General features: G+C 51.7%; 213 protein-coding genes, 6 tRNA genes, 2 pseudogenes and 1 riboswitch (1 of these 222 cut by a window edge). Of the genes and pseudogenes, 111 read left to right on the top strand and 110 right to left on the bottom strand.

What is annotated here, in order from left to right:
• Positions 1-237: the 5' end (the start) of a hypothetical protein gene (locus DDY07_RS14285; RefSeq protein ID WP_171696345.1), read on the bottom strand. The gene continues 459 nt to the left of window position 1, outside the view; only the first 237 of its 696 coding nucleotides appear in the window; its start codon is at positions 235-237; the stop codon falls past the left edge of the window.
• A 756-nt stretch (positions 238-993) separates the two neighbouring features.
• On the opposite strand from DDY07_RS14285, the gene DDY07_RS14280 reads away from it, so the two are divergent.
• From DDY07_RS14280 to DDY07_RS14270, 3 genes are all read left to right on the top strand, one after another.
• Complete coding sequence (locus DDY07_RS14280; RefSeq protein WP_171696344.1) at positions 994-1,704, top strand: PEP-CTERM sorting domain-containing protein; 711 nt, start codon at positions 994-996, stop codon at positions 1,702-1,704.
• Between the two features lie 284 nt (positions 1,705-1,988).
• Positions 1,989-3,806, top strand: coding sequence for a S8 family serine peptidase (locus tag DDY07_RS14275; protein WP_253734490.1), 1,818 nt, complete (start codon positions 1,989-1,991; stop codon positions 3,804-3,806).
• 347 nt (positions 3,807-4,153) lie between these two features.
• Entirely contained in the window at positions 4,154-4,921 is a 768-nt protein-coding gene (locus DDY07_RS14270) for an HAD family hydrolase (protein WP_171696343.1), read from the top strand.
• A gap of 10 nt (positions 4,922-4,931) precedes the next feature.
• Here the strand turns inward: DDY07_RS14270 and DDY07_RS14265 are convergent, their stop codons facing one another.
• From DDY07_RS14265 to DDY07_RS14250, 4 genes are read right to left on the bottom strand one after another with little or no spacing between them, the layout of a single operon-like run.
• On the bottom strand, positions 4,932-6,113 hold the full coding sequence (locus DDY07_RS14265; RefSeq protein ID WP_171696342.1) for a molybdenum ABC transporter ATP-binding protein: 1,182 nt from the start codon (positions 6,111-6,113) through the stop codon (positions 4,932-4,934).
• A 55-nt stretch (positions 6,114-6,168) separates the two neighbouring features.
• A complete protein-coding gene (locus DDY07_RS14260) occupies positions 6,169-6,597 on the bottom strand; it encodes a molybdopterin-binding protein (protein WP_171696341.1) in 429 nt (142 codons plus the stop codon).
• Positions 6,598-6,653: 56 nt separating this feature from the next.
• On the bottom strand, positions 6,654-7,424 hold the full coding sequence (modA, locus tag DDY07_RS14255) for a molybdate ABC transporter substrate-binding protein (RefSeq protein WP_171696340.1): 771 nt from the start codon (positions 7,422-7,424) through the stop codon (positions 6,654-6,656).
• Positions 7,425-7,450: 26 nt separating this feature from the next.
• Entirely contained in the window at positions 7,451-8,947 is a 1,497-nt protein-coding gene (locus tag DDY07_RS14250) for an alginate export family protein (RefSeq protein ID WP_171696339.1), read from the bottom strand.
• A 218-nt stretch (positions 8,948-9,165) separates the two neighbouring features.
• Here DDY07_RS14250 and DDY07_RS14245 point away from each other — a divergent pair, with 218 nt between their 5' ends.
• The 4 genes from DDY07_RS14245 (at position 9,166) to DDY07_RS14230 (ending at position 11,897) form a co-directional block, all read left to right on the top strand.
• A complete protein-coding gene (locus DDY07_RS14245) occupies positions 9,166-10,005 on the top strand; it encodes a TOBE domain-containing protein (protein WP_171696338.1) in 840 nt (279 codons plus the stop codon).
• Between the two features lie 254 nt (positions 10,006-10,259).
• Positions 10,260-10,835 (top strand): hypothetical protein, encoded by a 576-nt coding sequence (locus tag DDY07_RS14240; protein WP_171696337.1) that lies wholly within the window; start codon positions 10,260-10,262, stop codon positions 10,833-10,835.
• 35 nt (positions 10,836-10,870) lie between these two features.
• Positions 10,871-11,179, top strand: a complete 309-nt coding sequence (locus tag DDY07_RS14235) for a rhodanese-like domain-containing protein (RefSeq protein ID WP_033157021.1) — start codon at positions 10,871-10,873, stop codon at positions 11,177-11,179.
• Between the two features lie 10 nt (positions 11,180-11,189).
• Positions 11,190-11,897 carry a dinitrogenase iron-molybdenum cofactor biosynthesis protein gene (locus DDY07_RS14230; RefSeq protein ID WP_033157020.1) on the top strand — a complete coding sequence of 236 codons (708 nt, stop codon included), beginning with the start codon at positions 11,190-11,192 and terminating at the stop codon, positions 11,895-11,897.
• A 92-nt stretch (positions 11,898-11,989) separates the two neighbouring features.
• Here the strand turns inward: DDY07_RS14230 and DDY07_RS14225 are convergent, their stop codons facing one another.
• Positions 11,990-12,637 (bottom strand): DUF2959 domain-containing protein, encoded by a 648-nt coding sequence (locus DDY07_RS14225; RefSeq protein WP_033157019.1) that lies wholly within the window; start codon positions 12,635-12,637, stop codon positions 11,990-11,992.
• A gap of 381 nt (positions 12,638-13,018) precedes the next feature.
• Here DDY07_RS14225 and DDY07_RS14220 point away from each other — a divergent pair, with 381 nt between their 5' ends.
• Positions 13,019-13,180 carry a hypothetical protein gene (locus tag DDY07_RS14220; protein ID WP_165385922.1) on the top strand — a complete coding sequence of 54 codons (162 nt, stop codon included), beginning with the start codon at positions 13,019-13,021 and terminating at the stop codon, positions 13,178-13,180.
• Positions 13,181-13,407: 227 nt separating this feature from the next.
• Here DDY07_RS14220 and DDY07_RS14215 read toward each other — a convergent pair whose 3' ends face one another.
• Complete coding sequence (locus DDY07_RS14215) at positions 13,408-14,718, bottom strand: replication-associated recombination protein A (RefSeq protein ID WP_171696336.1); 1,311 nt, start codon at positions 14,716-14,718, stop codon at positions 13,408-13,410.
• Between the two features lie 88 nt (positions 14,719-14,806).
• On the opposite strand from DDY07_RS14215, the gene accA reads away from it, so the two are divergent.
• The 17 genes from accA (at position 14,807) to DDY07_RS14130 (ending at position 31,773) form a co-directional block, all read left to right on the top strand.
• Positions 14,807-15,781, top strand: coding sequence for an acetyl-CoA carboxylase carboxyl transferase subunit alpha (gene accA, locus DDY07_RS14210; RefSeq protein ID WP_171696335.1), 975 nt, complete (start codon positions 14,807-14,809; stop codon positions 15,779-15,781).
• Between the two features lie 66 nt (positions 15,782-15,847).
• On the top strand, positions 15,848-17,176 hold the full coding sequence (tilS, locus tag DDY07_RS14205; RefSeq protein WP_171696334.1) for a tRNA lysidine(34) synthetase TilS: 1,329 nt from the start codon (positions 15,848-15,850) through the stop codon (positions 17,174-17,176).
• Between the two features lie 31 nt (positions 17,177-17,207).
• Positions 17,208-17,402, top strand: coding sequence for a hypothetical protein (locus tag DDY07_RS14200; protein ID WP_171696333.1), 195 nt, complete (start codon positions 17,208-17,210; stop codon positions 17,400-17,402).
• Positions 17,403-17,404: 2 nt separating this feature from the next.
• A complete protein-coding gene (locus DDY07_RS14195) occupies positions 17,405-17,602 on the top strand; it encodes a hypothetical protein (protein WP_171696332.1) in 198 nt (65 codons plus the stop codon).
• A 13-nt stretch (positions 17,603-17,615) separates the two neighbouring features.
• A complete protein-coding gene (locus DDY07_RS14190; RefSeq protein WP_171696331.1) occupies positions 17,616-19,088 on the top strand; it encodes a diguanylate cyclase in 1,473 nt (490 codons plus the stop codon).
• A 128-nt stretch (positions 19,089-19,216) separates the two neighbouring features.
• The gene (locus DDY07_RS14185; RefSeq protein ID WP_033158830.1) at positions 19,217-20,854 is read left to right on the top strand and encodes a CTP synthase; all 1,638 of its coding nucleotides are present in this window, start codon (positions 19,217-19,219) and stop codon (positions 20,852-20,854) included.
• A 12-nt stretch (positions 20,855-20,866) separates the two neighbouring features.
• Positions 20,867-21,700, top strand: coding sequence for a 3-deoxy-8-phosphooctulonate synthase (gene kdsA, locus DDY07_RS14180; protein ID WP_171696330.1), 834 nt, complete (start codon positions 20,867-20,869; stop codon positions 21,698-21,700).
• 9 nt (positions 21,701-21,709) lie between these two features.
• Positions 21,710-22,996: a phosphopyruvate hydratase gene (gene eno, locus DDY07_RS14175; RefSeq protein WP_171696329.1), complete on the top strand. Its 1,287-nt coding sequence runs from the start codon at positions 21,710-21,712 to the stop codon at positions 22,994-22,996.
• A gap of 98 nt (positions 22,997-23,094) precedes the next feature.
• A complete protein-coding gene (locus DDY07_RS14170) occupies positions 23,095-23,364 on the top strand; it encodes a septum formation initiator family protein (protein WP_101051831.1) in 270 nt (89 codons plus the stop codon).
• A 3-nt stretch (positions 23,365-23,367) separates the two neighbouring features.
• Positions 23,368-24,063, top strand: a complete 696-nt coding sequence (ispD, locus tag DDY07_RS14165; protein WP_171696328.1) for a 2-C-methyl-D-erythritol 4-phosphate cytidylyltransferase — start codon at positions 23,368-23,370, stop codon at positions 24,061-24,063.
• Entirely contained in the window at positions 24,060-24,533 is a 474-nt protein-coding gene (gene ispF / locus DDY07_RS14160; RefSeq protein WP_171696327.1) for a 2-C-methyl-D-erythritol 2,4-cyclodiphosphate synthase, read from the top strand. Before ispD ends, ispF begins: the two co-directional genes overlap by 4 nt.
• A gap of 91 nt (positions 24,534-24,624) precedes the next feature.
• The gene (locus tag DDY07_RS14155) at positions 24,625-24,912 is read left to right on the top strand and encodes a hypothetical protein (RefSeq protein WP_171696326.1); all 288 of its coding nucleotides are present in this window, start codon (positions 24,625-24,627) and stop codon (positions 24,910-24,912) included.
• Positions 24,913-25,119: 207 nt separating this feature from the next.
• Complete coding sequence (gene truD, locus DDY07_RS14150; protein WP_171696325.1) at positions 25,120-26,157, top strand: tRNA pseudouridine(13) synthase TruD; 1,038 nt, start codon at positions 25,120-25,122, stop codon at positions 26,155-26,157.
• Positions 26,158-26,268: 111 nt separating this feature from the next.
• Positions 26,269-28,419: a type I secretion system permease/ATPase gene (locus tag DDY07_RS14145; RefSeq protein WP_171696324.1), complete on the top strand. Its 2,151-nt coding sequence runs from the start codon at positions 26,269-26,271 to the stop codon at positions 28,417-28,419.
• A 1-nt stretch (position 28,420) separates the two neighbouring features.
• Positions 28,421-29,779, top strand: a complete 1,359-nt coding sequence (locus DDY07_RS14140; protein WP_171696323.1) for an HlyD family type I secretion periplasmic adaptor subunit — start codon at positions 28,421-28,423, stop codon at positions 29,777-29,779.
• A 21-nt stretch (positions 29,780-29,800) separates the two neighbouring features.
• A complete protein-coding gene (locus DDY07_RS14135; protein ID WP_240348219.1) occupies positions 29,801-30,448 on the top strand; it encodes a response regulator transcription factor in 648 nt (215 codons plus the stop codon).
• A complete protein-coding gene (locus tag DDY07_RS14130; protein WP_051670413.1) occupies positions 30,445-31,773 on the top strand; it encodes a TolC family outer membrane protein in 1,329 nt (442 codons plus the stop codon). Before DDY07_RS14135 ends, DDY07_RS14130 begins: the two co-directional genes overlap by 4 nt.
• A gap of 128 nt (positions 31,774-31,901) precedes the next feature.
• Here DDY07_RS14130 and DDY07_RS14125 read toward each other — a convergent pair whose 3' ends face one another.
• From DDY07_RS14125 to DDY07_RS14105, 5 genes are read right to left on the bottom strand one after another with little or no spacing between them, the layout of a single operon-like run.
• Entirely contained in the window at positions 31,902-32,090 is a 189-nt protein-coding gene (locus DDY07_RS14125; protein WP_367650881.1) for a formate dehydrogenase subunit delta, read from the bottom strand.
• A gap of 27 nt (positions 32,091-32,117) precedes the next feature.
• On the bottom strand, positions 32,118-32,957 hold the full coding sequence (gene fdhD, locus DDY07_RS14120; protein WP_171696321.1) for a formate dehydrogenase accessory sulfurtransferase FdhD: 840 nt from the start codon (positions 32,955-32,957) through the stop codon (positions 32,118-32,120).
• Between the two features lie 14 nt (positions 32,958-32,971).
• On the bottom strand, positions 32,972-35,824 hold the full coding sequence (fdhF, locus tag DDY07_RS14115) for a formate dehydrogenase subunit alpha (RefSeq protein ID WP_171696320.1): 2,853 nt from the start codon (positions 35,822-35,824) through the stop codon (positions 32,972-32,974).
• Positions 35,825-35,844: 20 nt separating this feature from the next.
• The gene (locus DDY07_RS14110) at positions 35,845-37,389 is read right to left on the bottom strand and encodes an NADH-quinone oxidoreductase subunit NuoF (protein ID WP_171696319.1); all 1,545 of its coding nucleotides are present in this window, start codon (positions 37,387-37,389) and stop codon (positions 35,845-35,847) included.
• On the bottom strand, positions 37,389-37,865 hold the full coding sequence (locus DDY07_RS14105; RefSeq protein WP_033158843.1) for a formate dehydrogenase subunit gamma: 477 nt from the start codon (positions 37,863-37,865) through the stop codon (positions 37,389-37,391). The genes DDY07_RS14110 and DDY07_RS14105 overlap by 1 nt, the downstream gene beginning before the upstream one ends.
• 239 nt (positions 37,866-38,104) lie before the next feature.
• On the opposite strand from DDY07_RS14105, the gene DDY07_RS14100 reads away from it, so the two are divergent.
• Complete coding sequence (locus DDY07_RS14100) at positions 38,105-38,308, top strand: bacterioferritin-associated ferredoxin (RefSeq protein ID WP_171696318.1); 204 nt, start codon at positions 38,105-38,107, stop codon at positions 38,306-38,308.
• A gap of 83 nt (positions 38,309-38,391) precedes the next feature.
• Here DDY07_RS14100 and DDY07_RS14095 read toward each other — a convergent pair whose 3' ends face one another.
• From DDY07_RS14095 to DDY07_RS14075, 5 genes are read right to left on the bottom strand one after another with little or no spacing between them, the layout of a single operon-like run.
• A complete protein-coding gene (locus DDY07_RS14095) occupies positions 38,392-39,363 on the bottom strand; it encodes a peptidylprolyl isomerase (protein ID WP_171696317.1) in 972 nt (323 codons plus the stop codon).
• A gap of 14 nt (positions 39,364-39,377) precedes the next feature.
• Positions 39,378-39,641 carry a BolA family transcriptional regulator gene (locus DDY07_RS14090; RefSeq protein ID WP_020482975.1) on the bottom strand — a complete coding sequence of 88 codons (264 nt, stop codon included), beginning with the start codon at positions 39,639-39,641 and terminating at the stop codon, positions 39,378-39,380.
• Positions 39,638-39,940, bottom strand: a complete 303-nt coding sequence (locus DDY07_RS14085) for a YciI family protein (RefSeq protein WP_171696316.1) — start codon at positions 39,938-39,940, stop codon at positions 39,638-39,640. The genes DDY07_RS14090 and DDY07_RS14085 overlap by 4 nt, the downstream gene beginning before the upstream one ends.
• Entirely contained in the window at positions 39,940-40,482 is a 543-nt protein-coding gene (locus tag DDY07_RS14080; RefSeq protein ID WP_033158845.1) for a septation protein A, read from the bottom strand. The genes DDY07_RS14085 and DDY07_RS14080 overlap by 1 nt, the downstream gene beginning before the upstream one ends.
• A 26-nt stretch (positions 40,483-40,508) precedes the next feature.
• Entirely contained in the window at positions 40,509-40,838 is a 330-nt protein-coding gene (locus DDY07_RS14075; protein WP_171696315.1) for a hypothetical protein, read from the bottom strand.
• 112 nt (positions 40,839-40,950) lie between these two features.
• On the opposite strand from DDY07_RS14075, the gene DDY07_RS14070 reads away from it, so the two are divergent.
• The 4 genes from DDY07_RS14070 to DDY07_RS14055 all read left to right on the top strand — a co-directional run bounded on the left by DDY07_RS14070 (position 40,951) and on the right by DDY07_RS14055 (position 44,674).
• The gene (locus tag DDY07_RS14070; protein ID WP_171696314.1) at positions 40,951-41,256 is read left to right on the top strand and encodes a DUF1244 domain-containing protein; all 306 of its coding nucleotides are present in this window, start codon (positions 40,951-40,953) and stop codon (positions 41,254-41,256) included.
• Complete coding sequence (locus DDY07_RS14065; RefSeq protein WP_171696313.1) at positions 41,253-41,984, top strand: class I SAM-dependent methyltransferase; 732 nt, start codon at positions 41,253-41,255, stop codon at positions 41,982-41,984. Before DDY07_RS14070 ends, DDY07_RS14065 begins: the two co-directional genes overlap by 4 nt.
• A 63-nt stretch (positions 41,985-42,047) precedes the next feature.
• Entirely contained in the window at positions 42,048-43,772 is a 1,725-nt protein-coding gene (locus DDY07_RS14060) for an SPOR domain-containing protein (protein WP_171696312.1), read from the top strand.
• Between the two features lie 2 nt (positions 43,773-43,774).
• Entirely contained in the window at positions 43,775-44,674 is a 900-nt protein-coding gene (locus DDY07_RS14055; protein WP_033158850.1) for a 5'-nucleotidase, read from the top strand.
• Here the strand turns inward: DDY07_RS14055 and DDY07_RS14050 are convergent.
• The gene (locus DDY07_RS14050) at positions 44,652-46,160 is read right to left on the bottom strand and encodes a hypothetical protein (protein ID WP_171696311.1); all 1,509 of its coding nucleotides are present in this window, start codon (positions 46,158-46,160) and stop codon (positions 44,652-44,654) included. The two genes, DDY07_RS14055 and DDY07_RS14050, sit on opposite strands and share 23 nt — an antisense overlap.
• Positions 46,161-46,262: 102 nt before the next feature.
• On the opposite strand from DDY07_RS14050, the gene lnt reads away from it, so the two are divergent.
• Positions 46,263-47,819 (top strand): apolipoprotein N-acyltransferase, encoded by a 1,557-nt coding sequence (gene lnt, locus DDY07_RS14045; RefSeq protein ID WP_367650880.1) that lies wholly within the window; start codon positions 46,263-46,265, stop codon positions 47,817-47,819.
• A gap of 45 nt (positions 47,820-47,864) precedes the next feature.
• On the top strand, positions 47,865-49,373 hold the full coding sequence (locus DDY07_RS14040) for an alkaline phosphatase (RefSeq protein ID WP_171696309.1): 1,509 nt from the start codon (positions 47,865-47,867) through the stop codon (positions 49,371-49,373).
• Between the two features lie 596 nt (positions 49,374-49,969).
• Here the strand turns inward: DDY07_RS14040 and DDY07_RS24320 are convergent.
• On the bottom strand, positions 49,970-50,098 hold the full coding sequence (locus DDY07_RS24320; RefSeq protein ID WP_020482963.1) for a hypothetical protein: 129 nt from the start codon (positions 50,096-50,098) through the stop codon (positions 49,970-49,972).
• Positions 50,099-50,654: 556 nt separating this feature from the next.
• Between DDY07_RS24320 and DDY07_RS14035 the strand changes: the two genes are divergently transcribed.
• Complete coding sequence (locus tag DDY07_RS14035; RefSeq protein WP_171696308.1) at positions 50,655-50,822, top strand: hypothetical protein; 168 nt, start codon at positions 50,655-50,657, stop codon at positions 50,820-50,822.
• Between the two features lie 103 nt (positions 50,823-50,925).
• Here DDY07_RS14035 and rimI read toward each other — a convergent pair whose 3' ends face one another.
• The 13 genes from rimI to DDY07_RS13970 form a co-directional block, all read right to left on the bottom strand.
• Positions 50,926-51,480, bottom strand: a complete 555-nt coding sequence (gene rimI / locus DDY07_RS14030) for a ribosomal protein S18-alanine N-acetyltransferase (protein ID WP_101051819.1) — start codon at positions 51,478-51,480, stop codon at positions 50,926-50,928.
• Between the two features lie 4 nt (positions 51,481-51,484).
• On the bottom strand, positions 51,485-52,288 hold the full coding sequence (locus DDY07_RS14025; RefSeq protein ID WP_171696307.1) for a uracil-DNA glycosylase: 804 nt from the start codon (positions 52,286-52,288) through the stop codon (positions 51,485-51,487).
• A 13-nt stretch (positions 52,289-52,301) separates the two neighbouring features.
• The gene (locus tag DDY07_RS14020) at positions 52,302-53,846 is read right to left on the bottom strand and encodes a 2-isopropylmalate synthase (RefSeq protein WP_033158855.1); all 1,545 of its coding nucleotides are present in this window, start codon (positions 53,844-53,846) and stop codon (positions 52,302-52,304) included.
• Between the two features lie 290 nt (positions 53,847-54,136).
• Positions 54,137-55,108, bottom strand: coding sequence for a glycosyltransferase family 2 protein (locus DDY07_RS14015; RefSeq protein WP_171696306.1), 972 nt, complete (start codon positions 55,106-55,108; stop codon positions 54,137-54,139).
• Between the two features lie 224 nt (positions 55,109-55,332).
• Positions 55,333-56,211, bottom strand: a complete 879-nt coding sequence (locus DDY07_RS14010) for a hypothetical protein (RefSeq protein WP_171696305.1) — start codon at positions 56,209-56,211, stop codon at positions 55,333-55,335.
• Positions 56,212-56,372: 161 nt separating this feature from the next.
• Complete coding sequence (locus DDY07_RS14005; protein ID WP_171696304.1) at positions 56,373-57,257, bottom strand: hypothetical protein; 885 nt, start codon at positions 57,255-57,257, stop codon at positions 56,373-56,375.
• Positions 57,258-57,541: 284 nt separating this feature from the next.
• Positions 57,542-58,393 (bottom strand): CHAD domain-containing protein, encoded by an 852-nt coding sequence (locus DDY07_RS14000; protein ID WP_171696303.1) that lies wholly within the window; start codon positions 58,391-58,393, stop codon positions 57,542-57,544.
• 3 nt (positions 58,394-58,396) lie between these two features.
• Positions 58,397-59,137 carry a CDP-diacylglycerol--serine O-phosphatidyltransferase gene (gene pssA / locus DDY07_RS13995; protein WP_033158857.1) on the bottom strand — a complete coding sequence of 247 codons (741 nt, stop codon included), beginning with the start codon at positions 59,135-59,137 and terminating at the stop codon, positions 58,397-58,399.
• A 242-nt stretch (positions 59,138-59,379) separates the two neighbouring features.
• On the bottom strand, positions 59,380-59,820 hold the full coding sequence (locus DDY07_RS13990; RefSeq protein ID WP_216614756.1) for a DUF6678 family protein: 441 nt from the start codon (positions 59,818-59,820) through the stop codon (positions 59,380-59,382).
• Positions 59,821-59,942: 122 nt separating this feature from the next.
• The gene (locus DDY07_RS13985; RefSeq protein WP_253734489.1) at positions 59,943-60,722 is read right to left on the bottom strand and encodes an outer membrane protein OmpK; all 780 of its coding nucleotides are present in this window, start codon (positions 60,720-60,722) and stop codon (positions 59,943-59,945) included.
• A 66-nt stretch (positions 60,723-60,788) separates the two neighbouring features.
• On the bottom strand, positions 60,789-61,805 hold the full coding sequence (ilvC, locus tag DDY07_RS13980; protein ID WP_033158860.1) for a ketol-acid reductoisomerase: 1,017 nt from the start codon (positions 61,803-61,805) through the stop codon (positions 60,789-60,791).
• 32 nt (positions 61,806-61,837) lie between these two features.
• Positions 61,838-62,329, bottom strand: a complete 492-nt coding sequence (gene ilvN / locus DDY07_RS13975) for an acetolactate synthase small subunit (protein WP_101051816.1) — start codon at positions 62,327-62,329, stop codon at positions 61,838-61,840.
• Complete coding sequence (locus tag DDY07_RS13970; protein ID WP_171696301.1) at positions 62,330-64,066, bottom strand: acetolactate synthase 3 large subunit; 1,737 nt, start codon at positions 64,064-64,066, stop codon at positions 62,330-62,332.
• Positions 64,067-64,390: 324 nt separating this feature from the next.
• Between DDY07_RS13970 and DDY07_RS24475 the strand changes: the two are divergent.
• The 8 genes and pseudogenes from DDY07_RS24475 to DDY07_RS13930 all read left to right on the top strand — a co-directional run bounded on the left by DDY07_RS24475 (position 64,391) and on the right by DDY07_RS13930 (position 75,371).
• Positions 64,391-65,747 (top strand): annotated as a pseudogene (locus DDY07_RS24475) (DUF3375 domain-containing protein).
• Between the two features lie 713 nt (positions 65,748-66,460).
• Positions 66,461-67,576: an N-acetylmuramidase family protein gene (locus DDY07_RS13960; protein WP_171696300.1), complete on the top strand. Its 1,116-nt coding sequence runs from the start codon at positions 66,461-66,463 to the stop codon at positions 67,574-67,576.
• 2 nt (positions 67,577-67,578) lie between these two features.
• Positions 67,579-68,175 carry an SH3 domain-containing protein gene (locus tag DDY07_RS13955; RefSeq protein WP_171696299.1) on the top strand — a complete coding sequence of 199 codons (597 nt, stop codon included), beginning with the start codon at positions 67,579-67,581 and terminating at the stop codon, positions 68,173-68,175.
• A gap of 264 nt (positions 68,176-68,439) precedes the next feature.
• Positions 68,440-69,072: a DUF4194 domain-containing protein gene (locus tag DDY07_RS13950; protein ID WP_216614755.1), complete on the top strand. Its 633-nt coding sequence runs from the start codon at positions 68,440-68,442 to the stop codon at positions 69,070-69,072.
• Positions 69,073-69,301: 229 nt separating this feature from the next.
• Entirely contained in the window at positions 69,302-72,679 is a 3,378-nt protein-coding gene (locus tag DDY07_RS13945; RefSeq protein WP_216614754.1) for an ATP-binding protein, read from the top strand.
• A complete protein-coding gene (locus tag DDY07_RS13940) occupies positions 72,676-73,881 on the top strand; it encodes a Wadjet anti-phage system protein JetD domain-containing protein (protein WP_171696298.1) in 1,206 nt (401 codons plus the stop codon). The genes DDY07_RS13945 and DDY07_RS13940 overlap by 4 nt, the downstream gene beginning before the upstream one ends.
• 2 nt (positions 73,882-73,883) lie before the next feature.
• A complete protein-coding gene (locus tag DDY07_RS13935; protein WP_367650879.1) occupies positions 73,884-74,684 on the top strand; it encodes a 4'-phosphopantetheinyl transferase superfamily protein in 801 nt (266 codons plus the stop codon).
• A 270-nt stretch (positions 74,685-74,954) separates the two neighbouring features.
• A complete protein-coding gene (locus DDY07_RS13930) occupies positions 74,955-75,371 on the top strand; it encodes a hypothetical protein (protein WP_253734487.1) in 417 nt (138 codons plus the stop codon).
• A gap of 87 nt (positions 75,372-75,458) precedes the next feature.
• Here the strand turns inward: DDY07_RS13930 and DDY07_RS13925 are convergent, their stop codons facing one another.
• Positions 75,459-76,142 carry a response regulator transcription factor gene (locus tag DDY07_RS13925; RefSeq protein ID WP_171696297.1) on the bottom strand — a complete coding sequence of 228 codons (684 nt, stop codon included), beginning with the start codon at positions 76,140-76,142 and terminating at the stop codon, positions 75,459-75,461.
• Positions 76,139-77,491 carry a sensor histidine kinase gene (locus DDY07_RS13920; RefSeq protein ID WP_171696296.1) on the bottom strand — a complete coding sequence of 451 codons (1,353 nt, stop codon included), beginning with the start codon at positions 77,489-77,491 and terminating at the stop codon, positions 76,139-76,141. Before DDY07_RS13920 ends, DDY07_RS13925 begins: the two co-directional genes overlap by 4 nt.
• 193 nt (positions 77,492-77,684) lie before the next feature.
• Between DDY07_RS13920 and DDY07_RS13915 the strand changes: the two genes are divergently transcribed.
• The gene (locus DDY07_RS13915; protein WP_171696295.1) at positions 77,685-77,837 is read left to right on the top strand and encodes a hypothetical protein; all 153 of its coding nucleotides are present in this window, start codon (positions 77,685-77,687) and stop codon (positions 77,835-77,837) included.
• On the top strand, positions 77,834-78,346 hold the full coding sequence (locus DDY07_RS13910; protein ID WP_171696294.1) for a DUF2380 domain-containing protein: 513 nt from the start codon (positions 77,834-77,836) through the stop codon (positions 78,344-78,346). Before DDY07_RS13915 ends, DDY07_RS13910 begins: the two co-directional genes overlap by 4 nt.
• A 70-nt stretch (positions 78,347-78,416) precedes the next feature.
• Here the strand turns inward: DDY07_RS13910 and rpsI are convergent, their stop codons facing one another.
• The 8 genes from rpsI to def all read right to left on the bottom strand — a co-directional run bounded on the left by rpsI (position 78,417) and on the right by def (position 86,095).
• Complete coding sequence (rpsI, locus tag DDY07_RS13905) at positions 78,417-78,806, bottom strand: 30S ribosomal protein S9 (protein WP_033158870.1); 390 nt, start codon at positions 78,804-78,806, stop codon at positions 78,417-78,419.
• 15 nt (positions 78,807-78,821) lie between these two features.
• Positions 78,822-79,250, bottom strand: coding sequence for a 50S ribosomal protein L13 (gene rplM, locus DDY07_RS13900; RefSeq protein ID WP_020482941.1), 429 nt, complete (start codon positions 79,248-79,250; stop codon positions 78,822-78,824).
• 73 nt (positions 79,251-79,323) lie between these two features.
• Entirely contained in the window at positions 79,324-80,685 is a 1,362-nt protein-coding gene (locus DDY07_RS13895) for a sigma-54 dependent transcriptional regulator (RefSeq protein WP_033158871.1), read from the bottom strand.
• Positions 80,682-82,838 carry an ATP-binding protein gene (locus tag DDY07_RS13890; RefSeq protein WP_171696293.1) on the bottom strand — a complete coding sequence of 719 codons (2,157 nt, stop codon included), beginning with the start codon at positions 82,836-82,838 and terminating at the stop codon, positions 80,682-80,684. The genes DDY07_RS13895 and DDY07_RS13890 overlap by 4 nt, the downstream gene beginning before the upstream one ends.
• Positions 82,820-83,386 (bottom strand): DUF4390 domain-containing protein, encoded by a 567-nt coding sequence (locus DDY07_RS13885; protein ID WP_253734486.1) that lies wholly within the window; start codon positions 83,384-83,386, stop codon positions 82,820-82,822. The genes DDY07_RS13890 and DDY07_RS13885 overlap by 19 nt, the downstream gene beginning before the upstream one ends.
• Positions 83,361-84,656: a 16S rRNA (cytosine(967)-C(5))-methyltransferase RsmB gene (rsmB, locus tag DDY07_RS13880; protein WP_171696292.1), complete on the bottom strand. Its 1,296-nt coding sequence runs from the start codon at positions 84,654-84,656 to the stop codon at positions 83,361-83,363. The genes DDY07_RS13885 and rsmB overlap by 26 nt, the downstream gene beginning before the upstream one ends.
• Positions 84,653-85,579: a methionyl-tRNA formyltransferase gene (gene fmt / locus DDY07_RS13875; protein WP_171696291.1), complete on the bottom strand. Its 927-nt coding sequence runs from the start codon at positions 85,577-85,579 to the stop codon at positions 84,653-84,655. The genes rsmB and fmt overlap by 4 nt, the downstream gene beginning before the upstream one ends.
• Before the next feature lie 12 nt (positions 85,580-85,591).
• On the bottom strand, positions 85,592-86,095 hold the full coding sequence (gene def, locus DDY07_RS13870) for a peptide deformylase (RefSeq protein WP_171696290.1): 504 nt from the start codon (positions 86,093-86,095) through the stop codon (positions 85,592-85,594).
• Between the two features lie 280 nt (positions 86,096-86,375).
• On the opposite strand from def, the gene DDY07_RS13865 reads away from it, so the two are divergent.
• From DDY07_RS13865 to topA, 4 genes are all read left to right on the top strand, one after another.
• On the top strand, positions 86,376-87,407 hold the full coding sequence (locus DDY07_RS13865; RefSeq protein WP_033158877.1) for a LysM peptidoglycan-binding domain-containing protein: 1,032 nt from the start codon (positions 86,376-86,378) through the stop codon (positions 87,405-87,407).
• 68 nt (positions 87,408-87,475) lie between these two features.
• A complete protein-coding gene (dprA, locus tag DDY07_RS13860; protein WP_253734485.1) occupies positions 87,476-88,573 on the top strand; it encodes a DNA-processing protein DprA in 1,098 nt (365 codons plus the stop codon).
• An 8-nt stretch (positions 88,574-88,581) separates the two neighbouring features.
• Positions 88,582-89,049: a DUF494 family protein gene (locus tag DDY07_RS13855; protein WP_020482932.1), complete on the top strand. Its 468-nt coding sequence runs from the start codon at positions 88,582-88,584 to the stop codon at positions 89,047-89,049.
• Between the two features lie 18 nt (positions 89,050-89,067).
• Entirely contained in the window at positions 89,068-91,389 is a 2,322-nt protein-coding gene (gene topA, locus DDY07_RS13850) for a type I DNA topoisomerase (protein ID WP_171696289.1), read from the top strand.
• Between the two features lie 2 nt (positions 91,390-91,391).
• Here topA and DDY07_RS13845 read toward each other — a convergent pair whose 3' ends face one another.
• Positions 91,392-91,850: a DUF192 domain-containing protein gene (locus tag DDY07_RS13845; protein WP_171696288.1), complete on the bottom strand. Its 459-nt coding sequence runs from the start codon at positions 91,848-91,850 to the stop codon at positions 91,392-91,394.
• Positions 91,851-91,919: 69 nt separating this feature from the next.
• Here DDY07_RS13845 and DDY07_RS13840 point away from each other — a divergent pair.
• The 9 genes from DDY07_RS13840 (at position 91,920) to DDY07_RS13800 (ending at position 100,649) form a co-directional block, all read left to right on the top strand.
• Positions 91,920-92,003: transfer RNA gene (locus tag DDY07_RS13840), tRNA-Leu, on the top strand.
• Between the two features lie 108 nt (positions 92,004-92,111).
• Positions 92,112-93,407, top strand: a complete 1,296-nt coding sequence (gene tig / locus DDY07_RS13835; protein ID WP_171696287.1) for a trigger factor — start codon at positions 92,112-92,114, stop codon at positions 93,405-93,407.
• 46 nt (positions 93,408-93,453) lie between these two features.
• A complete protein-coding gene (clpP, locus tag DDY07_RS13830) occupies positions 93,454-94,059 on the top strand; it encodes an ATP-dependent Clp endopeptidase proteolytic subunit ClpP (RefSeq protein WP_171697797.1) in 606 nt (201 codons plus the stop codon).
• Between the two features lie 103 nt (positions 94,060-94,162).
• Positions 94,163-95,440, top strand: coding sequence for an ATP-dependent Clp protease ATP-binding subunit ClpX (gene clpX, locus DDY07_RS13825; protein WP_020482927.1), 1,278 nt, complete (start codon positions 94,163-94,165; stop codon positions 95,438-95,440).
• Positions 95,441-95,612: 172 nt separating this feature from the next.
• The gene (lon, locus tag DDY07_RS13820; RefSeq protein WP_171696286.1) at positions 95,613-98,030 is read left to right on the top strand and encodes an endopeptidase La; all 2,418 of its coding nucleotides are present in this window, start codon (positions 95,613-95,615) and stop codon (positions 98,028-98,030) included.
• Positions 98,031-98,237: 207 nt separating this feature from the next.
• Positions 98,238-98,510, top strand: coding sequence for an HU family DNA-binding protein (locus DDY07_RS13815; protein ID WP_020482925.1), 273 nt, complete (start codon positions 98,238-98,240; stop codon positions 98,508-98,510).
• 13 nt (positions 98,511-98,523) lie between these two features.
• Positions 98,524-98,599 (top strand) — tRNA-Val (locus DDY07_RS13810).
• A gap of 6 nt (positions 98,600-98,605) precedes the next feature.
• Positions 98,606-98,682 (top strand) — tRNA-Asp (locus tag DDY07_RS13805).
• A gap of 98 nt (positions 98,683-98,780) precedes the next feature.
• On the top strand, positions 98,781-100,649 hold the full coding sequence (locus tag DDY07_RS13800) for a SurA N-terminal domain-containing protein (RefSeq protein ID WP_171696285.1): 1,869 nt from the start codon (positions 98,781-98,783) through the stop codon (positions 100,647-100,649).
• Positions 100,650-100,703: 54 nt separating this feature from the next.
• On the opposite strand, the gene DDY07_RS13795 is transcribed toward DDY07_RS13800, so the two are convergent.
• A complete protein-coding gene (locus tag DDY07_RS13795; RefSeq protein WP_171696284.1) occupies positions 100,704-100,919 on the bottom strand; it encodes a hypothetical protein in 216 nt (71 codons plus the stop codon).
• 89 nt (positions 100,920-101,008) lie between these two features.
• On the opposite strand from DDY07_RS13795, the gene fabV reads away from it, so the two are divergent.
• The 6 genes from fabV to DDY07_RS13765 all read left to right on the top strand — a co-directional run bounded on the left by fabV (position 101,009) and on the right by DDY07_RS13765 (position 109,067).
• Complete coding sequence (gene fabV / locus DDY07_RS13790; RefSeq protein ID WP_171696283.1) at positions 101,009-102,199, top strand: enoyl-ACP reductase FabV; 1,191 nt, start codon at positions 101,009-101,011, stop codon at positions 102,197-102,199.
• A 175-nt stretch (positions 102,200-102,374) separates the two neighbouring features.
• Positions 102,375-104,228 (top strand): peptide-binding protein, encoded by a 1,854-nt coding sequence (locus DDY07_RS13785; protein WP_171696282.1) that lies wholly within the window; start codon positions 102,375-102,377, stop codon positions 104,226-104,228.
• Between the two features lie 15 nt (positions 104,229-104,243).
• Positions 104,244-105,320: an ABC transporter permease gene (locus tag DDY07_RS13780; RefSeq protein WP_171696281.1), complete on the top strand. Its 1,077-nt coding sequence runs from the start codon at positions 104,244-104,246 to the stop codon at positions 105,318-105,320.
• Positions 105,313-106,494 (top strand): ABC transporter permease, encoded by a 1,182-nt coding sequence (locus DDY07_RS13775; RefSeq protein WP_171696280.1) that lies wholly within the window; start codon positions 105,313-105,315, stop codon positions 106,492-106,494. The genes DDY07_RS13780 and DDY07_RS13775 overlap by 8 nt, the downstream gene beginning before the upstream one ends.
• Positions 106,491-108,254, top strand: coding sequence for an ABC transporter ATP-binding protein (locus tag DDY07_RS13770; RefSeq protein WP_171696279.1), 1,764 nt, complete (start codon positions 106,491-106,493; stop codon positions 108,252-108,254). The genes DDY07_RS13775 and DDY07_RS13770 overlap by 4 nt, the downstream gene beginning before the upstream one ends.
• A gap of 66 nt (positions 108,255-108,320) precedes the next feature.
• Complete coding sequence (locus DDY07_RS13765) at positions 108,321-109,067, top strand: toll/interleukin-1 receptor domain-containing protein (protein WP_171696278.1); 747 nt, start codon at positions 108,321-108,323, stop codon at positions 109,065-109,067.
• A gap of 659 nt (positions 109,068-109,726) precedes the next feature.
• On the opposite strand, the gene DDY07_RS13760 is transcribed toward DDY07_RS13765, so the two are convergent.
• The 12 genes from DDY07_RS13760 to DDY07_RS13705 form a co-directional block, all read right to left on the bottom strand.
• Positions 109,727-109,879, bottom strand: coding sequence for a hypothetical protein (locus DDY07_RS13760; protein ID WP_171696277.1), 153 nt, complete (start codon positions 109,877-109,879; stop codon positions 109,727-109,729).
• Positions 109,880-110,092: 213 nt separating this feature from the next.
• Positions 110,093-110,356, bottom strand: a complete 264-nt coding sequence (locus DDY07_RS13755; protein ID WP_171696276.1) for a hypothetical protein — start codon at positions 110,354-110,356, stop codon at positions 110,093-110,095.
• A gap of 321 nt (positions 110,357-110,677) precedes the next feature.
• Positions 110,678-110,860 (bottom strand): hypothetical protein, encoded by a 183-nt coding sequence (locus DDY07_RS13750; protein ID WP_171696275.1) that lies wholly within the window; start codon positions 110,858-110,860, stop codon positions 110,678-110,680.
• A gap of 195 nt (positions 110,861-111,055) precedes the next feature.
• Entirely contained in the window at positions 111,056-112,450 is a 1,395-nt protein-coding gene (locus tag DDY07_RS13745; RefSeq protein ID WP_171697796.1) for a sigma-54 dependent transcriptional regulator, read from the bottom strand.
• A 91-nt stretch (positions 112,451-112,541) separates the two neighbouring features.
• Positions 112,542-113,966: a sensor histidine kinase gene (locus DDY07_RS13740; protein ID WP_171696274.1), complete on the bottom strand. Its 1,425-nt coding sequence runs from the start codon at positions 113,964-113,966 to the stop codon at positions 112,542-112,544.
• Between the two features lie 58 nt (positions 113,967-114,024).
• A complete protein-coding gene (locus DDY07_RS13735) occupies positions 114,025-114,969 on the bottom strand; it encodes a PIG-L deacetylase family protein (RefSeq protein ID WP_171696273.1) in 945 nt (314 codons plus the stop codon).
• Between the two features lie 97 nt (positions 114,970-115,066).
• Positions 115,067-116,530 carry a carbohydrate porin gene (locus DDY07_RS13730; protein ID WP_253734484.1) on the bottom strand — a complete coding sequence of 488 codons (1,464 nt, stop codon included), beginning with the start codon at positions 116,528-116,530 and terminating at the stop codon, positions 115,067-115,069.
• A 5-nt stretch (positions 116,531-116,535) separates the two neighbouring features.
• A complete protein-coding gene (locus DDY07_RS13725; protein ID WP_171696272.1) occupies positions 116,536-116,862 on the bottom strand; it encodes a P-II family nitrogen regulator in 327 nt (108 codons plus the stop codon).
• 9 nt (positions 116,863-116,871) lie between these two features.
• The gene (locus tag DDY07_RS13720) at positions 116,872-119,940 is read right to left on the bottom strand and encodes an efflux RND transporter permease subunit (RefSeq protein ID WP_171696271.1); all 3,069 of its coding nucleotides are present in this window, start codon (positions 119,938-119,940) and stop codon (positions 116,872-116,874) included.
• 21 nt (positions 119,941-119,961) lie between these two features.
• A complete protein-coding gene (locus DDY07_RS13715) occupies positions 119,962-121,131 on the bottom strand; it encodes an efflux RND transporter periplasmic adaptor subunit (RefSeq protein ID WP_171696270.1) in 1,170 nt (389 codons plus the stop codon).
• Positions 121,132-121,143: 12 nt separating this feature from the next.
• Positions 121,144-122,481, bottom strand: coding sequence for a TolC family protein (locus DDY07_RS13710; RefSeq protein WP_171696269.1), 1,338 nt, complete (start codon positions 122,479-122,481; stop codon positions 121,144-121,146).
• A 403-nt stretch (positions 122,482-122,884) separates the two neighbouring features.
• Positions 122,885-124,753 carry a sigma 54-interacting transcriptional regulator gene (locus tag DDY07_RS13705; protein ID WP_171696268.1) on the bottom strand — a complete coding sequence of 623 codons (1,869 nt, stop codon included), beginning with the start codon at positions 124,751-124,753 and terminating at the stop codon, positions 122,885-122,887.
• A 268-nt stretch (positions 124,754-125,021) separates the two neighbouring features.
• Between DDY07_RS13705 and DDY07_RS13700 the strand changes: the two genes are divergently transcribed.
• The 7 genes from DDY07_RS13700 to DDY07_RS13670 all read left to right on the top strand — a co-directional run bounded on the left by DDY07_RS13700 (position 125,022) and on the right by DDY07_RS13670 (position 129,932).
• Positions 125,022-125,300 (top strand): DUF2282 domain-containing protein, encoded by a 279-nt coding sequence (locus DDY07_RS13700; RefSeq protein WP_033157967.1) that lies wholly within the window; start codon positions 125,022-125,024, stop codon positions 125,298-125,300.
• Between the two features lie 134 nt (positions 125,301-125,434).
• The gene (locus DDY07_RS13695) at positions 125,435-126,316 is read left to right on the top strand and encodes a DUF692 domain-containing protein (protein WP_051670217.1); all 882 of its coding nucleotides are present in this window, start codon (positions 125,435-125,437) and stop codon (positions 126,314-126,316) included.
• The gene (locus tag DDY07_RS13690) at positions 126,300-127,076 is read left to right on the top strand and encodes a DUF2063 domain-containing protein (RefSeq protein ID WP_051670215.1); all 777 of its coding nucleotides are present in this window, start codon (positions 126,300-126,302) and stop codon (positions 127,074-127,076) included. The genes DDY07_RS13695 and DDY07_RS13690 overlap by 17 nt, the downstream gene beginning before the upstream one ends.
• A gap of 3 nt (positions 127,077-127,079) precedes the next feature.
• On the top strand, positions 127,080-127,601 hold the full coding sequence (locus tag DDY07_RS13685) for a DoxX family protein (protein ID WP_084153367.1): 522 nt from the start codon (positions 127,080-127,082) through the stop codon (positions 127,599-127,601).
• On the top strand, positions 127,598-128,320 hold the full coding sequence (locus DDY07_RS13680; protein WP_171696267.1) for an SDR family NAD(P)-dependent oxidoreductase: 723 nt from the start codon (positions 127,598-127,600) through the stop codon (positions 128,318-128,320). Before DDY07_RS13685 ends, DDY07_RS13680 begins: the two co-directional genes overlap by 4 nt.
• Before the next feature lie 46 nt (positions 128,321-128,366).
• On the top strand, positions 128,367-129,299 hold the full coding sequence (gene msrP, locus DDY07_RS13675) for a protein-methionine-sulfoxide reductase catalytic subunit MsrP (protein WP_171696266.1): 933 nt from the start codon (positions 128,367-128,369) through the stop codon (positions 129,297-129,299).
• Positions 129,300-129,302: 3 nt separating this feature from the next.
• Positions 129,303-129,932, top strand: coding sequence for a sulfite oxidase heme-binding subunit YedZ (locus DDY07_RS13670; RefSeq protein WP_171696265.1), 630 nt, complete (start codon positions 129,303-129,305; stop codon positions 129,930-129,932).
• A gap of 337 nt (positions 129,933-130,269) precedes the next feature.
• Here the strand turns inward: DDY07_RS13670 and DDY07_RS13665 are convergent, their stop codons facing one another.
• The 7 genes from DDY07_RS13665 to DDY07_RS13635 all read right to left on the bottom strand — a co-directional run bounded on the left by DDY07_RS13665 (position 130,270) and on the right by DDY07_RS13635 (position 142,218).
• Positions 130,270-133,983, bottom strand: coding sequence for a hypothetical protein (locus DDY07_RS13665; RefSeq protein ID WP_171696264.1), 3,714 nt, complete (start codon positions 133,981-133,983; stop codon positions 130,270-130,272).
• Between the two features lie 318 nt (positions 133,984-134,301).
• Positions 134,302-135,549 carry an ATP-binding protein gene (locus DDY07_RS13660; RefSeq protein ID WP_171696263.1) on the bottom strand — a complete coding sequence of 416 codons (1,248 nt, stop codon included), beginning with the start codon at positions 135,547-135,549 and terminating at the stop codon, positions 134,302-134,304.
• Positions 135,550-135,950: 401 nt separating this feature from the next.
• On the bottom strand, positions 135,951-136,652 hold the full coding sequence (locus DDY07_RS13655) for a hypothetical protein (protein WP_225893041.1): 702 nt from the start codon (positions 136,650-136,652) through the stop codon (positions 135,951-135,953).
• Between the two features lie 138 nt (positions 136,653-136,790).
• A complete protein-coding gene (locus tag DDY07_RS13650) occupies positions 136,791-137,096 on the bottom strand; it encodes a hypothetical protein (RefSeq protein WP_033157960.1) in 306 nt (101 codons plus the stop codon).
• A gap of 26 nt (positions 137,097-137,122) precedes the next feature.
• Positions 137,123-139,657 (bottom strand): magnesium-translocating P-type ATPase, encoded by a 2,535-nt coding sequence (mgtA, locus tag DDY07_RS13645; RefSeq protein WP_171696262.1) that lies wholly within the window; start codon positions 139,655-139,657, stop codon positions 137,123-137,125.
• Positions 139,658-139,707: 50 nt separating this feature from the next.
• Positions 139,708-140,421, bottom strand: a complete 714-nt coding sequence (locus tag DDY07_RS13640) for a DUF2490 domain-containing protein (protein ID WP_171696261.1) — start codon at positions 140,419-140,421, stop codon at positions 139,708-139,710.
• A 150-nt stretch (positions 140,422-140,571) separates the two neighbouring features.
• Positions 140,572-142,218 (bottom strand): SulP family inorganic anion transporter, encoded by a 1,647-nt coding sequence (locus DDY07_RS13635; RefSeq protein WP_171696260.1) that lies wholly within the window; start codon positions 142,216-142,218, stop codon positions 140,572-140,574.
• A gap of 326 nt (positions 142,219-142,544) precedes the next feature.
• Between DDY07_RS13635 and DDY07_RS13630 the strand changes: the two genes are divergently transcribed.
• Both DDY07_RS13630 and DDY07_RS13625 read left to right on the top strand, forming a co-directional pair.
• The gene (locus tag DDY07_RS13630) at positions 142,545-145,118 is read left to right on the top strand and encodes a YbcC family protein (RefSeq protein ID WP_171696259.1); all 2,574 of its coding nucleotides are present in this window, start codon (positions 142,545-142,547) and stop codon (positions 145,116-145,118) included.
• Positions 145,115-146,992 carry a proton-conducting transporter membrane subunit gene (locus tag DDY07_RS13625; protein WP_171696258.1) on the top strand — a complete coding sequence of 626 codons (1,878 nt, stop codon included), beginning with the start codon at positions 145,115-145,117 and terminating at the stop codon, positions 146,990-146,992. Before DDY07_RS13630 ends, DDY07_RS13625 begins: the two co-directional genes overlap by 4 nt.
• A 248-nt stretch (positions 146,993-147,240) precedes the next feature.
• Here DDY07_RS13625 and DDY07_RS13620 read toward each other — a convergent pair whose 3' ends face one another.
• The 5 genes from DDY07_RS13620 to DDY07_RS13600 form a co-directional block, all read right to left on the bottom strand.
• Positions 147,241-147,663, bottom strand: coding sequence for a hypothetical protein (locus tag DDY07_RS13620; protein WP_171696257.1), 423 nt, complete (start codon positions 147,661-147,663; stop codon positions 147,241-147,243).
• 502 nt (positions 147,664-148,165) lie between these two features.
• Positions 148,166-149,893, bottom strand: a complete 1,728-nt coding sequence (locus DDY07_RS13615) for a bifunctional protein-serine/threonine kinase/phosphatase (RefSeq protein ID WP_171696256.1) — start codon at positions 149,891-149,893, stop codon at positions 148,166-148,168.
• A 28-nt stretch (positions 149,894-149,921) separates the two neighbouring features.
• Complete coding sequence (locus tag DDY07_RS13610; RefSeq protein WP_171696255.1) at positions 149,922-150,221, bottom strand: hypothetical protein; 300 nt, start codon at positions 150,219-150,221, stop codon at positions 149,922-149,924.
• 78 nt (positions 150,222-150,299) lie between these two features.
• Positions 150,300-151,775 (bottom strand): NarK family nitrate/nitrite MFS transporter, encoded by a 1,476-nt coding sequence (locus DDY07_RS13605; RefSeq protein ID WP_171696254.1) that lies wholly within the window; start codon positions 151,773-151,775, stop codon positions 150,300-150,302.
• Between the two features lie 603 nt (positions 151,776-152,378).
• Positions 152,379-152,720 (bottom strand): zinc ribbon domain-containing protein YjdM, encoded by a 342-nt coding sequence (locus DDY07_RS13600; protein ID WP_171696253.1) that lies wholly within the window; start codon positions 152,718-152,720, stop codon positions 152,379-152,381.
• An 867-nt stretch (positions 152,721-153,587) separates the two neighbouring features.
• On the opposite strand from DDY07_RS13600, the gene DDY07_RS13595 reads away from it, so the two are divergent.
• The 5 genes from DDY07_RS13595 to DDY07_RS13575 all read left to right on the top strand — a co-directional run bounded on the left by DDY07_RS13595 (position 153,588) and on the right by DDY07_RS13575 (position 154,465).
• On the top strand, positions 153,588-153,779 hold the full coding sequence (locus tag DDY07_RS13595) for a hypothetical protein (RefSeq protein WP_033157950.1): 192 nt from the start codon (positions 153,588-153,590) through the stop codon (positions 153,777-153,779).
• Positions 153,780-153,940: 161 nt separating this feature from the next.
• Positions 153,941-154,132 (top strand): carbon storage regulator CsrA, encoded by a 192-nt coding sequence (csrA, locus tag DDY07_RS13590; RefSeq protein WP_020482891.1) that lies wholly within the window; start codon positions 153,941-153,943, stop codon positions 154,130-154,132.
• Positions 154,133-154,142: 10 nt separating this feature from the next.
• Positions 154,143-154,233 (top strand) — tRNA-Ser (locus tag DDY07_RS13585).
• A 56-nt stretch (positions 154,234-154,289) separates the two neighbouring features.
• Positions 154,290-154,366, top strand: a tRNA-Arg gene (locus tag DDY07_RS13580).
• Positions 154,367-154,389: 23 nt separating this feature from the next.
• A tRNA-Asn gene (locus DDY07_RS13575) sits at positions 154,390-154,465 on the top strand.
• Positions 154,466-154,628: 163 nt separating this feature from the next.
• Here the strand turns inward: DDY07_RS13575 and DDY07_RS13570 are convergent.
• Genes DDY07_RS13570 through DDY07_RS13550 form a run of 5 tightly spaced genes read right to left on the bottom strand, consistent with a single transcriptional unit; the run spans position 154,629 to position 156,858 of the window.
• On the bottom strand, positions 154,629-154,853 hold the full coding sequence (locus DDY07_RS13570; RefSeq protein WP_157197898.1) for an AlpA family transcriptional regulator: 225 nt from the start codon (positions 154,851-154,853) through the stop codon (positions 154,629-154,631).
• A gap of 12 nt (positions 154,854-154,865) precedes the next feature.
• Entirely contained in the window at positions 154,866-155,333 is a 468-nt protein-coding gene (locus tag DDY07_RS13565) for a FlhC family transcriptional regulator (RefSeq protein WP_082885554.1), read from the bottom strand.
• Between the two features lie 11 nt (positions 155,334-155,344).
• Positions 155,345-155,938: an STAS-like domain-containing protein gene (locus tag DDY07_RS13560; RefSeq protein WP_064029363.1), complete on the bottom strand. Its 594-nt coding sequence runs from the start codon at positions 155,936-155,938 to the stop codon at positions 155,345-155,347.
• 52 nt (positions 155,939-155,990) lie between these two features.
• Entirely contained in the window at positions 155,991-156,584 is a 594-nt protein-coding gene (locus DDY07_RS13555; RefSeq protein ID WP_082885555.1) for a FlhC family transcriptional regulator, read from the bottom strand.
• Positions 156,565-156,858, bottom strand: a complete 294-nt coding sequence (locus tag DDY07_RS13550) for a flagellar transcriptional regulator FlhD (protein ID WP_064029365.1) — start codon at positions 156,856-156,858, stop codon at positions 156,565-156,567. The genes DDY07_RS13555 and DDY07_RS13550 overlap by 20 nt, the downstream gene beginning before the upstream one ends.
• A gap of 447 nt (positions 156,859-157,305) precedes the next feature.
• On the opposite strand from DDY07_RS13550, the gene DDY07_RS13545 reads away from it, so the two are divergent.
• From DDY07_RS13545 to DDY07_RS13505, 9 genes are all read left to right on the top strand, one after another.
• A complete protein-coding gene (locus DDY07_RS13545; RefSeq protein ID WP_216614753.1) occupies positions 157,306-157,491 on the top strand; it encodes a hypothetical protein in 186 nt (61 codons plus the stop codon).
• 176 nt (positions 157,492-157,667) lie between these two features.
• A riboswitch (cobalamin riboswitch) is annotated at positions 157,668-157,798 on the top strand.
• Between the two features lie 88 nt (positions 157,799-157,886).
• Positions 157,887-158,063 carry a CbtB domain-containing protein gene (locus DDY07_RS13540; RefSeq protein WP_171696252.1) on the top strand — a complete coding sequence of 59 codons (177 nt, stop codon included), beginning with the start codon at positions 157,887-157,889 and terminating at the stop codon, positions 158,061-158,063.
• 1 nt (position 158,064) lies between these two features.
• Positions 158,065-158,712 carry a CbtA family protein gene (locus DDY07_RS13535; RefSeq protein ID WP_171696251.1) on the top strand — a complete coding sequence of 216 codons (648 nt, stop codon included), beginning with the start codon at positions 158,065-158,067 and terminating at the stop codon, positions 158,710-158,712.
• Entirely contained in the window at positions 158,712-160,013 is a 1,302-nt protein-coding gene (locus tag DDY07_RS13530; RefSeq protein WP_367650878.1) for a cobyrinate a,c-diamide synthase, read from the top strand. Before DDY07_RS13535 ends, DDY07_RS13530 begins: the two co-directional genes overlap by 1 nt.
• Positions 160,010-160,834 (top strand): precorrin-4 C(11)-methyltransferase, encoded by an 825-nt coding sequence (gene cobM, locus DDY07_RS13525; protein WP_171696250.1) that lies wholly within the window; start codon positions 160,010-160,012, stop codon positions 160,832-160,834. The genes DDY07_RS13530 and cobM overlap by 4 nt, the downstream gene beginning before the upstream one ends.
• Positions 160,831-161,655: a sirohydrochlorin chelatase gene (locus DDY07_RS13520; protein WP_171696249.1), complete on the top strand. Its 825-nt coding sequence runs from the start codon at positions 160,831-160,833 to the stop codon at positions 161,653-161,655. Before cobM ends, DDY07_RS13520 begins: the two co-directional genes overlap by 4 nt.
• A gap of 7 nt (positions 161,656-161,662) precedes the next feature.
• A complete protein-coding gene (locus tag DDY07_RS13515; protein ID WP_171696248.1) occupies positions 161,663-162,331 on the top strand; it encodes a precorrin-8X methylmutase in 669 nt (222 codons plus the stop codon).
• Between the two features lie 4 nt (positions 162,332-162,335).
• On the top strand, positions 162,336-163,439 hold the full coding sequence (locus tag DDY07_RS13510; protein WP_253734483.1) for a cobalt-precorrin-5B (C(1))-methyltransferase: 1,104 nt from the start codon (positions 162,336-162,338) through the stop codon (positions 163,437-163,439).
• Positions 163,440-163,441: 2 nt separating this feature from the next.
• Positions 163,442-164,749, top strand: coding sequence for a bifunctional cobalt-precorrin-7 (C(5))-methyltransferase/cobalt-precorrin-6B (C(15))-methyltransferase (locus DDY07_RS13505; RefSeq protein ID WP_064029379.1), 1,308 nt, complete (start codon positions 163,442-163,444; stop codon positions 164,747-164,749).
• 14 nt (positions 164,750-164,763) lie between these two features.
• On the opposite strand, the gene DDY07_RS13500 is transcribed toward DDY07_RS13505, so the two are convergent.
• Positions 164,764-165,513 (bottom strand): IS5 family transposase, encoded by a 750-nt coding sequence (locus DDY07_RS13500; protein WP_171695282.1) that lies wholly within the window; start codon positions 165,511-165,513, stop codon positions 164,764-164,766.
• A gap of 73 nt (positions 165,514-165,586) precedes the next feature.
• On the opposite strand from DDY07_RS13500, the gene cobI reads away from it, so the two are divergent.
• From cobI to cysG, 6 genes are read left to right on the top strand one after another with little or no spacing between them, the layout of a single operon-like run.
• Entirely contained in the window at positions 165,587-166,369 is a 783-nt protein-coding gene (gene cobI / locus DDY07_RS13495; RefSeq protein WP_171696247.1) for a precorrin-2 C(20)-methyltransferase, read from the top strand.
• The gene (locus tag DDY07_RS13490) at positions 166,362-167,099 is read left to right on the top strand and encodes a cobalamin biosynthesis central domain-containing protein (protein ID WP_064029383.1); all 738 of its coding nucleotides are present in this window, start codon (positions 166,362-166,364) and stop codon (positions 167,097-167,099) included. Before cobI ends, DDY07_RS13490 begins: the two co-directional genes overlap by 8 nt.
• A 4-nt stretch (positions 167,100-167,103) precedes the next feature.
• The gene (locus DDY07_RS13485) at positions 167,104-167,496 is read left to right on the top strand and encodes a cobalamin biosynthesis protein (protein WP_064029385.1); all 393 of its coding nucleotides are present in this window, start codon (positions 167,104-167,106) and stop codon (positions 167,494-167,496) included.
• A complete protein-coding gene (gene cobJ, locus DDY07_RS13480) occupies positions 167,493-168,854 on the top strand; it encodes a precorrin-3B C(17)-methyltransferase (RefSeq protein WP_064029386.1) in 1,362 nt (453 codons plus the stop codon). The genes DDY07_RS13485 and cobJ overlap by 4 nt, the downstream gene beginning before the upstream one ends.
• On the top strand, positions 168,847-169,206 hold the full coding sequence (locus DDY07_RS13475; RefSeq protein WP_064029388.1) for a ferredoxin: 360 nt from the start codon (positions 168,847-168,849) through the stop codon (positions 169,204-169,206). The genes cobJ and DDY07_RS13475 overlap by 8 nt, the downstream gene beginning before the upstream one ends.
• Positions 169,207-169,223: 17 nt before the next feature.
• Complete coding sequence (gene cysG / locus DDY07_RS13470; protein WP_064029579.1) at positions 169,224-170,612, top strand: siroheme synthase CysG; 1,389 nt, start codon at positions 169,224-169,226, stop codon at positions 170,610-170,612.
• A 145-nt stretch (positions 170,613-170,757) separates the two neighbouring features.
• On the opposite strand, the gene DDY07_RS13465 is transcribed toward cysG, so the two are convergent.
• From DDY07_RS13465 to DDY07_RS13435, 6 genes are all read right to left on the bottom strand, one after another.
• The gene (locus DDY07_RS13465) at positions 170,758-171,267 is read right to left on the bottom strand and encodes a hypothetical protein (RefSeq protein ID WP_064029390.1); all 510 of its coding nucleotides are present in this window, start codon (positions 171,265-171,267) and stop codon (positions 170,758-170,760) included.
• 3 nt (positions 171,268-171,270) lie between these two features.
• Positions 171,271-171,666, bottom strand: coding sequence for a hypothetical protein (locus DDY07_RS13460; protein WP_064029392.1), 396 nt, complete (start codon positions 171,664-171,666; stop codon positions 171,271-171,273).
• Between the two features lie 286 nt (positions 171,667-171,952).
• Entirely contained in the window at positions 171,953-173,605 is a 1,653-nt protein-coding gene (locus DDY07_RS13455) for an ATP-binding protein (protein ID WP_253734482.1), read from the bottom strand.
• Between the two features lie 141 nt (positions 173,606-173,746).
• The gene (locus DDY07_RS13445) at positions 173,747-175,510 is read right to left on the bottom strand and encodes a DUF4942 domain-containing protein (protein ID WP_171696246.1); all 1,764 of its coding nucleotides are present in this window, start codon (positions 175,508-175,510) and stop codon (positions 173,747-173,749) included.
• A 114-nt stretch (positions 175,511-175,624) separates the two neighbouring features.
• Positions 175,625-176,122 carry a hypothetical protein gene (locus DDY07_RS13440; protein ID WP_064029400.1) on the bottom strand — a complete coding sequence of 166 codons (498 nt, stop codon included), beginning with the start codon at positions 176,120-176,122 and terminating at the stop codon, positions 175,625-175,627.
• Positions 176,123-176,269: 147 nt separating this feature from the next.
• A complete protein-coding gene (locus DDY07_RS13435; RefSeq protein WP_064029582.1) occupies positions 176,270-176,932 on the bottom strand; it encodes a hypothetical protein in 663 nt (220 codons plus the stop codon).
• 244 nt (positions 176,933-177,176) lie between these two features.
• Between DDY07_RS13435 and DDY07_RS13430 the strand changes: the two genes are divergently transcribed.
• A complete protein-coding gene (locus DDY07_RS13430; RefSeq protein ID WP_231883679.1) occupies positions 177,177-177,473 on the top strand; it encodes a hypothetical protein in 297 nt (98 codons plus the stop codon).
• Here the strand turns inward: DDY07_RS13430 and DDY07_RS13425 are convergent.
• From DDY07_RS13425 to ssb, 10 genes are all read right to left on the bottom strand, one after another.
• A complete protein-coding gene (locus DDY07_RS13425; protein WP_171696245.1) occupies positions 177,451-177,984 on the bottom strand; it encodes a hypothetical protein in 534 nt (177 codons plus the stop codon). The genes DDY07_RS13430 and DDY07_RS13425 overlap by 23 nt on opposite strands.
• Before the next feature lie 348 nt (positions 177,985-178,332).
• On the bottom strand, positions 178,333-180,135 hold the full coding sequence (locus DDY07_RS13420; RefSeq protein WP_171696244.1) for a VWA domain-containing protein: 1,803 nt from the start codon (positions 180,133-180,135) through the stop codon (positions 178,333-178,335).
• A gap of 84 nt (positions 180,136-180,219) precedes the next feature.
• On the bottom strand, positions 180,220-181,407 hold the full coding sequence (locus DDY07_RS13415) for a DUF3150 domain-containing protein (RefSeq protein ID WP_064029408.1): 1,188 nt from the start codon (positions 181,405-181,407) through the stop codon (positions 180,220-180,222).
• Positions 181,408-181,528: 121 nt separating this feature from the next.
• Positions 181,529-182,281 (bottom strand): hypothetical protein, encoded by a 753-nt coding sequence (locus tag DDY07_RS13410; RefSeq protein WP_064029410.1) that lies wholly within the window; start codon positions 182,279-182,281, stop codon positions 181,529-181,531.
• 2 nt (positions 182,282-182,283) lie between these two features.
• Positions 182,284-183,225: an AAA family ATPase gene (locus DDY07_RS13405; protein WP_064029412.1), complete on the bottom strand. Its 942-nt coding sequence runs from the start codon at positions 183,223-183,225 to the stop codon at positions 182,284-182,286.
• Positions 183,226-183,334: 109 nt separating this feature from the next.
• Complete coding sequence (locus DDY07_RS13400) at positions 183,335-183,547, bottom strand: hypothetical protein (protein ID WP_064029414.1); 213 nt, start codon at positions 183,545-183,547, stop codon at positions 183,335-183,337.
• A gap of 341 nt (positions 183,548-183,888) precedes the next feature.
• Positions 183,889-184,890 carry a YqaJ viral recombinase family protein gene (locus tag DDY07_RS13395; RefSeq protein ID WP_064029416.1) on the bottom strand — a complete coding sequence of 334 codons (1,002 nt, stop codon included), beginning with the start codon at positions 184,888-184,890 and terminating at the stop codon, positions 183,889-183,891.
• Positions 184,887-185,222 carry a hypothetical protein gene (locus tag DDY07_RS13390; RefSeq protein ID WP_064029418.1) on the bottom strand — a complete coding sequence of 112 codons (336 nt, stop codon included), beginning with the start codon at positions 185,220-185,222 and terminating at the stop codon, positions 184,887-184,889. The genes DDY07_RS13395 and DDY07_RS13390 overlap by 4 nt, the downstream gene beginning before the upstream one ends.
• A gap of 94 nt (positions 185,223-185,316) precedes the next feature.
• Entirely contained in the window at positions 185,317-186,366 is a 1,050-nt protein-coding gene (gene bet / locus DDY07_RS13385) for a phage recombination protein Bet (RefSeq protein ID WP_171696243.1), read from the bottom strand.
• A gap of 142 nt (positions 186,367-186,508) precedes the next feature.
• Entirely contained in the window at positions 186,509-186,940 is a 432-nt protein-coding gene (gene ssb / locus DDY07_RS13380; RefSeq protein ID WP_171696242.1) for a single-stranded DNA-binding protein, read from the bottom strand.
• A 413-nt stretch (positions 186,941-187,353) separates the two neighbouring features.
• On the opposite strand from ssb, the gene DDY07_RS13375 reads away from it, so the two are divergent.
• From DDY07_RS13375 to DDY07_RS13315, 13 genes are all read left to right on the top strand, one after another.
• Complete coding sequence (locus DDY07_RS13375) at positions 187,354-188,016, top strand: hypothetical protein (protein WP_171696241.1); 663 nt, start codon at positions 187,354-187,356, stop codon at positions 188,014-188,016.
• 15 nt (positions 188,017-188,031) lie between these two features.
• Positions 188,032-188,232, top strand: coding sequence for a hypothetical protein (locus tag DDY07_RS13370; RefSeq protein ID WP_171694302.1), 201 nt, complete (start codon positions 188,032-188,034; stop codon positions 188,230-188,232).
• Between the two features lie 82 nt (positions 188,233-188,314).
• Positions 188,315-188,857: a HEPN domain-containing protein gene (locus DDY07_RS13365; RefSeq protein WP_171696240.1), complete on the top strand. Its 543-nt coding sequence runs from the start codon at positions 188,315-188,317 to the stop codon at positions 188,855-188,857.
• 156 nt (positions 188,858-189,013) lie between these two features.
• Entirely contained in the window at positions 189,014-192,181 is a 3,168-nt protein-coding gene (locus tag DDY07_RS13360; protein ID WP_171696239.1) for a hypothetical protein, read from the top strand.
• Between the two features lie 5 nt (positions 192,182-192,186).
• Entirely contained in the window at positions 192,187-196,044 is a 3,858-nt protein-coding gene (locus DDY07_RS13355; protein ID WP_171696238.1) for a helicase, read from the top strand.
• A gap of 114 nt (positions 196,045-196,158) precedes the next feature.
• Entirely contained in the window at positions 196,159-197,613 is a 1,455-nt protein-coding gene (locus DDY07_RS13350; RefSeq protein WP_171696237.1) for an ATP-binding protein, read from the top strand.
• Between the two features lie 25 nt (positions 197,614-197,638).
• Positions 197,639-200,011 (top strand): class I SAM-dependent DNA methyltransferase, encoded by a 2,373-nt coding sequence (locus DDY07_RS13345; RefSeq protein WP_171696236.1) that lies wholly within the window; start codon positions 197,639-197,641, stop codon positions 200,009-200,011.
• A gap of 67 nt (positions 200,012-200,078) precedes the next feature.
• Positions 200,079-201,491 carry a restriction endonuclease subunit S gene (locus tag DDY07_RS13340; RefSeq protein WP_171696235.1) on the top strand — a complete coding sequence of 471 codons (1,413 nt, stop codon included), beginning with the start codon at positions 200,079-200,081 and terminating at the stop codon, positions 201,489-201,491.
• Positions 201,478-202,548: a YhcG family protein gene (locus tag DDY07_RS13335; RefSeq protein ID WP_171696234.1), complete on the top strand. Its 1,071-nt coding sequence runs from the start codon at positions 201,478-201,480 to the stop codon at positions 202,546-202,548. The genes DDY07_RS13340 and DDY07_RS13335 overlap by 14 nt, the downstream gene beginning before the upstream one ends.
• The gene (locus DDY07_RS13330; RefSeq protein ID WP_171696233.1) at positions 202,545-205,601 is read left to right on the top strand and encodes a type I restriction endonuclease subunit R; all 3,057 of its coding nucleotides are present in this window, start codon (positions 202,545-202,547) and stop codon (positions 205,599-205,601) included. Before DDY07_RS13335 ends, DDY07_RS13330 begins: the two co-directional genes overlap by 4 nt.
• A 159-nt stretch (positions 205,602-205,760) precedes the next feature.
• Positions 205,761-206,792 (top strand): nucleoid-associated protein, encoded by a 1,032-nt coding sequence (locus DDY07_RS13325; protein WP_171696232.1) that lies wholly within the window; start codon positions 205,761-205,763, stop codon positions 206,790-206,792.
• On the top strand, positions 206,779-207,930 hold the full coding sequence (locus tag DDY07_RS13320) for a hypothetical protein (RefSeq protein WP_171696231.1): 1,152 nt from the start codon (positions 206,779-206,781) through the stop codon (positions 207,928-207,930). Before DDY07_RS13325 ends, DDY07_RS13320 begins: the two co-directional genes overlap by 14 nt.
• Before the next feature lie 61 nt (positions 207,931-207,991).
• Entirely contained in the window at positions 207,992-208,264 is a 273-nt protein-coding gene (locus tag DDY07_RS13315) for an HU family DNA-binding protein (RefSeq protein ID WP_020482851.1), read from the top strand.
• Between the two features lie 12 nt (positions 208,265-208,276).
• Here DDY07_RS13315 and traN read toward each other — a convergent pair whose 3' ends face one another.
• The 15 genes from traN to DDY07_RS24470 all read right to left on the bottom strand — a co-directional run bounded on the left by traN (position 208,277) and on the right by DDY07_RS24470 (position 222,344).
• The gene (gene traN, locus DDY07_RS13310; RefSeq protein ID WP_253734481.1) at positions 208,277-211,087 is read right to left on the bottom strand and encodes a conjugal transfer mating pair stabilization protein TraN; all 2,811 of its coding nucleotides are present in this window, start codon (positions 211,085-211,087) and stop codon (positions 208,277-208,279) included.
• Positions 211,060-212,091: a TraU family protein gene (locus tag DDY07_RS13305; RefSeq protein WP_171696230.1), complete on the bottom strand. Its 1,032-nt coding sequence runs from the start codon at positions 212,089-212,091 to the stop codon at positions 211,060-211,062. The genes traN and DDY07_RS13305 overlap by 28 nt, the downstream gene beginning before the upstream one ends.
• Positions 212,088-213,296, bottom strand: a complete 1,209-nt coding sequence (locus DDY07_RS13300; RefSeq protein ID WP_216614752.1) for a TrbC family F-type conjugative pilus assembly protein — start codon at positions 213,294-213,296, stop codon at positions 212,088-212,090. The genes DDY07_RS13305 and DDY07_RS13300 overlap by 4 nt, the downstream gene beginning before the upstream one ends.
• On the bottom strand, positions 213,283-213,846 hold the full coding sequence (gene lepB / locus DDY07_RS13295) for a signal peptidase I (protein WP_020482843.1): 564 nt from the start codon (positions 213,844-213,846) through the stop codon (positions 213,283-213,285). The genes DDY07_RS13300 and lepB overlap by 14 nt, the downstream gene beginning before the upstream one ends.
• A gap of 4 nt (positions 213,847-213,850) precedes the next feature.
• On the bottom strand, positions 213,851-214,168 hold the full coding sequence (locus DDY07_RS13290) for a hypothetical protein (protein WP_020482842.1): 318 nt from the start codon (positions 214,166-214,168) through the stop codon (positions 213,851-213,853).
• Entirely contained in the window at positions 214,158-216,572 is a 2,415-nt protein-coding gene (gene traC, locus DDY07_RS13285; protein ID WP_171696229.1) for a type IV secretion system protein TraC, read from the bottom strand. Before traC ends, DDY07_RS13290 begins: the two co-directional genes overlap by 11 nt.
• Entirely contained in the window at positions 216,569-216,826 is a 258-nt protein-coding gene (locus DDY07_RS13280) for an RRXRR domain-containing protein (protein ID WP_020482840.1), read from the bottom strand. The genes traC and DDY07_RS13280 overlap by 4 nt, the downstream gene beginning before the upstream one ends.
• An 11-nt stretch (positions 216,827-216,837) precedes the next feature.
• On the bottom strand, positions 216,838-217,137 hold the full coding sequence (gene traA / locus DDY07_RS13275) for a TraA family conjugative transfer protein (RefSeq protein ID WP_020482839.1): 300 nt from the start codon (positions 217,135-217,137) through the stop codon (positions 216,838-216,840).
• A gap of 131 nt (positions 217,138-217,268) precedes the next feature.
• A complete protein-coding gene (locus DDY07_RS13270) occupies positions 217,269-217,775 on the bottom strand; it encodes a TraV family lipoprotein (protein WP_171697789.1) in 507 nt (168 codons plus the stop codon).
• A gap of 5 nt (positions 217,776-217,780) precedes the next feature.
• Complete coding sequence (locus DDY07_RS13265) at positions 217,781-218,605, bottom strand: DsbC family protein (RefSeq protein ID WP_171696228.1); 825 nt, start codon at positions 218,603-218,605, stop codon at positions 217,781-217,783.
• A gap of 27 nt (positions 218,606-218,632) precedes the next feature.
• On the bottom strand, positions 218,633-220,012 hold the full coding sequence (locus DDY07_RS13260) for a TraB/VirB10 family protein (protein WP_171696227.1): 1,380 nt from the start codon (positions 220,010-220,012) through the stop codon (positions 218,633-218,635).
• The gene (locus DDY07_RS13255) at positions 220,012-220,977 is read right to left on the bottom strand and encodes a type-F conjugative transfer system secretin TraK (RefSeq protein ID WP_171696226.1); all 966 of its coding nucleotides are present in this window, start codon (positions 220,975-220,977) and stop codon (positions 220,012-220,014) included. Before DDY07_RS13255 ends, DDY07_RS13260 begins: the two co-directional genes overlap by 1 nt.
• On the bottom strand, positions 220,974-221,585 hold the full coding sequence (locus DDY07_RS13250) for a TraE/TraK family type IV conjugative transfer system protein (RefSeq protein WP_064007112.1): 612 nt from the start codon (positions 221,583-221,585) through the stop codon (positions 220,974-220,976). The genes DDY07_RS13255 and DDY07_RS13250 overlap by 4 nt, the downstream gene beginning before the upstream one ends.
• The gene (gene traL / locus DDY07_RS13245; protein ID WP_064007111.1) at positions 221,582-221,863 is read right to left on the bottom strand and encodes a type IV conjugative transfer system protein TraL; all 282 of its coding nucleotides are present in this window, start codon (positions 221,861-221,863) and stop codon (positions 221,582-221,584) included. Before traL ends, DDY07_RS13250 begins: the two co-directional genes overlap by 4 nt.
• Positions 221,864-222,161: 298 nt before the next feature.
• The gene (locus DDY07_RS24470; protein WP_171696225.1) at positions 222,162-222,344 is read right to left on the bottom strand and encodes an IS3 family transposase; all 183 of its coding nucleotides are present in this window, start codon (positions 222,342-222,344) and stop codon (positions 222,162-222,164) included.
• Between the two features lie 702 nt (positions 222,345-223,046).
• Here DDY07_RS24470 and DDY07_RS13235 point away from each other — a divergent pair.
• The 6 genes and pseudogenes from DDY07_RS13235 (at position 223,047) to tnpA (ending at position 227,134) form a co-directional block, all read left to right on the top strand.
• The gene (locus DDY07_RS13235) at positions 223,047-223,745 is read left to right on the top strand and encodes an isochorismatase family protein (protein WP_064007109.1); all 699 of its coding nucleotides are present in this window, start codon (positions 223,047-223,049) and stop codon (positions 223,743-223,745) included.
• Positions 223,746-223,862: 117 nt separating this feature from the next.
• A complete protein-coding gene (locus tag DDY07_RS13230) occupies positions 223,863-224,654 on the top strand; it encodes a type 1 glutamine amidotransferase domain-containing protein (RefSeq protein ID WP_064007108.1) in 792 nt (263 codons plus the stop codon).
• 33 nt (positions 224,655-224,687) lie between these two features.
• Complete coding sequence (locus DDY07_RS13225) at positions 224,688-225,164, top strand: DUF4437 domain-containing protein (RefSeq protein WP_064007107.1); 477 nt, start codon at positions 224,688-224,690, stop codon at positions 225,162-225,164.
• Between the two features lie 220 nt (positions 225,165-225,384).
• The gene (locus DDY07_RS13220) at positions 225,385-225,678 is read left to right on the top strand and encodes a hypothetical protein (RefSeq protein ID WP_157203924.1); all 294 of its coding nucleotides are present in this window, start codon (positions 225,385-225,387) and stop codon (positions 225,676-225,678) included.
• A gap of 102 nt (positions 225,679-225,780) precedes the next feature.
• Positions 225,781-226,413 (top strand): TetR/AcrR family transcriptional regulator, encoded by a 633-nt coding sequence (locus tag DDY07_RS13215; protein ID WP_064007105.1) that lies wholly within the window; start codon positions 225,781-225,783, stop codon positions 226,411-226,413.
• A gap of 299 nt (positions 226,414-226,712) precedes the next feature.
• Positions 226,713-227,134, top strand: a pseudogene (gene tnpA, locus DDY07_RS13210) (IS200/IS605 family transposase).
• Between the two features lie 351 nt (positions 227,135-227,485).
• On the opposite strand, the gene DDY07_RS13205 reads toward tnpA, so the two are convergent.
• From DDY07_RS13205 to DDY07_RS13185, 5 genes are all read right to left on the bottom strand, one after another.
• The gene (locus tag DDY07_RS13205) at positions 227,486-227,971 is read right to left on the bottom strand and encodes a methylated-DNA--[protein]-cysteine S-methyltransferase (RefSeq protein WP_064007104.1); all 486 of its coding nucleotides are present in this window, start codon (positions 227,969-227,971) and stop codon (positions 227,486-227,488) included.
• Positions 227,968-228,399 carry a DUF1489 family protein gene (locus tag DDY07_RS13200; protein WP_064007103.1) on the bottom strand — a complete coding sequence of 144 codons (432 nt, stop codon included), beginning with the start codon at positions 228,397-228,399 and terminating at the stop codon, positions 227,968-227,970. Before DDY07_RS13200 ends, DDY07_RS13205 begins: the two co-directional genes overlap by 4 nt.
• A gap of 213 nt (positions 228,400-228,612) precedes the next feature.
• On the bottom strand, positions 228,613-229,125 hold the full coding sequence (locus tag DDY07_RS13195; protein WP_064007151.1) for a DUF1993 family protein: 513 nt from the start codon (positions 229,123-229,125) through the stop codon (positions 228,613-228,615).
• A gap of 11 nt (positions 229,126-229,136) precedes the next feature.
• Positions 229,137-230,021: a DNA-3-methyladenine glycosylase gene (locus DDY07_RS13190; protein WP_064007102.1), complete on the bottom strand. Its 885-nt coding sequence runs from the start codon at positions 230,019-230,021 to the stop codon at positions 229,137-229,139.
• A gap of 162 nt (positions 230,022-230,183) precedes the next feature.
• Positions 230,184-230,612, bottom strand: coding sequence for a helix-turn-helix domain-containing protein (locus DDY07_RS13185; protein ID WP_064007101.1), 429 nt, complete (start codon positions 230,610-230,612; stop codon positions 230,184-230,186).
• Positions 230,613-230,686: the final 74 nt, after the last annotated feature.

Here is a 230,686-nt window from a genome sequence, read left to right as displayed (position 1 = left end):
TGGTTCAGGCGCTTGGATGGGAGACTCTACCGGGGTCTCGATTTCTTGCGCTATTGGAGTCGTTGGCGACGCGGTATCCGGTTGCGAAGGGGAATTCGCTGCACGGGAAGCAACTGGTTGAGGCGGTGTCGCCTGTTTGTTCTCCGGCGTCTTGCCAATTGGCTTGAGTTTTAATTTGCCTTTCCAGACCAGCCAACCGACTACTGCCAGCCCTAAGATTACCAGAAGTTCTATCATGATTTGTCCCCCTCAATATTGTTATTAATCCAAAACTAACTAACACCTACAGCGTTACCGATTGGCTTTCTAGGCATAGCTTCCGCAGCTTGTATTCCAAAGCATGATGGAAGCGCTACGATTAAATCGCAGCGCTTTATACCATAGATCCTTGAAATAGTTGATTTGTCGAGTCGCAAGGCCCGCGCTTGGGCAGCACTAGCTAAGGCGCATTCTCCCAGGTAGGTTTTCTGTATTTAAAAAACGAAGTTTTAATTTTTCGATTGGGTCAATTGATCATGACTGGCAAAACATTCAACAGCGCAAGTGCTTTGTCAGTTTTTTTTACAGGCAAATATGCTGAATTTCCAAATGAAAATTGTGGTTCGGGGTAGTGTTAAATTTTTATGACAATGCGTCGGGATTTTTTCCTGAAATTGCTTTGCAAAAGCGCTCTGGCATTGGATTTGCAAAAAAAACTTAATGAAAATCCCTGGGGAAAAACCGATTAAGTTGATGCCACGACGCAGTTTTTCTTAGTTGATGCTCAGGTAGGTTTGAATTGTAATGCACGGTAATGTAAGCAAATACTGACGAAAAAATTTACAGGCTGTGTTGTTTTTTGGGGGGTATTTGTTTTTAAGCATATGTTTTATAGCATAAATTTTTTATGGTCTACTATTTGCTTAGGTATTTTCAGGGTTTTGTGCCTTTTTCACGAAATCATAGTCAAAGAAATAGTTCGACGTTTTACAAATTTATTTGCGGGGGATCATCATGGAAACCAAAATTAAACACATGCTTTTGGCGGGATTATTGTCGTCAACGGCAATTTTCGGGGGCGGCGCTCAAGCGGCTTCATTTAGCGTAGCGGGTAGCCTAACAGGCGATCCCAGAACCAATAATCCGGACAATCTGTTCATCAACGTCGGCATTAATGTCGTAGATACAGTCGCTAGTTGGACAGTGGATATCGCTTCGCCTTTACATCCGAATGCAAAGCTTGACGAGTTCTATTTCAACTTGGGGTCGTTGGTCAACGTCGCGGATGTAACTTTTGGGGGATACAATCCAGTTGGCTGGGAGATTCAATCTCCTGCAACAGTTCAAGGTGGAGGGAGTTTCAATCCTTCGTTTTCATTTCAAGCACTCGATCCGGCAGGCCAACCCAATGCTGCGGACGTAACAAATACCGTGAATTTGTTATTTACAGCAACCTTAAACCGCAATTGGACTTTGGATGACTTTTATTCCGCAGCGGCACTACAGAGCTCGGAAGCTACGTTACCTGCCGGTCAATTGGGTGCGCATTTGCAATCACTAAGTACGGCAGGTTGTGCAGGTTGCTCGGATAGTGGCTTCCTGATCGGTAACTATACACGCGACGGCGGTGGCGGTGGTCAAGGCAGCGTGCCCGAGCCAAGCGTTGTAGCTTTGCTGGGCATGGGCTTGTTGGGCATGGGTTTGTCACGTAAAAGCAAAGTCTGATTGTCCGACTTGTTTACACACCTAAAAAACGCCGGTTAAACCGGCGTTTTTTTTTCCAGAAATTGTCTGGTAGCTTTAGCAATATGTGTTACCCCATTGTTGTTATGGTGATTCTGAAAGCAAAGTCACAGTAATGGCAGCCCAGTTTTTTTAGACTTCCTTCCAAGCAGAAAGCTAATTCAGAACATTCAAATTAGCTTACGTTCAGAAAGCCTCAAGGCAAAGAAGCCAAGGATGAGGTGTTTAAGATTTGGATATTCAAAACAAAAACGAGGGGAACAGTCATGAACAAAAAAAATTTATACATCACTTTAGGTGTCGCGCTACTGGCAGTGCCCGCAATCATTTATCTTGATAAATACTTGCTAGACCAGGAAATTTTGCAAATAAATCAGGATATGCAACAGTTGCCGGCGTCAGCTGGTAACGTCGCCAAAACCTGGAAACCAGGGCAAATTTTAGTTAAACCCAATGCGGGTTTGTCGGATGCGGAGTTTGAAAAAATTCTGCGGGGCAATCAAGGTAAAAGCAGCGAAAAGATCGGCAATTTGCCGGTTCATATCGTTAGCGTTCCTGAACAAGCGGAAGAAGCGGTGGTACGGGCATTATCAAAAAATCCCCATATCGAGTTCGCTGAGCTGGATATGGTTCAGCCCATGAGTACGACTACCCCGAATGATCCGAATTTTGCCGGTGCGTGGCATTTAGCAAAAATACAAACGCCTGGGGCTTGGGATGTTTCCAAAGCTGATGGCATTACTATAGCTGTATTGGATAGCGGCGTTGATGGTTCGCATCCGGATTTGGCTAATCATATGATTCCGGGCTGGAATGCCGTGGACGGCGGCTCTGATACCTCTGACATCAATGGTCATGGTACGGCTGTTGCCGGTACAGCGGCGGCTGTCACCGATAACGCTACTGGGGTTGCCGGCGTGGCCTGGAATGCTAAAGTGATGCCGGTGAGGATTACTAACGATTCTACGGGATACGCTTATTGGAGCGATATAGCTAGGGGTTTGAGTTGGGCTGCAGATAATGGTGCCGATGTCGCGAATATTAGCTACGGTGTGAGTGCTAGTTCGGCCGTGTCATCGGCAGCGCAGTATATGAATGCCAAAGGCGGATTAGTGGTTGTTGCAGGCGCCAACGACGGAGTCGATCCCGGATATACCGATAATCCCTACATGATTTCTGTTTCAGCAAGCGATTGGAATGACGCGAAAGCCAGTTGGTCCAATTTTGGCGCCTTTATTGATGTCGCCGCTCCCGGCACTTCTATTGCCACGCTTTTGAGAGGTGGCGGATATGCCAATTGGAACGGGACTTCATTTTCTAGCCCGGTCACTGCGGGCGTAGTCGCGTTGATTCAAGCCGCAAATCCCAATTTGGTGCCTGCGGATGTCGAAAAAGTGCTGAAAGATTCTGCCGATAAAGTATCCGGCGTTAATTTTGATCCAAACTATGGCTATGGGCGTATTAATGCTAACGCCGCGGTGCAATTAGCGCTCAATACCGTGGCTAGAGATACTCTCGCGCCGACCGCCGCCATTTCATCTCCAACCGCTGGCGCTGTGGTCAGTGGTTTAACCTCTGTGGCTGTTAACGCTAATGATAATGTCGCAGTAAGCCAGGTTTCATTTTACGCAGGGGGTAAATTGGTCGGAACAGATGGCACTGCGCCTTACACATTCAGTTGGGATTCCACGACTGTGGCAAACGGCAATATCAATTTAATGGCGGTGGCGACTGACTTTTCCGGAAACCAAGGTTCATCAAGCGCCGTGACTGTGAACGTACAAAATCAAACCACGGTAAGCACCACGGATCAAGCTGCGCCAACCGTGACTATTTCTAACCCGATTAACGGTGCGAAACTGAGTGGTAGCGTGGTGGGTATCTCTGCTGCTGCTAATGACGACGTTGCCGTCGCTAAAGTGCAGCTTTATATCGATAACAAGCTGGTGTCGTCTACGACTAACAAAACCTTGAGCTATAGCTGGAATGTCAAGAAAGTGGCTGCCGGCAGCCATTCGATAAAAGCGGTTGCCACCGATACCGCCAATAAAACCGGTACCGTCAGTATTCTCGTCAGTAAGTAGCCTTCGTATTCGGAAAACTGCCAACTGTTTTGTTGGCGGTACTGTAAAGGCGATTAAAAACAGGGGTGTATTCCGCCCCTGTTTTTTGCGGGATTCGTAGCGCTTACCCCGGCCCTATTGATCACGGGTATTCTTTACGGGCTGAGCGCGTGGAAGCCCAGGCTGGAGCGCCTTTCGATTAACTCAGTGCCCTCAAGGACAAAAGGCGAGGGGTATTTAAGAGTCGGGTTAATAATGATTGAGGGTGACACAATGACCGGAAAGTTTTGCGATGCAATCCAGATTATCCGCCGCTTCATCCGTTACAATAACTCCCATTTACCGTGACTCCGGATACCCCTATTTCAATGAACGATTCGATTATTTATGCACTGGATTTTGATGGCGTTGTCTGCGACAGTGCGGTAGAAACCGCGATCACCGGCTGGAAAGCCGGCACTACTATTTGGAAAGACATGCCTGACGCGGTACCTCAGGCTATCGTTGAGCAGTTTCGCGAAGTGCGACCGATTATCGAGACGGGTTACGAAGCTATTCTGATCATTCGCCTCATGTATTTGGGCAAAAGCACTGCCGCTATTTACGCCAACTACGCCGCTAAAGTGCAAAGGATGCTGGACGAAATCCATTTAAGCATCGACGATTTGAAAAAGCTGTTCGGCGAAACCCGCGACAATTGGATTGCCAGTGATCGTGCCGATTGGATAGCCAAGAATCCTTTGTATCCGGGGGTTGCGGAAAAATTGCGGCGCTTGGGCCAGAGGCATTTGTGGTGTGTGATTACGACCAAGCAAGAACGCTTCGTCAAGGAAATCCTCAGAGCCAACAACATTGAATTGGCCGACGAGAGGATTTTCGGGATGGACCGCAAGCTCAGCAAACCTGACGTTCTGAAAGGATTGAAAGCTCAGCATCCGGGCCAGCCGATTTATTTCACTGAGGATCGCCTACCGGCACTCGATGGGGTGCAAAAACATCCGGAGTTGGCGGATGTGAAATTATTCCTCGCCCTCTGGGGTTATAACCTTGCCGCAGACCATGCCGTTGCAGCGGGGCAAGCAATCGCGCTACAACAGTTAGATACTTTTCTCAGCGACAGTTTGGGTGCCGTATAAACCGCAGAATTCAGTAGCGGTATTCCAAAACACTGTGGGTGTCGACGCCGGCATTGTTCAAATAATAGTAGCCGTCGCCGTGGCTGACAATGCGTTGGTAGGGTAGGGTGTCCATCTCGGCCAGATAAACGATGGCGTGAGTTTTAATCAGGCAATACACCACGTCGCCTTCCCGCAACGCCATGCTCTGACAGGCGCCCGGCGTAATTTCCACCAATAAAGTCCCCCCGCAATCGACTTGCACGATCAGGCTTTCGCCGCTGGGAATGATCGCGCAGATTCGGCCTTTTATTTGATTCTGAATGGAGATGCCATCAATGTAGGCCCGAGACAGAGCGATGTCGTTGGCGCGGATCGATACCTGGCTCTGGCTGCCGATTGCAAACTGCGGGCGTAGCGGCAATGCCAGCGGCAGACCGAAACTGTCCGCCATACTGCAACCCGCCTGGACATCGTGACTGCGGATACTGATCGGCAAGATGTTGTCGATCTGGCGAATACCAAGGTAACGCAAGATACCTTGTTGTTTGGCCACTTCGCGCAAGGAGCCGCTGCGCAGCACCTGACCATGTTCCAGCACGATCAGCTGGTCGGTCAATTCCAGGATTTCGCCCAGCGACTGGCTGGCATACAGTACCGGCAAGCCGAATTCGTCTTGCAGGCGTTTTAAAATCGGCAGCAGTTGCGAGCGGTAACCATGGCCGATGGCGGCGAAGGTTTCGTCCAACAGTAATAGTTTTGGTGATTTCAGCAGGGAACGGGCGAGTGCCACGCGCTGACGCTCACCAACCGAGAGCCGTTCGAGGGGCTGATCCAGGTTGGCGCCCAGTTCCAGTAAGTTGATTAGATAGTCCGGTTTGAATAGCCGGGGCTGTTTTAGAGTTCGGTAATAGGCGGCGGTTAAGTTGTCGCGCACGGTTTCGCTGGCGTCGGCGCAATCGATTTGCAATACAGCGCCTATCGGCCGTTGTTCGCGCGGCATCACGATGCCTTTGCGGCTGTCGAACAAAATCTTGCCGTCCAGGGCAATATGCCCGCTTTGCGGCTGGATAGTGCCGGCGATCAAGCCCAGCAAGGTGCTTTTGCCGGCGCCGGATTGTCCGAACAGGCCAACGCTGATGTCGCCCACCGAACATTGCGTGCTGAGGTCGAAATGACCGCGACGCAGTTTGACATTCATTTCCAGCAGCATGACCACCTCCGGTGGTTAAAGCCAACCCGGCTTGGTGGCCGGGTCGCGCATTTTATTAGCCTTGCACGCCAAGAATCACCGCGCCGGCCTTGAATATTGCCGTGGCCGTTTGGCCTTTACGCAGCCCCAGGGTTTCCACGCTATCGTTGGTAACGGTAGCCGCAATTTTGTCGCCGCCGGGCAGGGCAATATCCACTTCGGTGTTGACCGCGCCGGGCTTGACGTCAGTTATCGTGCCTTCCAGCTGGTTGCGCGCCGAAATCCGGTAACCGCCGAAATCGGTGACGACGATCACTTGCGGCGCTTTAACCAACGCGATGACTTTCTTGCCGGTTTCGACGGCCAAGTTTTCAACGGATTCTTTGGTGATCGAGGCGACGATGGTTTCGCCGCCTTTTAAGCCAACATGCACCTCGGCGTTGACGGCACCGATGATGACTTGATTAACGGTGCCGGAAAATTGGTTACGTGCGCTGGTTTTCATAGTAATTCCTCGTGAAAAGTGGGGGAGTCTGTCTCATAACGGTATTGCGTGGAAAATTAATTGACCGCCGGTAAGGCATAGCCGTATTTCTCGATGATCGCTAATGCCGGCGGTGATTTTAGAAACGCCAGCAAAGCCTGCGCTGCCGGATTTTCGGCGCCGGTTTTCAGCAGCACCGCATCTTGCAGAATGGGAGTATGCAGATTTTTCGGAACGATCCAGCCGGAGCCCGAGCCAATTTTGCCGTTTTCGATCACTTGCGATAAAGCCACAAAGCCCAGCTCGGCGTTGCCGGTACTGATAAATTGATGAGTTTGGGCGATGTTTTCGCCTTGCACGAATAAGGGTTGCAGTTTTTCCAATAAACCTTGGCTTTTCAGGACTTCCACTGCCGCTGCGCCGTAAGGTGCCAGTTTCGGATCAGCCAGAGCCAGATGTTTGAAGTCACCTTTGCTGAGAATTTGGCCTTGCTCGTCCACATAATTAGGGTTGCTGGACCACAGTACCAACTTACCAATGGCATAAGTAAAGCGGGTGCTGGCTACCGCCAAACCGGATTGCTCCAGTTTCAGCGGGCTTTTGTCATCAGCCGATAGAAACACCTCAAACGGCGCGCCGTTCTCAAATTGGGCGACGAATTTGCCGGACGATCCGAAGGAAAGCTTGGCACTGTGGCCGCTGGCTTTTTCAAACGCCTCGGCGATTTCCGTCATTGGCTTGGTAAAGTTAGCCGCCACCGCGACTAAAGTCGTTTCGGCTTGCGCTATCGCGCTTAGCGCGGCCAGCGATAGGGCCAGAAGAATTCGGTTTAAAGCGATAAACGACATGCTATTTCTCCTTAATGATAAAGCGGCTAAAACCGTAATTGGCTCTGCACGTAAACGTAATCGACGTCGTCTTTAACAGTCGGTGCCGACGGTGCTTTTTTGGCAAATTCGCCCTTGAACAGATGTGCCCAGCCGGTTTCGAAATTTAGGCTGCTGTTGAAATCCCAACGTGCGGTCAATTCCAATTGCTGGCCGACAAAATCGCCGCTGCGACCGCTGGTATCCTGCAAACCGGCGGTGGTCCAGCTGTCTTTTTTGGATGCCAGCCAATAGAAACGATGGCTCAGGCCGAGCAGTACATCGTTGCGCGGAGCCGCAGTGATGCGGTAGCCGGGCGTACTAATATTGCTGCGGGCGAATGCGCCATACATACCGGTCGCGCCGAACTCGAAGCGCCGTGCGCCGTACAAGGTGTCGAAGCGTTGGTCTTGATTGTCGTTTGGGTTTTCGTCACCGCTGGCATAGTCGTATTCCAACGCAAAACGCGGTGACCAAGGGGCATCGAAGGTATAGCCGACATCGGCATGTTGGTACCAGGCCGCGTGCTCCAAATCGCGGCCATTGCTGGCGGCAGTACTGGAACGGACGGTGCCTAGCTGGCCGATGGTTTCGGTTTGAAAGTCGAAATTGGCTTTTTTGGGTTTCAGGAAAAATCGTACGCCGGGGGTGAAATAGCGGCGATTGCGGGTGGGGTTGCGGATGCTGTCGCCTTCGTCGAGATGATATAGATAAACTTCGCTGTTGACGCCCCAGGCCAAGTTGTACAGTTCCAAAAAGCCGCCGGAAAACCAGGTGTGGGTGTCTTCTTCGTCGAACTCGTGGACCTCGTTGAGAATATCAGCTGAAGCGGTCGGGTAGCGGTTGACCGGCATCGTTACAAAGCCGGTAAATTGCCATTGATCGTAATTCAGCAGCCGGAGTTTTACGCCGGTAAAACTGTTGATGTCGTTGCGCATCGCATTGCGGGCAATTAAGCGGCGACTGCCCAAGTTCAGCGTTTGCCGCCCCGCCACAATATCAGCGCCAATGCCGCTGTAAAACAGGTTTTGATCTGCCCAGGCCAGATAACCTTGAATAAAGTCCGCTGCATCCGCGTGGGTGTTATTCACGCCGGAACCACTATCGGCGCCCAAGGCGCGTGCATCGAGAAATTCCGCACCTATCCTGAATTTAGCGATGTGCGCTTGTAGCCATAGCGCAGTTTGCAAGGCGATTTGCTGATCTCCGCCCCGGCCGTTGGCCTTGAAGTTGCCGTCCATCGTTTCGTAACGGGTGCGTTGCTCTACAGACGCATCCAGCCATTTTGGCAGATTTAGCGAGTCGTGCAGATTCCAGACCGGCTTTTCGAATTTATCGTTGCCCAGCAGGGCGTCCTGCATCTGACTGGAAAATGCGGCCATGGGCGGCTTGCTGTAGGTTTTATTTTCCGCCGCTTCACTTACGTCAATATAGAGGCTGTTCGTTGTGATCACACTCATTGCCGTGAGAAAACAGACTTTGCGATAACGGTTTTTGGGGGCCATGGTTTACCTATTAAGCGGGTTAAATGCCTTGGGTTTATGATAATGTCCTGGCTTTTGTATGACTTTGCTATGGAGTTCATCACGGCCAAGGAATGGTGGCAGTCTACTTTTCGTTATGTACAAAAGTAAATAACGAAAAACAAAAATAACTTATTTCAATGTGGGAAATAGTGTTTGTTGCCAATCCGTTTTGTTCAAATCAGATAAATAATTGAATAATGTCTACACCAGAGAAAAATCCAAAGGCGCTAGAACTCCCTTGGCTTGAAGGTGAATTGCGTCTAGCCGGCATTTTGGATCGGCGCATGATCAGCTTGCTACGGGCAATAGAGCAAAGCGGATCTATCAATCAAGCCGCCAAACAGGCTGGATTAAGCTACAAAGGTGCGTGGCAGATGATAGAGCGTGCAAATAATCTGGCTCCGAAGGTTTTAGTAGCCACCGCGACGGGCGGCAGCAAGGGAGGCGGTACCAAGCTAACGGCGGCGGGTTTGTCCTTGCTCAAGCTATTTGCCCGCCTAGAGGATCAGCATCGCGCCCTTTTGCAGCAGCTCAATCAAAGTTTGATCGACGATCCGGATGTAATGCTTTTGTTGAAACGTCAGGTGATTAAAACCAGTGCCGGAAACCAGCTGTTCGGAACGATTGCCAAGATCCATTCTGGCGCAGTAAACGTCGAAGTATTTGTGTCATTGAAGGGGGGAGAGCAAGTTGTTGCCAGTGTGCCGTTGGCAACATGTGTAAATTTGCAATTGAAGGTAGGCGGCGACGCCGTGTTATTGGTCAATGCGCCGGATATTTTGGTGTTGGGTGATGATGATCTTGGGTTTCATGGATTGTCGGCGCGGAATCGTCTGGCTGGTCGTGTGATTCGCATCCATTTTGATGGTGTGGATTCTGAAGTGATTATCCAATTACCCAGTGGCGAAACCATTGCCGCTACTATCACCCAGATTAGCGCTGAGGCTCTTACACTCAAACCGGGCGCCAATGCGACAGCCGTGTTTAAGAGTAATGCTGTGATCTTGGCTGCATTGGTGCCTACCGGCGACTGTTAGCTAGGCCGATAAAGATATTCGTTATAAATCCTACAAATCTTAAATAATCATCATTCGATAATTGTCGCGTTTGCGACATTGTCGGGTCGCTTCGCCGCCAAACTGCCGGTTTCCGCGAATGATTCCCATCAGAAAACCAAGCAAAAACCGTCTCAACCATGGGTTTGGTGTGGTTTTAGTCGTCCTGGCAAGTGTTTTGCTTGCATGCTGTTAACGACTTTTCATTCATTACCTTTCATTGGGGATTTAAGCAGATGCTACTTGAAAAATACGACAGCCAAGGGCTTTTATGGATCACTACCTTAGTTGGCAAAACCAGCAAAGCCGGCATTTCGGCGTTTCGCGGCGACTTGGTGTTGGTCGAAGGCGAGTTGCGTGAAGGGTCGACGAATATTCGTGACCGGAAAACCCCGGAGCTGGTGATCAATCAATCAGCGATATTAGCCGACAGCGACAAAATTCTGTTTATCAACGGCTTGTTTTTCCAATTGGAGGATCTGCCGGTATTCGTTGAAAAATATAAGGATGCCTTGACGCCTGAAACCGTCACGCTGTTTTACGTGCAAAACATCGCCAAACCAACGCAAATCGTTTTAGACGGCGTTGTCTTCAATTTATTGCCGCATCAGGAAGGCATGGTTTGGAATTTGATGCTGGAAGAGCTTTATATCGAAAAATCCGATCTGAAAGGCCAATCCGGCGAAGACAAGGTCATCACTGCATATGAGGCAGCCAAGGGCTATAAAATCAAAGCCGAGCCGATCAGTTTGGAGACAGCTTTGTCGCAAACTATTGAGGTTAAAAAAGATTTAGCCGTTGGGCCGGTTTAAGTTGGGTTCCGCGGACCTTTTTTGGGGAATGCGCCATGAAAAATTTTAAAACTATTTCCGCTGTCGATTCCGAAAAGCTGATCGCTGAACAGCAACCGATGATATTGGATTGCCGCGATCTCAAGGATTATCGGGCCGGGCATATCGACAATGCCATGCATGTCCACGAGCAATTGCGCGATTCGCTGTTAAAAAAAGCCGACAAGGCCAAACCTTTGCTGATTTATTGCTATTACGGCCATGCCAGCGAGCATTTGGCGGAAATGTTCGGCGATTTTGGTTTTCAACAGGTCTACAGCATGGCCGGCGGCTATGCCGACTGGAAAGAACAGCACAAACTTTAAGGGTGACGCTATGGAACAATTATCACGAGATCTGGCTTTGCGTATTGCACTGGCTTCGCGGATTTTGCCGGGAGTAGATGTACCGAAGTTGATCGGTGTGTTGCACGAAAAAGTCGGCTCGCCGTTGGATGACGAAAAACTGAAATCGATTACCGTTACCAATCTGAAGACCGGCATCGGAAGTCTGGATGGCGAGGAAGACGGCGAAGATATTGGCATCGGTCTGGAAAACATCAAGCTGGCGGTCCGGTATTTGTGGGGCGAGGAAGACGAAGACGAGGGGCTGCCGGAAATCATGCCTTATAAAGAGGGTGATATTCCGGAATCGATTCGGGTGGCGATTGCCTCCAATAGCGGGCAGCTATTGAACGGTCATTTTGGTTCCTGTATTCGGTTTTTGGTCTACCAATTGTCCCGATCTGATATGCGCTTGATCGATATTCGCTCGACAGTGGAAGCCGACAGCGCCGATGACAGAAATCTATTCCGGGCCAATATGATCAAGGATTGCCACGTATTGTTTGTGCAATCCATTGGTGGGCCGGCGGCCGCCAAGGTGATTCGCGCCGATATTTATCCGATCAAGGAACCCGATGTGATCGATGCGGTGGAGAAACTCACCGAGTTTCAGAAAGTGTTTGACGCTGCGCCGCCTTGGATGGCGAAGGCTCTCGGTAAAAGTGCCGAGGAGCGGAAGCGTTTCGCTCATCAGGAATAAGAGGCTCTGAAATTGTGCGTCTTACCCTCTCCGTGGAGAGGGTAAGTTTTTGTTCCGCTTAGCTTTGGTCGTAATAATTCAATCGCGGAGCGTTATTGCTTTTCCATCGTTTTGATAAACGCATCTGCCTCGTTAATCGACTTTTCCATTTCCACAACCAAAGCCGATACATCCGATTTAACCGAGTCTAGCTGACCTTTTAGCGAAGCAATGGCCTGGGCATTCAGATTGTGTTTCAGATACAGCACCTGATCGCGAAATACGCTGAGTACCGGCTCGATTTTGGTTTCGGCTTTGCGCATTGCCGCTAGCAGTTGTTGATAGTGCGCTTTGGTGGCCGTCAACTTTTGCTGGCTGTTCCGTCTTAGTGAAGCATTGCTGTATTGGGTTAGTTCGGTTTCCCATTCGCTGAATAGTGCGTTGGAGACGTCCTCTATATCAGCGATGCGCTTGTTCACTTCCGCCGCTTTCTTGACGCTGGCCTCATATTCACCGTTCAGTTTGTTGTAGGTGGCTTCCAAATCGCCGCCTTTGAAATTGGTCATCACGGTGAATTGTTCGAGCGCCGACTTAAATTGTTGCTTGGTTTCCTCTTGAGTATCGCGGGCTTTTTCCACGCGATGCACCATCACTTCGCGTTTGGGTATGCCGATTTTCTCCAGGCCGCTGTAATAGGCGCTGGAGCAGGCGGCTAAGCCAAACATCAACAAAAACAAACTAAATCGTGAACTGAATTTCATAAAAGCTCCGTGGGTTGGTGGATGCATTATAAGCCCGTGTTTGTGTACTTCAACTTCGGGTGCTTACCGGGTTCTGACGCAGCTAGACTGAGTGTGGACGTTCGATTGTGAATATATTCACATATTTGACTTGGTGTTTTAAAACGCAATAAACATCAATAAGCAAACTCCAGATTTAATCAGGGTTACAGTAGATCTGGATATTGTTGAAAGTAAAATAATGCGATAGCTATTCAAAATTTATCGATTGCCGGTGGCGGATGATTCGATTTTAGGTTTTACTTAAGCCACGTTTTCGAACAGGGTATTGAAGATTTGGGATGATTTAAAAAACTATTAAACTATTAAATTGTTAATTATTTTTTATATTAGGTGGCGCAAATGAACGAATTAAAAAAAGATGTATTTATCGGTTCTGTATCATTTTTAGGTATAGTCGCTTTTGTTTCCGGGCAGTTTATATTGTCAACAATGATGTTTGGGGTGGCGGCATTATGGAGTACGATTTTATTAAATAATCGTGTGCAAGCAGTTAAGAATTGAAATTTTTTCAATATGGTCAGAGACTTGCAAGCGATATTTTTCATTATTCGCTTGTGTTCATACTCCCGCAACCTCACAGGTTTGCGGGAGTTTTTTTGCCTGGATGATATTAGTGTTAAGAGTTAGAAAATACTGCTATCGATAATATCAAGGTTGTCATCTTTTTAGATATATCTCGCATTGGTCAATCTGAGCTACGCCGGTAGATTGCGTGCGGGTTTGAATTTTTATAATTTCCTTAAAAAGCCCAGTTTCTCTTTTATTTTTATCTCCAAACCGCGTTCCACCGGAAAATAATATTGCCGGGTTTTTAACGCTTCCGGAAAATAGTTTTCGCCGGCGGCATAAGCATTTTTTTCGTCATGGGCATAGCGATACTCCGCACCGTGTCCCAATTCCTTCATTAATTTGGTCGGCGCGTTGCGCAAATGGATGGGGACTTCCAGCGAGCCGCTATTGCGGGCGTCCGCCATTGCCGCTTTATAGGCCACGTATACCGCATTGCTTTTCGGCGCACAGGCCAGGTAAACGATGGCTTGTGCCAGCGAAAGTTCACCTTCCGGGCTACCCAGACGCTCGTAAGCGTTTGCGGCGTTTAACGCTAATTCCAGGCCGCGCGGGTCGGCATTACCTATGTCTTCGGATGCCATGCGAATCACTCGGCGGGCGATATACAAAGGATCGCAACCACCGTCCAGCATTCTGGCAAACCAATAAAGAGCGGCGTCCGGATCGGTGCCGCGTACCGATTTGTGTAAAGCCGAAATTTGGTCATAAAAAATATCGCCGCCTTTGTCGAAGCGATTGGCGTGGCCTAATAGTACTTCGTCCAACACTTCCCGACTCACGGTTTCCCGACCGTCGAGGTTTTCCGCCAGGTCGGCGGCGATTTGCAAGATGTTCAGACAGCGGCGGGCATCGCCGTCGGCGGCTTTGGCGATCATGGTCAATATATCGTCTTCGATCCGCAAATCCCGACTACCCAGTCCGCGTACTTTGTCGGTCAATGCGTTGTGCAGCAAGGCTTGCAGATCTTCGGTTTCGATACTGCGCATCACGTAAACCCGCAAGCGCGACAACAAAGCGTTATTCAATTCGAACGAAGGATTTTCGGTGGTGGCACCGAATAAAATAATCGCGCCGCTTTCGATGGGGGCCAACAAGGAATCCTGCTGGCTTTTGGAGAAACGATGAATCTCGTCGATAAACACCACGGTATTCAGATTGCGGCTTTGTTTGACGTCTTCCGCCTCGGCCACTGCGGCCCGGATTTCTTTCACGCCGGCCATGACTGCCGACAATTCGATGAAATGGCAATGTGCGCTGGCGGCAATGATTTTGGCTAACGTGGTTTTGCCGACGCCGGGCGGTCCCCAAAATACCAGCGAGTGCGGTACGCCTTGTTCGATAGCCACGCGCAGCGATTTGCCCTTGCCCAGCAGGTGCTGCTGGCCGATGAAATCGTCCAGCGTAGTCGGTCGCATTCTGGCCGCAAGTGGCGCATAGGCGGTATTGTCAAAGGCGGTAGCATTCTTCATTTGCGGGGACTCGGTAAAACAAATAGGCAATGGCGGCATTTTTCTTTAGAATTGCCGACCATTTTATTGATTCTAATGCCGGATTGACATGGATTTAAAATTCTTAGATTTCGAACAGCCGATTGCCGAACTACAGGCCAAAATAGAAGAGCTGCGTAAGGTCGAACTCGACAACAATTTTGACATTTCCGAAACCTTGAAGCAGCTTGAGCAGAAATGCGAGAGTTTGACGGAAAGCATTTTCGCGGATTTGTCGGACTGGCAAATTTCGCAATTGTCCAGACATCCGGGCCGGCCTTATACGCTGGATTATATCGATCTGATATTCACCGAATTTCACGAACTGCACGGTGATCGCTCCTACGCTGACGATCCGGCCATCGTCTGCGGCATGGCTCGCCTGGAAGGTCAGCCGGTGGTGGTGATCGGTCATCAAAAAGGCCGCGATACCAAAGAAAAAATTTATCGCAACTTCGGTATGCCGCGTCCGGAAGGTTATCGCAAGGCGCTGCGGGTTATGAAGCTGGCCGAACGCTTCAAACTGCCCATCATCTGTTTAATAGATACCCCAGGCGCCTATCCGGGTATCGGCGCCGAGGAACGTGGTCAAAGCGAGGCGATCGCCCGCAATCTGTTCGAAATGTCCAAATTGCGCACCCCGATTATTTGTACAGTAATCGGAGAAGGTGGTTCAGGTGGCGCCTTGGCCATCGGCGTGGGTGATAGGTTATTGATGCTGGAATACAGCACCTATGCGGTTATATCTCCGGAAGGTTGTGCTTCTATTTTATGGAAAAGTGCCGATAAGGCCCAGTTGGCTGCGGAAGCGATGGGCATCACTTCAGACCGCGTACGTGAACAAGGTTTTCTGGATGAAGTGATCCGCGAACCCGTTGGTGGCGGTCATCGCAATTTCGAAAAAATTGCCGCCAATCTGCAAGAGGCTTTGTGCAGACATCTGAACGAACTTCAGCAACAGGCGGATAATATGGACATGCTGCTGGAAAGACGCTATCAACGCATTATGCGTTTTGGTTCGTACATCGAAGAGCCGGTCAAATAAAGCCGTCAGTTAATTTAGTTGTTCATTAAAAGGCCGAGTGAAATCGGCCTTTTTTGTGAGTAAACCATGCCCGATCTCAATTCTCAGGTCATCGCCGCTTTATTACCTGTTACGTGCCGGAAAGTTTTCGTTGCTTATAGCGGCGGCTTGGACTCGACGGTGCTGCTGGATTTATGCGTTGGCTTGCCGTCGCTCACCGGCAAAATTATTGCCGTTTATGTCGATCACGGCTTGCAAGCCGAGTCGGCGGGATGGGGTGAGCATTGTCGCCGGCAAGCAGAGCGCTTAGGTGTGGATTTTCAATTGTTAACGGTTGATGCGCGGGCCAACAACGGCGAAAGCCCGGAGGCGGCGGCACGAGAGGCCCGTTATCGGGCGCTACGGGAATTATTGGCTGTCGACGATATTATCCTGCTGGCCCAGCACCGCGAGGATCAGATGGAAACCATGCTATTGCAATTGTTCCGAGGCGCCGGCGTGTCAGGCTTGGCCGGCATGCCGATTACCAGTGCGTTTGGGAAGGGACAAATGCTGCGACCGCTATTGAATGTGGCCAAGGCCGAGATACAACGCTATGCGCAAACTCAAGGTTTGCAATGGGTGGAAGATCCCAGTAATCAAAGCAGCGATTTCGACCGCAATTACCTGCGTAACGACATTCTTCCCTTATTAAAACAGCGCTGGCCAGCACTGGATAAAACGGTTGCACGTTCGGCCGAGCATTGCGGCGACGCGGCACGGATGATAGAGGCTTGGGCGGCGCAGACCTTGCCGACGTTTTTCGATCCGACCGATGGCAGTTTCAATATCGCCGATTTATCAGCCGTCACAGCGATGCAAATGAATTGCCTTTTACGGCAATGGTTGGGCCGTATCGGGTTGAAACCGCCGAGCCAGGCGGTGTTGCAAACGCTGGTTGAGCAGTTGATTGGTGGGCGTGCCGATGCGTTGCCGCAAATTGATATTCAAGGCCATTCGATCCGAAAATATCGGCAAAAAGTGTATTGCATCCCCCTGCAACGTTTACAAAAAGAAACTCAGGCAAAGCCGTGGAACCAAGAGCAGGAGCGGATAACCTTAGGCAATGGCTATGTATTGACCAGAAGCACTGCATCGGCCGGGCTATCCAAAAGCTTGTGGAATAGTGCAATAGTGACGGTGGAGCCAAGGCGGGGTGGCGAAACGCTTAAAATGCCTGGCCGAGCGGGTCATCATTGTCTAAAAAAGCTTTACCAAGAGGCTGGGGTTCCGCCTTGGGAAAGAGAAATTCGGCCTTTGATTTACTTAAATGGCCGCTTGGCTGCGGTAGCAGGCTTATGGGTAGCGGAATGGGCTTGGCATAGCGCTACGGATGCTTGTTACCAATTGGATTGGCGAGTGCCTGAAAGCATGTAATGATAGACAACGAAAACCGTTAGGAGGTGTCATGTTGATGTTTCCCGAGATACTTCAGGCCATGATCGTGGGCATGATGGTTGCGATTCCGGCGATCCTGATCTATAAAAAAGCCGGGCTAAACCCAGCGTGGGCGGCGTTAGTGTTTTTGCCGATCTTTGGATTATTGATGGTGTTTTTACAATTGGCCTTCCAAGAGTGGCCAAATGCAAAGCAGGAGCGTTAGCCATGGAACTATTTTTTGTGTTGTTACCGGTGTTCATGTTGTTTTGCCTGTGGTTGGGTTATCGGATTTTGGAAAAAGCCGGATTCGACGGGCGTTGGACCCTAGTTTTGTTGGTGCCGGTGCTTAACATCATCATGATTTGGGTGTTTGCATTTAGTACTTGGCCCAAGTTACAAACTGGCGTAGATCAGGGCTTATAAGCAACTGCCTGACATGACCCCAAAGACCCTCGGCAAACTTCCGGCGATTTTTATTCCGGTGGTGTTATTCATCGTATTTGATACGGTGGCGCTAGGGCTTAATTTTTGGATTTCCGCAAAGCTGGAAAAAAGCGCGGTGGCTATTAACTTGTCCGGCCGCCAGCGCATGTTGTCGCAGCGCATGACCAAATCTTTGCTGATGTTACATGTTGCGCAAACCGACGCGGAGAAGCACAGCGCTTTTAGCGAATTTTCCGATGCCGTCGATTTGTTCGATAAAACCTTAAACGGATTTTTGCAGGGCAGCATGACCAGTAGCGGTGATGGCAAACCGGTTTATCTGGCTGCCACCGAAGCCCCCAATACGCAAATGATTACGGTCTCGGCGTCCCAGCTTTGGACTTTGATCCACAAACGTTTATTGCCGGTTGAACAAGGTGGTGCAGGGGTTGATGTCGAGGTTTTGCGGCCGGCATTAAATACATTGTTGATGCATAACTCGCAATTGCTGGGTTTGATGAATGAACTTACTACAGCATTGCAGCAGAACGCTACCAAGGAAGTGTTCTACTTGCGTACCTTGCAAGCTAGTCTGTTATTACTGGCGCTGTTGAATTTTGCTCTGGTCTGCAAACGTTTGCTGGCGCAAATCAAGCAATCGCAGGGCAATGTTCAGGCCTTGCGCAATATTATCGATTCCATCGAGACCGGTATCGTTTTGTATGGCCGAGACGAAAGTGTGCTTTCCGTCAATAAGGCCGCCAATCAGTTGTTCGGATATGGCGATCAGGTCTTGATCGGCAAGCCTTTAAAAGAATTGATTGTTGCGGACAATGCTCGAATGCTGGGGCTACGGCGCGACAATTCCACCTTTGTCGCCAAAATCAATACCCAAACCCTGTTCGAGTTTAACGATCAGATTAGTTTGTGCACTATTACCGATGTCAGCGAGCAGGAGCGCAAGGAAAAACAATTAATGCATTTGGCGTTTCATGATCAACTCACCGGTTTGCCGAATCGTGGTTTGTTGATCGAGCGCTTGCGGCAAGACTTGCTGCGCGCCAAGCGCGATTCGACATTTTTGGCAGTACTGTTTTTGGATTTGGACGGTTTCAAGGATGTCAACGATGAAATGGGGCACGATGCCGGCGATGAGTTATTGCAAGCCGTGGCTAGACGTTTTGAACAATGTTGCCGTGAAGTCGATACCGTCGCGCGTTTGGGCGGCGATGAGTTCGTATTCGTGCTAACGTCGCTGCACTCGGTGTTGGCGGCCAAGCAAGTGGCGCTAAATGTGTTGAAAGCGATCAATCAAGCATTTTTAATTCATGGAAAGACTGTCAAAATTGGTGCCAGTATCGGCATTGCCATGTATCCCACCGATCATTTCGAAGCCGAATTGTTGATTAAATGTGCTGACGATGCGATGTATCTGGCAAAGCAACGTGGCAAAAATCAGTTGGCGTTTACTGCCGAATCTCGTTGATGTTTTTCAATAATCGAGATACCTGCTCAGCTTGCTTTGGCAATTAAAAAGGCAATTGCACCATAAAACTGTTAGAATTTGCCGCTTTTCGACCCCCTTGCTATTGCTTAACAGGGCGCCAAACGTTCATGACAAAATTCATATTCATCACCGGCGGAGTGGTTTCATCCTTGGGAAAAGGGATAGCCGCTTCATCGTTGGCAGCCATCTTGGAAGATCGCGGCCTGAAAGTCACTCTCACCAAACTCGATCCTTACATCAACGTCGATCCCGGCACCATGAGTCCGTTTCAACACGGCGAGGTGTTTGTGACGGAGGATGGCGCGGAAACCGATCTGGATTTAGGCCATTACGAGCGGTTTTTAAAAACCACGATGGCCAAAAAAAACAACTTCACTACCGGCCAGGTCTACGAGCAAGTCTTGCGCAACGAGCGCAAGGGCGAGTATCTGGGCGCGACGGTACAAGTTATTCCGCACATTACCGACGAAATCAAACGCCGCGTCTATGCCAGTGCCGAAGGTACCGATGTGGCCTTGATCGAAGTCGGCGGCACGGTTGGTGACATCGAATCCTTGCCGTTTCTGGAGTCTATCCGGCAAATGGGCGTGGAATTGGGCAGAGACCGGGCGGTATTTATCCACCTGACCTTGGTGCCTTACATCAAGTCGGCCGGCGAGATTAAAACCAAACCGACGCAGCATTCCGTCAAAGAACTGCGCACCATCGGCATCCAGCCGGATATTCTGATTTGCCGTTCCGAGCAGCCGATACCGGCCAGCGAACGCAAAAAAATCGCCTTGTTCACCAATGTCAACGAAAAGGCGGTTATTTCCGCAATCGATGCCGATACCATTTACCGCATCCCTTTATTGCTGCGCGAACAAGGCTTGGACGACATCGTCGTGGCTCAGTTACGCCTCGACGTGCCGCCGGCTGATTTGTCGGCTTGGGAGAAAGTGGTCGATGGCCTGACTCACCCCACCGATGAAGTCAATATTGCCATTGTCGGTAAATATGTCGATCACACCGATGCCTACAAATCCTTGAATGAGGCTTTGATTCACGCTGGGATCCACACCCGTCACAAGGTGCAAATCACTTATATCGATTCCGAAACCATCGAAGCCGAAGGCACCGCAAAGCTGAAAGATGTCGATGCGATTCTGGTGCCGGGCGGTTTTGGCGAGCGTGGCGTGGAAGGCAAGATTTCTACGGTACGCTTCGCCCGCGAAAACAAGATTCCTTACTTGGGAATTTGTTTGGGCATGCAGTCCGCGGTTATCGAGTTTGCTCGCGATGTGGTCGGTTTGGAAGGTGCGCATAGCACCGAGTTTTTGCCGAATAGCCCGCACCCTATCATCGGTTTGATTACCGAATGGATGGATGAAGCCGGGCAGTTAAACGTACGCGACGAAGACTCCGACATCGGCGGCACCATGCGTTTGGGTGCGCAGAAATGCCGCTTAAAATCCGATTCGTTGGCATTCGAGTTGTATCAAAAGGATGTCATCACCGAGCGCCATCGCCATCGTTACGAATTTAACAATCAATATTTGAAGCAATTGGAAGCGGCGGGTATGCGTTTCTCCGGTAAATCGCTGGATGGCCGATTGGTGGAAATTATTGAGCTGCCCGATCATCCGTGGTTTTTGGCCTGCCAATTCCATCCCGAATTCACTTCGACACCGCGCAACGGTCATCCGTTGTTTTCAGGCTTCGTCGAAGCGGCCGCCAAACACAAGAAGCACCCTCTAGGGGCATAAACAAGGTTAGATATGCAATTATGTAATTTCGAAGTCGGCCTGGATAAGCCGTTTTTCCTGATCGCCGGTACTTGTGTGATCGAAAGCGAACAAATGACGATGGATACGGCCGGCAAATTGAAAGAAATAGCCGACGAGTTGGCTATCCCGTTTATTTATAAATCCTCTTTCGACAAGGCCAATCGTTCGTCATTGGGCAGTTTTCGCGGTCCGGGTCTGGAAAAAGGTTTGCAGATTCTGGAAAAGGTTAAGCAACAATTGCATGTGCCGGTTTTGACCGATGTGCATGAAGATACGCCGCTAGAAGAAGTTGCGGCGGTGGTGGATGTATTGCAAACCCCGGCATTCCTGTGCCGCCAGACCAATTTCATTCAAAGCGTCGCGGCTTTGGGCAAGCCGGTCAATATCAAAAAAGGCCAGTTTTTAGCGCCTTGGGATATGGCCAACGTCGCCGCCAAAGCCAAAGCCACCGGCAATCAGCAAATCATGGTTTGCGAGCGCGGCGTGTCGTTTGGCTATAATAATTTGGTTTCGGACATGCGTTCGCTGGCCGTAATGCGCGACACCGGCTGTCCGGTAGTATTCGACGCCACCCATTCCGTGCAGTTACCTGGCGGGCAAGGCAATGTGTCCGGCGGTCAGCGCGAGCATGTGCCCGTATTGGCGCGCGCCGCAGTCGCCGTGGGTATCGCCGGACTGTTCATGGAATCGCATCCCAAACCTGAAGAAGCGTTGAGCGACGGCCCGAACTCCTGGCCCTTGCACCGCATGAAAGAATTATTGGAAATGTTAGTAACGATAGACCGGGCTGTTAAATCCACCAGCCTGATTGAAACCACACTATAGGGCAAAATAATGGCAAGAATAGTAGACGTAAAGGCAAGAGAAGTTCTGGATTCACGCGGTAACCCGACTGTTGAAGCCGAAGTGTATTTGGCATCCGGCATCGTCGGTACTGCGATGGTGCCATCCGGCGCCTCCACCGGCGAACGCGAAGCGATTGAGTTGCGCGACGGTGATAAAGCCCGTTATTTGGGCAAAGGTGTGTTGAAAGCGGTTAACTTCGTCAACACCGAAATCCGTGAAGCTGTGGTGGGTATGGATGCCAACAACCAAGCCGCATTGGACGAAAAAATGATTGCCTTGGACGGCACCCCAAGCAAAAGCCGTATTGGCGCAAATGCTATCCTGGGTGTTTCCATGGCGGCTGCCCGTGCTGCGGCGCAAGAAGCTGGCGTACCGCTTTACAAATTCCTGAACAAATCCGGCGAATTCATTCTGCCTGTACCAATGATGAACATCATCAACGGTGGATCGCATGCCGATAACAGCGTGGATTTGCAAGAGTTCATGATTCTGCCTGTCGGCGCGCCAACTTTCCGCGAAGCGATCCGTTACGGCGCCGAAGTATTCCATAACTTGGCTAAAGTATTGAAAAGCCGTGGTTTGGCAACGACTGTCGGTGACGAAGGCGGTTTTGCACCCAACTTGTCTTCCAACGAAGAAGCCATCGAAGTGATCTTGGAAGCGATCGAAAAAGCCGGTTACAAAGCGGGTGAAGACATTTACCTGGGCATGGATGCGGCGGCTTCCGAGTACTTCGACGACGGCAAATATGTGTTGTCTGCGGAAAATCGTAGCTTCAACTCCACCGAAATGGTCGACTTCCTGGCTGCTTGGGTAGATAAATACCCCATCATCTCCATCGAAGACGGTCTGGACGAAAACGACTGGGACGGCTGGAAATATGAAACCGAAAAATTGGGTGGCAAAATTCAATTGGTCGGCGACGATTTGTTCGTGACCAACCCAGCCATCCTGAAAGAAGGTATCGAGAAAGGCATTGCTAACTCCATCCTGATCAAAGTCAACCAAATCGGTACCTTGACCGAAACTTTGGCTGCTATCGACATGGCGGCGGCAGCGGGCTACAGCGCGGTGGTTTCTCACCGTTCCGGCGAAACCGAAGATACCACTATCGCCGACTTGGTGGTCGCCACCGGCACCGGCCAAATCAAAACCGGTTCTTTGAGCCGTTCCGACCGGGTTGCCAAATACAACCGTCTGATGAAAATCGAAGACGAGTTGGGCGACAAAGCCAAATATGCCGGCCGCAGCGCGTTTAAAATGTTGTCCAAATAAATGTAGGTTGGGTTAGCGAAGCGTAACCCGACATGATTGCTCTACGATGTTAGGTTACGCTCTATCGAGCATAACCCAACCTACATTGAGATACCGCCATTAAAACCCTGATCGCCATCATCATCCTATTAATCGTTCACTTCCAGTATCGGTTGTGGCTAGGTGATGCCAGCGTCTCGCAAATTAGCGATTATCGGGAACGCCTGGAAACTTTGACCAAGGAAGCCCAGGAAAAAAAGGAACGCAACGATTCCTTGTATGCCGAGGTGCTGGATTTGCGCCGTGGCTTGGAAACCATCGAAGAACGCGCCCGCTACGAGTTGGGCATGATCAAGGAAAACGAAACCTTCTTTCAAGTGCTTGAGTAGAGCATGAATCAAATTGCTAAGTGCTGGGCCGTAGTCCCGGCAGCCGGCGTCGGCAAACGCATGCAAGCCGACCGCCCCAAACAATATCTGCCGTTGGCCGGCAAAACCGTCATCGAACATACCTTAAGCCGTTTGTTGCAATCCGGCGCGTTTCAAGCGGTGGCAGTGGCTATCTCGCTGGAAGACCCGTATTGGCCGAAATTGGACGTGTCCAAGCATCCTAATGTGATTACGGCACCGGGCGGCAAGGAACGGGCCGATTCTGTGCTATCAGCACTGACATCTTTGCAAGGCCAGGCCGCTGAAGATGACTGGGTGTTGGTGCATGACGCCGCCCGGCCTTGTCTGACTGCTTCTGACATTCATCTGCAAATCGATACCCTAAAAGACGATACAGTCGGCGGCATACTGGCGCTGTCTTCACACGACACGCTGAAGCACGTCGACGGCGACACGATTACCGCAACGATTGATCGCAAACATGTCTGGCGAGCATTGACGCCGCAAATGTTCAAATACGGCATGCTGCGCGACGCCTTGCAGCGAACCGAAGGCAATCCGGCCATTACTGACGAAGCTAGTGCGCTGGAGTTGTTGGGTTTCCAGCCGAAAATCGTCGAAGGCCGTCCCGATAACATCAAAATCACCCGGCCGGAAGATCTGGCGCTGGCGCAATTTTATATGGAGCAACAAGCATGATCCGAGTCGGCCAAGGCTACGATGTCCACCGTTTCAACGATGGCGACCACATCATTTTGGGTGGCGTGAAAATTCCTTACGAAAAAGGCCTGGAAGCCCATTCCGACGGCGACGTGGTGCTGCATGCACTAGCTGACGCCGTTCTCGGCGCGGCGGCTTTAGGCGACATCGGCAAGCATTTCCCCGATACCGATCCTGAATTTAAAGGCGCCGACAGCCGCGTGTTGCTGCGGCATGTCTATAAAATCGTTCAGGAAAAAGGCTACAAGTTAGTCAACGCCGATGTGACCATTATCGCCCAGGCCCCGAAAATGTTGCCGCACGTGCCGGCCATGCGCGCCAACATCGCCGCCGACTTAGCTGTCGATGTTGATTTCATCAATGTCAAAGCGACCACCACCGAAAAACTGGGCTTCGAAGGCCGTAAGGAAGGTATTGCGGTGCAGGCGGTGGTGTTGATTGAGAAATAAAAGCGTTGCCAGTGTCTGATCGAGTCAGAAGGTACACACCGCGCACCCACAGATATTTGGTATTGACGCTCTGTAAATTAATGAGTCGACTATGAGTAGAAGTGACGCAATAAGCGAATTTATTGCTTATGGCTTTGAGCATTATGGCGACGGCTTCGGAATTGTGCTTTTTGGGATCACTATCCTTATTAGCTCCGGGATGATTCCTTGGCTAAGCGGCAGGCAAAAAAGAGGAGTTAAAGGGTATTTAGACGCGCAAAATGACTCACGTCCGCCAACCACGGAGGAAGAGTATTATCACTCGGACTATCTTATGTTTAAGGCTGGAATCTTCTTTGTTGTGTTAGGTGTTTTTTTTATACTTTTTCAACCAAGCTAATTCTCCGGACAATTGGATTGAGCACTCGATACGCTCGAGTAGCACAAAGAAAAATTTCAATCAGGTAGGTCGGGGTGCGCGTAGCTTTCCCTGACAATTTCGCGGCAACATCCTTGGAATGCCACGAAACCGCTCGGCAATCGCTCCTGAGTTGCTCTCCCTCCCGCATCCACGCAGTGGTAATGCAACAATTTGACCAAATGTCCCATGACAGAATTTAGTTTACCCGAATGGCCCTATGCTTACGGCAGCCCGTCTGGTACCGGCGCCATCAAAACCGAGCCCGACGATTTCATCGTCGAAGAAATTTTATCGTTTGAGCCGGAAGATAGTGGCGAGCATATATTCCTGCATATCGAAAAAATCGGCGAAAACACCGAATATGTGGCGCGGCAGTTGGCTCGCCATGCCGGTGTCAGACAACACGATGTCAGCTACGCCGGTCTGAAGGATAGACATGGCCGTACTCGGCAATGGTTCAGCGTTTGGTTGCCGGGTAAGGCCGATCCGGATTGGTCAGCTATCGAAACCGACCGGTTGCAGGTTTTGCAAACGGTTCGGCATGCTCGGAAACTTAAGCGCGGCGTATTGGCCGGCAACCGCTTTACATTGCTGATCCGCAATTGGACAGGCGATCAAGAACTTGCAGAAAAGCAGTTGCTACAAATTAAAGCCCAGGGGTTTCCGAATTACTTCGGCCCGCAGCGTTTCGGACATCACGGTCAAAATATTGATCGCGCATTGGCGATGTTTGCCGGCGCCAAGGTCAAGCGCGAGCAACGATCCCTATATCTATCAGCGGCTAGGTCGTATTTGTTTAATTTGATCTTGGCCCGGCGCGTCGAGCACGCCAATTGGCAACGCCCGCTAAATGGTGATGTGTTCAAACTGGCGGGCAACAATAGTTGTTTTACCGACGACAGCAACGACAATAGTCTGTCGTTACGGGTCGAGCAGGGTGATATTCATCCCACGGGAATCATGTGGGGCCGTGGTGGTAAGACGGCTACGGCTGAGGCCGGAGCGATAGAAGGTGCCGTGATTGCCGCTAACGCATCCATCGCGGACGGCTTGATTGCCTTTGATCTGGAAGCGGATCGCCGTGCCTTGCGCTCATTGCCGCAAGATATGGAGTGGCAGTGGTTGGACAATCAACTCAAGTTGAGCTTCAATTTGCCCGCCGGTAGCTATGCCACCGCCTTGTTACGGGAAATTATCGGTGATGCACCTGGTGCCGGTGATTGAATTTGCTTTGATAAAATTGCTTTTTAAGTTGTAATGGCAGCGCTTTATAATACTTAAGTACAGTAGCGCATTTCAGCGTTATAAGAACTATAACTTCTACTCACATCCTCCATGCCTGATAGCGGCCAGATAACCGGACCAGCAGATTCCACGTTTGACGATCCTTTATTGTTGGCTTTGCTGTCGGTCTGCAAGTTGTTGCATATCCCGCAAACCGCTACGGCCTTGGTGGCCGGGCTGCCCTTAGTCGATAATAAATTAACGCCGACCTTGTTTACGCGAGCCGCTGAACGCGCCGGTTTGACCAGCCGCTTGTTGCGCAGGCCCTTGCAGAAAATTTCCAATTTGGTGCTACCGGCAGTGTTGTTGCTTAAAGATGGCAACGCCTGCGTGTTGCTCGCCAAGAACGCAGAAAACTATACCGTGGTGTTGCCGGAAACCGAGAGCGGCAAAAAGACTGTTAGCTTTGCGGAGCTGCAAGCCAGTTACAGCGGTTCGGCTTTTTTTGTGCAATTACAGCATCGCTTTGACGGCAGAACCGGCGAATCGGCGGTGCCTAAGGTCAAACATTGGTTTTGGGACGTCCTGTATAAATCTTGGCCGATTTATGCGGAAGTGTTGGCGGCCTCGGTATTAATCAATCTGTTCGCTTTGGCGGCGCCGTTATTTTTCATGAATGTGTATGATCGCGTGGTGCCGAATCACGCGCTGGAAACCTTGTGGGTCCTGACGGTAGGTGTGCTGATCGTGTTTGGCTTCGAATTGGCGATGAAGCTGCTGCGAAGTTATTTTATCGATGCGGCCGGTAAGCGCGCCGATATTATCTTGTCGGCGAATATTTTTGAAAAACTGATGAATATTCGCATGGAAGCCAGGCCGCCATCGGTGGGTGCATTTGCCAACAACCTGAGCGAATTCGAATCGTTTCGCGAGTTTTTGACCTCGGCGACGCTGGTGACATTGATCGACTTGCCGTTTTTGTTTTTGTTTTTAGTGATTATTTATAGCGTCGGCGGCAGTTTGGCTTTGATTCCGTTGGCGATTTTACCGTTGGCCATGTTGATTGGTATCGCCTTGCAGGCGCCGTTAAAGAACACGATCAACGCCATGTTCAAATTCGGCGGCGAGAAAAATGCCACGTTGGTGGAAGCGCTGTCCAATCTGGAAACTATCAAAACGGCCGGTGCGGAAGGGCAATTGCAGCGCCGTTGGGAACAGAATGTCGGCGAAATTGCCCGGCTGGGGTTAAAGTCGCGGTTTTATGCCGGCTTAACCGTCAATTTGACTGCTTTCCTACAGCAATTGGCATCGGTACTGGTGGTGGTGGCCGGTGTCTACCAGATTACGGATGGCGATTTGACGACCGGCGGCTTGGTGGCTTGCACAATGTTGACCTCGCGGGCCTTGGCGCCGGTCGGGCAGGTCGCCGCACTATTGACCCGTTACCATCAAGCTGTGACCGCCTTAGGGTCGTTTAACCGCATGATGGCCTTACCGGTGGAACGCGAGAGTGGCAAGGACTATTTGCATAGGCCGGATTTCAAGGGCGAGATAGAGTTCAAGCACGTCCGTTTCAGCTATCCGCAGCAACCGGTCAAGGCCCTGGACGGCATTACGTTTAAGATCAAGGCTGGTGAGCGTGTGGGGTTTATCGGCCGCATCGGTTCCGGGAAGAGTACGTTGGAAAAATTGATGCTGGGTTTATATCAGGCGCAAGAGGGTTCGATATTGATAGACGGCACCGATATTCGCCAAATCGACCCTTCCGATTTACGCCGGCAAATCGGCTATGTGCCGCAAGATATTGCCTTAATGTTCGGTAGCGTGAAGGACAATATTGTCTTGGGTTCACGCTACGCCGATGACGCTGCGGTGTTAAAAGCGGCGGCGATTGCCGGTGTGGATCAATTCGTCAGTAAACATCCTGCGGGTTTTGATTTGCAAGTCGGCGAACGCGGTGCATCCTTGTCCGGTGGGCAGCGGCAGAGTATTGCGCTGGCTAGAGCTTTGCTGTTGTCGCCATCCATATTTATTATGGATGAGCCGACCAATGCGATGGACAACAGTAGCGAGGAGGCGTTTAAACAGCGGTTTGCCGCGCAATTGGGCGAACAGACTCTGATACTGGTTACGCATCGCATGTCGTTGCTGAGTTTGGTGGATAGATTGATCGTAATGGACGGCGGACATATGGTCGCCGACGGTCCCAAGGATCATGTTCTGGAAGCCTTGCGCCAAGGACAGATCAAGGTGGCTATTTAATATGTTGAAAAAAATAGCCGGGTGGCGCGCTGAGCATCGCTATCGAGCCGAAGATCAGGGCTTTTTAAGCGACGTCAACGCCGCCAATCTTTACGAATTACCCTTGCAAAGCCATTTGATCCTGTGGTCCTCGGTGGCATTTGTGGTGGTGGCCTTGGTTTGGGCCGGATTTGCCAGCTTGGACGAAGTCACACGTGGTGACGGCAAGACCATACCGTCCAGTCAGGTCCAGGTGGTGCAGAATCTGGAGGGTGGTATCGTTTCGGAAATATTGGTTCAAGAAGGCCAACTGGTGGACAAGGATCAAGTGTTGCTGCAACTCGATCAAGTCCGTTTTGCTTCCTCGTTTAAGGAAGCCAAGTTAAAGTATTACGAGTTACTGGCGAATACCGCGCGCTTGAATGCCGAAGTCAATGGCACGCCTTTGGCGATTCCGGAAGAGGTTTTGAAAAATGCGCCGCAAATTGCTGAGAATGCCAGGCAATTGCTGGTTTCCAAGCAGAGCGAAATAAGGTCGAATAGTGACATTTTCGCCGAGCAGGTACGGCAGAAAGAGCAGGAAATCATCGAAATTCAATCGAAAAGCGATCAACTGGCGCGTAGCTACAAATTATTGCAAGATGAAGTGAAGATGTCTGAACCGCTGGTGGCTGACGGGGCGATGTCGCAAGTTGAATTATTGCGTTTGCAGCGTGCTGCCAACGATTTGAAGGGTGAGCTGAATTCTGCCAATCTGGCGATGCCGCGGCTACGTTCGTCATTGGACGAAGCGCGTAACAAATTAGCGGAGATCAAGATTCGTTATAAAACCGAAGCCTTGAAAGAGTTGAACGAGGTGAAGGCGGAACTGGATCGTACATCCGAATCTGCCGTTGCTTTAGAAGATAGGGTTAGCCGTACCAGAGTGCTGTCGCCGGTAAAAGGCACGGTAAAACGCATCAAGGTGGCTACGGTGGGTGGTGTTATTCAACCCGGCATGGATTTGCTGGAAATCGTGCCGCTGGAAGATCAGTTGTTGATAGAAGCGAAAATTCGGCCGGCGGACATTGCTTTTCTTCGCCCTGGGCAGAAAGCTGTGGTAAAACTAAGCGCTTATGATTTTTCGATCTACGGCGGCCTGGAGGCCTCTTTGGAACATATCAGCGCCGACAGCATACCCGGCGAAAAGAAAGATGAAGACAGTTACTACTTGATTCGTTTGCGCACCGCTAAAAATTACCTGGAAAAGGGCGGCGAACGCTTGGAAATCATTGCCGGGATGACCGCGGAAGTTGATATTTTGACCGGAAAAAAAACAGTGCTTGATTACCTCTTGAAGCCGATATTGAAAGCCAGGGATAGGGCTTTAAGAGAACGATAACTCATAACAACAATTACATTTGTGGCTAACATACTGATTTATTCCAATAATCCTCAGCTGACGGCGCAGTGGACTCATGCGCTGATCGCGGAATATAACGTTAGTATGCTGCACAGTATTCGCAGTGAATATACCGCCGATGCAGTGATTTTCGATGCAAAAAAACTGGATGACGATGCCAGCTTGTTAACGGTTTTTGCTAACAAAAAGGTCCGGTTTCTGGTGATGGGTTGCGATTGGCCGGAACATAAGCAGATCGAGGTGCTGATAAACGGTGCCGCCGGCTATTGCGAACAATCCGAAGCGTCGGAGCTTTTAACTCGTGCGGTAGCTTGTATTTTGGCGGGCGATATTTGGATTCGTCGGGCTTTGGTGCCCAAGGTCATTGGTGTGTTGACCAGTGCCAGGCGTCCACAACTTGCACCTAATACTATCGATACCGAACTAAAGCTAAAGCAACTGGCTAGTTTATCCGCGCGCGAAGTGGAAGTGGCGGACATGATACGGCAGGGCGAAAGTAATAAGCGTATTGCTTTTGCGATGAATATTTCCGAGCGTACTGTAAAAGCGCATTTATCGTCGATTTTTAGGAAATTGAATGTCGACGACCGATTGAGATTAGCCCTATTGTTAAAAGAAATCGACCAATATCAGAGAGGAATGTTATGAGAGTCAGCAGGAGTTTGAGTTTAGGAATAGCCATGCATTTGGCCTGTGTATCCAGCAGCCAGGCGTTGAGTTTGCAAGAGTCTATTCAGAAAGTATTGGATGAAAATCCCCAAGTCCAAGCTGCCAAATCAGAACGCCGCGCGGTTGAAGAGGAAATCGGCCAAGCCAAGGCCGGCTATTTTCCAACGGTGGATGTCACAGCCGGCATCGGCTGGGAAGAATCGAATAACCCTACCACTCGGGGCCGCGGTGACGGCTCGGTTTTTTATCATAGGGAGGAAGGGGCGATTCTGGCCAGGCAAATGTTGTTTGATGGTCTGGCTACTCCGAATGAAGTGGAGAGACAGGAAGCTCGCACCGACTCAAGAGCCTACACCGTATTTGGCCGGTCGGAAATAACCGCGCTTGATGGTGTTGAAGCCTACATCAAGGTGTTGCGACGTCAGGAGTTGTTGAATCTGGCTAAGGAAAATCTGCAACGTCATCAAGGTACCAACGATCAAATCAAACTGCGTAGTGAACGCGGCGTGGGCAAACGGGCTGACGTCGACCAGTCGATGGGCCGGGTAGCCTTGGCGGAAAAGAATGTGTTGTCCGAAATCGGTAATTTGAAAGATGCCGAGACCAGTTTCTTGCGAGTCATAGGTATGCTGCCGGAAGGGATTCAGCCGATTCAGTCCCCTGAAGCCGCATTGCCTCAGACGCTTGATCAAGCCATAGAGGAAGCGTTGGCCGACCATCCTATTCTGAAATCGGCCAATTCCGATATCGATTCGGCATTTGCTCAACATGCTACGGCTATGGCGCCTTATTTTCCGCGTTTTGATATTGAGACCGGCGTCAGTCATAACTACAATCTGGACGGGATTCGCGGTACCAACTCGGATATGACGGCAATGTTACGCATGCGCTATAACATTTTTAACGGCGGTAAAGATGTGGCCCGCCGCGAGCAAACCGCACAGTTGATCAATCAGGCCAAGGATATTCGTGATAATACCCACAGGCAGGTGATTGAAAGCATGCGTTTGTCGTGGGTGGCTCACCAAACCGTGAAAAGTCAGTTGGAGTTTTTTAAACAGCACGTCGATTCCAGCGAGAAGACTATCAGCGCTTATCAGCAGCAATTCAATATCGGGCAACGGACGTTATTGGACTTGCTGGATACCTTCAACGAGGCCTACATCGCCAAAAGTTCGTATATCAATGCCAAATATGACGAGTTGTTTTCGCAATTTCGGATTTTAGCGAGCAAAGGCCAATTGAATAAGTATTTGGGTACGACCTTGCCCGCTGAGGTTCAGCCCCTTAGCGCCGCCGATTAAGGTGTTCGCGCGTTAAGCAAAGGACTTCTGACTAGACTTCCCCAAATAGGTCCTATTTGGGGAAAGCTGGGATTAGCTTGACCGTTTATTTCAAGTAATTTGCACCTGAGTGCCAAGCCAACTAGAGATTATTTGGCAATATGCAATACGGCTTCCGACACAATATCCATTAATTCCGTACCGCCTTTTTGCACATATTCGATAATGGCCGTACGCATGCGCGGTTCCCAAAAGTTTCTGATATGTTGTTCAACGCCTTTAACAGCCAATTCCCGGTCGGGTTCGGATTTAAAAAAAGCGCCAATGTTATTGGCCATTTTAATGAGATTATGGTTATCCATGTTCTATGCGGCTGATTCTTGATAATGTTGTAAACGATGAGGGTGAGTGTAGATCATGTGATTCTCGTGACGGGCGAAGCCGACCAGAGTCAGCCCGCACTCTTCCGCCAATTGAATCGCTAATGCGGTAGGTGCCGATATGGCTGCCAGCAAGGTAATGCCGACGCTGGCCGCTTTTTGTACCATTTCGTAACTGGCGCGGCTGGTTACCAGCAGCCAGCCATTTTCAAAGTTGCAGTTGGCTTTGGCTAATGAGCCGATCAGTTTATCTAGCGCATTGTGGCGGCCGACATCCTCCCGTACCGCAACGATGCCGCGTTCCGGATGCAGCCACGCTGCCGCATGGACCGCACCGGTCAATAAATTCAGAGATTGTTTTTGCGCCATATCGGCGAAACCGCTGCTCAATAGATTCGCGCTAAGCGCTAAACCGTGGCCGACATGATGCGGGTGGCGGATGGCTTGTTCCAACGTAGTGGCTCCGCACAAACCGCAACCGGTTCTGCCCGTCATGTTTTTGCCCTTGCCGTGCAGTTTCTCGAATCGGGCTTCCGGAATCGCCATTCTGACTTCAACGCCTTTGGAACGTTGTACGACACGTATCGATTGCAATTCGGAGGGATGACCGATGATTTCCTCAGTCAGGCTGAAACCCAGCGCAAAATCTTCCAAATTAAGGGGCGTTGCCAGCATCACCACGTGCGGGATGGTGTTGTAGACCAACACCACCGGCACTTCTTCGGCGACATAATCTTCCTTCGCGGTATGAACAGAACCGCGCCAGCTATCGAACGTGCCGGTTCGATAGCTAGTCCAGCCCAGTTCGCTTGAGACTGCATCCATAAATCGGCTGCGGTTTACTCGTTGACCGCGATGCGGTTTTCCAGCAAAGACAACTGATTGTCAGAAAAGTCTTGGTATTCCTGTTGCCATGCCGACGGTTGCGCCACTTTGGCGACGTGCACCGCTGTAACCTTGTATTCCGGACAGTTGGTTGCCCAGTCCGAGTTATCAGTGGTTATAACATTCGCGCCCGAATGCGGGAAATGGAAAGTGGTATAAACCACGCCCGGCTGCATGCGGTCCGTGACCTTGGCGCGCAATACCGTTTCGCCGGAGCGACTTTTCACGCCGCACCAATCGCCATCGCTGATGCCTAAGACTTCGGCATCGTGCGGGTGCAATTCCAGACGGTCTTCTTCATGCCAAGCAACGTTTTCAGTGCGGCGGGTTTGCGCCCCAACGTTGTATTGCGACAAGATTCGGCCGGTTGTCAGGATCAACGGATACTTGCTGCTGGTGCGTTCTTCGGTGGCAACGTATTCGGTCAGCATGAAACGACCTTTGCCGCGGACGAAGTGATCGGCGTGCATAATCGGCGTGCCGTCCGGGGTTTCGTCGTTGCAAGGCCATTGGATACTGCCCATTTCGTCGATTTTTTCGTAACTGACGCCGGCGAATTGCGGTGTTAGAGCCGCGATTTCCTCCATGATTTCTGAAGGATGACTGTAATTCATCGGATAACCCAGTGCGTTGGATAAGTCCTGGGTTACTTCCCAGTCTTCCTTGCCGCCCAGTGGGGTCATGACTTTGCGAACTGGTGAAATCCGGCGTTCGGCATTGGTAAACGTGCCGTTCTTTTCCAGGAACGAGGAGCCCGGTAAAAATACGTGGGCGAATTTGGCCGTTTCGTTCAGGAAAATGTCTTGTACCACCAAGCATTCCAGTTCGCGTAGCGCGTGGTGAACATGCGTGATGTCTGGATCCGATTGAGCGATGTCTTCGCCTTGTACGTACAAGCCTTTGAAACTGCCGTCGATAGCGGCGGCAAACATATTCGGGATGCGTAAGCCGGGTTCGGATGACAGCGCTACGTTCCAAGCTGTCTCGAACTGAATGCGGGTTTGCGAATCGGAAACATGGCGGTAGCCGACGAACTCGTGCGGGAACGAACCCATATCGCAAGAGCCTTGCACGTTATTTTGTCCGCGCAATGGATTGACGCCGACGCCGTCGCGGCCGATATTGCCGGTAGCCATCGCTAAATTGGCGATACCTATGACGGTCGTCGAGCCTTGGCTATGTTCGGTAACGCCCAAACCGTAATAGATCGCACCATTACCGCCTGTTGCGTACAAGCGGGCTGCCGCGCGCATGCTCTCGGCAGGCACGCCGGTCAATTCGGCAACGGCTTCAGGTGAATGTTGAGGCAGCGCAACGAAGGTTTTCCATTTGTTAAACGACTCGACATCGCAACGTTCCAGCGCAAATTTTTCGTCCGCCAGGCCTTCGGTGACGATGACGTGCGCCAATGCAGTGACGACGGCAACGTTAGTGCCGGGACGCAGTTTTAGATGATAGTCGGCTTTTACATGTGGGCTATTGCTAACCAAATCGATGCTGCGTGGATCGACCACGATTAGTTTTGCGCCTTGGCGCAAGCGGCGTTTCATCATCGAGCCGAAAACCGGGTGGCCGTCAGTCGGGTTGGCACCGATAACCATAATCACATCGGACTGCATCACCGAGTCAAAGGTTTGGGTGCCGGATGATTCACCAAATGTGCTTTTCAGTCCGTAGCCGGTCGGTGAGTGGCAAACGCGGGCGCAGGTGTCGACATTGTTGTTACCGAAGCCGGCTCGGATTAATTTTTGCACCAGATAGGTTTCTTCGTTGGTGCAGCGTGACGAGGTGATACCGCCGATCGAGTCTTTGCCGTATTTGGCTTGAATACCTTTTAATTTGTTGGCGGCAAAACCGATGGCTTCTTCCCAGCTGACTTCGCGCCAAGGATCGGAAATTTTTTCCCGGACCATGGGAGTGGTGATGCGGTCTTTGTGCGTGGCATAACCGAACGCGAAACGACCTTTTACACAAGAGTGACCATGATTGGCTTGGCCGTTTTTGTCAGGCACCATGCGCACCAGTTGTTCGCCTTTCATTTCGGCTTTGAATGAGCAACCGACACCGCAATAGGCGCAGGTGGTGATGGTGCTGTGTTCCGGTACGCCATTATCGATTACCGATTTTTCCATCAGCGTCGCTGTAGGGCAAGCTTGTACGCAGGCGCCGCAGGATACGCATTCGGATTCCATGAATGGCTGGTTTTGGCCTGGAGAGACTTTGGAGTCGAAGCCTCGCCCGTCAATAGTTAGGGCGAAAGTGCCTTGCACTTCTTCGCAAGCGCGCACGCAACGCGAGCAAACGATACATTTCGATGGATCAAAGCTGAAATAAGGATTGCTGGTGTCTTTTTCGGAATTCAGATGGTTTTCGCCGTCGAAGCCGTAGCGGACTTCACGCAAGCCAACTTGACCGACGGTGTCTTGCAGTTCGCAGTCGCCGTTGGCGGCACAGGTCAGACAGTCTAGAGGATGGTCGGAGATATAAAGTTCGGCGATGCCGCGTCTGATGCTGGCCAATTTATCGTTTTGGGTACAGACCTTCATGCCGTCCGCGACCGGGGTGGTACAAGACGCTGGATAGCCGCGGGCGCCTTCGATTTGCACCAGACACATCCGGCACGAGCCGAACGGATCGAGGCTGTCGGTGGCACACAGTTTAGGGATGCTGATCCCGGCTTCTGCGGCGGCGCGCATCACGGAACTGCCGGCGGCGACAGTTACCTTGTGGCCGTCGATTTCCAGAGTGACTTGATTTGCGGACGAACTCGCGGGAGTTCCGTAATCTATTTCGTTATTGGCAGACATATTTATCTCCTGGTAATCGATCAGGCTTTGGCGGCTTCGAGGCCAAAGTCTTCAGGGAAATGATTCAGCGCGCTCAACACCGGGAATGGTGTCATGCCGCCCATCGCACACAAAGATCCGTAAGTCATGGTGTCGCATAAATCGCGCAACAACACGGTGTTTTTATCCTTTTGCACGCCGTCGACAATGCGGTCTATTACTTCGACGCCGCGTGTCGATCCGATTCGGCAAGGTGTGCATTTGCCGCAGGATTCTTCCACGCAAAATTCCATTGCATAACGGGCCATGTCGGCCATATTGACGGTGTCGTCGTGAACCACAATGCCGCCATGGCCTAATACCGCTGATATTGCCGCGAAGGCTTCGTAATCGAGCGGGGTATCGAACTGGCCTTCGTGCAGATAGGCACCCAATGGACCACCCACCTGAACCGCGCGTATCGGCCTGCCGCTGGCGGAGCCGCCGCCGTAATCGTAAAGCAGCTCGCGCAAGGTCATGCCGAAAGCCACTTCAAACAACCCTGGATGTTTGATGTTGCCCGCCAGTTGTAGGGGTAGGGTACCGCGCGAACGGCCCATACCGTAGTTTTTATAATATTCGCCGCCTTTGTCCAGGATCACCGGAATCGAGGCCAGCGAAATGACGTTGTTGACGATGGTGGGTTTGCCGAACAGGCCGACGATAGCGGGAAGCGGTGGCTTAAAACGCACCAATCCGCGTTTGCCTTCCAAGCTTTCCAATAAAGATGTTTCTTCGCCGCAGATATAAGCGCCGGCGCCGCTACGAACCTCTAAGTGGAAGGTTTTGCCGCTACCTTGAATGTTTTCGCCCAGATAGCCGTTTTTGTAGGCGGCTTCGATGGCTTGATTCAGTGCGATTTTGGCGTGCGGATATTCGACGCGCAGATAAATATAACCTTGGGTAGCACCCACCGCCAAGCCAGCGATAGTCATACCCTCGATCAATACGAAGGGGTCGCCTTCCATGATCATCCGGTCGGAGAAGGTACCTGAGTCGCCTTCGTCGGCGTTGCAGACGATGTATTTCTGGTCTGCTGGGGCGTTTAGTACTGTGTTCCATTTTATGCCTGTCGGAAACGCGGCGCCGCCACGACCACGCAGGCCTGAGTCAGTGACCTGCTTGACGATCTCGGTGGCGTGCAAAGCCAGTGCGTTTTTCAGGCCACGGTATCCATCGTGAGCCAAATAGTCGTCGATGTTGACCGGGTCTGTTAAGCCGACACGGGCGAAGGTAAGGCGATTTTGATTTTTGAAATAGGCTATTTCTTCAATGTTGCCTAAATAAAGCGGGTGTTGCTTCCCTTCTAGCAAGCCGGCATCGAGTAAAGATGCCACATCTTCTGCTTGCACTGGGCCATAGGCAACTCTGCCCTGGCTGGTTTCGACTTCTACGAGGGTTTCCAGCCAGAACAATCCGCGCGAGCCGTTGCGGACAATTTCTACTGAAAGGTTTTTGCTGGAGGCTTGCTGTGCTAAGGCCTTGGCAACTTGCTCCGCACCTAAGGAAAGCGCGGTGGAGTCGCGGGATATGAATACGCGGGTCATTATTTGGCACCTTTATAAGTGGCTAGCAATCGGTCGAATTTTTCGGTTGTGACGCGGCCAATCACCTCGTCGTCTATCGTGATTGATGGCGAGCAAGCGCAGTTACCCAAACAATAAACAGGTTCTAATGAAAAAATTCCGTCGGCTGTTGTTTCGTGAAAGTCGATGCCAAGCTGTTGTTTGGCATGGGTTTCCAATGCTTTACCGTTCATGGCTTGGCATGATTCGGCCCGACAAATCCTTATCGTGTGCTCTCCGGGCGGAGTTTCCCGGAAGTAATGATAAAAACTAATAACCCCGTGGACTTCCGCTTGGGAAAGGTTGAGTGATTTGGCAATGTCTACTACGGCAGCCGGCGGGATGTAGCCCAGTGTGTCCTGAATACCATGCAATATGGGCAACAGATTACCCGGCATCGCTTGATGAGTATCCAGTATTTCCAACACGGTGGGTTTTTGGGTTTGATAGTCTTGCATCATTGGCTCTGTAATAAATGACGAAAAGGTTATCGTCCTATTTAATCATGAACAAACCCGGGTTTGCAATTCGGGTTCATGCCTCAATCCCGCGTATTTCCTAAGCAAAGCAAGGTAATTGCATCTTCGGACTCTGATTGGTTCCGGAAGTTCGCGTGGAAAAAAATGTGATGGTGGATGCTTTACTTTTAAATGATAATTGTTATCATTAATGCGCATATGATTTAAGAGAGGGTGTCATGTACGTATGTGTGTGTAAAGCGGTCACCGATAGGCAGGTTAGGCAGGCAATTAGCCAAGGTGCGTGCAATCGCAGGCAACTAATGCAGTGCACGGGGGCGGGCGGTGTATGTGGAAAATGCACAGCCAGTATTAAAGCTTTACTGGATGAAAATATGCAGAATCGGAAGATGCACGCTCGAGTTCAAGTCCAAGCGGCATAGTTATTTAGAAAGCTGGGCTTATAGCAATATAAGACTTGTACTATGAAAAGGCAGGGCGGTTGGACCGCCCTGTTGGGTGTGCGTTATTTAGCTGTAGCCGCAGGTTCGGTGGGTTTTACGTCTGCGTTAGGTGCGGCGCTGGCCGGTTCGGCCTCCGCAGCAGGAGCTGGTGCAGCCTGATCAGCTGGCGCTGCTGGTTGAGCCTCTTCTTGCTTTGGCGGTGTCGGCGGCAGCAAGACTTCAACTTTGGCGTTTTTACGCAAATTTTCGATCATGGCTTGCGCTTTTTGGCGCTGTAACATTGGGCGAATTTGTTCTTTGACGGAATCAAATGGCGGTGGTGTCAAAGCTCTGGACTCTTCGCGCAGAATCACGTGCCAGCCAAATTGAGTTTGTACCGGTGTTTTGCTGAATTTGCCGTTCTCCAGTGCAACCACTGCTTCAGAAAATGGCGGGACCATCCGGTCTGCGGTAAACCAACCTAAATCGCCACCTTCGGAGCCCATTGGATCGATAGAATGCTTTTTAGCCAGCGCGGTAAAATCCCCGCCTTTTTCCAGTTCTGCGATCAGTTTTTTTGCTTCGTCTTCGGTTTTAACCAAAATGTGACGGGCTTTGTATTCGCTGCCCATGTTAGCCATTTTCGAGTCATATTCCGCTTTGATTTCTTCGTCGGTAACCGGATTGGCTTTTAGGTAATCTTGTAACGCTGCTTGCGACAGCAAGGAGTTTCTTACGGTTGCCATGCGTTCGATTACTTCCGGCGATTTATCCAGTTGTTTTTGCACCGCTTGTTGAATCAGCAATTCGCGTTGAATCAGTTCTTCCAGTAGCTGTTCTTTGGGGAATGTTTGGCCTTGGCTGCGTTCCGCAATTTCCTTTTCCAAAGTTTCCAAGGTTTTCTTGCTGATATAAGTGCCGTTAACCGAAGCAACCGCGTCCTCTTTGCTGACAGTCGGCGCTGCTGGTGCGGCGGCTTCCTTAGCTTTTTCTTCGAAGCAACCGGGTAACAATACGCTACTGGCTAGTATCAGGGGAATAAGTTTCAGTTTCATCTTAAGAATTTCCTTTAGCTGTTTTCAGAGGGGGTTAAAGCGTTAATGCCCAGGGCATGGATTTCATCCTTCATCATGTCGCCCAAAGCTTGATAAACCAGCTGATGTCTTTGTACCAGGGATTTACCTTCAAATTGAGTGGATATGAGGGTGACATGGAAATGACCGCCGCCTTTGTTGCCGGCGTGACCGGCGTGCGCAGCGCTATGGTCGATGATTTCGATTAATTCTGGCTTAAAAGCTTCTTCCAGCTTTTGTCTGATATGGTCGGCTGTCATTGGGGAAATACTTGTTTGAAAGGTTTAACGGTAACACGAGCATATACGCCCGCGGAGATATATGGATCGGCATCGGCCCAGTCTTGCGCATCCTGCTGACTGGCAAACTCGGCAACAATCAGGCTGCCGCTAAATCCGGCATCGCCGGGGTTATCACTATCTATCGCAGGATGCGGCCCGGCCAAAACCAAGCGGCCTTGGTTTTGTAATGCGGTTAATCGTTTCAGATGCTGTGGGCGGGCGGCCAGGCGTTTACTCAAGCTGTCCGCGACATCTTCGGCAATGACGGCATACAACATTACTCTTTAGCCTCTGGTGCGGGAATAAACTTATACAAGAACACTATTTGTACGGCAATAAAAATAAGCATCAGGCCAGGAACACCGAAAGTTTTAAAACTGACCCAGTCGTCGGTGCTGTAGTTCGCCATTACGTACAAATTTAAACAGCCGACTCCGATAAAAAACATGGACCAGCTCATGTTAAGGCGTTTCCAGATGCGATCAGGCAATTCCAGGTTTGCGCCCATCATGCGTTCTATGAAAGTCTTTTTGCCAACGAATTGGCTGACTAAAAATGCACCGCCGAATAGCCACTCAATTATGGTCAGTTTCCACTTAATGAATTGCTCGTCTTGTAAGTACAACGTTGCTCCACCCATGACCAAAATCAACCCTAGCGTAATCCACTGCATGGTTTCCACTTTACGATATAGCAGCCAATAGCTGATGACCTGCACAACCGTGGCGGCGATTACGACGGCGGTGGCAATGTAAATGTCGTACAGTTTATAAGCGACAAAAAATAGAACGATTGGGAAAAACTCTAAAAGCGGCTTCATGATTGGTGTTGAAAGATGGGAGGGAGTTAGACGTAAAGATCGATACCGGAAATGATCTCGGCAACCCGGTTTTGAGCGGGTTGATTGCGGTTTTCTGTGTAGGCGTTCAATGCTTTCAAGGTGCGCGAATTATTTGGTTGGTTGTTATTGCTTACGGTCAATCCGTTGTCCGCCAAAGCGGCCTTGATTTGAGCGGTTGACGATGTTTTAGGTAAATCAGGATTCTGCCGAGGTATCCCGGTTTCGTCATTATTAGGCTTTTGCTTTTGTTCAAGATTATTATCCGGCCGTGCGGCTCTCGGCTGGTTATAGCCGACCGGATAAAAAGCCAAGGATGAACTGTGTATTGTGTTCACAAAGCGCGATTAGAGCCCAAGTATCAATTACTTCATTGTAGAATCTTTGGCTGCAATTGTACATGAACCTAACGGCTTTGCTGCTAAAATGCCGGTTTTAAAGGAGGATTTCATGATTCAGTCCAATAACGTCGAGCTGGAAGCCGCGGCTTTCAGAAAATTGCTGGTCCATTTGCAACAGCATCCCGAAGTCCAAAATATCGAACTGATGGTGCTCGCCGATTTCTGCCGGAATTGCCTGGCTAAATGGTATGCAGCCGCGGCAGCCGAGCGTGAAATTGACATCAATTACGAGCAAGCGCGGGAGATTGTCTACGGTATGCCGTACAGTGAATGGAAAGACAAACATCAACGCGAGGCCACGCCTGAACAACTGGCAGCGTATGACGCAAAGCAAAAATTGAAAGCACAACCATGACAGACGAAAACCGCTTCGATGCGATGTTCTCCAGCGTGATGGGTCAAGAATATCAAATGTTAAATTTGATCTGCCCATTTGCGACGGAAATGAGTCGCTTGGTCGGTGAAATTGTTGGCAATTACTGTGAGGAGCAAGGCACGCCGCAGGCAGTGGTTGAGCTCGGGGGCGGCACGGGTATTACTACGCTGGCGATCCTGACCGCCGCGGACAACCTTAATATATTAAGTGTCGATAACGAACCCACCATGCAAAACCAGGCGAAGCAGAGTTTGCGCGATTGGGTTGCCGCGGGCAGATTGCGTTTTTCCGGCGAGGATGCGTTGACGGCGTTGCAGGGTTTAGCGAGCAACAGCGTCGATATTTTGGCGTCGGCATATACTTTGCATAATTTCCATAGCGATTACCGGCGGCTAGTGTTGGCAGAAATATATCGGGTATTAAAGCCGGGTGGAAAATTCGTCAACGGCGACCGGTATGCTTTGGATGATATTAGCGCGCATACCCGCAGCATACAGCGAGAGGTTGGCGGCTACTTTAAGGTTTTGACCGAAATCAACCGCTTGGATTTACTCGAACATTGGATAGTCCATCTGTTTAACGACGAGTCGGAAAATCACGTGATGCGCGAATCCGTCGCGTTGGCGCAGATGGCTGAGGCGGGTTTTCGGGACATCGAACTGCAGCAACGCATGGAGGTCAATGCCTTGGTCACTGCGCTTAAATGATATTTTGTGCTGTTCTACAAATCAGGATTTGCTGAACTGTGTGCAGCTTAAACGAGAAAAAACATGGCTGAATCGACTGCTAGTAAAAATAAAAAAACCTTGGATGCGTTTGCCGACGATCTGGATGCCATGCTTAATATTGGCGACCCCTCCGAACAACAGGTTGGCACGATAGATGATGACGAAGCCATTGATCGTTTGCTGGTGGGCGACGAGACATTCGAGCCGGATGCGCAACAGGAAATCGACGAGTTCGCGGATATCGATGAATTACTGAGTGCGAATGAACCTAAGGCTGCATCAAGTTTGGCAGACGATATTGACGAGTTTGGCGACGATTTGGAGGTTGATTTAGGCATTAATCCCGGACGCGAGCAGCAAGTAGTTGACGATGATTTTGTCGATATCGTCGATGCCGTCAATCAGCAGGACCTTTTGGAGGTGCCGGTTGATGACGTGTTTGAAGAAGTCGCGGAGTTAGAAAGGGTGGGGCAAATCGACGATTTCGCCGAGGACGCACCGGTGGCCGCAGTCGGTTTGCCGGAAACTGTGGTGGACGACCTGGAGAATATGGCTGAAATAGACGAGTTTTCCGATGACGCTGACTTGGCAGGCGGTAATGCCGATTTTCTAATTGCGGATTTCGACATTTCGGCTGATGACGAGTATGCACCAGCGACAACGCCAATCGTCGATGAATTTGCGGATTTGGAAGAACCCGATAACAACGTCCAACCAAGCGCGCCGGAACCGGAACCAGATTTGGATCAGATATTGGCGGCGGCTGTCAGTGAGCAAGAAAACGAGGAAGAATTAGTCGTTGTCCAGGCTAACGAGCCGGAAACAGCGCCGATTGCCGCAGCGGCCGAACAAGTTCAAGCAAGCCCGGTGCCGCAGGTACAAGTCATCGATCATAGCAGCGAAATTGCCGCTTTGAATCGGAATATCGTCGATCTCAAGAAACATCAGCAGCAGATGCGCCACGATTTAACCGAGGCGGCGGGTAAAAATGAGCTGCTTGGTTGTCTGGATAGTCTGGAAAGTGTGCAGACCGAACAGAAGAAAACCAAGCGGGCCGTGGAGGCCTTGGCGGCGAAAAAACCGGTAGCTGCCTATGTGGCGAACGGCATCGCGGTGGCGGCGCTGCTGATTGGCACTGGGTTAGGCATACAAGGCATGATTGCCAAGTCGCAAGTCGGCGAGTTGGTGACTATTATCGGGAAATTGCAGGAACAAGTGAATGCCGCGCCCACCAGCGATGCCGCGGACAAGGAAATGTTGCGCAAACAGCTGGATGAATTGACGGTCAGCAATGGTGTGATGGCCACTCAGATCGCTGAATTAAGTAAGGCTGGGCATGCTGACCCGGGTCCGGCAAAAGCCAACGGCGATCAAGCCAAGCCTTCTGCCGAAATCAGCAGCCAGATTATGCAAATAGGCGCCACCATAGAAGCCTTGCAAAACAAGGTGAGCGCCTTGGAAAAAGGTCGAGCGCAAGCAGCCGCGCCGGCCCCTAAACCGGAGAAGAAAAAGCCGGAACCGGTGGAAGAAAATTGGGCGGTCAATTTAATTGCGTTTAAACAGGATTGGTACGCCAAGAGTAAAGCCCAAGAATTCGCGGGCAAGGGCGTCCCTGCCAAGGTAGTCAAAACCGAATCCAAGGGCGAGAACTGGTATCGTTTGTTTGTGGACGGTTTTAAAACCCAATACGAAGCGGCGGCTTACGCAGCAAAAATCAAGAAAACCCTTAATCTCGATTCGGTGTGGGTTACCCGCAATAAAGAATAGCCATGGATAATCAGAAACTGGTAGTTGCAGTATCGTCCAGGGCCTTATTCAATCTCGATGAATCGCATGCGATTTTCGAGACCCAGGGCAAGGAAGCCTTTTGTCATTATCAGATTGAACACGAAAATGAAATTCTGCCGCCGGGTTTCGGCTTTTCCTTGGTCAAGAAATTTTTAGATATCAACAAAGCCTTTCCCGGTGCGCCGCTGGTGGAGATTATCCTGCTGTCGCAAAATAGCGCGGATACCGGCTTGCGTATTTTTAACTCAATCAACCACTACGATTTGGCGATTAGCCGGGCGGCGTTTACCAGCGGCGTATCCCCTTACGAATATATCCCGGCCTTCGGTGCGCATTTGTTTCTATCCGCCAATGGTGAGGATGTCAGAAAGGCCTTGGCTGCGGGCTATGCCGCCGCAACCATTGTCTCCGGCGCGGTAGCCAATCCTTCTCCGCAATTGCGGATCGCTTTCGATGGTGATGCGGTGCTGTTTTCCGACGAATCCGAGCGCATTTATCAGCAACACGGTTTGGCGGCTTTTGCAGCCAACGAGCGCAACGAAGCGCATAAGCCTTTATCGGACGGGCCATTGAAAGAGTTTTTAAGTGCTTTGCACCGCATTCAAACCCATTTCGATCAAGATTTGTCGCCAATTCGCACGGCATTGGTCACCGCCCGCGCCGCGCCCGCGCACGAGCGGGTCGTCAGAACCTTGCGTGCTTGGGGAATCAGGATAGATGAAGCCTTGTTTTTAGGCGGCATGCCCAAGGGGGCGTTTTTAAAAGCGTTTGGCGCCGATATTTTCTTCGATGATCAAAAAGGCCATTGCGATTCCGCGGAGTCACATCAAATTGCAGCAGCTCACGTCCCGCATGGCGTCACAAATCAACACCGGCCTTGAAGCGCACTAACCACGGCGTACTTTCTACGCAAGCTTTCAAATACAAGGTGTTGCCGTATAGCAGTTTGATTTTACTGCCTACCGCGTATTTGCTGTTGGCTAACAACACTTCAGGTTGAGCGGTTTCCATCCCGATGACTATCGCTTTCTGGCTGTTACTGTCACCGGCATTTTCGATATCGTGGATGGTAATGTTGCCGATTATGGGTTCCAGCAAAATTAGTGTCACATCTTCAAAGAGCGTTTGCTGGCGAACTATTACCAGTTTGGCGGGTTGTTGCTCCCGGCAAAGTAAGCCAATATCGCCGGTTGAACAATTGGGTGCGGGGCTTTCCGCGACCAGGAATTGCTTGCTGACGTTGCGTAACAGGCTCAGACTGGTGCCATGCTCGGGAAAACTGATTAGCGAAGAATTTAACGGTTTGTAGAAGCTTTTTTCATGTTCCAACGGCACTAGAGACATATCGCGAGCCAGGGATCTTCCGCGCGATAACTGCGAGCTCAGGTTCATGATTTTCGATAATTTTTCTTCACCTTGTAGATGGGCGCTAACCGCAACGAAGCCCTCGAGTAAGTGTGCCGGCATCGGCGGGCCGATGGCCACCGATGCGAAAATATTGCTGTATCCCGTCAAATGCAAGGCCAGTTTGGTTTGCATGTTTGAATTCAGTTCGGTCTCGATTTCGCCAAGTTGCAAGGCATGGCCGAAGTTCTGGCAACTGATGTACACCGAGCCGCGTGGCAATGTGCTGTTAGTACGCGGCATAGGGCTTGGTTCACTGCCCACATTCCAAATAAAACGGCAATCCGGATTGGGTGTTTTGCTGATTTCCAGGCGATCCTGATGCCGACTGACCAACTGAAATAATTGACTGATTTCAGTTGTTGAATATTGGTTGGGTTTGCTGAGTGCAAACAATAGGTTGCGCTTGATGACTGCTTCAATGGTGCTTTGTAACTTGAATTCCTGAGGTTTGGACGAGACCGGCTTTTTTAGCAGTTGCAGTTCGCCGGCTATGGTGTAAAGCAGGCCGCTCTTTTTCCACAAGGTCGTGGACGGCATTTCGTAAAACAGCGCCGTGCTGCGCAGACAATACCCCGCGAGCTGCAAGGCATAAAATATCGCTTGTTGGGTCAGCGATGTATCGAGTTGTTTGGTCTCGACCGTGCGGCAAAAAGCCAGGCTCAAATGTCTGAGTAGCTGGATGGCTAGCTTCGCAATTTTCAGCGCTTTGGTGTTGGTGGCTATGTCTGTTTCGGAACGCGCCGCGTTGGTCAAGCCATTGGATAAATGCAATGTCAGCGGGGTTAAGTTTACGAGTATCGGCAATACGTTTGCGACTGTGCCGTTAAAGCGACTCAGTTGTTTAAGGACCAGATTCAACTGGTTTGCCGCGTTCGCCGCGGGTAGCGCGCTTAGTGAATTAATCCATCCGCCGAGGGATTCCGTTGACAGCTCAAAAGGCAGTGATGCGTTATCGGTCATGTACTTGCGAGTTAAGATGTGTTGAAAACATAAACTCAGTTTAGTTCAGATTGACGGCTATAGGCAGTTGCCGATTTTACGAAACCTCGGCAGCTGCATAAAATGCCGATTCCATCGAATAAACACAGCAGAGTAATGAAGCGAATATTGAATTGTAAATGGGAACTTGCCGCACCCGTTTTTGGAGCATTGCTCACCATGGCCTTTGCGCCATACAGTTACGCTTACGCAGCAATTGGCGCTTTAGCTTTTATTTACTGGGTTTGGCAGCGGCAGGCGCCGAACAGGGCCGCTCTTAGTGGTTATTTGTTCGGTTTGGGCTTGTTCGGATCGGGGATTTGGTGGACGTATATCAGTATTCACGATTTCGGCGGCGGCGACCCGTATAGCTCGATAGCGTTGACGGCTCTGCTGGTAGCGGTTTGGGCCTTATTTCCGGCTTTGACAGGCTGGTTTATCGCCAAAGCCTCAATCTGTTCCGGGGTTTGGCTACGCATAATAGTTGCCGCTATTGCTTGGGTAGCCGTCGAGTATTTCCGCGGTTATTGGTTGTTGAACGGTTTTCCGTGGCTGCAAATCGCTTACAGTCAACTATCTACGCCGTTGGCCGGTTACGCTCCACTGGCCGGGGTTTATGGGGTCGGGTTTTTGTTGGTGGTATCGGCTTTTTCCTTAGTCGAATTAGTGCGTGGCAAATTGCCGGCTTTGCCGGGGCTGCTGGTTTTAGGGGTAATTTGGGTAGGCGGTGGCTATTTGCAAACGGTGGCGTGGACTCAAGCCGTCGGCGCGCCGATCAAGGTCACCTTGGTACAAGGCAATATCGGCCAGGATCAGAAGTGGCAGAAAAATCAGAAACTCAACACACTCAGGCTATATCAGGAACTTACCGAACAGCATTGGGATTCTGATGTAATCATCTGGCCGGAAACATCGATTCCGGCCTTTCTGTCGCAAGTAAAAGAGTTCTACATTGATCCGCTACAAGCTGCCTCGCAAGCGCATGGGGTTGACTTGGTGGTTGGGCTACCCAGTAGCGGGCAGGGTAAGGATTATTACAACAGCGTCATGACCTTAGGCGAAAAACAAGCCCTGTATCATAAAAATCACTTACTGCCATTTGGCGAATATTTACCGCTTCAGCCTTTATCGGGTTGGGTATTGGATAAATTGCAAATACCGCTGGGCGATTTCGCGGCCGGTGGCGACCGGCAAACATTGTTGACGGCGGGCGGTCATGCGTTTGTCACCACGATCTGTTATGAAGATGCCTTCGGCGAATTGGTTGCCAGGCAAGTGGCGGATGCAGCGTATATCGTCAATATGACTAACGACGCTTGGTTCGGCGATTCCTCACAGCCGCATCAACACATGCAAATGGCGCAAATGCGGGCGCTGGAAACCGGCCGCTATCTGGTTCGCGCGACCAATACCGGCGTGACCGGTTTTGTTGGTCCGGACGGGGCATTACGTAAGCAAGCGCCTTTGTTTACCACCACGACTTTAACCGATTATATAGTGCCGATGCGTGGTCTTACGCCTTACGTCATCTTGGGTGACAAAGGTTTTTTCGGGGTGTTGGCGGTGTTGCTGCTAGTGACGTATGTCAGGCATCGCAGATTCGATGCGCGTATTGCCAAACAAGGCGTTGAAGCCGTTTAGAAATGTGGTGCTTGATTTATAAAACATCCCTCATCAAAAGCTCTTATGATCCTCAAGCACTGTAAATCCTCAATCCTGATTAGCACACTGACCTTGGCTTCCGGAGCATCCCACGCTGAACCAGTTTTAGAAACGCCGGCATTCTGGTTGGAATCTGGGCAAAACCGTATCAAGGCGGCTGAGCAACTGGAATCTAATCGAGCATTCGCCAAAAACGTCATTCTGTTCATTGGTGACGGTATGGGCATCTCGACTATTACCGCCGCGCGTATTCTGGAGGGGCAGCGCAAACCCGGCAATCGCGGTGGCGAGGAGAATTCGCTGAGTTTCGAAGCCGCGCCGTATGTGGCGCTATCGAAAACCTATAGCGCCAATCAGCAAACTCCGGATTCTGCGCCGACCATGTCAGCGATTATTACCGGTGTGAAAACCAATGATGGCGAATTGTCTGTAGGCATGCAGGTGGCTCGCCAGGAAAAGAGTGCAGAGGTCGTCAATACCTATAAGGTGAAAACCTTGCTAGAGCAAGCAGAGGAAAAAAGCCTATCAACTGGCGTGGTCTCTACTGCCCGAGTTACGCATGCCACGCCGGCTGCTTGTTACGCCCACACCTCTGAACGCGATTGGGAGTCCGATGCGCAAATTCCTGCGGGCGCCACCGTTCGCGATATTGCCAAACAATTACTGGGTTTCGAATACGGCAATGGCCTGGAAGTGGCGTTGGGGGGCGGGCGTAGCATGTTTTTGCCCGAAACGACGCCGGATCCGGAAGATAGTGACAAGTTTGGTAGCCGCAAAGACGGTGTTGATTTGACTCAGCGTTGGCTAGCCCAATATCCGCAATCGGCTTACGTTTATAACAAAGCCGGCTTCGACGCCATAGACTCCAAGCAAACCGAGCATTTGCTGGGGCTGTTCGAGCGTTCGCATATGGAATACGAGCATGATCGGTTTGGTGACAAAGGTGGCGAGCCGTCTTTGACCGAGATGACCGAAAAAGCCATAGATATATTGTCGAAAAATAAAAATGGATATGTGCTGATGGTGGAGGCGGGCCGTATCGATCACGCCCATCACGCCGGTAATGCCTATAGAGCCTTGACGGAAACCATCGAGCTATCTAATGCGGTACGCAAGGCGTTGGAAAAAACCAATCCTCAGGATACGTTAATCATAGTTACCGCCGACCATAGCCATACCTTTACCATCGCCGGCTATCCGCAACGCGGTAATCCTATTATGGGCTTGGTAAAACAAACCGGCGAAACCGGTTTTGCCAAGGACAGTAACGGATTGCCTTACGCGACGTTGGGATACGCCAACGGTCCGGGTTATCGAGGTAAAAACGGTCGCCCGGATCTAAGCGCTGTCGATACCGCACATCCCGATTTTTTGCAGGAAGCCGTTGTACCGCTAGGCAGCGAAACGCACGGCGCCGAAGATGTGGCGATTTTCGCCTTCGGCCCCAAAGCGCATTTATTTCATGGCGTACAAGAGCAAAGTTACATCTATCAAGTGATGGCGCATGCCTTGAAGTTTAAAGCCGGGCGGTAAAGTCTCACCAATCGTGAACACAGGATTTTCAGCATAAAGATAAGGCATTAGACCGTGTACTTGTATTAAGCGTACGAGCCAAACTATACCGGCAAATTTAAAAATTCATGGCAAATTAGCTCGTGGCCGGATTTGCTCGGGCCACTAATAATGCAATCTTAATTTACACATAATCTAGATTTAAGGAAGTCTGAATAAAGTACCGACATACAAATCTAGCTTAGACGGTTATAAGGAAAAATTATGGACAATTTAAAAGCGATACCAATAACCAGCAATACAGACGGCAATTATTGCGACCACTCTAACTTGACCATGGAATTCGCCTACGGGTCGCCAACCGGGAATTTTATCTGTAAGGAATGCGGGCGACTGTTATCTAAATCGACGCACCGACAGCCGGCATTTGTGCCAAATAGCGTGCGAATAAAAACCATGCCGCCTTCAAGATTACCCGTATTTATAGTTTAGATATGTGCACGAGAAAACCACGAATACAAAAAAGCCGGGTATTGTTCCCGGCTCTGCTTGTCTAATTGACAATTTAATGCATTCTTGAAAACTAAAGATATCGGTCTGACTGCTATTAAATAAAATTATCTTCCTATCTCAACGTCACGCCATGCCTCAACGGCGAATTCCGCCAATTCTTTGATTATTCCAAGTATGAATAACGCAAGACCATAAGTAAGTCCGGCGAGTATCAGTACTGCAAGTATTTTCATAAGACCTCCCAAAAGCTATCGGCTGGACCGATTCTGCCACCTTTTTGCTAAAACTCAACAGTGTTTTGGTCACTCTTGTAGATGGCGTGTTTCCGAAAAAGTGGACAAAATCATCCAAAACAAACCCTTGGTTCGCTTTCTTAAAGTCAATTAAATTTTACAAATTTATTCATTTGAACTGCCATGGCTTGGTGGTGGCGCTATGTTTGTGCAATCAAACGATCTCGTCATCCGCCTAACAGATTAGCTTTTGGCTTTGGCGCGTCGACGTATGGGGCAAAGATAAGCGATCTTTTGCGTTACTGACCAAAAATGTCAGGTAACTGTCACTTATGGCAATACTGCGCTGAAAAAATAGTCTTATTTACGCAGATCGTTCGAGTAGGCGAAGGCCATTCCGTTGCCAGAAAATGGTGTGATATTTGCTTTGTATCTCTTGCCTAATGTTAGCCACCTACATTTTCGGTACGACTAGTTACTTTTCTGAGCAGTATTGGTAAGTTAACGAATTCAATTGCTTGTGGGGATTAGAAAAGCTTCAATTAAGGGAATTACGATGAAAACTAAATTCGGTAAATCCAACTCGCTTAAAACCCGTGATGCTGGTTTTCAAGCAAATCCAATATATCTTTACGAAATTGACCTCAGAGTCCAAACGGCAAATTGGTTGAAGCAAGAGACTCAGCAATTGAAAGATAGATTGAAAAAATATCCGGCTGTATAACTTGTTAAACGCCTAATGTACGACCCTAATCGGATTGGTTACCGTTTCCGAGGAATAGTGTTGGCGGGATAATTTAGGCCGACAGTGAGTCTACATAACCCTGCTAGAGCATAGGCACCAGGTCCAACTCAAACATAATCGCGTCCTCGCGACCGTTTTTGGCTGGATAATAATTCTTACGGGTGCCGATTTCGCGAAAACCGGTTTTTCGATACAAATTGATGGCTCCAGGATTACTGGGGCGCACCTCAAGGAATATTTTCTCAGCGCGGGGCCGGGCGTATTCGATTAAGTGTTCCAACATTTTGCGGCCGGCTCCCTGGCGTTGAAAGATGGGGTTGACGCTGATGTTCATAATGTGAGCTTCGCCAGCGGCTACATTGATGATGCAATAGCCTACTATGTTGTCATCTGGCGCCTCGCACACCCAACTGGTGTAAGTCATGGTGCGGAAACAATCTTTAAATATCCCTTCCGACCACGGAAATTCGTAATTTAACTCTTCTATCTTCAAGACGCTGGTTAAATCAGCATGATCCATTTTGCGCATCCGCATTAAGTCTTTGCTATCTACCGAGTCTGGAAACACCTTGGCGTAAAACTCGCGGTCCGCGTCGTAAATCACTGCATCTTTCAGTTTATGTAACAGTTTCCACATGGTTTTATTTTTCTAGTTTTTGATAGACCGACAGCGCAAACTGCAAGTCGCTCCAGGCCTTTGCCTTTTCCAGTAGCGAGCGCAATAGGTAAGCCGGGTGATGAATGACAATCAGCGGAATATCGTGTAATTGGTGTTGAACGCCGCGTAATTTTGCCAGAGGTTGTTGGGTGGTTAGCAAGCTTTGCGCAGCAATCCGGCCTACCGCCAAAATTATTTTCGGTTGTATCAATTCGATTTGCTGCTGCAGAAAGCGATTGCAGGCGGCGACTTCTTCGGCTTGCGGATCACGGTTATTCGGCGGCCGGCATTTCAATATATTGGCTATATAGACTTCTTCCCGCTTTAAACCTATCGCCCGCAACATTTCGGTTAATAATTGGCCGGCTTTGCCGACGAACGGTTCGCCTTGTAAATCTTCATTTTGCCCAGGCGCCTCACCAATCAACATCCAGCTTGCCTGTTTATTACCGACACCGAATACGGTTTGGGTGCGGGTTTTACACAGCGAGCAGGCTTGGCACAAAGAAACCTCGAGTTGTAGGTCTCTCCATATTTGATCATTGGCGTGTGACGACGGCGAAGCAGAACGTCGCGGAAGCTCGATATTAACGGTTTCGATGACGCTTGATACCGTTTGCTCGGAAGGCTCAACTTCGTGGGCTGCAAAGGGGGTAGCCGGTACTACGTGTTCGATTCGACTTTCACAATGAACGGCCGCTTGCGGAACTGCGATGGGTAGACGCCTAAGTGTCCAGACGTCAATGCCCATCGCCTCCATGTACTGCAAGCGGGTCGCGTTATCCATGGCGGCTCAAAAATCAGACATCGCCTTTTTGCGGATGCTGACGTTGGTCGGGCGTTTGCAGTTTGTTAACCGCGTTAATGTAAGCCTTGGCCGAGGCGATTACGATGTCGGTGTCGGCGCCGGAGCCGTTAACGATACGGCCGGCATTTTCCAGTCGGACGGTTACTTCACCCTGAGCATCCGTGCCGGTGGTGATGTTGTTAACCGAGTACAACGCCAAAGTCGCGCCGGTTTTCACCAGGCTTTCTATCGCTTTCAAGCTGGCATCCACTGCGCCACCGCCTTGCCCGCTGCCGGTGACTTCCTTGCCATCGACACGTATCGTGACGGTGGCGTTAGGGACTTCGCCGGTTTCGGAACAGACTTTTAAGGCTACTAGTTTGATATGTTCGTCTTCAGCTTCGAAGCCTTGCTCGGAAATTAAGGCCTGCAAGTCTTCGTCGAAAATATCGTGCTTTTTGTCGGCCAATTGTTTGAAGCGGAAAAAAGCATCGTTCAAATCGGCTTCGCCGGCAAAGTCCACGCCCAGCTCTGCCATTCGGGTTTTGAAGGCGTTGCGGCCGGAATGTTTGCCTAAAACCATGCGGTTGGTGGTCCAGCCCACATCCTCGGCGCGCATAATTTCGTAAGTCTCGCGGTTTTTCAATACGCCGTCTTGATGAATGCCGGATTCGTGGGCAAAAGCATTGGCGCCGACGATGGCCTTGTTAGGCTGCACCGGAAAGCCGGTGATGGATGACACCAGTTTCGAGCATGTGACAATCTCGCGTGCATCCAAGCCGGTATCGCAGCCGAAGAAATCCTGGCGGGTGCGCACCGCCATCACCACTTCCTCCAAAGAGGCATTGCCCGCGCGTTCGCCCAAACCGTTGATCGTGCATTCTACCTGCCGCGCGCCGTTCATCACCGCCGACAAGGAGTTGGCAACCGCCAAGCCCAAATCATTGTGGCAATGTACTGAGAAGATAGCCTTGTCGGAATTGGGGATGCGCTTGATCAAATTGGCGATAGTCGCACCGAACTGCTGAGGCATGCTATAGCCGACCGTATCCGGGATATTAAGTGTCGTCGCTCCGGCATCGATCACAGCTTCCAGGATTCGGCACAAGAAATCTTCTTCCGAACGGCCGGCATCTTCCGGGGAGAATTCGACGTTATCGGTGTACTGGCGGGCGCGCTTTACTGCCCGAACTGCGTATTCGATGACCTGATCCGGCTGCATATTCAACTTCTTTTGCATATGGATCGGCGAAGTCGCGATAAAGGTATGGATGCGCGAGCTGTTTGCGCCTTTCAAGGCTTCGCCAGCCCGGTCGATGTCTTTGTCCAGCGCCCGCGCCAAGCCGCAAACTGTGCTGTCTTTGATCGCATCCGCCACTGCTTGCACCGCTTCGAAATCGCCTTGGCTGGCGGCTGGAAAGCCGGCTTCGATGACGTCGACTTTCATGCGCTCCAGAGCTCGGGCAATGCGGACTTTTTCATCGCGGGTCATTGATGCGCCTGGGCTTTGCTCACCATCGCGCAAAGTTGTGTCGAATATAATTAATTTATCTTTCATGAGAACTCCGTTCATGAAATGTTCGGCGCTGAGGCCGAGGAACAGAAAAGGGTGGTATTGTTTAAATGAGGATAGAGTGCGCCCCTCAGGGCAGCAATCTTAAAGACAGGCCGAACAATTGTCTGCCAATGGCTGGCATGAAAACTAAGTGACTATGAAATTCGTTTTGCTGATTGTTCATGGTTAGAAACTATACTTGATTGCCGACTAAGGCTCAAGCTTGCGATGCTGCGGCGTTTGAGGCTGTTAAATCCATTTTACCTTTTGTTTCGATTCCGAATCTAACTAGGCTATCGTTGTATTTTAGAAAATAAACTCAATCCGCAGCTATAAAGAGCGTGCGCTAAAAACTTAATCTGCAGAAAGTGAATGCCGTATTGGAAACTGGTCAGCATGGTTTTGACTGCTAGCAAGCCTTGGTTTTGATTGATGTATTCCCAACTCAAATCTTGGGCGGATTGGATGTAGTTGAGCCTGATCAGCTTGGCTAGATCAGGCCTGACATTTCGCTTAATCAGTTGTTTTTTTATTTCCAGATTGGATAAGGAGTGATCCATCCGGCGGCGAGGCTGAGACGAGTATCCCTGGCCCGCGCTACGTTGCAGGTACAAGCCTTCTGTCACTAATCCGCATCGGCCATTCAGCGCAGCGCGCAAAGCCCAATCGCAATCCCAAAGTAGGCAGTCTTCCTGGTAAAAGCCGATTTGCCTAACCTGTTCCCTGGTTGCCACTGGTCGTTGAAACGCCATAGGGACCCTTTTTAGCAAAGCTTTGAATAGACGGTCTGCGTCAAATTCCAGTAGGGTTTCCGCCACTTGCGTTCCAGCCAGATCTGCCAATATTTTGTTCATGGCGTCAGTGTAGGATTCGTGCGTCCATTTTGAATTTGGACCAAACCAAGCGACGCTCATGAACAGCGTGTTAATTTCTGGATGGTTTTCTAAAGTTGAAACAGCTTTTTCTAAATAAGTCGGTGCGTAAAGGTCGTCGTCGTCCAGAAACGCAATGTATTTGCCAGAAGCGGCTTTGATGCCGGTGTTTTTCGCTGCGGCTCCCCCCAAAGAGCTTGGGTGCCGCAAAACTTTAATCTTCGTTCCGAACTTTTCCTGGATCTGAGCGGGGTTTACCGGAGGGGTTGAGCAATCGTCAACGACAATGACTTCCCAATCCGCCAAGGTTTGATTGACTACGCTGCTTATGGCTTCGTCCAAAAGGTCGGGGCGGTTGTGAGTGGGTATGATGACGGTAACTAGGCAGCTCATAGCATCGATTAGGCCGATTAAATTACAAAAGGTTTAACGGAAATATTGTGATGCATAAGATGAATCAAATAAATGCTGGTAGTTGGGCTATTATATCTTTAAGTCGATGATGGTGTCGCTTATTATGTTTAAGTAGTATCGGGCAGTGCCAATAAGATAAATAGGTTGTTGGAGCTGATCGGAATTAAGCGGTGCTTTGTTCGAGAAATTAAAACAGATAGGCATTAAAATAAATTGAACGATTTTTTGAGGAAGCTTATTTTTGAGTAATTTTTAACAATAGTGCAGGCTTCTCGGAAGTTTAGGTGCTGTTTTGTTGAAAGATATTCATTCATTAGCACAGATTCTTTTGCGGTCGAATATGCCGCGCCCTGAGGTCTCAGGCTGTGCTGTACAGGAGTCGCATCGATAATCCCCATGGTTTTTTCCGATGCACTCACCTTTATTGGCCAAACGAGGTCATATCCCCATCCCATTGGACTTTCAAGATCAAACGGTAGTAATTCATTTACAATTGATTTATGCATGCTAAATAGCGGGCCAATTTCAACAAAATGTGTTTCGCGTGCATTTAGCCAAGGCCTGGAAACAACAAATGTATTATCAGCTGTACTGGTTCTCGTGCGGGCGGGTTGAGCCAAGCAAAAGTTTAAATGCTGTTGCCATCCGATAAAAGCATCGAGAAAGTTATCGTCAACAAAAATGTCGTCATCGGTAAAGACAAGATAATCGTATTTGCTTATGTCAACCTCTTCTAGAATTTCATTTAATATCGTAAATTTTGGTTTAAGCTCAAATATCTGCTTAACCAGCATTAGGTTTGCGTGGTTTTTATATTCGGCTTGGTTGTCTTTTAGAGAGTTTTTAGGGTTCAATGATACCCAGATTTGATCAACCGCACATGCTGTTGATTGATTAAACGCACTTATCAGGTGATTAAATGTGTTTTCTCTGTATTCTAAATATATTCCTAAAATTAGTACCTTCGGTTTGTTTTTAGGCGCATGTTGTATTTTTAGTGGTTTGTGATGGGTAGGGTACCGCATCAATATCTGGGAAATTTTGATTTTTAAATAGCATTTAATTTCGTTTAAATAGTTCACGAATAATTCCTTGGGTCGTCATCTAGTTGCGAAATGCTATTCTTAAGGAGGTTGGCCGAACTCAGTTTCCAATTTGAGCAAGTAAACTTATATTCTCATTGAATAAGATCTGCTGTGTTGTTTTGGATGGTCAGCATTTCGCCATTGCTGAATGGCGAATTTTAAAATATTTTTCGCCTATGAATATCCCAATAAAAGCGTTTCAGACGCATGAAATAATGGGGGTAGAACAGAAATGTTTTGCAGCGGATTAACGGAGCGGAAATTAGCGTAAGCCAGTCCTCTAAGGCTGTAGGCGATAATAGTCCCAAACTTCTGACACCGCCTGGCGGCATCTCGATGCCGCGCTCGCGCTTAAATTCCTGCCAAATCTCTATGCCTTTATTGACGGGCTCAACTTGATCTATTTTTCGAGGTTTTTGTTCAAGCCATTCGTCCGGGTTTACGCAAGGTACCGAATCAATTACCGCCACTCCGGTTTCGCGCTCTTCATCGGTCAGAAGGTGTAAATACCACCAATCAGTTCCGAAGGCAATTAAGCCCGGGTCGTAAGTTGCCATAAACCGATCCAGAATAGGCTTAGAGAACAATGGCACGCAGTTTTCCACGAAATTGGTAAGCCTCGCAAATCTGAAATGATTTGCTTTTGTGACTTCATGGCTTATTTTGCCGACGCTCAAGAAACCAGGCTGTAGCAAGACGAGTTTGTAGCGTTCTAAAATGCGGAATAACTGGCTAATTTGGCTGGCGCTCAATTCTATATCGTCGTCAAGTACGAATATTGCCCGATAGGGGGTGAGTAACTCTCCCCAGCGGTTATATATATCGTGTAGATTTGGATATTTGCCGCCTTTTCGCTCGTTGTAAAAATCAGCAACGCTCCGGTGATAATCGCTTTCGCCTTCGTATTGAGTAACCCATAAGTCGAAATTTTTTTTGCCCGTGACCCATTTTTTTATATTGGATCGGTCACCGGCTGAGGTGTAAACCAGATAGGGTGACGACGGAACACCTATTTTAGGTGAGTTTCTATCATCTGATGCCATTGAAACTGCCTCTAATATTTCGTAATGCCACGTTATGAACTTTTTCTTGTTGATTTTGACGTTTGGGGATAGCGTTTAAGTTTGACGGCTTTAGTTTTTTCGGTAGCAGCTGATTGTCCTGAGGCAATGATAAAATATAAACTCAATTGACAGTAGAGTTAATGGTTCGTACGGTTTGCCGAGTCATATTGTTTTTCAATTGCTTAATAGAAAATTTTTTATTTCTGGTAAATGATCTCGTCGTTGGTGCCAATAAATAAGCCGACAATGAGTATAGCTAGTTTCTACGCGGATTCAAAAACCCAGTTTCTGTCGTTTTGGGTCACATGCCGAAACACCAAAATCTCCGAGCAACAGGTCATAAATGAGTCGATCAACTCTTGTTGTTGTCGTCGATAGTACTGCTCTACTGCGCTCGGTATCTGATGTTGAAAAAATAGCTCAAGGGTTTGCAACATGATCACAGAGTTTTGAATGTCACCCATGCGAGTTAACTGGCTTTTCAACAGGCTTGAGTCCATTTCAGCGTGAGTGGAATCAAGGCATTGCGCTGCTAAAAGCGTATAGCGCAATTTTTTAACAGCGATGCGCAGATGATGAATGCTGGCAGGTATGGTGGGATCCAGTGCTTCATAACGATTTATCACTAGGCCATAAATATTGTTAATGGCGCTTGGCAATGCCTGTTCAAGATCGATGTCGGCTGTTTGAGTTTTGAAGTATTTACCGGCTTTTTTCAACTTGCGACGCAGTTTCGGTTGATACAGGGTGGCAATAAATGAATGGTTTTCCAGCAGTAAAAGCTGTTCGCAGCGATGCATGTACGCTAAAAAAGGTTCTAGCTCGGGAAGTATAGGCAGGGTCTTGGCCGCCTCGAACAGCATGACCTGGGTATCTCGCAATTCGTCGAAACCGTCGAGTTGCTTTTTCAAAACTTTGCGAATGCTTAGTAATGTGGGTTGTGGCTCCAAGGCATGTAGCAATTCTATCAGCGCCAACAAGCGCCGGGTGCTAATGCGTAATTCGTGGACGTTATCTTCGCTGGCGGTTTGGCGGCAGGCTTTCAAGCGTTTGCGATATTGGCGCCAGTGTCTTTCCAAGGCGTCGAGCAACGGTTTGCCACCGGTATTTTTCATCCGCTAACTTTTACGGCTTTGCAGCTTACGTTTGCGCAAAACCAAGGTAACTATAGGGCCGGATATGGCATAGCCGACCGATAGCAGGAACAGCATTCGCTGTGGTTGCGCCATTATGAAGCTGATAACCAGCATCGCGATAATGGCAACGATGAATGGCACCTTGTTTTTAAAATCGATTTCTTTGAAGCTGGAGTAACGGAAGTTGCTGACCATTAGCAAACCGGTAGTGATGGTGGTGAGCAATACCAGATACTTGATGTTTTCCACGTCATAACCGTTTTCCACGCAGAACCATAATCCACCGGCCAAAATAGCCGCCGCTGCCGGGCTGGGTAGGCCTTGAAAATAGCGTTTGTCGGCCACTTCCACTTGCGTGTTGAAACGCGCCAAACGTAACGCTCCACCGGCCATATGCACAAATGCGGCGAACAAGCCTGCTTGGCCCATGGTGGATAGAGTCCACAAATACATGACAATAGCCGGAGCAACGCCAAACGAAACCATATCGGACAAGCTGTCGTACTGCACGCCGAATTCGCTTTGCGTGTTAGTCAGGCGGGCAACGCGGCCGTCCAAGCCATCCAGTACCATCGCAATGAACATCGCAATCGCCGCTGTTTCGAAACGGCCGTTAATTGCCGAGGTGATTGCATAAAACCCGGCAAACATGGCGCCCGTGGTGAATAGATTGGGCAGTAGGTAAATGCCACGATGACGAGTAAGCGGTTGCTTCTTGATCATAATGTGTCTACAAAGGTTGAAAAGTTGGCGGCATTGTACATGCTGAATATGACAGATGCTTAACTAATGTGGCCGGTTTCGTGGGTATGAGAGAAGGCTTGTGATTATTGAGATTGTAGCCCGTATGCCGCGTAGCGATATACATCGGTGATGTATTGCCACTATTGATAACGTTTGATTTTCAACCTGGATTTCCGCTTCGCTTCATCCAGGCTACGCTGACTGTCACGTTGACCGGAAGGTTAGGCCAATTTCTGGGGCGGGAAGTCTTCATATGACTTTGGAAAATAGCCCCAGATTCGTGCGACATCCCCCTTTACCTCATAATCAAAGCCGATGCTGGAAAGTTTTGAAGCAATCTCAGTGCTGTGATCAATAATCCTGGGCGGCGTTAAATGCCCCATGAATTCATGCTGATGCAGCCCAATATCAAACCACTCTACGCCAACAAATGGAAATGGTAGATGGTAATGCCACTCGGAATCCCATTCGGAGATATGACCATTTAGCCATTTACTTCTATACGAAGGCCGCCAGCCCGGCTTTTGCCGAAAGTAATTGATTAATTCATTCCACTTTGTATCATTGGCAAGTGCGCCAAAATACTTGCATTTAGCTTGGAAAATGATCTTGTCTCGGTCCGAACCAAGTGGTGTTGCCGCGGCGTCGGGAAGTTCGCGCATCGAATTGGCCTACAGTAATGTTAATCTGCGCGGCGCTGTTTGCCGCGTCCGGTGGAATAACGTGCTATATGCATGCTAACCAAATAATTAATTGCCACGGCTGCTGTTCATTTTCATTTACCTCAAAACTTCCACACCACCAACACCTGCGGCACCCTGTCAAGTAAGCCCTTAATCCCATATTTATTATGCCAATACTGATATTCGAGGCCGATATACAAATGGTTGCTATGGCCCCATAAGTCGCCGAGGTCTAATCTAAGTTGCGGTTGCGCCAGAGCTTGGCGGGCGGCGGTGTGGTTATGGCCGATGAAGTCGGCAAAGCCTTCGAAACTCCATTTTGTGCCGGCAATTTCGAACGGCAGTTTCCACGCCGGGGTAATCTGCCAGGAGGTGCTGATGTCGGCGGTTTCGGTGACGCGCTGCCGTAAAAAGTCGACGTTGAAATAGTCGAAGCCCGGCAGGTCGAAATCGACGGTAACGCCGTATAGCCAGGCGCGAAAGCCGCTACACGAGCTGTTCATGTTTTCCCCGAGGTTGACGCCGGCGGTCACGCCGAAATCCTTGAAAATGCCATAAGACAAGTCCAAGCCGATGACTTTACCGAGGCTGAAGGTGCTGTATGCCTCGCCGTAAAGATTGGTTTGCGCGGTTTGGCCGGATTCGGTAAACAGCGTATCCATGAAGAAGAAGTTGCGGCCGTAAGCCCAGCCGTGGGCATGCGTGACGGTGATGATGGACTGGCTGACGTCGTTGGCGTTGAACGGTTCCTGGTAGTTGCCGCCATGCAGATATTGGATCTCGCTATTACTCCATTGCAAGAATTCGGCGGGGCAGGGCTGGGCCAAGGTTGCGGTGATGATGCCGAGATAAAACGGGTTGAAGCAAGAATGGTCGGGCATTTGGCAAAATCCAGCGGGCAAAAAAAAGCCCATCGTGTAGATGGGCTTTAATCCTAGCCGATAAGCTTAGTTTTTGCTTTTATCGACGATTTGGTTAGCTTTGATCCAAGGCATCATGGCCCGCAGTTTAGCACCGACGGTTTCGATAGGATGCTCGGCATTCAGACGGCGTCTGGCGGTCATTTCAGGATAGCCGGTTTGGCCTTCCAGAATAAATTGCTTGGCGTATTTACCTTGCTGAATGTCTTCCAGGGCTTGTTTCATGGCCCAACGGCTTTCTTCGTTGATCACTTTCGGGCCGGTGACGTATTCGCCGTATTCCGCGTTGTTGGAGATCGAGTAGTTCATGTTGGCAATGCCGCCTTCGTACATCAAGTCCACGATCAATTTCAGTTCGTGCAGGCACTCGAAGTACGCCATTTCCGGTGGATAGCCCGCTTCGGTCAGGGTTTCGAAACCGGCTTTCACCAGTTCCACCGCGCCACCGCACAGTACAGCTTGTTCGCCGAACAAATCGGTTTCGGTTTCGTCGCGGAAAGTGGTTTCGATGATGCCGGAACGGCCGCCGCCGATGGCTGATGCGTAAGACAAGCAGATGGCTTTGGCCATGCCGGACGCATCTTGATGAATCGCAATCAAATCAGGAATGCCGCCGCCTTTAACAAACTCGGAGCGCACGGTGTGACCAGGTGCTTTTGGGGCAATCATGATCACGTCCAGGTCTTTACGCGGAACAACTTGGTTGTACAAAATAGCGAAACCGTGAGCGAAAGCCAAGGCCGCGCCTTGTTTGATATTGGGTTCGATTTCTTCTTTGTACAGTTTGGATTGAAACTCGTCAGGAGTCAGAATCATCACCACGTCGGCGCCGGCGATGGCCTCCGGTACGTCTTTGACAGTCAAGCCGCTGGCTTGAGCTTTGGCGACTGACGCTGAATTGGCACGCAAGCCGACAACGACGTCAACCCCTGAGTCTTTCAGGTTGTTGGCGTGCGCGTGGCCTTGTGAGCCGTAACCGATGATCGCTACTTTTTTGCTTCTGATAACAGAAAGGTCGGCGTCTTTATCGTAATAAACTTGCATAGGTTTTCTCGTTGCTGGGTAAATAATAAATGTTACAGGTGTAAGCCTTTCTCGCCACGGGAGATGCCGGTCGGGCCTGAGCGCACCACTTCGATGATGCTGCCTTCTTCAAAGCCGTGGATAAAGGCGTCCAGTTTGCTGGATTGGCCGGTCATTTCCACCACGTAGCTGTTGGCGGTGACATCGATAATCTTGCCGCGGAAGATGTCGACCATGCGTTTCACTTCTTCGCGGGTATCGTGGCTGGTTTTGATTTTTACCAGCATCAGCTCGCGTTCGATATGCGCGGATTCCGCCAAATCGATCAATTTCACCACGTCGATCAACTTGTTCAGTTGCTTGGTGATTTGCTCGATAATCTCGTCACTGCCGCTGGTAACCAAGGTCATCCGCGACAGGCTGGAATCCTCGGTGGGGGCCACGGTCAAGGATTCGATGTTGTAGCCACGCGCGGAAAATAAGCCCGCGACGCGCGACAAAGCACCGGATTCGTTTTCAATCAGAATTGAAATGATGTGTCTCATTTATGACAACTCCCTGTCTACCGGGGTGCCGGGTGCGACGCGCAATTTCATGTCGTGATGGCCTTTGCCTGCTTCTATCATGGGGTAAACGTTTTCCGTGCGATCTGTGATGAAATCCAGGAATACGGTTCTATCCTTCAATGCGAAGGCTTCTTCCAGAGCACTGCGCACGTCTTCAGGTTTCTCGATCAACATACCGACGTGGCCGTAGGCCTCCGCCAATTTAACGAAGTCGGGGATGGTATCCATGTAGGACTGCGAATACCGGCTTTGATAAGAGAACTCCTGCCATTGCCGCACCATGCCCATGTAGCGGTTGTTCAGGTTGATGATTTTCACCGGCGCGTTGTATTGCAGGGCAGTGGATAGCTCCTGGATACACATCTGGATGCTGGCTTCGCCAGTGATACAGGCGACATTGGCTTCCGGAAACGCCAGTTTTACGCCAATCGCCGCCGGCAAGCCAAAGCCCATCGTGCCCAAGCCGCCGGAGTTGATCCAGCGCCGGGGTTTGTCGAAGTGGTAGTACTGCGCGGCATACATTTGATGTTGGCCCACGTCGGAGGTGACGAATGCTTCCCCGCCAGTCACTTGATATAACTGCTCTACGACATATTGTGGCTTGATGACACTACTGGTGCGGTCATAATCCAGGCAATGCACATCCCGCCAACTACCTATCAATTGCCACCAGGATTCAAGCGCTGATTTGGACGGCTTGGTTTTGCTGTCTTTGATCAGTTCTATCATTTGCTCCAATACCGGTTTGACTTCGCCGACAATCGGCACGTCGACTTTAACGGTTTTGGAAATCGAGGCCGGATCGACGTCAATATGGATGATCTTGGCGTACGGGCAAAACTCGGCCAGTTTGCCGGTGACCCGGTCGTCGAAGCGCGCGCCGACCGCCAGAATGACGTCACTCTCATGCATCGCCATATTGGCTTCGTAAGTACCGTGCATACCCAGCATGCCGACGAACTGTTTGTCGGTGGCCGGATAGCCGCCCAAACCCATCAAGGTGTTGGTGATCGGGTAACCCAGCAATTGGGTCAGTTCGGTTAGTTCTTTATGGGCTTCACCAAGAATCACGCCGCCGCCGGAATAAATCATCGGCCGCTGCGCGGTTAACAATATATCTACCGCGCGTTTGATCTGGCCCTTGTGGCCGCTTACCACCGGGTTATAAGAACGCATGCTGATCTTTTTCGGGTACTTATAAGGCACCTTGATGTTTGGATCGGTGATGTCTTTCGGCACGTCGACCAATACCGGGCCGGGGCGGCCGGTGGTTGCCACGTAAAAGGCCTTCTTCATGGTTTCGGCCAAATCGTTGACATCCTTGACCAGGAAGTTGTGCTTAACGCAGGGCCGAGTAATGCCCACCGTATCGACTTCCTGGAACGCATCGCTGCCTATTACCGGCGACGGCACTTGGCCCGAGATGATCACCATCGGGATAGAATCCATATACGCGGTGGCAATGCCGGTGACGGCATTCGTCGCGCCAGGGCCCGAGGTGACCAGCACCACGCCCGGTTTGCCGGTGGCGCGCGCATAAGCGTCAGCTGCATGGGCCGCCGCTTGTTCGTGGCGGACCAGGATATGTTTCACTTCGTCTTGATGGAAAATGGCATCATAGATGTGCAAGACAGAGCCACCCGGATAGCCAAATACAAATTCGACACCTTCATCTTTAAGACATTGGACAAGAATATGTCCGCCACTGAGTTCCAATTTTACGTCCTCAAAAAACTAATCGATCGGGGGAAATGCAGATTTTACAAAAAAGGTTGGATAAGCTACTGTTTTTGACCCTTTTCGTCAAGGAAAACCAAGGATTTCACTTGGGTTTTCTTGCCTACAGATGGGTTTTTCCGTTGGAAATTTGGTCAAATTTACAATTGCCGGAGCGGGACAGCGGCATTGTTTAACAGTTTACGCCACGCCAACGAGTGGCGAGCACATAAAGGATATTCAAGCTGGATTACCGTACTCTCGATTTGCTCAAACAAAATCATCCGGCGTGGCGGCTACTTAATTCGCCGCATGCGCCACTAGTTGCCGGCTTTTTGTGTCATCCCAAACCAGCGCTTGATTGCCCAGGCCGGTCTTGCCGAGGCCTTGGAAGACGAATTATTCGGCTTGCGTGAACAATTCGGTAACGACATCTTTCCGAAATCGGCGCTGGACTACCTCAATGATTGGGCTGGCAACGACAAGGGCTGGCTGCGCAAATTCTATCGCCAAGGCTCGGACGAACCCTATTTCGACCTGACTCCGCCTACCGAAAGAGCCATCGCCTGGTTGAGTAGCTTGACCGAGCGCAGCTTCGTCGGCACCGAGTCGCGCTTGCTGACCTTGTTCGAACTGCTCAAGCAAATCAGCGCAGGCAGCGAAACCGATCCCGAGACCCGCATCGCCGAACTGCGCAAGCGCCGCGCCGACATCGACGCCGAAATCGCCAGAGCCGAGGCCGGCGAACTGGCCTTGCTGGACGACACCGCATTGAAAGACCGCTTTCTGCAATTCACCGCGCTGGCCCGCGAACTGCTCGGCGACTTTCGCGAAGTCGAGCATAACTTTCGCGGCCTGGACCGGCGGGTGCGCGAGCGTATCGCCTTGTGGGAAGGCGGCAAGGGCGAATTGCTGCAAGACATCATGGGCGCGCGATGCCATTGCTGACTCCGACCAGGGTCGTAGCTTCCGCGCCTTCTGGGATTTCCTGATGTCCAGCCGGCGCCAGGAAGAATTATCGGCCTTGCTGGAAAAAGTGCTGGCCTTGCAGCCGGTCGCCGAACTGCGCCCCGAAGCCCGCTTGCGCCGGGTGCATTACGACTGGCTGGAAGCCGGCGAACACACCCAGCGCACCGTCGCGGAACTCAGCCGGCAACTGCGCCGCTTCCTCGACGACCAAGCCTGGCTGGAAAACCGCCGCATCATGGAAATCCTGCACGGCATCGAAGCCAAGGCTTTGGCTCTGCGCGACAATCAACCGTCCGGCGAAGTGATGAACATCGCCGAAGCCGCCGCCGACATCGAACTGCCGATGGAACGGCCGCTGCACACGCCGACCGTCAAGCCGCGCATCGCCAGCCTGATCCCGGAAACCGGCGACGACGACCTAGACGCCACCGCGCTGTTTTCGCAAATCGTCATCGACAAAACTCAACTAGCCCGCCACATCCGTCACGCCCTGCAAGACAAAACGCAAATCACCCTGGCTGAACTTTGCCGCAGTCACCCCCTGCAACACGGTCTGGCGGAACTGGTCGCCTATCTGCAATTGGGCGGGGACAGCTTCAACACCACCGTCGACGAAACCGCCGAAGACGTCATCGTTTGGCAAACGACGGACGGTGAAGGGCGGGAAGTGAGCAAACAGGCGCGCTTGCCGAGGGTGATTTTTGTCAGGTGACACGAGCGGCACAGGATGTTCTTATCGAATAGGGGGCGGAAATCTTTCCAAAATTTAGGCATATGCTAGGATAGGTGGGGGCTACATGCTGGCAATTGGAGTGGTTGTAGACACAAATGTCCTGGTTGCCGGCTTGAGCGGCGGTAAAGGACCAAATCGAGAAGATCTTCGCCGCAGCCTCCAAGGCGGTTTGCAGTCATCTAGTCCGCGTCGAACTCTCCGCAGGCATGCTGAAATGAGTCGGCAAACGCTGTACGATGATCTGGCGGAAGCGGAACTCTGTCACTAGCTGGAAAACCAACACGGTTCGATGTCATCGTTTCCGCCGACACCTTCCTCTATTTTGACTAACTCGAATCCTTGCTTACCGCTGCCGCGATGAAACGGGCAGGAGTTTGGCGTTTAACTTGGAGCATGCTGTCGATGGTGCTCAGGCTTGCTTCGTGCGGCTTGACGTGCATGGGCGTTATGCTCACGGCAAGGACTATGTTGTGCACGCGCTGGCTTGGCCGACTTGAATAGTAACAGCCGCAGCGACGATCCTTCCGCAGAGATGCCGGCGCATGGACACCTGGATTGCGGGTTTTGGCGGTGAAACCCTGATTAAGGGCAGTGGTAGTGTGTAAATCTAAATTTAGCTGGAACGGGGGGCATCAGGCAGGCAATCTAAATACAAGATCGATAGTTCACCCATTAACTCGCAAGGAGAAATAATGAAGCGAAGAAGTACGAAAGAAAACCTTTTGAAGGCATCTGTGGGAGAAGGCGCAGCCAACGACCCCAAGGACGTCCTAATCGTCGAATATCTATTCAATATCTGCAACAGCGTCATTCGCCGGCCGTTTCCGGAAGCCGGGCGTTGTTCTACTGATTTGATCCTGGAAATTCGCCGCTTTCAGCGCAACGAACTTAGATATCCTCATGCCGACGGGCGCGTGGATCCGGCGGGTAGAACTCTCCACGCCTTGGTCGAAAAGGCGCGGACGCTACGACCTAAACGTACCGATCTGAACAAATCGTCGCGCCCCTATCTGGCCGGAGGTTCTTGGTGCGGTCCCAGTGGTGAGGTCGCCGGATTATTGGAATTCTTGGAATTTAAAAGGCCGCCTGCCAGCCAGCAAACGCAAGAGCCCGGTACAGCGCACCGCGCGGTTGTTGATAGCTATTTGTCCTTGCGGGAGCGCGCTGCGGCCGGCAAGCTTCACCGTCTCAAAGCGGCCGTCAATAGTGGCGGTTCATTTTCCAAGTTGACCGATGCGGATTTTCAGGCGGCGTTGGCGGCTCTGGGTAACGGCATTACCCTGGCCATGGTCAAGGCCTTTGCCGAAGTGGAGTCGGGCGGGAAAAGCGGATTCGGACCCGCCGGCCTACCGGTCATTGCCTTCGAAGGGCATTGGTTTAGGAAATTGACGAATAAGAAATACGACCAAACGCATCCCATGTTGTCTTACAAATATGTCAAGAAAGCGGGGCCGGAGTGGCAAGCCAATAATAAGGATCAGGAAACCGCCTGGAAAACCCTCAACGACGCCATCGCCTTGGATTCCGACGCTGCGTTGCAGGCTTGTTCGTGGGGTATGTTTCAAGTAATGGGCTTCAACTTCAAAGATTGCGGCTTTAGCAAAGTCGAGGACTTTGTCGCATCCATGAAAGCGGGCGAACGCGGGCAACTCGATGCTTTCGTTGGCTGGTGCAAGGCCAAACCTGCTCGCTTACAAGCCCTTAAAGACAAGAAATTCGCGACCATTGCGACCTTATACAACGGAGAGGATTATGGAAATTATGATGTTTTGCTTGAACAAGCCTACAAGCGCCACGGGGGAAGCTGATCATGTTTAATCGTTTTGGTTTCATCATGGCAATATTGATGGCGACCGAAGTCGGAGCCGTCGAAACCAACCAATTTCACTCGGGTGTTTATGAGCAACTCCGCTTGGCGGTGGCGCCGGACGGCCAAATTACCGGTTACTATCGTGAAGAGCAAGGGGAAGGCGTGAGCAAAACCTGCAGCTTTTACCTGCGTGGACAATCAAATGGAGATTCGGCCTCGCTGACGACATGGAATGTCGATCACTTTCCCGGCGAACTCCGCATCCAAGCCGCCGGAGTCAATTTGAAGGTGGAGCACGGTAACGAACATCCAGGATGCGGAATGCTGTTGCCACCGGCCATCGAACAAGGCCTGAATTACGATAAGGTGACGGAAACTCAATGGACAGAGTTGAGGGTCATATCGAGTCCCAAGACTTACTTCCATTCCGAACCTAAGGCTGATGCCAAGCTCAAGTCTTATTTGGTGAAAGGGGATGTTGTTGGCGTGGTGGGTGCCGAGGGAGACTGGCTGCAGGTTGAGTACCCAGGGACAAAGAAAATGATCCGCGGCTGGATCAGTAACAGTGATTTAGCCGTATTTAAGTCAGGTCAATAGTCGTAGGCAAGATTCCCCTCTACGAGGTGGGTTTTGCTATCCGGCCATAAACATTTAAATATGGTCAAAGCAGCCATACCCGTTTACAGCCGGTTGAAAAACCCGTCTGAAGATTCATGGGGTTTTGTTTGTTAAGCGCGTAAAATTCCGTTTTTCCAGTCCAGTTGGTCATGGATAGTGGCATCAGCAGATTATCTCTGTTGGTTTTAGTTTTGCCCTAAAATACGCGCAATTCAACGCCTGCTCAATCAATACGAGATAAACATGACGGAAACCGACCTAGAGATGGCGCCGCAATACGACCTGTCGGCCTTGGTCATTCCGTTATTGAAAGGCGTGATCTACCAGGAAACCGACGGCGGCCTTTGGAATGCCTTGCTGAATCTGCAAGCCAGGGTGCGGGATTACGTGGCGGTGTTGGGTTTGGAGTTGGTGTTGGATGAGGCCGAGAGTTATGCGTTTTTGCGTTCGCGGCAGGCGGATGCCGAAGACGACGAAGCGGTCGCCAAGTTGCCGCGTTTGATCGCGCGGCGGCCGTTGTCGTTTCCGGTCAGCTTGCTGTTGGCGCTACTGCGCAAGCGTTTGGCCGAGTTCGACCGCGGTGGCGGCGAGACTCGGTTGGTCTTATCGCGCGAGGACATCGTCGAGTTGATCCGGGTGTTTTTGCCGCCACGCAGCAACGAGGCGCGGCTGATCGATCAGATCGAAACTCATATCAACAAGGTGGTCGAACTGGGTTTCTTGCGCAAACTCAAGGCGGCTTCCGGGCAGTCGGCCAATTACGAAGTCAGGCGGATATTGAAAGCTTTCGTCGATGCTCAATGGCTGTCGGAATTCGATGCCCGGCTGGCGGAGTATCAAACGCAGTTAGTTAGCGGCGGGGAAGTCGGAGAGTGATTGTTCGTAGATTGATCCCCGCCGCTCTTTCTCGTCGGGACAATACCGTTAGGTATATCGTGGTTTATCCCCCTCTTTTTCAAAGAGGGGCTAGGGGAGATTTTCTAAATAAATCCCCCTCGATCCCCCTTTTGCAAAGGGGGAGGCAGCTAAAGCCAAGGGATATTTCCACCGTTAGACAGGGCTTCCATTCCGTTTTACAACGTCTCAAGCCAAATTCCGCTACGCCATGACCATCAATAAGGAAATGCAACTCTCCCTGGATTTCGTCGACGATGACGCCTTGTCCGGCTTTCGCTTGCAACGCCTGGAAGTTTATAACTGGGGCACCTTCGACGGCCGGGTTTGGGTCTTGCATTTGAATGGCCGCAATGCGCTATTGACCGGCGACATCGGTTCCGGCAAATCGACGCTGGTCGATGCGGTGACCACTTTATTGGTGCCGGCTCACCGTATCGCCTACAACAAAGCCGCCGGCGCGGATGCCAAGGAGCGCAGCCTGCGTTCCTATGTGTTGGGTCATTACAAATCCGAGCGCAATGAGGTCAGCGGCAGCGCCAAACCGGTGGCCTTGCGCGGCGACAACAGTTATTCGGTGATCTTGGGCGTGTTCCACAACGCCGGCTACGACCAGACCGTAACTATCGCGCAGGTGTTCTGGATCGCCGACCGCCAGGGTCAACCGGCGCGGCTGTATGCCGGGTGCGAACGCGACTTGAGCATCGCCGCCGACTTCGCCGATTTCGGCAGCGACATAGGTCAATTGCGTAAAAAGTTGCGCGGCCTGGGCGCCGATTTGCACGACAGCTTTCCGCCCTACGGCGCCTGGTTTCGCCGCCGCTTCGGCATCGACAACGAGCAGGCGCTGGAATTGTTCCATCAAACCGTATCGATGAAATCGGTCGGCAATCTGACCGACTTCGTGCGCAGCCACATGCTGGAACCCTCAGAAGTCGCGCCGCGCATCACCGCGCTAATCAATCATTTCGACGACCTTAACCGCGCCCACGACGCGGTCCTGAAGGCCAAACGCCAAGTTGGCTTGTTGACGCCCTTGGTCGGCGACTGCGACAAACACACGCAATTGACCGAACAAACCGAGGAGTTGCGCGCCTGCCGCGAGGCGCTGCGGCCTTATTTCGCCGGTCTAAAGCTCGGCTTGCTGGAAAAGCGTTTGGCCGGTTTGGTCGACGAGTTGAGCAAACAAGGCGCGCAAGTGGAACGCTTGAGCGAACGCAAACAGCAACAGCAAAGCGAGGAACGCGAACTGCGCCGCAATATCGCCGACAACGGCGGCGACCGCATCGAGCGCATCGCCGAGGACATTCTACGTTTGCAAGACGAACTGAGCCGCCGCCGCGACAAGGCCAAACGTCACGAACAACTGGTGCGGACCTTGGACTTGCCGGCCCCGGAAGACGCCGACGCCTTTCTGGCCCAGCAACAGCAATTTGCCGCTTTGCAGGACAGCGCGGCGGCGCGCGAGGCAAATTTGCAGAATCTAGCCAGCGAAACCGGCGTCGCCTTCGCGCAAGGGATGAAGGAACATCAGGCTTTGCAAGCCGAAATCGACAGCCTGAAGGCGCGGCGCAGCAATATCGACGATGTCCAGATCAAACTGCGGCGGATGCTGTGTTCGGCCTTGGGCTTGGCCGAAGACGAGATGCCGTTTGCCGGCGAGCTGATACAGATGCGCGACGAGGAAAGGGGCTGGGAAGGCGCCGCGGAACGTTTGTTGCGCAGTTTCGGCTTGTCGTTGCTGGTGCCGGATAAACATTATGCGGCGGTCGCCGAATGGGTGGACCAGACGCATCTGAAAGGCCGGCTGGTGTATTTTCGGGTAAGGCCCGGGCAGCGCGCCGAACTGCCCAATCTGCATCGCGATTCCTTGGCCCACAAGTTGGCGGTCAAGCCGGATTCGGCATTTTACGACTGGCTGGAGCGGGAAATCGCCCACCGTTTCGACGTCGCCTGTTGCGCGACGCCCGAGCAATTCCGCCGCGAACAAAAAGCCATCACCCGCGCCGGCCAGATCAAGGCGCCGGGCGAACGCCACGAAAAAGATGATCGCCACCGTCTCGACGACCGCAGCCGCTACGTGTTGGGTTGGTCGAACGCCGCCAAGATTGCCGCTTTGGAACATAAAGCCAAGGTTCTGGAAAACCAGTTGGCCGAGCTGGCCGCCCAATTGGCGCAACTGGACAAGGCAGCAACGGCCGTCAAAGAACAATTGAAAACCTTGTCCAAACTGGACGAATACCGCGACTTCCGCGAACTTGACTGGCGGCCGCTGGCCGGTGAAATCGCCAGACTGGAAGACGAAAAGATGCAGTTGGAGTCGGCGTCGGATCTGCTTAAGCAACTCACCGAGAGTTTGAATACCTTGGTCGAGACCTTGCAGGATACCGAGCGGCAGCTGGAGGAGCACAAGGATAGACGTTCGAAAACTGAACAGAAAAAAACCGACGCAGAATTACTGCTGCAACAAACCCAAATGCTGCTCGACGAAGCCGGTGATGCTCATGCCGAGCGTTACCCCAAACTGGAGGCGATGCGGCCGGAAGCCTTGGGCGAACATCATTTGTCGGTGGAATCCTGCGACAACCGCGAACAAGACATGCGAGGCTGGCTGCAGACCCGCATCGAAAACGAGACCAAAAAACTCAATTATTTGCGTGACAAAATCATCGACGCGATGCGCAGCTATTGCGCGGCCTTCCCGTTGGAAACCCAGGAAGTCGATGTCGGCATCGCCGCCGCCCACGAATATCAAACCATGCTGGAAGGCTTACAAAGCGACGACCTGCCGCGCTTCGAGGCCCGCTTCAAGGAATTGCTCAACGAAAACACCATCCGCGAGGTTGCCAACTTTCAGTCGCAACTGGCCCGCGAGCGGGAAACCATCAAGGAGCGCATCGCGCTGATCAACGAATCCTTGACTCAGATCGACTACAACACCAACCGCTTCATCGTGCTGGAAGCGCAACCGACGCCGGACGCCGACGTGCGCGACTTTCAAAGCGAGTTACGCGCCTGCACCGAGGGCGCACTGACCGGTTCCGACGACGAGCAATATTCGGAAAACAAGTTTCTGGAAGTCAAAAAAATCATCGAACGCTTCCGCGGCCGCGAGGGTCAGGCCGAGCAAGACCGGCGTTGGACAGCCAAGGTTACCGACGTGCGCAACTGGTTCAATTTCGGCGCCAGCGAGCGCTGGCGGGAAGACGGTAGCGAGCATGAGCACTATTCTGATTCCGGCGGCAAATCCGGTGGTCAGAAGGAAAAACTGGCTTACACGATTCTGGCGGCCAGCTTGGCTTATCAGTTTGGTTTGGAATGGGGCGCGTTGCGCTCGCGCTCGTTCCGCTTCGTGGTCATCGACGAGGCCTTCGGTCGCGGCTCGGACGAATCGGCGCAATACGGTTTACGGCTGTTCGAAAAGCTCAACTTGCAACTGCTGATCGTCACGCCGCTGCAGAAAATCCACATCATCGAGCCTTACGTCGCGGCGGTCGGCTTCGTCCACAACGAGGAAGGGCGGGCGTCCAAGCTGCGCAATCTGAGCATCGAAGAGTACCGCGCCGAACGCGCGGCACGCGGCGGATGAGCAAGCCGGTCTGGACTTTGCCGGCCGAGTTGCTCGCCGAACTGGACAAACGCTGGCAGCGCGGGCAAATCTTGACGGAAAGCCTGACGCTGAGCGGCTTGTTTCCGCTGCGCATTCCGTTAAAGTCACCCAGCCCGGCGCAACTGGCCGCCGATTTCGCAGCCGTACAGGCTTGGGTGGAGCCTTGGTTGGCCGTTGACGCCAAGCATTTTGCCGTCGAATGGCGCGACATTAATCATCGGCTGTCGGGGCGTAACCGTTTGCCGGCGGCGGTGGTTTTCGACAAGCCAGACAATGTGGCGGCGTATTTGAAAAAAGCGAAGGAATTGGCGGTTTTCGGGCAATTGGCGGCATCGCTGGTTGACGATTTTGCCGCTCTGCGGCCTTGGCTATTGAAATATCCGTTACGCGCTTTGGAGCACGCCGACGAATGGCAAAAATTGTTGAGCGTGGCCGGCTGGGTCGTCGAACATCCGCGGCCAGGCATTTATCTACGCCAAATCAGCTTGCCCGGCATCGACAGCAAATTCATCGAAAGCCGCAAGAAGTTGCTCGGCGAATGGCTGGATTTGCTGTTGCCGGCCGCGGCGATCGATACCGCGCAAACCGGCGTCGCCGGCTTCGAGTTGCGCTACGGCTTTTTGGTGAAGCCGGCGACGATTCGCTTCCGCTTGCTGGATAGCCGGCTGCGCATCGCCGGCTTGAGCGATCTGACGGTGACCGCCGGCGAATTCGCGACGCTGAATTTGCCGGTCAAGCGGGTATTCGTCACCGAAAACGACATCAACGGCCTGGCGTTTCCGCCGTTTGCCGATAGCGTGGTGATCTTCGGCAGAGGCTACGGGTTCGATGCCTTGGCGCAAGCCGAATGGTTGAAGGATAAGGAAATTCACTATTGGGGTGACATCGACACCCACGGCTTCGCTATCCTCAGCCAGTTTCGCCAGCATTTTCCGCAAGCCCAATCCTTGCTGATGGACGAGGCCACTTTAATCGCGCATCGCTCGCAATGGGTCGAAGAAGCTAGCCCGATTAACGCCGAATTGGCTTATTTGACAGTGGACGAGGCGGCGCTATACGACGTGTTGCGGGATCATCGCTACGGTCGCGGGGTGCGCCTGGAACAGGAGTATGTCAGCTTTGCGTTACTGTCGGAACGGCTGGCGGCGCTGGATTTGGCGGCTGGCGGCGAGGGCGCGTAGCGGTGAGTGCGTATTTCGTGGATGTTTGGCAAGGCCGGCTGAGCGTATCTGCCGACACATTAGCGCGATTGGCGTCGCGATTATCGGACGACGAAATGTTGAAGGCGCAAGCGTTCAAGCTTCCAACCTTACGTGATCGCTACGTTGCCGCGCGCGGCATGTTGAGAGAAACGCTGGCCGGCTATTTGGCGGTCGATCCGGCGACGTTAAAATTCGTGTCCGGCCCCTACGGCAAGCCGGCTTTGCTTGATGAGCCTTTACAATTCAATATCTCGCATACCGCTGATTTATTGTTAATAGCCATCGCTAATTTTGCTGACATTGGAATTGATGTGGAGACGGTTAAGCTGCGGCGCAATTTTGAAAATTTGGCGCAGCGTTGCTTTTCCGTGCGGGAGTATCAAGATTGGTGCGAACTGCCGGTGGAGTGGCAGGCGGACGCATTTTATCGGTTATGGACCAAGAAAGAGGCCTTTGTCAAAGCAGTCGGTCGCGGAATTGCTTTGGGCTTGGAGCAATGCGAGTTTGCAGTGGAGGCAGGTGGGCAGTTGCGAACTATTCCCGACGAGTATGGTTCGGCCGGTGCGTGGCTGGTTCACGAATTGAGTGTTGCTGCTGTTAATTCGGCCCTTAGCGTTTCGTGTTCCGGCGGTGGCTTGAGTTTGGCTCCTGAATTAGAGTCCGGATTTGGCGGTGATGACGGCTCTGGAGTATTGCAGAACCGAGTCGGCAACAACTGCGCGGCACTGGTCACGCCTGCCCGGTGCTATGTTTTACGGCGGTTGTTGTTGCAAGCCGATTGAGGCTTACTGAAGCCTCAATCGGCTTGCAGTGATCGAAAACCCTTTGTGGTTTGTCCCGTCTATGTGGTTGCATTTGCCGGCTATGTGGGTTTTGTAACAAATATCTCTTCCTGTTATTAACGCGCCCCTCTGAATAATTGCCTTTGTTGAGCCACACAGGGCGCCGGATTGCTCACTAAAAGCGGTTTGCCGGCTTTGTTGTTGTCAATTAGTAACTTGGAACGGGATTTGCTGAGTAGACTAAAAAACGGACTATTTAGTGAGGTTGATATGACTATACACATTGCATCCATGATGCCGGACCGCGCGCTTGACGAGAGTGTCATCGCCAAAGCTATTACGAAAATTGCCGTTGATTTGGCAAGATTTCGTGAGGAGCCGATACAAAAACGGACGCCGATCCTGGACTTGATATTTCTATTACCCAGCCGCCAGGAGAGGGCTGATTTCGAGGGCTTGCGTTTGCATTCGTTCGATAAAACCTCGCAGACTTTGCGGATAGAATGCGCCGTACCGGAAAAAATGGTGGCATCCACTCACGCGGAGCGTTTTGTTGTCGCGGTGATAATGGACACCATCGACGCCGCTGCCGAATTTTTCACCGAGCAGCGCATATTGTTTGATGCAGCCGGGCATTTGGCGTTGGCGGAGGCGCTGGTGGTGCGTGAACACTATGCGATCAATTAATCGATAACTGAGTTTATCGAAGGGCGCGCCCGTCTGGGCTTCGGCGAGCTCAGCGCGAACGGAATACCCGTGATAAATAGCGCCGGGTTAATAGTGGCCTGCTTGAGCTGGATCGGTCAAGTCCAGCAAGCTAACCACATTCAGTTTGATCGCTAACCGCGTCAACTCGATGTCGCTGTTCACTCCCAGCTTGTTTTTGATCAGGTAATGGCAGTTGCCGACGGTTTTCCGGCTAATGTTCAGCGTATTGGCAATGTCGTCTTGCGTGTTGGCTTCGACCAGTAGGCGCAGAATTTCGAATTCTCTGGCGGTTAAACTATTCAGTGCTATCGAATCATTGCCGAGTTTTTCCAACGCCAACGCTTGGGCGATGTCGGTGCTGAGAATGTGTTTGCCAAGATAGACGTGCCGTATCGCCTGCAACAGCAAATCCGGTGTGCTGCTTTTGGTGACATAACCCAAAGCGCCGGCACGGCAGGCTTGGCGGGCAAAGCTGGGGTTTTGATGCATACTGAAAACCAGTATCCTGGCTTTGTGGTCGCGTTGTTTGAGGCGGCCTATCAATTCCAGGCCGCTTGAGCCGGGCAGGGTTAAATCGGTTACGACCACGTCGGGTTGGCATTCCTTGTATAGGCAATAGGCGTCTACGCCGTTCGCGGCTTCGGCAATGACCTTTAAGTCTGTTTGTTTGCTGATCAGTGAGCGGTAGCCCTCCCGGACTATTGCGTGATCGTCTACCAGCAAAATACTGATAGTGGTTTGCTCAGTCATTGGGCGCTCTCCGACTGCGCTGTTGGCAAGCGGGCTTCGATTATCAGGCCATGCGGCTTTGCTATGCTTAAATTGAATTTGCCGTTTAAGGCAAGGATACGTTCGCGCATGCCCAGCAAGCCTATGCCGTCGCCTGGCACAAACGGCAAAGTGATGGCGTTGCCGTTGTCTTGTATGGTGATCGATGTCTCGGTGCTGTTGATTGTTAGTGTAATATCGGCTCGGCTGGCAGAGGCATGTTTGGCGATATTGCTGACGGCCTCTTGGGTGATGCGAAACAGACTGATTGCCAGAGATTCCGTCAACGTTCTGCAATCGCCGATGATGCGCAGGCTAAAGTGCGTCTTGCCCAGACGGTTCCAGCTTGCCACCAGGGTGCACAGGCTGGCGTCCAAGCCTAATTCTTCCAGCTCTGCTGGGCGTAAGCGAGTCAATAAGTTCCGCACACTTTGTTGCATGGCTTGGGTAAAGCGGGATATTTGCTCGGCCTCTGTGACTAACTCAGGACAATTTTGCTGCGCCGTTTGAGCGATGACCGTCGTGACGGCGTGGATTGCAGTCAAGCATTGGCCTAATTCGTCGTGAAGTTCGCGTGCCAGGCAGCGGCGTTCCTCTTCCTGCAAGTTCATCAACATCACAGCCAGTTTTTGCCGTTCCGCTAAGAGTTGTTGCTGATTGCCGGCGAGTTGGTTGATTGCCGTGGCGGTATGCCGCCATTCCACTAAGTCGAACACGGGTAGCCGGAACGCCAAATCGCCTGTACTGAGCCGGTTTAATCCCGCCACAATAGTCTGAGCGGGAAGTAAGGCCCGGTTGACGGCCAAGTAAACCAGCAAGCAAACCGCTGTGATCGTTACCGCCGACAACGCCAGTAAATCTCGGACGTCATCCCAAGCGCGGGTTATTGACAACTCTGCGCTAACCGAAACAGTTAATACGCCGTAAGCCTGACCGTTGTAAGTTATCGGCCGCTGCCAGTCAAAGTTGGGTCCAAAAATTCGTCGATATAGTTCGGAAAAATACTCAGGATAGTGATGGGTGGACAAGTCGATGCCTTTGCAGTAGTTACGTATGGTTCTGCCGTCATTAGCCAGATAGTTGGCGCAAATGCCCGGTTCGCTAGCGGTCTGTTTCCATAAGTCAAAATCCGGGAAGGGGTTGGCCGGGTTTTCGCCCGCGCTGGCTTTGAATAACTGTAACTCCAGTTGTTTGCCCAGCGCGGCTAAAGTGTTTTGTGCTTGCGCTGCCGATTGTTGAGCGCTGCGATGCAGCACATAGGTCAGCGTCGCGAGTAAACACAGTAAGGCTACCCCCGCAATGCGGGTTAACAAATACAGTTTTAGATTCATGATCGATTCGTGGCGCGCTGATAGTCGGTGGATGTTGCTGAAAAGGCATTTTAGGTAGTTGAGTGGGTGCTGAATAGCTTGATAGCGAGATGCGGGCAATTTGCCCGAGTTTGCCGGGTGAATGTCGGCTTACGGGCGGCAGTTGCTTACTTAAGCTGAGATCCTCTAAATCGGCTCAATTGGGAGGCCCAACATGCTTAAAACAGTGACTGTCAGAAATATTATGGCTATACCGCGCGAAGCGGTATGGTCTGCGATGGCCGGTATTGGGGGTCTGGGGCGATGGTTTCCGGTGAGTCGTTATCTGGGTTCGGAGGCGTCAAGCTTGGGTGCGGAGCTATTATGAATATTGTCAGCTTGATTAAATGCGTGTCGTTGGTTGTGGGTATGTCGGCCGCAGAGGTCAACGCCGCGCCGCGGATAGCGGTTTTGGATTTTGAATTGAACGACATAACGTCGCTGCCGAACACGTCGACGGAAATTAGCCGCACTTCCAGTATGGCGCCTTTGTTGATGGTAGCCTTAAGCCGGTCGGGTGCTTATCAAATCGTAGCTGTCGATGCGGAAAGTCAGAAAACTGCCAACAGCGGCTTTGGCTACTTGTTTCGCTTTCACGATTTGGCAGCAGACTTGGGGCAGCAGCGGGGTGCGGATTGGGTGCTGGTTGGTCAACACAGCAAACCGAGCTTTTTGTTCTCGTATCTGTGGGTATATTTGATCGAAGTTAATAAGCGAGCGGCGGTAGCGCGTTATGACATCGAGTTGAAGGGTAGTCATCAGAAAGTCACTCAGCACGCTATCGATGCCTTGGCCGGAAAGATCAGAGCTACGCTTGCCGGGCACAGAGTCAATTAGTTTTGCGGTTGCAATAGGCATAAAAAAAGCCGCTGAGTAGCGGCTTTTCTTTGTTCCCAATAAGAAACGTTTAACGTTTTGAGTATTGAGGACGTTTTCTGGCTTTGTGCAAGCCGACTTTTTTACGTTCAACTTCACGAGCATCGCGAGTAACGTAACCGGCTTTTCTCAATGGTGGTCTCAAGGCTTCGTCGAAAACCATCAATGCACGGGTCAGGCCGTGGCGAATGGCGCCAGCTTGGCCTGAAGGGCCGCCGCCGGTAACGACGATGTTGATGTCGAAATCGCCGGTTTTACCCAACAACTCCAGAGGTTGTCTGGCAATCATTTCGTCGGTTTTGCGGCCGAAATATTGTTCAACAGGAAGTTTGTTGATGGTGAATTTTCCTGAACCGACTGTGGCGTAGACGCGAGCGATTGCGCTTTTGCGACGACCTGTTCCGTAGTATTGAGCTGCCATAAACTATCTACCTGCTTAGAATTCTAAAACTTTAGGTTGCTGAGATTGATGATTATGCTCAGAACCTGCGTAAACTTTCAATTTTTTGAACATGGCGCGGCCCAATGGATTTTTGGGCAGCATGCCTTGTACGGCGGTGGTGATGATCCGGTCCGGGAAAGTTTGTCTTAACTTGCCCAAAGAAGCTGACTTCATGTTGCCGACATAACCGGTATGGCGGTAATACATTTTGTCTTTTTCTTTGTTGCCGGTCACGCCGATTTTTTCGGCGTTGATGACGATGATGTAATCGCCGGTGTCAACGTGTGGTGTGAATTCGGGTTTGTGTTTTCCGCGAAGACGTCGTGCAATTTCAGTAGCAAGGCGACCTAATGTCTTTCCTTCTGCATCAATCACGTACCAATCGCGCTTAACTTCTGCGGGCTTTGCACTAAATGTTTTCATCTTTGCTTTTTAGTCTGTTGAGGCTATAAAAACCGTGAATTGTACTTAATAGGGCCGTTAACTTCAAGTCCAATTAAAGCTTAATTTTCAGGGAGTGCAATTTTCGGTATAAGTGCGTGCGTTCCATGCCGATAGCCGATGCCAGTTTGGCGACGCTGCCGCCGGTTTTTTCGAAATGATATTCCAGGTAGGATTTTTCGAAATGGTCGCGGGCTTCCTTCAGCGGCAAATTAAAAAACTCCGGTACATTCAAGCCTAGTTTGGGTTGTTCGGCGATCGAACCCAGCGCGGTTTTGACTTCGTCAAGCTCAATGTCGTCGCCGGCACCGAGTATCATCAGGCGCTGTACCAGATTACGCAGTTCGCGCACATTACCCGGCCAGCTGTAATTACGCAAATAATTTTGCGCGGCCATCGAGAAACGCCGGAACGGCAGCTTTTCCTGGGTGACGAAATGATCGACATAAAAATTCAACAGGCTGGGTACGTCTTCACTGTGTTCGCGTAGCGGCGGAATCTCCAGTGTCACGACGTTCAGCAAATAGTAAAGATCCTGACGGAAGCGGCCGCTGTTGACTTCTTCTTCCAATGACATGCGGGTGGACGCGACGACTCGTACGTCAACACGCACCGCCTGACTGCCGCCAACCCGCAGGAACGAGCTGGATTCCAGTGCACTCAGCAAGCGAGTTTGAGTTTCCGGGTCCATGCCGCCGATTTCACCCAGAAATAGCGTGCCGCGATGAGCTTGTTCCAACAGGCCGCGATATACTCGGCCGTTGTCTTCGCGGCCGAAAAACTCCACCGCCGAGTTTTCCGGGGAGATACTGCCGACCGACACATCAACAAACGAGCCGTCGCGCCGCGAACTATTGTTGTGCAAATAGCGGGCGAACATTTCCTTACCGACCCCGGCTTCGCCGACGAATAACACTCTGGCGTCGTGCTGAGCCAGGCGCTTTAACTTATCCTTGGTACGTTCCACCACCGCGCTTTTGCCGACCGGGTCCACGCCTATCATCAGCTGTTGTTTCAAGCCGGCGTTTTCGCGCTGCAAAGAGCTGGTCTCCAGTGCGCGTTCGACGATCAGCAGCAACTTAGCCAGCGATAATGGCTTTTCCAAAAAGTCGTAGGCGCCAAGCCGAGTCGCTTCCACGGCTGATTCCACTGAGGCATGTCCGGACATCATAACCACCGGACATAGTGCGTCATCTTCGCTGACCCATTCCCGCAGCAGCGTGATGCCGTCGCTGTCCGGCATCCAGATGTCCAGCAGGATCAGATTAGGCGGGCGCTGATTTTTCAGGGCTTTAGCTTCCGTGGCGTTTTCCGCCATGGCGACATCGTAACCTTCATCCTCAAGAATTTCCGACACCAACTGACGAATGTCCTGCTCGTCATCGACCACCAAAATATACGGTGCTTGCTTATTCATTTAAAGTTCCCAAATTCAAAAACCGGCAGCTGGAGTAAAAACCCCGCGCCACCATTATAAGACGTATCCACCCAAATCACCCCGCCATGTTCTTCCACGATCTTTTTGACAATAGCCAGGCCCAGGCCGGTACCTTTGGCCTTGCTGGTTACGTAGGGGTCGAAAATGGTTTCAAGCTGTTCCGCGTTCAAGCCGTTGCCGTTGTCGTAGATGCCCAACTCGACATAGTCGGTGTTGTTGCGGCTGACTTTGGCGATTTTGATCTCGATGCGGCAGGGCGCCGTGGTGGCCTCTTGGGCGTTTTTGATCAGGTTGTGCAGTACTTGACGCAGGCTGACCGGATCCGCTTCGACCAGCACCCGGTCGCTTGCAAACTTGGTGCTGAAAACAATGCCGGAGGGCAGGTATAAAGCCACGACTTCCTGAATCAGATCAACCAGATTGATTTTTTCCACTTGTTTCTTGGACGGGCGGGCGTATTCGGAAAAATCGTCCACCATGCGTTTCATCGCTTCCACCTGTTGGACGATGGTGCGAGTGCCGCGTTGCAGAAATTCGGCGGAGCCATCCTGTAATTCCTTGGAGAGCTTGTGCTGTAAACGCTCGGCGGACAGTTGGATCGGCGTCAACGGGTTTTTGATTTCATGCGCCAGACGCCGCGCCACTTCGCCCCAGGCGGCGTTTTTCTGTGCCTGAATCAGGTCGGTGACGTCGTCGAACACCACGACCGCACCGGTGCGGGCGCCGTGCTGCGAGAACAGTGGCGTACCTCGGCACAACAGTTCCTGACGGCCGTTGGGGCCGAGAAACACGATGCGTTGCTCCCAAATATCGTCGGCTTTTTCCAGCAGGCTTTGGATCGCATTGAGTACATCCGCCAGTTCGCTGTGCAGGGTCGCCAAAGTCGGTAAAGTCTCGCCGACGAAATGACTGACCGGGATATGTAAAATCCGGTAGGCGGCCTGGTTGGCGGTACGGATGTAAAAGGCGGCGTCAAAACTGATCACCCCGGCCGTGAGATTGGCCAGGATGGTTTCCAGATACGCGCGTTGGTTTTCCACTTCCAGACCGGCAACACGGGTTTCGTCGCGGGAGCGGGCGATGCGCCGGGTCATTTGATTGAAGGATTCCACCAAAAAGCCCAAATCGTCCTGATTCATCACCGGTAGTTGTTGCTGATAATCGCCGTCGGCGACCGCTTGTGTGCCTTTTACCAGCTCTTTAACCGGCGCGACGATGTTGCGGATGCTGATAAAAGCCACCCAAATCGCAGCCAACAGGCTGAGCAGCAACACCAGCAGCAGGATTAGCGAGAAGCTGGTTTTCAGCGAGTCACGCAGGAAATTCATTTCCTGGTAACGGATGAAGGCAAATTCAATCGAGTCGGCCAAGTCGGTTACCCGCACCGGAATCGGAAACAAGGCTTGCAAAAATCGGCTTTGATCGGCTTCGATCGCCACGATGATACGCACCAGCATTTCATCGTTATCGCCGGGATCGAAAGCAAAATATTCCTTATTCTGCCGCAACTGCAGCCAGATTTGTTCGTCGGGAAGGTGCGGCAAAATATCGCTGGGGTTGACGCTGCTGGAAGCTAATACCCGGCCTTGATTGGAAAATACCGCGATTTCCAGCGCTCCGGAATCCGCCCATAGCGAGCCTACTTCCATTGCGATCAACGCTTCCGATTTGTCGCGAAGTTGATCGGCCATTTGCTTGGTTTGCTTGATATGCCAGTTCATGCGTTGATTCAGCGAGGACTGGCTCAACTCCAGCGCATCGTCCATCGCCCGGTCTATTTCCACGTTAAACCAGCTGTCTATGCCTTGATGCAGAAATTGCACGGAGAAATAAAACACGATGGCCGCCGGCGCCAAAGCCAGCAAGACGAACAAGGACACCATGCGCGTGGTCAGCCGAGAGCCGGCCTCCTTTTTCTTTAACTCCCGCACCAGCGAATAGGTGTTGAACGCCACCAAGCCCAGCAAAATCACCGATCCTAGCGTGTTGATGACCAACAGCCAGGAATACATTTCGCCGAGTTCCGATGATTCTTGGGTGGCGCTGCTCATCAATTGCAGCGACAGCAATACGAAGCCGAACAGCAGGATAATCGTGGCGCTGGCCGGTAATTTTATTTTTGAATGGGCCATGTGTGCCAGGCGCTAGAAAGAAACCACTGGTTGTCCAGATAGGCGACCGGACGCAGCGGTATTGGCAACTGCTCGCGGTTGAATTGAGTTTTTACCGCCAGCAGGTAAGGCGTGCCGCCCACAACAAGTTCTGCGGGAATTGGCATGCTGTCATGCACGGCAGCCATGAAATTCATGGCCGCGCTCAAGGTTAAAAACATTTCGCTGCGGTCGAACGGGGTTTGCACCACATATTGATTCAGCAAGGCATGGAATTGCAGGCTGTAAGTCAGTTTGTGTTTATGGATTATCGTATCCCACAGCACCCCGGGTTGGCGCAGTTCTATCGCGACGTCCCAGGTTAAGCGCACACCTTTGTGCAGCGCTTCTTTGGCAGTCGGACTGAGCTGGTAATCGATATGAGCCTGCACGTCATAACCGTCATCGACACGATCCAAATCGGCATATTCGATGCGCGCGGCATATTCTCCGGCTTCAGCCATGCCTGGCGCAATGTGCAGGCAGAGCATCAATGCCGCGTAACTAAGGGGCTTTGTAAAGCTTGGCATAATAAAAGCCGTCCATTTGCCGGTCACCGGTGATGATTTGCCGGCCGTGCGGACGGGACATGCCCCAGTGCGCCTCGATATGAATTTCGCTGGCATTGCTATGTCGGGCAAGGAAAGCGGCGATTTGCGCCTCGTTTTCCTGCTTCAATACCGAGCAGGTGGCGTACAGCAAGATGCCGCCAGGTTTTAGTAATTGCCAGGCGTTATCAAGAATCTTGGTTTGCAGCGCTTGCAGGGCGGCAATATCGTCGGCGCGGCGCAGTATTTTGATGTCGGGATGGCGGCGGATCACGCCGAAGCCGGAACAGGGCGCGTCCAGTAGTATCCGGTCGAATTGGCGGTCGCCAGCCCATGATCCGGATTGACTGGCATCGGCGGCTAAGGTTTCGGCTTGTAAGTTTAAGCGCTGTAAATTATCGGTCACGCGCTGCAGGCGTTGTTGATCGACATCGACCGCCAACAGGCCGCCCAAAGCGGGTTGGCGCTCCAGAATTGCCGCCGTCTTGCCGCCCGGCGCGGCGCATAGATCCAGCACCTGTTGGCCGGGTTGCGCATCAAGCAGTTCTGCGGCCAGTTGGGCGGCAGTGTCCTGTACTGAAACTCGGCCTTGACTAAAGGCGGGCAATTGCTCGACGGCCAAGGCTTGGTCTAGCCTTATCGTCGTCTCGCAGCAGTCTACCCTTTGGGCGGCGATGCCTTGCGCGGCAAGTTCGTCCAGATAAGCGGCTCGGTTGCCTTGCAACAGGTTGACACGCAAAGCCATCGGCGGTGCCTGGTCGTTGGCGTGGAGGATTTTCTCGTAATGTTCCGGCCAGTCGTGCTTGAGCAAATCCACTATCCAGCTCGGATGATTGTAGTGAGCCTGGCTGTCTCCTGTGCAGGCTTGCTGCAAGGCTTCGGCATCGCGTAAATATTGTCTGAGTATCGCGTTAACCAAAGACTTGGCCCAAGGTTTATGGCTGGTGGCGGCGACCGTTTCCGATACGGCGGCGTGCGATTTAACCCGCATGTGTTGCAGTTGATACAGGCCGATTAGCAGCAAGGCTTTAATGTCGCCGTCTTTTTGTTTGAGCGGCTTGCTGAGCAAGCGGCCCAGCATAAAATCTAGTGCGTAGTAATGGCGGATGACGCCGTAGCACAAGGCTTGGACGAAAGCTCGGTCTTTGACATCCTTGATTTTGGGCAGGCCGTGTTCCAGGGCGGCGGTCAGTGATTGGCCGTCGCTAAGGACGCGCGCGAGTATCTGTGCCGAGCAGCCGCGCAGATTCATAGGCCAAGCATAACGCGGTCAGAGGGGTGGGCATTCATAAAGTCTTTGCCGGATATGCGTTTGCCACCGGGGAGTTGCACTTCCAGCAGGCGCAGCACACCGTCGCCGGTGGCGACATCCAGTGCATGTTCCGCGCAACTGATGGTGCCGGGTGCTTGTTCTGCGGGTCGATCAAGCACCTGGCTGCGCCAGACCCGCAATACTTGGCCTTGATACAGGGTCTGCGCTACCGGCCAGGCATTCAGACCTCGCACTTTGCGATTCAGTTCTATAGCGGAGCTTTGCCAGTCCAAGTTGGATTCCTGCTTTTCCAGTTTGTGGGCGTAAGTAACCAGCGCTTCGTCTTGCGGTTCGGCTTGCAACGAGCCATTGGCTATCTGGTCGACCACTTTAACCAGCCCTTCGGCACCCATTTGTGCCAATTGATCGTGCAGGCTGCTGGACGTGGCGTCGGCGCTGATCGGGCATTCGGCTTTGTAGAGCATGTCGCCGGCATCGAGCTTTTTTACGACTTTCATGATGGTGATGCCGGTTTTAGCATCGCCCGCCATGACGGCCCGGTGAATCGGTGCCGCGCCGCGCCAGCGCGGCAGCAGCGAACCGTGCACATTGATACAGCCTTGTTTAGGTATGTCCAAAACCGCTTGCGGCAGAATCAAGCCGTAAGCGACGACGACGATTAAATCGGCATCCAGTGCCGCTAATTGGGCGATAGATTCGGGGCTTTTGAAGTTTTCCGGCTGATACACCGGAATGTTGGCGGCTACGGCCAGGGCTTTGACCGGGCTGGCGGTCAGCTTGCGGCCACGGCCGGCCGGCCGGTCGGGCTGAGTATAAACCGCGCAGACTTGATGCGGCGAATCCAGCAAGGCTTGTAGGGTAGGAACCGCAAAATCCGGCGTACCGGCGAACACGATTTTCATGAAATGTCCTGATTAGCCTTGCGACTTGTGAATTTTATCCAGCTTGGCTTTGATACGATTGCGCTTGAAAGCTGAGAGATAATCAACGAATAACTTGCCTTCCAGATGGTCCATTTCATGTTGAATGCAAACCGCCAACAAGTCGCGCGCTTCCAGTTCAAAGCCTTCGCCGTCGCGGTTTAACGCCTTGACTTTGATATGTTCGGCGCGGCTGACTTTTTCGAAAAAGCCCGGTACCGAAAGGCAGCCTTCCTCGGACTCTTCGACGCCGTCGCGCTCAATGATTTGCGGATTGATCAGGCAGATCGGTTCGTCCTTGTTCTCGCTGACATCCATCACGATCACGCGCTTATGTACGTTTACCTGGGTAGCCGCTAAGCCCACGCCCTTGGCGGCATACATGGTTTCGATCATGTTATCGACCAAGGTTTTGATGCTGTCATCGACTGTGTCCACCTCGGCCGCGACGTTGCGCAACCGTTTATCGGGAAACTCCAGAATTTTAAGAATACTCACCCATCACTCCACTTGCGAACTGTAATAGTGGGATTTTATCCGAAATTGCCTTGGGTTTGAATGTGAAGACTAAATAGGGCCGGGTTTAGTCTGGAACGGCTCGTGCTGGCATAATGCCCGAATTAATCTAAACTGTGCGGCAAATCGATGGTTGATTTTTTACGCATTTGTTTCAAATTGGACTGGGCGGCATGCAAAGCAGCGGCGCTTGCCGATTTTGCCTTTGGACGCTTCGTCCGGCGGATTTTGAACGGTTTTATAAGCTCTGGCAGGATAAATTATGTTTTTTCGCGCGATACTGGGAATATTGATACCACTGGTTTTTGCCGCAGTGGCTTGGGCCGACGAGCTGAAAATAAACCCCAATCATCCCGATCAGTACACGGTTGTTAAAGGTGATACCTTGTGGGACATTTCCGGGAAGTTTTTACAGCACCCCTGGGAATGGCCACAGCTATGGCACAACAATCCGCAAATCAAGGATCCGCATTGGATCTACCCGGGCGACACCTTGTATTTTTCCTACGTGAACGGTGTGCCGCGCTTGAGCTTCTCACCGGATGGTAATGACGAAAAACTGTTGCCGCGAGTGCGCGAGTCCGATATTGATCAAGCCATTAAAATGATTCCCAGCGATGCCATCGTGCAATTCTTGAATTCGCCGAAAGTCGTCACCGCGGAGGAGTTGCAGCAGGCGCCTTATGTCATCGGCTTTGTCGGTGAACATTTGATCGCCGGGGCAGGAGACGGTGTTTACGTTCGGGCCATCGAAAACCCGCCAGGCTTGGGGTATACCATTTATCGGGCAGGCAAGGCCTATGTCAGTCCGGTTACCAAGGAAATTTTGGGCTACGAAGCACAATATATCGCTGATACCACGCTACAGGAACCGGGTGATCCGGCCACATTGCTGATTAATAAATCCGATATGGAAATTCAACGCGGCGACCGCTTGATGCCTACTTCTGAGGGTGAGTTAGCCTTAAATTATTTTCCAAGACCGCCTAAACATCAGGTGGTGGGCAGCATCATTCAGGTAAAGGGTGGTGTGTCGCAGATCGGTCAGCGCGATGTGGTGGTTATCGATAAAGGTACTGCCGACGGTTTGGAAGTGGGGCATACCTTGGATGTGTATCGCAAAGGGCATGTCGTCGTGGATAGGTATCAATCCCAGGAAGCTGTGGCGGTGAAAATGCCGGATGAACTGGCTGGCGTGTTGATGGTGTTTCGCCCGTTCGAACGGGTCAGCTATGCATTAGTGATGCAGGCAACCGCTGCGATGCACACGCTGGATAGAGTGCAAACGCCCTAATGGATGACCGAGCTAACGATATTCAATCGGGTTGGTTTAAGCCGCTCCGGTTTGTTCTTTAACCTGTTTTGGAAGCCGCGCTCAATCCGCAAATCAAGTACTGGCTGGCGATGCTGCGTAGTCCCGGCGTCGGCAGTCAGGCCATTCAGCGCTTGCTGGCACATTTTGAGCCAGAACAGATATTCTCGGCGTCGCGAACCACTTTAACTGGCTTGGGTTTCAGCGAAAAGCTCATCAATGCGCTGCAAAAACCGGATTGGCAAAAGGTCGAAGACGATATTGGCTGGCTGGAGCAAGCCGGAAATTATGCGTTGACCTTGGGCGATGCCGACTATCCGGCGCAACTGAGAGAAATTGCAAATCCTCCCCCGGTTTTATTTGTCAAAGGCAATCCTGCATTGTTGCTTGAGCCGCAATTAGCAATAGTCGGTAGCCGTAACCCTTCTCCCGTCGGCGTCAGCACGGCAATTCAATTTGCAGAGACATTGGCTGCAGCCGGGTTTGTCGTAACCAGTGGCTTGGCCTTGGGCATCGATGCCGCGAGTCACCAAGGTGCTTTAAACGTAAACGGGCAAACCATAGCCGTGGCCGGCACCGGTTTGGATCGAGTTTATCCGGCTTGCCATAAGCAATTGGCTACCCAAATAGTTGAGCATGGTGCGCTGGTCTCCGAGTTTCCACCCGGTACTGGTGCCAAAGCCAATCACTTTCCCAGGCGAAACCGCATCATCAGCGGTTTGTGCGTCGGATTATTGGTGGTCGAGGCCGCCCAGCAAAGCGGTTCGTTGATCACTGCGCGCTTGGCGCTTGAGCAGAATCGTGAGGTTTTTGCGATTCCCGGTTCCATTCACAACCCTTTGGCGCGCGGTTGCAATGCATTAATTCGCCAAGGCGCCAAATTAGTCGAAACCGCGCAAGATATTTTTGAGGAATTAGGTCATTATAATCAAAGGTATATGCGATCCGAGTCGGAATTAGCGCAGACTTCGCTTGACCTGGAGCAGCAAAATCTATTGAAATTGATTCCGTACAGTCCCACAACGGTCGATGCTCTGGTCCAAGAAAGCGCTTGGTCGGCGGAAGAAGTTTCCTCGACGCTGTTGGTGCTGGAGTTACAAGGCTACATTGCCGCACTTGCCGGTGGTGGCTACCTCCGAGTCAAATAAAGGTTCTAATGAAAGAAGATATTTTCGATGTGCTCATTTATCTGTTTGAGAATTATCTGGATGGCGACAGCGATAACTATCCGGATACTGCCGTGATTGCCAGCGAGTTGCTGGATGCGGGTTTTCAGCAGCCTGATGTCAACAAGGCGTTCGATTGGCTGGAATCTTTAGCTGAAATTGAGAGCATCACACCGGCGGTTTCCTCTTCGTTCCGGATTTTTAGCGGTCAGGAAATCTCCGTGTTCGACATGGAATGCCGAAATTTCTTGATGTATCTTGAGCACAGCGGCATCTTGACACCGATAAACCGCGAAATAGCGATTGATCGGGCGATGGCCTTGAAAGACGAAAATATTACGCTGGATAAATTGAAATGGATTGTATTGATGGTGTTATTAAGTCAACCCGGCGATAGCGCCGCTTTCTCCCGAATGGAAGACATCGTTTACGATTTGATACCTACTTCTTTACATTGATTTTTTTCTACGGACAGCATGAGCAAAAGTTTAGTCATTGTAGAGTCGCCGGCAAAATGTAAAACCATAGAAAAGTATCTGGGAAAGGACTTCCAGGTGCTGGCCTCTTACGGCCATGTCCGCGATTTGATTCCCAAAGAGGGCGCGGTCGATCCGGAAAACGGTTTTGCGATGAAATACCAGGTGATTGATCGCAACCAACGCCATCTGCAAGAGATAGGCAAAGCTATAAAAAATGCCGATACACTGTATCTTGCGACTGACCCTGATCGCGAAGGCGAGGCGATTTCTTGGCATGTGTTCGAGCATCTCAAGGAAAAAAAACTGCTAAAGGACAAGGAAGTGCGGCGGGTGGTGTTTCACGAAATCACCAAAAAGGCCGTCACCGAGGCTATCGCCCACCCCACCGAGTTGTCCAATAATCTGGTCAATGCGCAACAGGCGCGGCGTGCTTTAGACTATTTGGTCGGTTTTAATTTATCGCCGTTGCTGTGGAAGAAAATCCGACGGGGTTTGTCGGCCGGCCGGGTGCAAAGCCCTGCGTTGCGGATGATCGTCGAACGCGAAATGGAAATCGAGGCGTTCAAGACTCGTGAATACTGGTCGCATACCGCCGAAGCCAGCGCGCAAGGCTTGCCGTTTAAAGCCAAATTAACGCATTTCAACGGCGAAAAACTGAATCAATTCAGTTTTACCAACGAAGCGCAAGCCACTGAAGTCAGGCAAAACTTATTGGAAGCCGCCGATGGTCAGCTGATCGTCGCCAAGCTGGAAAAAAAGCAGCGCAGTAAAAATCCGGCGCCGCCGTTTATCACTTCGACCTTGCAACAGGAAGCAGCTCGCAAGCTGGGTTTTACCACCAAGCGGACCATGATGGTGGCGCAACAGCTTTACGAAGGTATTGATTTGGGCGGTGAAACCGTCGGTTTGATTTCCTATATGCGTACCGACTCGGTCAATTTGGCCGAAGAGGCACTTGCCGATATTCGGGCGCTGATCGCGGAAAAATATGGCGCCGATGATGTGCCGAAAGAGCCGCGCCGTTTCAAAACCAAATCTAAAAACGCTCAGGAAGCTCACGAGGCGATTCGGCCGACGTCCGTGCGGCGTTTGCCCGAACAGGTGAAAGACCGGCTCAGCGCCGAGCAATTCAAGCTCTACGATCTGATCTGGAAGCGTACCGTCGCCTGCCAGATGATTCATGCCACCTTGAATCAAGTGGCGGTCGATCTGAATTGCGGCAGCGATAAAAATGTATTTCGTGCCACCGGCTCTACGGTAACCAATCCCGGCTTCATGAAGGTGTATCTGGAAGGCGTGGACGACAGCAAGGAGGCAGCCGACGATCAGGATAGCCTGTTGCCGCCGATGGAAGAAGGGCGGCCTGTTGTATTGAATGAAATTGCAGCTACCCAGCACTTTACCGAGCCACCTCCGCGTTACAGCGAGGCGAGCCTGGTAAAAGCGTTGGAAGAACATGGCATCGGCCGGCCGTCCACTTATGCGACGATAATCTCGACCTTGCAAAACCGAGAATATGTGACGATCGACAACAAGCGGTTTTATCCAACGGATGTGGGACGCATTGTTAACAAGTTCTTGACCGAGCATTTCACAAAATACGTCGATTACAGTTTTACCGCTAATCTCGAAGACGATCTGGATGCCGTGTCGCGCGGCGAGAAGGATTGGATTCCATTGATGAACGACTTCTGGCGGCCGTTTACTCAGTTGATCAACGAGAAAGAAGAAAGTGTACAGCGCAAGGATGTGACTCAGGAAAGTATCGACGAAAAATGTCCGGAGTGCAGCAGTCCGCTGTCGATTCGTTTGGGGCGGAATGGCCGTTTTATTGGATGTACCAATTATCCGACGTGTTCGTATACACGAAATTTGGGGGATGACAATGCCGGCGCTACGTCTGCGGAGCCGGAAGTGGTGGAAGGGTGGGTGTGTCCGAAATGCGAGTCGACGCTGGTTATAAAGACTGGCAAGTATGGCAAGTTTGTCGGTTGTAGTGGGTATCCTAAATGCAAACACATCGAGCCCTTGGAAAAGCCTTCAGATACCGGGGTTGAATGTCCGCAGTGCAAGAATGGGGCGATCCTAAAACGCAAGGCGCGCAGCGGGAAGATTTTTTATTCTTGCTCGGAATATCCAAAATGCGATTATGCCTTGTGGGACGCGCCGATCAAGGAAAGTTGCCCGGATTGTAATTGGCCGATTTTGACCTTGAAAACCACCAAGCGCCGTGGCACCGAAAAAGTCTGTCCGCAAAAAGAGTGCAAATACGCAACACCGTACGAGGGTGATCCGGACGACGCAAACGGACCGGCTTGAGCCTAGGGTAGTGCTACTGTTTGCCCGACCTGAATTGCGTGTTTGTCGATAAAGCCGGCTGGTAGTTCCAGTATGTATCTGGCCGGGACTTTGGAATCATAAATTCGGCACGGGTCTTTGGCACAGGGCTGTAAATCTTTTAACAGCCCTACAATTTGGCCGCCACCCGCTAAAAACACCACATCCAAAGCCAGTAGGGTATTTTTCATCCATACCGCGCGATGGGTCTGATCCGGATAGACAAACAGCATGCCCTGGTCCTCGGCAAGTGTCTGCCGAAACATCAGTCCTTGCTCGCGTTCGCTTTCGTTAGCGGCGATAGCCGCGTAGACGATACGTTGTTGATCTACAAATCTGATGGGGTGGTTGAACTCGGTAAACCCGTTTGCTGAAGCCTGCGCGCTGCTGAGTGTCATAATAAAAGCGATGCCGAAAATGGTGCTGGAAAGATAAGAGTGCATGCGCGATGTCAGTAATATAAGGTTGTCTTTAAAGATGCGGCTGATTATAATGCCGCGTTCAATTATTTAGCGAGCGTGGCGAAATTGGTAGACGCGCTGGATTTAGGTTCCAGTGGTAACCCCGTGGGAGTTCGAGTCTCCCCGCTCGCACCATATCCTGCGTTATTCGTAACGATACGACCTTAAGTTCCCCAGATCTAAACATCGCCGGCCGGTCTCCCAAAATATAAAACCGTATTTTTAATTTTTTGAGGTAATGCAATGCAAGTTTCTGTCGAGAAGACATCAGAGTTAAGCCGAAAAATGACTGTTAGCATTCCTGATGCCGTGGTTCAGGAGAAAATGGAAACTCGCTTTAAAAAACTCGCGCGCGAAGTCAAAGTGGACGGATTCCGTCCGGGTAAGGTGCCCGCGAGTATGGTAAAAAAGTTGTACGCCGATAGAGTGAGAAACGAAGTAACCGGTGACTTGATTCAATCGACTTATTTTGAAGCGTTGCAACAACAGGATTTAAACCCCGCCGGTCATCCGCATATCCATCCTACCGAGAAAGCCGAAGGTTTTGAATATATCGCCGAGTTCGAAGTTTATCCGGAGATCGTTCTGGACGGCGTTAGCGCATTGAAAGTGGATCGCCCCTCAGCAACTGTGGAAGAGGCTGATGTCGATAACATGATCGAAAAACTGCGTCAGCAAAAGAAAACCTGGAATACGGTCGAACGCGCTTCGCAGGATGCTGACCGCGTAACCATTCATTTCTCCGGCGTGGCCGACGGCGAGAATTTTACCGATGGTAAAGTCGAAAATTACCAGGTGGAAATCGGCGGCAAACAAATGATTCCAGGTTTTGAAGACGAATTGAAAGGCTTGGTCGCCGGTGCGAGCAAAACCTTTTCTGTGACCTTCCCAGAGCAATACAACAGTGAAAAATTAGCTGGCAAAGTGGCCGAATTTGAGATCGGATTGGTTAAAGTAGAAGAGCCGGTTTTGCCTGCCGTCGATGCGGAATTTATCAAGGCTTATGGTGTAGAAGATGGCGATGCGGCCAGTTTCCGCAGCGATGTTCGTGCCAACATGGAAAGAGAACTGAACCAAGGCTTGAAAAACAAGTTGAAAAATGCGGTGATGGATGCTTTATACGAAAATATCGTGATAGCGATGCCTAACGCATTGATCGATCAAGAAATTCAGGCGTTGATGAAGCCTTACGCCGAACGCGCGAAGAACATGCGGTTGAAATTGGAAGACCTGAACTTGCCTAGGGATGCATTTGAAGCTCAGGCCAAGCGTCGAGTGGCCTTGGGTTTGATTCTGGGTGAAATCATCCAAAAGAATGACATCAAGGTCGATGCCGATAAAGTGCGTGCGGTCATTGATGATATGGCGAAGAGTTATGAGCGCCCCGAAGACGTTGTGAACTGGTATTATGCCGACAAGGCCAGGCTAAATGATGTGCAGCAGATGGTCTTAGAGGACCAAGCTGTTGCATGGATTGTCAGTCAGGCTAAAATCACCGACGTAACAGTTGGTTTTGATGATGTCATGGAAAAACAGTAACGAATGAGGGCTAAACGTGTTTAACCAAAATGTGATGAGCGAAATGATGGCGCCGCAAGCGGCGGGCGGTCTAGTGCCTATAGTGGTTGAACAAACAGCCCGTGGGGAAAGATCGTTCGATATTTATTCCCGTTTGCTGAAAGAGCGGGTAATTTTTCTAGTTGGTCAAGTGGAGGATTACTCGGCTAATCTGGTGGTAGCGCAATTGCTGTTCCTGGAGTCCGAGAATCCGGATAAGGATATACATTTGTATATCAACTCTCCCGGTGGCTCAGTGACAGCAGGGATGTCGATTTACGATACCATGCAATTTATCAAGCCGGATGTCAGCACCATGTGTATCGGTCAGGCCGCCAGTATGGGGGCGCTGCTGTTAGCGGGTGGTGCGCAGGGTAAGCGCTATTGTTTGCCTCATTCCAGGGTGATGATTCATCAGCCTTTGGGGGGGTTTCAAGGCCAAGCCTCGGATTTTGATATTCATGCCCGTGAGATTTTGGCTATTCGTGAGCGTTTGAACAAAATCCTGGCCCATCATACCGGGCAACCCTTGGAAAAAATTCAGCAAGATACGGATCGAGATAACTTTCTGAGTTCTCAGCAAGCGGTTGATTACGGTTTGATCGACAAAGTATTGACTAGTCGTATTGCCTGATAAGTGTCGCGTCGCTTCGTCAAGACTGCGACGTGATTTGAATGTTGGTTTTTGATATATTTCATCGCCATGACGAGGTAATGTATCACGGTGGAGTCTGTCTATGAGTAGAGACAAGAAAGGTAAAGACGATGAAAAACTTCTTTACTGTTCTTTTTGCGGTAAAAGTCAAAATGAAGTCAGGAAACTGATTGCAGGTCCATCCGTTTATGTTTGCGACGAATGTGTGGAATTGTGCAACGACATCATCAGAGATGAGTTGCTGGAAGATGAAATGTCCGTGGCCGGTGGTGCGTTGCCTAAGCCGAAGGAAATCAAGCAAGAATTGGATGGTTATGTCATCGGTCAGGAAAATGCCAAAAAAATTCTGGCCGTGGCTGTTTACAATCATTACAAGCGCTTGCGCAGCAACAGCAAAAAGAACGAAGTCGAGTTGGCGAAAAGTAATATCTTGCTGATTGGGCCCACGGGTTCCGGTAAAACCTTGTTAGCCGAAACCTTGGCCAGATTGCTGGATGTGCCTTTCACCATAGCAGATGCCACCACGCTGACCGAGGCTGGTTATGTCGGTGAAGATGTTGAGAACATCATTTTAAAGATTCTGCAAAAGTGCGATTACGACGTGGAAAAAGCGGAGACCGGGATCGTCTATATCGACGAAATCGATAAAATCTCTCGCAAATCCGATAATCCGTCGATTACGCGCGACGTGTCTGGGGAAGGTGTGCAGCAGGCCTTGCTGAAGCTTATCGAAGGCACTGTGGCTTCTGTGCCGCCGCAAGGCGGTCGCAAGCACCCGCAGCAGGATTTTTTGCAGGTCAACACTGCCAATATCTTGTTTATCGTGGGTGGGGCTTTTGCCGGTTTGGATAAGGTCATCAAACATCGTACCGAGAAGGGCGGCATCGGTTTTTCGGCGGAAGTTAAAACCAAGGACGATAAACGCAATGTCGGCGAGATTTTTGCTGATGTGCGTTCCGAGGATTTGATTAAGTACGGATTGATTCCGGAGTTTGTTGGTCGTCTGCCGGTTATCGCTACGCTGGACGAGTTGGATGAAGCCGCGTTGATTCAAATTCTGACACAGCCTAAAAATGCTTTGATCAAGCAGTACAAGCATTTGTTTGAAATGGAAGGTGCGGAGCTGGAGTTTAGAGATGATTCGTTGGCGGCGATTGCCCGCAAATCAATGGAGCGAAAAACCGGTGCCCGAGGTTTGCGCACAATAGTTGAGAACGTGTTGTTGGATACGATGTACGAACTGCCTTCCAACGACAAAATATCGAAAGTTGTCATCGACGAAAACGTCATTTTGGGTAATTCGGAGCCAATTTTGGTTTACGAAGCAGAGCAAAAGCTGGTGGCTTCGGACGCTTCTTAGATAAGGGGCTTTGAACGTTTCTCGCGCTCTCGCGAAGAAATAACCAAAAAAGGGGGCTTTTTCAATAAAGCCCCCTTTTTTTTGCCTGAAATTAAAGATACTTGTTTTCTGGGAGTTCATCCTCATATAGGATGACATCTAATGTTTTGAGCTGCTCAAGGGAGCAAATGAAATGACCGAGTTAAAAACCAAAGATGAATTAATTCCTGTCTTGCCGTTACGGGACGTGGTGGTCTATCCGCATATGGTGATTCCATTGTTTGTCGGTAGAGGTATGTCGATTGATGCCCTTGATGCCGCCATAAAACAAGACAAACAAGTGTTGCTGATTGCCCAGAAACAGGCCGATGTCGATGAACCGGGTTTTGATGACTTATACAGGGTCGGGACCTTGGCCAACATCCTACAACTGTTGAAATTGCCGGACGGTACGGTGAAAGTATTGGTTGAAGGCAGTCAGCGTTGCTCCGTAACAAAATACCAAGAAGTTGATAATTATTGTGCGGCTAGCGTGGTCGAGTTGAGCGACGAATTAAATATTTCCGAACAGGAAGCGGAGGTTTTGCAGCGGACCGCGATTAATTCGTTTGATCAGTATGTGAAATTGAATAATAAAATTCCGCCCGAAGTGCTTAATTCCCTGGCCGGCATTGACGACCCAAGCCGCCTGGCCGATACGATGGCGGCGCATATGGCTTTAAAAGTTGAAGAAAAACAGCTGATGCTGGAAATGGTCGATGTCGCCAAACGTCTGGAAAATTTGATGACCTTGATGGAAGGTGAGGTCGATATTTTGGAGATGGAAAAGAAAATTCGCGGCCGTGTTAAAAAACAGATGGAAAAAAATCAGCGCGAATACTATTTGAATGAGCAAATGAAGGCTATTCAAAAAGAGCTGGGCGAGATGGACGAAGCCAGCAATGAGATCGAAGAACTAGAGCGAAAAATTGCCGCGGCCGGCATGTCCGCCGAAGCGAAAACCAAGGCGACGGCCGAGTTGAATAAACTGAAAATGATGTCGCCGATGTCGGCGGAAGCCACGGTGGTGCGTAATTATATAGACTGGATGGTCAACGTGCCTTGGAAAAAGAAAACCAAGGTGCGGCACGATTTAAAAGTCGCGGAAGAGGTATTGGAAGCCGAACATTACGGGCTGGATAAGGTAAAAGAGCGGATACTCGAATACCTTGCTGTGCAACAACGTGTTAAAGCGTTGAAAGGGCCTATTCTGTGTTTGGTCGGTCCTCCGGGGGTTGGTAAAACCTCTCTGGGTCAGTCGATTGCACGGGCCACCAATCGCAAGTACGTGCGAATGGCGTTAGGCGGGGTAAGAGACGAAGCGGAAATTCGCGGACATAGGCGTACCTACATAGGCTCTATGCCCGGTAAAATTCTGCAAAATCTGTCGAAAGTCAAAACCCGGAATCCCATGTTCTTGCTGGACGAGATCGACAAGATGGCGGCAGATTTTCGCGGTGATCCCGCTTCCGCGTTGTTGGAAGTGTTGGATCCGGAGCAAAACCATACTTTCTCGGATCATTATCTGGAAGTCGATTTCGATCTATCCGACGTGATGTTTGTGGCGACAGCGAATACGATGAATATCCCGCCCGCCTTGATGGACAGGATGGAAATAATCCGTTTGGCCGGCTATACGGAAGATGAAAAAATCAACATCGCCATGCGCTTTTTGATTCCGAAGCAGATCAAAAACAACGGTCTGGCAGAGTCGGAAATTTCTATCTCCGAAGCAGCGGTCAAGGATATTATCAGGTACTACACGCGGGAAGCGGGTGTGCGCGGACTGGAACGGGAAATTTCGAAAATTTGCCGGAAAGTCGTGAAAGACCTGTTGTTGAAATCCCGCAAAAGTCGAACCTCGGTTACCGAGAAAACACTGGACAAGTATCTCGGCGTCAGACGCTTTAGCTATGGCATGGCCGAAGACAGCGATCAAATTGGTCAAGTGACAGGTTTGGCATGGACTGAAGTCGGCGGTGAGTTGTTGACGATTGAAACTGCGGTAATGCCGGGTAAGGGCAAACAGTTAACGACCGGTAAGCTCGGCGATGTGATGAAGGAGTCGATTGAAGCGGCGGTCACGGTGGTCAGGAGTCGAGCTAATATCTTGGGAATCGACAGCGATGTGTTCCAAAAAAATGATATTCACATTCACGTTCCGGAGGGCGCGACCCCAAAAGACGGGCCTAGCGCCGGTATTGGCATGTGTACCGCCATTATCTCCGCTTTGACCAAAATTCCAGTGCGTGCTGATGTGGCGATGACCGGAGAGATTACCCTGCGCGGTGAAGTACTGCCGATTGGCGGACTGAAAGAGAAATTGTTGGCTGCGCATCGCGGCGGCATCGCGACAGTGGTGATTCCGGCGGAAAACGAAAAGGACCTCGCCGAGATCCCGGAAAATATCAAACGTAATTTGGCGATTAAGTGTGTCCGTTGGATAGATGAAGTGTTGGAGTTGGCTCTACAGCATATGCCCACCCCCATTGCTGCAATCCCGGTGGCAGAAATAACTGAAACTGCCGCCAGCAAGGCAGAGGTAAAAAAGCCGGGTGTTGTTGCCCATTAAAAGTTGAGTCGGGTCGGCGGAAACCATCAGCGTCGTGGCTTCCGCGGACTTCTGTGCTTGACATCGCTTGCAGGCGATTGATATAAATGTCGACCTCTCGAACCAGGAGAGGCTGTAAATCGGGTTGGTGGAAAACCGGTTAGTGGACAAATCCAAACATTTGTTTGCTGAGCATAATTAATACAACGACATCCTAAGGGGAAATAAATGAATAAATCGGAACTTATCGATGCAATCGCCAGTGCGTCCCAGTTAACTAAAGCTGATGCAGGGCGGGCTTTAGATGGTTTTATCAAAGCAGTAGAAGATGCTTTGAAACAAGGTGATTCCGTTGCCTTGGTTGGCTTCGGCACATTCGATGTTAAAGAAAGAGCAGAGCGTAAAGGCCGCAATCCGCAGACCGGTGAAGAGATCACCATTAAAGCCGCGAAAATTCCTTCATTTAAAGCTGGCAAATCTTTAAAAGATGCTGTAAACTAGCCGCTCTTTAGTCGGGTGCTTAGCTCAGCTGGGAGAGCATCGCCCTTACAAGGCGAGGGTCGGGGGTTCGAACCCCTCAGCACCCACCAGACTTTGGAGCGGTAGTTCAGTTGGTTAGAATACCGGCCTGTCACGCCGGGGGTCGCGGGTTCGAGCCCCGTCCGCTCCGCCAAAACAGAAACCTCGGGCCGTATGGTCCGAGGTTTTTTTTTGCCTGTTAATTTTATGGCCTGAAGCGATCGGGTTTAATACTGTTTAAGGACAGCGTTTATGCTTTTAGAGATTAGAGAAAAGGTGCACGGTCTGTTTGCATCAATCATATTGATTTTGATTTGTGTGCTTTTCGGATTGTGGGGCATCCAAAACTACCTTGGCGGCGGTAAAGAGGCCCCGGTAGTGTCTGTGGGAGACAAGGAGTTTTTTCAGCGGGATGTCAGTCAGGCCTATCAGCAATATGCGCAAAATCTGGCAGGCATGAAATTCGACGAAGAGACGATAAAAAAACAGGCTTTGCAAAAGCTGGTTCGCGACGAGGTGTTGTTGCAATACGTTCAGGATCAAAACCTGTTGGTTAGCGATGAGACGGCCAGGGACTTCATACAAACTCTCGAGTATTTCCAAAAAGACGGTAAGTTCGATAAGACGCAATACCAAACCATGCTCGGTTCGCAAGGCATGTCTTCAGCCGAGTTCGTCAATCGCATCAAAAAAGCTTTGGTGATGGAGCAATTCCAAAGAGCCGTGGTAGATAGCAGCTTTGTCACGCCGGCGGAAATCAACAACTTCTTTAAAATCCAGAACCAAACCCGCGATGTGGAATATTTGACCGTGCCGTTAACGGCTGTCAGTCAACAGCCCGGCGAAGAGGAAATTACCGCTTATTATCAGCAGCACCAGGATGCGTATCAGACTCCCGAGCAGGTGGCTATCGAATACGTGGAATTATCATTGGATAAATTGGCCGCAGATATTAGCCCTACTGAAGAGCAGTTAAAGGCTTACTACGAAGAACAAAAAGTCCAATTCACTACGAAAGAGCGCAGAAAAATCAGTCATATCCTGTTCGCATTCAGCAAGGATAAAGCCGCCGACGATTTAGCGCTGCAAAAAGCCCTGAAAGCCAAACAAGATTTGAAAAACAAGGATTTCGCTGCCTTAGCCGCCGAAGTGTCCGACGATAAATTAACCGCTAAAAATGGCGGCGACCTGGGTTTATTTAATGTCGGCGTGATGGAGAAAGCCTTTGAAGATGCCGCAAGCAGCTTAAAACTGGGCGAAGTCTCCGAGCCCGTTAAATCGGCTTTTGGTTATCATTTAATTAAAGTCACCGAATTGATACCGGGCGACGTAAAGCCTTACGAAGCGGTAAAAGCCGAAGTCAGCAAGGCTTATCAAAAAGCGCAGGCCGAAGCCAAATTTAATACCTTGGCCGAGAAAGTTGCCGAAGTCAGTTATGAAAATCCTGATAGTTTGGCGGCGGTTGCGCAACTATTGGGTGGAGCAACCAGCAAAACCCAAGCGTTTACTCGCACCGCGGGTGAAGGTATCGCTGCCGACGAAAAAGTTCGGGCGGCTGCGTTTTCCGAAGATGTGTTAAAAGGCAGCAACAGCGAGCCGCTGGAAATTGGCGGCGACAAAGTTGTGGTGTTGCGTATGTTATCGCATCAACCTGCCGCCAGCAGAGAGCTCAAGGAAGTTAAGGCTGAGGTCATTACTGCGATTCAGCAAGATAAAGCAAAACAGCAGGCCATCGCTACTGCCGATAAAGTTAAGCAGGAATTGACGGGCGGCAAAACGCTCGCGCAAATCGCCGAAGCGCTGCATTTGCAGACCAAAAAAATCAATGGCTTGACACGCACTGCCAGCGAATTGCCGGCGGCTGTTACTCAAGAGATTTTTAGAACAGCCAAACCAAAGGCCGGTCAGCCTAGCGTGGCAGTAATCGACGAAGCCAAGGGTGGTAAATTGGTGGTTAGCGTCAACAATGTACACGAGGGTGTCATGTCGGATAGTGACAAGAGCAAACAAGCCTTGATTGCCAAAAACATCTCGGCCGCCTTTGGTAAGGCGCAGATGGAAGCCGTATTGAATGCGTTGCAGACTAAAGCCGAGATCGTTATCAATACGCAAAAACAGTAAACCGTTAGGTGGACCTGCAAAAAGGGAGCTTAGCGCTCCCTTTTTTTTGCTTGATTAAGCGGTTAGCTGCTTAGCAAAGAGGATGTTGTTGCGGATTCTAGGCAAAGACTTCGGGGCATCCCGCTTTAACCGTTGCCCGGTGCGTGAATAGCCAGCAGCGTTCAACCCGCATTGGCTTTTAGGCTGACGTTTATTAACATAGTCGCGGATAGCCGAATAGGGCGATTTTTCGCTTCGGATACCATCGATATTATTTTCCTGTTCAGCCATATCATGGGATAAACTTTAAAATTTGTAACAAACATCGCTGCGAAAGCGACACTCGTCTTAATTTTTAATAGCTTGATTTAAGGATCAACATGATTATCAAACCTCGCGTACGCGGATTTATGTGCGTTACCACCCACCCAGTCGGCTGCGAAGCCAATGTCAAACAGCAAATCGACTACGTCAAAAGTTTCGGCGCTATTCCCAACGGCCCCAAAAATGTGCTGATTCTGGGCGCTTCCACCGGTTACGGCTTGGCCTCGCGGATTGTCTCGGCGTTTGGTTCAGGCGCGAAAACCCTGGGGGTGTTTTTTGAGCGCGAAGGGACTGCCGATAAGCCAGGCACCCCAGGTTGGTACAATTCCGCAGCGTTTCATAAATTTGCCGAAGCCGAAGGCCTGTACGCCAAAAGTATCAACGGGGATGCGTTTTCCGACGAGATCAAACAAAAAACCATAGACGCCATCAAGCAGGATTTGGGCAAAGTCGATCTGGTTATTTACAGCTTGGCAGCCCCGCGCCGGACCAATCCCAAAACCGGCATCACCCACAACTCCACGCTAAAACCAATCGGCAAAGATTTGGTACAAAACGGTATTGATACCGACAAAGAAATCATCAAATCCTTTACCTTGCCGGCCGCGACCCAAGAAGAAATCGACAACACCGTCGCCGTGATGGGTGGTGAAGACTGGCAAATGTGGATCGATGAATTAGCCGATGCCGACGTCTTAGCGGAAGGTGCTAAAACGACGGCTTATACCTATCTGGGCGAAAAAATTACTTGGGATATTTATTGGGACGGCACCATCGGCGCAGCCAAAAAAGATTTGGACAAACGTGTCATCGATATCCGCAGCAAATTAGCTACTTTGGCTGGCGACGCTAGGGTGTCGGTACTAAAAGCCGTGGTTACCCAAGCCAGTGCGGCGATTCCGGTCATGCCCTTATATCTGGCCTTACTATTCAAAACCATGAAGGCCGAGGGTACACACGAAGGCTGCATCGAGCAGGTCAATGGCTTGTTCCGCGATAGCCTGTATGGTGCCACCCCTATCCTCGATGATACCGGTCGCCTGCGCGCCGATTTAAAAGAGTTGCAGCCGCAAGTGCAAGACAAAGTCAACGCTTTGTGGGAACAAATCAACAACGACAACATCAACGAATTGAGCGATTTTGCCGGTTACAAACACGAGTTTCTCAAGTTGTTTGGTTTCGAGGTTGACGGCGTGGATTACGATGCCGACGTCAACCCCGAGGCACCAATCACCAATTTGCTATAAAGATGTATACCGGTGGCTAGCGCGGCGGCGACCCACCGGGTTAAAAAGTAAGGACACCTGACGTTTTTGCAAAAGCGGCGTTATCGATATGCCCCAGAAGCGATTCAGATGGCTCCGGCCATCAAGCAAAAGCGTCGCTCAAGTTTCTGTTTAATTTTTGCGAAACACTGGACACATGCAAACACCATCCACTACCCGAGACTGGATTCTCTATTCGCTGCTCAGTTTAACCATTGTGCTGATCGTATTGGCCATGTATCAAATCGACCGGCAATGGCTGAAATTGAGCGAAATGCAAGCTGCTCTGTCGGAGCAAGCCAAGGATATGCGTGAACTACGCGGGGCGATTAGCTCGGGCGCGCTTGCCGCAAGTGCATCAACAAATTCCACCGCGAACGGCGAAGTTGCCCAAGCGTTTCAACGTGCTTACGCCGCTAGCCGTCAACCGGATTACGCTCAAGGCGACTGGAGTGTGGATGCCTTTTTTACCAACCTAAAGACCATCACGCCGCTGGTGTCCAGCGATGCCTATGCCTCCAATGTGCAAAGCTATGTGCTGGAGAGCCTGATCACTCGAAACCCCGACACCCTGGAATGGGAGGGCCTGGTCGCCAAGGACTGGACGATTAGCGAGGACGGTTTGGTGATTACTTTCCGGATGCGCGAAGACGTCAGTTTTTCCGACGGCAAACCCTTAACCGCTGACGACGTAGTGTTCAGTTTCAATTTCATCATGACCGACGCCATCCAGGCGCCGCGCGAACGCGCCTACCTAGAAAAGATCAAAAGCGTCACAGCCAACGGCAAGTACGAAGTGGTATTTACCTTCAAAGAGCCGTACTTCGAAGCGCTGTCTTTGGCCGGTGGCATCGGTATCATGCCCAAGCATTTTTACGAGCCGTATCTAAAAGAACCACAAAAATTTAACGAGTCCAAAGGTTTGTTATTGGGTAGTGGTCCTTATCGATTAAACGATCCGAAAAACTGGACGCCGGACAAGGGCAATATCGAACTGGTCCGCAACGAGCGTTATTGGGGCGACGTGCAACCGTCTTACCATCGCATTCTCTGGAAAATCATCCAAAACGATAGCGCCCGCTTAACCACCTTTCGTAATGGCGATATCGACTCTTACTCGGCGCGTCCGGTCGAATATCAGGAATTGAAAAAAGACCCGCAAATCCAGGCCAAGAGCCAAAATTTCGAATACATGCCGCCGGTGGTGGGCTACAGCTGGATAGGCTGGAATCAAGAACGCGGCGGCAAGCCCACTCGCTTCGCTGACAAGCGTGTGCGTCAGGCTATGACTTATTTGACGGATGTAAGCAGGGTAATCAAGGACGTGTTTCTAGATTATGCCGAGCCTGCTGTCAGCCCGTTCAGTAAAACCAGCAAACAGCATGACGCGGCCTTGCAGCCCTATCAAGCCGATTTGGAGAAAGCCAAAGCCTTGCTAAAAGACGCCGGTTATCAGGATAAAAATGGCGACGGCGTATTGGAAGACAAGGCCGGCGCGCCTTTTGAATTTAAACTGACCTACTTTCAAGCCAACGAAGACACCAAACGCATGGTGCTTTTATTGAAAGATCTCTACGCCCGCGCCGGCGTCAAGCTAATTCCAACTCCGCAGGAATGGCCGGTGATGTTGGAAAATCTGGATAAAAAAGATTTCGACGCGATTACTCTGGGTTGGACCAGCGGTATCGAAACCGATTTGTACCAGATGTTCCATAGCTCACAAGCCGTCAGCAAGGGCGATAACTACGTCAGCTACAACAATCCGGCTTTGGATAAATTGATCGACGATGCCCGTCGCACCGTCGACGAAGGCAAACGCATGCCGCTCTGGCAGCAGGCCGAACATATTCTTTACGAAGACCAACCCTATACCTTCCTGATGCGCCGCAAGAGTCTGCTGTTCGTCGACAAGCGCATCCACAACCTGCAAATGACCAAGCTGGGTTTGAACTTCGGTTCCTTACCGCTGGAAAATTACGTGCCGCTGGCGCAGCAAAAATACACCCAATAGGCCAAGGATTCGCCGATGTTGACCTATCTGCTGCGGCGTTTGCTGCTGATGATCCCCACCTTGCTGGGCATCACCGTACTGGTGTTCAGTGTGATGGCCATGTCGCCGGGCGGCATCAGCGCACAGACCTTGATCGGCGGCATGGACATGAAACCGCAAGAGAAACAGGCTTTGCTGGACTATTACAATAAACGCTACGGCTTAGATCAACCGGCGCCGGTGCAATATCTGCGCTGGCTGAATAATGTCTCGCCGATCGGTTTTGTTAGCGACTCCCAAGGTCAGCGCGGCGAATTTTCCTTCAGCAAGGGTATGGATCTGGGTACCAGCTTTCAATACGGTCGGCCGGTGTCGGACATCCTGGCCGAGCGCATCCCGATTACTTTGCTACTCAATCTGGTCACCCTGCCGTTTACCTATATCATTGCCATCATGGTCGGCATGAAGGCCGCGACCCAACGTGGCAGCGCTTTCGACTTGGGCGCCGGCATGTCAATGTTGGCCTTGTGGTCGATTCCGACCATGTTGGCCGGCGTCTTACTATTGGGTTTTTTTGCCAATGTTCAGTACTTTCAATGGTTCCCGACCGCCGGCATCAGCAGCCGGGAAGCGCAAGACATGCCGTTCCTGCCGTATTGGGACGAGGGTGGCTTCGTGCGCGGTTTCTTGTTGGATAGAATCTGGCATCTGATCTTGCCGGTGATTTGCCTGTCCTACGGCGGCTTTGCCGCGCTTACCAAACTCACCCGCACCTCGATTCTGGAAAACCTGCACGCCGATTACGCCCGCACCGCCCGCGCCAAGGGCCTTGCTGAGAATGATGTGCTGTGGAAACACGTATTCCGCAATAGTTTATTGCCTTTGATAACCGTCTCTGCGGGTTTGCTGCCCAGTTTGTTGGCCGGCTCCTTGATCGTCGAAAACATATTCAGCATCAACGGCATGGGCCAATTGGCGGTGGAAGCCGTGAAAGGCCGCGACCGCGAACTGGTGTTGTCGATCACCTGGATCAGCGGCTTTCTGACGCTGATCGGCTATCTGATTGCCGACTTCTGTTACACCCTGGCCGATCCGCGGGTGAGTTATGACTAAGTCCGTGAGCAGTCGCGAATCTTTTTCTGCGCGGATCTGGCGTAAAACCCTGGCCGGCGTCGGCGTCAAATTCGGCTTGGGCTGGGTAGGGTTGTTGGTGTTTTGCGCGGTGTTTGCGCCGTTTCTGGCTAACTCCATGCCCTTGCTGATGAGCAAGGGCGGTACGATTTCTGCGCCGGTGCTGGAATATTTGTCCGTAGAAGACGCTTGGATCCTGGCTAGTTTTTTCATCGCCCTGGCGGTGTTCCGGCTTAACATCGACGGCGGAAAACAGATTCTGTTGTTTTTATTGGGTAGTGCGTTAGCGGCGCTGCTGGTCAACAGCTTCGTCAAACCGCCAGTGCTGGTGATTTACGACGATTTCCGCGGCCCCGCTTACACGCAAGTGGATTGGAAAATCATGCCGCCGATACCTTATGCGCCGGTCGATTATCTACGCGACTTGGGCAGCAAGGGCCTGGAAGCGCCGTTTGCCACGGAAGGCCATACTCACCTGATGGGAACCGAAGAAAACGGTGCCGACGTCTTAAGCCGGATGATCCACGCCTGCCGGATTTCCTTGAGCATCGGCCTGATTGCGTCGGGTATCGCCTTGGCCATCGGCATCGTCATCGGTGGCTTGATGGGCTATTTTTCCGGCGTCGTCGATATGCTGGGCATGCGCCTGGTGGAAATCTTCGAAGACATCCCAACCTTGTTCCTGCTGCTGACTTTCGTGGCCTTCTTCGGGCGCAGTCTGTACATGATGATGGTGATCATCGGCGTGACCGGTTGGTCCGGATACGCGCGTTATGTGCGCCAGGAGTTTTTGAAACTGCGCAAACAGGATTACGTACAGGCGGCGGTGGCCAGCGGTTTGCCCCTAAGCTCGATCTTGTTCCGGCACATGCTGCCCAACGGCGTCGCGCCTTTGTTGGTGGCGGTCAGCTTTGGCGTGGCCGGGGCGATTCTGTCGGAAGCGACCTTAAGCTTTTTGGGCTTGGGCGTGGTCGACGCGCCATCCTGGGGGGCGATGCTGGATCAGGCCGTCAAGTCATCGACCTTTAACTGGTGGATGGCGGTGTTTCCCGGTGGCTCGATCTTCATGACCGTGTTTGCCTACAACCTGATCGGCGAAGCGTTTCGGGATGCCATTGATCCGCGCTTGTCGGATAAGGCCGGGGTCAAATCATGAGCCAACCCTTGCTGGAAGTCCGCAACCTGCGCACTTATCTAAGGTCCGGCGGCGGCGAAGTTAAAGCGGTGGACGACATCAGTTTCAGCATCCCCAAGGGCGAAACCTTTTGCCTGGTCGGCGAATCCGGCAGCGGTAAGTCGGTTAGCGCCTTGTCGGTGATCCGCTTGTTACCGGACGGTGTGGCTTCGCATCCCAGCGGCGAGATTTTGCTGAACGGGCAGGACTTGCTAACCCTGGACGATCCGGGTATCCGTGCGGTGCGCGGCTTAAAAATCGCCATGATTTTCCAGGAGCCCATGACCTCCTTGAACCCGGTGATGAGCATCGGCGAGCAAATCACCGAAGCGCTGCAATTGCATCATCCCGATATGGACGACGCTGAAGCCACCGAGCGGACTATCAAGGCCTTGGAGCAGGTGCAAATTCCCAACGCCGCCAGCCGCTTTCGCGACTACCCGCATCAACTCTCCGGCGGCCAACGCCAACGGGTGATGATCGCCATGGCCTTGGCCTGCGAGCCGCAATTGCTGATCGCCGACGAACCCACCACTGCATTGGATGTGACGGTGCAAGCCGAGATTCTAAGGTTGATGCGTAAACTCCAGGACGACACCGGCATGAGCATGCTGTTCATCACCCACGATTTCGGCGTCGTCGCGCAAATGGCGCATTGGGTGGGGGTGATGCAGCAAGGCAAACTGGTGGAAGTCGGCACGTGTAAATCCGTACTACGCAACCCTCAGCATCCCTACACCCAACAATTGCTGGCTGCGGTGCCGGAAAATCTGGCCAAGCCGGTTGTCGAGCCTGCGCAAGATCAAGACCCAGACCCAGTCGACGACGAAAGCCTGAGTGACAGCGATAAAAAACTGCTGTCGGTGCTGACGCGCGCCGGTTTACGTGGAAAGTCTAAGCAGTCTGTTTGGCTGGCCAATACGCTCGGCGCGCCGCCAAGTGCAGATGAACAACCCTTGCTGCAAATCCGTGACCTGAAAGTCTGGTTCCCCATCAAAAAAGGTTTGTTCCGGCAAACCGTCGATTACGTCAAGGCGGTAGACGAGGTATCGCTGGATATTCCGCGCGGCGAAATCGTTGCTTTGGTCGGCGAGTCTGGCTGCGGCAAAACCACCTTGGGCCGGGCGGTGTTGCAACTGGAATTACCGACAGCCGGCAGTATCCGCATCGACGGCCAGGAACTCACCGGCTTGTCTGCGCGCGAACTGAGGCCGCTACGACGCAAGATGCAGATTGCCTTTCAAGACCCGCAATCCTCGCTCAATCCGCGTTTGCTGGTGGAAACCACGCTAACCGAGCCGATGAAGGTACATGGCATTGGCTCCAATCACGAACAGCGCATCGAACTAGCTGGGCAACTGCTGGAAGACATGCAACTCAGCCGCGAATCGCTATGGCGCTACCCGCATGAATTCTCCGGCGGCCAACGGCAGCGTATCGGTTTGGCGCGGGCTTTGGCTTTAAATCCGGAGTTTGTGGTGTGCGACGAAATCACCAGCGCGCTGGATGTGTCGGTACAGGCGGAAATTCTGCAATTGCTGCTCGATATTCGCCGCCGGCGGAATCTGACCTTATTGTTTATCACGCATAACATTGGGGTGGTGGAGTATCTCAGCGATCGGACGGTGGTGATGTATAAGGGGAAGATTGTAGAAGAAGGTTTGACTGCGAAGGTTTGTGGGGCGCCGGAGCATGCTTATACTCAGAGGTTGTTGGCGGCGGTGCCGAGGTTAGTGGTATAGGGGAAGCTGGCATGATATTTAGAAACTTTTTAATCACTTATTAGCCATCCTCACGACTTGCTACCAATGAAGCTACCTTTCGGACCTATAATTGTTACCCGCGGAAAGTTTCGAGGGCGAATCGGGCTCTACGATGACGATGCAGACACTGGCCGTAGTTCTATTGGGGTAGTAAAGTTTTCCTCGTTCGGGATATCGCCCTACTACCATTGCATTCCCCTTTCATACCTTGCTGAGCCAAATACACAGCAGCTATTCCGCCGTAGAGAACAACTATTTTGGTTACTTAGTCCGCTCAAGGGCAATTCGGTTGAAGGGGATATCCGAGTTGATGCACTTGAGGAGCTTCACCTGGTTGACAGCATTCTCGGTGATCGTTTGTTTGCCGCCCGTCTCACACAGAGTGAGCGCGGCGCGAAACTCTTTCTCTCACATTCCTCAAAGGACAAAGGATTTGTGCGTGGTCTTGCTGTCGACCTAAAGCATATTGGTCATCAGGTGTGGCTTGACGAGTGGGAAATCCTCATCGGTGAATCAATACCCAAGAGAGTAGCCGAAGGTCTAGAGGATTCAGATTTCGTAGCAGTTGTTTTGTCCAAGAGTGCGGTTGAGTCGCGATGGGTGGAGAACGAATGGCACAGTAAATATTGGGATGAAATCAATCAAGAGCGAGTAGCTGTCCTGCCCATACTGATAGACGACTGCATGGTCCCAACGCTTCTGAAGACCAAGAAGTATGCTGACTTCAGGGGTGACTACGCTGACGCATTAGAAGAGCTTTGTCACGCAATTTCTCGACACATACATACATGATCTCAACCGGCTGGCTAACCCATCATTCCACCGGACCTAGCACATAGGATGTGCTGAACAAAGTGAAGCGCATCGGTCGCGAGATCGTTCACATCGTGTTGAATTGCCACGCTTTATTTTAATGTCGGGTCTCGGCCCGACAGCCGAGATACTTTTCTTTGCTTGTCCAAAGAAAAGTATCCAAAAGAAAAGACACCCGGATGCCGCTTATATCCTGCGCTCCTCGCTTTTGAACGTGGTTGCCGAAAGGGGCTTCCTGCCCCTTCGGCAACGCGCCGCATCCCTGCGGCGCCCCTAACGGGCTGCTCACTCGGTACATCCATGTACCTCGCCCTTCGGGTGCTGCGCATGCAAATCGGCTATCCTGCCGATTTGTCCATCCAAAAGCTCCGGTGCTCGGCGCGGCATACGGGAAAGGCCGTAAGGCGTAATTCGTAGGGCGTCAATAGGCGTAGCCGTATTGCGCCGTATGTCGGCTTTAAATTATTCGGCGCATTACGCTATCGCTAATGCGCCCTACAAAACTTCGGGTCCTACGCATGCAAGTCGGCTATCTTGCTGATTTGCTCGTTCAAAAGCTCCGATGCTCGGCACGGCATACGCGAAGAAAACCACCCCGATAAAACCATAGGCAGGAATAATCGTAAGCGTTTCCGGCTTTAGTCTGCGACTCGGCATTGCTCCGGTTTCCCATCTTTGAAGGACGGCGAGATACTGATCGGTTCGGTCAAACCTTTCATCAGCAGCAGGTAAGCTTGCTGGTCGATACACACCTTATTCAAGGCCGTAAGGCGCAATTCGTAGGGCGTCAATAGGCGTAGCCGTATTGCGCCGTATGTCGACTTTAAATTATTCGGCGCATGACGCTATCGCTAATGCGCCCTACAAAACTTCGGGTCCTACGCATGCAAGTCGGCTATCTTGCTGATTTGCTCGTTCAAAAGCTCCGATGCTTGGCACGGCATACGCGAAGAAAACCACCCCGATAAAACCATAGGCAGGAATAATCGTAAGCGTTTCCGGCTTTAGTCTGCGACTACGCATTGCTCCGGTTTCCCATCTTTGAAGGACGGCGAGATACTGATCGGTTCGGTCAAACCTTTCATCAGCAGCAGGTAAGCTTGCTGGTCGATACACACCTTATTGAGTTTCCAGGTTCGGAGTTGGCCTTGAAGATCGATGTGTTCGATACTGATCTGCTCCAGCGGCAGGGAGCGGGCTTCTGGAGGCTTGGCGTAGCTAAGTTGGGTGATGGCGGCTAGTAATGTACCAAAAATTAATTTTCTCATGGGTGGACTCCGGGGTAAGTTTCAGAACAAGGCCGTAAGGGGTTAATAGACGTATCCGTCATGGGCCGTCTGTTGGTGTTAAATCATTCGGCGCATGGCGCTATCGCTGATGCGCCCTAAAAGAATTCGGTAGGCCGGACTCGATTTTTGTAGCTGCGCGGGTTGAACATTCGAGCGCCAGATATCCGGCTTTGGTCGCTTGGTGGTTTGAATTCGTCGGCGGGAAACCCTGCTTGGTTATCCTGGCATTTCTTCTAAATGCGTCGAGTCTTTTTCTCCACGGTTCTCCAAAATAACTCGAGCTATCTCGCCGCGAGCTTGTTAATTGGCGTAATTTTGTGCAATCGTTGGGTTCTGAGCGATAACGCCCCACAAATTTGTCGAATGCTGCGCTTCGTGAACGCAACCATCGGTGTGGACACGCCAATTGAGCCATCCTGGTGCAAAACAGCCGGATTTTGGTTGTATCTGGTGCAAATCTCCCGGCGTTTTATCGGCTGCCATTCGCATAAGTCCATAAAAATCAAGGCGTCGGCTATTTGGCATCAACTTTGCTCTACTTAGATTGTGTTGTTACTCCTACCTGTTCTCATGTGTGGACGTGGCGCTCTGTTTGGTCGAAGTTCTTCGGACAGGCAGGGCGCATTTTTTTGCCCGAGATAAATCTCTCCCGTATTAGCCAACCCGCACCAGCTCTGCTCAAAATTTACATTTCAAATGATACTTCTGTACCCGGTAGCGTAATGTTTCCCGGGTGGTGCCTAGCATCCGCGCCGCGCCGGTGACGTTGGCGTCATTACGGTTTAGCGCTTCCTGGATGATGAATTTTTCCATTTCGTGCAGACTGATGCTGCCGTCCAGCGGAATGAACACGCCTTCCTGATTGACTTTGGCGTTGTGTGTGGCCGTCGTCGCTTGCGGGGCTTGTAGCTGCAACCATTCCACCGGCAAATTATGATCGTTGGACAACAACACGCAGCGCTCCAGCACATTGTGCAGCTCGCGGATATTGCCGGGCCAATCGTAGCTTTTCAGCATCTGCCAGGCTTGCTCCGGAATGTGGCTGACCGACTTGGCCGATTTGCGATTGCATTCGGCGATGAATTGCGGCACCAATTGATCCAGGTCCTGCTTATGTTCGCGCAGGGCCGGCATGCGGATGTTGATGACGTTTAAGCGATGATACAAATCGCGGCGGAACAAGCCTTCGGCCACTTTTTCCACCAGGTCCAGGTTGGTGGCGGCGATGATTTGGACATCGATGTTTATCTCGGTTTCGCCGCCCACCCGGCGGATGCGTAGATCTTCCACGGCTTTTAACAGCTTGCTTTGCAAATCCAGGTCCATTTCACCGATTTCATCCAAAAACAGCGTGCCGGTATGCGCTTGCTCGAACAGGCCGCGATGGCGTTTTTTCGCGCCGGTAAAGGCGCCGGCTTCGTAACCGAATAATTCGGCTTCCAACAATTCGCGCGGCAGGGCCGCGCAGTTGATCTCCACCAAGGGTGCCGCGGCGCGGCTGCCGGAATAGTGCAGAATGCGGGAGATCATGCCCTTGCCGGTGCCGGTTTCGCCGCTGACGATCAGGCTGGAGAAGGGCACGTTGGCAATTTGTTTCAGCATGGCCCGCAGCTGGTTCATGGCCGGGCTGGAGCCGATCAAACTGTCGATGCTGTATTGATGGTTTTGCGACGCGGTTTGTTGTTCCAGGCGGCGTTGGGCGCGAGCGCTACGGGCGGCGCCTTCCACTAACAGATTCAAGCGGTCCAGCGAGCAGGGTTTTTCGATAAAGTCGTACGCGCCCAGGCGCACCGCGCGCACCGAATCGGCGACGCTGCCGTAGCCGGTCAGAAACACCCATTCACTGCTGCCGATTTCCGGTTTGAGTTTCTCCAGCAAATCCAGCGCGTTGCCGTCCGGCAGGTTCATATCCGATAACACCACCAGCGGGTCCAGCGCTTGTCCGCTGAGAAACTGTTCGGCTTGTTGCAGGGAATGGGCAATGCTGACTTCCCAGCCACCCTTGCTAAAGTAACGCGCCAATTCGGAGGCTAACAGGGCTTCATCTTCAATAATTAACAGGGTATTGGTCATCATGGTTATGGCTGGTTTGCGAGTTACGGCATTGTATGCGACTTACGGGTATTCGCTGGCGCATTGCTGGAATTTGTGCGGGTGTGTCGTTTCAAATCAAAGGTAAGCTCAGGCTGACCCGGCCGTGGCCGGCGGCATCGTTGTCCAGTTTGAGCTGGCCGCCCAGGTCTTTGGCGAAGCGCTGCACCATCACCAATCCCAAGCCGCTGCCTTTCTCCTTCAAGCTGACAAACGGACGAATGCCTTGCCGCAAAAAGGCCTCATCGAAGCCGTCGCCGCTATCAACCACCGTCAGCGACAGGCGCTGGGCGTCTTGGGCAATAAGCACCGCTACGCTACCGTTGCGGGTGCCGATGGCCTGCACAGCGTTTTGCAACAAATTTAACAGGGCTTGGCGGAATTCGATTTCCGGCAGCATCAAGGAACTGTCGGCTTTGCCCTGCACCGTAAATTGGATTTTATCGGTGGCCTGGTATTTAAATAGCGTGATCAAGTCGTTGACCACCGTATTTACATCGGTAGGCTGAGCGATTTTATTGCCGTGGCGCGCCGAGCTCAGCAGGTCATTCAGGTGGTTGGTCAAGCGTTGCACTTCGCTATGCAATAGACCGATACGCTGGCGCAGATCGGGGTCGATGGCTTCGGACAGCAAATTTTCCAGCGCAAATTGAATAATCGCCAGTGGATTACGCAATTCGTGGGCGGTGCTGGCGGCCATTTCGGTCAAGGCTGCCAAGCGCTCGGCTTTGGCTAGGCGCTGGCTTTGTTCGAGTAAAGCGTGACTGGTCTGCCGCACTTGCTGCTCCAGGCGATTGGTGTAATGCAGATGCTCCTGTTCCAGTTCGATCAAGTGCTCGACCAAATGATTGTAGCGGTCGAACAAGTCTCGCAAGATCGGGTCGGCCGTTTCGCGCGTGATCGGCTGCTTCACGCCTTCTGCCAGGCCGGAGAGCAGGTCGCGTAAGGCATCCAGCGGCTCCAACACATTGTTGCGAAAGAAATAATGGCCTATCCAAAACAGCAGCAGCGGCAAAATGACCGCAAGTTGCAGTTCCAGTTGACTGTCGTCTTCAACCCCGATCAACATTTTTTCTTCTTCGTTGGTTTGTCTGTCCAATACCTGGCGGATCATATTCACCGAATCGATCAGCGCCTGCGCGTCGCCGTTGCTGGCGGCGGCGAATTTGGCTTGCAGGGTGTTCAAATCGACCGAGACCGTGAAATCAGTGCCGTTGTTGTGGGCTTGCAGTAAATCCAGCAGTCGATCTTGTATGTCATTCAGGTGTTCGGCCGACAGGTCAGGATTGCTGCGATGCAAGGCCAATTGGGATTGCAACTCCAGCAACTCGAAGATCGTTTCTTCCAAATGGTGGCCTTTACCAATGTCGGTTTCTATGGTCTGGATGCGTTGATGATTGCGCCAGGTCAGGCGGCCAATGGCCAGCAGTTCGCCGATCACCAATATGCTCATCACGATCGTGACGAAAATGACCGGACGTAGCAAAAGTTTTAGCATATTCGAGATCTCAGGTTGTTGACGGCCAAGCGCAGCGCCAGTTTGCGGGCAGATCCTTTCAAATTTTACGCCGACTCAAGGGATGATTATCAAATGTCTTGCGTACCTGCCGCCAATGCGCCAAAACCTGTTCGATACGGTTGCCGTCGTTGGGCTTGAGTAGGGTAAAGCACTCGCTGCTGCGTACGAAGGCCGACAAAAAATCGCCCATGATGCGTTGCTGAGTTTTGTATTCGGCCAGCGCAGCCCGCTTTAAATCAATTTGCGCGGGCGATAGATTGACGCAAGCTCGGCTATGGCCGCGCAACGGCAAATCAGCGGGCAATACCAGCGGTTGATCGCTCCAGTCCTGTGGAATGCCCCAGTTTGAGCCGGTAGGCCAGCCGTGTTGCCAATGAATCAGATAGGCCAGCAATTTGGGCTGTAGGTGTGGAGTGGGGTTTTCCAATAGCCACTGATGGACGGCCAGTAAGGTAAACATACCCAAGCCGGCATGGTCGGAATCGTTTTCCATCACATCCGGGAAGGCGATAATCGTCGGTTTGGTATCGCGCAGGATGGCTACCAGCTCGTTGAGTAGATCCTGGCCGTCTTGGGCAAGTCCCCGATCTTCGGATTCTCGATAGGGGACGTGGTCAAAGCCGGTATATTCGGAGCGCATCGGCTGGTTGCGCCGCCAATGCGAGATTAACGCCGAGTAGATACTGCCATCCGAGAATCCGAGTAAATCCAGATGGATAAAACCATTGCCGAGCAGCTGAGCCGCGCGCCGCGACTCTTCCAACCGCTTTTCGCCAAAGTCCAGATAATCCGCTGCCGATGGGTTGCGCTTCCCGCTATCCAGCATCACCGCGCCGACGTAAGCATCGCCGGCTGTGACGACTGAGCTGCGCACTGTGCCGCCTCGGGCTAAAACCTGTTGGCTGAGTCCGGCAGCGCTTAAACTTTCATCGTCGGGATGCGGCGCCAGCACCAGTAGGCGTTCACCCTCGCCAATTGCCAAAGATTGTTCCGCGACGCTAATGTGCGGAGTAAGCAGTAACAGCAGACAAAGGCTTAGATGTTTTAAAGAGGGGGCATGGGAACTCCTGAAGTTTTGCCTAGAACTCAAAATGCGCTCTGACGCCATAGACATCAACCGGCCCACGATCCGCGTTGTAGGCGGGGTTAGCGATGTGCTGATAGTCCAGGGTCATCCAGGCGGAGGGCAGCAGGCGCAGTTTGTAATAAATATCCACCACTTGCTCGGGCCGGTAACGCAGATTGCCGTCACCGATAAAACCGTCCACACCGCCCAGGCGCAAATACTCGGCATGTCCGGCGGAAATCCAGCTGCAAGCGTAAGCGACTCCGAGAGCATCGTAATGCCGGCCCCAACTGTCGCCGCCGATTAAGCTGCCGAAGGAGAGCGAGCGATCCGCCGAGGTATAGGAATACACTTCGGTTTTGCCGTCGCTGACCATGCCGCGTAAAAATACGCCGACACCATCAACTAACTGTTGCTCGATGTTGATGCCTATGCCTATTTTGACGTTGGCTTTGCGGACCCAGCATAGATCGGGGGCGCTACTGTTCGTAGAGTCGTAATTAAAGCTTGTGCAAGTAGCGGCGTTTTGCGCCGGATTGGCCTGGTAGGCGGCGATGGCCTCGTCCCAGCGTCCCATCCGTTCGCGGTTCCGATAGGCTAAGAGTCTGACGGCACCCGGTTGCTTGAAAAGCTCATGGCGATGCTCAAGTTCCATTTGGTCTCCGTAATATTTGAACAGCCGAAAATCCAGCGGCAAGTCGTTCGGATTTTGCGGTGTGGCGAAGCGACCCAATCGAAATGTCCAGTCGTCAAAATAGTATTCCGCTGCCAACCCCACGCTATAACCGCGGGCGTCGGCTGCAAAGTCGTAAGCGGCGTTGGTCAGAAACGCCATATTCAGAAACTGCTGGCGTAAGTCGGCGGCATAGCTGTTTTTATCGAAAATATCCAGGATGCTGAGATTGCCGCCGGTGATCACCAACCGCCGGCTGTCGGCGCTGCCTGCCAGTTGCAGTGGGCCGGAGCTCACCGCATGGCTGTCGCCACCCAGATTAAAGGTCTGTTTTAAGTAGAAACGCGATTTATACCAAGTAGCGCTCACCGAGCCGGACTTTTGCAATTCAAAGTTTTGGATGCTGCCGCCCAGACCTTTCAGGTCGGACAAGGGCAGTTCGGAAATCATCTCCGGCGCCAAATAAATTTCGCCGCCTTGCCAGGCTTTCAAGCCAAAATAGGCGGTGACGGTGCCGGTAAAGGCGCGCTCGGCATTGGGCAGCAGCGAATGCGGGGTGCCGTTGAGGTTGGTGTATTGAGCAGGGAAGGCCGGTTTCCAGCTGGATATGTAAGTGGCCTGACCATAGGCATTCCAGCGTTCGTCGGCCGTATCGTGCAGGTCGTGGTCGGCCAGCAGCTGCATAAAGGAAAAATTACCGTCTTTAGAGTCATCGATTGGTTGCTCGGCCTTGGCGTTGGCCACCCAGAGCAGCAACGCCACTGTTACAGCGCAGCTATTTGCGACGACGGCTCGAATGTCCATAGGAATCAACCCAAATCCTTATCCCGTTCGCCGCTGCTGACGCGGCCGCCTTCCAGCACGTCCAGAATATACACCTTGCCGTCACCATGATGCCCGCTATGGGCCGTGCGCAGGATGGTTTCGAAAATAATCTCCACTAAGTTGTCCGGTGAGAAAATCTCCAGACGCTTTTTCACGAGAAACGGTTTGTAATCTTGCGAGTGTTCAGTGCGCTCGCGGCCGAAGCCTTCGCAATCCATGATCGACATCCCCGGAAAACCCGGTATTTCCAGTAATGCCATCGTGATCTGGCTGAGCTTGTGCGGCTGCACGTAGGCGCGAATTTCTTTCATAGTAGTCCCCTAAAGCTCGTCAGGCTCGGCAAAATAACGATACAAAGCGGGTAGCAAGGTTAAGGTCAAAATCGTGGCGGTGATCAAGCCGCCGATGATGACAATAGCAAACGGTTTGGCGGTTTCCGAACCGACGCTGGTGGACAGTGCAGCCGGAAATAAACCCAGCATCGCCATTAAGGCTGTCATTACTACAGGCCGTAAGCGGCTTACGGAGCCGTTGACGATGGCATCATGCAGTTTTTGGCCGTCCCGGCGCAATTTGTTCAATTGCGAGACCAAAATCACGCCGTTCTGCACCGCAATCCCAAACAAGGCAATAAAGCCGACGGCGGCGGACACGCTTAGGTTAATGCCGGTAGCCAATAGAATCAGCAAGCCGCCTATCATCGCAAACGGCACGTTCATCACGATCAGCAAGGCATTTTTAACCGACATGAACGCCCAGAACAGCAACACGAAAATGAGTCCCAAACTAATAGGCACGATGATGGCTAAACGTTTCATCGCCCGTTGTTGATTCTCGAACTGGCCGCTCCAAACGATGTGATAGCCGGGCGGCAAATCGACTTGCGCAGCGACTTTTTGTTGGGCCTCGGCCACGAAGCTGCCTTGGTCGCGGTCGATTAGGTTACATTTGATGGCAATTCGCCGCATATTGTCTTCGCGGCTGATACGGGACGCACCTTGGTTGATTTTGATGGTGGCCAGCTCGGAGAGCGGAATGCGTTGGCCGGTTGGGGTTTGCACCGTCAAACTTTCCAGATTGGCCACCGAATTGCGGGCGCTATCCTCGTAACGCAAGGTGATGTCGAACCGGCGTTCGCCCTCCAGAAACTGCGACGCCGCCTTGCCGCCCATGCCGATTTCCATCACCCGTTCCACATCGGCGACATTGATGCCGTAGCGGGAAACCTTGGTCCGGTCGATATCCACGATCACTTGCGCCAGGCCGGCCTGCTGTTCGGCGGCGACATCGGTGGCCCCCTGTATGCCGGCCAGGATATGCGTGACTTGATCGGCTCTGTCCTGCAAGGTTTGCAAATCGCTACCAAAGATTTTGATGGCGATTTCGCCCTTCACGCCGGAAATGGCTTCTTCGACGTTGTCCTGAATCACCTGGGAAAAGTTGGTGAGTATGCCCGGAAAAATCGCCAGCGCCTTGTCCATGGCCTGCACCAGATCGTCTTTGCGTTTGTAACGCCAGGTATCCTTGGGCTTTAAATCGATCAGCACTTCCAGGTTGTTGAAACCTTTGGGATCGGTGCCGTCTTCCGGGCGGCCCAGCTGGGTGATGATGGTTTTGGCTTCCGGAAAGGTTTCCAGGGTTTCGCGCACTTGCTGTTCCAGTTGTTTGGCCGTGCTCAGCGATACGGGCGTCGGCAGCGTGATGGTCAGCCAGATATTGCCCTCGTCGAGTTTGGGCATAAACTCGGTGCCGATTAGTTTTACAGACATGAAGCTCAGCACCAGCGCGGTGATCGCGCTAATAAACACCGTTCGCGCATGCCGTAATACCCACTCCAGCACTTGACGGTAACGATGTTCCATCGCATGCACCAGCGGATTGTGTTGTTCTGCCAACTTAGGGCCCAGTAGATAGGTGAGCATGGCCGGCATGAAGGTTAGGCTGAACAGCATGGATGCCACCAGTGCAAAGCTCAGGGTGTAGGCCATCGGCGAAAAAATTTTGGCTTCCACGCGCTGGAAGGTAAAAATCGGCAAGAAAGCAATGATGATAATGGCCTTGGAAAACAGGATGGGCCGGCCCATTTCAGTGGCGGTGGTGAGCAGCGATTGCCGCAGATGGCGAATATCGGCGTTGCGTTGCAAATCCAGCGTGACTTGCACCATCACGGCTTCCACCAATACCACCGCGCCGTCAACGATGATGCCGAAGTCGATGGCGCCCAAGGAAATTAGATTGGCAGAGATGCCGCCCAGATCCACCAAAATGAACGCGAACAGCAAGGAGAGCGGGATAATCAGGGTCACCAGCAGCGCCGCGACGAAGCGCCGCAAAAATACCAGCAGGATAATCAGGATCAACACCGCGCCTTCTATCATGTTGTGTTCGACGGTATGGATGGTGTGGCCTACCAGTTCGGTGCGATCATAGAATGGTGTGATCTTCACGCCCGGCGGTAAGCCGAAGTCGTTGAGTTCCTTGATTTTCTGTTTCACCCCATCCAGCACGTTGACCGCGTCGCGGCCTTTGATCAACAACACGATGCCCTCGACCACATCGTCGCGCTGGTTCATGCCCACCATGCCATTGCGCGGCTGCGGCCCAACGCTGATGTCCGCGACGTCTTTGATGCGCACCGGTACGCCGTCGTTGGTGGTGACGACGATTTCGCCGATTTCTTCCGCTGACTTTAACAAGCCGGTGCCGCGCACCACCAGGGCTTCGTCGCCGTGTTCGATGTAGCCGCCGCCGGTATTGGTGTTGTTGGCGGCAATCGCCTGAAACACCTGGTTCAGGTCGATGCGATAATTTTTTAAGCGGTCCGGCTTGGCGGCGACTTTGTATTCCTTCACGCCGCCGCCGAAACCGACCACGTCGGCAACCCCCTGCACCGAGCGCAAGCGCGGCTCGATGATCCAATCCTGCAAGGCCCGTTGCTCAATCAGTGGCAGATTTCTGGCATCGATCACGTAACGCAAAATCTCACCGACGCCGGTGGATAGCGGACCCAGTTGTGGTTTGGCTTCGTCGGGAATCTCGGCATATTGCAGACGCTCCAGTACTTGCTGGCGCGAGAAATAATCTTCAGCGGTGTCATCGAAAGTCAGTGTTACCACCGAAAGGCCGAAGATGGATACAGAACGCATATTCAACAAATGCGGCAAGCCGTTCATTTCCCGTTCGATGGGCAGCGAAATCTGTTTTTCCACTTCTTCCGGCGCTTGGCCGGGAAACTGGGTGACGACCTGCACAAAGACGTTTTGTACGTCCGGAAAGGCTTGTACCGGCAAATTTTCGAAGGCGATGATGCCGGAGACGGCAATCGCCAAGGTGGCACCGATCACCATCAGCCGTTGTTGCAAACAAAACGCGATAAGACGCTCGATCATGATAGGGTCCTGGGTAAGGCGTTAGGGCTGATGGGTACTTTCGGTTTCGACTTCTTCTTCGGCGCGCAGCATCAGCGCGCCTTCTGTCACCAACTGCTCGTTGGCGTCCAGTCCTTGCGTGATGACCGCCCGGTCTTTCAAACGCAAGCCGATCTCGACCCGGCGTTGGCGGTAGCGGTTGTTATCCAGGGCGGTGAAGACATAATCGGCATCGCCTTCGGTAAATACTGCGGTCAATGGAATCACGAAAGCTTTGTCGTCCGCAGTGCTTTCCACGTTGATGGTGGCATACATACCCGGTAGCAGGCGGCCATCCGGATTGTCTAATTTGCATCTGACTTGCACGGTGCGGGTGGTTTCGTCCAGCACTTGACCGATGTACTGCACCGTCGCCGTAAAGGTCTCGTCGGGGTAGGCGGGTACCGACACGGCGACTTGCTGCCCCAGTTTGATTTTGCCGATGTTGACTTCAAACACCTCCATCAGCACGGTCAAATGTTTGAGATCCGAAACCACAAACAAGGGCGTATCCAAATCCGGGCGTACTTCCATGCCCGGATTGACGTTGCGTTCCACGACGATGCCTGGCAGTGTCGCCCGCAGCGCGAAGCGGCCGTCGGCTTGGCGAGCGGATAAGTGCAGATTTTTCAAGCGGTCGGTAGCGCGTTGCAGGTCGCTGCGGGCGCTGCTCAAATCGCTCTGCGCTTGTTCCAGCTCCTTGCGGGAAATGGCTTTGCCGGCGTACAGTTCCTGTTGCCGATCGAAAGCATGGCTGGCGAGGGTGACCGCTGTTTGCGCCTTGGCGAAATCGGCTTCCGCATCGGCGACATCCGGGCTGTCGAGTTCCAATAAGGTCGAGCCAGTCTGCACCGGCGAGCCCAGCGCAATCGGCGTGGTGACAACCCGGCCGGCGACGGGCGAACTGATGCGCGAGGTCAGGCTTTCGTCATACACGATTTTGCCGGCCAAAGGTTCCAGCAAAGGATGTTGTGACAAGGTTAAATGCGCAGTTTTGACGTAGGCTTTTTTCGGCGAGTCGGGTGCCAGTGTGACTTCGCCAGCCGGTGCCGCGGGTTTGGGGGGCGTGGTAGCCTTGTCGGTGGGCTCGGAACAGGCCGCCAATAGTCCGCCAGCCAACAAGCAAGCACAGAGTAAGGGGAGACGGGTAAGTGGTTGCTTAGGTGTTTTCATGTCGATGCGTGGTTAGGGCAATTGAGTGGGCGTTTGGGTGGCATGTTCAATGCCGGTTTCCTCGCCCAAGGCTTTGACCAAGTCGTAATAGGCATTGGCGCGGTTGATCATGGTCTGGCTGTAATCGCGCATCACATTTTTATAGCTGCGTTGCGCTTCGATAAAGTCCAGTACGCCGGTAGCGCCCTTGCTGTAAGCCAGTTCCGCGCTGTTGCGCACCGCCAATGCGTCATTCAGCAAACCGCTTTGGAAACGCTGGACGATTTTGTCCGCGCTATTCCAGGTGGCTAGAGCATTGGCGACATCGTTACGAATGCTCAGTTCGGTTTGTTCCACCGCCAGTTGGTTTTGGTTTAAAGCCACCGCCGCCTTGTCGGATTGGCCTTGATATTGATCGAACACTGGCACCGGTACGCTGACGCCGACAAAAAACGAATTGAGTGCGTTATTGCTGGGGTCGCGCGCATAGCCGGCATTGACGGTGACATCCGGGTATTTCAGGCGCCTGGCCAATTCCAGTTCTCTTTCGGCCTGGGCGGCCCGTTGTTTGTCGGCCAGTAAATCCGGGCGTTGTTGTAGGGCTTTGTTCATCAACTCGTCTTTGGACAGGTTTTGGCCGATGTCCTTGATGTCCGGCCATTGCTCCTTGGCTTCGAAATGCAGGCTGTCGTTCGGCCAGCGCAAGATCACCGCCAAACCGGCTTGCGCCTGTTCTACGGCGGTTTGCGCAGTATCCAGATCGGATTGCGCGCGCATCGCTTCCATTTTTACCCTTAGAAAATCGGATTCGGCTATATCGCCGCTGTTCATTCTGAGCTGGTTGGCTTTGGCAATGGTTTGGTAATGATCGACTATTTCCTGCGCCAACCAGCGGTTCTTTTGCGCCAGCAGCAGGTCGTAATAGGCGTCTTCGACCATGTTGGAAAAGATGCGCACCGCATCGCGGAAGTCGCTTTCCGCCGCCTGAGTGGCGAAGCCGCTGCTTTGGATGCGCAGGCCGCGTTTGCCAGCTACTTCAATTAGTTGGCTGAAGGAAAAATATTCGGCAGGGCCGCAGGACACGTTGACATCGTGATTGCAGCCGCTGGCATTGGAGCCCATATTGGGCCGGTTGCTGATTTCGGAAATCTGCACGCCCAGGGTCGGATTGGGCATCGCCGCGGCAATCACCGCATCGGCGAGGGATTGGTCGATGTTGTATTGCGCGGCGATCAAATCCAGGTTGCGCTGATAAAACAGCGTCAGCGCCTCGTCCAGGGATATGGGGACGTTTTGGGCGTGGACCTGGAAAGTCAGCATAGCACCCAGCAAGCCGAGTGCCGCACTGTAGATGATACGTTTAGTTTGCATGGTCTATCCCGGAGTTGAGCAATTGGTCTGCTTGGTAAGCACTCAAAGCAAGTAGTCTGCCAAAGCCAATTTGAGATCGGCAGTCCAGGAAATTCGGCTTATTTCAACCTTATTTGTCGGCGGGAATTAGGATGTTAGCGGTTCTATTGACTAGAAATGGTTTATATAAACCAATTAATGTCGGCGCGTGGCCGAAAAAATTCTAAGCCTGATATGCCTGCGCGGTCCTGAGGCACGCTAGTTGAAGCTGCGGATTGCCGGCAAGCAGGGGATACCGAAATGTCGGAGATACCCTGGGGCAAGATTTTTATCAGTCTTATTCAGCATTCCTGCTGTTTGGGGGGCGACGCCGCCGCTCAGCCCGAAAGGCCTGAGGGATAGCGTATTCTCGAAACGGCCATCGCTAGCGATTGGTTTTGGCGATCCCCAATTTTTGCATGCGGTAACGCAGGGTACTCGGTTTTAAATTGAGGCGTTGCGCGGCACCATTGGGGCCTTCAATGACCCAGCGGGTTTGTCCCAGGACGCTGAGGATATGCTCTTTGGTTACGCTATCCAGGCTGGTGTCGCCGCCTGCTGCCACGAGTTTTAGGCCGGCGTCGGCCGTCGCGGGCAACTGTTCCGGGCCGATGTCCAATATCGGCGTATCGGTCAGAATCACGGCCCGTTCGATGATATTTTCCAGCTCGCGGATATTGCCCGGCCAACGATAGCGCTGCAAACGCTGCATAGATTGACCACTGACCCCGGTTATTTTTTTACCGATTTTCGGCGCGAATTTAGCGATCAAAAAGTTCACCAACAGCGGAATATCTTCCAGCCGTTCTCGCAGCGGCGGCGTGGTCAGCGGAAACACATTCAGACGGTAAAACAGGTCTTCGCGGAAATTCTTTTCAGCTACTTCCGTCAGCAGATCCCGGTTCGTCGCGGTAATCACCCGCACATCCATCTTGATGGGTACTTGCCCGCCCACCCGCTCGAATTCGCGTTCCTGAATCACCCGCAACAATTTGACCTGCACATCCAGCGGAATTTCGCCCACTTCATCGAGGAATAGCGTGCCGCCCTCGGCCAATTCAAAGCGGCCGATGCGTTTGTTGATAGCGCCGGTGAATGCGCCTTTTTCGTGACCGAATAATTCGCTTTCAATCAAACTGGACGGCAATGCCGCGCAATTGACTTTAATCAACGGCCGGTTTTTCCGGGGACTGGCGGCGTGAATGGCGCGGGCGATCAGTTCTTTACCGGTGCCCGATTCGCCTTGGATCAATACCGAGGCGTCGGTCTGCGCGACGCGCTGGACTTGGTTTAGTAAGGATTGCAGCGCCGGACTGCGGCCGATGATGTCGTCGAAATTATGCGTCGATTTAATTTCTTCCTGTAAATACAGGTTTTGCGCTTGCAGCCTGGCCTGTTCCCGTTCCATCAACACCTGTTCGGTAATGTCGATAAACATGGTGCGCATGTATTGCCGGCTGGGGTCGAGTTTGGACCACCACTGTATCCAAATCGGCTGATCGTTATCCCTGCGGCGCAATTCCAGCACGACACCATCGTTATTCGTGCCGTCTTCGATGGACTTGAGCGCCAACTGCAAGCGTTGTTGCGCTTCGGGCGTGTCGGGTACGAAGGAACTACCAATTAGACCCGGCACTTGTTCCGGCGTGATGCCCAGGATGCGCATGGCGGCCTGGTTGGCGGCCTGGAAGCGGGTATCGGTGTCCTCGTGCACATAAGCAATCGGCGCTTCGTCGAACAAATCCTTATAGCGCTGTTCGCTCTGTTGCCGCAGTTCTTCTACCCGAATCCGGTTCAGCTCCGCCGCCGCCCTGGCCGCGAAAATCTTGAAGGTGTAGAGCAAGCGGGGTTCTTCGGGCATTGCCCGTTCGTCGAATATCGCCAGGTGGCCGAGGATCTGGCCGTCGGCGTCTTGCAAGGGCACGCCGAGATAACTTTCTATGCCTTCTTCCTTGGGGAAGATTTTCGCCAAGTCCGACGGGTAATGGCACAACTTGCCGGCCAGCACATCGACGCAGGGGGTGCCGGCCAGTTCCCATTCCTGATTGTCTATAAATTGACCGTGCTCCCAGAAGGCCAAGGATCGTATCCGGGTTTTGTCGCTGGTGAATTCGGCGATAAAGCCGTTCGCTACTCCAATGGCCGTGCACAGACTACGCACCAGCGATCTTAAAAAATCCTCGCCGGTGGTTTGCACGGTGCCTTCCACCAGCGCCCGCAGTATGGCCAGTTCCGACGAGTCGACAGTTTGCATGAGTGAAATGGTCCGGTTGCTTGCATTGAATAGCATTCTAACCAGCGGCCGCCACAACACCAAGCCGCAACTATTCGCGGCAGCCACAACTATTGGTGGATTTTCGGCGATTGGGATACGGCTTGAATTTGCTTGGTAATTTATAAGTGTTTGTTTTTATTTGCATGTTTTATTTTAAAGCGTTTTGGCATGCCGCTTGCCATTAGTTAAGCGTCTGCCGGGAAATCGGTGGACTCCACTAAATCATTTAACGACTAGGAAAAGACTGATGAAAAACGTAAACACTGTTGTATCGACCGCCATGGCTTCTTTGATTTTATTAGGGGTGTCAGGCTTGCCATCGCTAGCCTTTGCCGCCGACAAAAAAGATATGGAGAAATGTTACGGCGTAGCCAAAGCCGGCAAAAACGACTGCAAAACGCTGTCTAATGCCTGTGCCGGACATTCCACCGCCGATAATCAAAAAGATGCCTTTATCGCCGTGCCTGCCGGCACTTGCGAGCGCATCGTCGGCGGCAGTATGGAAGCGCCCGCGGACATGAAATAACGGCACAGGCTCCGGTTACTAGGCCGCGCGAACCGTTAAAGAGCGCAGTCATGCCGGCAGCGATTGCCGGCATCCCACTCACAAGGTTCTGCGCTGTTTAGACGACACCCTTTCACCATTAAATCGAGTACCACATGACTCTCACGAAGCCACTCGCTAAACAGGTATCAGTGAGCTCGGCGATTCCGGCGCAAGCCGGAATCGGCCTTCGCTCCCAGCATCACCGGGATGCCCTAAACCAACCCATTCGGCCTGCGTGGTTGGAAGTCCATAGCGAAAACTACTTCGGCAACGGCGGTATTCCGTTACGCGACTTGGAAGCCATCCGAGTCGATTATCCGATCAGCTTGCATGGGGTTGGTATGTCGCTGGGTTCTGTTGACCCGTTGAATCGGCAACACTTACGGCAACTGCGCGATCTGATTCAGCGGATCGAACCGGGGCTGGTGTCCGAGCATTTAAGCTGGAGTGCCTTTGGCGGCAGGTACTTGAACGATCTGCTGCCTTTACCCTATACCGATGAGACGTTGGCCCATTTAGTTGCGCGCATCTCGCAGGCACAAGATTATTTAGGCAGACCGCTGTTGATCGAGAATCCTTCCAGTTATTTGGAATACGGCTTTTCCAGCTATACGGAAAGCGAATTTCTCAACGAACTAGCCCGGCGTTGCGGCTGCGGGATTTTGTTGGACGTGAACAACCTTTACGTGTCTTGCGTAAATCACGGTTGGCAGGCGGCAGATTATTTAAGTGCCATAGCAGCGGACAAGGTCGGGGAAATTCATTTGGCCGGGCATACCGTTAATCAATTCGGCGAGCAGAGCATTCTGATCGACACCCATAACGCGCCGGTCAGCGATGCGGTCTGGCAACTCTATCAAACAGCCATACAGCGTTTCGGTTGCCGTCCGACCTTGATCGAATGGGATGCCGATCTGCCGCCCTGGCCGGTGTTGGTGGCGGAAGCCGCAAAAGCCGACAGGTTTATGGAGCAGGCTTATGCACAGGCTGCGTGAGTTACAACGGGATTTTTCCCGCTTCGTGTTGCAAGAATCCCAACAGTTGCCGGCGGGCGTGAAGTCGATGGGCCTGAGTGCCGAGCAACGGCTGGCCATTTATCGAAACAATACCCGGCTTGGTTTAACGGCGGCCTTGCGCAACAGCTATCCGGTCGTGAACCGTCTGGTCGGTGAGGGCTTTTTTGCCGGGCTGGCTGCTGCTTACATCAAAAGCTACCCGCCGCAATCGGCTTGCCTATTGACATTCGGCGCGCATTTTTCCGAGCTGATAAGCGGGTTTGCCGCCGCGCAAAGCTTGGCTTATTTAGCCGATGTCGCCAAGCTGGAGTGGCTGTGGCACGAAGCCTATCACGCTGCCGATGCGCCGATACTGTCCGCTACAGTGTTGACACAAATCGATCCCGCCGCCTACGGCCGGTTGGTTTTCAAGCTGCATCCCAGCGCACGCTTCATCGCCTCGGACTATCCGATAGCCAGGATCTGGGCCAGTAACCAGGCCGATGACGCCGGCCGGGAATACATCGATTTGCGTAACGGGGCTTGTTGCTTGTTGCTGTACCGTCCGGGTCGGCAAGTCGAAATCGATAGTCTGGATCAAGCGGAATATCAATTTCTATGGTTGTTGGCTATTGGCACGACGCTAAGCGGAACAGTCGAGACCGTGCTTACTGATCACCCCGATGCGAACGTGCCCACCCTGTTGCAACGCTGCTTGCTTAAAGGCCTGTTAACCGATTTTTATTTTGCGGATGCCTAACACATGCATACACACATCATTGCCAAATTATTAGCGCCGTTTTATCGGCCGCAAAGCTGGGGCCGTCGCTACGGCCTGTTACTGGGCAGTTTGACTCCGTTGAGCAGTTTGCTGCTGCGCTGCTGGGTTGCTTATGCGTTCTGGGTTTCAGGTCTGCTGAAACTCCAAAGCTGGGACAGCACCTTATATCTCTTCGAAAACGAATACGCCGTGCCGCTATTGCCTGCCGGGCTGGCGGCGGTGCTGGCCACCGCAGTCGAGCTTATCGGTCCTGCCTTACTGGCACTGGGTCTTTGCGGGCGCACCGCGGCAATAGTGCTGTTTCTATTCAATATCGTCGCGGTGATTTCCTACCCGGATTTGGGCAGTGCCGGCATTGAGCAGCATAAACAATGGGGCGTCATGTTGTTGGTTTGTTGCTTGCAAGGGCCGGGCGGACTGTCGCTCGATGTCTGGATAAGCCGCTACTTGTTCCCAGTGAATGTTGGCGCAGTCAGGTCGGCATTAAAACGGGAGAATGCGTGAACGTCCCGAACGGCGGAGCGCCGCTATCGGGGCAAACCGCGTTGGTGGTTCGCGGCGATTGTGGTATCGGCGCGGTGGTGGCGGAGGCGTATGCCGCTGCCGGTGCCAAGGTGTTGATCAATTATCTGCACGAAAGCGCGGCAGCGGACCGCATTGCCCAGCGGATTCGGGTTAAGCAGGGACAAGCCATGATATTTCAAGCCGATCTTAGCCGGGAAAGCCAAGTTAACAGTATGTTCGATGTACTCGCCGTCTATTGGGGCGGCTTGAATACATTAGTGACGAATGCCGATCTGGCGCTTGCTATGCCGACTGGTGGTATAGATCCGGAGCAATGGCGGGAAATTTTGCGGCAAAATCTGGTCGAGCAATTTTTATGCGTCAGACAGGCGCTGAAAGAGTTTGCCGGACGCGGCGGGCAAAAGGCTATAGCATTGGCACCGACCAAAATCATCTGCGTATCCACTTTCCTGGGCGGCCCAGGCGATAACGCGCAACCCTACTATGCAGTCTGTAAGGCCGACATGGCCGGATTATGCAAGGCTTGGGTTAGTGCGCGTGGTCAAGAAAATGCGGACAGCCCTGTCGGTCCACTCACTGCAAAACGCTTGACTGAAATTTGGAACGGTCAGTCGGCGCCGGACTCGATAGCGCTGGTGTCACCCGATCCAGAGCAAATAGCAAAAACCGCCGTCGGCTTGGCTGTACGCGCAGCTTAAGTCCGCTGGCGAATTACCGTAATTAATAGAGCAGAGGCTCATCGACATGAAACCCTATAAACCACCCGCTATCCCTTCCTCGGAAATCACGCCGCAAGCCCTGTTCCAGGCACGGCGAAAATTTATACAAACGGCAGGCGGTGCCGCGCTGGCGGCCGTGTGGCCGCAGACACTATGGGCGATGGATAATTTAGGCGGGCTTGGAAAATCTAAATACAGCGTGACGGATGAACTCACACCTCGGCAGGCTGTTACCGAATACAACAACTTTTATGAGTTCGGCACCGGCAAAGATCAGCCGGCCATCAATGCCGGCAGCCTGCAAACCCGGCCTTGGACTATTACGGTAGAAGGCGAAGTGAAAAAATCCAAGGTGTTTGATATTGACGAGTTACTGAAAATGGCGGCGCTCGAAGAGCGGGTTTATCGCCTGCGCTGCGTGGAAGCCTGGTCGATGGTGGTGCCTTGGCTCGGCTATTCGCTGGCGGAATTGCTCAAGCGGGTGGAGCCGACCGGCAATGCCAAGTTTGTCGAATTTGTCAGCCTGCACGATCCGGCTCAAATGCCGGGACAAAAGTCCGCGGTGCTGGATTGGCCCTACCGAGAGGGCTTGCGGATGGACGAAGCCATGCACCCTTTGACGTTATTGACCTTTGGTTTGTACGGGGAAGTGTTACCCAAGCAAAACGGCGCCCCGGTCCGCATCGTCATGCCCTGGAAATATGGATTTAAAAGTGCCAAATCCATCGTCAAAATCCGGCTGGTCGAACAGCAACCTCTGACCAGTTGGATGAAAGCCGGGCCGGGTGAATACGGCTTTTACGCCAACGTTAATCCCGAGGTCGATCATCCGCGCTGGAGCCAGGCCAAGGAGCGGCGCATCGGCGAGTTTCTGAAACGCAAAACCCTGATGTTCAACGGCTATGCCGACGAAGTGGCGGCACTGTACGCCGGCATGGACTTGCAGCGGAATTTTTAAGCCATGACGATCAAAAATCTCGACAACCGTGTACTGCTCCAGGTGAAAGCGGCCGTATTTCTGACGGCTTTGCTGCCGTTCGCCAATTTGGCCGTCGCCGCTTATGCGGATGAGTTGGGCGCCAATCCCATTGAAAAAATGACCCACGTTACCGGGTTTTGGGCTTTGAGTTTTTTGCTGATCACTTTGGCGGTCACCCCGCTGCGGCGTCTGTCGGGCTGCTTATGGCTGATGCGCTTGCGGCGCATGTTGGGTTTGTTTGCGTTTTTTTATGCGTCGTTGCACTTTGCGACCTATTTGGTTTTGGACCAATATTTCGATTGGCAGGCAATCGCTAAAGACATCCTGAAACGGCCTTACATTACTATCGGCTTTAGCGCATTTGTGGTGCTGATTCCGCTGGCATTGACTTCAAATGACGCCATTATCCGCCGCCTGGGCGGCAAACGCTGGCGGGCATTACATCGCTTAACTTATCCGTGCGCGATTGCCGGCGTGGTGCATTTCGGCTGGCTGGTGAAAAAAGATCTAAGCAGACCTATGATGTTTGCGCTTGTACTGGCTTTGCTGCTGGGTATGCGCGTAGCTTACCGCTTGGCCGGTAACCGCACTGCACATCAAAAGGCTGTTTAGTTGGCCTTGTGAGTATTTCCCTCGGGAAATCGGCCACCGGTTTCGGCTTAATGACGCCCGTATTCAGTGACAGTCATTGAAGGTTAGAAGTGTTGGGATCGGTCATTTCTTGTTTGAGGTCAGCATATAGGCGGTGACTGCAATTTTGTGCTACGCGGGTGTCCGGAATTTTAATAGCTGTGACACAATTGCCCCGTTTGCTTGTTACGCCAACGCTAGCCAAAACACCTAAATACCCTGCCCGAAGTTTGTGATGTTTACGCATACTCGGACATGTCCCCACGGCCTCGGATTTAGCTAAAATCAAGCGTTGATTTAAAACCAGTTGCAGGCCGTCTTAATTTAGTTTTGATGGCGTTGTTGCAGAAACGTCAAGCACGAAGACGTCGATTAGTTTTCGTTCCGCCGGTGTCAATGTGGCCTTCAGCATTTCTTCCAGTTTGGCGGCGGATTTAGGCGGCGGCAGGCCGTCTGGATGAGTCGGCAACCTTTTAAAGTTAAACCAAAAAACCAAATACAAGCCGCGGCCTTCGGTTTCCGGCGAGATGGTGTAAAGCGGTATCAATTGTAGGTGGATGGCTTTCCATAATTCGCGGTGATAATCGCGTTTGATTTCGATGGGCAGGTAATAAGATCGTCCCTCATGAATGAAGGACAATTTCATATCGGCGCACTTCTCATTGGCTTGCAATGCTTCCGGTTCGACGGCGACTTCGTAATTCGCCAGCATCGGCTTGAGAAGATCAACCAAATAATTACGTCCAACCTCTTCGTATCTTGGATCTTCCTCGGAGTAAGGTTCTGTAGGGGCTACAGTTTCTTTGCCTTTTAAATTCCAGAAATGTTGGTAGCGGTTAGTCTCGCTGGTGTGCATTCCCTCCGCCAATTGCCGCAAACAATCCATCGCCAGCACCGAAAGATCGGCGACATTGGCCGGTTTTCGGTTGTTTAGCGTTTCGATAACTTGGGAAGCGTCGGGATGCTTATACAACGCTTCCCTGCGGCTGATTTGTTGGGTTTGTTGGGCGTCGCGGATTAGTGAGTGCCAGGCAATCAATTTTGGCTGTTCGAGTAATTCGGCCAGAACCTTTGCGGCTTCCTCTGCGGGATTCGCCGCCAAGTTATTTATCAAATATCGAACATAATCTCGCTCTTCCATCGCTCGCGTAACAAATCCACCACCCCTAGGCCAATTCGGCTGACAGCGGGGTGCTAGCAACGCTATCAGCATACCTATCGTAGTAACCCTTTCAAGGCTGAAGTAGGGTTCGTTACCATGCATCGGCAATAAGAACGAAGACAAATGATTGATACGGATAGCCTTCTCGGTCACTTCCAGTTTGATCTTCGTTTCGTAAATGCTTGGATCAATGACCAACCCCGTGGCAAGCCAATAAATACGCTGTGCTAAATCCATGCCTTTGCATGCTAATTTTTTTTCAATTAGCGAGAATAACGAATTTTTGTCACCTCCCGCTATAGCCGCTTTCAGTAAATACTTAAGATGGTCGATGTGATCTTTGTAGCCGCGAACCGGATATTTTTCGAGTAACGGCAATACAATACGACGGGCTATCTGTAATCCGCGAGCGTCAGAGGTAAAATAGGAAATGCCATGAATAAATTTAGCCTTGGCATTTAGTAAGATTGTGATATAACCGGAATAGGCTTTAGCAACAAAATCAGGCCGAGAATAGCATAATGATTTAAACCATTCGTCTTCGAATGTCCCTTGAGTAAAACAAAATGCAAGCGCACTATTAATTAAATCATCGTTTAAATCTTCTAAGAAACTATTATTCTCCAAATACAAACTTTCAATGCATATTAGGAGCGGCCGCCTGATATAGTGATATTCATTTTTTACATCAGCCGCCAATATTTCTTCCGCTCCAGGAAGATCAGTTCTATCCAATATCTTTCGCAATCCACTTTTCGCTGCCGAAATCAAAATTTCATCATGATTTAGATACTCCGCCAATCGCTGCTCATTGGATTTTCCGCTTACACTAACTCGATGATCAAAATATTGTGAAATTTGATCATAAACAGAAGGTTGAATCTTGCCAGTAGCAATGCCATCCAAATTTTTATAAAAAAAATTTAATTTTTCAGCCAATTCCTGTTCGCGTTGTTTCCGCCACTTGGCTTTTGATTCGATCCTTTTTTTCCACGTTTCCGGAATGGGGCAAAACTTTAGCTCATTAAACACCTTGCTAAACTCAGGGTGCTGAAAGACCCATTCACTAATTTCTTCAAGAGTCAAAGCGCTGTCTTGGTTATAGAGCGTCAAGAATGCCTGTTTGAAATAAGAGACTTTTTTATCTGAATCGATTTCGGTCAGTGCCATGCTTAACCACCAGGCACCCAAGTTTTTCGGCGGGGTAGCATTTCGGAAGTGCACAAATATCAAAGCAATCGCATATTCTATATTTTCCTTGCTTTCTATTCGTTTCAAGCCTTCCGAGAGCAAATTAATAAAAATTTCAGGGTTTGCTTCCAGCCATGCCGAGATTTTTGCCTTGTATTCTTGCGATAACTTGCATTCATCGTATTCGTCAATACCGATCGATAACCAGCAATAAAGCCTTTCATTAGAAATAGACGGACCATGCAAAGTTAATCCGCTCACCATTAAATCGCCAGCGACATCGAATAAGTTATCTAATGCGGCATGTATTTTATCGGTTCCAATATGAACAAATTCATCCAAGACATTCGGTAGGTCGTTACTACCTATTCCACGCAAAAATTCATTTTTCCAAAAATGAATGCAAGAGATTCTACTGCCGTCACCCTGCTTACCTATAAATCGAATAATATCCGCAGGTTTGATTTTTGATAAGTACAGTTTTCTTAATAAAACCTCTAATAAATCATTGCGCGCGTCTTCAATGACTTTATTGTGAATATCTTCCGCTAAGACCAATAAACTTTCATAATCGCCTGGATATAGTTGACAAAAAGCGCGCAAGGCATAACTTCTAATGGCCTCCCAATACGTTTTGTCTCTTATAACCGCCAGTAATTGAAGACTTATATTTAGCTTATTTTCCGTGCAGCATAGCCCTTGTAACAAGCAATACAGCAAATACTGTTCGCCATCGCTACGCCCCGGATTGCCGAGCACTTGTATTAATTCGCTCGCCATATCTTTTTGGCACAAGGCCGAAAACGCCGTGGTGTGCCCATCGCGGTTGGGAAAGCCTGTGGTTTGTGCTTCCCGAATCAATGCGCGTAATAATCTGGATTTCGTTTGCGTAGAAAACAACTGCACATCCCCATACACCACCACACCTAAAGGATCGATTTCAATCAAAGGATCACGCGCCGGTTCCGACAATACGGCCAACCAGGCCATCAAACCGCGCAGCGCGGCAACGATGCCGCCGTCTACGCCGATCGTTAGCGCCAATACTCGATTGACCAATAAGCCATCCTTGATCTTGCCGGCAATGAAGTACGCCGCGAGATATTCCGCGACGCTACGATGTACATAGCTATATTCGTCGCCCACCTTTCTGAACAAGCGGGACTTTAAGGCGGCGCGGCTCGCCACAGGAAGGTCGAGAGAAGCAAGACTGATGCGGCCCGGTTGGGCGTAACCTTCGCTGAAACCCGACAGGTTGGCGAGCAATTGAATCGCACATAGCAAGCCTACCGCGTCGAGCAACGCTGGAATATTAACCGTGGATTTTTCGGCAACCCTATGTTCGTCGTTAAATTCCGCCGCCAATTGTTCCGATGTCAGCCGGTATAGCTGTTGCTTGGTGGATGGCCATTCCCGCCCGCCCTTGACGGCATCAATCAGCATGTCCAGGGTTTGTGGGTTGTCCAGCAAACCGGACAGGCCGGAGTGTTCCGCTTTTTCGATGAAACTATCGGCATCGCCGACACGCTTGTCGTTAGCAAGTATCGCCGTCACGTCGCCACTGTTTAATGGGTCTAAATACAGCACGCTAACAGGGCTGATTTTAGATAAATCTCTGCTATCCAGCGCACCCAGCCAATCGGCTTCGCGGCAGGAAATGCGGAACCGTTTACAACCCAATTTATTGAGTCTGCCGCGAATGGCGTCCAGTGGCGTTCGCGCGTCGTCCTTGCCGGCTCGGGCCTCGTCTAGGCCATCAATGAACAGGGTTTTCTCCTGCCATTCCTCATTATCTAAATAGATAAAGTCTCTGGCGGAAATGTAATGACCGCCGGTAAGCTTGGCTTCGACTTCGAACAACGTGGATTTCCCTGCGCCCGGTTCGCCAAGCAATACATAGGCCGGCCGGTCTCTGTAGTCGGCGATAGGAAGGCTTTCGGCAGGAGTGTCTTCAGTGGTTTTTTCGGTAACGGTACGGGGAACGCGATACAGCATGAATTAATCCAGCCAATCGTCGGCAGGTTGAGACAGAAATTCCGCCAAAGGTACGCCGCCCGCGCCGACCAGAATTTTTGTAGCGTGGGGATATTTTTCGGCAAACACGTTTAACCCTGCCGATACCACCGGCTTGGGCGCGCTTTTGACTTCTATCGCCGCCAGTTTCTTGCCTTTAGCCAGCACGAAATCGACTTCCTGGTTGCCTTCGCGCCAATAGTAAAGTTTGGTGTCTTCGTCGGCGGTATTGAGCAGATGCGCGCCGATGCTGCTTTCCACCAAACGTCCCCAATAACTGCGATCGGCCTGTGCCTCGGCGAAGCTGTAATCCTGTAGCGCCGACATCAGCGCTGTGTTGAACACATGCAGTTTAGGCACGGAATTGCGCTTGCGGACTTCCTGGCCGGCGTATTTATGCAGGCCAGCTAATAGTTTGGTTTCGGTCAGTAGATGCAGGTAATCGGCCAAGGTTTCGGTGTGTTTGGCTTCGATGATGCTTGCTATAATTTTGGTTAACGACAATTCCTGGCCGGAATAATGGCAACCTAGTTCGAACAACTGTTTCAGCAGCATCGGATTTTTGATGCGCACCATTTGCAGGATGTCTTTTTCGATATTGGGCTGAATCAAGCTATCGCGTACGTAGCGGCGCCAGCGCGTTTCGTCTTTTATCAGCCAGGCGCTGCCGGGATAACCGCCGAAATAAATGTATTGTTCGAGTGAGAAATCAAAGGCCTGTTGCATTTCGGCAAAGCCCCAATGACTGACGGGCAGGGTTTCATAACGTCCGGCCAGACTCTCCGACAAGCCTTTTTGCATCAACAATGGCGCCGAGCCTAGCAGCACGACATGCATCGGCACGCCGTTGGCGCGGTCCGCGTCCCATAAGCCCTTGACGATGTCTGACCAATCCTCGATTTTTTGGATTTCGTCTATCGCAAACACAAAGATGTCGTCGCTTTGCGCGGTTTTCAGCCAGGCGGCAGTGCGGTTTCTCGCTTCTTGCCAATGGAAGGCCAGCCAACCCCTATCTTTCTTTTGCGGCGGGGAGATAGTCGCGGACGAATCAAAGCCGGCAGCAAATTCATCGTCCACTGAGACGTAGTAGCCTTGCGTCGGTTTGGCTGAAACAATGTCGCGGATGATGGTGGTTTTGCCGACCTGCCTTGGGCCGGCGAGTAAGTTGATAAAGTGAACTGGATCGCCGAGACGGTTTTTGAGTAGCGCTTCCTGGGGGCGGGTGTATTTCATGTTACGATACTGAGTAAATTTACTCAGTATCGTAAAGCCAGCAGCAGGTCCTTGTCTATTGTTTCGCGTCAACCTTGAGTTTTGCCGGCATAATTTAAGAAATCCCTTCAAGGCCAATGCCAACCATTTTTTCTTTTTATCGTACGCAGTCTGGTGGAGCAATGCTTCCGGCAAATGACTAACCAAGTTAATGATGTCATCGGCAATAGCCGTGGCGTCTGCTAAGTTGTCATTAACCCGGCCCTTAAATACCTTTTATCCTGAGTTTATCGAAGGGTGCGCCAAATCAGGCTTCGACCAGCTCAGCCCGAACGGAATATCGGTGATAAATAGGACCGGGTTAATAGTGACGCCATGCTGTTACTGCCGGGACATTTAAAGGGCATGGCGCTTATTCTGATTTACGGTAAGGTGCAAGTGCCGTTGCCGCCGTCTCTAATGTAGTAGTCGGTGGAAACCGTGCCATTGGCTGCCGAGATTACGTTCAAACCCGCCCCCAAAAACACGGGTACTGATTTTCGGGTGGTTCCGTTCAATTGGGTTAACGGCGTGCCATTGACAGATACGTTTAATAGGTAGCTGCCATTATCGAACAGGTTGACGAAGTACTGGGAATTACCGCTAGCCGGGTTTAAGGCACAGCCTGGGGTGACGGTGGTATAAGATTTTCTACTGGCAGCGTATTCGAGAACGCCGTCAGCGCTGAAAGTGTTAGCTGACGTATCGGGTAGATCGCAGAAGCCCGGTTGTACGGTGAAGGCGTAGGTATCAGCTGTTCTACTAGACAGGGTGACCACAACAGAGTTATTACCATCAACAAGCCAGACAGCGACATCGGGTTGCGACGCGGTAACTTTGGTCACAATTCCGCCATTGAGGGTAATCGTGGCCTTATCTTTTGACCTTGGGTTGAAGAGGCCGGTTTGAACGGTTGCCGCTTGCAGGCCGGTGGCTGGATTTACCGCACACTGAACCATAGACGAGGCAAAGGTTTTTCCGCTTGGGCCGATTTGAATAGTCGTTGCAGCCTGAACCCTAGGGATTGCAGATAAGACCGAGAGAATTGCCAATAGCTGTATTGACAAGCTTTTTATCGTTTTCATATTCCAAATGCCTTTAGATTAATTAGAGCGGTCTAAATTACTATTTGGCGATGAATTGAATGTTAATTCCACATTAGGGTTAAGTTAAATTTCGCTTCGAAGCGAGTCTGCCGCATTCGCAGGGAAAGCGAAAATCAATCATACAATTTCGAAAGAAAAAATGAGGGCAATGACAGTCATCGACACCAGCCCAATGATAAAAAGCACTTCCGCCCAGCGTTCCAAACCTATGGTTGAGCGCTCCAGCCGAATCGATAAGAACGATAGCAACGCACTGATGGTGAATAGCAAACTGTCTATTGCCAACGCCTTGTCGATCACGTAACCGACCATGCCTGAAGGCTGACTTTTGACGATGCTGATGACCATAATGCAAACACCTACCATCGTGGCCGAATTGGGCAAAATGTGGTGGGAAAGGTCGTTATTGAGAGCGTGTTTCATTGAATATTTTTTAAGGACTATGGCGGCTATAGGTTTACGTGGCGATAGAAAATCCGTTTCGCCAATTCTGCAGTCAGGATGTAAAGCAATACGATCAAACTCAGCCAGCCGATAATCGCCGCCGGCAGCGGTTGAAAGCCTATGAACGGCGCCAAAGGCGTATAAGGCAATGCCGATGTCAGTGCGACGATGGTGGCGGTGGTGATCATCAAATACTTGCCCGGGCGATTGCTGAATAAGCTGTTTTGGCTGCGCACCACGAACACGATCAGCGCAGCGGAAATCACCGATTCGCAAAACCAGCCGGTGCGAAATTGCTCCACCGGCACTTGCAGCCATAACAGCACGCCGAAGGTCAGGTAATCGAACACCGAGCTGATAATGCCGAAGGTAATCATGAATTTACGGATAAAGCCTATATCCCAGCGGTGCGGTTTGCCGAGCATTTCCGGATCGACGTTGTCGGAAGCGATGGTCATTTCCGGAAAATCGGTCAGCAGATTGGTTAGCAAGATTTGCTTGGGGAGTAGCGGCAGAAAGGGCAAAAACAGCGAAGCGCCGGCCATGCTGAACATATTGCCGAAGTTGGCGCTGGTGGCCATGAACACATACTTAAGGGTGTTGGCAAAGGTCGTGCGGCCTTCGCGTATCCCCGCCAGCAATACCCGCAGATTTTTTTCCAGCAACACGATTTGCGCGGTTTGCTTGGCGACGTCGGCGGCGCTGTCTACGGAAATACCCACATCCGCCGCATGTAGCGCCGAAACATCGTTAATGCCGTCGCCCATGTAACCGACCACGAAGCCGGCTTTCTTTAAAGCGACGATGATGCGCTCTTTCTGATTGGGTTCGATTTCGGCGAACAAATTGACCTGCGTAACCCGATGAATCAGGGCTGTTTCACTCATTCCGGCCAGATCGGTCCCGGTCAGAATGGCCGGGGAGTTTAAGCCCAACTGAACTGCCACTGTTTCCGCCACCAAACGGTTATCGCCGGTGATGATTTTCAAGGTCACGCCCTGTTCGCGCAACAAGGCGATGGTTTCCACGCAGTCGGCTTTCGGCGGGTCGAAGAAGGTTAAATAACCCAGGAAGCGCAAGCCGGTTTCGTCGTCCTTGGCAAATTTTGTCTTACCGGGCATGGGTTTGTAAGCGATGCCCAGGGTTCTGAAGCCCTGGCTGCTATATTCCCGGTAGCGTTGCTGAATGGCATCGTAAACGCCGTCGATTGCCTGCAGCTCGCCGTTGGGGTTTTCCACCCTGTCGCAAATTTCCAGGATATTGTTCAACGCACCTTTGCAGATCATCAAGGTTTCGCCTTGATCTTGCACCAGCATGCTGAGTCGCTTGCGATGGAAGTCGTAAGGGATTTCGTCGAGCTTGCCGTTCTCGGCGATAGCAAAGGTTTTGAATTGGCGGATGGCCTGATCGATGGGGTTGTTGAAGCCGGTTTCGAATACGGAATTAAGGTAAGCGTAACTGGCCACCTTGTCGCTGGTCTGGCCGTTAATATCCAGCGTGTCTTTAAGTTGCACCGTACCCTCGGTCAGCGTGCCGGTCTTGTCGGAACACAACACGTTCATACTGCCGAAGTTTTCGATAGCGGCCAGTTGTTTGACGATGACTTTTTGTTCGGCCATGCGTTTGGCGCCGTGCGCGAGATTGATGCTGATTACTGCCGGTAACAGCTGCGGCGTTAAGCCGACCGCCAGGGCCAGCGCGAACAGAAACGAGTCCATGATCGGTTTGTCCAGATAGACGTTGACCGCAAAGATCATGATGACCAGGATCAACGTGACTTCCATCAGTAGATAACCGAAGCGGCGCACGCCGTGTTCGAATTCGGTTTCCGGCGCTTTCAGTTTGATGCGTTCGGAGAGTTTGCCGAATTCACTGCCGGAACCGGTCGCGACGGCCAGGGCCGTGGCGCTGCCGCTTTGTACGTGCGAGCCCATCCACAGACAATTTTGGCGTTGGCTGAGGCCGGTGTTGATCGGTAATTCGGTGACATATTTTTCCGCGGGGTAGCTTTCCCCGGTGAGAATGGCTTCGTCGACGAACAGGTTGTCGGAGCTTAGCAACCGACAGTCGGCCGGAATCACGTCGCCAGCCCGCAGTTGCACGATGTCGCCGGGGACGATTTGTTCGGCGGGCAATTCTTGGAAGGTGCCGTCGCGTAATACGGAAACCTTGATTTGCACCATTGCCAGCAGTTTGCCGACTGCGTCGGCGGCGCCTTTTTCCTGCCAAAAGCCCAACAGCGCGCTCATCAGAATAATGCTCAGGATGATGAGCGCATCCAGTTTGTCGTGCAGGTAAAAGGACAGGCCGGTGGCAAACAGCAGGATCAGAATAATCGAACTTTTGAATTGCCCGAAAAACAAGCTGACGGTGCTGGGCGGCTTGTGGTTTTGTAAACGGTTATCGCCGTAGTGTTTCAGACGCGATGCGGCTTGCTGCTGGGTCAGACCGTGTTCATCGGCTTGCAACTGCTGGAATAGTTCCGAAATCTGGTGATGCCAAAACGCTTTTACTTGTTTGGGGATGACTTTGCTGGGCATCTGCGACCTCGATAATCGGTTGAGCGGACCTTGTGTTTAACGTCCGCTGCTTAAAAATTAACAAACACCGACGCCATGCCCAAATGCCGCATCGTTGCCGCACTGTGATTGGCGTTATCGAGATATTGGTTCATGTAACCCAATTCGGTTCTAACGTTTTTGTTGAAGCTCCAACCGAAACCGGCAAACGCGCGGTTTTGATCAAATCCGGACTTGCCGCCGAAGGTGGTGGAATTGACCCGGTAAAAGGCTTCGTCCCAAGCAATCAAGCTCAAGCGCGGTTCGAACTCGAGGGGATGCATGAATTTGATCATTTGCCGGGGACGTTCGCGTAATTGGCTACCGTTTAAAAAGTTGGTTTCCCACATCGTGCGGAAGGTAAAAGTGCCTATCTCCGTGGGCAATACATAACGAAACGCCGGCCAAATATCCTGTTGTGAGACATAAGATTTACCGATGTTTTGAGTCGGTAGCCAAGTGTAACCGGCCCAGAGTGTGGCGCGGTCGCTCAAGGCATAACCGGCCGCTGTACGCACCATGCCTTGATACCAATGACCCCAATCGCCATCGAAGCGCGATTGGCCTTCCAGCCAAACCCGGCCGTTTTTCAGGCTGGGATCGATAAAGCCCATGCTGCCCTCGGCCACGGCTTGTAACCAGGCGCCGGAGTCTTCAAGCAATTCAGTAGCGTTTACAGCGGTCGAAGTAGCCAGTAGCGAGCATACGCAGCAGGAATACCATAATGTTCGCGATAGTGTGTGCATGACGATTCTCCAAAATTTAAGCAAAAGCGTCTGTATCTCCCGGTGTTATCGGGAGAGGAGCGGGCTTTTGGCGGGGTTGTTAAGGTGTGGTGCTGAGGACGGCTGGGGCGTCACGCGACTGCTGTTGCCGTCGCGTGAGCCTAAGCCGGGTCAGAGTGCAATTTTGCGGCGCGCCGCGAGATGATGGTCGGAATAGCTTTCGTGATCGTCCAAGCCGACAATTTGGCAACGGCCGCCAGCTTGGTTGTAATCTTCGGCAAAATGGTGGATGAATTCCATGACCGTATGGTCGATTAAATTGGCTTCGGTCAAATCAAAAAATACCGTTTTCCGTTGCGGAAAATCGGCCAGCAAGCTTTTCAAGGTGATGAAGTTGGAAAACACCGCCGCGCCGGATACCGCAATATGATGGGTATCGGCATCGGTTTGACGCACATGAAAAGCCATCGAAAAGGCGTTGCGTAGCTTGAGGCCACGGCTGACATGTATTGCCAGTTCCACGGCGATGCCGATCGCCACGCCAACCAGCAAGTCGGTCGCCAACACACCGAGAATCGTGATGACGAAGACGGCAAAATTATCCACACCGACGGCCAGGGTTTTCGCAAATTCTTTGGGTGAGGCCAAGCGAAAACCGGTGAACACTAACAGTGCGGCCAGAGCCGACAATGGGATTTCGTGAATCAGTTTGGGAAACAGCGCCACGAAGATCAGCAGAAATAGGCCATGAAAGAAGTTGGCCCAACCGGTTTTCGCACCGTTGTTGATGTTGGCGGAGCTACGGACAATCTCGGCGATCATCGGCAAACCGCCGCACATGCCGGCAAGCACATTGCCGATACCGACTGCGGTTAAATCGCGATTCAGGTTGGAACTGCGCTTATACGGGTCCAGTTTGTCCACGGCCGAGGCGCTTAACAGGCTTTCCAGGCTGCCCACCAGCCAGATGGTCAATACCGCCAGCCAAAATTCGCCGGTGGCGATTTTGGAAAAGTCGGGCAGATAAAAGCCGGCCAGAAAATGTTCCGGTACCGCTACCAGAAATGACGGGCCGACGCTGAATTCATGGTGCGGCAGAATCGCAGCATCCGGCAAAAACAGGTATTGGTGGATATGGTCCAAATCAAAATACTGACCCAAGGCCAAGCCGAGTAATACCACCAGCAGCGGGGCGGGGATCATTTTTAAAGTGGGATGTTTGATCACTGACCAAAGTATCAACAGCAACAAGCCGAGCAAGCCGATCAACGACACTTCCGGATTCATGTCCATCAGCGAATGCGGGATTTCGGCGATGGTCCCCAACAGGCTCTTCGCTTCCGGTTTAACCCCCAACAAGGTATGAATTTGCTTAGCCATGATGATGATGCCGATGGCTGCCAGCATGCCGTGTACCACGGATGAGGGGAAAAAGGCACTGAGCTTGCCGGCCTTAAACACGCCCAGCAGCACTTGCAACACGCTGGCGATGACAATGGCGGCCAGCGTGTAGCGATAACCGGCCATCGCATCGCCTTGTCCCAAGGATTGTACGGCATCGACGATCACCACGATCAAACCTGCCGCCGGGCCGTTGATCGTGACATACGAGCCGTTGATTCGGGAAACCACCACGCCGCCGATAATCGCGGTGATGATGCCTGACATGGGCGGAAAGCCAGACGCCATGGCTATGCCCAGGCACAGTGGCAAGGCAATCAAGAACACTAAAAAACCGGATAGCAGATCGCTACGCCAGTTTTCGATTAAACCGGGGAGCCCGGATTTAGGCAAGGTGGCCGAAGAGGATGTGGTCATGGTCTTTCTCAAGTAGCCTAGGAAAACCAAAGTGCAGCGAGAAACATGCCAGTTTTGCATGAACTGCGTCAGTGCAGATATATCAAGGGTTGTGGACGTGCTTGCCCGGAAAATGGTTGTCGATTTGATTGATTGGCCTGGTTGATTCGTCAGCTTCAACCAATTGGGCGGTTTATTTGCACCGATGGGGCTTAGCTTGGGGTTTAAATAATAAGCTGGAAACGTTGATATGCCAGGGTTTAGGGATTTGGCACGCACTATGCTGTGTGAAGCATAAGAGGCTGTTCGCCTCAACTTCTGTTTGACTAGCGAGGTTTAAGTTACAGATGTCTGCTTCTGCCCATCACAATGTTCACAAAGCTGCTTTCGATCTCAATGCGGCTATCGACCACATCGCCCATTGGCTGCCCAGCCAGGGGCCTATTAAGGATTTTATTCACCACAACACCTTGCATGCTGTGCAGGACTACCCGTTTCACGAAGGGGTGGCGGTGGCGGCTCAGGTATATGGCGCCAAAAGCTATTTGCCTTTGGCGGATTATCTGAAACGCTATGACGAAGGCCGGATCAGCGATCAAGCGCTGGAATGGGCGATTGCGCAGGCCAATTGCAGCGTCTATCAAGAGCAGTCGTTGCGGTCATCTTTGTTTGAGCCCGATGATCATAGCCATTATCCACCGCAGTCGTTGGCTAACCACGGTATCCGCACTGCTTGGCTCAATCATCTGGAAATCGACTTGAACGGGATGGTGCATCCGGTGATGTTCAGATTGTTAAGTAATTTTCTTGATCAGGGCATAAGCCGTTGGGCCATGCCCAAACCGGACGAGCGCTTCTGGGATTGCGTGTTACGTTTGGTGCAAAACAGCCTATTGCCCTTATATCCGTTTCATCAGCCGGTGGTGCGGCAAATGCTGGACGCCGGGCCGGACCAGGTGATTTTGAATTGTTTAAGCAAAATCGTCGGTGACGAAACCTTATACGGCCAATATCTGTTGGAAGTATTGCTGGCGCATCCCGGTTGGTCCGGGATGGTGCGGATTATCGAAACCCAGCCGAATGTGTTGCTGGCACCACGGGCTATTTCGCTGAAAGAATTGTTAGCGGTGGAATTGGCGTGCGAGTTGGCGTTTATCGATAAAAAGCACGGACATCGGTTTTTACAGATCGCCCAGCTACCGAATTTACACGCTATTCCGTTACTGGAGCGCGATGCCACCCAACCCCAGGTACCGCTGAAAATGCGAGTATGGCACGAGGCAATGGAGTGGTCGCTGCATTCTGAATTGCTCATAGCCTTGCACCAGCAAGCGCCGATTAACCCGTCGGCGGAGCAAGCGCCCAAAGTACAGGCGCTATTTTGCATTGATGACAGAGAATGCTCGCTGCGCCGCTATCTGGAAGAAATGGATCCGGGTATCGAAACCTTCGGTGCACCGGGATTTTTTGGTATCGATTTTCTCTACCAAGGCTTGGACGATGCGTATCCGGTGGCCCAGTGTCCGGTGGTGATTAAACCCAAACATCTCATTTTGGAATCGACAGACACGCCGCAGTCCGATAAACCGGAGAAGGGCGAGTCGCTGTCGACGCTACATTTTGGCGCGCATTCCATGTTCCGTGGTTGGCTGTATACGCAAACCTTGGGCTTGGCCTACGCCTTAAGACTTGGCTGGAGTGTGCTGCGCCCAGGCGGCCAGTTGCCGGGCATCCAAAGCTTGAGCGAAGTGGAGGCGCATGGTCATTTACATCTATTGCGGGAGAGCGACGAACCGAATGAGGACGGCTACCTGCTGGGGTTTTCGTTGATGGAAATGGCGGATAGGGTGAGCGGTTTGTTGCGCAATATCGGCCTGACTAAGCAGTTCGCGCCCTTAATCGTGGTGGTGGCCCACGGCTCCAGCAGCGTCAACAATCCGCATTTCGCCGCTTACGATTGCGGTGCTTGCTCGGGTAAGCCCGGTGCGCCGAATGCGCGGGCTTTTGCTTGGATGGCTAATCATCCGCAGGTTCGCGATATTTTGCGGGAGCGGGGGATAGACATTCCTGCCGGTACGCATTTTATCCCTGCTTTACACAATACCAGTCGCGATGAGATCACTTACTTCGATCAGCAACAGCTGGATAAGGCCGCGCGTCACGAGTTTCACAGTTTCCAACACAGTATGCAGCATGCCTTGCAGCGTAACGCGCGCGAGCGCTGCCGTTGGTTTGAGTTGGGGCCAAAGTCGCATAACAACGCGGAAGCGCATAGTCATGTGGTGGCGCGGGCCTCGTCGATTTTCGAGCCGCGCCCGGAACTCAATCATTCCAATAATCTGTATTGCGTGGTAGGGCGGCGCGACTTGACCCGGCACCTTTTTATGGATCGGCGGGCGTTTTTGCAATCCTACGATCCCAACAGCGATAGCGACGGCTCGATCTTAGTGAAAGTATTGTCAGCGGTCATTCCCGTTTGTGGCGGTATCAATCTGGAGTATCTGTTTTCGCGGATCGACAATTCCGTCTACGGCGCCGGTACCAAACTGCCGCATAACGTGATCGGTTTGTTGGGTGTGGCCAATGGTGTTGAGGGGGATTTGCGTACAGGTTTGCCGTCGCAAATGGTCGAGGTGCACGAGCCGGCGCGCTTGTTAATGGTGGTGGAGCAAACGACCGCGATTGCCGATCAGGCCATTGCTATGTTGGGCGGCTGGCGGGAATGGCTGGACAACGAGTGGATACGTTTTGTGGCTTGCGATCCGGTGAGCCGCGCCCTGTATTTGTACAGCAGCGATGGCTGGAAGGTGGCTGAACTCGCGGCTGGCAGACCGTTGCCGACTGCCAGTCACTCGGAAAAAATTATTGTTGGACAAACCCGGACCATTCCGGTCCACGCATTAGAAAGGAGACAGGCGTGAGTGCTTTATTATTGGCGTGCGTGTTGTTGCCATTGATTGGGTTTTTGCTGATTTTTTTCAGCCCGGACAACGAACATCGAATTGCCGCGATTAGTCTGTGGATGACCCGAATCAAAGGGGTGGCTGTGCTAGGTTTACTGGCTGCATGGGCCGCCCATGGCTTTGCCAACTTTGAATATCAATGGCTGGTGTTGTATCAACACGACGATTACCAATTCCCTTTGCTGTTTTTTCTGGATCGAGTCGGCGCCGTGTATTTGTTTGTGGTGTGGGCGGTGTTCTCGGCCATTGTCAAATATTGCCGGGTTTATCTGCATCGGGAAGCGGGCTACAAACGCTTCTTTCAGGCTATTTTCGGGTTTGCCTTTGGCTTGAATCTGATCGTGCTGTCCGGCAGTATCGATATGCTGTTTGCGGGTTGGGAGATCGTCGGGATTTCCTCATTTTTGCTGATTGCCTTTTACCGCCATCGCCCGCAGCCGGTGCGCAATGCCTTACGCGCTTACACGATTTATCGTTTTTGCGATGTCGGTTTGTTGGTTGGAACCTGGATGAGCCATTTGCTGTTTCACGAAAGTCAGCATTTTAGCCAGTTGTTGACCATGTTCGATCCTAACAACATTCCTCCCGCGGGGTATGCCTCCTTGGCCATTTTATCCTGGCTGATTATTTTGGCTGCTTCCGGCAAATCGGCGCAGTTTCCATTCAGTTTCTGGCTGCCACGGGCCATGGAAGGGCCGACGCCGTCCAGCGCCATATTCTACGGGGCGCTATCGATTCATCTGGGCGTGTTTCTGTTATTGCGGACCATGCCGATCTGGAGTTATCACTACCTGCCGCGTTTGATTGTGCTCAGCATCGGCGTTCTGACGGTGTTTGTCGCCACCTTGGCGGAGAAAACCCAGTCCAATATCAAAGGCCAAGTGGCTTACGCCTCCATCGCGCAAGTCGGGATTATGTTTGTCGAGTTGGCATTAGGTCTGGAAGGCTTGGTGTTGCTGCACTTTATGGGTAATGCCTTTTTGCGTTGTTATCAATTGCTGGTGTCACCATCCATCGTGGCGCATTTGCTGCGGGTGGAAGGCAATGTCGATAGCGATTTTTATATTAAAAACAATGAACAACTGATGTTTTTGCCGGCGTCGATTCGCGATTCCTTGCCTGACGTATTGCAAAATACCTTGTATGTCTTTGCCTTGCAGGAAGGGCAGTTGGAATTGTTGGTGAAGAAAATCTTGTGGGAGCCCTTGAAAAACCTGGGCCGGCAATTGAACGGGGTGAGTCTGTGGATCAAAATTTTGGCGGGCCTCGCGCTGTTGGCGATCATTGCGATCGCCGCGTCCGGCGTCAGCAGCGTGGCCAGAATCTATTTGTCCATGCCGATCTCCCTGGCGATGGCGGTCGTGTCTTTAAGCGCATTTAGCAACAAACGCAGCCCGTTCCAGGTTTGGCATAGCGTGGCCTTGAGCAGTATTTTGGCCGGCGTGGCGGTGTGGTTGATGGTGCCTGCCGCTTGGTACGATGTCGCGTTGTTTTTCAGCGGCATCATTCCCTCCTGGGCTTTGGGCATTGTGGCGCTCAGCGTCTTGTTGAGACATTACCATTTCGCCGACGAACCCTTTGTGTTTCGCGCCTTCGCGGAAACCCGGCCCGGTTGGTCTTTAATGTTGTTTCTGAGCTTCTTAGGTTTGGTGGGCTTCCCGATCACGCCGGCATTTTTAGGCGAGGATTTACTGTTGTCGCATGCCAGCAGTCAGCATCCTTGGTTTGCGGTACCAATTACCGTATCGTTTGTGATCAACGGCATTGCCATCGCCAGAGTATATTTAAGGCTTTGCATGGGGCGACCGGTAGAGCTAAGAGGGGCGGTTTGAGGTTTGGTGCTCAATATTTGAGAAGTTGGACTGACGAGAGCGGCTAAAAACGGAGCATCGAGCTTCGGCTTTATTGACCGAAGTGCAATGGATAGCCGCTTGAGGTTGTTATGAGATTTTATGACCAGGGCGGGTTTTTGTAGCCTCGATGCAGCGTTAGCGGAATCGAGGGTTTCGGCCAGCCATCATCAGACTAACATCGGCAAATTTTAAGGGTGGTGGCCTTCGAACCCTCGATTCCATCGAGGCTACTTGCTAGTTATACGTAATTTGCGGCTACGAGCAATTAAATCCCTTGTGAACTTATCTTGAATTAGCCACAAAAATTCAAAAACATAAATCGGTGAACTTAAAATAAGCACAGCAATTATGCTGGATTTCGCAATTTGATTAAGCGGACCAGATACAAACCAAAACAAAAACAAACACACAACCATGACAAACAAAATGAAATATGAATTTGATTTTGCTATTTCATAATTTATTACCGATTGGCACGTTCTCAATGATTTAATTTTGCGTAACTTGATTGCCTTTTTATTTCGATATAGCTTTTTTAATCCCAAAGGCACATGTTTTACAGTCGCGGCGAGCAACAGCCCAATAACGCAAAAAAACACTCCTGTGAACCACCATGATGGATCGGCTAGATTACTTAAAATTTGTTCCATGTCATCCGTACGTATAACTATTGATTATCAGGCAAATCTGCCCATACAAATTGATAGTAACCGCCTTTTCAGGCACTTTTGCTCGCGTATTCGTAAAAGTGGGCACGTTTGCCTCGATAACTTGCTATTGGCCGGTACATCAGGCAATTTTGCCTGCCTATTGATGTGCCACTGACTTTATCAGGTAGGGGTTTTATGTCAAGCCCGTGCCGTTTGGCGATGCGCATGGAGGACGATGGCTTTGAAATGTGCGATTAAGCAAGCTAACAGTATCTAGATTTTGACTGTCAGATTTTTTGTCTTTTCCCGTCGCCGCAAAGTAAATTTTATCTGTCAGAAACGGGGAGGAATTCAACACTCAACGCACTGTAAAAATCCCATAATCCCCAGTTCCCATTCGTCTCAACCATCCTGTTGTGGCACAAAAAGGCAGCAGGGATGGATCAAGACATGCACACCAATTGCCAGCCGTTCATTCATCCCAAGTTTTTTGTCCACGCCCTTATTTCCGGCTCAGCAAGAACAGTAAAACCACGCTGATCAGAAAGAACAGCGCTGTCGCGCTTTTCCAGAACAACAAAGGATTGCGTTCTATAAGCGGAATCTTGTCTTCCGCTTTGAGGAATTGCGGGTTGGGGGTGGATAGGTCGTGCAGGAATTCGGACAATTCGTCGTAGCGGGATCGTGGTGAAACGGACGTGGCCTTTTTCAGGGCGCCGTCTATCCAGATCGGCACCATTTCGTTGCGGCGGATGCTGGGGATGTAAACCAGGCGCTCGAGATTGTGGCGACTGGGTTTTTCCGGCATGTTGGCGAATGGCAGGCTGCCGTTGAGCATTTCGTAACAGATGACGCCCAACGAGAACAAATCCGATTTCACTGTGCCGGTTTGCCCCAGGTGATACTCCGGCGCGGTGTAGTTCAGTGTGCCGAGAATATTCTCGGTCTGATGCCGGTCAAGCGGGGTGATTTCGGCGATGCCGGCGATTTTCACCGAACCGAAATCGATGATCTTCACCGTGCCGCTGTTGTCAATCATGATATTTTCCGGCTTCAAATCCTGATGCAGCATTTCCATGCGATGAAAGGCGCGTAGCCCTTTGGCGATTTGTTCGATCAGGGCGCGAACCCGCTTGATCTCCGGCTTGGGGTTCTGAGTGATCCATTCTCTTAAGGTTTGCCCCTCGATAAATTCGGTTACATAGTAAAGACAGCTTTTAGCACGGTCGGATTCGAGCACCGTCAAGACGTTGGGATGGTTAAGGCGTTTGCCGGCCCATTCTTCGTGCAAAAAATGCTCGATATAATGGGTGTCGTCGTTATACAGCACCGATGGCGTTTTCAAAATCACCCGGCGGTTATGCAGCGTATCGAAGGCTTGGTAAATTTGCGTGCGTTTGCTGGCATGCAATTCCGCTTCGATCCGGTAGCCATCCAGCAGCATGCCGGGTAACAGCGGCGGCGGGAAGGGCAAGTGCCCATGGTGGCGCAATATCTCGTCTTCGCGCAGTTGCGGCAAGTCGTCGATGCAAACCAGTTGGCAGGTCACATTGTCGTCGCTGCCGTTAGCCAAGGCGGTTGTTACCAAGGCTTCGGCAAGGGCTTGTAGGTCGGAACCCTGCAATAGCAGGTTTTTTAGGTGGTGTTCGCTAATAAAATCGTGGAGCCCGTCCGAAGTCATTATGAACAAGTCGTTTTTTTCGACGGTCAGCGATTTGTAATCCACCTCCAAATGCGGTTCGATACCCATCGCCCGATTCAGATAGCTTTTGTCGTTGGACACCCAAAGTCTGTGGTCGCGCGTGAGTTGCTCCAGCGCATGTTGTCGCCATAAATAAATCCGCGAATCGCCGACGTGCAGAATATGGGCGGTGTTGGATTTAAGTACCAGCACACTGAGCGTGCTCACCATGCCTTTAACCGAGGCATAGCGGATTTGTCCCTGGCTGTGCAGCCAGGAGTTGGTGGCAGAGAGGATTTTTTGTCCGGCCTTGGCTACCGACCAGGAATCCGGCGTGCTGTAATAATCTTCCAAAAACGCGGTAATGCAGCAATGGCTGGCTTCCTTGCCGGCTTCACTGCCGCTCATGCCGTCCGCAATGCCCGCCACGATGCCTTTTAGGGTGAGTTGCGGTTCCTCGGGGACGACAGCCCCCCAGCAATCTTCGTTTTCGGGTTTCACACCTTTGTCGCTGTGCGAACCGAGCTTGACTGATAAGGTTTTGCCCATAGTCTGCGGATAACGGATGTTGCGCGGCTTAGCAGGTGCGGTAATGGCGCAATTCCGCCAGGCGCTGCTCCAGTTTAGTCATCAGCAAAGCTTGGTGATGGCGCAGTAACACCGAGTCGCTGGGGCGAGGAGGCAGGGTGGCTTCGATTTCGTGGTGGACCAGGGAAATGACATGCCGCCTCAGAATGGCGTCTTCCGGCAAAAAAGGGTGGCTTTTGGATTGGGGGAGTTGTTGCGCTGCGTGGCGTTCGCTATCTGATGCCTGGCAAGCGCAACGCCAGCAAACGATTAAAGTCAAGGCTAGGACGGCTAATAATGCTTCGATCATGGGTATTCCTCTAAATAACTCAATATTAAAAATTACTAAAACGATACTTCGGCGGATGACGCCGGGATGCTTTGCCGGTTAAACCACTTCGATCATGGCCACGCTGCCGTCTTCCATCACTTCGGCCATGTGGCCGGCGGGTTCCTCGATAAATTGCACCGCCAGCGCAACTACGACAGCAGTACCGGCGATGGTCAGAAAAAAGGCTTCCGGTGTGACGAACGACAAGACTGTTAGAAAGGTGACGCCGCCCACATTACCGTAAGCGCCGACCATGCCGGCGATTTGCCCGGTCATGCGGCGCTTGATCAAGGGCACCATCGCGTAGACGGCGCCGCATCCGGCCTGGACGAAAAATGAACATAAGAAGGTCACGGCAAACGCCAGGGCAATCGGCCATGCCGAATTGATTTGCGACATGGCGGCATAGCCCAATGCGCAACCGATCACACACACGCTCAACGACAATTTTCGCCCGTATTTATCGCTCAGCCAGCCGCCGCCAGGCCGGGCGACCAGGTTCATGAACGCGAAGCTGGATGCCAATAAGCCCGCTTGCACCGGGGTAATGCCGGTCTGTTTGAAGGTTTCGTGGAAAAACAGCGGCAGCATCGACACGACGGCGAGTTCGGAGCCGAAGGTCACCAGGTATGCTAGATCCAGAATGGCGACCTGCTTAAACTTGTATTGGTGTATCGGTTCAATAGGTTGGGTGAGATGTTCTTGATTAACGTGCACGATTTTGTACAAGTTGTAGAGAAACAATAGCCAAATCCCGATGTAAAGGCCGATGGTAGTGTCACCGGATAACAGCTGCATGCCGGTCGGCGACAGTTTCCAGGTCAGCAAACTTAACGCTGCATACAAGGGAATGGTCATCAGGATGTAGAAGAACAGATCCCAGATGCTGGTGACTTCCATGGCGCCGGCTTTCTTGGGTTTGAAATACGTCGAACCTTTAGGCGTATCGCTGACGCTGAAAAAATAAATCACCGAATAAAGCAAAGCGATGATACCGGTGCAGGCAATCGCATAACGCCAACCGTTTTCGCCGCCGAATGCCAAGGCCAATGACGGTAGGGCGATGGCGGCAGCCGCCGAGCCGAAATTGCCCCAGCCGCCGTAGATGCCTTCGGCAACACCCAGTTGTCTGGCCGGGAACCATTCGCCTACCATCCGGATTCCGATGACAAAGCCGGCGCCGACAAAACCCATTAAAAATCTCGCCAGGGCCAATTGCTGAAAGTCGGCGGCGGCGGCAAACATGAAACAGGGAATGCTGCTGATCGCCAACAAGCTTGAGTAGGTGCGTTTGGGGCCAAATTTATCCACTAAAATGCCGATGGCAATCCGCGAAGGGATGGTCAATGCCACGTTTAATATCAGGATGGTTTTAATTTCGGCTTGGCTGAGTTTAAGGCTCTCGGCAATCGCCAACATCAGCGGTGCATGGTTGAACCACACCACAAAGCTGATGAAAAACGCCAGCCAGCTCATGTGCAAAATCTGCATTTTGCCGGTAAAGCTAAAAAGATTGAGTTTGCTCGAGGACATAACTTACCTTTGAAAAGTGGAGGATAAAATGAATTCCGCTGGCCGGATCGAGCGTCGGAAATTCGTATCAAGTAGCTTGTATGTACAAGCTATTGCTCCCCTTGAAAAGGGCTTATTTACTCATGAAGTGTGGGTGTCCTGAAACGAGCGAAGGCAAGGCACAACAGACGAATAAACAGCTTGGCTGAAGTTGATCAGCCTATTTTCAACGTCGTTGTTGAAGGGAGCAGAAGGTGCAGCGTTGCACGGGCTATATGATAGCACCCATTATGTGAAAGTATTCAATCCGGCTGTTGTCTGGAATGCGGAATGAGCCGGCGAAGCAGTTTGGAAGCCCCTAGTTGTTGAGGGGGGGGCTCCGGATATCAAAATGCCGAAGCGGGTTCAGGCCGCTTCGGCAGGTGTCTGTGAGTCGCGGGTGGCAGGGGGCAATCGGCTTGGTAATCCGGCCCTTTTTACCACGGATATTCCGTTTGGGCCGAGCTCGTCGAAGCCGAGGTTGGTGCGGCCTTTGGTAAACTCTGTATCTTCAACGGCGTTGAGGCGAACGGTATTTAGGGCCGGGTGAATGAGCTGCACACGTTTTGCGATTATTAGCTGGGATCAGACTTTTTTCACAAATTCCGATTTCAACTTCATCGCGCCGATGCCGTCGATTTTGCAGTCGATGTCGTGGTCGCCGTCCACCAGGCGGATGTTTTTAACTCGGGTGCCGACTTTGACAACGAGTGAAGAGCCTTTCACTTTCAGGTCTTTAATCACGGTGACGGTATCGCCGTCTTGCAGCAGGTTGCCGTTGGCGTCCTTGACTACTTTCGTCTCCTCTTCGCTGTCACCGGCGGCATCGTTCGACCATTCGTGGGCGCAGTCCGGGCAAATATTCATGGTGCCGTCGTTATAAGTGTATTCAGAGCCGCATTTTGGACAGTTAGGTAAATCGTTCATGGTTGTTCCGTTGTTTTGATTAGCTGCGAGACAGCAGGTTTAATGTAAAAAATCCAGATTAGCCGCATCCTCTAAATCATAAACTCCATCATGCTAGCCGGGACAAGAGCATCGACAGGCAGTGATCACTATTTTCGAGCTATTCCGATTTACATTTAGGTTTGGCTATCAACCTTTCCGGCACCCGGCTGAAAGGTTGATTTATAAAGCAAGCGGCTGTAACGAGTTCGCTGCTCGGTCTAGCGGCTGCCATTTTCTGGAATGACGAATCCTGGGGATTAAGCTAAAGCGACGAGTATCCAGACGTTCAGTCCAGTATTGGAACCCGCTGGCTTTGTGTAGTCGAATATGTACTCTGCTTAATACCGGGATTCGACGGCAAATCATAACCCGGCTTTAGGGATTATTGGTATCTCGCGTCGATTTAGTGCTGGGAAGCCGGTTTCAGGCTATGTTGCATTTTTGGCGAAACCATAACTCATCGAAACGCGAATGGTCGACCAGCCAGGAGCTGACGGCGCGGAGAATGATAACGGTAAAAACGCATCTGTTTGGCCCATTGCCGAAAGTCTGACATGTCGGTGTTTTAAGGTTGCGACAAATCGTCGCACTTTTTCTGGACAAAGCGATTTAAGTGCACTAGAATGCGCCCACCTTGACTTAGGTCAATACGAGCTGAAAAGCTTCGTATCTATTGGGGGAGGGAATGCGACCGTGTAACGGTACAACAATAATAAAAGCGCAAGCTATTAACCTGCTATCACAGATAACAGGCGTCCAAAAAACATAAAAATAACACCGGACGAAGCCCACTTAATCGTGGGCTTTTTTATGCGCCAATTACCATAAACCTGTTTGTTATTTCAGATGGCCGAAAAATCAGATTCGCTTCCACAAGATATTATGGAAGCAGAGCGTTTCATTGATGAACTAATGAACGACACCAAGCACCCGGTTCACAATCATGCTCATCCTCTACACAAGGAATCGGTTAAAGCATTAGATGAGTTGATGCAGAGTCTGGATGCAATGCGCCATGAGTGGTTGTCTAAGGGATAGTTCAGAAAAACGCACGGATTTGTTTATTCTGACGTCCTAGCTGTTCGTATGCTTTTCTTTATGGCTAGCAAATATATCTTTATTTTTTCTCAAAAACGGATATAATCGTCGGTTCGAGTATGTTGCAGTAACAAAGCGCATTAATAGTGTAGGGAGATAGTATGCTTATCTTGACTCGTAGAGTAGGAGAGACCTTGATGATTGGTGACGATGTGACTGTTACAGTTCTCGGGGTAAAAGGAAATCAAGTTAGAATTGGCGTAAACGCACCAAAAGATATATCTGTTCATAGGGAAGAAATCTACGAGAGAATTAAGAAAGAGCAGTCTGAAGCAGGGAGTACGGAAGGCTGATTAAGTTATAGGAGAGATGGCCGAGAGGCCGAAGGCGCTCCCCTGCTAAGGGAGTATGTGCCAAAAGCGCATCGAGGGTTCGAATCCCTCTCTCTCCGCCACTAAATTAAAGTTTGACAAAGAATAACAAAAATAAGACAATAAGCGGCTCAGATAAGCGCCCGTAGCTCAGCTGGATAGAGTACACGGCTACGAACCGTGCGGTCGGGAGTTCGAATCTCTCCGGGCGCGCCATTTGAGTAAATTACCGAAATTAATCCCCTGTAGCTCAGTCGGTAGAGCGGGTGACTGTTAATCACTAGGTCGGCGGTTCGAGCCCGTCCGGGGGAGCCAAATAAATCAAGGGCTTAGATAGAAATATCTAAGCCCTTTTTTATTGCGTGGTCACTTTTATGGTCACTTTGTTTTTCACTCAAAACCGAAAAAAAATTTCGTGCTTGATCGAAAAACATACGGCACCCAACGACAACCAAGGATTGAATGCATCTCTAAAGCATCAAAGTGTTCCGACATCTTCTTTCTTTACCCTCCTTTCATAAAATTCTTTAATTTGGCTTGCAAGCCACATTTGTGGATTTCGAATTACTGGAGGTGGAACATCGCCAGCCTTCCTCATTCGCCAAAATTGGGTCCGAGTCACACCTAATTTTTCAACCATGTCGTTAATTTTCAGGAATTCCTTTTCTTTTGCCGTCGAATTTTGCTCGGATTCAATATTCACTGGATACCCTGATTACAAAGAGTTGTTACATACGCCACAGCGTTCAACCAGATCTTCTCTTGCGTTCAACAGTACCCAGGCACGACAATGTGGACATGTTGAGACCTGCACTTTTTTATCCTTGATGTCCTCAGACACAACCCATGCCGCTGAAAAATCGAGGTTTCCGAATGGGTAGGAATGTTTATAGGCGTCAAATGCGGTTATCACTGTTTGAATTTGATCATCGACCAACTTACTTGCAGCCGCCCGATAGCAAACCGCAAACAGCGTAACGTCTTTATATTTGCGCCTACTTCCAGTCAACCCGCGTGTTGAAAACTTGATTGAACCTCGGCTGGGCGAACGTCCATGCAATTGTCGATAGGTTTGTCTTAATGGCTTGATGGGAATGCCGGTCACTTGATGCACGATTTTCACCTTGGCATGGCGTTTCAGCAGTTCAATGGCTAACGTTTGCTGTTGATATTTTTTCAGCATAGACCACCCTCTCAGCAGATTGAGCCGGTTAAACCAAGCATGGCTTCCACTATCGGCGGCTGTTCTTTATTGATGTTCATCAGGAACTGACTGGAAAACCGTGGAGTAAAGCAAAGCCAATTGGAGCGAGCGATAAACTGAATGTCCTCCAAAGACAAATGACCGAGTGCTGTTCGCATGGCGTCATCCGTAATTCCCAGCACCAATTCCGTCAATACTGGATTTTCCCGCGCGATTTCCCTGGCCTTGATCAGCCAGGTTTGGTTCATATCGAAAACCTCTTCGTCGCACCCTTGGTGATTGACCTCTGAAAGTTTGTCGAAATAGTCGTCCAAGTTTTTAAAAGCAGACTGCATCAGCTTTTCATTGGCGTCATTCAAATTAATGACCATGAGTTTCGATTTCAAAAAATCGGCGCCAAACTCAGTAATCAGAGGAAAAAATAATTCCCGACAGAATCCCTGGGTAATTGTGCGGACGCCCTTAAAATCAATGGTCAATATTTGATGATTGGCAAAGCACTCGCGTGCGAGACGAGCCAGGTTTTTGCCATGTAAGGGCTGAGGTATTTGGGAATCAGTGGCTGTAATGACAGTAATATGCATGCGACTTCTCCTTAGTAGCGAATGGATGGTCTCGAGGCGGCAATGGATGTGTTCAAATTGGTTTTTTTGACTTTGCAGAAACCCAGCGTCGTCTTCCTGAACGATCGGTCCAAACATTGCATATTGGGCATTGGCTGAAGGTTGCGTCAGGGTGAATCATGCTGAGGTGGCGCGCGCTGCAATATGCGCAAACAGTGAATATCAAATCGCCGGCCAAGAGCATGCTCATTAAAGACCACGCTCTGTTTATGTCTAACGTGAACTGTTGTGCTGCAGGAGATATTCCTTTTGGCTCGGTTAATATTTTCGATGCGATGTTTTTGTAAATGCTATAGGCGTCAACCAAGGCCTGAGCTGAAGAATGCTGAATTGATAATCGCCGCCGAATATCATCGAGAATGCCTAAAAATAGCGACGCGTGAATATTGCGATTGGTTGACTGAATGACCCATTGATGATCATGAGGAAGCATGCCTTGTTTGGGCGGGTATCCTTTTACTGATTTATACAAGTCGATACTCTGTTGGCGTGACAACCGACAAAGTTGACTCACGATGGGAGGACGAGCGCCAAGCTGAATCAATTGTTCGGCTAAAACCAGGTAATTGGCGAAATCTGATGCTTTTTTAAATGGCACTGTCTTCATTTGTCCATCTCGGAATACAAGGTTGAAATAATTCCACGTAGGTGCCCATGGCAAGGCCACTTGGAACGAAGACCGGCAACAATTGAATGACTGCTCGGCTACTTTCAGCTTGTTCCCGAAGATGCTCCAAAGTCATTTCTGCGAGTTTTTCTATGCGGTCTTTATCCAAGCCAAATCGCCATGCTGTTTCTGCCGGGTTGCTGCGGGCGCATTCCCGGGCTAGCATGAGATATTCGAAATTTAATCGGGCAAGATCTTCATCCAGTGTTGACATAGACGCCTCTTAGTTGATTAACGGCTGTTGTCGATATGCTAGGCAGGTAATGCTCAAATGTCCCGGTCGCAAAGTGACCCGTTTTGGGTCACAAAGCTCCGGAGCTCCCGACTGATATGGTCTGGTATTGTTCAAATCAATTGGCTTCTTCAACAGCCGATTCTTTTTTCGATATGTGGACTGCCAAGTTGATAACGCTAGGCTTTTTGCATGTCTTGCAGAATTGATGATCCCGAAATTCTTCTAACTTCTTTCTGCTTATCAGAGGCTTTGCCCACGGTAAATGGAGCCGTAATTGGAGTTGGGTCTAATTAAGTACGTTTCAAAATCATTTTTCTTCGCTCATATCGCTTTGGTTATTGGGGGCATTGTTATGAATCGGCTGTTTGCTAACCATACCGTTACTGTCGGTGGCCTAGTTTGGGGGTGGTGCGAGGGATTCAGTACTTGATTGACTGGGTGGATAACGAGCCAATCGATGAAAAATGCCACCGCATATCGCGCGCGTTAGCCAAAGAGTCGTTAAATAAGGCGGATTTCGAAGAATCGAAGCGACGGTTCACGGAGGATGAAATCGTCGCTGCTGGTGGACGCTCCATCGGAAGTTCTGATTCAAAAAAATGGATCGACTGAGCCGGGGTATTGAAAAAATATTGCGAAACCCGCGAGCCGAAAATCTTAGAATTTGCCCGTAAACGAGGACTTTTCCACAATCAAAACCGGAGCGTAAATGCGGATTCCAGTGATCGTGAACACGATAAAGAACAGAACGATACATTTCATTTGCCCTATGACTAGCTGCGGCATATAATCGCCACTGGTTTTAAGGTTCCCGCTTTTCGCGGGTGAAACTGGAAGTCGGTTAAATGCCGACGCTGCCCCCGCAACGGTAGGTGATTCGTCACGAGCCCGGAGACAGGCCTAAAACTGTAGTCAACAGTATTGCGGAGGGCGATCTGTCAAATCGGTGTTTTTTTGGTTTGTCTTCCCCTCTGTTATTCCGTCCACCGTATTCGGAACAGACAGCCATGAAAACACTCGCAGCATCTACCACCCTTTCTTCCTCAAAAATCCTGCCCGGCCTGAGTGCTGTTGTTTTGGGCTTGACCATCGTTTTAGGTCTGGGTTTCGTGCAGGATGCCAATAACTATCTACATAACGCCGCCCACGACGGACGTCACAGCGCAGCATTTCCTTGCCATTAATATGGCTGATTTTCGTAAGCTGGTCGTAGTTTCGCTGCTGACTGGACTATTGGGCGGCTTGTTGCTCAGCGTGCTGCAACATTATCAAACCTCGCCCTTGATTTTGGCTGCCGAACAATTCGAAACACCATCGGCTGAGCATGTGCATGACTGGCAACCGATGGACGGCTGGCAACGTAATGGCTTTACCTTGCTATTCAATGGCCTGACCGGCTTCGGCTTTGCCTTGTTTATCAGTGCCGCCCTGTACTGGCGGGATCAACGCGGTTACCTGTACGGACTCGGCTGGGGTTTGGCCGGTTATTTGGTATTTTTTGTCGCGCCATCATTGGGCTTGCCGCCGGAGTTGCCCGGCACCGACAGCGCCGAATTACATAGTCGCCAAGCGTGGTGGCTTTTTACGGCCGCCGCTACCGCGATTGGCTTGTTTGGTCTGTTTTTGACCAAACCGCGCTGGCTGCAAATCGGCGGAGCTGGCTTACTGGCCTTACCGCATCTGATCGGCGCACCGCATCCGGAGGTTGCCCAGGCTTTAGCGCCCGAAGCCTTACAACAGCATTTTGTGGTGTTGACATCCATCAACAACGCTATTTTCTGGCTGACCTTAGGCGCCATATCGGGCCGATTGTTGCGTAAAGTTACGTTTTAATGATGAATGCCACTGCAGCACGTCATTGCCCGGCGATGTTTATCAGCGCCCCGGCCTCCGGTCAGGGCAAAACCACTATCACCGCAGCCTTGACCTATTACCATCGCCAGCAAAACCGCAAGGTACGCGTGTTCAAAACCGGACCGGATTTTATCGATCCGCAAATATTGAGCTTTGCTTGCGGACAGCCGGTTTATCAGCTGGATTTATGGATGATGGGCGAAGCGCATTGCCGTGAGATGCTTTATAACTCGGCAGCCGAAGCGGACATCATCTTGATTGAAGGTGTCATGGGCTTGTTCGACGGCGATAGCAGCAGCGCCGATTTAGCGCAAACGTTAAATGTGCCGGTGGCCGTTGTCATCGATGCGGGCGGCATGGCACAAACTTTTGCCGCAGTGGCTTATGGCTTAGCCCATTACAGAGCCAACTTGCCGTTTGCCGGTGTCATCGCCAACAAAGTCGGCAGTCCTGGTCATGCCAAACTGCTGGAAGAGGCATTGCCGGAAAGTATGCCCTTGCTGGCTGCCATGGCGAAAGATGACGCGGTCGGTTTGCCGTCTCGGCACTTAGGCTTATTACAGGCCGACGAAATCGGCGACCTTGATGCTCGTCTGACACGCGCCGCCGAATTGCTAAGCAGTCTTGCGCCGTGCCGATTGTCGGAGCCGGTCGCATTCTTCCCGATCGTCACGACGCCGCCACGACCGTTACTGGCCGGTAAGCTTATCGCTGTGGCTCGCGATGCGGCGTTTTCGTTTATCTATCAAGCCAATCTGGATTGTTTGCAAGCCATGGGCGCTGAACTGACTTTTTTCTCGCCTCTGGCCGACCATGCCTTACCCGAAGCAGACAGCCTCTATCTGCCCGGCGGTTACCCGGAGCTGCATCTTCAAACATTGGCCGATAATGTTGCCATGAAACAATCTCTGCATGCATATCATCAAGCCGGTAAGCCGATTTACGCCGAATGTGGCGGCTTTTTATATTTGCTGGAACGCTTGACCGATAAAGACGGCCATGCGGCAGCAATGGCAGGATTACTACCCGGCAGCGCGCAGATGCAAAAACGCTTGGTGAATCTGGGCATGCACAGTTTGCAGCTAGAACAAGGCGAAATTCGCGGCCACAGTTTTCATCACTCGCAACTGGAAACGACACTGCAGCCGTTCACCGAATCGAAGCCGCAACGCAATCGTAGTCGCAGCGAAAACTTTTACCGGGTGGGTTCGCTGCAAGGGTCTTATCTGCATAACTATTTCCCATTCAATCCGCAGGTTGCGGCTGGATTTTTTCTATGAGCGCTCACTCTATTCAGCCTAATCAGCAGAAGGTCTGGTTTGTCGGCGCAGGTCCGGGTGCCCCCGATCTAATCACCGTCAAAGGCCGCGACTTAATCGCCAAGGCTGACGCCATTTTGTTCGCCGGTTCGCTGGTACAAGCCGCCGCGACGCAATGGGCGCCTGACACTTGCGTGATCAAAGATTCCAAGGATATGACCCTGGAGCAGATTACCGACTGGCTGATCGAACAAGCCGGGCCTGGAAAAATCGTGATTCGCCTGCAAACCGGCGACCCTGGCTTGTATGGCGCATTAATCGAAATGGTGCAACCGCTGGATGCGGCCAACATTGCCGTCGAAGTAGTGCCGGGCGTCTCGTCGGCATTCGCCGCGATGGCTTGCGCGGTGGAAAGTCTGACCTTGCCGGAAGTCACGCAAACCGTGATTTTAACCCGCGTTGAAGGCCGCACGCCGATGCCGGACGGTGAATCCTTGCAAGAATTGGCCAGCCATCACACCACGCTGTGCCTGTTTTTATCGATTACCTTGTTGCCCACGATCGAACGCGAATTAAAAGACGCAGGTTGGGCGGATGATGCACCGGTATTGGTGGTCCACAAAGCCAGTTGGCCGGATGAGCAGCTGATTATCCGCGGCACGCTTGCTGATATTCGCGAACGCTGCCGGGCCGCCAAAATTAACAGCCAGGCGATGATCGTGGTCAGTCCAACGCTGGGCGCCCGTCATTGGCCCGAGTTAAAAAAATCCAAACTTTATGATGCCGGTTTTACCCATCGTTTTCGCCGTGCCGAACGGCCAAATCCCGAGGAGCAAGCATGACAACCACCATCCTTCTGGTCGGCCACGGTTCACGTAATCAGGCCGGTAACGATGAAATTCGCGAATTTCAACAACAATGGCAGGCACAGCACCCCGATTGGCGCATCGACTTATGTTACATCGAACTGGCCGACGTGCTGCTGGAAGAAGGTTTGTGCCGTGCCGCGCAAGGATCCAGCCGAGTGATTGTCGTGCCGCTGATCATCAGTGCCGCCGGGCATGTGAAGATGGAGATCCCCGAGCATATCGAGGAAGCCCGCGAAAAATTTCCAACCGTCGAATTCATCTATGCGCCGCATCTAGGCAGTAACGAAACCTTGTTGGTCATCCTGCAAAAACAGCTCAAATCAGCGCTTAAATCACTGGCGATGCCGGACCCGAAAACCACTGGCGTGATCATTTTAGGCCGTGGCTCATCGGACAAGGTTGCCAACGGCGAACTGGCGAAACTGGCGCGTTGGCTGTTTGAGGTTACCGAGCACGAATTGATCGACATCGCCTTTACCGGGATTACCCATCCACGTCTGGAAACGGCAGTGCAACGTCAGGTGCGTCTGGGCATGACGCAAATTGCCATTTTGCCCTATTACCTGTTCACCGGCCTGCTGATAGAACGCATCGGCAAGCAAATCGAACGGTTGAAAAGCCAATATCCGCAGATTGCGTTCGGTTCCGGTACTTATTTTGGTTTTGATCCTGCGGTTTTTAAATTATTGGAGCAACGCGTCACGGAAGCGACCGATCCGTTGGCACCGAAAATGCTGGAATGCGACGGCTGCCAGTACCGGGAACAGGCCGAGCATCACCACCACCATCATTGAGCAGGTTATGAGCCACAACATTCAAACCGAACAACTCACCCAGGCCGGACAACAGATCGAGCACGATTCGTTTGCCATCGTCGATCACGAAGTGGGCAGCCACGGTTACAGTGATGGTCAGTGGCAGGTGGTGCGACGCATGATACACGCCACCGCCGATTTTGAATTCAATGGTCTGACCGAATTTTCCGACGATGCGGTCGCAGCCGGTATTCAGGCAATACTCGGCGGTGCGCAGATCATCGCCGATGTGGAAATGATTTGCGTCGGCCTATCGAAGCCGCGTCTGGCCCACTTCGGAATCGAAACCCATCAATTCATTGCCGACGAGGATGTCATAGCCGCGGCCAAACAAATCAACAGCACCCGTGCGGTGCAAGCCATGCGTAAAGCGCAGCGCCTGGGTTTACTCGACGGCGGCATTGTCGCCGTCGGTAATGCACCCACCGCGTTGTTGGAAGTATTGCGGATGATCAAAGAAGACGGCATTAAACCGGCGCTGATCGTCGGCATGCCGGTCGGCTTTGTCTCGGCAGCGGAATCCAAGGATTTACTCGCCGAATTACACGATGTGCCATGGATCATCACCCGTGGACGTAAAGGCGGCTCGACCTTGGTCGTCGCGGCGATTCATGCCTTACTGAGCTTGGCGGAAACCCGGCAGAAAAACGGCTGATAGCATGGCAATGCCGGAACGCAAACCCAAAGGTACCCGCCAGGGTTACACCACCGGCGCCTGTTCGGCGGCAGCTGCACGGGCGGCAGTGCAGGGTTTGCTAAATGGGCGCGTGCCGGACACTATCGACTGCGTGCTGCCCAACGGACAAGACGTGGCGTTCAAAGTCGAAGAAAGCTTTGTACAGAACGACCGAGCACATGCTGTCATCGAAAAAGACGCCGGCGACGATCCAGACTGCACCCATCACGCTCGGGTGACGGCGGATGTGATGTGGATAGAACAACCAGACACTATCGTCTTGCAAGGCGGCGAAGGCATAGGCCTGATCACTCGGCCTGGTTTGGGGCTGGCGGTCGGCGGTCCGGCCATCAATCCGGTTCCGCGAAAAAATATCGAAGATAACATCCGTCTGATCGCCGCCGAAGCGCTAAAAACTCGAGGCTTACAGGTAACAATCTCGGTGCCGGGCGGCGAAGAGATGGCGAAAAAAACCCTGAACTATCGTTTGGGCATTATCGGCGGCATTTCGATTTTAGGTACGACCGGGATTGTGCATCCGTATTCCACGGCGGCATTTCGGGCTAGCGTGGTGCAAGGCGTGGAAGTGGCGGCCAATCAGGGTCAGGCTAGCGTGGTACTGACGACCGGCGGCCGCACCGAGAAATTCGTGATGCGCGAATTGCCCGAGCTGGATGAAAGCTGTTTCGTGCAAATGGGCGACTTTCTAACACCCGCACTGGACGCCGCCGCTCGTTGCGGGATTCGGAACATCATCATCGGCGGCATGGTCGGCAAGCTGACCAAAATGGCCCAGGGTGAAACCATTACTCATGCCGGTCGCGCCCCAGTCGATGTGGAACTGGTCGCCGATATTGCCCGAAGCATCGGTGCGCCGGACGATGTGTGCGACGCCATCGCCGCCCAGGAAACCGCTCGCTACGCCTCCGAATGCATGGCCGAGTTGGGGTTGGAATACGAATTTCATGTCGAACTGGCTAACCGAGTCATCGCCACCTTGGAAAACCGTTATCCCGGCCGTTTTCACATCAGTGTTCTGGTGTGTGATTTCGATGGCAACAAACTGGCCGAAGCCGGAAGGAATTGATCATGCAAGCGATGTGCAGTTTTATCGGCGTACTCGACAACGGCGTCGCCAGCCTGAGCCAGGAGGCCTTGCAGGTATTACGCGAAGCCAAGCATGTCATCGCCGGTAGCCGTCTGCTGGCAACGCTGGCTGATGACATCATTGAAGCTAGACACTACGACTTAACCGGGCAACTCAAACAAGTGCCGGACTGGATCAATGCCGCGTTGGCACGCAATGAAGCGGTCGCGGTACTGGCCACTGGTGACCCCTTGTGTCACGGCATCGCCGGGTTTCTGGCCGGCAAACTGGAATCCAGCCGTGTGCGTATCCTGCCCAATCTGAGCACCCTGCAATTGGCCTTTGCCGAGTTGAAATTGTCTTGGCAAGCCGCCGCTATCGCTTCGATCCACAGTAAGGATGCCGGTGAATGGCTGCGCGGGGCCACGCCGGAGCATGGCTTGTACGAATTGGCTCAGCGCTGCCGCCAACACGATTTGCTGGCGATATTGACCAGCCCGGACAACACCCCGGCGCGTATCGCCCGCTTATTGCAAATCGAAGGCTTGGCCGATGTGTTCGAAATGGCGATTGCCGAAGCCCTAAAGCAACCGGAACAGCGCGTCAGCGCCTGGCTGACCATCGCTGAGGTGGCCCAAAACAGCTATCGAGATCCCAACGTAGTCATTCTGAAACGCAAAGCGGCTGTGCCCGCACCGGTACTGTTCGGGGTCAGCGACGACAGCTTTCAGCAGCGCAAGCCTGAAAAAGGTCTGATCACCAAACGCGAAGTGAGGGCGGTATCGCTTGCCCGCATGCAGCTGACAAGAAGCAGTATTGTCTGGGACATCGGCGCCGGCTCCGGCTCGGTGGGTCTGGAGGCCGCGCGCTTGTGTCCGGACGGGCATGTATTTGCCATCGAAAAAAACGCCGATGATATTGCTAATGTGGAACAGAATCAGGCTTCCTGGGGCATCAACAATTACAGCTTCGTGCAGGGCAAGGCGCCGCAATTTCTCGACACCTGGCGCGATCCGGATGCGGTATTCATCGGCGGTTCCGGCGGGGAATTGGCCGAACTGATCGCCTTGTGTTTAGGGCGTTTGCGCCCGGCGGGTTGGCTGGTGATGAATTTCGTCACGCTGGAGAACCTGTCCACCGCCGTCGAGACCCTGAAACAGCTCGGCGCAGACTGGGACGTCTGCCAGATTCAAGCTTCCCGTAGTAGCCCGATTCTGGCCATGCATCGCATGCAGGCCGAAAATCCAGTGTGGATCGTATCGGCCACTCATCCTTTACAGCCCAAAACCTGCGGTCAAGATGAACACTAGGGGCTGTTGCCGTTTCACATCGGTAACCATATAAATGCACAAGCCAGGGCGATAGCACCTTCAAAATTGCGTTTTAGTTTGTCATATCGGGTGGCAATAGCTCTAAAATGTTTCAGTCGCGCAAATACGTTTTCAACGAGGTGGCGATATTTATAGAGACACCAGTCCATTTCCTCATTCCCGATTATTGAATTTTGTTTTCTTGGGATGATGGGGACTGTGCCTTGGTCTCGAATTTGAATTCGTAACGGCTCGCTGTCATACCCTTTGTCTGCAATCATGTAGCCCGCCTGGGGGAGCTTGGCCACAAATTCCGGCGCCTCTTTGCAGTCATGTACTTCGCCCCCCGTAATCGAGAACTGGATGGGAAGTCCACCGGCATCAACCGCCATATGGATTTTGGTCGTGTTGCCTGCGACCGATTTCCCGATGGCTGTTGGATTTTCATGGGCGCCGCCGCTACTGTGTTGATGGGCTTTAATAATGCTGCCATCAATAAATAGCCATTCCAAATCAGGCTCAATCACTAGCGCCTGAAAGATACCCCTCAGCTTTTCTTGCAGTGACCAGGCATTGAAGCGCTTGTAAACGGCATTCCACTTGCCAAAAGCGACGGGCAAGTCTCGCCAAGGGCAGCCAACACGCAAGCGATAAAAAATCCCTTCGACCGTTTGCCGAAGACCGGGTTTGTCGTAAATGCTGAAACTCAACATAATCGTTTTTAGCTTTTCCCAGTGGGTATCTGTAAGCAGTTGGCGTGGCATTCGCTAGTTATCGTTTGATTGAAAACTCAATCAATATGGCTCGCCAATCGATTTTCAAAGGGATTATGACAAAATGGCAACAGCCCCTAAACTCGGCACCCTCTACGGCGTTTCCCTTGGTCCAGGCGATCCTGGGCTCATTACTCGCCGCGCCTGGGATTTACTGACCGGTCCGGGCCATTGGACTTATCCGGTGCGCAAAAAAAACAGCGACAGTTATGCCTTGGACATAGCCTTGCGCGCCGGCCTGGAACTGCGTGCCGAACATAGCGAGCTGCATTTTCCGATGACTCACGATGCCGAGATTCTGGCCCGTTACTGGCTGGATGCAGCACAAACCGTGTTGGCAATATTACAACGCGGCGAGGATGTGTTGTTTCTGGTGGAGGGCGATGCATCAACCTATTCCACCTTCGGCCATTTGCAACGCAGTGTTCGTGCCTTACAGCCGGAAGTTACAGTCGAAGTAGTGCCGGGGGTGTCGTCATTTCATGCCGCTGCGGCGCGCAGTGGCGAACCGTTGGCGGATGTCGATGACACCATCGCCATAGTACCGGCGGGATATGGTATCGCGCAGATCGAGCGCATGCTGAGCGACTTCGATACCTTGGTGTTGCTCAAGGTCAAACCGCTGCTGGACGACATCATCGATCTGTTGCGCCGCCGCGATTTGCTGGCTCATGGCTGGTTCGTGGAAAAAGCCGGGGCGCCGGAAGAACGCATGGTGCACGACATCGCCAGCCTTGAGGGGCAAAAGGTCAATTATCTGTCGTTACTGATCATCAAAAACCCAGGCCGTCAGCGCAGCGAAATGCAACGCGGTTGCCGCAAGAAAAAGGACTCAATCGATGAATGAAGTGCGTGTCGCGCTGGTGGCGATTACCAAACACGGCGCCGGGATTGCCACTCGCCTGGCGCCACAACTCCCCGAAGCGGAGGTGGTGGTGTCGGAGAAACAAGCCAAGCATTTGGGTGATTTTGCCAATCCGCGCCGGGTCTATCAGGGGGCATTGAGCGCGCAAATCGGTGAGTTGTTCGCATCCTACGACCAAATTATTTTTCTGGTGTCGCTGGGTGCGGTGGTACGGCTGATTGCGCCGCATCTTAAATCCAAGGATGAAGATCCCGGTGTGCTGGTGATAGACGATGCCGCCGAATTCGTGATTCCGGTGCTATCCGGCCATGTCGGCGGTGCCAATGCTTATGCCCAAAAAGTCGCCGCGTTGCTAAATGCCACGCCGGTGCTGACCACCGCATCGGATGTGGGCAAAACCATTCCGGTGGACATTTTGGGCCGCGAACTGGGCTGGCAAGTGGAAGCCCCTAAGATTAACATCACGCGTGTGTCAGCGGACGTGGTCAATCAACTGCCGATTGCCTTCGTGCAAGAAGCCGGTAGTTCAAATTGGTGGACGCGGCCATCGCCGTTACCGGCCAATATTCATCTGTTCCAGCGCTTTGAGGACGTCAACACTGAACAATACCGGTCGATTCTATGGGTCACACACCGGGCAATCGATCCGGCTGTTTGGCAACAACTGGCTGAGCGACTGGTGGTGTATAGGCCGCCCAGGGATCAAGCGTAAGCGTATGAAAGTCATGATTGGCATGGGTTGCGACCGCAATGCCAGCCTGGAAACCTTACGGCAAGCCTTGGCTCAGGCTTTGTGGCAATGCGGGCTGGACGTGTCAGCGGTAGCCGGTTTGGCCAGCATCGACAAAAAAAACGACGAAGCAGCCCTGTTACAACTGGCCCAACTACACCGTTGGCCGCTGTATTTTTACCCGGCTGAGGCATTGGCCAGCATCCCGGTACTGAATCCATCCGAGGTGGTCATGAAATACATGGGTACACCGGCGGTGGCGGAAGCGGCGGCACTGAAAGCGGCCAATGCCGAGCTGACGAATTTACTGGTCGAGAAACATAAATATTGCGGTGTGGACGGCAAGAACGCCACCGTTTCGATAGCGAGAATTAAATGACAAAAGCAGGCAAAATTTTACTGGTGGGTATCGGCCCCGGCGCGCATGAGCACATGACTGCTCGCGCTCGCCAAGCGATTGCGGAAGCGGATGTGGTGATTGGTTACAGCACCTACATCAAACTGGTGCAAGACTTGCTCGATGGCAAGGAAGTCATCAAAAAAGGCATGACCGAAGAACTGGATCGTAGTATCGAAGCTTATGAACATGCCAAGCAGGGCAAGATCGTCGCTATGGTGTCGTCCGGCGACATCGGCGTTTACGGCATGGCCGGACCCACTTATGAACTGCTGCTGGACAGTGGTTGGACGCCGGATGATCCGATTCAGGTGGAAGTGGTGCCCGGTAGTACCGCGTTGTCGAGTTGCGCATCCCTGGTCGGGGCGCCGCTGACCCATGATTTTTGTTCGATCTCGCTGTCCGACTTGTTGACGCCCTGGCCGGTGATCGCCCGCCGCCTGGAAAGCGCTGCGCGCGGGGATTTCGTGGTGGCTTTGTATAACCCGAAAAGCGGTCGCCGCACGCAGCATATCGTCGAAGCGCAAACTATATTGCTGCGTCATCGTAGCCCGGACACGCCGGTTGCCATCGTTAAATCCGGTTATCGTGCTCGGCAACACATCCAGCTTGTTCGCTTGGTGGAGATGGCCGATTGCGACATCGGCATGTTGACCACGGTCTTGGTCGGCAACAGCAGCACCTTCGTCCGTGCAGGGTTGATGGTGACGCCGCGCGGCTATGCCAATAAATATGACGCCATGACCGGCGAAACCCGCGCAGGCGAACAGGCAGGTCGTTCGCTGAGCATGGGCTTGGAGGGCTGGAAAGGTTGTGTGCGGCAATATTTGCGCGACACGCCCAAGGTGACATTGCAACAGGCCGCAGCATACTTCGCGCAACCGCTGGCGGACATTCTCGATGCCGTCAGCCAGTCCACGCCGGGCGACCAAGCCGGCCTGTTCTGCGCGCAACGGGCAATCCCGGACAGCCATAATCGTTTGCTGGAATCATTCCAGGCTTGGGGCAAATTACGCGCCGTGGTGCGCAGCGAAGCGGGCGCCGTAGCGGAATTGCTGATCAACGCTGCCGATTTGCAAAGCAAAAACGGCTGGATGAGTATCGTCAACGACGCTTTTCATTTTCACATCGACTGGCGCAAGGCCCAGCAGATCTGGTTTGTGAGCCGACAGAATCAAGCCTATGGCATTCAGGTACTCGATCAACACGGCGACGCCTTATTCAACTTATGGTTAGTCGCTGACGAAGCAGGCTTCGACAGCACAGCCCTACAACATTACCGCGATGACCGAGCGCAATTTAGCGCCCCAACTGTTCTGGAACCTACCCACCATGACTGATAACATCATCCCCATGCCGGAAAAACCCAAAATGGGTGACTACAAACGCCACTTGCTGGTGTGTACCGGCCCCCGCTGCACCGAAAATGGCGAAGCGCAGGCCTTGTTCGAAACCCTGGGGGAGAAATTTAAAGCGGCCGGCATTGATAAAGGCGAACTCAGGGTTAAGCGCACCCGCACCCACTGTTTCGCCACCTGCAAATCCGGCCCCATCCTATGCGTGCAACCCGATGGTATCTGGTATTACAACGTCAATGAAACCAATTTACAGCGCATCATTGATGAGCATTTGGTGGGCGGTCGACCTGTCGAAGAGCTGATTTATCATCAAAGTACTTGCTCGGTTCCATAGCAGTAAAACAAAGCGTTATGGATTATTTTCCTCTTTTCTTAAAAGTTAAAGACCAAACGTGTTTGGTGGTAGGCGCTGGCGAAATTGCGGCGCGAAAAATTGAATTACTGCTCCGGGCTGGAGCCAACATCGTCGTTGTTGCTATGGAAATTGGTAGCGCGGTAGCCGCTATGCAACAGTCAAATCAAATCGTTATCCGTCAAAAAGCATTTACGCATGAGGATATCGACGGCATGGGACTCGTGGTTTCCGCTACCAATTGCCGCTCCACGAATGTAGAGATCTCCAAGTTGGCGAATCAGCGGAAAATCCCCGTTAATGTGGTTGATGATCCGGCGTTATGTTCCTTTATATTCCCGGCCATTATTGATCGTTCGCCCCTACTTGTCGCCATATCCTCAAGTGGTGTATCGCCCGTATTAACGCGACTTTTACGGGCTAGGGTGGAAAGTGCCATTCCGGCATCGTTTGGCCTGTTGGTGCAATTGGCTGAAAAATTCAAATTATTGGTCAAACAACGCATTCCACAACCGAGTCAGCGTAGAGTTTTCTGGGAAAAGATTTTACAAGGGCCTGTGGCTGAATTAGTTTTTGTAGGCAAGCAGAGCGAAGCGGAAGAACTGCTGCGGTCGCAGCTGCAGCAGCCTGACCCTACAGTAAATGAGGGTGAAGTGTATTTAATAGGTGCCGGTCCTGGCGACCCCGATTTATTAACGTTTAAAGCCTTGCGTCTGCTGCAGCAGGCAGACGTTATTGTTTATGACAGGCTGGTTTCTATAGAAGTGCTCGATATGGCCCGACGAGACGCCGAGAAAATCTATGTCGGCAAACAGAGGGATAACCATAGCCTACCGCAGGAGTCGATTAATCAACTGTTAATTGATTTAGCCCTGGCCGGCAAACGGGTAGCCCGATTAAAGGGGGGCGATCCTTTTATCTTTGGTCGTGGGGGTGAAGAAATCGAGTCCTTTATACAACTAGGGATCAGCTTTCAGGTTGTGCCTGGCATTACTGCAGCGGCAGGCTGTGCCAGCTATGCGGGCATTCCGCTGACCCATCGCGATCATGCTCAATCCTGCACATTTGTCACCGGCCACTTAAAAGACGGCAGTATCAATCTCGACTGGCAGCAATTATCTCGTCCCAATCAAACCATTGTGATTTATATGGGACTGGCTGAATTGGCAACCATCTGCCGATCGCTGATCGAGTACGGTTGTCCGGCCAATCACCCCATTGCCGTCATTCAGGAAGGCACGACCCGAAACCAGCGGGTTTTAACCGGAACAATAGCGGATATGCCCAGTCGTGTGGAACAGGCCGAGATGACGCCGCCGACGCTGATTATTATCGGTTCGGTAGTTACACTTCATCAACAATTGGACTGGTTTCAGCGTTCGGACTAATTCACAAGTGGAGGTTAGCATTACCCGAAACTGAGGCTTTTTGGTAAACAGTCTCATTAGGATTAGTTCTGTGGCACAATAAAAAATTATTAAAACGAGCCAATCAACAGACGATAGCGGGTTTATGTTCAAGAACTGACGAAAATCAACCTCGGAGGCGGTGGAGCGGATTTGCATCCAGGTTCCCAGGGCGGTTCGCGATTGTTGCCAGAGATTGGAAATCCCCCACGAGCGTTTCAGATTGTGGAACAAGGGTTCTATCCACCAGCGACGGGCGTAAAACTCGACCATCGCTTCGATCTGACAGTTCGGTTTCAGTCACCAACAACAGGCGCGGCTTTGCCCAGGATTGTTTTTTGTCGTCGTAAAACTCGCACCAGCCGGCCCGCACCTGTGCTCCTTTCAGGAAGCGGGCCAAGGCTAGCGCCGAACGTATTCGCAGTTTTTGCCGTTTGCCATAGATGGTCAGCGACAACTCAATCGCCGGCAAGGTGGTGATCGCCTCCGCCGTCAGGCGTTGGCCATACTTCCGCGGTCGGCCACGACCAGACCTGCCGGACATGTCGGGCGGCAAAAACAAGGCGGGATCGATGCGGGCTTGGGTAATGACCTGGATGCCACGGCTGAGCAACGGCAAAACCAAACGACCGCGCATGAACTATGAGTCGCATAACAACCGTGTCGGCACCGTCAGTGTTGGTGCCAAGACCCGCAGCAAGGCTAATGCGAGGGGCAGCTTGTTACGACTGCCGGTGTCTGACACCAAACGCGAAAAAATCTGCAGCACCAACTTAGCCTTGTTGTGACCCAAGACGCTGACGCTAAGCGTCACCCAACATTGTGCCTGCACGAAATCAGGGCGACTGGTTTTGTGCGCATGATCGTGGCGCACCGCCAGTGTATCGTCGATCACCAAGTTCAGGGTTTGCACCGGCAACACTAGGCAGGCGCGCAGCAATCTGATGAAGTTCGCCCGCGAACGCGGCGGCACGACGGGAAGCAAGGCGGAAATCCATTGGGACAGAAAATGGCTACTACGCAGAGAAAAGGACATGAAGCGAACCCGGAGCAAATAAATGCTCCATGGGCCGCCACTCGACAGTCTATCAATGGGTCGTCGAGTGGCGGCCGCGCGGGTTAGGTACTATATTAACTACTTTTTTACGCTACGTGAAAAAGCCATGCACAAAAAAGCCGCCGACCCTAATGGATCTGGCGGCTGAATGTCTAAAGTTGATTTTTCACTATACATGAATGGAGCTTTAATTTGATTTCATTTGCGGTGATGAAGGAGAGCGCATTATTCGGCTGGATAATGCGCTAATATAAAAGTGACTTAGCTACCTATCAGTTGCAGGTGTTTGTGCTTGAACGGATTGAGCCGCTGGATACGCCATTACCGAAGCCAGTTTACCTTGCTGATCCAACTCCACCACGAATGCTTTACCGTACAGTGCAGGACAGCCGCAAAAATCCGGTAACAAGCGTTGCATGGCATTGGCCGGATCGCTGGCGGTATTGGCCACCACAAAGGCGATGAAGGCATCCGAATCGCTTTCAAAGGTCGATTCCTGAAATTCATCGTATTCGCTTCTGAAGCTGGCCATTTGTTGCAACACCTGATCCGAGCAATCGCCCTTGGGCACAATGATGTCATCAGCGTTTTCCTGGCCTTGGTAGCAAGCTTCATCTGTGATTTCAACAAGATCCTGTCCAAGCCGGATTCGGTAAGCCTCGCAAAAACGCACGTAGACCCAACACCAATCACCTTGGAATTGAGCCTGATGGCTTTCATTGACCGTTTCTATTACCAGTTCTTCATCATTGAGATGCCGAACCAGTGAATGAAGCCAATGGTCTTCATCCAACGTACCGTGGTAGAGCAAATAATCCCGGCTCCAGGCAAACATAAAACGCGCAGCGCCGTCTTGCTTGATGTCATCATCAATCGAGACGATACCGCGAGCCGCTATGTCTGCACGAGTCATGGCTTTGTCTGGTTGCTGCTCGAAATTATCAAAAACTTCGGTATCGCAAACCGGATAGGCAATGATTTCGCGTAAGGCTTCAGGTGGCACTACAGGCACATCGTTGAGCAACTTCAGCAGTTCCCAATGCTGCAGCATTTCATAAAAACCAACGAACGCTTCGGCAGAGAGAGTGGCTTTCATCTGGATAAAGCGCTGTTCGATGGTTTGTGCCAGAACCGCTTTAACCCGTTTGATGACATCAGTTTCATCGACCAGCTTGTCACGATCCGGCAAGCGGGCGTGAAAACGGGCAGAATCCAGATGAATGATATGGCGATGCGATGTATAGCTGTGCGAGGTATAAATGGGCAACCCCTGCAGATAGACATCGAACTCATATTGCGCCCCATTGGGTTGGTCCATGCCATGCAGATAGATTGCGCCAATCTCGGTTTTAACAAAGGTCAATCCGCAATCCAGCGCGCATGAGCGTTCAAGTAATTGATCGTTGAACAGCACGGGAACGGGGAAACCGCGCACCAAGCGTTTCAGCGTGGCGGCAATTTGCCCCATCTCCAACGCGACATCCTGTAAGGTAATGCAGGTGATACCGTTCCAATCTTCGATTGGTGTGATCGTTACCGGTTTAAATGCCAGAATGTGGTCGGTCTCGACATCGATCGAACCGCTTTTGCTGATGACGCTGATGTGACGACAGGCAAACAGTGCCGATAGAAAGCCGATTCCAAACGGATGTTCAAGGGCAACCACGTCTGCATCCCAACCGGATTCGGCGACTGTCAGTAGTGTTGCAATCGAGTCGATGCCGCAGCCATCATCCACAACCTGTAGCGTTTTGGTTTCAGGACAAAAGTTAATCACCACCATGGCCGCATTGGCCCGGCGAGCATTTTGGATGAGCTCGCCGAGCACCGTGGTTTTGTTGGTGAAACTGAAGCGTAGACTTTTGACCAAGTTGGCTTGGTTGACTTTCATCGCGACTTCGTTGATTTGTGTGTTCATGTGTTATCTCCGGATATAAAAAAGTCCCGAGGACATGAAACAGACTACCCCCTTGGGGAGAGCTGTTCATCTCCCCAAGGCGGGTGATACTGGCTAGACCAGTGGTTATTTAAAAGACTTGCTTTAGGTTTTGTGCCCTGGCTATGAAGCTAAGGCCAAATTACTGTCAGGCAGACCATCCCAGTCCAATTTTCGGACACAGCCTTGATCGTTATCCAACAAGCTGTCGGGATCGATGCCTCGGCTGGCCAACACGCTGCTCATCGCCTGGGTTAACAGACGCTGGCCTTGTTCCCGTTCCGACGCGCCGCCGTGGTTGATGGCCCAATAGGGATTGAAACGGTAATTCCGACCCTCCAGTTTGGATTGCTTTTTCACTTCGGCATGAAACGCCTTATCGAAGCTTTCCGCTTGTTCGAACTGCTGCCAGAAACCTTGGCCGGCTTGCGTATCTACAGGTGGCAACCAGCGGCGCTGGCGGCCGACCCAACGGTTCATCCGGTCGATCAAGGTTTTGCTTTTCGGAAAAAAGTGGATGGTACCGACGCCCGGATAATAGCGAACGTCAAAGTAACTGCCACCGATCCGTTGCCCGACCCGAAGCGCGTGAAAATGCTGCCGAAACACCGACACCAAACTGACCTTGGCTTCGGTCTTACCATCGAGCAAGGCAAACACCTTGTCGAAGTCGGCCAGCAGCCGTTCCGACTCCCAGTTCAAACCGTTTTGGTAAGAGCTGACACCATGGCCCGGCAGAATGAAGCGCGTGGTCTTGATCCGCATACCCAACGTGCGATGTTTGTCATTGCTTTTCCAGCCCATGTAAAACACTGCGTTATCGCTGTAATAGCGGGTGATCAGATCAAACACATCGCACACCATGCTCAGTTGAATTTCACCTTGCTGATCGATGATGCCTTGCAGAAAGCCATAGATATTCGGCACGGTAAATTCCAAGGACTTCACCGCTTCAAAATCCGACTCCAAGCGTTTCTGCGCCGTCGATGACAAGCGTGAAGTCACCTGCGTAGAGCGTAAAATGCTGGCCCAGGCCCGATTCTTCAAATCGTGATAGCGTTTAAACAGCGTCCGCTTCACCGCATCCGATGACGACTCGTCTTCACTGCTGATACCGCCACCGCTCAGTTCGCCGAGCGTTTTGCCCAGCATGGTCCGATAACGGCTGGCACGGGCTTCACTGACCACGGCCTGTCGCGCTGCTTCGACAGCGGCATTGAACATCAACACCGCGTTATCGATGAAGGCATTCGGCAAGGCCAGCTCATGATGCAAATGAAACTCGCCCGCTAAATCGTCGGCCTCTCGACGATCCTGTCGCAAATCGTCCAGAATACTGCCGAGGATGTCCTGTTCGAACGTCGAAGTTTTTTTCAACCAGACCAGGGCCACGTCGACCGGCGTTTTGCGTTCGGCATCCTCGCCGGCGAACATTTCTTGCAGAAACTCGACCTCGCCGTGCTGCTCGATCAACCGTAATAACAACTGGCGTTCTTTCGAAAACGGATTGCGCACGGTTTCGGCATTGAGAATGGCGACGATTTCACCGTCGAATAAAATCTCCCAAGCCTTCAACACGTGTTTGGCGCCTTCGGCAAACGGCGGATTCATGATGATGTGCGAATAGACACTGCCGCTTTGAAACTGCAGAAAATCCATCCCCACCACCGCGTAGCCTTCATCGCGCAGAACCGCATGTTTGCGGATATCGATTTCAATGCAATCGATCGGCAAACGTTTACCGTACTGGTATGGCCCTGGACGAAGCAAATGTCCTTCGCCTGCTGAAGGCTCTAATACCCGAGCGAATTGCTGGTTCTTGAACATCGCCCAAGCTTTACGGCTCAATGCTTCTGGCGTGGGGTAATATTGATAAGGGTCTGTCATGGTGTACTCCAAAGAATCCCCTGACGACCGATTTATCCCTGGCGGGATAGAATCATCCCGCAGGGGTAAAATAAAAAATCTCGGTTTAACCGAGTGTCGAAATCAAACGGCGCCTCAGATCAACGCAAATCGTTTGCCTTGAATGAAGTCCTGATACTGCCGGGCTTCGGTTTTTACTTTGAACCGGGCATGCACGACACCGTCGATCCAGATTTCCCAAGGCAAGCGGTTAAGCTCGCCTTTCACCAGTTCTACTGTGCCAACCCGAAAATCATCGTGTTGGTAAAGTACCTGGCGGGGACTGTCTACACGAACGATGCAGTGATCCAGTAATGCCGGACCGCCGATGTCACCGGGTTCGATCAATAGCGGCACTTTGATGGTGCCAGTTGACCTACCAATCCAGCCAATGACATCGTGCTCATCAAGCCAGGACTGACCGGTGATTGGATCGCCGTAATACAACCGGATTTTGCGTTGGCTATGGCAAAGTTGTTCCAACAGCTCGACTACTGGTTTCGGTGTATCTGCGTGATAACAGGTGCCCGACGGCAAACGCTGATATTGGATGCGATGACCCGTGCCGAAAGTGTGCTCAAAGATTTGTGTCATGATGTTGTCCTCAAAAAAAACGGAAACATCACGAATCCCCAGTGGGAATAGGACATTCCCGTTTTGGTGGATAAAATTGAGCGCCGCATCGAATGACTTGGCTAACTCAGGCTTTTACGAAATGCGCGTCTGAACAACGCGCGCTATTTAGGATTTGTTTTCCAGGGCTGTTTTTCCCAAGGCTTGCAATGCCACAGGAATCAACGGATCCAGATTTTCCCAGTCGACACTACCGCCGTTGGCTTTGCCTTGTTGATAGGCTTCAACCAATCCCCGGCAAACCCGCATGGCCGCTTGCTCTTTCTTCAATTGCCGTACCGAATGATCCGGTTCCGGCCATTGTTCAACTGCAACGCATTCCCAGAGCAGGCTTTCGTCGCCTGATTCATGGTATTCATCGGACAATAACGGCATGGCGACAGTGTCATCCCAAATAGTGGCATCGTTGAATGCCTGTTCGGCAATTTGTTGTGCCGCTTCGGGACTATCCGCTGTTATGCCTACCGAAACGCGATGGACATAATCAATTTCATACGAAACAACAAAGAGTCGATTCATGCCTTTCGCCGGTACCTTGGCTAAGGAGGGGGCTTCGACCGGCGAGCCGGTTTCCGCCGATCCACAATCGATCAATGAGCTTTCATAAGGCTCGATCTCCTTGTTGCAGTGCGGGCAGCGATCGTTACAGGCGCAATCCCATTCATCCTCCCATTCGGTTTGGCAGTAGGGACAACGGTAATGATTCAGATAGCGAACCGTGCTGGTTTCCGCCTGGATTGCGCTAACGTTTGGCTGAGTGATTAATGTCATGGTCATTTCCTCCAAAAAATCGCAGGAACGACCACCCGGCAGGATGGGGTTCCCGCAGGGTTAAAATCGCTGGTCAAAGCCAAAAATTGGCCCATGCAGCGGGGTTGAATTCACACAAAAATCGGTATATTGTGGCTAAAACTCATTAAAAAGCAGAGAAATAGCCATGTTTGACGATATTTTGCGCATTTTTGATTTCCTCAGTCCAAAGCAGACTGAGAGCACGCAACCAGTACGAAAATCGATGGCAATACCACTCGATCCCAGACTGAATGCGTTAAATCTTTGCAAAACCATTTTGACCAAGTTGGATGCCGCGGAAGCCGATGTTTTGCAAAACATCAACGATCCGAAGCGAGCCTGGGAGTTGTTGAGCAACATCCGACAATTGCGACGGGAAACCTTTGAGGATATCCAATCGCTGTTGCCGGAGGGCTTTCGTTTCGACGAACCCAAGGTTGACTTGGCTAAGCCGGTACGCACCGTGATGACGCAAAACGGCGCGACGCTTGCGGTATTCAATGGCGGACAGACTCACTGACCGGCACCGATAAACCATTTCCTTTCAGAGCAGCCCGTAGTTGGGAGACCTGATGCGGAATTTTTTGGGTTGCTGCGTCAGTGACCGCAACCGACTGCTTTTTCGAGCGCCGAGGCTTTTTCATCTCGGGCTCGGGACTGTCGATCACCGGTTTGATTTTCAACAACTCCCGTTCCAGCTTGGCGATTTGAATGTCCGCCTCGAAGATCTCGATGGCCTTCAACTTGGCTTGTAACTGCGCTTCAAGTCTTTCGGCCTCACGATTGATGCCGCGATTTCGAGTTTGAATTTCTTGACGCACAGAATCCGAGATCGTTAACCAATTCATGTCCTCCCGACTACGCGGCATGATGACCGGTAGTCGGTTTCGAGTCGATCGCTGCGCACGATAGCGCTGAAAAGCCAGTTTGCTTTGTCTCAACGCGATCAGTACTTGCAAACACGTCGCCCAAATTACTCGCAATGCGAGAATGAACATCGCCAATAGGATGATGCCGAAAATAAAGTTCATTGAAGTTCTCCTTTGTAAAATTTAAGAAAACACTTCGATTGAACAACACCCAGCCGGGCGATGGTCGCCCGAAGCGGTTTGAATTGCAGACAATTTGCCAGGGCAAACTGAGTTTTACATCGGGCTTAACGCACCCGACACGATCACGGTTTAACGTGCTCGCCGCCTGAAGACGGAACGCCGACCGAAGTCGGATTCAGCATTCTGGAAAGAACGCATGAAATGTCTGTTTGTCGAATGGGCTCCAGGAAGTGAGTACATTCGACAAACTACGGCTGAAATCAGCTACCCATAGCCACAATCCAAGGCATTAAGCCAAGGATTGGGCTACGGATAACTGACTGGTATTTATGCTGCCAACAACAACGATTTTGAGAGTTCGAACAATTGTGTTCTCAGCTCCTGAAGATCGTTAATGGTGATGGCAATCGGGAATAAATGACTGACATCTAATCCCAAACCAATGCCGACCGTTTCAATACCGCTATCCCGGCAGCGCTGCAAAATATCCAGCGTGCTCAAGGTATCGTTGGGTTGACCATCGGTCATTACCATCAGTACTTTGCGCGGTTCTCGACAACGCAATAGCGATGCGGCACCAAACCAAATCGCTTCGGTCATCGGCGTACTGCCGGTGGCTGCCAGCGAGAAGGCACCGGTGCGGACATTCACCCGTTGACCATGCTCCAGCAACTGGAACACCGAATCATCCTGATGCCCTGGAAACGCGGTGACGCCAGGATTAACCCCCGGAATACCTTCAAAGGCCATCGCCAGTGCCAAGGTGGCTTCCAGCGCAATCGGCATACGCGATCCGATGGGTTGGCCTTGGCTGTCGGTCACCTGATAACCCATGCTTTCGGATTTATCGAGTAACAGATGAATCGCCGTATTGGGTGCAGCTTTGGCCTGTTTGCGCTGAAACACCTTGGTTTCACCTAGCGGCAAGCGGTGTAAGCGCTTGCCATCCATCCGCCGTCCACGACAGGCATGTTGCGAGCGGTTGAGAGTTTGCGATTGCACCAGGCCTTGCAAAGCGGCGCGGATTTTTCCCGATTCGCTTTGCACTTTGTGCAGCAAAAACGAACCGGCCCTGTCGTCCATAGGTGGTTCGTTGCAACCGGGCATCAGCAATTCAGACACGTTTTCCGCCGCCAACGACAAGGCCGATTTCAGCGATTCAAACAGGTCTTGGTCGATGTCACTGTCACCAGCGGACAACAAGGTTTGCAAAACGCCCATTGGGTCGGTCATCTCCGTGTTATCTTCGTCATCACCTTGCGAGTTGGCTGAAGAACTACCGGATGGTGTTGTCGGTTCATCGTCAGGATTTCCTGGATTCGATGCATCATTACCATCAGATTCTGAAGACTGATCGTCGTCAGTGTCGGTCGGTAAACGTTCATCTTGTTCCGTTGAATCCGAAAGCTCCGAATCGGCTAAGGCAGCATCTTGATCTGCATCATCCGATTCAGGCGACGTGTCCTCATCTGCCGATTGCTTGGCCTGATTGCGCTGCCGTTGTTGCTCGAACTCCTGCTCAATCATGGTCAGGATGCGATCAGTCAATTTCAGGCAATCGGATTCCGATTGCAAACCCTCCGGGACTTCGGACAACAAGCCTTTCAAACGTGTCACAGCGCCGGTTGGGAACGTTGCCTTCAAAGCGGTTTCAGTTGCTTCGACCAACGGCCGTAACGACGACTGACCCAATACCCTGGCACGCAAGCTTTTCAAGACAAAGCTGTACAGAATATTGGCCGGATGGTCGTCGATACGGCTGGCGACAAAGTCGCCTTTGGCAATCATCTTTTCAATTACCGTGCGAATCGTCAGCCGAGTTCCCGGAAAATCCTTGGCCAGTTCATACTCGATGCGGACATCTTCAATCGCGTTGCAAAGCCGACGGCGTAATACTGAATTACAGTAGCGCAGAGTAAAGTCCGAATAACGAATGTGAGCCGCTTCGTGGGCCAACAGCCCCCAGGCCACATCCTGATATTCCGCATCGTCACCGTCATAAGCCGGCAACTGAATGGATTTGCCATCGGTATAGGCTTGATTCCCACCGACACTGACTTTGACGCCAAAGCGGTTGCCGATGGCGGCCGCCACGATGGGGAATGCGTTGTGTAAGGTTCTATTTTTCATGGTGTGCTCCAAATGTTAGGGGCGCACCATGACCCCAGCGGGACATGGTTTGCCCCAGTGGGTGAATGGTTAAATGGCGTCAGATCAGAACCAGTAGTCCTGGTCGGAATCGTCCGCTTCCTCATCGTCTCCTACCGTCACCGTTGCCGGTTCCGCTGCGTGGTTCGGATCAGGGTCTTCTTCGGTACTGTGACCGGTTTCCAGATCGGACGGATGCTTATCCAGCAAGACGTCCAACGCCCAGTCATCCGTAGTCGATTCCGCATCGATTGCATCATCAAAGATGCCGTCAAACAGATCGGTAAAATCCGGAACGTCTTGAGCTACCTCAGTGATGAAGGAGGACGGACAAGCAGACAACATGGATGTTTCCGGCTCCTCTGAATGGAGGTTTTCTTCAACATCATCACCGGTCTGGATCGCCGGCGCTTGCACCGCCAACAAACCTTCACCGTGCCGCCGGGTTTTATCCGGATCGGCCAGCAACATCGCCGTGGCTAGGATTTCCTGCAGCAAACCGCCTTCGATCGATCCCCGAGTCGGAATTTTGCCCAGCAAGTTGTCGATGGTCGCCACCACTGGCGCCACCCGATGATCCAGAAAACTCAAACCATCGAGTTTGTCGCGGATGCGTTTGATCGGCCTGAGCGCGTTGCGGGTGACTTGTTCCTTGCCCAGTAAAGATTGCTCGACCAGCAAGTTGGCGTCCACCGCAATTTCATGGAACATCTGCTCACTCAACGAACCGATTTTGCTTTCCAGGCGTTCGACTTCCTGTTTCGGCAACTGTTCTGGTAACGCCACGGATACCACCAGGTAATCGAACGCCAAGCGGGTGGCGACCAAGGCCACCGAGTCGATGGCTTTCTCGATGATGCTGGCAAATTCCGGATGTTTGACCATCCAGTCTTGGACCGCCGCATCGTAGCCATCCAAAAACTCGGCCCGCGCCTGAGCAAAGTCCCCGGCAATCCGGTCCAGTTCCGTCGTGACCAGCGCCGCTGCTGCGACTGGTACGATAAACCCGCCCAGAAACCGAGTGCCGACGCGTAAACAAATGCGTTCGGCTTCCTTTTTCAACCGGTTGAATACCGATAGACGGTCCGGATCGAGCAAGCGCTTCGAGCCCAAACTGGCCAAATCCTCAGGCGGCAACTTGCTGCCATCGGCCAGGACCAGATCCTCTTTGTTGAGCTTTTTACGCGCGCCGTAAATCGTGGCGTCGACTTTGATCAAGACCACTTGGTCCAGAATAAGTTGAGTTTGTGTCATGTGAACCTCCTAGGGAAGAAGGCACACCGACCCCATGGGGCAAATGGCCCCTTCCGGGTGAATGTTAAAAAATCTGCAACGAACCGTTCGCTACAGGAGTCAAGGCTTGGCTTTTGGCTAATCAAAACCAGTGATCAGTTTGATCGGCCATGGCCAACGCCAGATCGAGCCGGGGTTTCAACAGGCCCAAGTTTTCCGCCAGCGGCCTTATGGCTTCGACGTCGGTCTTGAACAGCGCCAAGACCTCGGTTTCGGCTTTCAGATCCGCAGACACGTCGCGCCCGCTTTCAGTGGCAATGCCGACCGAAACGCCGGGAAATGCCGCATGCTTCAAGGCCATCAACCATAACCAAGGCAACACCCCGTGTTCGAGGTGGATTTGCCCGCTGAGGTCGAAGGCTTCATCGCCCAGACTGGCATCGATCAACCGTTGCCAACCGGACCAGTCGCTTGCAGTCAGTCCTTGGGCCTGAGACCAGGCCTCCAGATTGCCCAGCCAGCACCGTAACGCGATACCCATGTCGAGCAAGGTAGCGTGTCCAGCGCGACAATCGATATGCCAATACAGTTTGTCGATCGGAGCCGACGGATTTTCACTAGGCATAGGTGAAGCATCAGCCATCGGTGCGGACCGGGGTAACCGGATGTTGCCTTCGCTATCGATCTCGACTTCGCCGACAAATACATAGCCCTTGGCCTGTTTTTGCCGTTCGATATCGTGCTGGCGTATTCCTGATCGTGTGTTGATACTTGGCAGACGAGAAGCCGTTTTGCCCCAACGGGTCGAGATCGAGCCGTCGGCATTCGTCGTGATGGCCCAGTCTTTGGAACTGCCATCGCTGTAGCGATAACGGAATAAACTCCATACGGCCATGACTACACCGCCCAATCGTCACCGAACACATCCTTGGCGATGCGATGAATCGCTTCGCGTTCGGCGGGTTCGGCTCTGAAGGTCAAGGCACGATCCAGCGAATACGCCAAGGCATTGGGCGCACTTTTGAAGGTGGCCACCAACGATGCCCAGCGCACTAAGCCGCGCGTCGATAAGGTCACCGACAACATGCCGCCACCATCCGCACCGCCGATGAAGACTTTACGAATCTGGTTGGCGACCTTGATCATGCTTTCCCTTACCGATTCAGGCATGGTCGGCACCACATCCGCCAGCAGTTTCATCTCGTCCTCGGGCTCGGGGTAACCGACTTCCATCAAACGAAACCTGTCTAAAAACGCCAAGTTTTGCCTTAACACCCCTTGATACAATCCCGACTGATCACCCGATCCGGCACTATTACCGGTAGCGACCAAACGAAACTTGGGATGTGGGACAATCACGTCGCCGGTCTGCGGAATCGATAGAGGCTTCCCTTCGACGATTTCATTCAAGCCAATCAGCTCGGCTGGATCGATGGCATCGATTTCGTTGATCAATAACACATGACCCAGGCGCACTGCCAGGGTCAACGGACCATCGACCCACTTCATCGCGCCGCCGTCGACTAACATGTACTGACCGAGCAGATCGTTGAGTTCCAATCGACCGTGACCGGGAACCGCATTTACACCCCAATTGAGACGTGCCGCAACTTGTTCTAACAATGAGGTTTTTCCTGAACCGGTGGGACCGGTCAGGTATAAGCCATCGCCGTTATGCGCGCCTAAAAACGCCAACACGTCACGTAAGTGATCCTTACGAAACACATAGGGCTTGATGGTCGGTACATAGGGGTTATTGGTCGGGGCAAAACCTTCCACTTTCATGGATGCCGGGGCCTGAATGCCGAAGGTGTCGGCAATGGAATATTGTTGATACATGGTGAGCTCCTTGAGGACTAGCCTCAGAAAACAAGGGGCACACCGCCCCGAGGGGTGATGAGCCCCAACGGGTGAATAAAGCCCTGGCATGCCAGGACGGATTAAAAAATCAACGTAGCTGCATGACGCAGTACATCGCCCATTCGGCGCGGGCCAACAGCTCCCGATCCATCAGGCGCAGGATGCGCTGAATGTCGCTTCTCAAACCGGGGTCCGAGATTTGACGATGCATTTCAAGCAGCAACCGTTTTTTGGCTTGGATGTCGTTGCTATGGGCAACGTTCAGCCAGCCATGCAAGGTTTTCCAAAAGTCTTGATTCATAATGACCTCCTTCAAAAGTGAAAAGGGGTCACCGGTTCCCGCAAGGGTGATGAACCCCAACGGGACAAACTAAACACACCAGGCTTGACGCACCTGGCACACGAGGCAAACGCTCATGCCGCTTAACAACGGAACGCCGGTCGAAACCGGATTCGGGATTCCACGAAGGGAATACCTGAACGATGCGGGTTTTGGGTTGGACTTTTTTAAAATCCCAGCCTAAAACCGACATGCCTAAACTAAAGGATTCCATGAGGTGTCCGGCGTCAACTCTCTTAATCGATCGTCTTCAATGAACACCCCGTAACCACTAGGGTTACAGGATGTCTTGAAACGAACCCTCAAAACCAAAAGTCCGCACCCGCCAGGTCTTTCAGGGCTTGTGCATCGAACGGCACTTCGGCATGTTTGCCGTCGTCATCCCGGCAGGTCACGCGAACTCGAGTGGCCGAGGGTTTTCGGTAAACTTCCAGTGCTGCAGCCTGAACATCCGGTTGCAAGGCTTGCAGTGCAGCCTTGTAATCGATGGCACCCTGGCTTTGAAACCGGCTGATACGTAACCCGGAATGCTCCGCGGCCACGTAATCACCCATTAGCAACACCAACGTGTTTTCAATGCGCGACTGCTCATCTTCCAACTGGTTGATTTGGCTTTTCAGGTCCTGGATAGTCAACGCTCGTTGCCGATACGTGGCCGCCAGTTGTTGCCATTGCTGTTCTGCTTCGCCGTTCGGCAAATACAAATCGCGCTCGGGATCCTTGGGAGGTTCCTTTTTCGATTTGACCGCCAACCAGAAATCCATCGCGGACTCGACCAGCTCAGTGAGAAAGCGCTCATCGCGTTGAATCTCGAACTCGATGTCCTGGCCTTGGTGGTAGAAAAACAAAAAGCCACGCCCAGCATCGGCGACCAGCAATTGCTGTTGCACCTGACACCAATACAACTGATAGGCCGCCGAGGTTTCCCGATTCAACAGCACATCCAAGAACGTGGTCTCATGCGGACATTTGATTTCCACGGGTTCATTCGCGTCGGACAAGCCGTCGAACGAAGCCCGCATCAAGGGAAACTGCTCCGACTCGCCGCACAGCGGCAACAACATCAGATCGTGTTTATCCTCGAAGCGTTGCAAAGCCTCGGGCTCTTGCTGGATGCCGGCGAGGATCAACGGGTTGTTGTCCAGACTGGCTTCCAGCACCAGGCCGATTTTCTCCGCCCACAACCTCCACGGGGTTTTGTACGGCGAACGATTCATGACGATGGCCGCTTCGCTGGCACTGATGCCTTGTAAGCGCCACTGCCGCCAGGCGTCCGAACGCTGAGAAACGTCGATGACCTTCATCGCGAAAATCCGGTCAACTGCACCTGGCAACCGAAGCGCACGGTCTCAATGCCTAGCTTGTGCAACTGGGTCTGGCAGCGTCGGGCCCAATAGCCATCGCCGAACAGCAACAGCAGTTCGTCTTGAGCCGGTAGACACACGCCGCCAAAACTCTCGGCCAGTGTCGTCAGTTCCGGTTGGCTCAATAGACGGGGATCGGGTTCACCGGGCTGGGGTCGCCACAGGCGTTCCAGAAAGCCCCGGCCGTGACGGCGTAATACCGTGGGGGAATCGTAACGTTGCCAATCGGTATGACAGGGCACGCGGTTCAATGATTGATCGTTTGTGTTCATGACCTCTCCTGATAAGTGAAGAGCGTCATGTCCGACCCCGTGGGCGAATCATGACGCCCTCGTGGGTGGTTTGGGAATGTTGGGTAGCCGCGTATTAGGCCGCGTTACCCAAGGTTTGACGGGCCTGATTCATGGCCATGTCTTTCGCGGACAAAGGTGGCATGCCGGCACTGTTGGTCTGGCTCAAGGTCGGTGTTGCCTTGGGTTCGACTTGCGATACCTTATCCAGCTCGGCCAAAGCAAACGTCAGATCTATGCCTCTGAACTTCTGGTGGGCATAGTCGTAGGCCGCTTTCCAGGCACCTGCCGCCGCAGTCCGTCTAACCAACTCAGCGACGGCTTTTTGTACCTTGGGATGGATTTGTGAAAAATCGACCACGTGCGGTTTAGGCTCGGATGCCCCGGTAAACCGATCATCAGCAGGATCAACATGGGTTTCCCAATGCGTCGCCTCGCCATCGATCACGGTACCGTCGGTGATGTCGTCGAGCGTTTTGCCATCCATTTCCTCGGCGGCATAGCCGCATTCCTCCGGAAAGGCAGCTCGCAAAGACGCCGCTTTACCGCATTTGGCCAATTGCCCCTTAGGCCTTTTGATCCACATCGCGGTCGGCACTTGCGAGTTTTTACCGCCGGCCGTGCTGTAGGCTTCCAGCCAATACACTTCCTCGGTAAAGGCGCAACGTTTACCGCCGACGATCCGGTACACGGTGACCGCCACCCATTCGGGAAAGGTCATGGTGACACTGGATTCCTGCCATTGCTCGTTGTCGTCCTTGTAGCGGCCGGTAAAGGTTTTGGTGACATCAGGCCCCCAAACGGGTCTGTCCATGCCAGCCCAAACGCCGGTTCTGGACGCGGTCGTCTGGATTTCCATGATGGACGGCCAGACGGTTTCGACATTACGGCCTAAAGCGGCACTCCACATCGGCACGATATGCACCGGCTTTTTGAAGATATCGAGCTTGCGGGCCTTGCAATAATCCAGCGCCATCAGAATGGCTTCCGGGGTTTTTGCGGTCGGAAAAGTGACTTCGGTCAGCACTTTCCAGGACTGCTCCGACAGTCCATAGCTCTGTTGCACAATAGCCGGCATCGGCAAGTCACGTGTTTTAGGTAAGGTGTTACGGTTGTTTTGGCTCATGGTGGGTCTCCTTCAATAAAAAAGGGAACGCCATTGCCCGCCGGGGAATGGAATTCCCCATGGGGTTGAAATACCGAAGCCTGAAAAAGGTCGGCGATGAAAACGTTAAAGCAACAAACGCCAATAATCGGCGCGCCGGGGTTTAATGAATCGGCATATCGCTGTAGTCGTCATCCCAATCGGCGTCCTCGGGCGCCGCTGGCGATGATGACGAACCGTTGGCGGTTGCCGCTGCGTTAGGGCGATCCAGCATCTGCAATTCAAAGGCGGCGATTTCGGTGCGATACCGCTTGTCATTTGCTTGGCCCCATTGCTGGGTACGCAAACGGCCTTCGATGTAGATCTGGCTGCCTTTGTGCAAATACTGCTCGGCGGTATCGGCGAGTTTTTTGAAAAACACCACCCGATGCCATTCGGTCCGCTCCTGTTTGCCGTTTTTAGGATCGGTCCAGATTTCGCTGGTTGCCAAACGGACAGCGACGACTTTGCCGCCGTTATTGGGCATAAAGCGAACGTCCGGATCGGCACCGAGCCGGCCCAGCAAGATGACTTTGTTCACGCCACGATTGGCCATGATGACATTCCTCCTGTCGGCCGCGCCCGACTCAACGATAACAATACCCAACGGCGCGGCGATGGGTATGCCGGCACGCCGAATCCCTGCTGGGAATCGATGCGCCCGGCAGGGTAAACACAATTAATAGTCACATCAGGCTTGACGCACCTGACACGCCGATGGAAAACCACCGTCGCCGCTTAAAAACGGAACGCCGACCGAAGTCGGATCAAGGCGGCCATGAAAGAGCAGCCGAGAAAGTCTGGGGTGAAGCGGAAGGCTGATGGCCAACCATTTCATTTGGCGGGTATTGAAGCAGAATTATTTTGAAGAGCTTTTGCAGCTGACGCCGAATTCGCCATCAGCTGCGGACAGGTTAAAAAAAATCTGGCTTACGATCACTGCCCATTCGTCCACATCAGGAAACAGTCATGTCCGAAACAGCTCCACAGCCTAAACCAGTCCCGCGCCGTGCTATCAGTCGGCCGATATTTGAGCGTACATTTAGCATCAACAGCGAGCAAGCCATTCGCGTCATCCGGAACAGCTATCATCGGTTGATGGTGTCCTTGTACGCGATCGACGTGATCCTGCGCATCATCGGCCGGGAAGAAACCGTCGATGAAATCGAAAACCTCGTCAGCCAGATGATTGCCGAGTGCGCGGAACAGCTACAGCAGGAAAAAAGTCGACTGGAAAAACTCAAGGCCGACAATGGCATCACCGAAACGCCGACCTACACGCACCCCAGGGAGTTTGTGGCCAAGATTGCTTCGCCGCAGATTGCGCAATTCGTCGAGTTGATTCGTTTGCTCGATCAGTTGATGATCGTGATGGATACCTTGTGGCTGTGCCAGATCATCTCCAACAAACATTGCATTGCCGCGCGCCTAGAGTGGCAGCAGCGCTTGCAGCGACTAGCCAATAAAATTGTGACGATGGAACGGCATGCGCATCAGGCGGCGTATGAACAGGGGCATGGTGATGAGGTACGGTTAGCGCGGCAGGAATCGGGATTGTTGGATGAGCCAGAGCGACTTTCCGAACATGAGGATTCAGTGGCTGATGACAACGAATCATTCCCCAAGTTCTGATAAGACCGGTGCGCAATGACCGCCAACCCTAATGAAATATGCTTGATGGTTCCATTATCCGAACAGGAGGCTTGGGACTTGGCGCAATTTTTAAAGCGAGCCGGATTTGCCGATTTTCGAAGTAACGCAATCGATGATGAGGAGGCTTATCGTATGCAGGCTGTTGCGCAAAAACTTAGAAGTAACTTGGCGACAATTGGCTATAACCCACGCTAGCAAGCCATATCGGTAATTCCTTTGTTGTTAGAGTTTCGACCAATACAGTACTATCAGTACTTTATTATTCTCGAGATCAAGGATGTCCCAAGCAAAGCTGGCTTTTGATTATTCAATTAAGGATGCTGAGGAGCTGCTAGCTCATTTCGACGCAATCAACACCAACCCGCCACCTGCAAACGCTGAGGTTTTAAAACGAGCAGGTCTGGTGATGGCGCTTACTGCCTGGGAAACTTATGTCGAAGATCGCATAACCGAAGCGATGAATATCCGTTTGGGAGCTGTGGTTGGCAGCTATGTCGGCGACTTCATACACAAAAAGCTGCATCAAGATCTCAAGCAATTTCATAATCCTAGCTCGGACAAAACCAAACGCCTTTTCCTAGAGTATGTCGGTATCGATGTAACCTTGGGTTGGACATGGGCCAATACCGATCCTGAGCGAGCTCGAAAGTCCTTAAACGACTGGATTTCTAAACGAGGCGATGCCGTTCATCGGTCGAAACCCATTAACAATGGCGCACCGCAAGCACATTTGATACGACGTGATGATCTCGAAAAAGTCATTCGGTTCATCAAAGAATTAGTCAAAGCAACGGAAGCATATTTGGATGCGAATCTCTAATCGCTACCTAATTAACGTTTTGCTCTGATTTATTAGGGCAACTCGCCCTTTGTGCTATAAACTCCAAAATATAGAAAGATAATCCCGTTCTCTTTTGTTCGGCAGACATAGGGGGCGATGTGGCCAGTAACGGTCAATCTATTTTGGAGAATGCCGATGTCACAAATCGCCCAACAAGGTGGAGCGTCCGTGCATGCGCGCGGACAAATTCCATCCACCGATCTCAGTTTGCTCATTCATTTTTTGGTGAAAGTCTTTCCGCCATCTGGTGAAGATTCCGCCCACCCACTCGGCTGGTCTGTTTTAAAGTTTGATCCTGAAAAACACCGGCTCAGCATTAATACATACGGAATACTTCGGCGGCTTCTTGCTCTAAAAGAATTTCGTGAGGCATTCCGCCAAACACCCGATAGTGGATTTCTGCGTGATTTAGTTAATCCACCAAAAAATTTTACTGCGAAACTCGGCGGCCGGATTTCTCATGACAATATCACTGGCCTCTCTCAGGCCATCACTAAATTAAAACGACTGATAGTTGATGATATTGGCGAACTCGAACTTTCGGTCGATAGCCTGTTGATCAAAGACCCCGAGATGGCGTTCGAGGCATTATCCAAACTAAATGGAATTAAAGATTTTCTCAAAGAACTGCCGGCGCAAATAGTAGCAATGGAATTTGCTAAATCTGACCGGTCTGCGCAAGATCGCGAAAAAGATGTTGCACGTGTGATCTCTGCCCAGGAAGAAATTCAAGCTGAAGATTGGCTGGATCGTATGGCATCAAGCATTTCAAATGCCCATGCTTATCGAGACGACGAGTTTGATAGTGTTCAACAAGAAATATTAATTGAAACGCTTCGGCAGGACTTTGATAAACAAGATAGCCAAGTGACTCGATTCTTGAATTTCCTTGAGGACGAAGCGTTGTCTCGCGTGCGATTGCGAGTCAGCTTCGCGATTATGGATAGTTTGGCTGCTCAAAAATCAAAATCAGAGCATGCTAATGATCGGCGATTTGTTGATTATATTCATAGGGTCAATCAGCTATTCGAGCATTACGGAACTCCAGAATCGCCCCATTCACTGCACTTTGATCTTACACGTACATTTGGGTTGACTGCGGAATTTTCCATTGCAGACGAACTGATTAAAGCGTTGTTTTACAACTGCCTGCCAGTTTGGGCAGAGTGGAATACTCAACTATTTGAGTCGCGTCGGGTCGATCCACAGTCACGTGGCGTTTCTGTTGTTCGTGAAGTGAGTTATCGGTTTCGCGTGAACGGCAAAGATCCGCGTAGTGAGATGGAGCCGGCTTTTGATGCCCGGCTAAATCGCCTGCGTGACATTCTAATTGATGACTCCGGTAATGAAATATCGCCGTTTGTATTGCGCAGAAATCTTAGCGAGCTTATCGTTTTATGGCTGGTTTTGAATCCAAGCATTCAATCATCAGACTTGATAACTGAAGCCCAGCAATTGTCGATTCGATTGAGAGGGCAAGGCCAATCGGCAATAGTTGCGATGCTGGATGATTTAAGCCTATGGAGTCCCAACGTCAAGGAATTAAGCAAAACACTGGTTGCCCTGTTACGTTCCAAATCTAATAATGTCATTGCTCACGCGCAGCGATCAGTTGATGATTTATATTTGGTCGTTCAGCAGAGCGTGGTGGACTGGTCTTCCATAGAGCGATCCAAGGGTAGAGTACGCGATCCGTTAATCAAGCCAGCATCAGGCCAACCCGAAAATATTGAGTGGTTCAGACATATTCAAATTGCTCGAAAACCGGAGGAAGTGCCTGACGCCTTATTTTCGGTTCGTGTTCGGACGGAGTTAAACGAAAGGACTTTGGCCGAAAGGGACGATGAAAATAGTATTTTTCAAATTCACAGGGAGCTACCCAGTCAATTGTTGAATATTACCTGGAGACCATTCCGGGTTGATGAAAATAAAAATCCTATAACTAAGTTGTCTCGAGTCAAGATTGAGCCTCAGTGGCTCATGCCCGCGGGGATCGACATTTGGTACGACCCCGAGCGTTTGAAATACCGTAACCATCCAAAATATTCCGAAGAAGACAGTCGGCAGTATCGCGCCGCCGCAGCTACAGCAATGACTGTTTTGATTTATGTGGTGCTTCAGGTATTGACTGAAAAGCTGGTGTCCCAGGCCGAAAAACGGATGCCGGCGTTGATGGTTCGTTTTCAACAGCAGGGTAAAACTGCGGCCAAGGATGAGGGAGATCATTGGATATATGCCATTTCACAAGCCGTCGAATCCGCATTGATGCGTGATCTTCCCGTGCGAATGCAAGGTCTCGTGGAGGATGGGCTAAATCATCATTACAAAGCCAGAGGGGCGGCTTTTGCATTATCGGCCGCATTTCCCCTGATTGTTGCAACCAACAGCTTGCCGTCGGTTAATAAAATTGCTGCATTGGTTTATAGCACTCGACCTTGCGATGATCACCCGCAAACCAATGATACCGATGGCTTTATATTTCGAGCAAAAACTTATTTTGCGGAAGCTGTTAATGAAACATCGGTCGGTTATCGTCTGTCTTTTGACCGAATGCAAACCCATGTTGTAGAAACACGCGATTCATTTAAAAGTCCAAAACTCATCGTTGAAGAAGTCTCCAGGCTGCAAGCCCTGGGTTACGAACACATTATTCTTGTGTCGAGCCATTTCGGTAATCGTCGTATCAATCGTTCGGCACAGCGGCATTCACCACATACACAAACGGCATTTCTTGACGAGGTAGCTAGTAAGTTTCCCCATGTTAGTCTGTACATGCTGCGGCGAGACGTGTTTCCCGCGACCCGACTCCGTACGCGTAGCAAAGCTGAATCGGCGTTTGAGGCTGTGCGCATTTCTGACCATGACGAATTTGCCTTTGATCAAGGCGATGGCGTGCTCAAGCAACTTATCCCGGTCTATACCTTTGCAACTTTGGCAATTGTCGGCAAAGACGATGCCGCTAGGCCGCAATCGGGCTTTTGCACCTATTTTTGGGACGCCGATTATCAGGTGAAAAATAGTGAGTGGAGGGAACGGGTTCGTTCAAATCTCTTAGGATCTGGCAACGGCGTTCGTGATTGTTTATTGGCGGTTCTGCGAGGATTGCATTTCCTGGAAGCTGAAAAGCAACCGGATGGCGGCGTCTTTAAACCGGTATTGGATCCCTTTGGTTGGGTGCAACCATCTTCTAGCGGTGCAGCAGGAGAAATTGAGGTCCAGCCTTCTAGCCGACGTAAAGGCAACGTTTTGCTGTCATTGCCGGCATTGTTGTCTCATGTCACTGAAAGCCTTCATAGTGGATGATGGCCTTGCTTGATCCTATCCAGCGACATTCTCTGTGGGGCCAGACATTCGAGATTGCCGTCAAAAGAGGTGTGCTGACAGCTTTAATGGCGAGTGCCGTTCAGGAACTGGATAGTTTTGATTTGACACCCTGGAAGACATTGGGTGCAGCTGACGTGTATGTTGCGTTGGCCAATGAACTTCGAGAAGTCGATCAAAACCTGAAAGCCAGAACCCGTGAAACCGCGCGGCATCTTTTCGAGTTGGGAATGGGGCTGGGGCAAACCGCCATGCGCGAATATTTGCGAAAATTAAAGCCTGATGCTGAGGATTACCGCATCAAAGCGTTGTGGTGTCCGTTACAACTACCTCGGCTACAGGGCGACTTCGATGCCGAAAGAGAAGAAGCTTTACTGGCATGGGCCGCTGCCTTTGGACAAGAGCGGATTGAATCTGCTTTGGCGAATAAAGGCTTTCCAGCCAGAGCCGATTTCTTGCTATGGTTGGAGCCACGTTACGATTCCTTGGACCGCGAATTTCTGTGCCTGGAGTTTTCGCTAAACGGTTTGCCAGAAACGGCTGACTACAGCAAACCCGATGCCCACTTGGAAGAACTTCGGCGTTTTGCATGGTTCATGGATACTCGTAGCGTATTTTCCAGAGTATGCGCTGAAGTTTCCGGGGAAGAATTTCTTCTGTCTCCCGACATAAAAAATCATTTGCCGGCATTTACCGGTCGCGATAAGCCTCTCTACAAATTATGTCAGGCCGCTTCCTACATCCACACCTCTATGCGATGGCTGAAGAGCCAAGGACTTGATGACAAGCCTTGCAATACTCGCGCACTTTCCATCACCCAAAATGGCTTTGAAAGTTTGGCTGCCAGATTCTTTTCCAGGCCTGAAGTCGATCCCAGAGTTTCCCTGCTAGAAAGTCTGGGGCGGGCCTATCGCGACGCCGAAAAAGTACCGGATTGCGATGAAGAAGCGTTGAACGATCATATCCGCTATGCGTTTGACAAGATTCGTAAGGCTTTACCCAATGCGATCAGCAAGCAGTTTGTCGACATGTGCGCGCGGCCAGAACCCGGTAAAAGCCAGGCCTTTAATTTTTCTGAAGACGTAGAGGGATTTCTAAATCCGATGGCTACTATGCCATGGCAAGAAGCCTTGTCTTGGGTAGATTCAGATTCGATCATAGCCGATTTCTTCAAAGCCAATCCTCAAACGGCGATTTCGGAAACCCTTGCAGAGCGAGTCAAATACGGCCAATCTGTGCCATTACGCGATTTACACTCAGCAGCCGTCGTTGCCGGCATGCGATCGTCTGCACCGGGCCAAATGACCCTGTTGGGTCTTGAAGGCAATCCGGGTATCGGTAAAACCACGGCCGTTGTCAGTTTCCTTAAGGAATCCAGCGAAGGTTTTTTGTTTCTCTATGTCAGTCCCAGGGTCATTATCAATGACGATGTCACCGAAAATCTGGCAAGGGATAGAACCAACAATCAACCCAGCGGCATTCTGACGGTTACCACTAACTCGAAACTCATCGGTGCTGCCAAGGCATGGTATGAAAAACAAGTGCTGGACGGCACGGTACCCAAGCGAATGGTCGATAGTGCTGTGGTGGCCGACGGGGTTGAAAACCTTAAACACCCAGACAACAGTACGCTGATTCTTTCACCTTCCACAAAAGAAGAGTTGGAATTGACCCATATTGGTTCCAGTAATCGGAAACGAGCTGAAACCGAACGGCAGGACAGAATGGAAGATGACAAGCGACCGGGTGTTTTAAAGGTGTTGTCTCTTGCGACACGAAATCTTCTGGCTGAAAACACCGATATCAATCGCGTTGTGCTGACTGCGGCTATCCAGGGTTATCGAGAATTGGGCGGTGATAAGAGTACTTTGTCCGCCCTGGATTATCTATTTAAAAATCCGACTAACAAACAGGCTGGAAAGCTGGAGCGACGGGAGTTTGCGCAGCGTATCCAAACCATTGTGGTCATGGTCGATGAATTAACCGGTGATGGTGCCGGTGCTCCATTTATTCATACTGTGGCCCGATGGCTGGATCAGCAATTTATTCGACCTTTCGATAAAGAACCGTTGTTTCGAGTGATTTTGATTGTATCCGATGCCTCTTTGGGTAACGAGATAGTTCTTGATCGTTATCTCAACAGTGGCAAACGCACCCCAGATAAGGTCCTGGTTTCCAAAAGTGCAGGGAAAAGACCATTTCGATTGTCCGCCATGCCGGTCAGGATTGGTGGAAAACGCGTGCCAGTTCTGCACATCATGACGAACAGCTACCCGGCAACCAAGTTGGCCATCGATTATCGGGTTAGGCTGGATTTGATCAAGCCAGGTGAATTATCCGACGGAAGAATACAAACCGTGCGGCAAGCCATTGCTGAGCAACAAGGTGAAGCGATTATTGGTAATGTCATCCAGGAAATTAGGCGGGCGCTGGATTCAGGAGCAGACCAGGTTATTTTTTTCGCGCAGGACAAGGCCTTTCTACGTTTGGTCCAAACACTGTTAGTCACCAGTGAGGATGGCGAGCCATTATTGTACGCATCGCAGGTGGCCATTTTGGATTCGAGTGTCACCGCCGCCAAACGCAAGGCTCTGATTGCAGATGATAAGCGGGATACCGTAAAGGTATTTTTGATGACCTCGAGTGGGGCTCGTGGAGTCTCTTTCCCGAAAACCGATTGGATCATCGCTATGATTCCCCGCTTTGGCATTGAAGCGGCGTTGATGGAAGTGGCTCAGTTGATTTATCGGGGCCGTGGAAAATACTACACGTCGGATGATGGCGTGCTTTGCGATGACGGAGACTGGAAGGATCGCCGCTTAGTCATGCTCCTGCAAGATTTTCTGCCACAGGATGAAGTTCCGGAGCCTCGACAATGGCTAAGGCAGGTCAGCGATCTCTTGACCTATCTGGTCATGCTTCGATCGACTATTTATACCCGCATAGTCGGAGATGCAGGCCTGGATAGACAGAATCTTGCCATGGTTCCGGTGGGCGGCATTGGTAGCGAAGAAATGCTGTCATTGATGAGTACACATGTTAGAGCGTTTTTGAGAGAAGCAGAAGTATTTTTGAGGGACTTCTCGGCGGATGTGAATCGGCGTGGTTTGGTCTCCAATGCCCAAAAAAATACGCAACACTTGTTTTCGAAGTTTTCATTGGACGCGACAGCGCGATCTAAAGACTTTAAAAGCGTTGTTCGACTCGAGGATATTCAGACATTTTCCAGGCGCGCGAGTGCTGATAATGCACCTTTATTGATTTCACCGAATGACGATCCCGATTGTTTACTGCCTGATCATCTCTATTGTATTGGCCCCTTTTGGCTGGAGCATTGGGAGATCCTTGAGAAACAAGAGCGGTTTAACGTTGAAGGTTGGTCAACTGATGTCGGTCATCAAAGCGAAAAGTTATTTGGAGAACTGAGCCATATTTATAAGGATGAAACGTTGCCTTTTAAATTGAGACATTCCGCTGAAGAACTATTTCGAATACTGGTACGCAAAAAAGACGAGGCAACACGCGAATTTTCAACGGTCAAATCGCTTCAATCACCTTCAACCTGGGTTGTTGTGCCATTGGATTACCCAAGATTCTGGAAAAAAGATGCCAGTGGCAGACTTCCTTCGCTTGGCGATGATGAAATCGCTTGGAGGGATTCGCTTGGTGCCTGCATACCCACCACCGCTGAAATATTGCCCGTCATTCCACGCTATGCGGATATCCCTTATGCTGCGGTGATTGGTGAGCAAGATCCGGCAAGACTGGAGCTGATTTTTGATGATAGATACTTAGCAGCATCCAATGAGCTCAATTTGTTAAACACTATCTTGCTTGCAGAGTGATGCCAATTACAAAAAATATGTAAAAGTGGATGAATTTTTGCCAATAAGCCTTAAATAGTATTTTATTGCTATCTATACATGACAATAAAATCAGTCTAATGCTAAGATTGACTCATGAGAGTCTCAAAAGAAGAACTAATCGCCGTATTGGCCCAATTCAATCCCTGGTGGCGTGGCGAACCCATTGCCGATTTGCCGGATTGGCAGCGTGCTGCTTCGCGTGAGTTAAGCCACTGGATCAATCATCCGCCTGCCCATCGCGCCATTTTGCTGTCCGGCGCACGCCAGGTCGGCAAGACCACACTGTTGCAACAACAAATCGACGCGCTATTAAAGCAGACCGTCCCAGCAGCCAACATTCTTTACGCCACTTTTGACCATCCGGTGCTCAAGTTGGCAGGCATCGAAGCTGTGTTGGAAGCCTGGCGCGAGCGTGAGCCGCGCGTCGATGGGCCTGAATACCTATTTCTCGACGAAGCCCAGTTTATTCGTGATTGGGGAACTTGGGTTAAACATCAGATCGATTTCAACAAGCAGCGCCGCATCGTTTTTACCGGTTCGGCCATGCCTTTGGTGGAAGCCGACCAGGAATCTGGTGTTGGACGTTGGCATACCATTCGGCTGACCACGCTGTCGTTTTACGAATATCTGCAAATCAAACAAGTGCAACTGCCGGCGTTGCCGCCCTTAAAAAGCCTGACCGAGCTGTTCGACTGGACACCACCGCAGTTTTACCGCGCGCAGGAAATCGCCGCGCCTTACGTCGGCCATTTTCATGAATATCTGATTCGCGGTGGCTTTCCGCAAACTGCTCAGGTGGATAGTATCACTCAGGCCCAGCGCCTGTTGCGTGAAGACATCATCGACAAGGCATTAAAGCGCGATATGACCGCACTGTTTGGCGTGCGTCGCATCCTGGACCTTGAGCATACCTTTCTGTATTTGTGCATGCATGACGGCGGGTTGTTGAATATCACCGACTTGTCCAGCAACCTGGAAGTCAAACGTCCCACTGCCCAGCATTTCATCGAGCTCCTGGAAGCCTGCCACTTGATCTATCGGCTGCCGCCGTTCGGTTACGGTAAAGACGTACTCAAGGGCCGCTTCAAAATTTATCTGGCCGATGCCGCCATCGCGCCCGCCGTATTGCTTAAGGGCAAAAGCATCATCGACGATCCCGCCGCCTTGGGCGTGGCCACCGAAACGGCAGTGTTTAAACATCTGTTCGCGCGCTATTATTCCCAGAATGTGCGTTTTACCTACTGGCACGGTAAACAAGACCGCGAGGTCGATTTGGTCGCAGAAATTGGCGGGCAACTGATACCCTTCGAAGTGAAATACCGTGCCCAGCATACCGGCGCGCGGGAATTGAAAGGTTTGATCGAACTGTGCGAGCAAAAGAAAATCGCCCGCGGCTACGTTGTCACCAAGTCACTCGACGACTTCGGCTTGATGACCGGTCTGCCACAAACCGGCGATACTGCCAGCCAGATCATGCGTCTACCCGCACCGTTGCTATGCTACTGGATGGGCGCATCGGAATTGAATCAACCTGAATTTAACGATTAAGCCGGACAACCGGCGATAGGAAACCATGGACCAAAGCCAACTCAAATGGATTGCAGACTTCATCTGGAACATCGCCGATGACCGTCTGCGCGATGTGTATGTACGGGGCAAATACCGCGATGTAATTCTGCCGTTCACCGTGCTGCGCCGCCTCGATGCGGTGCTGGAATCCAGCAAAGATGCCGTATTGGAACGCAAAAAATTCCTCGATCAACATAGCGTTGTTGACCAGGAAGGCGCGCTACGCATGGCCGCCGGCCAGGCGTTTTACAACACCTCGGAATTTACCCTGTCGCGCCTGGCAACCAGTAGCCAAGGCCAAAGATTGCGCGATAACTTCATCGATTATCTCGACGGCTTCTCGCATAACGTCCAGGAAATTCTGGCCAAATTCAAATTCCGCGACCAGATTCAGACCTTGGTCGATGCCAATGTTCTCGGCTACTTGATCGAAGATTTTCTCAATCCGGATGTCAATCTGTCGCCGCAACCGGTGCTGGATAGCGACGGCCGCATCAAACTGCCGGGATTGGACAACCACGGCATGGGCACCGCCTTCGAGGAATTGATCCGCCGCTTTAACGAAGACAACAACGAAGAAGCTGGCGAACACTGGACGCCGCGCGACGTCGTCAAACTGATGGCCAAGTTGCTGTTCGTGCCGATCGCCGACCGGATCGAATCCGGCACCTATACCTTGTACGATGGCGCTTGCGGAACCGGCGGCATGCTGACCGTGGCCGAAGAAACGCTGTTGGAACTGGCTACTGGCCACGGCAAGGAAGTCTCGATTCATTTGTTCGGCCAGGAGATCAACCCGGAAACCTACGCCATCTGCAAAGCCGATTTGCTGCTCAAGGGCGAAGGCGAAGAAGCCGAGAACATTGTTGGCGGCGCGGATAAATCCACCTTGTCGGCCGACCAGTTTCCGGCGCGCGAATTCGATTTTATGCTATCCAATCCGCCGTATGGCAAAAGCTGGAAAACCGACCTGGAAAGGATGGGCGGCAAAGCCGGCTTCAGCGACCCGCGCTTTATGGTTACCCACGACGGCGACCCGGAATACAAACTGATTACCCGCTCCAGTGACGGCCAGTTGATGTTCCTGGTCAACAAGCTGCAAAAGATGAAGCACAACACCCCGCTGGGTAGCCGTATTGCCTTGGTGCATAACGGTTCGGCATTGTTCACCGGCGACGCCTGCCAGGGCGAAAGCAATATCCGCCGTTGGGCTATCGAAAACGACTGGCTGGAAGCCATCATCGCCTTGCCGCTGAATATTTTTTACAACACCGGCATCGCCACCTACATTTGGGTGCTGACCAACCGTAAGGCCGAACACCGCAAGGGTAAAGTGCAACTGATCGACGCCAGCCAATGGTTCCAGCCCTTGCGCCGTAACCTGGGCAAGAAAAACTGCGCGCTCGGCGAAATCGACATCGCCCGCATTCTGGAACATTACCTGCAATTGCCGCCGACTGACGAAGAAGCGGCAAAAGCCAATTCGGAATCCAAATGGTTTAACAACGCCGATTTCGGCTACTGGAAAATCACCGTCGAACGGCCATTACGTCTGAAGAGCCAGCTCAAACGCAGTGCCATCGAAACCCTGCGCTTTGCCTCCGGCGATGAAACTTTGCGTAGCGAAATGTATAGCCGCTGGGGTGATGCGATTTATGACCAGTTCGCCAAACTACGGCCTGAGATTGAGGCCTGGCTGAAAGGCGACGATAGCGACGAAGATGCGGAGGACGGCGATGAAGAAGACAGCAAACCCGCCAAGAAATCTGTGCCGGAAAAACGCCGGAAAAAACTACTCGACCCAGCCACTTGGCTGCGCGACAAAGCCCTGGTCGAACTGACCCGTTTGGCGCAACAGGAACTCGGCGAAGACATATTTGACGATCACAACCGGTTCCGCGCTCGTTTCGATGCGGCCATGAAACAGCTCGACAAGAAACCCAGCGCTTCTGACAAGAAAATCATCTACAAAGCCGTGAGCTGGCGAGACGAAACCGCGCCACCGGTGATCGCCAAACGCACCAAACTCAAAGCCAGCGAATACTTCCAACCAGGTTACGACGGCGCGTATCTGGAAGAAGACGGCAAAGACCGCTACATGCTGGAATACGAAGCCGACAGCGATTTGCGCGATACCGAACAAGTGCCGCTGACCGAGCCCGGCGGCATTGAAGCCTTTTTCAAACGCGAAGTGCTGCCGCATGCGCCCGACGCCTGGATTGCGATGGACGCCACCAAAATCGGCTATGAAATCTCGTTTGCCCGTTATTTCTACCGGCCCGCGCCGCTGCGAACGCTGGAGCAAATCCGCGCCGATATTCTGGCCTTGGAACAGCAAACCGAAGGCTTGCTGCATAAGATTGTGGGGGCGGTATGAACAGCTTTGTCTACGCACTGAGTAGACAATTGACTTATAGCCCTTGCAAAGCTGCGGGAGTTGCGTGATGGATTCGGTTCGTTATCCGTCTTACCGAGACTCCGGCTTGCCTTGGGTGCCTGAAATTCCGGAAGGTTGGCAGGTGCTTCGCAATGGTCGACTGTTTGCCCATCGGGTGCAAACTGGCTTTCCGGACTTGCCGATTTTGGAAGTGTCGTTGCGTACCGGTGTGCGGGTGCGCGACATGGAGAACTTGAAGCGCAAGCAAGTGATGAGTCAAAAGGAAAAGTACAAACGCGCGGCCAAGGGCGACATTGCCTATAACATGATGCGAATGTGGCAAGGCGCGCTCGGCGCGGCGCCGGTCGATGGCTTGGTCAGCCCGGCTTATGTGGTGGCCAGCCCGTTTCCGGAAGCCAACAGCGCCTATTACAGCTACCTGTTCCGCACCGCTGCATACATGCGCGAAGTGAACAAGTTTTCGCGCGGCATTGTCTCGGATCGCAACCGGCTGTATTGGGACGAATTCAAGCAAATGCCGTCGCTGTTGCCGCCGCGAGCCGAGCAAGATCAAATCGTCGCCTTTCTGCGAGTGCAAGATGCCCATATCGCCCGCTTCATCAAGGCCAAGCGCGAGCTCATCAGGCTGCTTACCGAGCAGAAGCTACGCATCATCGATCACGCCGTGACGCGCGGGCTTGATGCGTCGGTCGCGTTGAAACCTTCAGGTATCGAGTGGCTGGGGGATGTGCCGGGGCATTGGGACATCGCACTGCTCAAGCACATCGCTGATGTGCGTTTCAGTGGCGTGGACAAGTATTCGCACGACGGCGAGACGCCAGTTCGCCTGTGCAACTACACAGACGTCTACAAGAACGACCGTATCACTGGGGATATGGATTTGATGCGAGCCACAGCGACTGTGGCGGAAATCGCCCGCCTCACGCTGAAAGCGGGCGACGTCATCATCACCAAGGACTCCGAATCGCCAGATGACATCGGCGTACCCGCGTGGGTACCTGAAGATATGCCCGGCGTGCTCTGTGCCTACCACCTCGGGCTGCTACGACCGGAACCCGAGCGTGTGATGGGCGAGTTCCTGTTTCGCGCCATTGGTTCGGCGCGTATCGCGCAGCAGTTCCATGTTCTGGCCACCGGCGTTACGCGATTCGCACTTGGCAAGCACGATGTGAAGAATGCTGTCATTGCGTTGCCCCCCGTCGAAGAGCAAAAGACCATCTGCAAGTGGATCGCCGACGAGTGTAAGCCGCTCGAAGAAGCCATCCAACGTGCCGAAGAAGAAATCAAACTGATCCGCGAATACCGCGACCGCCTGATTGCCGACGTCGTTACGGGCCAAATCGACGTGCGCGACTGGCTGCCCGGCCCGGACGACGTGGTGGCCGAGGAAGACCTGGCGGCTCTGGGCGTCGGCGAAGACATCGAAACCGATGGGGAGGAAGAGGATGGCGAAGAATAAGCCCGCCGCACCCAAACCGGCCGACGCCGCGCTTGCCGTGCAAAACGACCTGTTTACCCTAGTATCGGGCTTGATCGAGGAGGCCCGCCAGACCCTGTCGCGTCAGGCGAACAGCACTACGGTGTTTCTGTTCTGGCGCATTGGGCAGCAGGTCAATAGTGAAATTCTGCACCACCAGCGCGCGGAGTACGGGCAAAAGATTGTGCCGACACTGTCGGCACAATTGAGCGCCAACTACGGGCGTAGCTTCGAGGTACGCAACTTGCGCCGGATGATGCAGTTTGCCGAGCAGTTTCCGGACTTCGGGATTGTGTCGCCGCTGGCGACACAATTGAGCTGGTCTCACGTCATCGAAGTACTGCCCCTAAAAACAGCCGAGGCTCGCCTGTACTACCTCCGCGAGGTGGCTTCCCGTCAGCTCGGTAAACGCGAGTTGCGACAGTTGATCGCCCGCAAGGCATTCGAGCGCAAGGAGATTGCCAATGCGCAACTGTCCGAGACCGGCGCCATCCCGCACGATACCTTTAAAGACCCTTATCTGCTGGATATGCTCGGGCTGCATGATAGCTACCTGGAGGCTGATTTGGAGGCAGCTATCCTGCGCGAGTTGGAACGCTTCATTATGGAATTGGGTGGTGGCTTTAGCTTCGTCGCGCGTCAGAAGCGCATGATCATCGGCGGCGATGACTTTTACCTGGACCTGCTTTTCTTCCATCGACGCTTGAAGCGTTTGGTGGCGGTGGAGCTGAAGATCGGAAAATTTGAGGCTGGGCACAAGGGGCAGATGGATTTGTATCTGGGCTGGCTCAACCGCTATGAACGGCAGGAGGGAGAAAACGCGCCTATTGGCTTGATTCTATGCGCGGAAAAGAGCCGAGAGCAAATTGAGCTGCTGCAACTGGATCAGGACAACATCATGGTGGCCGAATACTGGACGGTGTTCCCAGAGCGGCCCGTATTCGAGCAAAAAATCCATGCCCTGATGCAAAGCGCACGTGAACAGATTTCCCGGCGCAAAGAGTTGCTGCCGAGCCGGAAAAAGGGAGACAACGCATGAAGCCCACCGACACCAGCGAAAAAGGTTTGGAAGCCCTGATCGTTAAACATCTCACCGGTCAACCGACACCGGACGTTGCCGCGGATAACGCGGTTCAATCCAGCGTGGGTTATTACAGCCTTGGCGGCTATCAGCCAGGCCAGCCCGCCGATTACAACCGCGACGTGGCGCTGGATGTGGTCAAGTTACTGGACTTTTTGCAAGCCACCCAGCCCAAGACTGTCGAAACGCTGGAGTTGGCGCAGGACGGTATCAAACGCACCCAGTTTCTGCATCGCATCCAGGGCGAGATCGCCAAGCGCGGCGTGGTGGATGTATTGCGCAAGGGTGTTAGCCACGGTCCGGCGCATGTCGATTTGTATAAATTTCTGCCGACGCCGGGCAATGCCAGTTCGGCGGAAAATTTCGCCAACAACCTATTCAGCGTGACTCGCCAACTGCGTTACAGCAACGACGAAACCGCACGTTCGCTGGATATGGCGATTTTCATCAACGGCCTGCCGGTGGCAACCTTTGAATTGAAAAACTCGCTGACCAAGCAAACCGTGGCCGATGCCATCACCCAATACCAAACCGATCGCGACCCGCGCGAATTGCTGTTTCAAATGGGCCGCTGCATCGTGCATTTTGCGGTGGACGATAGCGAGGTGGCCTTTTGCACGCATCTGACCGGCAAAACCTCGTGGTTTTTGCCCTTCAACCAGGGCTGGAACAGCGGCGCCGGCAATCCGCCCAATCCGGACGGCCTAAAAACCGATTACCTGTGGAAGCGGGTATTGGCCAAGGAATCGCTGGCTAATATCATCGAAAACTTTGCTCAGATCGTCGAGGAGGAAGACGAGCGCGGCAAGAAAAAGCGCAAACAGGTGTTCCCGCGTTTCCATCAACTGCGCACGGTGCGGGCCTTGTTACGCTGTTGCGGCACCGAAGGTGTGGGCCGCCGTTACCTGATCCAGCATTCGGCCGGCAGCGGCAAGAGTAATACCATCGCCTGGCTCGCGCATCAGTTGGTGGAATTGAAGCAAGCCGACGCTGCCAACAGCAACCAGTTCGATTCGGTGATCGTTATCACCGACCGCCGCGCCTTGGATACGCAGATTGCCAAAACTATCAAGGGCTATGACCATGTCGCCTCGATCTTTGGCCACTCTGATAGCGCCGAGGAATTGCGCGGCTTTCTGCGCAAGGGCAAGAAAATCATCGTCACCACGGTGCAGAAATTTCCGTTCATTCTGGATGAATTGGACGACCTGGGTTCCCGGCGTTTTGCGCTGCTGATCGACGAAGCGCATTCCAGCCAGGGCGGCAAGACCTCCGCCAAGATGCATATCGCCTTGTCCGCCGCGCCCGGCGACGACGAGGACGACGAAGAATCGGTTGAGGATGCGGTCAACAAACTAATCGAGTCGCGCAAGATGCTGGCTAACGCCAGTTATTTTGCCTTTACCGCGACGCCGAAAAACAAAACCCTGGAGCTGTTCGGCGAGCGTTACCAGGAAGGCGGCGAAGTGTATTTTCGTTCGCCGCCGGAATTGACTTACACCACCAAGCAGGCAATTCAGGAAGGCTTCATCCTGGATGTCATCAAGAATTACACGCCGGTGGACAGCTTTTACCGGGTCGCCAAGACAGTGGAAGACGACCCGGATTTTGACAAGATCAAGGCGTTAAAGAAAATCCGCCATTACGTCGAATCGCACGACAAAGCCATACGCCGTAAGGCCGAGATTATGATCGACCATTTCGCCGCGCAGGTGATCGGTAAACGCAAAATCGGCGGCCAGGCACGGGCGATGGTGGTCTGCAACGGCATCGCGCGGGCCATTGATTATCACCGTGAGATCAGCGATTACTTGCGGGAAATCAAAAGCCCGTACAAGGCCATCGTGGCGTTTTCCGGCGAACATGAGGTGGGCGGCAAGAATGTGACCGAGGCCGATATGAACGGCTTTCCCAGCAAGGACATTCCGGCCAAGCTGAAACAGGATCCGTACCGGATTTTGATTGTTGCGAATAAATTCGTCACCGGCTTCGACGAACCGTTGCTGCATACGATGTATGTCGATAAACCATTGGCCGGGGTGTTGGCCGTGCAGACCTTATCGCGGTTGAATCGCGCCCATCCGCAGAAACACGACACCTTCGTGCTGGATTTTGCCGACAACGCCGAAGCGGTGAAGGCGGCGTTTCAGGAATATTACCGTGCCACGGTGCAAATCGGCGAAACCGATCCGAACAAGCTACATGACCTGAAAAACGATCTGGACGGCCATCAGGTATATGCTTGGCAACAGGTGGAAGACTTGGTGGCGATGTATGTGAAAGGTGCGGACCGCGACAAGTTGGACCCGATTCTGGATGTTTGCGTCGAAGCGTACCAGCAGCAACTGGGTGAAGATGCGCAAGTCGAGTTCAAAGGCAAAGCGAAGGCTTTTGTCCGCAGCTATGGGTTTCTTGGGGCTATTTTGACCTATGGTCACCCGGCTTGGGAAAAACTGGCGATCTTCCTGAATTTCCTGATTCCGAAACTACCGGCACCAAAAGAGGAAGACCTTTCCAAGGGTGTGCTCGACGCCATTGACATGGACAGCTATCGCCCCGAAGTGAAAGCCGCATTGAGTATGGGCATGGAAGATGAGGATGGCAGTGTAGAACCGGCACCGACCAGTGCTGGCGGCGGTGGCAAAATTACCGAAATCGACAAATTGTCCAACATCATCAAAGCCTTTAACGACTTGTTCGGCAATATCGAATGGAAGGATGGCGACAAGATTCGTAAGGTGATTACCGAGGAAATTCCGAATCGGGTTTCTCAAGACAAGGCCTATCAAAATGCCGTGCAGCACTCCGACAAACAGAACGCTCGCCTAGAACATGACAAAGCGTTAAATCGAGTAATTCTCGAACTACTGGCCGATCATACCGAACTGTTCAAACAGTTTAGCGACAATCCGAACTTTAAGCGCTGGTTGACGGATACGGTGTTTGATACGACCTATCATCCTGGTCTAACCCCGCCAAATGTGCCACCACAGCCGGGGATTGGATTGTGAGTGTTTGCATTGGTCAGCGATTGGTTTTACTTCGATAAATTTCGCCAGACAGTGTCTGGCAAATTTGCAGACGGGTCTGCGAAACTAAGACAATAGTGGCCTTGGGGCAGACTTACGCAATATCCCGTTAATGGAATTTATATTCGTTGGAGCATAGAAATGATTATTCAGGAAGCGATCGTCCATCGGTTTGATAAGGACAGACACAAACCGTCGGTAGCCAAAATGCGGGATGAGGTTTTGCCAAATGAAGATAATTTACAAAATTTGGTGGATGGAATTCGTGATGTTTTTAATCGAACCATGACCCGTGGTTATGGGGCCTTCATAATTGGGGATGTTGCTTACCCCTTTCCGGATTTGCTCGATAAATACCTGGCAGACCAGCAGGGACTTGGGGTATTTACACTGGGACTGAAAACCTGCTACCAAAAAGCTATCGACGGCGCGTCTCTTGCCACTGGGGGCTATCTATTTTTTGCTCGTTACCAGGAAAATGGCCAGGATTTCATGTTCGTTGTGTCGCTCAAATTAAAGGCTGGTACAGGCATCGACGACACCACACTGACAATTAATAAAACGGTCAATTTCGACATTGATCACCTTCACGAAGCTGCCAGAATTAATATAACGGCGTGGAAGGAAGGAAAAGATAGATACGTGACCTTTATTAAAAAACGACGTAGTGGTGAAGATAGTAAAAGTGCTACGGATTATTTTCGGGATTTTCTTGGCGTCACGGAATTAACCGAATCGGCAGAGCAAACCAAGCTTTTACTCCAGGTAGTCAGGGATTATTGCGAAGAGAAGCAATTTGATGTTGATAAGGCGCGAGAAATACGCCAGAGGGTTCATGCGTACTGTGTCGAATGCACCAAGGAAAAGAAAGGCATTAGTTTGGATGCATTGTCTATGCGGCTCGACGACCAACAGCCTGCTAGCTTCTCTGAATTTGTCACGAGTAAAGAATACCCACTTGGCGATGGCTTTGAACCGAATAGTCGAATATACCGCGGTTTGCGACGCCATCGGATTAAGGATTCAAAGTTGACATTGGATTTCGAAGAGTCGATTCTAGGCTCACGTGTCATCTATGATGACGTTGCGGAAACGCTGATTATCAAAGATTTGCCTTTGGAATTTAAACAACGCTTAAAACCGACAGCAACTGAAAACGATGACCCAACTTGATTTGGTTGTAAGACTATGCCGAGAATTGACGGCACCTATCGTGGAGGATGCGTTACTTAATGGTCGCGTCGATAGTCTTATGGCTGAAACGCTCACAGTTTTGAAAAGATTAGATGCTGATGGCCATTACATGCTGCCAACAGCCTTTGATGAACAGCGAGCGCTTGGTCAGCCATTTAAAGTTAGAGAGGTTGCGTTACCACGTCTACCCGAGATGTTTTTTGCGAGTACTTGGGATGAGTTTTTACAACATCATAACTTTCGTTTTGCTAAGCCGAGGTCATATTTCGTCTTAGAAACAAATTTCTATTCTGTCGATGCCAATCAGGATCAATTTGCCGAAAGATATTCTCAAGTTGTCGATTTAATAAAATTGCTGGAAGAGATAGCCGATGTTTCTCAGCCTAGTGCAGGTCGTCTTGCGTTAGTATTCATGGTTAAGGAGAAATTCGAGTTAATTATCGATTATGGGGCAGCCGACCTTAGAGAACTTTCTGAGTTAAACAGCTTGCGTAACGAATTTATCGTTGACGATGCTCATACAGAGCAGCGTAAAAGTATTCTCAAGTCTGCGCTGATGGAAATGCTGAAAAATGTACCTTTTGAGGAGAGATTTAGGCATTTGCTTACGGTTTTTGACGAACTGAAAAGAAGGGCCCGCGATAACTACCAACTTTATGTTGCTGGATTTTCATTTGAGAAGGTGCGTGAAGAGGTTCAAGAGAATCGCTTGGAATACACCTTGAAATTGAACAAGGTTTTTGCAGAGATTCAAAATCAGTTATTAGCCGTCCCTGCTGCGCTGCTGTTAGTGGGTTCTCAGATGGACGAGAAAGCGGGAGATTCTTTAAAAAACTGGGCTCTTTGGTTTGGAACCCTAATTTTCACTGGCTTCATGAATATGCTTTTAAGAAATCAGCGTCATAGTTTGAAAGCTATTAATGATGAAATAAGTGAATTGAAAGAAAAATTGACCGTTGAACATGCCGCGTTGGCTACTAAATTAATGCCAATGTATGGAGAACTCGACAAACGCTATAAACAACAGAAAAACGCCTTAGTATTTGTGGAAGTTTTGATAGCGGGAGTTTTGCTCTTTTGCACGTTTTTGTTTGGTAGATACTGCAAATTTTGGTAAAAATGCCTATCAAATTAATGTAAGAACAAATCTATTTTTATATTCCTTAGGAAATTATTTAATGAACAAATCCGACCTAATCGACGCCATCGCCAGCCACGCCAATCTAACTAAAGCCGACGCCGGTCGCGCATTGGATGGCATCACTCAATCCATCCAATCCGCACTGAAAGAGGGGGATTCGGTGGCGTTAGTAGGCTTTGGTACCTTTGAAGTGAAAGAGCGTGCCGAACGCGCTGGCCGCAATCCTCAAACCGGCGAGGCCATAACCATTGCCGCCGCCAAATTGCCATCCTTCAAAGCCGGCAAAGGCCTGAAAGACGCGGTTCAATAAGGTTTAGGCCGCTCATTGCGGTCCCATGCCCCAGCCTTCCAGTTCAGACTGCCGTTTGACCGTAGGCACATCCAGATCGGTCATCCGGCCTTGGGTGCGGGTTAAGGTATCTTGGCGCGTGGTCGCGGTCGCTCCGTATTTTTGCGGATTGAGTCGGCTGCCGGTTCCGGTGAGTTGATCGAGATTCAGCATTGATGCTGCATTGGCGGCGGTCGGCAAATGCCCGGTCTGAGCCAGAATCGCCAACCATTCGTCCAGATTGACCTGTGTCCAGTCCACTCGGTCCAAATCACCGACTTTGATGCCGGTACAACTGGGACTTTCCGGCGTGCCAAAATCCATGCCCAGCTGCGGTTTGATTTGTTCGTTGAGAATGCGCGCTAGCGGCGAGTTGTAGCAGCAATAGCTTTCCTTACGCACCCAACACACCCCAGCGACCTTGCTTTCGCAGAAGGTGCCAAGGTCAGTGCAGACTTTCAGTTGTTTCTTGGCGGCGAGTTCGTATTCCGGCTCTTCGCAGGAGTAGACTATCTGGATAATCATGATGATGATCATCACCACGGTATAGGCTGTCATCAAGGTGCTGAGCAGTTCGCCGGCAACAGCGGCACCACCACCCAACTCGACGCCGCCAGATTGGGCCGCCGGGGTCAAATTGCCCGCTGAATCGAATGCCGCCTGGCCACCCGCGCTGAATAACGCATTTCCGGCCGCTTCGCCAAAGGTCTGGCCGATCCATTCCGCCACCGACTTCATCAATTCCCCTTTCAGCGAGTCGAGCAAGCCTTGCGAGGCAATGTCGCTGGTACTGAGCATGTCGGTGCCGACCAAGTCATTCACCGTCGAGGCAAAATCCGCTTGAAAACTATTCCAGGCGTCGCCCGCCAGAGTAAACGGTGTGCGCATGGTTTCCCAGGCGCCTCGTATGGCGGAAGTGTTGTCCATGGCCATGACCGCACTGTCCATCTGACTGGTGGCGATCAGCAAATCAATGTAACGGCCCAGCCCCATTGCGCCAGAGGGTGTTTCGCAGCAATCGACCAGACTCAACGCGCCGCCAACCATTTTGCAACTGGCCGGTTTACCCTGAAATACCTGGCAGGTAGTCGGATCCTTTTGCTGGAGATCGGCATTGGCGTAGTCGCAATGCAAGTCCATCGCCATTTGCTGAGCGCTGTTGAGTAAGGCGACCGCCTTGCTGAAGTCCTGGCTCTGGGTGCGGTTCATGGTGATGCAATCTTCGCCCATACACCGAATCGACCCGGCACATTGCTGTTGGGTGTTGCTTTGAATGCCGGGAATGCCCACCGTTTGCCCACAGTCATAAGTATCGACGCTGTCCCAGCAGGTGCCGGAGGCCAACGCACTGGTACATTGGCTTTTGATGAACGAGCAGCCTTGGGTTTCCAACGACGCGCAGGTTTTGTTGGGTATTCCGTTCGCCGGCGGTTCTAAACAGTGGGTGCCAGCTGAGTCGGTCCAGCATTGGCCGTATTGATTCAAATCGCAGCGTCCTGAGGCTTGAATATTCATGCAAGTATTACGAATCCCGGTCGAACTGGCCACCGGGGCTTGTGCCAAATCCGTGCCGCAAACCATCACCTGCGAAGTTGGATCGACGTAACAACCTGAAGCATTGGCCGGATCGCTCGTGCAACTCAATTGGCTGCCGGCTTGGCAAATGCCATCGGTAATCGCATTGGCCAAGTTTTGGCAATTCGGACCACTCCAACTCCATTGATCCTGGGTGATCAGTTTCGACAAATCGTAGCGTAGTCGAATCCTGGAATAACCCTCACCATTACCACCGACCATGGTTTCCTGTTTAAAGACTTTGTTGCCCGTACTGTTGAAGACATAGGTGACGTCGCGATTGGGATGGTCGACCCAGCTATTGCTGAGCTCACATGAGCCACCCCAGCCGGTGGAACCGGTATAGATCAGATTCCCGCCGTAATAGACTCTGGCATGGTCGTCGAATTCCACATCCTCCAGTGTCGCGCTGACGATCGCTTCCGGATGCAGGACGTTATAAGTCACTTGCCAGGTAAACACCGCGCATCCGGCCGACCAATAGTTGTCACCGACCCGGCCGACATACAAATCCATGCACCCCGGCCCGCAACTGGAAAACCCGCCATCCCCACCGACGAAGCGAATCAAGGGCTCGACATTGACTTGGTGGGTGGCCGTGCAGCTTTGCGGTACCGTCGGTTGCCGTAGGCAAAGCTGATAATCCGGCACGCGCACCGATTGCTGAGTTTCGGTTTGGAGCGTCGTGGTCGTGCAGTCGGAAAAGGACTGTGCCCACGGCGTGAAGTCGTTGAATACCTGATCGCCACTCTGCCAGATCGGATCGGCTTGTAAGTCCGGATGCGACTGGTGGGCGTTGTCGATCAGGGTGCGATAGGCTTCGCCGGTGAAGCTGGTTTCACCGTTCAAGGTTGTCTGCGCGCTCAATCCAGCAGCAATTGTGCCTGGGTTATTGCCGTAGAGATTGGCGAAATCGCTGGTCGTGGATGACGGGCTATTCGTATCTGGAAACAGGGTGCCTATGGAAATGGCGCTCTCCTGAGTCGTCCCTGGATTTAAGGTCAGCGTACCGTTGCCGGTATCGAGCGGAAACGCAAAACCACCCAGAACTTGCTGACCGAGTTGTTGGCCATCACGCCCGGCCACCTGAATCGCATCGGCCCAGGACACACCAAACGGTGTCCAGGCCATGGTCACACACAAAATCACAGACAGTGTCTGCGTAAACCGACGTTGCGGTTCGGATAACTCCCTGACGCCCATCACAGACCCACGCAACAGTCCTGCCAACGCCACAGCAGGTAGAGATGATCTTCGCCCGGCCCCGGATATGTGCGGCCCGCACCCCACTTGAACGTGGTTTCGCCAATAGCGTGATTGGATTCGGTTTCGGCAACGGGATAAAACATCGATAGTCGGTATTGCGACTTGGGAATGAATGGATAGATGTAACCACCGCACAAAGCATCGTTGCCCGAGGTTTTCCAGGCTAGCCCACGCCGATGCAAGGATGCCGTGGCGCGAGTGGCCAATAAACTGGTGATACGAGGATCGGTACCGTAACTGGTCGGCGAAATCCCAGATAAGGGATACATATGCCCCCAAGCCCCTGCACACCAGAACAAGGCGTCCAAAGGATTGCCGGTGGCTGCCGCCGCCGCGTCGGCGACACACGCTGAAATGGCCACCGGATTGGCAAACAACGCCGTTTCCGGACTGGTAAAAAAAGCCAATAAGTCGCTATTCCAGGTCGGATCCAATTCCGAGACGTACAGTAAATCAAAATCACGATAACCGTCACTGTTGCAACGGCCGTCCCAGAACAGGTCCAGCAAAATGGTCAATGGAAACGCAAAGTAGTGGTAGTTAAAAAAGGACATCTCGCTGGCATCGAAATCGGCTTTGCCGGTAGTGGCGATTAAGCGCACATTCGAGGCGCTGAATTTATGTCCGCCAAGCGCCGGTGAGCACCAAGGATTGCGGACAATCTCAATTAGGCGCGCCGGATTCCAAAGACCCATAGTCATGCCCAGCTCCGGTATGCCCATCGGATCGGTGCAGAAGCAAAACTTTTCATCGGTGGCGATGCTCGGTACGTTGCCGCCGCCCAACGATGCCCCGGCCGCCCGAATCGGAAACAAACAGCTCCAGCAAATATCGGTGATCAATTTCCCGGACCACAGTTCGGCATCCGAGCACAACGGATCGACGCTATTGGTGGTGGTTTCGGAATAGACCGGGGTAGCCAACGTCACCAACACTCCCAAAGTCCAAGGCAAAATCCACCGCTTCATGACCGCTCTCCTGTTGAGGCAGGCAGTTTTCGTTCACGAACCACTAACTGGTTGCCGACTTGTTCGACAATCGCCGGTACCAGCTGTAATTGAAAGCGGCTGCGCACATCCGGTGTCAGTAAATACACTGGCGCTTTCAACGTGGTTTCCATATGCTTTAAGTTGTTCCACCCGGACTGACGCGGCAGCGACGTGACCAGATACATCACGCGTGCTTGTTTGTCCTGGCAGGACTGATGCTGAATCAGCTCGACTTGAGCCGGCACCGTGGCATCAAACACCATCAGGCATAAGCCAAACGGCATCTTGTCCAGCGGATTAACGGTTTGTCCGGCTCGGATGATCAGCTGTCGATTGGGTGCCGTCAGATCGCGCGGGGCGGTGATGGTCAGATCTACGATCCGTTCACGATCGGCCTGAGCCGTGGGTAAGTCTTCGAATTTTTGTTGTCCCCAAAATCTCTCAATCGCTTGTCGTTGCTTTTGTTTCCAGTCGATGGCCGCCATCCGGCGTTTGATCTCTTCGAGCAAGTCGATTTCAGCAATCTGTCCGACATCGCCCAAGGTTCCCAAGTCCCCCTGTTTGCCGGCTTTGAATTGTTCATCCAGCCAGGACAGACTGCTGACACCTCGAACGTGCAATTGGGCTTTACCGTCTTGTTCGACGACAATGTCTGGTACGGACGACACCGACCAGCGTTGAAAACGGGTGGGATCGATGACGATGTTCGGCATTGGCTCAATGCCTTTCAGCAAGCGTTTCAGGTCGGCCATCAATGCCGGTAACTTTTGGCCTGGCTTTGGCCCGCGAAACATCAGTAACACGTCGTCCCGACCTGAGGCTTCTTCAAAGATACTTTTCAGCGGGGACTCACCCAGCGAGAAGGAGACAAACAATAGCGTGAGCGGTTTGTTCGACGACGTTGTTGGCGGACCGCTTGCCAATGTTGTTGATTGTGTCGATAGCGTCTCTGCTCGAATCGCCTGCGACGCTTCCAACACTTTTTGCGCTTGGTGTTTCATGTCCAGTTGTTCAGACTGACCGGTCAACCAGTCGGGTCGAGGCTGTCCTTCCAAGGTTTGCAAAATAGCCTGAGAACGTTGCAGCCAGGCTTCCTCAGCCTGAACCGGGTGCATATCAACCCAACAAAGCAGACAGATCACCGATTGCCGCCAAGGAAACTGAAGGAGGTCAAAACAACGCATAGGCCCGTCCAATCACTTGGTGGTCGTAGACATAGCCCCAGTAGCGTGAATCGAAGCTTTTGTCGGTTTTCCCGGTCACCCAATAGGCAGCAGTTGGTATAGTTTCATGGCGTTTAAAACTGTTGGCCGGCTTTTTGAGTTTTTCGGCCAACGTTAGCCCGTCAATAACCCGTTCACCGTTGATCTTGGTGTGCTGTTGATCGACATGGACGGTGTCACCCGTGACGCCGGCGGCGATTTTGACAATAATCTGGCCATCTTTGAAATAAGGCGCCATGCGTTCGGCACGAAAAGCGATCAAATCGCCGCGCCAGATGTCCTTGTTGTGGGTATCGATCAGGTAAATCCATTTGTCCGGCAGACAGCGATCGACTTGATCATCACCGCCAATCAGAAAGCGCTCCCCGATGTAGCGTTCGACGGCCAGTGCCAGCAACAAGATCGGTAAAGCTTTCCCGATAAACCGTAGAAATGACGCTCGGGTTTGATAGGGTCTGTGCTTGGTAGTAGATGTTCTTGCGATAGCAACGTTCGAATGATTGGATTGCATAGACTCACCGGGTGTGATGCTGAACATAAACATCCGCCGGGGCAGACACCACCGCCGTTGAATCGATGACCAGATAACCCGCATCACTGAGTTTCTTGGCTTGACCCTGCCAGTCATCGACTATTTTGGCCATTTGCTCCTGGCTGGCATTGGGCGGTATCGATTGAATTAACTTGCCCCGGTCAAGTACGAAAACTGGCGTGACCAGATTCAGGCGTGCCAGGGGTTGTTCTAGTTGATGTTGTGCAGCCACCCAACCGCCTATACCGCCCAAACAGGCTGAGATGACAACGGTACTGAGCCATTGGGACTTAGGATCCATAACCGATCTCCTTAGGCTTACTGCTACGACTGTCGATGAGTTGTTGAATGGCATCACCCAGACTTAGGCCTTGTCGGCGCAATTGCTTCAAGGCGTTGACGTCTTCAGGTTTGGTGGAAAACAGAATGCGTTTGTAAGGATCGACGATCAGTCGACCGATACCGGAGCCCATCTCGGTGATGAAGAAAATTTCGGAATACGCACCGGGTAAGGTATGCACGGTTTTCAGGAGTTCATAACCGCCATCCGATAACGGTAAGCGTCGGTCCTGCTTCATGCCTTCGATGACTTCGGCTTTTTGACCGAGCAGATACATATTGGCCGAGTTCTCGACGATGGCCCGGCCCGCGGCATTACGGTACAAGTCGTTCACCGACTGGGTAATGGTCACCGCCGCACCGCCGTATTTCCGAAACCGCCGGTAGCCATGCTCCATGAACTTGGCGACATCGCCTTCGGTGAGCAGATCCCAAGCTTCGTCGATGATGACGATCTTGGGCCGGTTGCGTTCGCCGAGATACATTTCTTGCTGAATCTGGTAAATCAGCTGCAGCAACACCACCTGTTGTAAATGCTTACGGCCCTTGAGTTCTTCCAGTTCCAGTACGGTAAAGTCGCGAGCGAACTTGGCGTTGTTTTTACCGTTGAAGTAGCGGCCGTATTCGCCTCGTGTGGTAAAGGGAAACAACTGCTCGCCGACATCCTTCAAGCGTTGATCGGCTTCGGTACACAGGCATTTTGCAATGTCGTCCACCGACATGGACTGAGCTTTATCGGTCCACAGTTGTTTCAATATCCGCTTGAGACCGGCGGTTTGAAAGTCGGTCAGTTTCTCGGTCGGTGCGGCCATCTGGCTGACCAATCCCGCTAACATATCGGCTTCTTCCTCAAAGTTCTGCACGATCTCGAACGGGTTCATGCAAATGCTCGAGCCGTGGGTGAATTTGACGAAATCGCCTTCCAGCACCTCACAGAGGTTTTCATAGGAGCGGCCGACATCGATGGCCCAGATCTGCGCACCTTCGGTCAGGTAGCTGACGATGATCTCGTTGGTCAGAAAAGATTTGCCTTTGCCGGATTCGGCGGCGATACAGAGGTTGTAGTTGCCGGTGGTATCAAACAGCGATACCGCCATGTGTTCGCCATTACGTGACACAAAGTTCAAGGTTGGCGTGCCGGTGCCGGCCCAATCGCCGAACAGTGGCAATAAAGGAATCGCATGCCGAGTGGCCAAGGTGCGGTAGCGTTTCAAATCGGCAATTGCAGAACGGTCAGGCCCAAACGGCAAACAATTCAGGAATAACGGCAGGCAGAAATACTTGTCTTCCAACAGCTGAAAACCCAGTTCCCGAAAATACACCCGCGCATTCGAAACGGCCGCCGCTTCTTCGGCTTCGTCGCAAAACAGCAGTACGCCAAAATACGCCCGGATTGGCCGGTCGCCGTCGCGGTAAGCGTCGAACAACACGTCGAAATGGTGTTTGCGTTGTACCAGCTCCGGCAAAAACCGGGCAATTGGCGTATTGACCTGATTGGTGATGAATTGCCGCACGCCTTCTTGCCGAGTACGCGTCGATTCGGCATCGGGGTAATGCAGGGTTAGACTGAGCAAGGCATTTTGCCGAATGCCTCGGGTTCCGGACAGAATGTCGCCCAAGTAACTCTTGGCGCTGCCAAAGTAAAAATGATCGGGTGTGCGTTTGGCAGATAGGGTTTTTACCCGTTTTGATCCAAGCCAAATGCCTTTCTCGTCGGTTCGAATGGCGTTATCGAAATCCAATAATTGATCGCGGATCAGTTGAGTCGGATCACACTCGGGTACCACCCGGTCTTTCCAGCCGGCATCCGGCTGCCAATTGAGCAGTGTATTCAGGATGCGCACATACTGATCAGCACCCAACACCTCAGGATATAAGCCAATGGTCGCCAGCGATTGCTGGGTGGCCATTTGCAATTCACAGGCACGGCGGATGTCAGCTTCACTCGGCCGGGGGAATGCCATCGGTAATTTGACCGTGACCAGAATATGGCTACGCCTAAGACGTGCACCCGAAATGGCTTCGGGGGCTTTGGTGGTGCCGCGCCGCAGAAACTCGACGCTGGCCTGGGTCATGGTTTTATAGGTCGGCTTTTGCTGCTTCAAACGCCGGGTCTGCATGATCGCCAGCGACTCTTCGATGTCCGGTGAGGTCCAAAGTGAAACTTGTAATAGCGTTTCGGGCGGCCAGTCCTGATTCAGTAATACGTTGACCCGCGCGGAAACGTTGGCATCGGCGCCGGTCATCGGCCGGCACAAAAAGCCGAAACCGATACTGCTATCGGCCATCAGAAACAGATGATGGTCGTATTCATAAGCTAGTACCGGGAACAACTGATCGGCCCGAGGAGGTTGCGCGGTGGTCATGAGGTGGTCTCCTCGGCATACAGTTGTTGCATGGTTTCAGTCTGATGCTCGGCATGCAGGCGAATCGTAAAGGGATGTCGGCAAACCCGAATCACGCGTTTTTTGCGTAACAACTCTCGCGCCCTGGCTGGATGGCAGGGGTTGAGCGGGTGGCCATTGGCGGCTTGAACCTGAACGGTTCTGCCGTCTTTGCGGCAGCGCGACGGGCGACGGTTGCCCATCGCAGTCTCGGTATCCGATAAGTCACCGGTCATGATGGACAACCTTAAATCGTCGCGGTGACGATGTTGGTGATGATGGTCGGCGCCGCAAACAGGCCGACACCGCTAGCAATCCCCAGCACAAAGCCCATGATGCTGCCGCGCACGACACCGGCCACCAGGCCGACGATGACGAACACGATGGCAATGATGCGGCCGAGCAAGCCTTCGACCCAGCCGGTCAGCAAGGTCCAGACGTTGTTGAACTCGGTACCGCCGGCACCGGCCATGGCGTCGGATGCCATCAACATAAAAAATAACGATGCCAGGGCCACCAAGACCCCGGTTCGAGTGGACGATTTCATTCAAACGACCTCGATTGTTTAGAAAAGAACAGTTGCCCGTCCGGCCTCGGAAATGCAATTCCGGCGCTTGTTAAGCGGATGCCCGCTCACTCTCGCAGGGGGTGTGGCCTGCGGTGAAAAGGGATGATGGATCAGGGCAATTGTTTGCCTAATCGGTTTTCCGGATTGTCATCTTCAGGGGTATCGACGGTCGGCCGTTTCTCGGACGGACGTTGCTCGATTTGTAAAGGAATCAACGACGAATTGGTTGTCGGTGCCGCCTTGCCGATCATCCAACGCCGGGGTTCCAGTTCGGTGTAGACGTAGTTGGACACCATCAAATCGCCCTCAGCATCCTCCCAAGGCGCGATCCAGATGCGCATCACCTGGGATGGCGTCCGAATCGGCGTGGGATCTTCGATCTTGGGCACGAGTTGTTGTAACGGTGTTGCGAGTGCCGGTTTTGAGATTGGCTCTGATTTCTGGCTATTTTCCGGAGGGGCTTCCGGCAACGCCGTATTGGTCACCTGGTAGGCCTGCGTCGTCGACAGACAGCTGGGTTCGTCCGGCATGCCTTTACAGCCGTAGTCGGTGGTGGCGCAACCGGTGGTTAACACCATCAGCAACAGGCCGATGAAAATCAGGGAATTTGGGTGCATGGGTTTCAAGGCTGTTTCTCCGGTGCATTGGCGTTTTGGGCGTTTGTAGAGGGTGTCGTTGCCAGACTGGGCGACGGTTTCGGTTTATCGGCCAACCAATCGGCTAACACCTCGGGTGCGCCACTGTGCGTGCGGCCGTCAGGAGCAATCAGAAATGGCACACCCTTCAAATCGAACAACTTGGCGGTGACCACGGCCTTTTGCAGTGGCTCTTTGTTGCACTGAACCGGTGGTTCGGTCGGCAAGCCCGCGTAATCCTGTTTCAATAGTCGGTCGCGCACGGTGTCTTTGGCCTTGGTATCGCTGGATCCCAACTGACACGCCAGTTGCACGACGATGTTTTGCGATTCGGGACCGAGGATGGGGACCATCACCAGTTTGAAGGTGTATTGGTCTTCCAAGGCTTGCAGGTCTTTCATGACCTTGCCGCAGTATGGGCAACGCGGATCGATGAATACCAGCACCTGGCCTTTGCCGTGACCAACCGTCACGGCGCCGAGATCGTCAGCCTTGAGTTTCATCCGAGATAGATCGATGCGGTTGGCGATTTTGTCGATATCCGCCAATTCCTTGATCTCCTGCTGAGTCCAGATGTCCATCAATTTGCCGCCGTAAAAGGCAAAGCGGCCGTTACTGGAAATGAACACGGTTTGCTCACCGGACTTGACCATCTTCAGGCCCGAGATTGGCAAGTCTTGCATGCCGTCGATTTTGATCGACAGCAAGCCGGCGGCAATGTCCGAGACCGGCTGCTTTTGCGGATTGGCAGCCAAGGCCATGGAGGCACTGAATAGCGTGGCTATCAATAAAGAAATTTGGCGTAGCGTCATAACGACCTTTGGAGTTGGGTTAAAGAATCAGCTCGGCGACTTCAGCTTCAGCGCCGTGCCTTTTTGCACGATGAAGTTGACCTGGCGGGTGGCATCGACTTCGATGACTGGGTAAATCTCCTCGGCCATGTCCATGTAAAAGTGCGACAGACGCTCCATGGCATAACCAGCGCCTTTCAACGCTCCGCCTTCCATCGACTGCGAGGAAAAGGCGCTTTGGAACGGTGTGGTACCGGATAGCGCGCCTATGCCGCCGGTCATCAGCACCGGAATCTGATTACGACCGAAGGCATCGGAAAATCCGCGTAGGAAACCGGCCATCATCGATTGGGCGAGTAGCGCACCCTGTTTGGACACTACTCGCCCACGCACCCCGTTTTTGCCGTCTTCGCCGGTGGCATAGGCATTCATCGGCACTTCGATCACGCCACCATCTTGGCGAACGCATGAAAAGGTCTCACCGCGAAAGTAGGCCCGCTCAGCGCTCAAGTCGCCAAAGCCAGCGGCCAGCAGAAAGCACTCCCGCACATCGGCATGGAAACGGTTAGGTAGAATGGCTTCCTTCTTGATCCGGAACAGCACCGGCATGGGTTCTTTCTTGGCTTTTTTGCCGGTCGGGGCATCGAGGCCATTCAACAACACGCCGGTCAAAATACTGCCGGCGGGGATGAAGACATCGCTGCTGGCGTGATCACGGTTCGAGCGGCCTCGACCCTCGCTAGGGGCTGCGTCTTTGTCTTTACCATTGGACTGCTCAGCGCCTTCCTGGATGACCCGAATTTGCATCGCCGCCGGCGCTTGGTTATTAGCTCGTGCTCCTGAGACGCCGGTATTGCTAGCAGTCGGTGCGGGAATAGCGGCTTGCTCGAACACGCGGTTGAGATCGTCTTGCCCGTTGTCGAAGGGCGGATTGCTCGGGCGGCGGTATGACGGTCTTCCCGGTGCCGTTGGCTCCACAGCAGGTTGATTGGCGTCGCCAGGGTTGCCAGCCACTGCCGTTGTAGACGCTTTGTTCTTCAACGTCTCAACTTCACCGGTGACCGCTTGAAGCTTGGCTTCATAGGCTTCCCGCTCCGCGGTAGTCCATTGTTTGAAACGCGTTTCGTCGGATTGCTGTTCGCGCTTTTGTTGTTCCTCGATAGCCGCCAGACGACGGGCTTGTTCCTCGTTCTTCTGCAGCAGATCGCGCAATTGCGCGGAAATGCCGTCGATCCCCAGCGAGCGAGGATCGCTATCGGTCAGGATGTGTTGGATGGTGGCCTGTTTACTCTGCGGCTTGCTGACTTCCGGGGTAATGGTGGCCAGCGCGATGATGACGGCCAATACCACGGTACCGATGCTGCCGACGGCCAGATTGCGTTTGGCGGCCGGACTCAAGCGTGTCCACCAATTATCGACGCTGGCCATTAGGGTTGGCCTCCGCTCAGTAACGATGGACGTAAACTGGATGACGCCTCAAACGATTGTCGGACCACGACATACAATTCGGTCGCTTCCTGCGGTTTCAACACTACGTTTGGCCAAACTGAAACGGCCAGCACGTCCTGTTGCGTCGTCGCACAACTGCGTTCGTCTAACTCGAGCATGTCGCCGCCGATATTCTTGGCAAGACCCACCAGAATCAGCCGGTCCTGGCCTTCCAGAACTTGGCCGGTTTTGATCTGGACGCGGTCTTGCAGGCAGCGAATCTGTTCCTGCGGTTTTGGGTCGCGTAGCGAATACCCGGCTGGGGTCTTTTGCAAACCCAAATCCCGAAACAAGGCTTTCAGTTGGCTGATGTAGGCTTGTTCCTGTTGGCCCGAGGTTCGATTTGCCGTGTCGGCGCGCTGCCATTGATTCAGCAACTGATAGCTGTCCTTATCCAGATCGAGGTGGATTTCCCGCGCCGGAATGCGTTTGGGAATCAGGGTGAGCGATAGCGCAATGTCCTGGTTGTCACCGGGCGTGATGTATAAGGTGACCGGCGTTTCGTCGGCGGTGGCGACATAAACGATTTTGCCTTTGGTGCTGGTAGTAGCCTGGCTGGTGGTCGTGACTACCGGATGTTCGAACGGCGTGACCAGGCGATTCAAGTGGCCGACGGCAATTGGCATCAGTTCGTTGATGCCTGGTTTAACGGCAATGTGTTGTGGACCGATTGAAGTGGCGGTCGTTGATGCCGACGCCTGTTGCTTGGCCGCTTTCAAGATGCTGGCATCGACTGGGGGTAATTCAATGCCAAAATCTGGCTGCGATGGGACAACTGGCTGTGATGAGGAAGAATCTTCGGCCACAGTGGTTGCCGGTGGCAACACAGTCACGGGTAATTCATCCGCAGACAAGGCAGTGCTAACGGTCAGGAATAACAAAATTAGCGGAAATGAGCGATTCATGGTCGAGCCTCGCGGGTTTGGCCTTGCATTGCTTTCAGACGATCCAAGGTTCTGGGGGAATCCGGATACACGTCGATGTATTCCAGCCGGGGGCGATAGTTTTTAATGGCGATGATGAATTCGTAGGTACGGGGCTTCACGTCCGGTTTGGAACTGGGGCCCTGGCTTTTGAGTTCGCCACTGACAAAGACCTTGTTAGTCTCGGCTTCGTAGTCGACATGACGCGGGGTAAAACTGATCGCGACCCGATCCATTTTGATGGCCTTGATTTGATCGCTCATGGCATCCAGGACACTGCGGTAAATATCCGGCGCTAATAGCGGCTCGACCGCGGTTTTCAGAAAGTCGGCATTGGCCGGCGTGGTATTACCGAGGAGTTCAGCCAGGAACAAGCCCCACGATTCCTTGAACTCGCTGGATGCCTGGCTGCGCGTCACTTCGACTTCCTGGGTCAAGGTCGGTGGCACCAGAATGATGCTGCGTTCGGTTCGCCAGGCGGCCAGCGAGGTAATCACGCAAACGACGAGCAATCCTATGATGACGACGCGGCTAAACCGGTTCTCGGTCTCGTGCCCATCCCAGGTTTGCAGAAAATCCGACCATCTCATGGCAGAAATCGGCGAATGTAGGGATTGGGGATGGTTTGCGCGCGACTGGGCAACAAGCCCAGCCAATACAGCGCATGCAAGGTATAACCGTCAGGCCGGTTGTCGCGGAAACGCCGGTAGAATTTGACCGCGATGAATCCAAGCGCCAAGCCGGGGATGAACTGATCGATCAACATGCCGGTGAGCATGCTGACCATGAAGGGTACGATCTCGTCTGCACTCCACAACAGAATGTGGATCGGATCGTCTATCGATTGGGGAATGACAACGGGTTCCATAATGACCTCCGGTTGGGATGGTCATCATTGTGAAGACTAATTTGAGAAGGGCTTCTGCAGCTGACGACGAATTTGCGCTCAGCTGAAAGAATTGTATCTATATGATATTTTCAAATCTCTTACCAAAGAGTCTTTTAGCGAGATGTAAGGTGAACCGCAGCATAGACAGTGCTGGAGTCTTCGACCTCAGAGCCTTGCCAGGTTTTGACATAGGTGTAGTCCGCTACCCACACGGCATTCGGCCGCCCGGCGCTGAACTGCCGATTCGCGTGATCCAAGAGGCAAGCTGCATCGGCCTCTATGATCCGAGTTTTTTTACGGTTTTTCCGCGCATAATGCCCTTCAGCCCTAGGCTTCGCATCAGGCGTTCCACGGTACAACGTGCCACATCCCATGCTTGGCGCTTCAACTGAATCCGGACTTTACGAGCGCTGTAGTTTTGGCCGCTTTCATTCCAGACGAGGCGAACCTGTTGGCTCAAGACCTCGTCCTGCTCAACGTGGACAGAACGTAATGCGAAATTGGCTTTGCTGGCCGCATGCAGTTAATAAGCCGACGGGGTATTCGGCAATACTTAGCAGATCGGCTCGATCTCATAGACGCCCCGATGATCGTCTATGAAAGCTTTCATCGTTTGAACGAGCGAACGTATTCCACCCTTCGCAATTCATTTCTTGTTTCTAAATATACCCACTCATTCGCACATTTTCACCGCGTGTAATACTGGTCTCATTGTCAGTTGTTAAGCATGTACTCCACAAGAAATAGCCGATTAAAACTGTATCAAATAACGCCGATCTTACACTAATAATTGGGAGCAGCTAAAAGTGTCCTTAGCTGCGCGTATTTACGCCGTTAGCCGAGATTCAGGCCACCTGGTTTCAATTCCGTCTGCGGACCGATATTTCATCAACCAAATCATATGCGAATTCGGATTGAAAAAGTCTTGATTTTTTTAGATGATAGGTATTATCATTACTTTAGTGCAGACACATCATCTAAAAATGGCGACTCTTAGAGTAATACGCCTGATTTATTGAAGAACGTTGCTGCCACTGATCATGAAAGATCAGTTTGATTGGGTGCACATCTCGTTCGGAATCCATCAAGTTCGTTTGAGGGCCAATTGAAATGAGCACAGGTAAAACACGTTTTTAACGTCTCAACTTTTAGGATTTTTAAAATGGTTACCTTCACACATAACAATCCAGAAATGGAGCTCGAAAAAGGCCGTACCGCTTTGGTGCTGGTTGATATCCAAAACGATTTTCTCACCGATGGAGGCAAGTACAACGTCCTCATCGCGGAATTGATGAAGAAGAACAACGTGAATGACAAGCTGGAGACGCTATTGAAGACGTCGAAAGCCAATGGCATCCCGGTCTTCATGTCGCCGCATTACTTTTTCCCACATGACCATCATGGCCATCACGGTCATACCTATCTGGGGGCCATGGAAGATCTGGCTTTGAATGCTGGCGTTGTGGCTCGTCAGAGCGCACTCAGCTTCGAAGGGGTACAGGGCTCTGGCGCCGATGTACCGGAGCGCTTTAAGAAGTACATGGAAGATGAAAACACTACCATCACGTCACGCCATGTCTCCTATGCACCAACCAATGATCTGGTGCTGATGTTGCGCCGCCGCGGTATCGAGAAAGTGATAATGGCCGGTCCGGTTGCCAATCTGTGTGTTGAAGATCACATGCGCAATCTCATCCAAAACGGCTTCGAAGTTGCCATGGTGCGCGACGCTGTGGCCGCAGCAGCTAACGAAGAAGGTTCTGGTTACGACGCGGCAATGATCAATTGGCGCTTCATGGCCAACGCAGTGTGGACAGCGGAAGTGACCGTCCGCCGGATGATTGAAATAGGCAAAGCCTGAGCCCTCGCTCTGGCAACAGCTGTTAGATCGGAGCGGCAATCTCGGTTGCCTCGATCAGCAAATCCTCGATTAAGTAACACCATTTAACGGCATCAAATTTATATATTAGGAGTTTATATGAGCAAGGGCACTATTCTCGTCGTCGGTTCCAATGCAACTCAGCTGGAAGCAAAAACTGGCGGCACCATCACTATCGGTCAATTCCTCAATGAGACTGCGGTCCCTTTGAGGGCAATCGTAAAGGCCGGCTATGATTTCGTTCTGGCCACTCCGACCGGTGAAAAGCCGATCTTGGATCAAGATTCTGATGCGTTGATCTACTTCGCCAATGATGAAGCTGCACGCACCAATGCACGCGATTTCTTCAACAATAATCCGGCGATGAATGCAGTGCGTAGCCTGCGCTCGGTCATCGACGACGGCCTGGAACGTTTTGTTGGCATGTTCTTTCCAGGCGGCCATGCGCCGGTTGTTGATGTCATGCAAGACCCCGACGCACGCGAAGTTCTGAAACACTTTCATGCACACAACAAGCCGACGGCGGCAATTTGTCACGGCCCGATGGGCATCTTAGCTGCACTGGAAAATTCACGCGAATTCCGTACCGCGTTGCTTGCAGGCGACCAAGCAAAAGCCCGTGATCTGGCAAAGGACTGGCTATACGCCGGCTATCGCATGACCGTTTTCTCGCGTAGCGAAGAGGAATATGCAGAGAACAATGTTTTCAAAGCAAAGCTTTTTTTCAACATGCCAGATGCACTTGAAGCTGCTGGTGGCGAGGTCATCACGACTGAAGAGAACTTCACCTCTCACGTTGTCGTGGATCGTGAACTGATTACCGCTCAGAACCCGATGTCAGATCACGAACTGGCAACCAAGTTCATTGCTGCGCTGAATAAGGTCGCATAACTTCACCCGGAAGGCTGAAAGGAGAATTTGATCATGAAAAACAACATGGTAATGGTCATCGCTTTGATAGCGCTGGCATTTGTGGCCGTATCCAAAGCCAAGGCAGAAGAAGTATTTCCGCCGACGAAAGGCGGAAAATCAATCTCGATACCTTCGAGCGAGCTGAAGTTCCAATCTACGGGGCTGAAGGGCGAGGACGGCAGCGAGATTCTGGTAGTCGACGGTTATGGCGACCAAAAAGATAGTGCGCATGGAACTTTTATGAAGTTTTCATATGGCTTCAAGAGTCCTGCGCATAGCTATACGTATGACTACTACGGAGTGGTAATCAAGGATGAAATGGAGAACTACAGTCCCAACAAGGAGCTCGTCAAGATGGGGCCAGGATCTTATTGGTATCAACGCGGCTTGGAAGCGCACATCACGGAATGCTTGAGCAACGATGGGTGTATCGCCTGGGTTGTACAGAGTCAGAAGTTCGATGCGCAGATCCCGCCCATGACCGAATGAAGTCGCTTAACACAGGGCTAGGCTGCAGTTTCGGCGCCTCGGCAGCTTTTCGCAGCAGCGCTTCTCTCAGGCATTGGCTGGTCTGTCTTGGGTGCCGTCGCCGTCGCTGCAGTGGCTGGACGTTTGGCTGTGGGGGTGGCGGTCTTCAGCCAAGTCGAATTGGCGTGTTATTGCTGTTGCTTCATATAGCCTACTGACGCAGGCAATAGGCTGTACGCTTTTGGCATTCGCCGATGGCCACAACATTTTAGATGTGTTGTCATTCGGATTGGGCGTCGGAAATGCAATTTCGATTCCGTCAGTGATTGCAAATTTTGAATTCTCCGAGTCGCGTGCTTCGCGGGCCGTTGCTCTGATCGTTGCAATCTCCCAGGGAGCATATGCACTAGCGCCAGCCCTATCTGGGCTGTTGCGGCAAGCATTTAGTAATCAGAGCATTTTTGAAGTTGCGTTGCTTGTTCAGCTGCTGGCGATCATTGCTTATCTCCAAGGCGACAAAACGAGCATTAAGTGATCAAAGCTTGAAGTATTTTAGATATATATTATCATCTAAAACATAGAGATCGTTGTTTTTAGATCCAACTCCTGTACCGAGGTGGTTTGAAAGGAAAATGTAATGAAGAAGTCGAAAGCTGAGACGATTGAGACGCATAAACGCATCGTTGAGGTTGCTGCACAGGCTTTTAAGAAGAAAGGCATTGATGCGACTGGAGTGGCCGAAATTATGCTCGCTGCGGGATTGACGCATGGGGCGTTCTATCGGCATTTCTCTTCAAAAGAAGCGTTGGTTGCTGAAGCCGCCGGGGTCAGTATGGACGTTTTCGTCGAAGCTGCGCGATCAGCTGCTGAAAAGGGACCATCGGATTTTGTTCGTTACCTTCAGAATTATTTGACATCTGAGTTTCGCGACGGCGAACTGGGCGGTTGTCCAGTGATCCAAATGGGAAGTGAGCTGGCGCGTGCCGAAACGTCTACGCGCGAAGGTGTTGCCAGCGGACTAAAGCAGTTGATCGACATCGCCATTGATGTAGCTGGCGAAGACTCCGACGCTTCGGCAAAAGATGATGCAATATTTACGCTTTCCGCGATGATTGGTGCCATCACGATGTCGAGGCTCATCGAAGACGCAAAGCTGTCAAAATACATTCTCGATGTGATGAATCATCGCCTTCTGGAGCAGTCGAAAAAAAACCCTACAAAGATGCCTGCTTTTGAAAGCGCCGCACGCAAAAAGAAAGTCGCTCAATAATGGTTACTGCCGGAAGCGAGGCAAGATTTATCGCGAACGCCATTCATTGTTAACAGCCATTGTGTAAGATGCAACCAGATAGATGCGGTTTCCCAGATAATGATTATGAATGCCAAGCCAGCGGAAAAGCAGGCTTGGCATTTTTGTTAGATCTACTTCGAAAGTGTCGGCGTACTCATTAACCAATCATGAGAAATCCCCCGGCTCTGCCGGGGAGACAGCCGAAGTTTGACATTTAGAGGAGTCCACCAGGACACTCGAGAGCGTGAGCCGCCAAGCACACGACAGAGGAGAACCTGATGGACGAGAACGAGAGCTTAAGCCACTCCAAATGGGAGTGCAAATATCATGTGGTGTTTATCCCGAAGTGTCGACGAAAGACGTTGTATAAGGCGTTGCGAAAGCATTTAGGTGAAGTTTTCCGAAGGCTAGCGAGCCAAAAGGAGAGCCGGATATTGGAAGGGCATTTGATGTCGGATCATGTGCATATGTTGATTTCGATTCCGCCCAAATATGCAGTGTCGCAGGTCATTGGTTATATCAAAGGGAAGAGTGCGATTCATTTGGCCCGGGTTTATGGCGAAAAGAAGCGTAACTTTGTCGGACAGCATTTTTGGGCGCGAGGCTAACAGTGGGTCGTGATGAAACGATGATTCGGGACTATATCCGGCATCAAGAGCATGAAGACCAGCGAGTTGAGCAAATGAACCTTTGGCAATGAGTCGCCGCCTATTGGCGGCCAGTTCTAAAGGGCCGCGTTAGCGACCCTATTTACCGCTTTGAGCGGTTCACACCATAAAGCCCCCGGCTTTGCCGGGGGATATTTACTCTGCCAGAATCTATCCCTTAGAGCTATTTAATATGTATATCTGGGTCCCAACGGAGGAAACCTTTTTCCAGCAACTTTCAGCCGAAGACTTAGTACTGAATAACGCTGAGATAGCTCTTAATGTTTAGTTAAAGTGAGCAATAATTTTATACTACCCAGACAATGGCTTATCGGACGAAAATCCGGTAAATCAAATTAAATCAAATCAAATCAATCTGGGTTCACTATCTGCCCGAAGACGGTCTATGTTTCCGGATTTTCAATCTCGATCAGATAAGCCTTTGCTTTCAACCCACCGGCAAAGCCTGTAAGTTCACCATTGGAGCCAATTACTCGATGACACGGTATAACAATAGATATCGGATTGCGACCGTTAGCGGTTCCGACCGCTCGCGCTGCCTTTGGTTTGCCAATTTGTAGAGCGATTTGCCCGTAACTTCGGGTTTCGCCAAATGGGATTGTAAGTAGTGATTGCCATACTAGTTTTTGAAAATCCGTACCGACAAAATTAAGCGGCAACACGAATCGCTGCCGCTTTCCGGCAAAATATTGCTCCAGTTGCAAGCGAGTTTGTATCAATACCGGATTCGCATCATCTCGCTTCATCGAGCCAAGTGGCACGCGATTTGGATTGTCATTCGCCCACAAAATTGCCATCAAACCCTGATCACTGGCTACCAACTTTAATTCGCCTACTGGAGACTGAAATGCTGTAAAAACATAGCTCATTTTAAGTCTGACCCTGTAAACTCAATCAACATGGTTTCAAATATATCGTAAACATTGTTATCAATATCTGATGGAGCGTCCTTTGCTTCGAGATAACGCCATCCTTGAAATGGGCGGCGCGGATCTGGAGCTACACGGATCAGCTGTGGGTCATAAACAATCCCACAATGCTTTATGCCGTCATACATCATCGGCCGTAATTCAAGAATGCGGTTACGCGCCCTGATATGGCCTTTGATCACCCAATAAATAGAACCATTATCAAGCAACTCCCCTGCACGCTTAGGTGTGTGACGGGTAATGTGTATAAGCGTGCCGTTTTCTCCTTTGGCGGCTTTTTTACAAGCAAGTTGAACTTGCCATTCTTTAAGATCGTTAAAAGAATTTGTCCCTACAGCAACTTTGACTAGATGGATATGTTTGCTCATGTTGCACTCTCGTTATCGTGCGTGGTGATTAGTGCTGTAACAAAGACCACATTGTTTTATGGGATTACTGACTTGCTGCATGGCAGCCCGTTAATATAGGAGAGCTATGATTGCCTAACACAAGCTCTACTTAATCTAACTCAATAATTCGGAGAAATAGCAAAAGCTTAGTTAAAGCAAATTTTATTGTTCCATCTCGGAGTACTCGACTTCTTAACGAGTAATCTCAACAAAATTCATACTGCCCAAATAGTCCATTTTGCCGATTTCAACGCCATTGTGGCGAAGAATATTGTAGGCGGTTGTCAAATGAAAAAAGAAATTCGGAATGATAATTTGAAGAAGATAATCTTCTCCTCTAATAAGCTTGCCAGGTTGCCACGAAACCGTAATCATGTGTTCGCCAGCTCTCTCAAATTGCACTTCTTTTACGCTTTCTGCAAAGGTGATGGTTTTCTTGATACGATCACGAGCTTCTTCAATCGTTTGTTCAGTGTCCTCATGCTTTGGCGGCGTTTGGCCAGTTAGCCGAGCCGAACCTGCTTTAACATAATCGCACGCGCTAGTGACCTGATAGATGAAATCTTTCATGTCAGGCGCGAGGCGGCTATGCATGAGTATATTCACATCGAATTTCTTATCCGTTGCATATTGCTCAGCTTTATCAAGCCATGCCTCTATTTGTGTAAGGCTATGAATACATTGTGAAAGTATCTGATAGTACATGTGTCCCCCTTTTAGCATTTCAATTTGTTAGTGTGATTTTCAGATGACATTTTCCAAAGATGTATCACCGCATAGCTGCGATATGGCCGCCATAACTGTGATAACTCTTCTGCCTCTTGAGCAGTCACGCCGCCCAAAACATTGCGCACGGCGATATCTTCCTTCGGAAAGGCATCCGACCAGTTTAGGCCTCGCATAGCGATATTGTGAGCCGTCCACGGCCCGATCCCCGGTAGCTTAACCAGCTTTTCAATTGCTGTTTCTGGCTTTAATTTCGGCTCAAGAAGGAATCCTTCCGAAACAAAGGCTTGAGCCATCACAATAATACATTTGGCGCGTGCACTCACAATACCGAGCTCAGCAATAGCGTCCACCGTTGCCCTGGCGACCGTTTCTGCCTGTACGGTTAGTCGAGAGAGTTCGGGAAATGGCGTGATAATATTTTCGCCAAAAGCATTCGTAAATCGATAGAAAATGGCAGTGGCGGCTCTCACAGTGATCTGCTGACTAAGTATGGTACGAATCGCCATTTCAAATTCGTCAAATGCACCAAGAACGCGCAGGCCGGGATGTTTTGCTATGCTGGTTTTGAGCAACTTATGTTTTATGAGATGCGCATTGATTAGATCGGGATCTGCCGCAAGATCAAACAGCTTGTGTAAACGATTCTGCAATGCTGGCTGCGCCGGCAATAAAGACGGCGAATATTCCATCTTTAGCGAATGCGTCTCTGGCACATGAGATACCTTGATCCATCCAAAATGCTTGCCGATTCGCACAGTGCGCAAATAACATTCGTCCGTAACCAACTCCACTCCTTTAATTGACCGAGCTTTCAAGAACTCCAATGTTTCTATCCAATCAAACGGGTACTTATAAGGATATAGCTCGTTCATAGCTTCATATTACTCGCAGGTGAGAAATTTGATTGAGGCAATAGCTAATTAAAATTTGGTTTTGAGCCGATGCAATCACGGTAGTTAGATTAGATCTAATGTATTTAGAAATTGTCATACGAAATTCCAAGGAGAGGCAGGCCACTAGCGAGCACAAGTATTTCAAACGTGATCGGCACATCGTTTTTCTGCATTCACAACGTTTGATGAAATCTCTTTGCGAGTTGTCTTTTCAACCAATTGCTCATCAGTGCCATTAGGTGATGCGTATTCATTGCCCCAAACCATAATCATCGCCAAGACGGGCATGAAATCCTGACCCATCGAGGTCAGAACATATTGCGCACGCAACGGATTGTCTTGGTAGATTTTTTTTACCACCAGCCCTTCTTCGACCAGCATCGAAAGCCGTTTGCTCAGTGTAGCGGGAGAAATTTCCAGATTTTCTCTAAATTCTTCATAGCGTGTTAGGCCTTGGCCTAGGTCACGCAAAATTAATAGGCTCCAGGAGTCACCTATTTTGTCAATTGCTCTTGAAATTGAGCACATGTCTCGATGCTTTTCACATGTTTTTTTGTCTTTGCCTTTCATAAGCCCCTCTCAATAAATGACTTCGTATCGTTAATAGGCAATAAAACTATAGCAACTACATTACACATAGTCAA

Source organism: Methylomonas sp. ZR1 (genome assembly GCF_013141865.1).
Taxonomy (GTDB): domain Bacteria; phylum Pseudomonadota; class Gammaproteobacteria; order Methylococcales; family Methylomonadaceae; genus Methylomonas.
This window is presented reverse-complemented; position numbering and strand designations above follow the sequence as displayed.

Coding starts and splice junctions, on each gene's coding strand:
- DDY07_RS13950 (WP_216614755.1), top strand. CDS start 68,440: ATGACGGAAACCGACCTAGAGATGGCGCCGCAATACGACCTGTCGGCC.
- DDY07_RS13730 (WP_253734484.1), bottom strand. CDS start 116,530: ATGGACATTCGAGCCGTCGTCGCAAATAGCTGCGCTGTAACAGTGGCG.
- DDY07_RS13345 (WP_171696236.1), top strand. CDS start 197,639: ATGGACCAAAGCCAACTCAAATGGATTGCAGACTTCATCTGGAACATC.
- DDY07_RS13685 (WP_084153367.1), top strand. CDS start 127,080: ATGCATACACACATCATTGCCAAATTATTAGCGCCGTTTTATCGGCCG.
- DDY07_RS14060 (WP_171696312.1), top strand. CDS start 42,048: ATGGCTGAATCGACTGCTAGTAAAAATAAAAAAACCTTGGATGCGTTT.
- rplM (WP_020482941.1), bottom strand. CDS start 79,250: ATGAAAACATTTAGTGCAAAGCCCGCAGAAGTTAAGCGCGATTGGTAC.
- DDY07_RS14230 (WP_033157020.1), top strand. CDS start 11,190: ATGGAACAATTATCACGAGATCTGGCTTTGCGTATTGCACTGGCTTCG.
- DDY07_RS13490 (WP_064029383.1), top strand. CDS start 166,362: ATGAATGAAGTGCGTGTCGCGCTGGTGGCGATTACCAAACACGGCGCC.
- cobI (WP_171696247.1), top strand. CDS start 165,587: ATGGCAACAGCCCCTAAACTCGGCACCCTCTACGGCGTTTCCCTTGGT.
- DDY07_RS13845 (WP_171696288.1), bottom strand. CDS start 91,850: ATGCACTCTTATCTTTCCAGCACCATTTTCGGCATCGCTTTTATTATG.
- DDY07_RS14110 (WP_171696319.1), bottom strand. CDS start 37,389: ATGACCCGCGTATTCATATCCCGCGACTCCACCGCGCTTTCCTTAGGT.
- DDY07_RS14200 (WP_171696333.1), top strand. CDS start 17,208: ATGTTGATGTTTCCCGAGATACTTCAGGCCATGATCGTGGGCATGATG.
- DDY07_RS14185 (WP_033158830.1), top strand. CDS start 19,217: ATGACAAAATTCATATTCATCACCGGCGGAGTGGTTTCATCCTTGGGA.
- accA (WP_171696335.1), top strand. CDS start 14,807: ATGGATTTAAAATTCTTAGATTTCGAACAGCCGATTGCCGAACTACAG.
- DDY07_RS13445 (WP_171696246.1), bottom strand. CDS start 175,510: ATGACAGACCCTTATCAATATTACCCCACGCCAGAAGCATTGAGCCGT.
- DDY07_RS13955 (WP_171696299.1), top strand. CDS start 67,579: ATGTTTAATCGTTTTGGTTTCATCATGGCAATATTGATGGCGACCGAA.
- DDY07_RS13795 (WP_171696284.1), bottom strand. CDS start 100,919: ATGGCTGAACAGGAAAATAATATCGATGGTATCCGAAGCGAAAAATCG.
- DDY07_RS13200 (WP_064007103.1), bottom strand. CDS start 228,399: ATGAGCAAACATATCCATCTAGTCAAAGTTGCTGTAGGGACAAATTCT.
- DDY07_RS13565 (WP_082885554.1), bottom strand. CDS start 155,333: ATGCTGAAAAAATATCAACAGCAAACGTTAGCCATTGAACTGCTGAAA.
- DDY07_RS14215 (WP_171696336.1), bottom strand. CDS start 14,718: ATGAAGAATGCTACCGCCTTTGACAATACCGCCTATGCGCCACTTGCG.
- rpsI (WP_033158870.1), bottom strand. CDS start 78,806: ATGGCAGCTCAATACTACGGAACAGGTCGTCGCAAAAGCGCAATCGCT.
- DDY07_RS14080 (WP_033158845.1), bottom strand. CDS start 40,482: ATGAAGCCGCTTTTAGAGTTTTTCCCAATCGTTCTATTTTTTGTCGCT.
- DDY07_RS13315 (WP_020482851.1), top strand. CDS start 207,992: ATGAACAAATCCGACCTAATCGACGCCATCGCCAGCCACGCCAATCTA.
- DDY07_RS13325 (WP_171696232.1), top strand. CDS start 205,761: ATGATTATTCAGGAAGCGATCGTCCATCGGTTTGATAAGGACAGACAC.
- DDY07_RS13515 (WP_171696248.1), top strand. CDS start 161,663: ATGAGCCACAACATTCAAACCGAACAACTCACCCAGGCCGGACAACAG.
- DDY07_RS24320 (WP_020482963.1), bottom strand. CDS start 50,098: ATGAAAATACTTGCAGTACTGATACTCGCCGGACTTACTTATGGTCTT.
- DDY07_RS13925 (WP_171696297.1), bottom strand. CDS start 76,142: ATGACTGAGCAAACCACTATCAGTATTTTGCTGGTAGACGATCACGCA.
- DDY07_RS13765 (WP_171696278.1), top strand. CDS start 108,321: ATGAAGCTACCTTTCGGACCTATAATTGTTACCCGCGGAAAGTTTCGA.
- DDY07_RS13410 (WP_064029410.1), bottom strand. CDS start 182,281: ATGGCCGTATGGAGTTTATTCCGTTATCGCTACAGCGATGGCAGTTCC.
- DDY07_RS13510 (WP_253734483.1), top strand. CDS start 162,336: ATGGCAATGCCGGAACGCAAACCCAAAGGTACCCGCCAGGGTTACACC.
- DDY07_RS14280 (WP_171696344.1), top strand. CDS start 994: ATGGAAACCAAAATTAAACACATGCTTTTGGCGGGATTATTGTCGTCA.
- clpP (WP_171697797.1), top strand. CDS start 93,454: ATGGCGCCGCAAGCGGCGGGCGGTCTAGTGCCTATAGTGGTTGAACAA.
- DDY07_RS14155 (WP_171696326.1), top strand. CDS start 24,625: ATGAGTAGAAGTGACGCAATAAGCGAATTTATTGCTTATGGCTTTGAG.
- DDY07_RS14095 (WP_171696317.1), bottom strand. CDS start 39,363: ATGAAACTGAAACTTATTCCCCTGATACTAGCCAGTAGCGTATTGTTA.
- DDY07_RS13800 (WP_171696285.1), top strand. CDS start 98,781: ATGCTTTTAGAGATTAGAGAAAAGGTGCACGGTCTGTTTGCATCAATC.
- cobM (WP_171696250.1), top strand. CDS start 160,010: ATGAGCGCTCACTCTATTCAGCCTAATCAGCAGAAGGTCTGGTTTGTC.
- DDY07_RS13435 (WP_064029582.1), bottom strand. CDS start 176,932: ATGACATTAATCACTCAGCCAAACGTTAGCGCAATCCAGGCGGAAACC.
- DDY07_RS13720 (WP_171696271.1), bottom strand. CDS start 119,940: ATGATCGAGCGTCTTATCGCGTTTTGTTTGCAACAACGGCTGATGGTG.
- fabV (WP_171696283.1), top strand. CDS start 101,009: ATGATTATCAAACCTCGCGTACGCGGATTTATGTGCGTTACCACCCAC.
- DDY07_RS13780 (WP_171696281.1), top strand. CDS start 104,244: ATGTTGACCTATCTGCTGCGGCGTTTGCTGCTGATGATCCCCACCTTG.
- DDY07_RS13945 (WP_216614754.1), top strand. CDS start 69,302: ATGACCATCAATAAGGAAATGCAACTCTCCCTGGATTTCGTCGACGAT.
- DDY07_RS13205 (WP_064007104.1), bottom strand. CDS start 227,971: ATGAGCTATGTTTTTACAGCATTTCAGTCTCCAGTAGGCGAATTAAAG.
- DDY07_RS14225 (WP_033157019.1), bottom strand. CDS start 12,637: ATGAAATTCAGTTCACGATTTAGTTTGTTTTTGTTGATGTTTGGCTTA.
- DDY07_RS14055 (WP_033158850.1), top strand. CDS start 43,775: ATGGATAATCAGAAACTGGTAGTTGCAGTATCGTCCAGGGCCTTATTC.
- DDY07_RS13290 (WP_020482842.1), bottom strand. CDS start 214,168: ATGGATCCTAAGTCCCAATGGCTCAGTACCGTTGTCATCTCAGCCTGT.
- topA (WP_171696289.1), top strand. CDS start 89,068: ATGAGCAAAAGTTTAGTCATTGTAGAGTCGCCGGCAAAATGTAAAACC.
- DDY07_RS13530 (WP_367650878.1), top strand. CDS start 158,712: ATGATGAATGCCACTGCAGCACGTCATTGCCCGGCGATGTTTATCAGC.
- DDY07_RS14000 (WP_171696303.1), bottom strand. CDS start 58,393: ATGAAAAATACCGGTGGCAAACCGTTGCTCGACGCCTTGGAAAGACAC.
- tilS (WP_171696334.1), top strand. CDS start 15,848: ATGCCCGATCTCAATTCTCAGGTCATCGCCGCTTTATTACCTGTTACG.
- DDY07_RS14085 (WP_171696316.1), bottom strand. CDS start 39,940: ATGTTGTATGCCGTCATTGCCGAAGATGTCGCGGACAGCTTGAGTAAA.
- DDY07_RS14235 (WP_033157021.1), top strand. CDS start 10,871: ATGAAAAATTTTAAAACTATTTCCGCTGTCGATTCCGAAAAGCTGATC.
- DDY07_RS13365 (WP_171696240.1), top strand. CDS start 188,315: ATGTCCCAAGCAAAGCTGGCTTTTGATTATTCAATTAAGGATGCTGAG.
- DDY07_RS13400 (WP_064029414.1), bottom strand. CDS start 183,547: ATGAATCAAGACTTTTGGAAAACCTTGCATGGCTGGCTGAACGTTGCC.
- DDY07_RS13740 (WP_171696274.1), bottom strand. CDS start 113,966: ATGCTAAAACTTTTGCTACGTCCGGTCATTTTCGTCACGATCGTGATG.
- DDY07_RS13455 (WP_253734482.1), bottom strand. CDS start 173,605: ATGAACACACAAATCAACGAAGTCGCGATGAAAGTCAACCAAGCCAAC.
- DDY07_RS14275 (WP_253734490.1), top strand. CDS start 1,989: ATGAACAAAAAAAATTTATACATCACTTTAGGTGTCGCGCTACTGGCA.
- msrP (WP_171696266.1), top strand. CDS start 128,367: ATGAAACCCTATAAACCACCCGCTATCCCTTCCTCGGAAATCACGCCG.
- DDY07_RS14250 (WP_171696339.1), bottom strand. CDS start 8,947: ATGGCCCCCAAAAACCGTTATCGCAAAGTCTGTTTTCTCACGGCAATG.
- DDY07_RS13940 (WP_171696298.1), top strand. CDS start 72,676: ATGAGCAAGCCGGTCTGGACTTTGCCGGCCGAGTTGCTCGCCGAACTG.
- DDY07_RS14125 (WP_367650881.1), bottom strand. CDS start 32,090: ATGGCCAATAACATTGGCGCTTTTTTTAAATCCGAACCCGACCGGGAA.
- DDY07_RS13600 (WP_171696253.1), bottom strand. CDS start 152,720: ATGAACGATTTACCTAACTGTCCAAAATGCGGCTCTGAATACACTTAT.
- DDY07_RS13775 (WP_171696280.1), top strand. CDS start 105,313: ATGACTAAGTCCGTGAGCAGTCGCGAATCTTTTTCTGCGCGGATCTGG.
- DDY07_RS13370 (WP_171694302.1), top strand. CDS start 188,032: ATGACCGCCAACCCTAATGAAATATGCTTGATGGTTCCATTATCCGAA.
- bet (WP_171696243.1), bottom strand. CDS start 186,366: ATGAGCCAAAACAACCGTAACACCTTACCTAAAACACGTGACTTGCCG.
- DDY07_RS13360 (WP_171696239.1), top strand. CDS start 189,014: ATGTCACAAATCGCCCAACAAGGTGGAGCGTCCGTGCATGCGCGCGGA.
- DDY07_RS14140 (WP_171696323.1), top strand. CDS start 28,421: ATGTTGAAAAAAATAGCCGGGTGGCGCGCTGAGCATCGCTATCGAGCC.
- DDY07_RS13260 (WP_171696227.1), bottom strand. CDS start 220,012: ATGGCCAGCGTCGATAATTGGTGGACACGCTTGAGTCCGGCCGCCAAA.
- DDY07_RS13555 (WP_082885555.1), bottom strand. CDS start 156,584: ATGAAGACAGTGCCATTTAAAAAAGCATCAGATTTCGCCAATTACCTG.
- DDY07_RS13920 (WP_171696296.1), bottom strand. CDS start 77,491: ATGAATCTAAAACTGTATTTGTTAACCCGCATTGCGGGGGTAGCCTTA.
- kdsA (WP_171696330.1), top strand. CDS start 20,867: ATGCAATTATGTAATTTCGAAGTCGGCCTGGATAAGCCGTTTTTCCTG.
- DDY07_RS13890 (WP_171696293.1), bottom strand. CDS start 82,838: ATGGCCCATTCAAAAATAAAATTACCGGCCAGCGCCACGATTATCCTG.
- rimI (WP_101051819.1), bottom strand. CDS start 51,480: ATGTGGAAACTGTTACATAAACTGAAAGATGCAGTGATTTACGACGCG.
- DDY07_RS13195 (WP_064007151.1), bottom strand. CDS start 229,125: ATGTACTATCAGATACTTTCACAATGTATTCATAGCCTTACACAAATA.
- ispD (WP_171696328.1), top strand. CDS start 23,368: ATGAATCAAATTGCTAAGTGCTGGGCCGTAGTCCCGGCAGCCGGCGTC.
- DDY07_RS13750 (WP_171696275.1), bottom strand. CDS start 110,860: ATGGCAGCCGATAAAACGCCGGGAGATTTGCACCAGATACAACCAAAA.
- DDY07_RS13640 (WP_171696261.1), bottom strand. CDS start 140,421: ATGCACACACTATCGCGAACATTATGGTATTCCTGCTGCGTATGCTCG.
- DDY07_RS13885 (WP_253734486.1), bottom strand. CDS start 83,386: ATGCCAAGCTTTACAAAGCCCCTTAGTTACGCGGCATTGATGCTCTGC.
- DDY07_RS13930 (WP_253734487.1), top strand. CDS start 74,955: ATGACTATACACATTGCATCCATGATGCCGGACCGCGCGCTTGACGAG.
- DDY07_RS13695 (WP_051670217.1), top strand. CDS start 125,435: ATGACTCTCACGAAGCCACTCGCTAAACAGGTATCAGTGAGCTCGGCG.
- DDY07_RS13230 (WP_064007108.1), top strand. CDS start 223,863: ATGAGCAAGGGCACTATTCTCGTCGTCGGTTCCAATGCAACTCAGCTG.
- lepB (WP_020482843.1), bottom strand. CDS start 213,846: ATGCAATCCAATCATTCGAACGTTGCTATCGCAAGAACATCTACTACC.
- DDY07_RS13770 (WP_171696279.1), top strand. CDS start 106,491: ATGAGCCAACCCTTGCTGGAAGTCCGCAACCTGCGCACTTATCTAAGG.
- DDY07_RS13755 (WP_171696276.1), bottom strand. CDS start 110,356: ATGAGAAAATTAATTTTTGGTACATTACTAGCCGCCATCACCCAACTT.
- DDY07_RS14245 (WP_171696338.1), top strand. CDS start 9,166: ATGTCTACACCAGAGAAAAATCCAAAGGCGCTAGAACTCCCTTGGCTT.
- csrA (WP_020482891.1), top strand. CDS start 153,941: ATGCTTATCTTGACTCGTAGAGTAGGAGAGACCTTGATGATTGGTGAC.
- fdhD (WP_171696321.1), bottom strand. CDS start 32,957: ATGGATGCAGTCTCAAGCGAACTGGGCTGGACTAGCTATCGAACCGGC.
- clpX (WP_020482927.1), top strand. CDS start 94,163: ATGAGTAGAGACAAGAAAGGTAAAGACGATGAAAAACTTCTTTACTGT.
- DDY07_RS13560 (WP_064029363.1), bottom strand. CDS start 155,938: ATGCATATTACTGTCATTACAGCCACTGATTCCCAAATACCTCAGCCC.
- DDY07_RS14050 (WP_171696311.1), bottom strand. CDS start 46,160: ATGACCGATAACGCATCACTGCCTTTTGAGCTGTCAACGGAATCCCTC.
- DDY07_RS13375 (WP_171696241.1), top strand. CDS start 187,354: ATGTCCGAAACAGCTCCACAGCCTAAACCAGTCCCGCGCCGTGCTATC.
- ssb (WP_171696242.1), bottom strand. CDS start 186,940: ATGGCCAATCGTGGCGTGAACAAAGTCATCTTGCTGGGCCGGCTCGGT.
- DDY07_RS13460 (WP_064029392.1), bottom strand. CDS start 171,666: ATGTCCTTTTCTCTGCGTAGTAGCCATTTTCTGTCCCAATGGATTTCC.
- lon (WP_171696286.1), top strand. CDS start 95,613: ATGACCGAGTTAAAAACCAAAGATGAATTAATTCCTGTCTTGCCGTTA.
- DDY07_RS13990 (WP_216614756.1), bottom strand. CDS start 59,820: ATGCGCGAACTTCCCGACGCCGCGGCAACACCACTTGGTTCGGACCGA.
- DDY07_RS14130 (WP_051670413.1), top strand. CDS start 30,445: ATGAGAGTCAGCAGGAGTTTGAGTTTAGGAATAGCCATGCATTTGGCC.
- DDY07_RS13865 (WP_033158877.1), top strand. CDS start 86,376: ATGTTTTTTCGCGCGATACTGGGAATATTGATACCACTGGTTTTTGCC.
- DDY07_RS13300 (WP_216614752.1), bottom strand. CDS start 213,296: ATGCGTTGTTTTGACCTCCTTCAGTTTCCTTGGCGGCAATCGGTGATC.
- rsmB (WP_171696292.1), bottom strand. CDS start 84,656: ATGAATCTGCGCGGCTGCTCGGCACAGATACTCGCGCGCGTCCTTAGC.
- DDY07_RS13350 (WP_171696237.1), top strand. CDS start 196,159: ATGAGAGTCTCAAAAGAAGAACTAATCGCCGTATTGGCCCAATTCAAT.
- DDY07_RS13265 (WP_171696228.1), bottom strand. CDS start 218,605: ATGACGCTACGCCAAATTTCTTTATTGATAGCCACGCTATTCAGTGCC.
- traC (WP_171696229.1), bottom strand. CDS start 216,572: ATGACCACCGCGCAACCTCCTCGGGCCGATCAGTTGTTCCCGGTACTA.
- ispF (WP_171696327.1), top strand. CDS start 24,060: ATGATCCGAGTCGGCCAAGGCTACGATGTCCACCGTTTCAACGATGGC.
- DDY07_RS14065 (WP_171696313.1), top strand. CDS start 41,253: ATGACAGACGAAAACCGCTTCGATGCGATGTTCTCCAGCGTGATGGGT.
- DDY07_RS13235 (WP_064007109.1), top strand. CDS start 223,047: ATGGTTACCTTCACACATAACAATCCAGAAATGGAGCTCGAAAAAGGC.
- fdhF (WP_171696320.1), bottom strand. CDS start 35,824: ATGTCTGCCAATAACGAAATAGATTACGGAACTCCCGCGAGTTCGTCC.
- DDY07_RS14090 (WP_020482975.1), bottom strand. CDS start 39,641: ATGACAGCCGACCATATCAGACAAAAGCTGGAAGAAGCTTTTAAGCCA.
- cysG (WP_064029579.1), top strand. CDS start 169,224: ATGGATTATTTTCCTCTTTTCTTAAAAGTTAAAGACCAAACGTGTTTG.
- DDY07_RS13960 (WP_171696300.1), top strand. CDS start 66,461: ATGAAGCGAAGAAGTACGAAAGAAAACCTTTTGAAGGCATCTGTGGGA.
- DDY07_RS13895 (WP_033158871.1), bottom strand. CDS start 80,685: ATGAATAAGCAAGCACCGTATATTTTGGTGGTCGATGACGAGCAGGAC.
- DDY07_RS13225 (WP_064007107.1), top strand. CDS start 224,688: ATGAAAAACAACATGGTAATGGTCATCGCTTTGATAGCGCTGGCATTT.
- DDY07_RS14105 (WP_033158843.1), bottom strand. CDS start 37,865: ATGCAAGACTATCAAACCCAAAAACCCACCGTGTTGGAAATACTGGAT.
- DDY07_RS13660 (WP_171696263.1), bottom strand. CDS start 135,549: ATGAAATACACCCGCCCCCAGGAAGCGCTACTCAAAAACCGTCTCGGC.
- DDY07_RS13430 (WP_231883679.1), top strand. CDS start 177,177: ATGGCAATACCACTCGATCCCAGACTGAATGCGTTAAATCTTTGCAAA.
- DDY07_RS14240 (WP_171696337.1), top strand. CDS start 10,260: ATGCTACTTGAAAAATACGACAGCCAAGGGCTTTTATGGATCACTACC.
- DDY07_RS13705 (WP_171696268.1), bottom strand. CDS start 124,753: ATGCAAACTGTCGACTCGTCGGAACTGGCCATACTGCGGGCGCTGGTG.
- DDY07_RS13595 (WP_033157950.1), top strand. CDS start 153,588: ATGGCCGAAAAATCAGATTCGCTTCCACAAGATATTATGGAAGCAGAG.
- DDY07_RS13505 (WP_064029379.1), top strand. CDS start 163,442: ATGCAAGCGATGTGCAGTTTTATCGGCGTACTCGACAACGGCGTCGCC.
- DDY07_RS14265 (WP_171696342.1), bottom strand. CDS start 6,113: ATGCTGCTGGAAATGAATGTCAAACTGCGTCGCGGTCATTTCGACCTC.
- DDY07_RS13305 (WP_171696230.1), bottom strand. CDS start 212,091: ATGAAGCGGTGGATTTTGCCTTGGACTTTGGGAGTGTTGGTGACGTTG.
- DDY07_RS13605 (WP_171696254.1), bottom strand. CDS start 151,775: ATGTCCTCGAGCAAACTCAATCTTTTTAGCTTTACCGGCAAAATGCAG.
- DDY07_RS13710 (WP_171696269.1), bottom strand. CDS start 122,481: ATGCAAACTAAACGTATCATCTACAGTGCGGCACTCGGCTTGCTGGGT.
- DDY07_RS13670 (WP_171696265.1), top strand. CDS start 129,303: ATGACGATCAAAAATCTCGACAACCGTGTACTGCTCCAGGTGAAAGCG.
- fmt (WP_171696291.1), bottom strand. CDS start 85,579: ATGAAAATCGTGTTCGCCGGTACGCCGGATTTTGCGGTTCCTACCCTA.
- DDY07_RS13215 (WP_064007105.1), top strand. CDS start 225,781: ATGAAGAAGTCGAAAGCTGAGACGATTGAGACGCATAAACGCATCGTT.
- DDY07_RS14220 (WP_165385922.1), top strand. CDS start 13,019: ATGAACGAATTAAAAAAAGATGTATTTATCGGTTCTGTATCATTTTTA.
- DDY07_RS13465 (WP_064029390.1), bottom strand. CDS start 171,267: ATGCGCGGTCGTTTGGTTTTGCCGTTGCTCAGCCGTGGCATCCAGGTC.
- DDY07_RS13615 (WP_171696256.1), bottom strand. CDS start 149,893: ATGGGCAAAACCTTATCAGTCAAGCTCGGTTCGCACAGCGACAAAGGT.
- DDY07_RS13700 (WP_033157967.1), top strand. CDS start 125,022: ATGAAAAACGTAAACACTGTTGTATCGACCGCCATGGCTTCTTTGATT.
- DDY07_RS14145 (WP_171696324.1), top strand. CDS start 26,269: ATGCCTGATAGCGGCCAGATAACCGGACCAGCAGATTCCACGTTTGAC.
- DDY07_RS13190 (WP_064007102.1), bottom strand. CDS start 230,021: ATGAACGAGCTATATCCTTATAAGTACCCGTTTGATTGGATAGAAACA.
- DDY07_RS14070 (WP_171696314.1), top strand. CDS start 40,951: ATGATTCAGTCCAATAACGTCGAGCTGGAAGCCGCGGCTTTCAGAAAA.
- modA (WP_171696340.1), bottom strand. CDS start 7,424: ATGTCGTTTATCGCTTTAAACCGAATTCTTCTGGCCCTATCGCTGGCC.
- truD (WP_171696325.1), top strand. CDS start 25,120: ATGACAGAATTTAGTTTACCCGAATGGCCCTATGCTTACGGCAGCCCG.
- DDY07_RS13330 (WP_171696233.1), top strand. CDS start 202,545: ATGAAGCCCACCGACACCAGCGAAAAAGGTTTGGAAGCCCTGATCGTT.
- DDY07_RS13610 (WP_171696255.1), bottom strand. CDS start 150,221: ATGATCGAAGCATTATTAGCCGTCCTAGCCTTGACTTTAATCGTTTGC.
- DDY07_RS13655 (WP_225893041.1), bottom strand. CDS start 136,652: ATGAAAACGATAAAAAGCTTGTCAATACAGCTATTGGCAATTCTCTCG.
- DDY07_RS13550 (WP_064029365.1), bottom strand. CDS start 156,858: ATGTCAACACTGGATGAAGATCTTGCCCGATTAAATTTCGAATATCTC.
- tig (WP_171696287.1), top strand. CDS start 92,112: ATGCAAGTTTCTGTCGAGAAGACATCAGAGTTAAGCCGAAAAATGACT.
- DDY07_RS13785 (WP_171696282.1), top strand. CDS start 102,375: ATGCAAACACCATCCACTACCCGAGACTGGATTCTCTATTCGCTGCTC.
- ilvC (WP_033158860.1), bottom strand. CDS start 61,805: ATGCAAGTTTATTACGATAAAGACGCCGACCTTTCTGTTATCAGAAGC.
- DDY07_RS14100 (WP_171696318.1), top strand. CDS start 38,105: ATGTACGTATGTGTGTGTAAAGCGGTCACCGATAGGCAGGTTAGGCAG.
- DDY07_RS13745 (WP_171697796.1), bottom strand. CDS start 112,450: ATGACCAATACCCTGTTAATTATTGAAGATGAAGCCCTGTTAGCCTCC.
- DDY07_RS13185 (WP_064007101.1), bottom strand. CDS start 230,612: ATGAAAGGCAAAGACAAAAAAACATGTGAAAAGCATCGAGACATGTGC.
- DDY07_RS14260 (WP_171696341.1), bottom strand. CDS start 6,597: ATGAAAACCAGCGCACGTAACCAATTTTCCGGCACCGTTAATCAAGTC.
- DDY07_RS13320 (WP_171696231.1), top strand. CDS start 206,779: ATGACCCAACTTGATTTGGTTGTAAGACTATGCCGAGAATTGACGGCA.
- DDY07_RS13475 (WP_064029388.1), top strand. CDS start 168,847: ATGACTGATAACATCATCCCCATGCCGGAAAAACCCAAAATGGGTGAC.
- DDY07_RS13520 (WP_171696249.1), top strand. CDS start 160,831: ATGACAACCACCATCCTTCTGGTCGGCCACGGTTCACGTAATCAGGCC.
- ilvN (WP_101051816.1), bottom strand. CDS start 62,329: ATGAGACACATCATTTCAATTCTGATTGAAAACGAATCCGGTGCTTTG.
- DDY07_RS13500 (WP_171695282.1), bottom strand. CDS start 165,513: ATGCCACGCCAACTGCTTACAGATACCCACTGGGAAAAGCTAAAAACG.
- DDY07_RS14005 (WP_171696304.1), bottom strand. CDS start 57,257: ATGGCATCAGATGATAGAAACTCACCTAAAATAGGTGTTCCGTCGTCA.
- pssA (WP_033158857.1), bottom strand. CDS start 59,137: ATGATCAAGAAGCAACCGCTTACTCGTCATCGTGGCATTTACCTACTG.
- DDY07_RS13630 (WP_171696259.1), top strand. CDS start 142,545: ATGTCTGCTTCTGCCCATCACAATGTTCACAAAGCTGCTTTCGATCTC.
- eno (WP_171696329.1), top strand. CDS start 21,710: ATGGCAAGAATAGTAGACGTAAAGGCAAGAGAAGTTCTGGATTCACGC.
- DDY07_RS13485 (WP_064029385.1), top strand. CDS start 167,104: ATGAAAGTCATGATTGGCATGGGTTGCGACCGCAATGCCAGCCTGGAA.
- DDY07_RS13620 (WP_171696257.1), bottom strand. CDS start 147,663: ATGGAACAAATTTTAAGTAATCTAGCCGATCCATCATGGTGGTTCACA.
- DDY07_RS13280 (WP_020482840.1), bottom strand. CDS start 216,826: ATGACCGGTGACTTATCGGATACCGAGACTGCGATGGGCAACCGTCGC.
- DDY07_RS14195 (WP_171696332.1), top strand. CDS start 17,405: ATGGAACTATTTTTTGTGTTGTTACCGGTGTTCATGTTGTTTTGCCTG.
- DDY07_RS13270 (WP_171697789.1), bottom strand. CDS start 217,775: ATGCACCCAAATTCCCTGATTTTCATCGGCCTGTTGCTGATGGTGTTA.
- DDY07_RS13535 (WP_171696251.1), top strand. CDS start 158,065: ATGGCTGATTTTCGTAAGCTGGTCGTAGTTTCGCTGCTGACTGGACTA.
- DDY07_RS14025 (WP_171696307.1), bottom strand. CDS start 52,288: ATGGATAACGCGACCCGCTTGCAGTACATGGAGGCGATGGGCATTGAC.
- DDY07_RS13985 (WP_253734489.1), bottom strand. CDS start 60,722: ATGCCCGACCATTCTTGCTTCAACCCGTTTTATCTCGGCATCATCACC.
- DDY07_RS14040 (WP_171696309.1), top strand. CDS start 47,865: ATGATCCTCAAGCACTGTAAATCCTCAATCCTGATTAGCACACTGACC.
- DDY07_RS13715 (WP_171696270.1), bottom strand. CDS start 121,131: ATGAAAACACCTAAGCAACCACTTACCCGTCTCCCCTTACTCTGTGCT.
- DDY07_RS14015 (WP_171696306.1), bottom strand. CDS start 55,108: ATGAGCTGCCTAGTTACCGTCATCATACCCACTCACAACCGCCCCGAC.
- cobJ (WP_064029386.1), top strand. CDS start 167,493: ATGACAAAAGCAGGCAAAATTTTACTGGTGGGTATCGGCCCCGGCGCG.
- DDY07_RS13335 (WP_171696234.1), top strand. CDS start 201,478: ATGGCGAAGAATAAGCCCGCCGCACCCAAACCGGCCGACGCCGCGCTT.
- DDY07_RS13915 (WP_171696295.1), top strand. CDS start 77,685: ATGCTTAAAACAGTGACTGTCAGAAATATTATGGCTATACCGCGCGAA.
- DDY07_RS13910 (WP_171696294.1), top strand. CDS start 77,834: ATGAATATTGTCAGCTTGATTAAATGCGTGTCGTTGGTTGTGGGTATG.
- DDY07_RS13635 (WP_171696260.1), bottom strand. CDS start 142,218: ATGACCACATCCTCTTCGGCCACCTTGCCTAAATCCGGGCTCCCCGGT.
- lnt (WP_367650880.1), top strand. CDS start 46,263: ATGCCGATTCCATCGAATAAACACAGCAGAGTAATGAAGCGAATATTG.
- DDY07_RS13690 (WP_051670215.1), top strand. CDS start 126,300: ATGCACAGGCTGCGTGAGTTACAACGGGATTTTTCCCGCTTCGTGTTG.
- DDY07_RS13540 (WP_171696252.1), top strand. CDS start 157,887: ATGAAAACACTCGCAGCATCTACCACCCTTTCTTCCTCAAAAATCCTG.
- DDY07_RS14035 (WP_171696308.1), top strand. CDS start 50,655: ATGAAAACTAAATTCGGTAAATCCAACTCGCTTAAAACCCGTGATGCT.
- DDY07_RS13425 (WP_171696245.1), bottom strand. CDS start 177,984: ATGAACTTTATTTTCGGCATCATCCTATTGGCGATGTTCATTCTCGCA.
- DDY07_RS13725 (WP_171696272.1), bottom strand. CDS start 116,862: ATGAAAGAAATTCGCGCCTACGTGCAGCCGCACAAGCTCAGCCAGATC.
- DDY07_RS14190 (WP_171696331.1), top strand. CDS start 17,616: ATGACCCCAAAGACCCTCGGCAAACTTCCGGCGATTTTTATTCCGGTG.
- mgtA (WP_171696262.1), bottom strand. CDS start 139,657: ATGCCCAGCAAAGTCATCCCCAAACAAGTAAAAGCGTTTTGGCATCAC.
- DDY07_RS13815 (WP_020482925.1), top strand. CDS start 98,238: ATGAATAAATCGGAACTTATCGATGCAATCGCCAGTGCGTCCCAGTTA.
- DDY07_RS13405 (WP_064029412.1), bottom strand. CDS start 183,225: ATGTATCAACAATATTCCATTGCCGACACCTTCGGCATTCAGGCCCCG.
- DDY07_RS13420 (WP_171696244.1), bottom strand. CDS start 180,135: ATGAAAAATAGAACCTTACACAACGCATTCCCCATCGTGGCGGCCGCC.
- DDY07_RS14020 (WP_033158855.1), bottom strand. CDS start 53,846: ATGAAAGATAAATTAATTATATTCGACACAACTTTGCGCGATGGTGAG.
- traL (WP_064007111.1), bottom strand. CDS start 221,863: ATGGAACCCGTTGTCATTCCCCAATCGATAGACGATCCGATCCACATT.
- DDY07_RS13440 (WP_064029400.1), bottom strand. CDS start 176,122: ATGACACAAATCTTTGAGCACACTTTCGGCACGGGTCATCGCATCCAA.
- DDY07_RS13650 (WP_033157960.1), bottom strand. CDS start 137,096: ATGAAACACGCTCTCAATAACGACCTTTCCCACCACATTTTGCCCAAT.
- traA (WP_020482839.1), bottom strand. CDS start 217,137: ATGAAATCGTCCACTCGAACCGGGGTCTTGGTGGCCCTGGCATCGTTA.
- DDY07_RS13395 (WP_064029416.1), bottom strand. CDS start 184,890: ATGAAGGTCATCGACGTTTCTCAGCGTTCGGACGCCTGGCGGCAGTGG.
- DDY07_RS13255 (WP_171696226.1), bottom strand. CDS start 220,977: ATGAATCGCTCATTTCCGCTAATTTTGTTATTCCTGACCGTTAGCACT.
- DDY07_RS13250 (WP_064007112.1), bottom strand. CDS start 221,585: ATGAGATGGTCGGATTTTCTGCAAACCTGGGATGGGCACGAGACCGAG.
- DDY07_RS13855 (WP_020482932.1), top strand. CDS start 88,582: ATGAAAGAAGATATTTTCGATGTGCTCATTTATCTGTTTGAGAATTAT.
- DDY07_RS13415 (WP_064029408.1), bottom strand. CDS start 181,407: ATGACACAAACTCAACTTATTCTGGACCAAGTGGTCTTGATCAAAGTC.
- DDY07_RS13390 (WP_064029418.1), bottom strand. CDS start 185,222: ATGAACACAAACGATCAATCATTGAACCGCGTGCCCTGTCATACCGAT.
- DDY07_RS13340 (WP_171696235.1), top strand. CDS start 200,079: ATGGATTCGGTTCGTTATCCGTCTTACCGAGACTCCGGCTTGCCTTGG.
- DDY07_RS14270 (WP_171696343.1), top strand. CDS start 4,154: ATGAACGATTCGATTATTTATGCACTGGATTTTGATGGCGTTGTCTGC.